We start from the raw sequence: 230686 nt of genomic DNA on the forward strand, positions 1-230686 counted from the left end.
CTATTTAATTAAATTTTAGAGGGTACTACGTGCGTTCTTTGGTGAATTGCTGTTGTTAATTATCTATAAAATCACATCTAGCTTTAAAACGAAGTTTTTACCTTATCTAAAAAAATACAAATCTACTCAATGTTTGTTTGCCGAGTTTCGGATTGACACTTAAAGTTTTTGTATTTGAAGCGCATCCACAAACTGCATCAATGCCCTTCTATTATAATATATATATACCGGATTTCTTACTACTTTTTCCGGGATTTTTTGAAAAAAAGTTAAAATAATTTCAAAACTGCTTACCAGCTAAAGAATAAAGTAGATAGTTCTCTATTTTTAGAGTTTTACAGTTGCTTGTCTTTTTTACAAATAACCTATATGCTATTTGAAGTAAGGTAGAGTAGATATGATAATAAATGAAAACGAAATTTTATTATATACAACTCCAGATGGAGATGTGAGAATTGATGTTTTGTATCGAGATGAAAACATTTGGCTTACACAAAAAAGAATGGCGGAGTTGTTTGATGTTAATATTAGAACAATTAGTGAGCATTTACAGAACATATTTGCTAGTCAAGAGTTAGATAAAGATTCAGTTATCCGGATTTTCCGGAATACTGCTGAAGATGGTAAACAGTACCCTACACAATTTTATAATTTGGATAGCTATTGGTTATCGAGTTAATTCTAACATTATTCAGAGTACGAGCTACAAAAGTTTTGAAGATCAAAGGATTTGTATTAGATAGCGAACGGCTAAAAAATGGCCCAAAGTTTGGCAAAGACTACTTCAATGAATTACTTGAAAAAATCAGGAGCCTCCGAACGTAGGTTTTACCAGAAGATTACCGACATTTATGCTGAATGCTCTGCAGACTATGATCCAAATTCAGAAATAACAAAACAATTTTATGCAAAAGTACAGAATAAATTATATTGATGGCCTGACTGCAGCAGAGCTCTCGAGTTGACCACAAAAAACCAAATATGGGGCTAACTACATGGAAAGATGGTCATGGCAGCAAGATTCATAAGAGTGATTGCAAAAAACTACTTGACTGAAAAAGAGTTGAGTGAACTAAATCATATTGTTTCGATGTATCTAGATTATGCGGAACTTCAAGCAAGAAAGCATCGGCTAATGAAAATGCAGAATTGGGTTGAAAAATTGGATGCATTTTTATTGTTCAATGATTATGAAGTGCTTAAAGATGCTGGTAAAGTTAGTGCTGAAGTTGCAAAAGCCCTAGCTGAAGGAGAATACCAGAGTTGTACAGACATGAATCTGATTTTGATGAATTAATTAAAGCAAGTAAAGAAAGTGAGAAAATAACTACAACAAAAACAAGCTTGTAGTTGAGCTATCTGTGTTTGACATCTTGCTTTTATTTTAATTTCAAGGGGGGTGAAAAATTGTCCCCACCCTTTACAAAGCCCCATATCTCTGCTTTTTATCTACCAATAATATAGTAGAAATTTTGTCTCCATTATACTAGATAAAATTGGAGACGTAAATAAATAAATTTAGATCTTTGTCTCCATTTTAAGCAGTTTACGAGCTCCATAGCTTATGTTTATGGCAGCAACTTTTTTCCTTTAGCTTCATTTACAAATTATTTATAGAGATTACCTAAAGACTCAACTTAAGAATTTTAGATAAAAGTCGTTATATCTCAATAAGACCTCCAAAACCAGCTCTTGTTTCACCTAAATTACAAAAACTTTTCACTTTTTTGAAAAAAATGTTTTACAACGAATAAAAAGCGTGATAGGGTACGATAAGGGTTTTTTTATAACAAGTAAAACTTTAAAGCAAGAAATAACTTAGAAATGCCTCATAATCGAGTTTTAAGCTACCCTACGTGAGTAACTTAGGTCTTGGTGGTATAATTGTACCCTGAGGTTGTAGAATCGCTTTAAAATCCAATTACGGTTCATTTGTTTTATCAGATAATTTTGAAAGAGAGCTTTATACGTATCCATAGCTTATTATTGTAGACTGGTTAGTAACCGAACAGAGTAGTATGTTTTAAAGTCATACTACTATATTATTATTATATAATAATAGGAAATTTTGGAAACTGGAGACTGGTCAAAACTCCTCAATACTCCTAAGCTTTTTGCCACCTAAACCAGATTACAGCTCAGAAATCTGTCAACCATTAAACCATTGAAAATCTAGCATTTTTTTACTACCAGAAAGTACCAGATCTCATAAACTGCACCAGATTCTGCCAAGACTGAAGAGTTCTGGAGTCTGAGAGCCTGTCTTCAAACTCAAGAATAGGCTAATTTGTGAAGCATAATAGTGATCATATTAAAGAAAATATTGTTTTTTGAGGTAAGAGGAGAATGCTCGTAATCTTTGCTCATGCGTCTAAAATTCAGGCAAAAGTTCTTTCAACAATCCAACGCTTAGGAATAACTTGAAATCCTGTATCAACTACTTTCTTGGTAATCGTTAACAAACATCCAGTTTCCAATAAACAGCGGTTTTGTAATTTACCCATATATCCTTGATCAGCAAAAAACTTACGTAGATTTGCACTTAGCTTGAGCAAAAAGATTTAGAGCACCATCACGATCTTGAATGCTTGCTCTGTGTACTTCAGCAGTAATTACAAGACCTGCAGTGTCTACAATAATATGGCGTTTCCTGCCCTTTATTTTTTTGCCAGCATCATACCCTCTGGATCCCCTTTTTGAGTAGTTTTTACTGATTGACTGTCAATTATTCCTACCGATGGAGTTTCTTTCTTACCAATTATTTTTCTTACTTTTTTAACTAGAAAATCGTGAATTTCTTGCCATATTCCACTTTTTTTCAAGCGCGAATCACAACTATACAAGGCTTTCCATGGTGGAAAATCTTTAGGTAGTTGTCTCCATTGACATCCTGTTCTCATCACATAGCGGATTGCGTTAATAATTGTTCTAATATTATGTTTTCTTGCTCTAACGGTCTTTTTAGGTTCAAAATATGGCTCTATTATCTTCCATTCTTTGTCACTTATATCGCTTGGATACATTTTAAATATATCTTATAACACACTTCTTATCTCCTTTCTACTTAGTTTGAAGACAGGCTCTGAGATAATCAATATACTTCGTAAGTAACCTTATTACTGTAAATGATATAGAAGAGATCTAATTATAGTAAAGCCAAATGTTTGAATCTTCAACTGGCATAATACTGCCATATTCTGGCGATTTATAATCGGTTGGTAAAATCTTCTCATATACTGTAATATCCTTATTTAGTTGGTTTGTAACTTTCTTTTCCATATCTTCAACACAAAGTATCCCATACTTACTTCTTTCAGCATTTTTATCATTCCTGTTAAACTTAATGTAACCTTTTGCAGCAAGAACATCAATGCGTTCACGAATGGAGTTTTTACTACCAAGACCTGCTTTATTTTCAAATACCTCACAGAATGTATTGATTGTATATACTTTCCCTCTATTTCTCGCCTCGTCGTAAATTAATTGCAGTATAATATCATATCTACGAGAACGCTCTGCATCTAATTTTTGTCCATAATCTTTATGTATCAGTCTCTGTGACTCATAATCAAGTATTTGCCAGCAGTTATCGATTTTATCAACACATTTTGATGGAATAGCATGACCATTACGTAATTCAAACATCAGTTGACGACTACTTTGCCGTTCATCTGGCTTAAACATTATCATTCCTGTAGTATAAAAGCTTCTTAACGAACCAGCACCACTGAAACTCTGAAAAGGATCTTCTTCTAATGATTTCTTTTGCATCTTCTTCGTGTGATGTACTAAAATGACTCCTGCATTCGGATTAACTAACGCTCTCAATTTTTCAACTCTTTCTTGCAGGAAAAATAGCATAGCATTGTTATCATTTTCACTACTGTTCTCGCCAGCATCAAAAACGTTACGTAGTGGATCAATAGCTATAACATCAACGATATTTGAACCAAATGATTTCTTTATTTCACCAAGAACTTCATCTATACTATCATCATTTAAGAGTAGCTTTGTTTGAGGTGTAATGACTAAGTTATCCAAAGCAATCTCAAGCAGTTCTTCATTGATTTTTAGTTGCTGTAGACGTTCACGCATATAGTGATAGCCAATTTCAGTTTGAAGATAAAAGATCCTCAAAGGCCTTTTAGGTACCATATCAAGAAATTGAACTCCTGCTGCCATGTAAATTAGCCAAGAAATTAAAAAGTCACTTTTTCCTACTTTAGGTGCTCCAGCAAACACTAAAAGTCCACTTGGAGTTAAAATTCGAGGAGCAACTATATCTTCTGGCATCGGTGATTTATCGTTAAAGTATTGCCTTGCAGAAAATGAAATCAAACTTTTTGTACTTAGAGTATTAGTAGTAAGTGCAGTTGAAGCTAAAAATTCTTTAACATTTATTCCTTCCTCTACACAATCAGCAGCATCCCAGCCTTTTGTTTTATTTTGTGGAATATTAAGAACAACAAGTGATTCAACTCCGATTTCTAAAAGCTTTTTTTCAGCATTTTTAGCATATTTCTTACCTGCTTCATCATTATCTGGCCATATAATAATGTGTTTACCTTTTAGCGGAGTCCAATCAGTTTTCTCAATAGGTGCATTTGCTCCAGACATCGCTGTTGTTGCAGTTATTCCCTTCTCTATCAGAGCTTCTGCACATTTTTCCCCTTCCACCAGAACAATTTTATCAGACTTTAAGATTTCTGGAATATTATATAGAGGCCTTATTTCTGGTGATGCAAACTTAGATTGTTTGATATCAAAAGGCTTGTATACTTTTTTCTTTCCAGGAGGATCAGAACGATAAACTTTTACAATCACCTGACCATTTTCATCATAATAATTCCAACTTTGGGTAATGAATTTCTCAAAGTCTTCATCAACATATTGTTTCTCTCTGTATTTTTTATTATTTCCGAGCCATTCACTTATTGAAGCTATTACCTCAGGAAACTCTGTCCTTGCATTCTTTCTATGTACAGCTGCCCAAAGGTCGATAATGTCACCACCTTCTCCAGTTGCAAAATCATTCCATAACCCGGCTCTACTGCCACTTAGTTCTACTCTTAAACTTTTTCCTTTATTACCCCATATATCACCTACTTGAAACTCATTTTTGTGAAAAGTTCCGTTAGGTAGCAAGTACAAAAGACAAGATCTTAAGTTTAATAGAAGTTGTGCTTTAAGTTCTTGAACATTGTATGAATCACTCATGAAATTACCTGTAAGTTGAAAGTCTTGTTCTATATATTCACCGGATTTACAAAAACTGTTCAGTTCGTAGGTGCATTGTCTGATCAAAGTTTTGAGTGTCTGAGGTTTGAAAAAAGATTCCAGGTTTTCAGAGGGTAAAAAACTCACGATTGTCTGAGGTATTTTTTTCATGTCCTACAATATTTACTAAGAAAGTTTCATCCTTAAGTCTTTCATTTAAGGACACATCTTATGAAATCTCGAAACTCTTATTCAGGTATTGATCCTAAAGTTGTTAATTTAATAAAATTTTACGCAAAATATTATAAATCGCTTACTGATCAAGATATTGAAGACATAGAACAAGACCTCTTCTGTGAGTTTCTTTCATGCATAGATCAGTATGATAAAACTAAGGGCAGTCTTTCAACTTTTGCTAAGCAAGTTGTTAAAAATCGTATTAATAATCTAGTCCGTAAACACTCACGTACTACTCCTAAACTTGAAAATAATGTGCAACAGGAAAGTTACTGTTTTGAAGATGAAGCGATACTACGTATTGATGTTGAGCAAATTATTTCAAAATTACCAAAGAAGTGGCAAGTTTTATGTGAACAATTAAAACACCACAGCATTGCTGAAGTTGCAGATATGAACAATATATCACGGACTACTTTGTATAACATACTCAAGAAAATGCGATCTAAATTTGCACCTGTTTGCAGAAAAAAGCATAAGAAAAATTGAACAGTTTTTTGAAATTTGGTGAATTTATATATAGTGGCAAATTAAGGTAAAAGCATGAAAATAATAAACAGCAAAGAAAGAGCAAAACTGATCACAGGTGTGAAGGTAGTAATCTTTGGACCTTATGGGATCGGCAAAACCAGTCTGCTCAAAACCCTCGATGAATCAACAACACTTTGCCTTGATTTTGAAGCAGGACTTCTAGCTGTACAAGACTGGAAAGGAGATTCAACTGAGATTCGCACTTGGAATGAGGCCAGAGACATTGCTTGCCTAATTGGTGGTCCTAATCCTGCATTAAAACCTGATCAAGCATATAGTCAAAGACACTATGAGCATGTATCTGGCAAGTACAAAGATCTTCTTTCTGAAGTTTCTAAATATCGATGTATTTTCATTGATAGTATAACTGTTGCATCACGTTTATGTCTTTTATGGGCAAGAATGCAACCTGAGTGTTTTTCTGATAGATCGGGAAAAGAAGACAAAAGAGCTGCCTATGGATTACTTGCGCAAGAAATGATGGCCTGGCTCAATCAGTTTCAACATATCAGAGACAAAGACATCATCATAGTTGGCACATTAGGTCAATATCTCGATGACTGCAATCGTCCAACTTGGCTACCTCAATGTGAAGGTGCTAAAACCGCAAGTGAAATTCCTGGGATAGTTGACGAAGTAATCAGTATGGTTGGAATCAAGAAAGATGATGGTACAGAGAGACGTTCATTTGTCTGTCAGACTATTAATACTTGGGGATACCCTGCTAAAGATCGCAGTGGCTGCCTGAATATGGTTGAAGAACCTCATTTGGGTAAATTACTTGCGAAAATTAAAGCCAAAACCTTGGCTCCTATTATTTAATTAAAAATTAATGAGGGCAAAGCTCATGTTGATGGCTATGAGATTGAACTTCCTCACAGTATTCGTGTTTCTTTTGATGAAGATCCGGATATAAAATCAGTTGAATCAGAACCACATACTTTTCAGCCAAATAGCCAAAGAGTAATGGAACTGAAGGTTAATGATTTTCCAATAAGTGAAATTAAAAAAGTAGATATAACTGTTCAAAAAACCATTACCATTACTCATGGTTCATATTCTGGAGCTATTGATCCGATACCTGATTCTGCAGTACTTGAGATTATTCAAGTTAAACAAGGCAATGTTATTTATGAAAATAGTATAGATTACAAACTAAACGCAGGAAACGTTGATTGGTCATTACCCGGCAAAGAACCAGCTCCTGGAAGTAGTTATCAAATAACCTATCGCTGCCGCACTCATGTAAGCCCTGGAGATATAAGTGAAGAGGGATGTAAAGTAAGAGGTGCAGTTGATAACAGCTTGGTTCTGGTTGATTACACCTGGAAAATGCCCCGCTATGATTTAATTACTATCGATAGCAAAGGAGTGGTAAGAAGAATAAAAGGAATTTCCCACCCTTGGCGACCATCAATGCCTAAAGCACCTAGCGGACAACTTTTGCTCTGCTACATTCATCAGACGTGGAAAAACGGAGAAAAAGAAGGGGTAAAAATAGTGAATAATGCTATTCATGCTGTACCGATGAATGAGCTTGAAGCAATGAAAAAAGGAATAAATGATCTTTATGCTCTTGTTGCACAGGAGCGTTTACGCAATGATGCAAATTCAAGAGAACCTACAACGAAAAAAGGAGTATTTGTTGATTCGTTCTTTGATGATGATATGCGTGATCAAGGAATTTCGCAGTCTGCAGCAATAGTAAATAGAGAGCTAGTTCTGCCAATAGATGTAGAAGTTGCAGATATTGAAAAAGGTGGGGAAAGATATCTTTTGCCTTATAAACTTGAACCGGTACTGGAGCAGCTTTTACAGACCAAAGGAGAAAAGATCAATCCATATCAAGCTTTTGATCCAGTCCCGGCACAAATTACTCTAAATAAAAACATTGATCACTGGACGGAGGTAAAAACAAATTGGAAAAGTCCAGTAACCAGAGTATTTAATGTTAAAGAAACGACAGAGCTGCTGTCAAGTACCTCATACGAAACTGAATTTATGCGAGAAGCAACTCAAAATTTTGAGATTGAGGGTTTTGCAACTGGTGAAAAGCTTAAGGAATTAAAGTTTGATGGAATTTTTATTCAACCTCAAGCATAGAAAATATTTGAAAGAAAAACATGATCGCAACATTTATTGCTGATAACAGAGGAAAAATAAAAGGAAGATTTACTGTACCAAGAAACATTCCTGCTGGGACTAAGTTAGTGCAGTTCTTCGGTGATAAAGGCAGTTATGGAGAAGCAACGTACACTGGTAAAAAAACAATTACCATAGAGGAAAGAAGAAGAGTGATCGCAGCAAGAAGAGTTGATCCTTTAGCGCAAACATTTACTCTAAATGAAAGTAGGCACATAGGAGGCGTGGAACTATGGTTTGTAAATAAAGGCAAAAAACGTGTTGTTGTGCAGATTAGAGAAACAGCAATGGGAATGCCCTCGCAGACTGTCATTGCTGAAAGCTATATTGAGCCAAAAGATATAAAGATAGATGGCACAGCAACACTTATAGAGTGGTCACCAGTGTTTTGCCATGCAGGACAAGAGTATGCAATAGTGCTACTCACTGATGATGCAGATACTGCAGTAAAAATAGCAGAACTTGGCAAATATGATGCAGTAAATAGCCGTTGGGTAACAAGTCAACCATATCAAGTAGGAGTATTACTATCATCAAGCAATGCAAGTACTTGGACACCACATCAAAATTTAGATTTAACGTTTCGATTACTAGCTGCAAAATTTAGCGAAGTTTCTCACATTATTGATCTGGGTAAAGTTACTGCAAATAATGTATCAGATTTAATTGTTTTGACGAACGTCGAAAAAGTAGCATTTGATACCAATGTGGAATTTATCTTAACAGATGAAGAGGGAAAAGAGAACTTTTTGTCTGATAATTTGCCACTTGCACTGCGTGAAAGATTATCTGGAGAGCTAACAGTAAAGGCAAATTTAAAAGGGTCAAAAGAAAAAAGTCCGGTTCTCTATCCTGGGTTACAGTTAGTTATGGGTAATATAGGGGAAAAAGGAGATTATGTTACAAGAAGTATTACAGCAGGAGCTAACACCAAGATCACCATAACATATGATGCGCTAATACCTGGCACTGCAGATGTAAAAGCATATGTGCAAAAAAATGTGGATTGGCAATTAGTCAATTTAACATCAGGAAAACCAATTGGAGAAAATTGGGTAGAGAGAACTCATGTGCTGACAAACTTTAATGGCAATGAAACAAGGATAAAATTAGTTTTAAGTGGAACAGTTGTTTATCGCCCTAAGGTAAAAAATCTCAGAGTGATTGTCACATAATGACTGTTGACCAAACCAAACGAGGATATCCACTGCCTCATCCAGAAAATATTGCTGTGCAGGATGTTGTTCGTATCCGTATCACAATTGAGAAAATAGATGAAGATATTACCGAAAGAGAAGATGAGCATAATCAACTAAAAAATAATTTTAAACGATTTAGATTTGAAACTTTTTTGAATTTTTGGGAATGAAAGAAGCAATAGAAGCGTTACATCAAAGGATAAAGGATTTAGCAGCAAACAGCACACCTGATCAACTGGCATATCTTGCAAAATCACTGGAATTGATAGCAGATAAAAAAGCTATTGCTGACATTGTGCAGATGACTGAAGTAAAAGGAATAATTGATGCACTACAAAAAAGACTTAAGGATTTAGCAGAAAACAGTACTCCAGATCAACTAGCATATCTTGCTAAAGCACTGGAATCAATAATCGGCAAAAGTTCAGTTTCTGAAATTGTACAGATGACAGATGGTAAGCTAAAAGAACTTCTTGATAGTGCAAAAAAACACTTAACTGATCTGGATAATAAAAAAGCTAGTTCTTTAGCAGTGATCTCTGAATCAGAGAAGCAGTTATTAAAGAGAATTGATGAAAAAGGAACAACAAATTTATCGCTACTTGATACAAGAAAGAATGCCAATATTGCAGCAATAAACAGTGTTGGCGATGATCATAAAGATGGTCTTAAAGGTTTAGTGAATAACTTCCGTACTGTTAATGATGTACCAAGTGGCTCATCAATCATGAAAGAAGTAAGAAATCGTCATATGATTGAACCTGGAGCATTACCTTTTTTATTTGGTGTACTAAGTAGAAAAAATAATTACTTTGGCCACGGAACTTTTACAACTGAGCTTGGTCAGTGGAGTAGTGATGTAACAAAAACAGACTATATGCTACAACTACTAGCAGGTACTCACACATATGATACAAGCTATGTTAGTTTTTATCGGCCAAGACAACTCAGTTTTTTAGAGGGAAGCAAAGGTACATTTATCTATGGAGAATTATACCCAAGATTCATGTATGATGGATTTTCTGAGCAATTCAATATGCTGAAATACCCTTATGCTGCATTGGGAGTAATATTCGTAAAAAACACAAGCAATGTAGATATAAGTAAAACTCTAAACTTTGTTGGATCTGCAATGTGGTATAAAGATGAAGTTAATTATGGAGGAGCAGGATTATTTATAGGTACACCTGATAAAACTAATACAAGGAAGTCAGAGATTTCGAGAATTACTTGGACACGTATTTACCAGCATGAAATTAGCAGTCCTGAATTTATTGCATCAGGTAACATAATCATTCCAGCAGGAAAAACCGTTACAGTGTTACTTTATACGTCATCTAATCTTCACTCAGAAGGTGAAAGAGTTGGTGAGACACCTGAGTTCTTTGCAAGTGAGCACACGTATAGCACAATCTATGGTCAATTTATTCAGTGGGGAATATATAACTTTCGCAGCAATTTTCTGACTACAGGACTTGAAATAGATGTAGAGAGAACACTAAGAGCGTGGCAATGCCCAGGATTAGATGCCACTCATAAAATTTGGAATTAAAAACGGAGAAAACCAATGCCAATTTATATTAGATTTGAACATAACAAACAAGTAGAAACAACAACGCTTGAAAGTAAGCCAACTGGAAATGATTGGTATGAAGCGCCAAAGAATTTCGACTGGCAAAAGAGTTATCAGTTAACAGAAGGAGGAGAAATTGCTCAGCGTACTAAAGAAGATATACAAAAGGAGTTACTGGATAATGCGAAGCTTTGTGCATTTGATAGTATGCGTTTCTATTATGATAATCATACTCACCAATATGCAGGTTATTCTCACCAAAAAGCTAAATCTTATGAGATTCAAGCGGAAGCCGCAAAAAGCATTCTAGCAGCACCAGAATCTATAAGTAAAAAGGATACAGAAATTATAGAACCATTAGCAAAAGTCCGTGGTATTACAGTTATTGAAATGGCAAGGATAATCGAGGAAAAAGCAAAGAAAGCAGTAAAAGCAATAATGAAATGTGAAGAGCTTGAAGATTTAGCCAAGAGAAAGATTGAAGAAGCTAAAAGTGAAGTAGAGCTACAGGCTTTGCTCAATGATTTTAAACAAAGAATGCAAGAAAGTTAAAAAAAAATGCCAGAAGAATTTTTATCAACTATGTTTTTTTAAAAATTTTTTATTTGTGTAATTCTATAACTTTGTTCAATCATGTGGGCAATAAAAACCCGTTTGTCGTAGAAATAGAATTTTATGTCAAACAGCTACTGCCTCAATGAATATTGTGAATAAGTACTTTAAGTCTGTGTGAGCGTACTTATTCACAATATTCATTGACCCATTTCAGTTACTGCTGTGTAAATTTTAAATATGCAAATTAATTGCTTCTTTAAGCCTGGCATTGGCAATAACTATAATTTTACGCATTAGAGCTGTTATAGCTACCATCTTCTTCTTGCCACTTTCAACAAGCTTAGAATAAAAGGCACCAAGTGCAGATTTGGACTTTGCAGCAGCCATTGCAGCCGTAAAAAGCTTTCTACGGACATTACTTCTACCACCCGTTATTCTTCTGTAGCCAATAGTTTTTCCACTTTCTTTTGGATGCGGTGCAACTCCAGCGAGACTTGCAACCTCTTTTTTGTTTAAATGGCCAAGCTCTGGCATCAGACACACAAAGTCTTGAGATAATTTTATACCTATTCCTGGTACTGTTCTTATGATTTTTTGGCGCTTTTGTAACTCTGGATTTCCATCAATAATTTTTTGTATAGAATCGTTGAGTTCATTTATCTGATTGTTAAAAAAGTCAACAGCCTTTTGGCAACTTTCTTTTATATAGTCGTTTTCAGGTGCTGCTAATCTACATTTCTCTTGAACTCTCATTTGCGTAATGTCATCACGACGTTGGCAAAGTGCGACTAAGGTTGTTTGTTCCTTTGACATAGGCACAAATAGAGATAGAGTACTATAGCGTTCAAATCCATATTGGGCAAGGGTTCTTGCATCTGATTGATCAGACTTTGCTAAAGTTCCATGAGATAAGGTAAAACTTTTTACTTTGCGAGTATTAGCTCGATGTATAGCAACATTCTTACCAACAAGAAAATGTGCTAAGCCAAGCTCATATTTTCCTGTATTTTCCAAAGTTACAAAAGCATTAGGTAGAATATTTGAAAATTCTTGAAACAATTGTTGCCAACCAGCAGAATTATTATCAAACTTGATAGTGTTCTTTTGGTTGTGCACTGCAGCAACATTTTTAAATTTTCCGATGTCAATGCCAATAAAATTTTGATAAGATGTAATCATAATAATCTCCGATAGTTTAATTAATTTAAGGTTGTAAACGGGTGCATAAATATGTCCCATGCAACTATTCAAACGTATCGAGAGATAGGGCTGGTGTACCTTGATAAAAACGGTTGTAGAACACCAACACGGAGACGGTAGCACATGCCCATAATAGCCCTATTCCTATAGTGAGTAGGGTTATCTTTCTCTCTTATTTATTTATATCATATGTTTAACTTACAACACGGAGTAAATGTTATTGAGGTAACCTCAGGAGCAAAGACAGTACGTACAGCTAAATCATCAGTGATAGGTATAATTGGTACTGCACCTGAAGCAGATGAGCAAAAATTTCCGCTAAATAAACCAGTGTTAGTTGCAGGAAGCTTTAAAGAAGCGGCAAAACTTGGCAAAAAGGGAACTCTTTTTTCAGCAATAACTGGAGTATTTACCCAAATTGGTGCAACAGTTATAGTAATTAGAGTTGAAGAGAGTGAAAACATCAATCCAAAATTAAAAGAAGAAGAGACGCTGAAAAATATAATTGGCGGTGTTGATAAAGAGACTGGAGAGTATCAAGGGATAGAGGCATTCCTCAGTAGTGAAAGCATAGTTCATGTTGCTCCAAGAATATTAATTGCACCTCAATTTACTCACCAACTACCAGAAGATGGCAAAAATCCAGTGGTTGCAGCATTAATTCCTATAGCAGAAAAGCTGAGAAGCATAATAGTAGCAGATGGACCAAATACTAATGATGAAGAAGCAATAAAATGGAGAAAAAGTGTAGGCAGCTCAAGAGTTTACGTAGTTGATCCATGGGTGAAGGTACTTATTGAAGGAAAAGAAGAAATCTTGCCATCGAGTCCATTTGTAGCTGGTTTAATAGCTAAGATAGACAGCGAGCAAGGCTTCTGGCACTCACCTTCAAATAAAGAGATAAATGGTATTGTTGGAACAAGCAGGCCTATTGATTTTACGCTCGGTAATATAAATTGTAGAGCAAACCACTTGAATGAAAATGAAGTAACAACGATAATTCATCAAAATGGCTATAGGCTTTGGGGAAATAGAACATGTTCAAATGACTCAAAATGGGCTTTTTTGTCAGTGAGAAGGACTGCAGATTTAATCAATGATAGTTTACTTAGGGCTCATTTATGGGCAGTTGATCGCAATATCACAAAAACTTATATAGATGATGTGATTGAGGGGGTGAATTCTTATTTGGCTAATTTAAAAGCGCAAGGAGCAATTATCAGCGGAAAATGTTATGCAACCCCAGAACTCAATACACCGGCAAATATTGCAAGCGGGAAAGTGTCTTTTGATTTTGAGTTCACGCCACCATATCCGGCTGAGCAAATAATATTCAGATCACATCTTGTAAATATAAGTTAGGAGAAAGCAAAGTGTTACCGAAAATACTGAGAAATTTTAATGTATTTGTAGATGGCCGTGGTTATGCAGGAAAAATAGATGAAATAACCTTGCCGAAGCTTACCATAAAAACCGAAGAGTACAGAGCTGGTGGTATGGATATCCCAATAAATATTGACATGGGCATGGAAAAGCTTGAAGCAGACTTTACTTTCGCTGAGTATGATTCAGAACTATTTAGACTTTTTGGCTTGATAGATGGAAATTCGGTATCTTTAACGCTCCGTGGAGGAATGCAAGGGAGTGGTAGTAATGATATTGAAGCAGTAATAATCAATTTAAGAGGCATTTTTAAAGAGTTTGATTTTGGTAACTGGAAACCTGCTGAAAAAGCAACGCTGAAGTGTACTGTAGCTGCTCATTACTATAAACTTACTATAGGTGGTAATGAGTTAATAGAAATCGATGCTGAAAATATGATTAGAAAGATAAATGGTGTTGATCAGATGGCACTACTTCAAACGGTGCTTGGAATATGAAGATTTTTAGAATTCTATTTTTTAGATGTTGATCAAATAGTTACAACATTTTACAAGATTTTATTTTTTATAGGAGAATTTTATGCAAACTATAACACTAAACAACCCAATAACAGTTGATGGTATTTCTGTCTCAGAACTTACCGTTAGACGTCCAAAAGTTAGAGATTATCTAGCTATTGAGAGACTTAATGGTAGTGATCTAAGTAAGGAAGTAACTTTGACTGCCAATTTGACATCAGTTGCAAAAGAAGCGATTGAAGAGTTAGATATTGCTGATTATGTGAAAGTGCAAGAGGTATTAAAGGATTTTTTTTCACCAGTTATTCAAAGGACTTGAGGTCAGAAGTATTAATGTTCAGCTCTGTTGTAGGGGGCGGGGTTGAGCAAATACTTGAAATGGAAATTAATGAATTTATCCTATGGAATGAAGCAGCGAGGAAGGTACAATGTCAACGTTATCTATAAAAATTGGAGCAGTCCTAGATGGCAGCTTTAATACTGCAATAAAGGGAAGTAGCAGTCAGCTTACTCGTCTTGGTGAAAATATCAGACAGCTTGATTCATCTTTAAAATCAGTATCTAAATTTAAACAATTGGGTTCTGATGTATTTGCTGCCAAGAAATCCTGGAAAGGTTTCGAGGATCAGGTAAAATCCTTAGCTCAACAGATAAAAGCAGTGGAAAAACCAAGCAAAACTTTGAAAGCTGAATTTGATAAGGCTAAAATTTCTGCAACGAAAGCAAAAGATGCATATTTAAAAAAGAGAGATTCATTGCACTCATTAAATGAGGAAGTCAGAAAAAGTGGAAAAAATATTAAGTCCTTAGTGAGTGATCAATATAAACTTGGCTCGTCCATTGAAGTATTAAAGGGTAAATATAGTAAACTTGGGTCTGTAATACGTAGTCATCAGAGTTTTTTAGCAAGTAAGGCACATTTTAAGTCACAAATCATAGAGACAGTTGGGCTTGGACTCTCACTTGCAGCTCCAATTAAGGTTGCTATTGATTTTGAGAGTGCCATGGCTGATGTAAAGAAGGTGGTAAAATTTACAAAAGATAAAACCAAAGATGAAGCATCAGAATTTGCTCAAGAACTCAAAAAATTATCTCGTGAAATACCATTATCAGCTGCAGGATTAGCACAAATAGCTTCAAGTGGTGGCCAACTTGGTATTGCTAAAGATGATCTAATAAAATTTACAACAGTAGTTGCTAAAATGACTACAGCATTTGATATGTCAGCGGAAGAAGCTGGTAATGCTATAGCAAAAATCTCTAATGTTTATGGGATTGGAGTTAACGATATGGAAAATGTAGGTAATATAATAAACCATCTCTCAGATAATACCGCAGCTAAAGCAAAAGAAATGGTTCTTACACTAAATAGAATTGGAGGTAATGCAAAACAATTTGGTTTAGATATTGGTCAAGCAAGTAGCTTAGCAAGTGCTCTAATAAGCTTAGGTAAACAACCTGAAAAAGCAGCAACTGCTATAAATAACTTTCTCAGTAGTTTACAGACTGCAAGACAGCAAAGTCCCGAATTTCATAATGCATTAGATGAGATAGGAACAAGTGTAGAGGAACTTGAACAAGCTATTAAAAAAAATCCTCAAGAGGCAATACTACAATTTCTTGAAACATTGGAGAAAATAGATAATCAAGAGCGTGCAGGTATTCTTGTGAACCTATTTGGTGGAGAATTTCAAGATGATATTGCTCTTTTAGTAGGAAGTTTAGACACTTATAAGAAAGCTATTGCACATTTAGCTGATAAAGAAAAATATAACGCTTCAATGCAGGAGGAGTTTAACAATCGTGCAAATACTACAGCTAATAAATTGCAACTCCTTTGCAACGCAATAGCAGAGGTTGGTATGAATTTAGGTTCAGTGATGTTACCCACTTTAAAGTCCATAGCTGAGTTCTTACAAGAAAAAACTAGATATATAGCAGAGTTTGCAGAAAAATATCCAACTTTAACCATAGCAATCATGAGTACCATAGCAGCTTTAATAAGTTTAAAAATTGCAGCAGTAGGACTAGGTCTTGTCGACATAAAAAAATAGTGATATAGAGTACTCTTTATTAATAGGTAAAGAGAATGCTATATGATTTAAAAGATGAGCAATGGGAGAGAATAAAAAACCATACGCGTCAAGTTAAGAGATTGTGAGCAAATTTAGAGAGGTTAAAGTGGATACTCTAGCCCTTCTACGTTTGTCTTTTAATGAAAATCGCGACCAAGTTATAGTGAGTTTTTTAAGAAATGCTTTTAAACTATTAATTTTGGTTAATACTAAAAATAACTCTCTAACCCGCCTTTTTAGCTCAATAAATGCCTTTGTTAAGCTAAGTTCTGTATTCTTTTTCACTTCTGTGCAACCAACTATGCCGTGAAATATAAGAATTGCGCACAATTTAGCATATAGTTCACATAATACTCTGCATGGCTTTCCTTTTAGCTTATCAAGCCTGATATGGCTTTTATACAATTTAAATAATAACTCAATTTGCCACCTTACTCTGTAAATCGTTAATACTTGCTCAGCACTAATTTTATTTTCTGGAACATTAGGTCTTGTCGACATAAAAAAATAGTGATATAGAGTACTCTTTATTAATAGGTAAAGAGAATGCTATATGATTTAAAAGATGAGCAATGGGAGAGAATAAAAAACCATACGCGTCAAGTTAAGGAAATAAAGGTATGAAAGAGATAGAATAATAAGGTATAAGTTCTCCCAGATATACTTTTAGTGAGAGAACCAATGAATAAAATAACTTGCTTATCAAAAAAGCTCAAAGAATTTTTTAATGAAAAAGCAGAGAAAATCTCAATTACAACAAGGTTTATAAAAAGAAAGAGAAAGCTAAAAGGTTCATCATTCGTAAAAGCCATGGTCTTGGGTAATATAGGAGTTGATAATTGTAGCGTAGAAACAATGTGTCAATTACTAAACGAGGACTCGATAGATATAACAAAACAAGGTTTGGATTTTAGATTTACTGAAGAAGCAGTGGAATTTATGAAAAGGATGTATAATGAATCTGTGATTCTCTTTAAAAATATCTTGCAAGTTGATTGCAAAATCTTACAGCAATTTAATAGTGTTAAATTATTGGACAGTAGCTATATTACTCTACCTAACAGTATGGAAGAGATGTATAAAGGTTATGGTACTAGCTACAGTGGCTATGAAAGCAATACTAAGTCTGGAATAAAGTTACAATTAGTTTTCGACTACATGAATCAGATAATAGACCAACTTAATTTAACGGAGGGGGTAAGATCAGACCAGGGATATAGGAAACATTTAAGTAATATATTAAGCAATGATTTGCTAATATCTGATCTCGGTTATTTTGTGCCAAGTTCTTTTAAACAAATCAATGAAATAGGAGCTTATTTCATAAGTCGTTATAAATCCGATACCAACATATATGATGTAGAAACAAATCAAAAAATGGAGTTATTAGAATGTTTAGAGGATAAGTTATTTTTAGAAAACGAGGTATTGTTAGGAAAAGAAGCAAAAATTAGAGTAAGAATTATATGTCAGAAACTAACTGAAGAACAGTCTATGGCCAGAAGAAGGAAAGCTAATAGATTAGCAAGATCGCAGGGATATACATCCTCTAAAAGAAATCAAAAATTGTTGAACTGGTCAATATTTATAACTAATGTTCCAGAAAATAAAATTAGTGCTGAGCAAGTATTAACGATTTACAGAGTAAGGTGGCAAATTGAGTTATTATTTAAATTGTATAAAAGCCATATCAGGCTTGATAAGCTAAAAGGAAAGCCATGCAGAGTATTATGTGAACTATATGCTAAATTGTGCGCAATTCTTATATTTCACGGCATAGTTGGTTGCACAGAAGTGAAAAAGAATACAGAACTTAGCTTAACAAAGGCATTTATTGAGCTAAAAAGGCGGGTTAGAGAGTTATTTTTAGTATTAACCAAAATTAATAGTTTAAAAGCATTTCTTAAAAAACTCACTATAACTTGGTCGCGATTTTCATTAAAAGACAAACGTAGAAGGGCTAGAGTATCCACTTTAACCTCTCTAAATTTGCTCACAATCTCTTAACTTGACGCGTATGGAATAAAAAACAGTCTGCCAGGTAAGGAAGGAGATAGAGGAAGAAGCGCAAAAGATAACAGGAGATTCGTAGCTGCAATAATGTGGATAGGTAGAACCATACGCGTCAAGTTAAGAGATTGTGAGCAAATTTAGAGAGGTTAAAGTGGATACTCTAGCCCTTCTACGTTTGTCTTTTAATGAAAATCGCGACCAAGTTATAGTGAGTTTTTTAAGAAATGCTTTTAAACTATTAATTTTGGTTAATACTAAAAATAACTCTCTAACCCGCCTTTTTAGCTCAATAAATGCCTTTGTTAAGCTAAGTTCTGTATTCTTTTTCACTTCTGTGCAACCAACTATGCCGTGAAATATAAGAATTGCGCACAATTTAGCATATAGTTCACATAATACTCTGCATGGCTTTCCTTTTAGCTTATCAAGCCTGATATGGCTTTTATACAATTTAAATAATAACTCAATTTGCCACCTTACTCTGTAAATCGTTAATACTTGCTCAGCACTAATTTTATTTTCTGGAACATTAGTTATAAATATTGACCAGTTCAACAATTTTTGATTTCTTTTAGAGGATGTATATCCCTGCGATCTTGCTAATCTATTAGCTTTCCTTCTTCTGGCCATAGACTGTTCTTCAGTTAGTTTCTGACATATAATTCTTACTCTAATTTTTGCTTCTTTTCCTAACAATACCTCGTTTTCTAAAAATAACTTATCCTCTAAACATTCTAATAACTCCATTTTTTGATTTGTTTCTACATCATATATGTTGGTATCGGATTTATAACGACTTATGAAATAAGCTCCTATTTCATTGATTTGTTTAAAAGAACTTGGCACAAAATAACCGAGATCAGATATTAGCAAATCATTGCTTAATATATTACTTAAATGTTTCCTATATCCCTGGTCTGATCTTACCCCCTCCGTTAAATTAAGTTGGTCTATTATCTGATTCATGTAGTCGAAAACTAATTGTAACTTTATTCCAGACTTAGTATTGCTTTCATAGCCACTGTAGCTAGTACCATAACCTTTATACATCTCTTCCATACTGTTAGGTAGAGTAATATAGCTACTGTCCAATAATTTAACACTATTAAATTGCTGTAAGATTTTGCAATCAACTTGCAAGATATTTTTAAAGAGAATCACAGATTCATTATACATCCTTTTCATAAATTCCACTGCTTCTTCAGTAAATCTAAAATCCAAACCTTGTTTTGTTATATCTATCGAGTCCTCGTTTAGTAATTGACACATTGTTTCTACGCTACAATTATCAACTCCTATATTACCCAAGACCATGGCTTTTACGAATGATGAACCTTTTAGCTTTCTCTTTCTTTTTATAAACCTTGTTGTAATTGAGATTTTCTCTGCTTTTTCATTAAAAAATTCTTTGAGCTTTTTTGATAAGCAAGTTATTTTATTCATTGGTTCTCTCACTAAAAGTATATCTGGGAGAACTTATACCTTATTATTCTATCTCTTTCATACCTTTATTTCCTTAACTTGACGCGTATGGAATAAAAAACAGTCTGCCAGGTAAGGAAGGAGATAGAGGAAGAAGCGCAAAAGATAACAGGAGATTCGTAGCTGCAATAATGTGGATAGGTAGAACAGGAGCAACATGGAGAGCATTGCCGGCTGAGTATGGAAAATGGTCAAGTGTACATAAACGTTTTATAAGGTGGGCAAAATCTGGTGTTTGGCAGATGATTTTCAACACATTAGCTGTTAATGGAGACACAGAGTGGCTCATGATAGACTCAACAATAATCAGGGCACATCAACATGCTGCTGGTGCAAGAAAAAAATGTGGAAACTGGTAGACAAGAACAAGAGCTGGGACGGTGCAAAGGAGGATTTTCAAGCAAATTACACGCTGCTTGTGATGCTTTGGGCAACCCACTGAGATTCTTTGTTACTGCAGGGCAAAGATCGGATTACGTAAAAGCTTTAGACCTGATAGAAGGCAAGAACATGGAGGCACTTATTGCCGATAAAGGGTATGACGCAAATTATATGATTGAGGCTGCAGAAGCTGTAAATGCTGAGCCAGTAATCCCACCGCGTTCCAACAGAAAAACACCAAGAGAATATGACAAAGAATTGTATAAAGAGAGAAACTTAATCGAAAGGATGTTCAACAAAATCAAGCACTTCCGCAGAGTTGCTACACGCTACGACAAATTGGCCATAGCTTTTCTGTCTTTTGTTCACATTGCTGGCATTTATCTTTGGTTAAAATAAATGTCGACACTGCCTAGTGTGGATGGTTGAATGGGTGCATGAAATCCATGTAGGCAAGTCAATATTTTCAGGCGGAGTTACGCCACATGTTATCGAAATAGGTAAAGCACATGTTAGACCATAATTTTGCGATTGCAGAGCTAAATAGGAAGTTAGCGAATATTATCCGTATTGGGCTTATTAAAGAAGTAGATTATGAAAAGGCAAGAGTAAGGGTAAAGGTAGGGGAATTTTTAACGGATTGGCTTCCGTGGATAACGGCAAGAGCAGGAGAAGATAGAAGTTGGTTTGCGCCGAATATTGATGAGCAAGTAGTAATATTTTCGCCATTAGGTGAACTATCGTTAGGAGTTATTTTGGCTGGAATATGGCAACAAAAATACCCTGCTCCGGAAAGCAAAAAAGAGGTAGATTGTTTTTTATTTGAAGACGGAACAAAAATATCATATGACAAGAAAAACCATCATTTGGAAGTATCTGTAGTTGATAAGATTACTTTTAGGGTTGGAGAATCAAGTGTGAAGATTACCAAGAGAGGCATAAAACTCAAAGCAAAGAGAATCGACCTTAATTAAGTATGGCTAAAGCTGTGGTTTGTATAGGGGATTATTGTAGTGGAATACCGGCACATGTTTGTATGAGTGGTAGTAACGACGTTTTTGTAAACGGTAGATCTGTGTGTCGAAAAGGAGATATCTTAACTCTAGGGGAGAAACTAACTCAGGGATCAAACAGCGTATTTGTTAATGATATTGGCATAACAAGAACCGGTGACTTGGCATCGTGTGGTTTTCATGTAATGAGTATTAGCAAAAATGTATTTGCGAGCTAACAATGAAAGGGATGAGCAAAGAAACAGGTAAAGAATTAGAAGGAATAGAACATCTGAAACAATCAATAATTGATATACTGACCACACCGATAGGATCACGTGTTATGAGAAGAGAGTATGGTTCCCGATTGTTTGAATTAGTAGATCGGCCAATAAATCGTGATTTTACGTTAGAAATTTATGCGGCAACAGCGGAAGCACTAGAAAAATGGGAAAAAAGATTTAAGTTAGAAAAAGTAAAAATTACAGAAGTGAAAGAAGGAAAGGTCAATATTTCATTAGATGGTATTTATCTACCAAATGGGAAAAATATTCATTTTGAAGGAATTGTAGTATAAAGATGGAGCAGCCAAATATTATCGAACCACTGAACTTTGAAGAGATTTTTTCGCGGATGAAAGAAGAATTAGTAAGTCGTGATGAAAGTTTTACGGCATTAGTAGAAAGTGACCCAGCAATAAAGATTTTAGAAGTAGCAGCATGGCGAGAACTTTTGCTGAGAGAAAGAATAAACGAAGCGGTAAAAAGTAATTTACTTAAGTTCGCAGGAGGAGAAGACTTAGATCGTTTAGCTGAGTTTTACGGAGTTGAGAGAGAAAAAGAAGAAGATGACGAACGATTTAGAAAAAGAATCAAGGCAAGAATAGTTGGCTCAAGCACTGGAGGAAATTATAGGTTTCAAGCACTCTCAGCAGATAGTAGAGTAAAGGATGCGCTAGTTGAATCAAAAGTGCCAGGAAGTGTAGAGATCTCGATTTTATCCACGGAGTTATCCACAAATGGCATAGGGTCTGAAGAACTACTTGATATTGTAAGAAAGCGAGTCACCAGGGATGATATAAGGGTATTAACAGATACGATAACAGTAGTTGGTTGCAATATTATTGAAATAGATATTCACAGCAGAATTAGTATTAAAAAACCAGACATTATTGAAACAGTGAAGAAGAAATTTATAGAAAAATTTGAAACAACGAAAAGATTGGGATGGAAGGTGACAAGATCATGGATTATAGCGAATTTGTTCGTAGAAGGAGTAGAAAACGTAGAATTAATAGAGCCAAGAGAGGATGTTGTGGTATTGGGGAATGAGTGTGCTGCCTTAAGAAGTTTAAATGTTGAGTTGAATTAATGCTATTACCACCAAATGCAACAAAACAAGAAAAAGCGCTGGTTGATGCAGTAGATTACAAAGTAGATCCTGGTTGTATCAGAGGGTTTAAATTTAGCCCAGGGGAAAAAGTATTACCATGGATAATTGAAGAGTACGGGCTGGGAGAAATCCTGCATTGGGTAACAGACAAAAGAAAAGCGATAAAAGAAGGGATAAAATTTCAAAGACTGCGTGGCACACCAGAATCACTTAAAATAGCATTAAAATGGGCAAATATAGAAGATATTACGATCATTGAAGAACCACCCGGTAAACACTTTTTTGAGTTGCAGGTAGGGATAAGAGATGTACCGTTCGTAGATGCAGTAGTAGAACTAGCAAAACTATCATTGCCAGCAAGATCGAGGCTAATGAGGCTTTTCAATGACCACTATAATATTGGAAGATTTATTTTAGATGAAAGCTTTTTTGGCAGTTTGTTATCGGATTATTCAGGGGTAAAAATAGAAAAAGATGGACCAGTATTATCATTTGGAAGAGTAAATTTTTTCAGGTCTAATGGTCCAATTATTAGGATTGTAGAAAACTATCTACGCGATCATTATGAACGAGCTTTGAGCAATGATATATATCGCCTAGATGTAGCAATACTTGGAGAAACCGAGCCTCATACTAAGAACTATAACGGTATTTATGAACGAAATCATTTGTGGTATAACTTCAAAGCGCTATACCCTTTACCACAGAGCTTACTACCGGCAATTAAGTTTGCTAAAGCGCAGATAGTATTATCGGACAGTTGGAGTTTAGGAGAAATAAACGCATGTTTTCCGGTTACGAGTACAAAAGAAGAAGGGAGCAAGTTTTTACTAGGAAGTGATAAACTATCTGAACAACTGTGGAATTTAAAATACAAGCCAATTTTAGAAAGGTTTAGCGTTACTCACCACTACAAGGTAGAAGATTTTACCAACCAAAAAGTTATAAGATTTGGTTTAGCAGAACACAATGTTCATTTTGAAAGCGATTTAAATTCAGAGCAAAAGGATTCAATACATGAACCGGAAAATTACATTTTAGTGTTTTACCCAGGTGTACTAACGTGGCACGAACATCGACATTTGAACAGAAGTTGGGAAGAAAAACAGGTCATATGTTTAATGAGTTAAATATATATACTTATATCTTCATACACTACATTAACATTCGGTAAAAATGTGTGTTTTTTGAAAAAAAGAAGTTGCTTTTCCATGCCAAAACAGCTATAAATTAGGTAGGTGTAGGTAAACAAAAAAGATTTACCAAACGCTAGAAGTTAGGAAGTTTTATAGTGAGGTACATCATGTGGATTAGTCAAGAAGAAAGGGATGATTTTAATGAATTATTTCAAGAGTTGCTTGCAGGCAAATTGTCTAAAAAGCATATAAATAGAAAAAATGAAAACGGTGAAACAATGTTGCACCGAGCAGCAAAAATGTCGACGAGAAAAAAAGTAAACTGGCTGATATGGGAAGGAGCAGATGTAGATGCAAGAGATAACGAAGGTTATACACCACTGCACTCAGCAGCGCTTGGAATGCGTCTGGAAAACGTAAAAGAATTAATAGAAGCCAGAGCAGAGATAAACGCAACCGAAGAAGATGGAAATACGGCACTACATCTAGCGTGTATGGTAGGTGGAAAAAAGATAGTAGAAGAGTTAATAAAAGCAGGGGCAGAAATAAACCGGGTAAGTATATCAGGATTTAGCCCAATGTATTACGCAAGTGATGAAGAGATAAGCGAGGTGTTAAAGAAAAATGGAGGAAAAATAGTGAATAAACAGAGGGAGTTAATGGAAAAAATAAGTAAGGTATCGGAAAAGCAGGTGATAAATGGTGGAAAGAAGCTAAATGATGTGGAGGAAAGGGCTGTAGATGTTTGCAGACTTTTTGTGAGGAAATAAGAGGCTAAATATATGGAAAAAATAGAAGAGAAAAGCTGGCAACAGCAGGAGAGGAATTGCTATTATTTAACAGATTAAACATATAGATTTATATTTTAATATAATATGCTGAAAAAATGTGTATATTTTGTAAAAAAAAACTTGCTTTTTATGCCAAAACAGCCCTAAGTGAAAAAGTAGCTAGTAAACAAACAAGATTTGCTAAGCGCTAAAGTGAGCCAAATTGGAGCCACTTTATATTGCATTAATAGCTGAGGAACTTATGGTAAAATTTAGTAAAAAAGAAAGAGAAGAATTTAATAAGTCGTGGAAAGAAGTATTAGATAACTCAATAGAAAATATTAATAAAAAAGACACGAAAGGGAGGACGATATTGCATTATGCAGTAGGGATGCCAGATACAAAAAAAGTGAGGTTATTAATCCAAAAGGGAGCAGATGTAGATGCAGCAGATGCCGGGAAATATAGACCACTACACCTAGCAGTGATGGGGCAACGTGTAGAAAATATAAAAGAGCTGATAAAGGCAGGAGTCGATGTAAACGCAGTGGAACGAAGTAGCAAATTTGCCGCGTTACATCTGGCATGCATGGTAGCAGAGATAAAAATAGTAGAAGAGCTAGTAAAAGCCGGAGCGAATCTAGAGCAAAAGGATAAATTTGGCAAAACCCCAGTGGATTATGCGAGAAATAATAAAGAGATAAAAGAAGTGTTAGAGAACGTAAAAATGGCAAATAAACAGAGGGAATTTATAGAAAGAATAAGAGTTGTATCGGAAAGTACAGCAGCAGGTGTGATAGTAGCAAAAGAAGAGGTGAAAGAGCTAGAAACTATGGATGAAAAAGTGCTATGAGCCGCAACTTTTTTTTAAATTCAGAAGCTAGGATGGAAGGAATAGAAAAGAAAGTATTGAATTTAGAGAAAAAAGCGTTGGAGGAGCTGAGAAAAATATGGAGGAAGGTCTTTGTGGAAGAAGCGCCTAGAAACTCAAAGAAATATTTGATACCAAGATTGGCGTATAGGTTGCAGGAGAAAGCGTATGGAGAAATATCAAGAAAAGGAGCAAAAAGACTAGAATACCTGGCAGATCGACTAGAGAAGGGAAAAAGAATAAGTAGCGATAAACTGCCAGTGGAGGGAACGGAGTTGATATTAGAGAGAGGAGAAGAAGTCCACGTTGTAATGGTAACAAATACAGGTTTGATCTATAGAGAAGAGTTTTATACATCATTATCAGCGGTAGCCGGGAAAATAATGGGAATGAGCTACAACGGTCCTTTATTATTTGGGATGCGTGATAAAAAGGTAAGTTGAGGGGGAGAAAATGCTAAAAGAGGTAAGGTGTGCGATATATACGAGAAAATCAAATGAAGACGGGCTAGAGCAGAAGTTTAATAGTCTTGATGCACAGCGAGTAGCATGTGAAAAATATATAAAAAGCCGAGAAGGGTGGGTAGCATTAGCCAAAAGGTATGATGATGGAGGCTATTCAGGAAGTAATTTAAATAGACCAGCGATAAAGGAATTATTTGAAGATGTAAAAGCCGGAGAGGTAGACTGCGTGGTAGTATACACGTTGGACAGGTTATCAAGGGAAACGAAGGATTGCATAGAAGTAACGTCATTTTTTAGAAGGCACCGGATAAGTTTTGTAGCAGTGACGCAAATATTTGATAACAACACACCAATGGGAAAATTTGTACAAACAGTGTTATCAGGAGCGGCACAGCTAGAAAGAGAAATGATAGTAGAGAGAGTAAAAAATAAAATAGCAACATCGAAGGAAGAGGGTCTATGGATGGGAGGGAATGTGCCGCTAGGGTATGACGTAAAAGATAAAGAATTAATAATAAATGAAAAAGAAGCAAAAGTAATAAAGCATATATTTGAGAGGTATATGGAGCTGAAATCAATGGCAGAATTGGCAAGAGAGTTAAACAGAGAAGGATATCGAACGAAGAAGTTTGAAGCAAAATCGGGAAAAGTATATGGAGGAGAGATATTTAAGAAAGCGACGGTAAGGAGAATAATAACAAATCCTATATATATCGGAAAAACAAGACATTACGAGAAACAATATAAAGGAAAGCATGAAGCAATAATAGAGGAAGAAAAATGGCAAAAGGCACAGGAATTAATAAAGAATCAGCCATATCAAGGCAAAAAATATGAAGAGGCGCTACTAAAGGGGATGATAAGATGCAGATGCTGCAAAGTAAACATGACGCTGACATACTCAAAAAAAGAAAATAAAAGGTATCGATATTATATATGCAATAACCATTTAAGAGGAAAAGATTGTGGATCAGTGAACCGAACAATAGTCGCCGGAGAAGTGGAAAAAGAAGTAATGAAGAGAGCGGAATGCTTATATGAGAATTGGGAAAAAGGGGCAAAAAAAGAAAAATGGGAAAATTTAAGTTTCAGAGAACAGAAAGAAGCAGTGAAAAAATTAATAAAGGTAGTGTGGGTAAGAGAGGAAGGAGTAGAAGTATGTTCTGAATCAGAGGAGACATTTATAGCAATGAATTTAAAGAAGAAAGGAAACAAATGCACAGTAGTAGAACCAGAAGGAAAAACAAACAATGCGCTACTGAAAGCAGTGGTGAGAGCTCACCTATGGAAACGGCAGCTAGAAGAAGGAAAATATGCAAGTGTGAAGGAACTGAGTATCAAAATTAATATAGGTACAAGACGTATACAACAAATTTTAAGGTTAAATTATTTAGCTCCAAAGATTAAAGAAGACATAGTAAATGGAAAACAACCAAGTAATTTGCGGTTAGTTGATTTAAGGGAAATACCGATGCTGTGGAGTGAGCAGTTGGAGAAATTTTACGGAATAGCATCTTAATTTACAAAAGAAATAGGAGAAAAACATTATGAGAACACCGAAAAAAATATGGAAAGATATTGCTGAAAAGCTTAGAAATAAAAAAGGTACCACTACCGCAAAAGGAGCTGATATGGAGATGCCGGCAGATGTTGAGGAAGTTAAAGTTGAAATAAAAAAGCAAACCAATACAGTTGATAAAGCTACAGAAACTGACACTAAATTATATAATATAAATAGTGAAGATCTTCAACCTATATGTGAAAGCAACGAAGAAACGCAAAATAATTCAACTACTGTAGAGCCAACCTCCGAACCGTGTTTTGATAGTAGATCTGGCAGTGCTACAGGCGAAAAAGACAAACCGTTAACGCAACAAAGGCAAGCAATCCTGGCTGGTGTTGTTGGTGCAGTGTTATTGGTAAATTGTGTTGCATTGTATATCATGAAAATGCCTGTAGTAGCAGCGGTTGTGGGAATAGCTGGATTGGTGTGTCTGAGCTTTGCGTTGCATAATGTGCTGAAACCAAGTACGAAAATCGAAAAAGTAGAGGACATAGAACAACCAATTGTTGAGTCTCCTCTGAATCCAACGTAAAAGGGTATATTCAAAAAATCATAATCGTCAAAACGGGATAATTTATTTAGAAAAATCCTTAAATCATTAATTAAAGATTACCTTTCTCCACACTTCCGCCATTTCTCCTTAACTTGAGCTTATGGAGCTTTTTACCCTATTTATTAAGAATTTAATGAACTATCGAGAATAACAATAAAGAGCACGCCTAACATTATATAAACGAATACCATAATAAAAGCCCCTTAGCTAACCACATTAAAACCACTGCCCTTCTTGGCTTTTTTGATTGTTTCGTTTACTTCTGCCTTATTACAATACATAGTACAAATAAAAACTAATGCAAGCATAATTTTTCTAACTTTAGTATTTTTTACTCCCACAAACTTCACTGACATTGATCTCTGAGCCTGCTATGCTTCTGCTTGTTAATTAGCTATACAACAAACCAACTGCTTGATACTGTTCACTGTTTGGATTAAGGAGGTTTCTGCTTGGTGTATCCTTTCCGATAATTTGTGAAACAACTGCACGCAATTCCAGTTTTGGAACGTGTAGTGCTTTAACATCTTCAAAGCTAACAAAATCAATCAGAGAACGGTTAGGATTCCCAAGTTCTACTTTAAACCTATCTCTGTTTTCTTCCAGAAAAGCTCTTATCCTATCAGGTGTATTACCTTCACGGTAACCCAGTTGTGATAAAACATCAATTAATGGTTTATGATTATGCAGAAAAATTTCTTTTTTCACTTCATTAGCTTTATTAATTAAAATATGAGCATATTCTGGATATTGCTCTTGTAGGCTTTTTTGGTTATCAAACTTACTGCGTACATTTTCATTTCCATTTTTTTCCCATTTCTCGAATAATTTCTCAGTGTTACTTTCCTTCAAAAAGTCATACAGCAACTTATTTTCTTCCTCAAGTTTCTTGACTTCGTCTAGGCATCTATCCCAATAAGTAGAAAATGCACCTGCCAAGTAACCTGGTCTTTGTACGCTAAAATCTTGTATTAATGTTTCCTGGATTAGAACTTCAACTACGTCTTCATGTCCATAGTCAGCAGCAGCCAAATGTAAAGGAGTTCCTCCACTTTCATCTTCTGCATTAACCTCTGCATTGTGTCGTAATAGAACCTCAACTGCAACTTTATCGTTCCACGCAGCAGCATGATGTAAAGGAGTTTCTCCCTTTTCATTTCTTGCATTGACCTCTGCATTGTGTTGTAATAGAACTTCAATTACGTCTTTACGGCCATACCCAGTAGTACAATGTAAAGGAGTTTCTCCCTTTTCATTTCTTGCATTGACCTCTGCATTGTGTCGTAATAGAACTTCAACTACGTCTTTATGGCTGTACTCAGGAGCACAATGCAATAACATAAATTTATAACCTTTACATTCAAACTGGTAATTTATATCAAAATTAGCTCTTTCCCACTTTTCATACTCACCTTCGTCTTTTTCCTTTAATTTCTCTTTTATTTTTTCAATCACGCTACTCTCATTGTCAGCACTTATTGTACTTAATATGTCTGACCACTGCTCATATTCCATAATTCATACCTCAAATTGTTCATTTTGCTATACTATATAAAGTTCAGTAAGATTTGAAAGATTACCTTTAGCTAAGGTCCCTGTACCATTTTACCGATACTGCATTCAATAGAGAAAGCTTTGTAATGTGCGTATAAATATCTTTTAATCAATTCATACTTACTATCTACCTGCTCTTTCTCTAGCTTTTTTGGCAACCCTTCTGAATTTGTTTTCGCACTAGAAACCTGCTCAGGTTTTGGAATACCTCTAGCCACCACACTTCCCCCATTCTATAAAGACATTATGCATAACACGTAGCACGAATAAAAGCTAATGCAAGAATAAATTTTCTAACTTTTGTATTCTTTAGCTTGACACTCCCACAAACTTCACTGACATTGACCTCTGAGCCTACCATGCTTCTGCTTGTTAATTAGCTATGCCTGCCAGATTAACGACATTGTGATCTGCTGATTACTTCAATATCACTATCGTCAGAATGTAAAGAGCTTAGTAACTGGCCATGCGATATTTGCTGCACTTCACTTAACTCACTGCTTGGTTGATCATTAGTAGCTTGAGTATTTCTCGATCCTCCAAAAATCTCTTTTAATATATTGAATTCGATGTTTCTAAGTATCGACCTCTGCTGTGAATTAGTAGCTTGAACAAACCCAAATTCTCTATCAATCGCTTTTTGCAGATCTTCTACAGCGTTCATAAGTTTGCCTCTCATGTCTACCGTACTGACACAAAATAAAACGAGTGATGTAGAACTTTTGAGATTATGTTTCAAGGCTTCTGCACCTTCGTCACCAAAATCGTTACCACCTAAATCAAGCTCAGTAAGATTTGTAAAGTTACCTTCAGCTAATGCCTTTGCGCCTTCGTCACCAATCCTGTTACAACCTAAATCAAGTTTAGTAAGATGTGTGAGATTACCATTAGTCAAAGCCTTTACGCCTTCGTCACCAATATTGTTAACACTTAAATCAAGTTTAGTAAGATGTGTGAGATTACCTTCAGCCAAGGCCTCTACACCTTCGTTACCAATTCTGCAATGTGGTAAAGAAAGCTCTGTAATGTGCGTATTACTTTGCAAAAAGGCTATCAGTTCGTTTATATTGACTTTAGTACCAAATATCACTAAAGCATTATTTTTTACGTATTCGCCAAAATTCATTTATTATCCTCTAATAATATACTGTATGAACATCTAGCTGAAATTTCAGTAACTGTCAATTACTTTATACATGATGTTAACAAGCCACATGAGAATTTATAGAAAATACTAGATTCTGTAGCACCACAAAAGTTTTAATTATTTACTCCTTCCAAAACTGCAAAAAGTTCGTACCTTTGTGAGAACAATTTAAATAAAAGCGGCGTTGTGAAAATAAAAACGTAAAATTGTTGCAACAAAGCTAGGTACGTTAGTTCATATGTAAATTTGGTGAAAACAGGCTAATATAGCTAGCTTTACGGTATAGTGGAACTATTATATAGAAAAGTTCGCACAGGTTGTTTGGTAGACCAACACATCCCAAAACAAACTCTTCTCACGGCCCTTGGTTTTGAGCGCTGGAAATGGCTGTTTTATTTAAGTTCTTAGTAAAATACATTAATAAATCATTATTACTCCACTTGCAAATGTATAGAATGCAATTCTTTTTATTAATACTTGTATAGAAATATTCCAAACTCCTCTACAACTTTTTCTGACTAAGGCCACTATGTTCTACAATAAATATTTGACATATACAGCGTATCTTACGTTTAAATTATCTGACATCCAAAAATCAAGGAAGGCATTTTTAATGAAACATAATCACACATATGGAACGAACAATTTGAGGTTTTTTATAGTTAAGAGATCGTTATTTATTGGAGTAGTATCAGTCTGGTACTGCATGATCACTCAACATAAAAACGCCGCAAAACTATATAGAATTTATAAACCTACTACCAGTGACATGGTAGGAAAACGAAATTAATATAGTATTCCCTACCACACACTTGTAAAACCTTAATAAAACATTGAAATTTACTACTTACCCTTAGAACTACCTGCAGAATTAACCTGAACTATGTTAAGGGCTTCTGTTATTTTAGTAGATACTCCATCTTTTTCAAGATCTATATCTTCCATTTTTTTTAATTTCTCTTGTTTATCTTTTAACAAATCATTCAGATTCTTGTGCATAGTGTCATCTCTTTCCAAAGACCCTCTTGCCATTACTATTGCACCTGTCAGTACTTCACATTCTTTTATTTTTAATTCTTTATAGCTATCCTCATTTTTGAACTTCTCATTATGAACCGCATCAAGAAGAGTGACAATACTACCAAACTTACCCTCACGAATATACTTCCTAATTAGTGATTTTTCTGCCTCATAAAAAGCAGTTCTTGATGTTTTACCACCTCTTATTTGGTCGTCACCTTTCATTAGGTTATTTTCCACCCATTGTGTAATCAAGTCAGGGTTATTATTATTCACTGCATCACATAAGAAATCTGAGTGTGCTCCTTCAAATGCCACCTGTAAATTACTTTTACGTTTTTTCATATAACCTCCTTTATATATATTTTCCTTAATACCTTTTCCTTTTAAGCGTTGTTCAATATCACTGACACCGCCTTCTCTTGGTAGTTTTTCAATATGAGTCTCATCGATACCACCTTCTTCTGGCGGTCTTTTAGTATCACTTTCCTCTATAATGATACTGCTTGCTTCAGAAAAAGACTGATTTTGTTCTTGATATTTTTCAAGTGTTCGATTTACCCAATCATCATTTAGTACTTCTCCAATTCTTTCGTGAAATGGCGCATTAATATAGTCTTGCTGTACTAAATCTATAAAAGACTTTAGTATCTTTTGCATTCCATTTCCTAATCCTTCTTCCACTGCACTTTCCATAAAACCATCCTTCAAGTACCTGTATGGCACTAGATGAATAATAACATGAGAAACAATTTTACTAGATAGTATTTTTCCTATTAATTTATTAGCCATTCCTGAACGAAATATTGCTTTATCATTATAACCTTTTGCTTCATTTATTTTTAACCTTCTATATTCATCTCCTTCTTGTACTAAATATTCTGCTTCTCTTATACCACCAGCAGAAGGATATACTTTGATAGCATCCCCTGCCTCTCTTCTTGGCGCTAATACTCTTTTTTCCAACGGTTTAAAATCAAATACTTCATACAAATGTTTTGCTACATGATTATAAAGAACATCATTTAGATTATTTTTATTAATCTTCCCATTATAATTACCTAAATCTTGACTATGTGTTCTAATAGTAGAATTACACTTTTCATTATAATCATCCAAATATTTCTTACTTTCTTTTTCATTGATATTATATGAAGTAGTTTTTAGTAAAGAATTTAAAACACTCAACGCACATGCTGTTCTCTTTACTATATATCCTTCATTATTCACAATTCTAATACGAAGATTATAATCTCCGACTATCTCTTGAGTGATTTCGTCATGTAGCAATACACTAAACACCTTTGCTTTAGGTTCTTTTGCATCGTTTTGGCTCTCATATAAACGAATTTCTTCTGATAGAGTATTACCTTCTTCAGGAAAAGCAGCATGTATGTCTTGATTAAACATAGTTAATATTATTCTGGCAACTCCCTCACACATTATTGTAACAGTGTTTATATCTTCTGCAGCTAATCCATCAGTTAGATAATCAATTCCATGGCTTATGTATTTTCTAAGTCTTGCATTAAAATCAGAGCGAGCTTTTTTTATTTCTTCTTCTGTAAAAATTTTTTTGCTATTAATGGCTTCTATAATCTCTTTATCGTATATTAAGTGATATTTTTTACGTTGTCCTTTTTTAGTTTCAGTCGTGAGTTTAAATTCATCATATTTACCAGAAGAAATAACCTCTTTCTCTTTAAGATTATTATACTGTTCTTCTGTCAAACACAAACCTTCTCTGCTCATTACTAGTGGAGTCATAACTTGTTCTACCATGTTTTTCACATATAACTCGTAGTCACCTTCTGCTTTTATTACACTTTCAATAGCACTCTTTACCGAAGAATATGATATAACATGACGCATTTGTTTTGTAGAACTTCCCAATACCTTTGGACGTCCTACTACAGCGATTTTAGTATCATCTTTACTATCAACTATAATATCTACTAGCACATCAGGACTCATCTCTATTCTAAGAAGATTTTCTAAAAACTTATACGCGTAAGCCTTATCATGTCCTTTAGGTATATTTCTTCGGGCAATTGGTGTAGAAGCACGTACAGGAGAAAAAAGACTACGTGAACCAAAGCCCCTGATTGATGCTACAAATTCATTATATGGACATTTCAACTCTCTAGTAAATTCTTGCTTTTCAGAAAATGATTTACAGACTAATTCTCTATCATTCCCCTTCCTTTCTTTTCCTGTGAACATTTTATACTCTTGAAACACAAATGCTCGTTTTTTCCCTTCAGTATCGCTATCAGGTAGTTTGTTTCTTACCAATTCCATCTCTTCTTCACTGAATCTTGAGTCAGGACTGTTTATTCTATAAGAAATAGTATAGCACCTTACAATTTGTTGACCTTCTGAGCCTCTTTTATTAGTTAAAACAGCAAACTTCAAATTTCTTTCTTCAACGCAGTCTTGATTATTGTAACGACCTAAATAAATTACTTCAACGTTCCCAAATATATCAACAAAATGCGAAGATTCGCCAAGGTAACCTTCGATCTTTTTTTCAAGATCATTAAGAGGCTCACCACTTCCTCTGTCGTTTTGTTTTCTCAATATTGGAATAAAATGACCATGGCCTCTATTTATTATGTGTATAGTATTTTCCTCATTATAATCTATGTTGTCCACATTCTTAGAACCTTCTTCACTATTTATGATCTGATTTGTCCATACCTCTTTTCCATCCACAACATGTCTTTCCATAACATACAGTTTTACACCATACTTTCCACAAAGTATTCTACCTTCAACTTCGGAATCACCCCATCTATTGTTATTTAGAATATTTTTTGCATAAGAATCTGGAGTTTTCCTACGCACTACACCATTATTGTCATAACTGTTAGCAATAGCATTTATGAACCATTCTGGTGGGTTATTTTGTGCAAACTCTTTACAATATTCTCGCAGTTCCTCAACAGCAGCGCTCATTCCTAATTGTCCTAGTCCTTGCTTAAACGAATCAAAAAAACAGTTTCCATCTGTAGTTGCTTTTCCTACACGAAAGCCTGGAGGCAAAACTGGCTCATTTTCTTGCATAAACACCCTCACAAATAAACATACAAAAACTTACTTCAACCAATACAACAACGAAATCACTATCATACAATCAACACCACGATTAATTAATTGCCTACAATACTGCAAGCCACTTACTTATAAGACTACGATATCAACTATGCTTTTATTGTCAAAAATTATTTGACTAAAATAAGGATAAAAATTTTATTTAGGTTTATATCTTCTATGAAAGTGTAATTGTATATAAGTTCTCTAATTGCATAAAAGTCAATAATAATTTTTTATATCATGAAAAATATTTTTTGATGTAAAATTCAGCTCTAATACAACCTTTTATTTACTATCGTATTATCTTATTCAATCAAAAGGTATCCGTTCAAGCAATGGCGTTAAGTTAAGGAAAGATTGTCTAGTATAGCAAAATTTAAAGTAGGTGTTTTATTTGTTACATTTATTTTTTAGAGCATTTTTATCTAGAGTAATCGTATAAACCACTAACCTTATTAATTACTATCTAAAGTGGTTTTTTCCATCCCCTTTTTTTCTTTATGCCACTTTCCCTTAACTTGATGTATATGCTTTTTTGAACATTTTCGTATTAATCCTTTAATTTTCGGATCTCATCTAAAGAGAGGCCAGTGATTTCAGCGATAACATCAATAGAGACACCGGCCTTGAGTGAGTTTTTTGCAACTTCGATTTTTTCTTCTTGTCTACCTTTTTCTTGACCTAACCTAAGACCCTCATCAAATTTTTGAGCTAAAGCAGCTACCTCATCCATTATACGTTTTTTCATTTGTTCATATGCTAGTAACTCTTCTTCTGACCAATTAAACTTATTCATTTCTTCATAAGCTCGTTTTATTATTACGTCACTACCAACTATCTTATCTAGATCCTCTTCCCTTGTTTCTGCTGCATATCGGAAAAAATAACACCATTTTTCTACTATATTTTCTAGTTGGTCTTCTTTTGTCTTTATAAATTTAGGTAGTTCTATGAATACGAAGTAAAAATCCTTTAAGTCATGTTCAAAGCTATTTTGATCTAAAATGACATGATTAGATTTGTACTCAGTCTTATCTGGAAAAATAATACAATCAGCAACAGCTATGAAGATAATTTCCTTGAGATTATGATAATTATCACCTTGATCAGCTTGACTTGAGTAGGCTTTAGCAGCATAATATTGAGCACGTTTTTCGAAGCCTTTGGTCTTAGTGAACTGCATTTCTATAATATATCTGGAACCTTGAGAGTCTTTACAAAGAACATCAACAATACTCTGCTTTTTAGCGGCAATTTCAGGGTCCAAAATGGTAGCTAAGAATTCAACATCGTGAATAGCAGCTAAACCAGTAAAGCCTAAAATATCGTTCAAGAAATGAATGAGGATATCTTTATTCTTTTCAGTGCCAAATATTCTTTTAAAAGCATAATCATTGCGTGCATCAAGAAATTTCGAAAGAGCCATGAGAAAAAAAACTAAAAAGCATTAATAATTATACACAATTATGAAGAAATATTCAACTAAAATTCAAACATAGAAAGAAGCATCCCTCTTGTATATCTTTATTTGGTAGTATAGCTCTTTTTACAATAATCCGAACAGATCATAATATGCTACTGCTCTACCATAGCCATAAGCACATATCTTATCCTATTCGGACTATTGCGAGAAGTGCTATAAAGTACCTGGAAAATCATCTCAAGTAATAAGAATGATGAAGAGGCAACAAGGCAGATGTGGCTATTGTAACCTCTGGTTTAGGTTGATGATTTTGTACATATACATCATCAGGATCGAAATAGAGGTAATAATAGCAAAAATCTGCTCCTATTGCACAAGCATTGCCATGATCAATTACATGGAAGTGTGCATGACAAGCACCAAATTAGAGAGAAGCCGGATGATGGGAAACTATCAAGTCCGGTTTTGAAGCTTACTATTACCCACAAATATAAAGTTCGTGAGCAAGTCTCCATCCTTCTGCTAAATCAAAGAGACGTTTCCATCCCTTCCATAAAGCTATAGGGCCTGGTTCTAAGTCATTTTTGCGAACTAAAAACCCTCCTAATTTTGCTACCCACCTCACGATTTCTCCTATAGGTGGTGGGTCTCAGGATAGTTTTTTGTCTTAAGCATTTTGGTATACAAAACCTTCCATTCATCATCAGTTAGTATGGTAGTGCAAGGAAGATTTGGATTTGTTCTAGCTACCAATGTGATAAAAAATATCCTCCATGCAATTATACTCATAATTGTAAGAAAGCGGATCAATCTATCTGCTGTTTGGAGCCTGCATTCTTCAACTTTAAGACCAGATTTCAAAATTTTATGAAAAACCTCTATTCTCCATCTTAAGCAATACCATTGTATTTTTTCTACTGCTTCTTCAAAATTATTAATATTTATATTTGTCAACAAAACCCAGTTCATAGGCTCTTCACCAAATGGTGGGTATTTTTCTATAACATAGACAGCATGTAAATTTAAATTAGGAAGTTTTTGGATTTTACGTCTAGCGTTATTTTTTGATGCATTCATCACAAAGTTACTAAACTTTACTTCTAAAACTGCTGTTCTTTGAGGTTTATCATTGCGAGCAGGAATATTCACTTGAATTTCTCCTTGACAAGACAGGCGATTCATCAAATCCCACAATCTTTCACCACCTTTTTCAGAATAAGTCGATTTCTTGTTTACTGTTCTGTTTTGATTTCCTCTTACTACAAAAAGAGATTGATTAGTGGAAGCAACTTCAAATAAATCATAAATATCTGCTTCTCTATCACAAACGGTAACTACCTTAACATTCTTTAATCCAGGATAGTGAGTAGAGTCTTTAAGTGATTCTATCCACCGTATGCTTTCTTTCTCTTCTATGGGAAGAGCGGTATTATGGCATCTTTTTTTCAACTCTTTTAGATCTTCAGCTAAGGGAGGTCTAGTACTAATTTTTTGACCCAATAACCCTATAGGTAGTCCTTCTGTTGTAACTGCAAATGTTGTATGCGTCACTAATCCATGGGTTTTAAAATTAGTTGTTTCAGATTTTAACCTTGCTGCTATAATCCCTAATCCTTTAGTCTTTTTATGATTTTTATATGAAATATAACTCGTATCTTGGATAGCTAAAATAGTTGAATATTCTTTATCTCTTTCAACAGTTTTAATTATATGACTGTATAATATCTTTCTTTCAGAAACGGCATCATTTTGGAAAAATCTATAAGCTGCTTTACTTTGATGCCAATCTTCACAAGCTTGATTTATTGAACGTTCAGGCGATTCAGCAAGACTATTAACTATTTTTAAAAGCCTCCTACTTAATCTTATATCACCAAAATCAACAATTCCCAATTCACTTTCTGCCCATTCACCAGTTGAGGTACTTATATTTCCTTTCATAATATATTCCATTTTTAGACCATAGATCTATTTATAGTAGAAAGTTAAATTAGTAAAATAGCAGCTTTTCATCATTTATAGATTTATGGGTAATAGTAAGGTTTTGAAGTCGAGTGGGGAGAGGTGACTTTCTCCACTTAGATAACACACTTACCTGTTTTGGGTTGCTAAACATGGTTATATTGCTTAAGATCTTAATAAAATATTGCTAAATTAATATTATCTAACTCGGAAATAACAGGAAAATTCATAACAGTTTTTATCCCCAATAGAATGAAATCCTTTTTATTGGTATCGTCCTTTTTGTGAAAAATATTCTTAACTTCTCTACCACTTTTTCTGGCTAAGATTATTTCTTGATTTCTTTCTACTTCCTTTGCAGACATGTTCTTAGATTCAAGATTGCTTTTAATCCTGACCACATTAAAAATTACAGGACTAGGAGACTGAGTGAAGGTTTTAGTAATTTAAAATCAAAAAATTCTACCATCCGATCTTATGTAAAATAGTATTTTATATAAATTTATTGAATGTAATATATATATTGATAAGTAAATTTCTAAGTATGTATAAAACCAGTTTACTTATCAACATACACACTTACTATAATTTGTACACCTCTACACAGGTCGCGAATAGAAAATATTTTTTATTTCACAACACAACTTAAGATTCAATTTTTATAATCTTCTTGTTGAATTACAAGACGCCATCTTTCTGTAGATAAAATTTCACAACTTCAGAGATAAACAGATTAATATCTTTGTGACTCCTCCGGTTGACTACTTATTGTTACACTACTCAAATAATGATTAGGATTATCATCTGCTTTGCTATTATCCTCTGACAGTTGGCTTTTCTGCCTAATGACAGCAGTCAAAAGATATTTTATTAATTGCTTCATAGAAAACTTAAGTTCTTGGCTACGTTGGTGTTCTGCTTCCTTAACTTCTCGATTTGAACCTTCAAAAGGAATTGCTTTGGTTGCTTGTACTACCTCTTTCACATTTTTGCTATTTTGCAAGTTATCAAGGTATTCTCTAGCTGTTATGCTTACTTCTTTTTTATCTAAATAATCCAGAAATTTTTCGCTATTTAACTTCATATCAGCATTAATGAGCAATGGCACGCTACCTTTTACATTAATTTTAGTCCCAAAGTCATATAATTGCACTCTGGATACTTCTTGACCATCAATTTTAATAAGACCAAGCTCTTTATCCTGTTCCGCAAGAAGTTCTCGTTCTGTTTTAATTTCTCTTGTTAGGGTTTGCTTATCTTCATCATCTAATAGATCATTAGCTTGATTAATATCAAAGTGTTCAAGGAGAAAGCCTTTTTCTCCTATTTCATAGCTGGCAAACCCCATTCCTTTTTCCACAACTTGTATAAGCTGATCAACGCTTTTTAGTTCAGAAACAAATGCTGTATTGCTATCAAAATACGCGTAATTATCACTCATTCTGTAAATGGCTACAACATGATTACTTGTTACTAAGTGAAGAGCAAAATCACCATTAATTTTAGCTATATAATTTGATAAATCACTAGGTCTTGTCGACATAAAAAAATAGTGATATAGAGTACTCTTTATTAATAGGTAAAGAGAATGCTATATGATTTAAAAGATGAGCAATGGGAGAGAATAAAAAACCATACGCGTCAAGTTAAGAGATTGTGAGCAAATTTAGAGAGGTTAAAGTGGATACTCTAGCCCTTCTACGTTTGTCTTTTAATGAAAATCGCGACCAAGTTATAGTGAGTTTTTTAAGAAATGCTTTTAAACTATTAATTTTGGTTAATACTAAAAATAACTCTCTAACCCGCCTTTTTAGCTCAATAAATGCCTTTGTTAAGCTAAGTTCTGTATTCTTTTTCACTTCTGTGCAACCAACTATGCCGTGAAATATAAGAATTGCGCACAATTTAGCATATAGTTCACATAATACTCTGCATGGCTTTCCTTTTAGCTTATCAAGCCTGATATGGCTTTTATACAATTTAAATAATAACTCAATTTGCCACCTTACTCTGTAAATCGTTAATACTTGCTCAGCACTAATTTTATTTTCTGGAACATTAGTTATAAATATTGACCAGTTCAACAATTTTTGATTTCTTTTAGAGGATGTATATCCCTGCGATCTTGCTAATCTATTAGCTTTCCTTCTTCTGGCCATAGACTGTTCTTCAGTTAGTTTCTGACATATAATTCTTACTCTAATTTTTGCTTCTTTTCCTAACAATACCTCGTTTTCTAAAAATAACTTATCCTCTAAACATTCTAATAACTCCATTTTTTGATTTGTTTCTACATCATATATGTTGGTATCGGATTTATAACGACTTATGAAATAAGCTCCTATTTCATTGATTTGTTTAAAAGAACTTGGCACAAAATAACCGAGATCAGATATTAGCAAATCATTGCTTAATATATTACTTAAATGTTTCCTATATCCCTGGTCTGATCTTACCCCCTCCGTTAAATTAAGTTGGTCTATTATCTGATTCATGTAGTCGAAAACTAATTGTAACTTTATTCCAGACTTAGTATTGCTTTCATAGCCACTGTAGCTAGTACCATAACCTTTATACATCTCTTCCATACTGTTAGGTAGAGTAATATAGCTACTGTCCAATAATTTAACACTATTAAATTGCTGTAAGATTTTGCAATCAACTTGCAAGATATTTTTAAAGAGAATCACAGATTCATTATACATCCTTTTCATAAATTCCACTGCTTCTTCAGTAAATCTAAAATCCAAACCTTGTTTTGTTATATCTATCGAGTCCTCGTTTAGTAATTGACACATTGTTTCTACGCTACAATTATCAACTCCTATATTACCCAAGACCATGGCTTTTACGAATGATGAACCTTTTAGCTTTCTCTTTCTTTTTATAAACCTTGTTGTAATTGAGATTTTCTCTGCTTTTTCATTAAAAAATTCTTTGAGCTTTTTTGATAAGCAAGTTATTTTATTCATTGGTTCTCTCACTAAAAGTATATCTGGGAGAACTTATACCTTATTATTCTATCTCTTTCATACCTTTATTTCCTTAACTTGACGCGTATGGATGCGCAAACAGTTAGCAGGTCTTTAAAAAAAGTTCTTGAAAAAATTAATAACGTTCATTCTGAGTATGTAGGATCAGTAGTCTATGATAATAGTGCCCGTGAAGCATCACATCATGGATTTATGGTAGGCGTTTTCATGAATTTCCACTATAGGTATAATCTTAGAGTTTACCCAGAGCAATTTGCAGGAAGGGGTTATGCAGATATTATCTTGCTGGCTCGTGGTCCTGATCGTGCATTAAATTCTATTCCCATTATTATTGAGTTAAAAGCAGGGGCAGGTCCTAACGCTACTCCAGATAAGGCTTTGCAACAAACAGAAAAGTATGCACAAGGCTTCCAACCAAATGTTCAGCGAGTTCTAACCACTGCAGATAACATTTTATGTGTTGGTGTCAATCTTGATAATCCATCTCCTATCTCTGATATTAAAGTATCAAATCGTGGGGAAGAAATAATTCCTCTTTTTCAAGATATGCTAAAATCTTCTGATGACTGGGATACGCAAAGGATTGGAACAATAGAATTAAAGGGACAGGTGAAAGATAATCTAGAACGTATTTATCATACGTTTCCTGGTACACCTGAGAAGGGAGATAAACATTATTTTAGTAGATTTTTACTAGGGCAATCACTATTGCTAAATAGAGTTGAAGATTTAAAAACTGGTTTTAAAAAATACATTTTTATCTATGGAGACAATATACCTACCGAGGTACGTCCTAATCTTCGTAGGCTTAGACGTCCAGCAGCTGAAAGAGCCAGGGAGAGATTGTCAGCTAATCTTGATGCGAGTCATGCAGTTGTGACAATGGTGCTCATTCCAGAAAATACAGAGAAGTTGGTTTATGTAATAAATATTGTTGAAGCTAACAGAAAGGATGTTCTGAACGGGCTGGATGAAGTGCTCCCTCTTGAGAGGTTAAACAGAGAAATAGGGAATAGGGAAATAGTTGAATTAAGTCTTAATTTTGATACTAGATACAAGTCAGATTTTCAAAGATATCTTACTGTTTGGACTGAAAAATACGATTCTTTACGAGAGTACAACAACGGAGCTGAGAGATTTCAAGGTACTTTCAAAGAAGTTCCTTACCCTAATGAGTTAAAAGAAACATTCGATAAAGCACTAGATATCCAATCTTTATCAGTAGGAGGATATAGTAGATTATTAGAAAAAATTGGAGAAGGAATATTCCCTTTTAAGAGTCTCGTTAATAAAGAAGCTCATTTCCAGGGAATATTGAATGGAGTATTTAGTTATTATAGCGACCTAAAGTTACAAGAATCTCCAGAAACCAGAGCATTAGTTTTAACTGAGTTTCAAACTGGTAGAGGGGAACGTATTGACATGCTAGTTCATGGTATTAAGTTTGTGGCTCAAGGTGGAAATGCTGAGGAGTACACACCAATAGGGTTGGAACTTAAGACATCAAGGCAGGGCAAAGGAGCTCAAGCTTTATTGAGAGAAGCAAATGATCAAATAAATGAAGAATACAAAGAAGGTGTTACCTATAAAACACTTACAGATGGTGATGAGGTAAAGTTTATCGGTGTTGTTTTCGATAAAGGATCTAATAATCCGAATAAACTTATTTTAACAAGTAGGACAACCAAGGAAGGATTTATTCCTGTTGAAGTAGTTCATAGTTCAGTTCATATGCTGCCTACTGGTGAAGCAACACAATCTTTGAATAAGTTAAATCTTAATGGCTGTGCAAAGCAAAGCAATAGAAAGAAGAGAAGTATTAAATGTTTATTTTCAAAGGATGATGTGGAAAAGTTTAGTAAAGGAAGGGTAGATAAAAATAATGTAGGTAAGGTTATAATTGATAGTGAAAAGTTCCTAACTTATGTTAAAAGCAGTCAAGATGAAGGGAAAAATGCTCAGCTAATAGAGTTTATTGGAAACAAAAATATTGAGGGTGACTATAAATATTTAGTTGATAAGGTGATTGGAGACCAAGGGTATGAGCGCTATATTCAGAATGAGCGTATCAAGGATTTATATGGTGACGTTTTACAGCAAAACAGTGATTTAACAAAAAACCCGAAATTAAAAAGCAGATTAATGAATGCTGCAGGTGGAATACAATTAATAAGAGGAATTCATGGTGCTATTGTATCTTGCAAGGATGGAACAGCAACGGATTGTGGATTAAATCTAGGTGGAATAGGATGGTCTTTTGCGTCTCAACCAATTGAGAATGTAATGGTTAAAATTGCTCCAAAAGTTGTAACATCAGCTGAAAAAGTTGTAGGAAGGATTATACCGGGTACTTTAGGTAAGCAGACAAAATTTGTTGTTCAAGTTGCAGGAGTAAAATTTGGAAGTAAAATAGCGAAAGGCACGGCAGGAGCTATAGCTGGTATATTTGATATTATTGATATAGGCATATCAGCAAATAACCTTGTAGACTGTAAAAATAGAGAAGATAGTAATAATCCATGTGGAGAAAAGGAGATAAGAGATAATATAGCTTCTATAGCCTTTTCTGGTGTGTCATTTGTTTCTGGTGTTGCTCTTACAGCAGCTAGTCTGCCTGGAGTTGGTATTGGAGTTGGATTTGGACTCATGGTAACTCATGGAGTTTATAGTGGTATTAGCAATATTATAGAGTATGAAAAGAAGTATGATACAACTCATGGTGAGAATTTCGATATCTTTTTGCATACGCTTTTACTTTCATCTATGCCATATGATCTGGAACACCTTGCAGCCAGAAATAATATGGTTAATAGTCAAGCTAAAAGAGCCTGGAAAGCTTTAAGTGATAGCCCTAATGATGTAGTTGCCTATGGAGTTGGTTTTGGGGTGGATAGCGACACGCCATCTCTTCATGCAGGGTATGGAAAGATTCTAATGAATAGAACAGATGCTGATACAACAAACCTTTCACGTGTTATACCTGACCCAATTCAAAATGCTACGATGATTTGCTTACCACAAGTCACTAGCGAAATTTATGAAAAAGGTATTAAAAAATCAGTTCCAACAGCTGTGCATCACTGTGAAAATACAATGGTTATTGCTGATAGAAGAAGAATGCAAAATGGTACAATAATTCTTTATAATTTAGAAAGCATAGATGAAGGTACCATTGTTGGAAGTAATACATTAAATAACTACTTCTTGATTTTTAGAGGAAACACAGGAATAACTGGTGGTAATAATACTGTTAACAAATTTATTCTTGTGAAACCTGGAGGTTTTTCGGGTAAAATTATTGGTGGAAGTAATGCTACTAATATACTTGACCTAAGTCAATCAACAGAATACGACTTTGTACAAGCAAAAATTGACTATCGTTTTAGACCTAACGCTCCCGGTCTTTTAAGGTTAACAACAAATCTTCATCGATTGATCAATGATTATGTTGATAGCAATGTCGATGCTTTCAGGTATAGCTATATTGGAAGGCAAAATAAGACAGATAATGTTTTATGTACATATAATTCTAGGCGCCTTACTAGAAACGATAATCGTGACGTCTTTATAAATAGTGGTGGAGGTTTGAGCAAAAATGAGAAGGATACAGTTGATAATTGTAAAAAAGTAGCTATTGCGCCATACACTAAAGTTACAGGTGCAGAAAATGATTATACCTTTTATATAAAAACCACAGATTACGAGGCTAAAGATTTATATTCAGAAATTGATGTAAAAGGAACGGGAACTGTAATCTTTCCGGAAACTAATCTGCTAGATGATTGTGATGAAATATCTTATTTCTCGACTAATAATACTTTATCTTTAAAAATAGGGCTGGGTCAAGGTAATCAATATACCCTTGATATTAAAAATTATATTAAGCAAGGCAGTAATCAACCTAATTTTATGCTGATAGATAAAAATGGTAGTAATATTATTCCTAAAATTGAGAAACTAGAATCATCCATTACAAAAATTAACTCGTTCGAGTTACATACAGAACATTCTCTTGATAGCTTTGATGCTGCAGAAAATCATTACAAGGAAATACTCATTAATAATAAGGACTATAAAGTCTTTGGTGTTGTTAGAGCAAAACTACAAAGCAGTAGCGCATTCCAACATATGGTATTTGGTTCTTCAGGAGAAGATATAATAAATTTTGACCAAAGGAGTATGTTTGCTAGAGGTGGAAATGGAAGTGATATGTATGTTATTGATAGCAACACAGAGAAAAGAGAGATTATTATTGATAATAACTCAGGTGATAAAAAATTAGATATGTTGGTTATGCCAGAAGTTCCTGAGGAGTTTTCAATTCAACAGTGTAACTTGCATTTAAACTATAGTAATACTCATGTTCAAGTAAGAAATTATCTTAAGGGTAACAGCTATAGGCACCTTATGGTTATGAACAGTAAAGGAGAAACCTTTATTCCTTATGTACAATCAATGTCATGTGCTGGCTCTTCCGTAGAAAGTGGCAAATTATCTCCCTTTTTCCATGCCACACAGACTCAGAATATGTTTTTGTTGCCTAAGGATTTTGAAGGTGATCATTTAGTGATTGATTCTAATCTTGAAGATATCGAGAAATATAAAGATGAAGATGATCTCTTATTAACAAGAGAAGGTGAGATTCCTTTTATTATTAGAGTAGAAGATTTTTATAATGACCAAAGTAAATGGAGAGATGTTAATTTTCTTCTGTGGAACAATGGTAATTTTTTTCCATATTTAGGTTTACAGCAAGAGGTTGATGGAATAATGGACTATCAAGATAAACTTAAGAATGATTATGAAAAAATTATAAAAGAATATGTTATAGATTTCACTAAGTCTATCAGTATCACACATAATCAAGATGGCACTTTAACTTCGGTGGGGCAAGATGAAGAACGCATAGGAGTAGTGATATTAAAAGATATTACTCCAGATCAGATTAGGGTTTCCAGTAGTAATACAGATTTGGTGTTTTCCGACGAAGTATCTAACCATGTAATCAATGTAAAAAATTGGAATAATTCTGAGTCTTATAGGATTTCTACATTGGAATTCGATTTAGGGTTAGAACCAATAATAATCCGGAGATTAGACAGGTTTAGTTTGTCTGATATAGCAGAAATACAAGGTCTGATTAATAAAGCTTCAGAGATTTGCCAAAAGAAGGCTGGGTGCGAAGCTAACATTGAAGCTAAAAATAACGATGGCCAAACACTTTTTCATGTTGCTGCTCAAGAAGGCAAATTGCGTTCTATTAGGTTTCTTATAGGTAAAATTGAAAGTATGAATTTTGAAGATAATTTGTATTCAGAACCTGATGAACTAGTAAAAGCAGTTTGCCAAAGAGAAAGATTAAAGTCTCTCATAAATGAAAAAGATAAGTTCGGTTATACACCGCTGCAATATGCTGCTAAAAATGCTAAGTGGGATATAGTCAATCTTTTCCTTGATAAAACTGCTGAAAGAAATCAAGATGACGTTGCAGATAAAGATAAATTCTCAACAAGCTGGACTACCGTGCACTATGCCGTTTACAATGGTAATATGAGTCTATTTAATGATATATTTCAATTTCTTTCAGATAAAGAAACTATCATTAATACTAAAGACAGTAGTGATTGGACACCTCTACACTATGCTGTATATTACAATGCTTTAGATGTGGTAAAATTTCTTGTGAACAAAGGTGCTGATATCAATGCTAAAGATAAGGATGGTAAAACACCTTTAGACTTAGCTGTTCAAGGGAATGAAACAAGTGTAGCAGAGTTTTTAAAGCAAACGCAATTAGATAAAAAATTGTTAGCTGCAGCACAAAATGCAGATATTAATGAAGTTAAAGATCTTATTAATCAGAAGGCTAATATTAATGCTAAAGACATGTACGGTTGGACGCCTTTACACTTTGCTGCTTCTCGTAATAAACTTAGTGTAGTTGAGTTTCTCTTCAATAACAATGCTAATATTAATGCTAAAGATGTGTATGGTAATACACCATTACATGTAGCTGCCCAGTACAGTAGTAATCTTGAAATAGTTAAGTTTCTTTTAGACAAGGATATTAGCGGTATTAATAATATAACCAATAATGGTTGGACACCATTGCATGTAGCTATACAAGGAAACAAATTAAATACAGTCGAACTCCTTCTTGGCAGAGGTGCTGACATTGAAGTTAGAGATATTTATAACCAAACATCTTTAGATTTGGCTACTCGAAAAGGTTACCTAGATATAGCAGGAATTTTGAAGCAAGTACAATTAGATAGAAAATTGTTGACTATTGTGGAAAGCGGTGGTTTTAATGAAGCTAAAGGTCTTATTGCTCAGGGTGCTAACATTGATACCAATGACAAGAACGGTAATACACTACTGTATTCAGCTGCTGAAATCGGTGATTTAAACCTAGTTAAACTCCTTCTTGATAACGGTGCTAATATTGAAGCTAAAAACGGAGAATATCAAGCAACTCCATTGCATGGAGCGGTTGAAAACTACAGGATAGATGTAGTCAAATTACTTCTTAATCGTGGTGCAAATGTTAACGCTGAAGACAAAGACAATTGGACACCTTTACATTATGGTGCTGATACCAACAGTCCTGATATAGTAAAAGTTCTTGTCGATGCTCATGCTAATCTTGGTGCTAAAGGTAATTACGGTAAAACACCGCTAGATATTGCGAAAGACAAGGGGCACAATAATATTGTGGAATACTTAGAAAAAAAGCTCAGGGGAGGAAGAGGAGAACGCAAACGCCGTCATCACCATGGAGATCACAATTCTCATAACTTATCACGCAAACCCCTTGCTATAGACCAACCTCAGATAGCAACAAGCAGTGGCGCAAAACCATCTTCATGGATAAATGATTTATTTAGTCGGGTGAAAAGCTCTGTAGGTAGATTATTGAGTTCTAAATCTGAGGGGACTGCAAGTTCATTATCACAAGTTGATGGGCAATTTGCCAAAGCGTCGATAAGTAATAGTAGTTTCACAGGTACCACACTACCATCTGATGGTACAGATAAAAGACAAGAAAATGGAGGTTTCTTTCGAGACAACGTCGATTATGTAAATGCAAATCTAAAACGAATGTGTGAAAGGCAAGCACCTGTTAAATTTAAGCCTAAGGATAGAAATACAATATTAGAAATGGGAGATCACTATCTATCACAGGTTGACTTTAATGGTACAATAACTTTATTTGACTTATTGATTAGAAGGGTTACAGGTCAAAAGTATATTTCTACAATAGATCAGTCTATATCTCCACTAGAGGCACAGGAATATACACTCAATATTACAAAGGGATTTGAGAAAGTAGTAGAGCAAGCTGGATTAAAAAGTGGTGTGTCAATGCATCGATTAAATATTGATTTTGTGGAAATACAGAAAGAAGTTACAGGAAAAATCATGAGTGGTAAATTTGATGAGATTTCGGGGATTTTCAACTCATATGTAGAGAAAGCATGTTCTGGTAAAGAAGCTGGTAAATTAAGTCCGAAGAAATTTGAAAAGTTTATAGCTCAATTTAATAAGGGTCTGCTAAATCAATCAATAGAGCAGATATTACACAACAGAGATGGTAGATTAGAAGTTGATGGTGCAAAGCAAATGAGTTTAGAGCCTCAAAGTTATTTAAGTAATGCTTCAGTTCACAGCCATTCAGAAGTATCAACTTGTCTTTCTGAGATAGGAGTAACCAAGCTTGGAGGTAATATCAATAGGTAGGTTATAATATAAGAGGTGCAGCTATAAAATGCCAAGTAGTGAAAATTTTAAAGTGAAGGTAGCAAAATTAGCCAAAATAATTAGGGAAACCAGTAGCAAGTTTGATGGTCCTAATACTAAAATGGATGAAGTAGACATTAAATACTAAGTGGTTAATGTGTTTTCCATATTGAACTTACAGCACGTAGCTTTGATATAGAAGTTTGAGTAACGTTATGATAGTAATTTATATAATTCTATGTGCAATCCTTATAGCTATTTTAGACAGTTCATTAGATTCTTAATGGCTTTGTTGCATAGCACTGATAGGCATGTAAATCACAGTGAATTTACGCAGCTAATTTAAATTCAGCCATACCTATATCAGTAAATTTGTTCAATAAGTAGCACTTAATTAACAGCTCTTTTTCACGATTTACCTCTGATTTATTTTTCAAGCCAAACCCAAATATTTGCTTCAACCTATAGAAAAAGACTTCAATATAAGACCGTGCTCCATACTTAACTTTTTTCTTCCATTCATTAATACCATCTTCATAATTCTCATATGACCTAATTCTACTAATATACTTGTTTCTTTCTGATAAGTAGTCAGCTAAACAAATTTTAGTATCCTTCCTAGGGCGAATAATAGGCACAATATTGTATTTTCTGCATTCTTTATACACACTTTTTATATCATAAGCCGCATCTGCTCGAATAGAACAAATGTTATATTTATCACTGACTTCTTCTAACATATCGCAGATCGGCAAATAGTCTACAGCAACACCACTAGTGTAGTTCATGCTTATTGCTTTCTTATCATTTATGTTTAAAACAACATGTAATTTTCTTACTTGACCATAACCACTGTATTTTCTTTTTCGAATATTAAGCTTACTATGCCCACCGTTATTATTGTAGATACTAACTCTAGTGCTATCTACGGCAATTTCAACATTTTCCAGATCATCTTTATTGCTTCTATGGTCATCAATCTTCAAATTAAGCTTTTTAAATCTTCTGGAAGCTTGTGTATAGCTGATAATCTTAAGTTTTTTGCCTATTTGTACCATATAACCTTTTACAAAACCTACAGCTTGTCTCAAGCCAATTCTAAAAAGATGAACTATTATGTGTATTAAAATTACAACTTTATCACTATAAGTGTTATTGCCACCTGCAACTTTTGGACTATTTTCATACCAATTTTCTATGGCTTGATTAACAAAATGAAAAACATTTCCTCTTTTTTTGAGAAACTCGTTATATTCTCTTTGGTTACTTACTCTCATTTTTTGTGGCATAAGTTGTACTTGTTTGAAAAATGCCTATTTTACAACAAAATGCGTTAGTAGCCATATATTAAAAAGCTTTTCTTCTTACAATAACCTCAACCAACACTAGCTATGCAACAAAGCCATTCTTAATTAGGGAATATATCTAACTTAAAGAAGATTTTCATAAATGTTGAAGTGAATAAGTTGTAGTATTTATGTTTTTTCCCTGAGTTGTAAAATTTCAGAATGAGAGAGACCGGTAATTTGAGCTATAACATCTATAGGGACATCGGCCTTGAGTGAATTTTTTGCAACTTCAATTTTACCTTCAATTTTACCTTTTTCATGGCCGATTTGGATGCCTTCTTTCCTGCCTTTCTCTTCTCCAATTTGGATTCCTTCATGTTTAGCATCATCGAGTTTTTGAGCAAGGATAGCGTTTTCTTTCTGCACGCTCAATATTCTTTCTTCATATGCGATCAAATCCTTTTCATTCCAGCGAAACCTGTCTAATTCATCATATGCTAGCTTTATTATCGGAGCTTCTGCTGCTATCTTTTTTAGATCTTCTTCAGTTGTATCTTCTGCGTATTTAAAAAAGAAACACCATCTCTCTGTAGTATTCTCTAATTGCTCTACCTTATTTTTTGTAAATTTAGGCAACTCAATAAAGACAAATTGTAAATCTTTCAAGTAATGCCCATTGGTTTTGATATCGCGTATATTATGAGTAGAAATATAGTCAACTTCTTCAGGCAGAAGGTTACAATTGGAAATAGCAATAAAGAAGACTTTCTGAAGATGAATGTAATTACCAGATTTATCTAATTGCCGAGAGTAAGCTTTAGCAGCATAAAGTTGAGCACGTTTCTCAAAGCCTTTATCACGAGCGAGTTGCATTTCGATAACAAATCTATTACCAATAGAGTCTTTGCAAAGAACATCAACAATGCTTTGTTTGTCAGAGGCAATTTCAGGATCCATAATGGTACTAAGGAATTCAATTTCCATTATTTGATCAGAAGTAGAAAAACCTAAGATATCGTTGAGGAAGTGAATTAAGATATTTTTATTCTTTTCAGAGCCAAAGATCTTTTTAAAGCTCAAGTCATTTTTGGGATCAAGAAATTTCGAAAGAGCCATGACGAATTAACCTAAAAAGCATTAATGATTATACACAATTGTGAAGAAATATTCAACTAAAATGCAAACATAGAAGTTTTTGTATATCTTTATTTGATAGTATTAACCTATATAATATTTATGGCAAATATCTCGATAAGGTACCAGATAGCACAAAAAGTAAGGAGCTGGAGGTTAAAGCGAGGTTATACTCAAAAAGATTTAGCGGGAAAAATTGGCGTAACGTATCAAGTAGTACTACAATATGAAAAAGGAACACGAAAAATTTCGATTGAAAAGTTGTACGCTATAGCAGAGATATTGTCGATTGGTATTGTAGACCTAATTCCTGTATCAAATGAGAAAGCCTACTTTAAAAATGAGGAACTAAATCTAATAAGAGAATATAAAAAGATTAACGATCATGAGTTACGTAGGATGTTTTGTTTATTAACCAAATTTGTTCAAGTTAGTGAGAAAAGTAGTAAAAAAACAGAGAGAATAAAAATTGCAAAAGGTCTGGTTAAAGCAGGAGTTTCTGTTGATACTGTTTCAAAAACAATAGGCCTTTCTGCTGATGAATATGTTGAAGAAAAAGTTGGTTCTATCTACTGCCAAATAGGAAGAAAGATAAAAGAATGGAGGGCAGTACGGGAATATACTCAGAAGGATTTGGCTGAGAAAATGGATACAACACGTGACGAAATAAGCAACTATGAACAAGGACGTGTGGCTATTCCACTGGAAAAATTGTATGCAATAGCGGAAACATTATCGATTAATATTACAGATCTACTAATAGAAGAAGATGAAGGTAGTAAAGTGGAAAGTGAGCTACCTGATTTGATTAAAGAATACAAAGAAATTGAGAGCCAAGAACTACGTAATGTACTAATAAAATCTATGTTTAAAAGCATACAAATTTGTGAGGAGAAAATTAGAGAAGAAGAAAGAATCAAAATTGCAAAAGATTTAGTAAAAGAAGGAATTTCTACCGATATTATTTTGCAAATAACAGGTCTCTCTTTAGGCGAAATTCAACAAGTTTAAAATAAAAAAAATCACCATATATTAATATCTTCACCCATTCATGAAAAAATAAGTAAAAAAGATTGAAAAATTGATTTGACTTCACTCGAAAGCTATGGCTCTATGCCAATGCTGATAAAAAAACAGCAGTAAATATTTAAAAAAAGTTTGTTGTTAGTGAAGGGTAAATTATATGAATAAAAGTAAAGAAGAAATCGAATTCAGAATATTAGAAAGCAAAGGCAAAGCACTACTTGATCGTGAAATAATGGAAACGTTTTTAAGTGCAGTACATGAAAGGCCACAGGCTCAAGAAATTGCTAAAAATCTAGTGAATAGCTATACGGGAGTAGGAAGGATTTTAGGTAGAGAAATGGATGACCTGAAAGTTATAGAAGGAGTGACTGATTCTGCAGTAGCAATGATTATGTGTGTTAAGGAAACGCTAGAAAGGGTAATGAGAGAAAAACTCAAGAGTGAGCCAATAATGGACTTACAAGGGCTAGTAGAGTACTTAAACGTAAGTATAGGCCATTCAGAAAGGGAATGTGTAAAAATACTGTATTTGAATAAGAGGCGCCAATTAATCGGAGAAGAATCCTATATTGGTGAAATGGAAAAAGCACCGGTGTATATAAAGGAGATTATAAAAAAAGCATTAATAAAAAATGCAACATCAATAATAATGTCACACAACCACCCTGGAGGGAGCTTAGAGCCGTCAGAAGAAGATCAAGCAGTAACGAAGAGCTTAGCAGCAGCATGTAGTACTGTAAGCGTAAAATTGTTTGACCATATTATCATCACAAGTGGAGGCTATTTCAGCTTTCGAGAAAACGGATTGTTATAGCAGAAAGTATTTGCAAATCTACTCACTATAATTTATAATGAGTAGTAGAATGTATAATAATAAAGTTTATTGTACGCTTAAAAAGTATTTTTAATAGTGAGGATAATATGGGTAATAAAATAATTGTACCTTTTGATGATAAAAAAGGAGGTACTTATCAATTAAACGTTGATCTTGATAAATTATCAGAAGGTGAGATGTTAAATGCTATTATAGGAATTGGTCGTGTTAACCAGCAGTCCACCTTTGTAAGCAAAATTAATAAGGCTAAAAAGTTTGGAGAAGTGCCCTTCCCTAATAGAGACGTTCAAATCAACTACGGAAAGGGACTTGATTACATATATGGCACAAAACCTTTAAATGATCAAGCAGAAGATTTAAATCCATTTACTTCAGCTTTGCAAAAAATAAAGCCAAGTATAAGCGAAAGCGAAAAGTTGAGCTGGTTTAAGAGTGCTGTGGTAAGAGCAAAAAGTCCAAATGAACTGCACAAGGCTGTAGACCAAGTACTAACTTCTGGAGCAAGGCTAAATGCATGTAATGATGGCGAATGGAGTTTTGCAGAATATGTAGTATTAGGTACACATTTTCATAAATTTGATAAGGCTGATCGTAAAAAGCTAATACGTAAATTAATGTTAAGCGGTGCAGAGTTTCATGATACTTTATTGCAGAATAAACTGATAGGTGAAATCTATAATGAGCTACAGCCAGAAGTTCAGCCACAGCTAGATGAGAGACTAGAAGAACTAGAGAAAGCTGGCGAAAGTGCTGTGCAAGAAGGAGAATTAATAGATATTGAGATAGACAATACAACATCGTATATAGAATTTTCTGGGGATAGCAAGGTAGAGGTAGCCAAAATACTGAGAGAGTTAGGAAGTAATATTTTAAAAATTGGTAATGATGCAGTTGAGGTTAAAAGTGAGAAAGGAGGTGTAAGAAACTATACCGATATGTCAAATGGCAGCTCTGTCATGTTAGAGTTTCCTACGAGCATTGGTAAGCTAAATGTTATATTGTACCACGATGTAAAAAAATATGATCAAGTACAAGTCAGAGTAGAAAACAAGGAAATGTGGGCTGAGTTACAAAAAAGAGGCGAAGAAATAGGAAAAAATTGTCTCTTTGGAGGAGTGAAACTTAAAGAAGCGGTAGAAAGAGGTGGTTTCACTAGATGTGGCATATGGAGTGAAAAGTATGCTATAAAAGAGATTAGCAATGATGAAGTATTGTCTTCATGGGTAAATAGGGTATGTGGAGGTAGTAAAGAAACCTTTAGGGAACTTTAATGCGTCTACAGCAAACTTTAAGGTTCCAGAGGTTTTTTCTACCGTTATATCTGAGCTATAGTAGAAAATATTATACGCATGGTTGTTTTCGTGGAAAAAAGTCTAGACTGTGAAGTAGGGGAAAAAGTGAAAAGTTGGAGGTTAGAGAGTGGGTATACTCAGAAGGATTTAGCTGAGAAAATTGGTGTAAAGTATTGGGTGATACTGCAATATGAGAAAGGGAACCGTGGAATTTCAATCGAAAGGTTGTACGCTATAGCAGAAGCATTGTCAGTAAGTATCACTGATCTCATTCCTGTATCAAAAATCTGTCTTGAAGATGAGGGAGAAGAAATATTAAATCTAGTAAGAGAATATAAAAAGATTAACGATCAGGAGTTACGTAGAATGTTTTGTTTGCTAACCAAATTTGTCCAAGTCAGTGAAAAAAGTAGTAGAAAATCGGAAAAAATAAAAATTGCAAAGAGTCTGGTTAAAGCAGGAGTTTCTGTTGATATTGTTTCACAAGCAATTGGCCTATCTGCTGATGAATGTGTTGAAGAAAAAGTTGATTCTATATATTACAAAATAGGAAAAAAGATAAAAGAATGGAGGCTAGTGAGAGAGTATACTCAAAAAGATTTAGGAGAGAAAATGAGTACAACCCGTCACGAAGTAAGCAACTATGAACAAGGACGCGTAGCTACTCCACTGGGAAAATTATATGAGATAGCAGAAACATTATCGATTAGTATTACAGATCTACTAATAGAGAAAGATGAAGGTAGTAGAGTGGAAAATGAACTACCGAATTTAATTAAAGAATACAAAGAAATTGAGAGCCAAGAACTACGTAATGCACTAATAAAATCTCTGTTTGAGGGAATACGTATTTGTGAGGAGAAAGTGAGAGAGATAGAAAGGATTAAAGTTGCAAAGGATCTAGTAAAAGGGGGAATTTCTATTGATATTATTTTGCAATCGGTAGGTTTACCTGTTGATATAGTTTTAGATGGGTAGCTCGTGGAAAAATTATAGTAATAGAGTTTTTTTCTTAAATGGAGGTATATGTGTTTGTTTCTGCAAGCAATGTTAGTTACGGAATAGGGCAAAGAATAGAAAATTGTAGGTTAATGCGAGGTCATACTCAAATAGGATTAGCAGGTCAAGTAGGTTTAACATACCAAGAAGTGAACAGCTATGAGAATGGTTATACTCCTATTCCAATTGGAGTACTATATGTAATAGCAAGAGTATTATCAGTTAATGCTGTAGATCTATTACCTAAACCAATAACAGTAAGAGAGTATAAAGATGAAGACGAAGAAATACTCTATCTAACGAAAATATACGAGAATCAAAAGTTAGGTAAGATAGTACCTTCATTAGTCAGGTTTGTTCATATTAGCGAAAAAATTAATCAAGAAGAAGCAAGGTTGGAAATAGCAAAAAATCTAGTAAAAGAAGGAGTTTTAGTTGACATAATTTCCCAGGCAACGGGTTTATCTATTTACGAGTATGATAGTACAGAGAGAGAAATCTGCGCTGATTCTATATATTACAGAATAGGACAAAGAATAAGAGAATGGAGATTGATAAGGAGATACACTCAAAAAGATTTGGCGGATAAAGTTGGTGTAACACTCAAGGAAATACACGAATATGAAAAAGGGTATACTGCCATATCATTAGATAAATTATATGAAATAGCAGGAGAATTATCAGTGAATATTAAAGCTCTGCTACCTAAAACAAGAGAAAGCAAAAAGCTATTGAGTTTAATGGATGAGTACAGAGAACAAGAATCATTAGTCAAATCTCTATCTGAAGATATGAAAAGTAGCAAAGAAAAAGTTAAAAAAATAGAAAGGATCAAGGTTGCAAAAGATCTAGTTAAGGCCGGTGTTGCAATTGATATTATTGTGCGAGCAAGTGGCCTAACTGTTGATGAGTTGGGTGAGTGTGAAAATTGAATATCTTTAAGATATAAGTAAAGTTAGTTAATGATTTAACCAGTAGAATTTGCTAACCAACTTTTTTGGCTCAGTTGAATTTTGCTTGGTATAAATTAAGATATGAAATCGCAAAGTTTATCTATTAATTTCTGGTTATCCTCTATCATTGCATTTGCCTCTTGCTGAAGAGATCTGATATTTTTTGATGTAATATTATCCATGTCAGGTGATGCTATTTTCAATTGCGATTGTATTCTTACGTATCTATTGCCTATTACTTGATTCATCTGATAATTTACGCAGTCTAATCCAGAGGCAAACATCACATTTAACAAAGGTTTTATCCAGCCTATTTTTCCAAATCTCTTTGAATTGGCTATGCTTCTATCTGTTCTTCCAGTACCTATCGATAACAGTAGAATATCATCATTTGGAAATAACCTCTTACCACTTGCATATGCACAAGCTGCTGGATTATTGGCAAACACCCCTCCATCCACTAATACCATTTCCTTGTGGTTGATTTTAAGATATTTAGGTGCAAAGTAAGTAGGTGCAGCCGTTGCAGCTCTGAGTGCATCTTTCAGCTTAATATTACCTTCTTTCCAGCTTTTAAAGAAAAATGGGCAGTGATTCTGAATATCGTAACTCGTAATCAACACATTACTTAAAGTGTTTTTTAGAATATCCTCTCCAAAATATTTATCCAATACAAATTCAATATTTTTATGTGGGTATTGTGCGCAATTAAGCCAAGAAAATATTGATCTTCTCAAAAATGAAGATTTAAAAATATATGCTCCGTACTTTTGGTAAAGCTCGACTAAATCATTGGCTGAATATTGGGGATTTCCCCGTTCATCTTTTCTACATAATCCCGCTACAACAATTCCACCGGTTGAGGTCCCTGCAATAAGATCAAAGATTTCAGCTATCGGTTTTCTTGTCCTTTGCTCTATTTCTGCTAATATTATTGCTGGTATTATTCCTCTTATGCCACCACCATCAATGGATAGTATAAATTTAGTCATATGTTGAGATATATTGCACTGTTATTCTTAATATGTTCATTTCTATTTGGGTGTACGTTTTGTCCAAAAACTACGGTTTGCTTTACTCCAAATGGAAATTGCACTGAACAGATAATTGATGTGATAGATGGGTCCAAAAAGTCTATATTTATGCAAGCCTATGAATTTACTTCCAAGCCCATTGCAAAATCTTTGATTCGAGCAAAGGAGCGTGGTGTCAGTGTGGAAGTTATTTTGGATGAATCTCAGCTTAGCTCAAAATATAGCGTTATAAATCATTTGTTTACACAAGGAATACCAATATACATAGACTATAAACCAGCCATTGCACACAGTAAAGTGATTATTATCGATAACCAAAAAATCATCACTGGTTCATTTAATTTTACTTATTCGGCTCAAGAAAGGAACACAGAAAATTTGCTGATCATTGAAAATAACGACCTATTGGTTAAGAAATACGTGAAAAATTGGTATGACCGTCAGTCGCAATCCAAGCTTTATCAACCTGTGAAAGAGTAGTCATTTGCATTTTGAGTTATTAATCTTAAATTCATTAAGATCTTCTGATAAGTTTTTTACCCTTTCCTCAAGTACAAGCACTTTCTCCATTAACCCATGTTCAATTATCTTGTCGTGGAGTTGTACTTGTGAGTCTAGCTTGGACAACCACCATATGAATGCTACAGTTTGGATTAATAATGTGACTATTACTGCTAATGGTACTTTTTGATTTTGCATGGATATAAATTTACTATGAATAATTGCTGATAAAGGATTATTTTTTTGATCTGTGCTGGTCTTCGGCTTGAGCAAGTAGCTTTATTATTTCTCTATATGATTTATCTTTATTGTGTCTTGATTCCATTACAGCTATTTTTCTAGGGCTTTTTCCGTCGTTATCCTTAACGTTAGGATTTGCCCCTTGCTCTAACAGAAACTCAACAATTTCCAAATGTCCTTTATCTGTCGCAGAATGTAGTGCTGTCCACTTAAATTTATTAGCTGCGTTAATATCGACACCTCCTTCTACTAAAAACTTTATGACTTCTAAGCATCCATTTCCTGCAGAATAACGTAGTGCCTTTTCACCAATATTTACATCACTTTTCATTAAAGACTTCACAGCCTCTAAGTCACAATTTTTAGTTGCGATTTCCAATTCAGTATTGTGATTTTTATCTCCCTTATCAAACAAAGAAGAACATATAACTACAATACATACTACCAGTACTATTAATAAAATTAGACCATCATTACGAAAAAGTCTTCTCACATTCCTATTCACAAAACGCTGTAAATCATAACCATCTAGTATTAAATAACTATTTTCTTAAAATTCTCTTATTCTCTGTTTACCATTGCATCTACCATAGTTTGGTATCCCCTACTGTTTAAAACATGTTCTGCCTTGCTAATTATCCATTCCCCTTCAATTTCCTGACAAAATCCTGAAAGACTAATTTTTGCTTCTGCAAATAGTGTAGGATTACCAGGAACAGTTATGTTTAAAATTGATGTGCTACGTTTTAGCTGTTTTAATTTAGCAGTTGCTGCACTGATCGCTAATTCTGCACTAGAGTAAAGTGCTTGTAAGGTATAGCTTGGATCTTCATTTCCTACCTTTTCTTCTATGGTTTTTCCTCTTTCATAACTATGCCATTTCGCAATAACAGACCCGTACCTACTACGCACATTAAAATTTGCCTTCCAATTTATTACATCTTTAGGTGTTAAGGTTGTTGTACCTAATATCTTGCCAGTTGCTGACTTCCCTTCTCCTTTTGGTATGAAAATTATATATCCTCCTGCCGGTTTTACTAATGCATCATAATCCTGACCTAATCTTTCCAGAAAATTTATATCACTTTCGTCTGTTTGAGTGGCATGCGGTATAAATATATTTTCAAACTTCTCGGCAATTTTACCTTCATACCCATGCTTTTGTGCTATCTCCTTAATTAAATCTCCTAAAGTAATGTCCTTCCATTCCCTTGATATTTTTTCCTTTAATGATCCCCTTAAACTTGCAGCATTACATTTTATTCTTATAGTTTGTGATGGGCTTTGTACAGTAATTTCATCTGCCTTATATACCCCCATAGGCAGTAATCCCGTTTCTTTATACCCGAGAAAGATCTGTAATTTACCTTTAAGTTTTGATGCACTGGAGCTATAATCAAGACATATCTCAACTTCATCATTTGTAGTACCTGATCCGTCAATGACACGTAACGATATTAAACTCTTTTTTAATTTCTCTGTTAGTTGGTTATCTTCTGCTATTAGATTAAAATCTGGAGTCATTATTCTAAAATATTTGTAACAGACTCTTGAGATATTTTCTGAATTTTAGGAAGCTTAATCTTGATTTCAGCAGGCAAAAAGCTACCATACTCTGCAAGACCAGGATTAGCCTCTAGAACTACTTCTACAGCTCCACTACTGTATCCATAGTGCTTCCAGCAAATATAATCTAACATTTCATTTTCTTTAGTATAATACTCAATCATTTGTTATAATTTTTTAATTTTATTTGAAACTCTACTTTTCTTGGCTGTCCACTAGGAAAGAATGATGTCTTTTTTTCTTCTACGCTAGTGATAACGAAGTTTCCAAGTACACTTCCTGAATAATCAACTAGAACATGTGGCTCTTGAGTATTATGAATATTTTTCAACTGTTCTAGACCATTATTCTGATAATATGGATAAATCACACCTGTCAGATCAATACATTCAATACCTGAACCGATGTTTTGTAGCAATGTTTTTTCAATGCACTCAATTGTATGCCACCCCTCTTCTTTATTGTATCTCAAGCTTATTGGTTCAATCTTACATTTTCCAAGCAACATCAATGCAGCTCTTCAATTGTATCAAAAAGTGCACTACGTGCTTGCTCTCTAAACCTTTCTATTACTGCATCTGCAATACTGCGTACATCTTGATTTGGTTCTGCTTTGACACTTATATTAAACGTCTGGTTGAATGTTTGGTTATACATTTTCGATTCTTTACCTTCAAACCTATTCTTTATTAACTCCATATCAGTTTTATAATCTTCTACAGACCTTTTTTCATCTGTTACTTTAAACTTTTCAAAATTACTTTTTCTACCAGAAATTCCTTTAATTGCACTATTGCCTAGCAAGGGATCTCCATTACTGAAAATACTATTTTTAGAAAGCGTATTAACAACAGTTCCTTTATTTTTAAATTCTTTAATCGGACTATCTTTTGAGATTTTTCCAAATATACTACTGACAGTGCTTCCCATCCATGAAAAAGCTTCTCCTATAGGTTTTATTATAGATTTTATGTACTCCCAAAAGCTAGCAAAGAATTCCTTCACTTTTTGCCAGTTAGTTATAACAAGAGCTGCTCCAGTAACAAGTCCAGCAATTAAAAGTCCTATAGGGTTAGTTATTACAGCTAGTGATATTGCTCTTAGCCCTGTTATTACTGCAGGAAAAACTGTAGCTGATAAAAACGAAAATACTCCAATTAGGTTTGCTTTAAGACCAAAAATCGTGCTTCCTAGCAATGTAAACCCATATCCTAGGTCTTGTCGACATAAAAAAATAGTGATATAGAGTACTCTTTATTAATAGGTAAAGAGAATGCTATATGATTTAAAAGATGAGCAATGGGAGAGAATAAAAAACAGTCTGCCAGGTAAGGAAGGAGATAGAGGAAGAAGCGCAAAAGATAACAGGAGATTCGTAGCTGCAATAATGTGGATAGGTAGAACAGGAGCAACATGGAGAGCATTGCCGGCTGAGTATGGAAAATGGTCAAGTGTACATAAACGTTTTATAAGGTGGGCAAAATCTGGTGTTTGGCAGATGATTTTCAACACATTAGCTGTTAATGGAGACACAGAGTGGCTCATGATAGACTCAACAATAATCAGGGCACATCAACATGCTGCTGGTGCAAGAAAAAAATGTGGAAACTGGTAGACAAGAACAAGAGCTGGGACGGTGCAAAGGAGGATTTTCAAGCAAATTACACGCTGCTTGTGATGCTTTGGGCAACCCACTGAGATTCTTTGTTACTGCAGGGCAAAGATCGGATTACGTAAAAGCTTTAGACCTGATAGAAGGCAAGAACATGGAGGCACTTATTGCCGATAAAGGGTATGACGCAAATTATATGATTGAGGCTGCAGAAGCTGTAAATGCTGAGCCAGTAATCCCACCGCGTTCCAACAGAAAAACACCAAGAGAATATGACAAAGAATTGTATAAAGAGAGAAACTTAATCGAAAGGATGTTCAACAAAATCAAGCACTTCCGCAGAGTTGCTACACGCTACGACAAATTGGCCATAGCTTTTCTGTCTTTTGTTCACATTGCTGGCATTTATCTTTGGTTAAAATAAATGTCGACACTGCCTAGAGCACCATAGGCGTCGCTTAGGTTTATCAGTAGTGTAGCAACTTCCGGGTGATCAGGGCCATAATGTTTTTCAAGAATAGGCAAGGCCTGTTCAAACAGCTCCTTTTGTTTCTCGTGGTCACCTAAGTCCCCATGAGAGATGCCGAGGCTTATTAGTATAATAGCAATTTCTGGATGATCAGGGCCATAATGTTTCTTAAAAACAGGCAAAGCCCGTTTAAGCAACTCTTGATTTTTCTTATGTTTACCTAAAATGCCATAAGTAATGCCAAGGGTTACCAGTAGTTTAGCAACTTCCGGGTGATCAGGGCCATAGTGTTTTTCAAAAATAGGTAAAGCACGTTCAAGCAACTCTCTTGCTTTCTGAGAACTACCTAAAGCATTATGAGCAATACCAAGATTTACCAGCAGTATAGCAACTTCGAAATGGTCAGACCTGTAATGTTTCCTTTTGATTGCTAAAGCCCGTTCAAGTAACCTCTTTCTTTTCTTATGATAACCTAGACCCCCATAAATGACACCTAAGTTTGACAACAGTTTAGCAAATTCAAGATGGTCAGGACCGTAATGTTTCTCAAAAATAGGTAAAGCCCGTTCAGACAGCTCCTTTGCTTTCTGAAGATCACCCAAAGCATAACAAACAAGACCGAGGTTTGCCCGTAGTTTAGCAACTTCGAAATGATCAAGTCCATAATGTTTCTCTTGAATTGCTAAAGCTTGCTCAAACAACTTTTTTGCTCTCCGGGGATTATCTAAATTCTCATAAGCGTGGCCAAGGTTTGTCAGTATGACAGCAACTTTAGGATGATCAGAGCCATAATGTTTCTCAAAAATAGGTAAAGCCCATTCAAACAACTTTTTTGCTTTATGAGGATTACCCGAATCCTCATAAGCGTTACCAAGGTTTGTCAGTGCAACAGCAACTTTAGGACAATCAGAACCATAATATTTCTCAAGAATAGGTAAAGCCCATTCAAACAACTCTTTTGCGTTCCGAGGATTGTCTAAAGCATTATAAGCAATACCAAGACTTACCAGCAGTGTAGCAATTTCATAATCAGGGATAAAATGCCTCTGAAGAATAGGTAAAATCCATTCGATCAACTCCTTTTGTCTTTTAGGGTTACCTAAATCAGAGTATCCATCATTAATCCACATTAACAAATCTAAAAGATAATCCTTTTCTATTGTTTGCTTTTCTGAAGAATTTTTTTCTAGCAAATTATCCATGTGTGATAAAAATGCTTCTAAATGTGGTAATAATTGTCGTTTCTTAGCATAATCTTCTAGTTTATCACTGTGGTAAGGAAAACCCTTTTGTAATAGTTGAAAAACAGTCTTTATGTCTTCTTTAGTTTTTCCACTTTTCTCTGACTTTAGCCTTATAACTTCTTGAACCAAGCTGTGTATTAACATACTATGATCTTTTTTGGTAGTTAACATGGAGTAACTTATTAATATTCCAAACGCTTCATGGAAAGTTTCTAAGGAAGGATTATTTTCTTGATTATCAGCAAAGATTTCTAGTAAAGATTGAGGAATAGGACTACCATCTAAGTAAGCACAAGCAGTAAGCCAGTTAGCTGCCAATAAGGATTCTTTTTTTATTGCTTCTACTGTGATGTCCCATGTAACATACACTATTGCTGCAGTCTCTCTATTAGCGTCGGCTGGAAATGTTTCAAGCAATGTTTCATCAGATAATAAAGCTCGTTTTCTATCGTTATATAATTTCAAATAGTCTGAAATATTTATACCTGTTTTCTTTATATAAGCGCTTGCTTGGGCTAAAGCTAAAGGTAAATGACCTAATGTCTTTGCTAATGCATCCACTTGAATTATATCTAGCTTTGTTCCTTCCACTTCTAGTATCTTACAAATGTAGCTCCTTGATTCTCCAGGTTCAAAAACATCAACAGAAATAGTGTTCTGTGGTTGTGGCCAGCCAAATGTATAACGAGAAGTTAATAATATCTTTCCTCCTTCTATAGGAAGTAAATCTGCTATATCTTTGTAGTTAGGAGCGTTATCGCATATCAGTAGCCACCCAGCACGTTCAGGGTGTTCTAGCCAATACTTAACATGCTTGGCGTGATCTTCTTCACGAACGTTTTCTCTGTAACCATGAATAACGTTTAGTCCACGTCCTAACTTGATGTACTCGTTAATTAAAGTATTTCTATCTCGTGTATCAAGCCAAATTATCCATCTATATTTTTGGAGCTTACTCCAAATAAATTCTAATGCTAATTGTGTTTTACCTATTCCACCTATTCCATGACAAGCAACTAGTGTTGCTGTATCATTAGCTTTCAGGCATTCTTCTATTTTATCTAGCAGCGCTTCTCTGCCGACAAAGTTATAATTTCGAAGAGGGACTTGCCAAAATTCAGGTAGATCTTCCTTAAGTTTGAGACTATAAAGATGTTCTATGGCTTCCTTAAAATAATTGTCTTTTCTTGTTAGGCAGTGTCGACATTTATTTTAACCAAAGATAAATGCCAGCAATGTGAACAAAAGACAGAAAAGCTATAGCCAATTTGTCGTAGCGTGTAGCAACTCTGCGGAAGTGCTTGATTTTGTTGAACATCCTTTCGATTAAGTTTCTCTCTTTATACAATTCTTTGTCATATTCTCTTGGTGTTTTTCTGTTGGAACGCGGTGGGATTACTGGCTCAGCATTTACAGCTTCTGCAGCCTCAATCATATAATTTGCGTCATACCCTTTATCGGCAATAAGTGCCTCCATGTTCTTGCCTTCTATCAGGTCTAAAGCTTTTACGTAATCCGATCTTTGCCCTGCAGTAACAAAGAATCTCAGTGGGTTGCCCAAAGCATCACAAGCAGCGTGTAATTTGCTTGAAAATCCTCCTTTGCACCGTCCCAGCTCTTGTTCTTGTCTACCAGTTTCCACATTTTTTTCTTGCACCAGCAGCATGTTGATGTGCCCTGATTATTGTTGAGTCTATCATGAGCCACTCTGTGTCTCCATTAACAGCTAATGTGTTGAAAATCATCTGCCAAACACCAGATTTTGCCCACCTTATAAAACGTTTATGTACACTTGACCATTTTCCATACTCAGCCGGCAATGCTCTCCATGTTGCTCCTGTTCTACCTATCCACATTATTGCAGCTACGAATCTCCTGTTATCTTTTGCGCTTCTTCCTCTATCTCCTTCCTTACCTGGCAGACTGTTTTTTATTCTCTCCCATTGCTCATCTTTTAAATCATATAGCATTCTCTTTACCTATTAATAAAGAGTACTCTATATCACTATTTTTTTATGTCGACAAGACCTAGATAAGAAACTTCGCTACCCTGTTGTTCCCACCATTTTTCTACCTTCCCGCGTGCAAAGTCAAAAACCATGTCAATGTTTTTCTTGCCTGATATTTTGTATATACTCCCTATTTCTTTCTTAATAATATCATCTAATTTTGAATGATTAGGTTGATTAACTACAAACCTTATTCTAAGTAAAAAATCTTCTATTTCATCTTCACTGCCGCAACTGAAGTATTTTTTCAGTTCAATATGATTTTTTATTTTGTAGCACGTTCCTCTGTGACCTTCATAAATACTTAAAATGTTATCATCTGTTAACTTTGACTCTTCCAGATACTCCTCTAATGTTTCTACTTTGCCTTGCTTTTCTGTACCTTTTTTTAAGTTCACATTAACATTAGCATGAATGACAAGTGTAATATCACTGTTCTTATACTCAGGGTTTTGCTTAATCTCAGGATGAGATTCAAAATATTTGTTTAACCCGAAATCCTCTTTCTGTCGCTTTCTATTGTTTCCATCAATAAACAAATCTTCAAAAGTAATATTCGCTGATGAACTAGGGTCGTTACGGTGTTTAGCTTGAACCAAGATAATTCTCGATTTGTTCTTCTGATCTTTATACTCAAAAAAAATATCATCAAAGGCTCCAAAACCTTCTATGTTTGATGCTAACCAAAAGTCAATTTTACTACTTAACCCATAAAGTATAGCTCTTTTTACAATAATCCGAACAGATCATAATATGCTACTGCTCTACCATAGCCATAAGCACATATCTTATCCTATTCGGACTATTGCGAGAAGTGCTATAGATACAGCATTAATAATTTTACTTCATACTTGCAACCATGATCACCTGTTGATGTGCCATCTCTCTTCTTAAATATACGATTACTAAGTATTTCAGACTGTTTATTTTCTACATTCATACCCTACTAAACCTACGAATAACTTCTTTCTATAAAAAATTAAAGTCACCAAGTGCCTAAGATAATGCAACAGATTCTTTAATATTTCAATAACAGTGCCTGCAAGAACAGGGTTGGAAGTGTTCCTTTGTTTATTACCTTAGTATATGAATAAGGATTCCCCGAATCTAATATGTAATTGCTGTAGGCTGCATTTAGTAATATAATCTCATATTAAATAAGACGTTACTTAAGTTTATGCTAGATTCTCCGCTAATTTTGACAGCCATTCTTATATTTTTCATTTTTACGTTGTCATTCTTTTTTATAAGAAAGATATTTGGTTCCACAAACAAGAAGATAATAAAATCCTTTAGGAAAATTGTTCAGCAAATAAATGCATTAGAAACAGAAATGCAGAGTTTATCTGATGAGGAGCTTGCTGGTAAAACTGAAGAATTCAAACAAGAATTGAAAAATGGGAAAACGTTAAATGATCTTCTCGTACCTGCATTTGCAGTTGTGCGTGAAGCCTCTCGAAGGTTTCTTAACATGAGGCACTTTGATGTTCAACTGATTGGTGGAATGGTGCTCCACAATGGTATGATATCAGAAATGAAAACAGGAGAGGGAAAGACACTCGTTGCAACTTTAGCAGCATATCTAAATTCCTTAGAAGGGAAAGGCGTACACGTCGTAACTGTTAATGACTACCTTGCAAAACGAGACACAGAGTGGATGAGCAAATTATATAATTCTCTTGGGGTTTCTGTTGCGTTTATTACGAATAACTTGACAGACGAAGAGAGGAAAGAGGCTTACAGTGCAGATATCATGTATTCCACAAATAACGAGCTTGCCTTTGATTACCTGCGAGACAATATGAAATTTTCTCAAGAAGACATGGTTCAGAGAGGCTTTCACTACGGAATAGTTGATGAAGTGGACTCAATACTCATTGATGAAGCTCGCACTCCGCTTATTATTTCTGGCCCGGTTGAGGAAAACAATCAGATATATAAGCATATCAATAAAATAGTAACCAAATTAGTTGACTCTGATTATGAAGTAGATGAAAAAGGTAGAACGGTATTCTTGACTGAAGATGGTATTTCACGAGTGGAGGAACTACTAAGATCATACAATCTCATTCCTGAAAATTCCTCGCTCTATGATACTGACAGCATGATAATGACTCATTATATGGACCAAGCATTACGTGCACATAAGCTGTTCACTGCTGATAAAGATTATATAGTGAAAGATGGAAAGGTAGTGATTATTGATGAATTTACTGGGCGTATGATGGAGGGCAGGAGATATTCCGATGGTCTTCATCAGGCACTTGAAGCGAAGGAGAATCTTGAAATTCAGCATGAAAACCAAACTTTAGCATCGGTCACATTTCAGAATTACTTTCGTATGTACAATAAACTTTCCGGAATGACTGGAACAGCAGCAACAGAGGCAGAAGAGTTTCGTGATATATACAGATTAAATGTAGTAAAAATTCCAACCAATGTATCTGTAAAAAGAGTTGATATTGATGATGAAATTTACGGTACAGAAAAGGAAAAATTTAATGCTGTATTGAAGTTTATAGAAGAATGCCACAAACGCCTTCAACCGGTCCTTGTTGGCACGGTGAGCATCGAAAACTCTGAGAAGCTTTCTGCGCTTTTGCAAAGCCATTCTCTTAAGCATTCAGTATTGAATGCTCGTTATCATGAACAAGAGGCGTACATAATAGCGCAAGCTGGGGTGCCAGGTAGTGTCACTATAGCAACTAACATGGCAGGACGTGGAACTGATATTCAGCTTGGTGGAAATGCTGAAATGATCGCAAAGGTGGAGCTAAAGAAGATAAAAAATGCTGATGAAAGAGAAAAAAAATATCAAGAAATAGTTGAAAGAGTAAAAAAAGATAAGGAAATTGCTATAAAAGCTGGTGGTTTATGTGTGGTTGGAACCGAAAGACATGAAAGCAGGAGAATAGATGATCAATTACGTGGCCGTTCTGGCCGTCAGGGTGATCCTGGACTTTCTAAGTTCTTTTTATCGCTCGAAGATGACCTAATGAGAATATTTGGTTCTGATAGAATGAGAAGCTTTTTACAAAAAGTAGGGTTAAAGAATAACGAAGCTATTCATCATCCATGGATCAATAAGGCACTTGAGAAAGCGCAAAAGAAAGTTGAAGCTAGAAACTATGACGTGCGGAAATCTCTACTTAAGTTTGATGACGTAATCAATAACCAACGTAAAGTTATTTTTAAGCAGAGAAACAATATCTTAGGCAACGAAATTAATGATTTACTTGAAGTATATAGCGAAGTAAATGAGAGCGTAATAGAAGGTATAGTCCAAAGTGGCTATTATGAGGATTATATTGAAGATATAGTCAAAGAATTCCATACAAGGTATGGAATAACGCTTGATAAAGAAGATTTAGCAAAGTTTTTAAACAAACAAGAAGCTTTGGATTATATAAATGATAAGATACAAGAATTTTTTACTGAGAAAGAAAAATATTTCAACAGTCAGCACACTACAGATTTGTGGAATACGATCGTGAAGCAAATGATGATAATGACACTTGATCATTTATGGAGGGAACACCTTTCAGTTCTAGAGAGCCTAAGACAAAGCATAAGCCTACGTGCCATGGGGCAGAAAGATCCACTGAATGAATTTAAACGCGAAGCTTTCTTGATGTTTGAGTCAATGCTTGAAAAATGGAAGGAACTCACCATTCACCGCCTAGCGCACTTTAAGTTGGCAGATAACCAAGAGATAGGCAATAGGTTACATTCTGCTAGAAATAGCAGACTTCCCAAAGTCTCAAGAAACGACAAGTGCCCTTGTAATTCTGGAAAGAAGTACAAACACTGCCACGGCGCGGTTACTGTGGTGAATTAATAATTATGGTTGTACAGTTTGTTTATTTCCATCAACATTACTGCAGCTAACCTCACTTAGCTTACTGTTTAATGAATGCTCTGATGACTTATATGCAACCCCATAGGAAATTCCACCAACGATCAGTGCAGATGCCACAGTAATTACAACTATTGCTAGTGCAGGTAATGCAGTAGCATAAATGAGTGCTAATGGAGCAACAATGGCAGCTAATATACCTACAGTAATTCCTGCTGTTATAGCTTTAGGTCTATGAATAAATGATGGATCTGCACCATAATTTAGCAGAAGTTTCGCTACTTTTGGATGTTGATAATTTAGTCTTGGATGTTCACCATGAGTGTAATAAACAGCATAATATAAAGGAGTTCTTCCGTCTTTATCTTGTGCATTAACGTCTGCTCCCTCTTCTAGCAAAACTTCTACTACTTGTGTGTATCCATTCTCAGCAGCATAATGTAAAGGACTTCTTCCATATCTGTCCACTACATTAACATCTGCCTCTTTTTTTATAAGATGTTTTACTACTTCTATATGACCACTATAAGCAGCATAATGCAAAGGAGTCCCTTTATCTTCATTTTGTGCATTAACGTCTGCTCCTTCTTCTAGCAAAACTTCTACTACTTGTGCATGCCCATGCTGAGCAGAATAATGTAAGGAGGTTTTTTCCCATTCATCTTGTACATTAACATTAGCTCCGTTTTTTGTTAAGTATCTTACTACTTTTTCATAGCCATTTTCAGCTGCTATAAGTAATAAATTGCACTTGAGCACTATAAACGTGTAATTTATATCAAATTCGTTTTTTTTCCACTCATCATATATAAGTTGATTTTCCTGCTGCAGCTTATCTTTAATTCTATCAATTAAATTTTCCTTACTCAGATCTGGACTACTGTTGACTTCTTGTAGTATTAACCTTAATGTCATTTCCTTCTCCAAGATATAAAATTTTATTATGGCATATGGAGTGGATTATGTCAATGAAAAACTAAGAAACTGGTTCTTCTTTTTTTCTATAGCTTTAGGTTTACCTACAATTTGAAAAACAACAAATTCGTCATTCCGCTACTCGTTAGCGCCTCGGCGGTATGATGTAGGGAAACCTTTCTTGGGTTAGCTATAAAGTTAAAATTCGACCAGGGCAGCCGCAATAAGGTAGCAAACGCCATCATGTCTTTAGGAGAGTTTGCTAATGAAGGCTCTTAAGTTGACGCCATTGCCTGAACGGATACGCCAATTTTTATGTTCATTTGTAACCGTTTATTATTTTACACCCCAGTCTTTTTCAAATATTGCTAGTCCTTGGTCAGTAAGTGGGTGATTAATTAATTGTCTAAGTACTTTTGCTGGCACAGTAATTGAATCAGCACCAAGCCTTGCAGCTTCTATTACATGCGCTGGGCTTCTCACTGATGCAACAAGAACTTTAGTATCAAAACCGTAATTAGAATATATAGTACATATATCTTCTATTAGCGATAAGCCATCATAGCTTATATCATCAAGGCGACCAACAAAGGGGGAAATAAAACAAGCACCGACCTTAGCAGCAAGCAGTGCTTGTCCAGGAGAAAAACATAATGTGATGTTAACAGGTATTTTATGCTCTGTCCATAACTTTTTACAAGAAATTAATCCTTCATGTGTAAGAGGTAATTTGATCACAACATTATCAGCAATTTTTGCTAAATTCAGACCTTCTGTGATCATCTCTTCATGGCTATCTGCAACAACTTCAACACTAACAGGCCCTTTTATAATAGAGCATATTTCACGCACTAAATCCTCGTATTTATCTTTACGCCCGGACTTTGCTATTAAAGAAGGATTAGTTGTTATGCCGTCAATGAACTCCTTTAGTCCTTTAATTTCATTTAAATCAACGCTATCAAGAAAAATTTCCATATTAATCTCCTATAAAAAAAATACCCTTGCAAAATCTTGTCATCCTACCGCTTGACTTACAACCGTATGAACTTCCTGCGTTGTAAACATCAAACAGCCGATAACACAACTGTACAAATATTGAGACATAAGAGTAATTTGTACCAAGAAAAAAGATGTCATCCCAGTGCCCAGACCCCTTAGACAATGTACCATCTTTTGATTTTGTCCATTCTGGGCGGGGTTTTCAAGTTCTTTGATCTTAAATACTACATCTACTTTATCAAGATCAATGTTGACTTCTTTTACTAATGTTCTAATAAGACTACGTTTGGCTTGCCAATCTAGGTCCGATTTAACACTAGAATAAAAGCCCTTTATGCTATTTGTAATAAGATTCATTTTCTGCCGTATTCCCTTTTACCTTTTTCTTCTCTCCTTCAATCTCTTTTAAACGTTACTTCATTTTTTTTATTGCCTGCTTAAAGTCTTCCTTACTTATAGTTAGTGCATACTTTGTTGCCGTAAAAACTTCTGGTACCCAAACAATTGTAATAAGTATACACAATCTTTGTCAACTATTTTCGGCACTGGTATATTGACCTTACCCAGAAAAAGTGGAGAGAAAGAAAGGAGTTTTTTCGGGTAAAATAAAATTTTGGAGGATTAGAAATGGTAAGAGAATATACGGCAGAATTCAAATTGGAAGCTGTTAAGCTGGCAAATGAACAAAGAAAGGTAGGTCAACCAGTTGCAAAAGTAGCAAGAGATCTAGGAATAAGGGATAGTGTATTAGGAAAATGGATGAAGAAATATAACGAAAAAAAGTCAGCGGCAAATGCATTTCCAGGTAGAGGTAACATGGCTCCTTACGACAAAGAGAGGTTTGATTTACAAAGCAAGAGTAACAAGGGAAAGAGACATTTAAAAAAAAGCCCTGGCCAGTCAAAAAGAGTAAAATATTTTTTTATATAGTAACTGCTATAAAGTACAGGAATTATGTAGGATTTTCTGCTAGTGGCTACTATAAGTGGACCACAAGAAAAATAAGCAGTAGAGAATCAGCAAATAAAGAGCTACTCGCAGCTATTCAAAAAATATATCAAGTTTCTAAATGTAGATATGGAGCTCCTAAAATTCATGCTGAATTGAAGGCTTTGGGTAAAAGTTGCAACTTAAAAACAGTGCAAAGTATTATGCAGAAAAATGGTATTCAGGCTATATTGAGAAGAAAATTTAAAATTAAGAAACAACAAACGGACAGTAGCTCCCAATATATTAGACCAAAACTTTATTGTCGATCAACCAAATAAAGTATGGGATTACTTATATAAAAACCAAAGAAGGATGGCTATATTTGGCAGCAATAATTCTCACGTATGGTAGTTAATGAGTAGTGCAATAAATAAACAATTGGTTATGAACTCTTTATTAATGGCCATTAATAGGCGTAAACCTGTTAAAAATCTACTGCTGCACAGTGACCAAGGTTCACAATATACTGCGCAAGGGTATCAATATCTCTTAGCTGTAAAGAATATAGATGAGTAATAAAGGCTGTTGTTACGACAATTCTGTTGTGGAAAGCTTCTTCAGTTCTCTAAAAAGGGAGTTACCAATAGACACCTCTCGGCACTCTAAACAGCATATCAAAACTGCTATATTTGAATATATAGAAATTTTTTATAACAAACAACGTCACTATTAACTATTGCATTCCAGAACAATTTGATGCATCATTCTCTTTGTGAAAAACATTCCAAACTTTCTCTCCACTTTTTCTGGGTAAGGTCAGATACTATAAACTATAAAAAAATTTCTCCGATAGTTCATATAGCAAGTAAATTCACAAAATGAAGACTATTATTTTTATTACAGGTGTATCTACGGTTGGAAAATCAAGTTTGGCTCATATATTAGGTTCAAAGCTTTTTATGCCTAGGTCTTGTCGACATAAAAAAATAGTGATATAGAGTACTCTTTATTAATAGGTAAAGAGAATGCTATATGATTTAAAAGATGAGCAATGGGAGAGAATAAAAAACCATACGCGTCAAGTTAAGAGATTGTGAGCAAATTTAGAGAGGTTAAAGTGGATACTCTAGCCCTTCTACGTTTGTCTTTTAATGAAAATCGCGACCAAGTTATAGTGAGTTTTTTAAGAAATGCTTTTAAACTATTAATTTTGGTTAATACTAAAAATAACTCTCTAACCCGCCTTTTTAGCTCAATAAATGCCTTTGTTAAGCTAAGTTCTGTATTCTTTTTCACTTCTGTGCAACCAACTATGCCGTGAAATATAAGAATTGCGCACAATTTAGCATATAGTTCACATAATACTCTGCATGGCTTTCCTTTTAGCTTATCAAGCCTGATATGGCTTTTATACAATTTATAGCTCTTTCCATAAAAGTCCGGATGTGATAGGATAAGGGTAGATGATGATAAGGAGGTTGAATGCCAGCAGCATATAGTTATGATTTAAGAAAAAAAGCAATGGAAGCGCTAGACGAAGGAGAAAGCAGAGAAACAGTGGCAGCAAGATTTAAGATTGGACGAACTACTTTATGGGAGTGGCAGCAAAGAAGAAAAGAAACAGGAGACTTTCAATCAAAAAAACTTGGAAATGGGGGTTACAATCACAAAATTACCGACTGGGATACCTTTGCCAAATTTGCCAGAGAACACGGAGGAAAGACTCTATCGGAAATGGCTAAACTTTGGAACAACGTTAGTATCCAAACGATCTATCGAGCCCTTAAAAAAATTGGATTTACGCGCAAAAAAAGACATATGGATACAAGGAAAGAAACGAAGAAAAACGTGCTGAATTTTTGAAAATTATAGCGACAAAAGAACCTAAAAACTTAGTGTATATAGATGAGTCTGGCATTGATAACACCGAAGACTACCCCTACGGATATTGCCAGAAAGGACAGCGGTTTTATGCCTTAAAATCTGGAAAGAAAACTCAACGAATCAGTATGGTTGCAGCCTTAAGTGGAAGAAAGATAGTTGTTCCGTTAACCTTTGAAGGCCACTGTAATATGGATGTTTTTAATGGATGGTTTGAGCAATTTTTGACACCGATCTTGGAACCTGGACAGACTGTCATTCTTGACAATGCTACTTTTCATAAGTCTGATAAGATTATCGAGCTTGCTAAAGGGGTTGGTGCAGAAATTTTGTATCTGCCGCCTTATTCTCCAGATTTCAACAAAATTGAGCATCATTGGTTTGCTATAAAAAACAGAGCCAGGAAAAACATTCCTCTATTCGAATCCTTTCGTCATGCTGTTGATTCTGCCTTCCTATGACCTGTTCGGACTATTATGAGAAATGCTATAAATAATAACTCAATTTGCCACCTTACTCTGTAAATCGTTAATACTTGCTCAGCACTAATTTTATTTTCTGGAACATTAGTTATAAATATTGACCAGTTCAACAATTTTTGATTTCTTTTAGAGGATGTATATCCCTGCGATCTTGCTAATCTATTAGCTTTCCTTCTTCTGGCCATAGACTGTTCTTCAGTTAGTTTCTGACATATAATTCTTACTCTAATTTTTGCTTCTTTTCCTAACAATACCTCGTTTTCTAAAAATAACTTATCCTCTAAACATTCTAATAACTCCATTTTTTGATTTGTTTCTACATCATATATGTTGGTATCGGATTTATAACGACTTATGAAATAAGCTCCTATTTCATTGATTTGTTTAAAAGAACTTGGCACAAAATAACCGAGATCAGATATTAGCAAATCATTGCTTAATATATTACTTAAATGTTTCCTATATCCCTGGTCTGATCTTACCCCCTCCGTTAAATTAAGTTGGTCTATTATCTGATTCATGTAGTCGAAAACTAATTGTAACTTTATTCCAGACTTAGTATTGCTTTCATAGCCACTGTAGCTAGTACCATAACCTTTATACATCTCTTCCATACTGTTAGGTAGAGTAATATAGCTACTGTCCAATAATTTAACACTATTAAATTGCTGTAAGATTTTGCAATCAACTTGCAAGATATTTTTAAAGAGAATCACAGATTCATTATACATCCTTTTCATAAATTCCACTGCTTCTTCAGTAAATCTAAAATCCAAACCTTGTTTTGTTATATCTATCGAGTCCTCGTTTAGTAATTGACACATTGTTTCTACGCTACAATTATCAACTCCTATATTACCCAAGACCATGGCTTTTACGAATGATGAACCTTTTAGCTTTCTCTTTCTTTTTATAAACCTTGTTGTAATTGAGATTTTCTCTGCTTTTTCATTAAAAAATTCTTTGAGCTTTTTTGATAAGCAAGTTATTTTATTCATTGGTTCTCTCACTAAAAGTATATCTGGGAGAACTTATACCTTATTATTCTATCTCTTTCATACCTTTATTTCCTTAACTTGACGCGTATGGAATAAAAAACAGTCTGCCAGGTAAGGAAGGAGATAGAGGAAGAAGCGCAAAAGATAACAGGAGATTCGTAGCTGCAATAATGTGGATAGGTAGAACAGGAGCAACATGGAGAGCATTGCCGGCTGAGTATGGAAAATGGTCAAGTGTACATAAACGTTTTATAAGGTGGGCAAAATCTGGTGTTTGGCAGATGATTTTCAACACATTAGCTGTTAATGGAGACACAGAGTGGCTCATGATAGACTCAACAATAATCAGGGCACATCAACATGCTGCTGGTGCAAGAAAAAAATGTGGAAACTGGTAGACAAGAACAAGAGCTGGGACGGTGCAAAGGAGGATTTTCAAGCAAATTACACGCTGCTTGTGATGCTTTGGGCAACCCACTGAGATTCTTTGTTACTGCAGGGCAAAGATCGGATTACGTAAAAGCTTTAGACCTGATAGAAGGCAAGAACATGGAGGCACTTATTGCCGATAAAGGGTATGACGCAAATTATATGATTGAGGCTGCAGAAGCTGTAAATGCTGAGCCAGTAATCCCACCGCGTTCCAACAGAAAAACACCAAGAGAATATGACAAAGAATTGTATAAAGAGAGAAACTTAATCGAAAGGATGTTCAACAAAATCAAGCACTTCCGCAGAGTTGCTACACGCTACGACAAATTGGCCATAGCTTTTCTGTCTTTTGTTCACATTGCTGGCATTTATCTTTGGTTAAAATAAATGTCGACACTGCCTAGAAACTTTGCAATTCCACTAACTATAGCTAACCCAAGAAAGGTTTCCCTACGTCATATCGCCGCGGTATCTCAGCATAGATTCCGCTAACGAGTAGCGGAATGACGAATTTGTTGTTTTTCAAATTGTAGGTAAACCTAAGCCACTTTAGCTATACTTGTAGAGAAAAAAGAATAGATGATGATCCTAAATATTTAATAAATTTGACTACTGAGGAATTTCAAAAATCTCAATTTTTTATTAATTGTGATATGGTACATTCTATCTTCATATAGCTTTCCTCTTCATACCTCAACTAATGAAATCAGAAGCATCAACTCCCTTTTGCAAGCAAGCAGCAATAACAGTGTTCATCATTAGAAATGCAATGGTCATTGGGCCAACGCCCCCGGGTACTGGGGTCATAGCTTTGGCTTTCCCTTTTATTCCTTCAAAGTCAACATCACCTACAAGCTTTCCTACGTTAACGCTATTTATGCCAACATCGATCACTATTGCACCTTTCTTTATCCAGTCTGCTTGAACAAAATTTGGCTTTCCGACTGCTGCAACTACTATATCCGCTTTAGAGCAATATTCAGCTAAATCCTTGCTTTGTGAATGCAAGATGGTGACAGTGCAGTTTTCTTGCAATAGCAGGTAAAACATTGGCTTGCCCACGATATTTGACCTACCAATTACCACTGCGTTTTTACCGGAAAGGTTCTCTTCAATTGACTTAATTAAATGCAAAGAACCTTTAGGAGTGCAAGGTATAAGGCAGTTTTTTTCACCTTTAACTAATTTGCCAACGTTTTCATCATGAAAGCCATCTACATCTTTTTCAACACTTACTGTGTTAATTACTCTGCTTGCACTAATATGATTTGGTAAAGGCAATTGCACTAAAATGCCATGCACAGATGGATCTTCATTTAATTCATTGATTTTTTCAATTAATTCATCTTCTGAAATATTATCAGGCAAAACAATGGTCTCAGAACTTATGCCTATTGATTCTGCTTTTTTCTGTTTGTTGCGAACATAAACCTGACTTGCTGGATTGCTGCCCACGAGAATTACTTTCAGGCAAGGAAAAATGTTATACTCTCTCTTTAAAATATCAATTTTTTGTGATAGCCTCTCACATAGGTCGTTTGCTATTTTTTTACCATCAATAATAATTGTCACTTCCTTGCCACTCCTTAAAGTCGGGTAATTTGATATCAAATAAATCCAATACTTTGCCAACAGAATGATTAATAATATCATCCAACGATTTCGGTTTAATATAAAAAGCAGGCACTGGTGGAGCAATAATTGCTCCCATCTCCGTTAATTTTAACATATTTTGTAAATGCCCAAGATGCAGTGGTGACTCTCGCACCATAAGAACTAACTTTCTTCTTTCTTTTAGCGTTACATCTGCAGCCCTTGTCAATAGATTGGAAGTAACACCTGATGCGATTTCAGACATTGTCTTCATAGAGCATGGTGCTACAATCATCCCTGAGGTTTTAAATGAGCCGCTTGCTATTTTTTCTCCAATCTTTTCTTCAGAATAGTAAAAATCTGCAAGTGATGTAATATCTTCAAGTTTTTCTTTAATCTCGTGAGCTAAAGTTATTTTCCCAGCACGACTTATCACTAAATGAGTTTCATAATCGACGTCTTTCAACGCTTCTAAAATACGCACACCGTAAATAGAACCAGATGCTCCACTTATTCCAATTACAATTCTGCTATTCACTTAACTCTTCTTCGTAGCTCATTCCCAATGCACGTTTATAGGTATCAAGCAATATTTCTTGTTCCTCTCTGTCATCATCATCCATCTTCCTCAGCCTAATAATTTGTTTCATCACTTTTATATCCCAACCTTCATCTGCGGCTTTTGCATATACATCACGAATGTGATCTTGCACATCCCTCTTTTCTTGTTCAAGTTTTTCGATTCTCTCTATGTAACCCTTCAACTCTTCAGCCGTTATTTTTACTGTATCTTCCATGAAACTCCACTAATTAATTGCTGCCACTAATATTACCAGTTTTTACTTGCACTTCAACAACAGTAATAATATTTTTATCTTTTTTTAAAATCTTAAAGCGAAAACCATACATGGAAAACTCCTCGCCTTCGTCAGGAATGCGCTCTATTTCATTCACAATCATACCTGCTAGAGTTGTAGCTTCTTCATCAGGGAGATTCCAGTATAACTGCCTGTTAATGTCCCTAATAGTAGATTTTCCTTCTATGTGATACATATTATCAGATATTTTCTTTATAAAATTCTCCGTAATCAAATCATGTTCATCCGAAATTTCTCCAACTATTTCTTCCAGTATATCCTCAAGAGTTACAATTCCCTGCAGTGCTCCATACTCATCAATAACAAATGCAAGGTGTTTCCTGTTCTTACGGAAGTTGTGAAGTTGCACGCTGAGCGGTGTACTTTCTGGTATGAACCAAGGCCTTGACATAACTTGGGTAATGTCAACTTCTTCCGCTTTATTATTCTTTTCACGCAAAGCATTTATTAGAGCTTTCACGTGAATTACACCTACAATGTTATCTGGTTCCTTCTGCCATAAAGGTACTCTACTGTGACTGCTGGTTAAAATCTCTCTTATTAACTCTTCTTTATTCCGATCTATATCAAGAGAAAATAGGTTTCTTCTATGGGTCATAATTTGTGATATCTCTGTCTCAGCCAAATCAAGTATGCTGCTTAGCATATCTAAATCCTGTTGCAACATAGTTCCTTCACTGCGGTGAAGAGTAATCATATTACGCATTGCATCCGCTGCAGATATCACTTCCTTATCTTTATGCAGCCCACATAATTTTAGGATGAGGTTAACAATAAATTGAATACCTAGTGTCAATGGAGAAAAAATCTTTACAAAAAACAATACAAAATAAGCAGAAAATGATGCAAATTTTTCAGGATTTTGAATAGCATAAGTTTTTGGTAGAACTTCGCAGAACAATAAAATACAAAATGTCATTATAATTGTTGATAGGAGAATGCCCTCATTTCCAAAAAGATTGATAAATATTGCTGTAAATAAAGCAGAGCAAGTAATATTAATAATTGTATTGCCGAGCAATACCGTTCCTATTGTCAATTCTTTCCTATTTAATAAGCGATCTATTACCCTGGCTTTTTTGTTACCGTCTAGCTTTAGCTTATTAACTCGAGAACGGCTAATTGAGGTTAAGCCTATTTCTGCTCCTGAGAACAAAAACGATAAAACTAACAAAACAAAAATTGCTGATGATACTAAGACCAATAACCAATCCATTAAAGTACGATGTTATTGTGATAAAAAATAAAATTAATTTTACATGTTATGAGAGGCATTTGCAAGCCTGAATTTATATTGCCGAATTTTATATACCTTTAATCTTAAAAAACAAATCATAAAGCATATTACACGCTGCGTTCACATGCTCATCCTCAATGATAAGTGGTGGGGTTACCCTTACTACTTTGTTGTTTAAAACCCTAGTTATTATTAAACCTTTATCAAGAGATCGACTAATAATTTTATCAGCTACAAGAGTTGCTAGTTCTATTCCCATTAGTAACCCTTCTCCACGAACTTCTAAAATCATCTCAGGAAATTCTTTAGCTAAAAGCAACAGCTTTTCTTTTAAATATTTACTAATTCTTTTAACATGATCAAAAAAGTCTTCTTTTAGCATTATATCGAGCACTGCATTACCAACAGTCATGGCAAGTGGATTGCCACCATAGGTTGATCCATGAGTTCCTGGAGTAATTGCTTCTGCTATATAATCTTTCACTAAACATGCAGCTACAGGAAAACCGTTACCCATAGCCTTCGCACAGGTTAGCATATCAGGTTCAATGCCGACATTTTGATAATGAAATAAAGAACCGATGCGTCCATATCCGCACTGCACTTCATCAAAGCACAAAATTATTCCTTGAGCTTTTGTTATTTCCCTTACTTTTTGAAGATATTCTACGTCTAGTGGATATACTCCACCTTCGCTTTGTATGGGCTCTAAAAATACAGCAGCTATTTCATTGTTGATTTTTTCTTCTAATGCTTTAATGTCATTTCTTGGCACTTTATCAAAACCAGAAAGGAGCGGAGCAAAACCTTCGCGTGATTTTTCATTGCCTCCAGCAGAAATTGCAGCAATACTGCGGCCATGAAAGCCTCCTTCAATTGTAATAATACGATTACGTTTTGCTTGCCCTTTTGAATAAAAGTAACGACGAATAAACTTAATTGCAGCTTCTGTTGCTTCAAGCCCACTTGAGCAGAAAAAAACTTTATCTGCAAAAGTCAGGGTTGTTAAACGCTCGGCAAGCCTTTCTTGCTCGGGAATAGTGAAAATGTTAGAGCAGTGCCATAATGAGCTCGATTGCTCTTTCAGCTTATCTGTAATGTATGGATGACAATGCCCTAAAGAAGTTGTAGAAATACCTGCAGCAAAATCTAAATATTTTTTACCATCTTTATCAAAAAGATATGCCCCTTCTCCCCTGACTATAGGAGTGTCAAGTCTATTATACGCATTAACAACATGATCCATTTTATAAGTATTGTGGTATTATCTATACTATACCTGAAATGAATCCATTAACACAAAGCTTTTCCTTTAACCTCTTATGCTACTTCAACTAAAAATTTGGCTAATGCAAACCTTTTTTGTCATTCTATAGCTAAAGTGACTTGGTTTTACCAACACTTATTAGCCATTGTAAAAGTTTTTGTTTCTATTGAATGATAGTTGTAGCCTATGCAAGAAGTTTATTGACTTTGAGCGCACTTTAGCCTATACAATTTTAATATCTTAAACTACTGGACATGCCCGATCTAAAGACAATGATGTTAAATTTTGGACCTCAGCACCCAGCTGCACATGGAGTGTTGCGTCTTGTTTTAGAGATGGATGGTGAAGTGATCGAGAGGGCAGATCCCCATATTGGGCTTTTGCACCGCGGTACTGAAAAATTAATAGAACATAAAACGTATCTTCAAGCTTTGCCTTATTTTGATCGCCTTGATTACGTATCACCAATGTCACAAGAGCATGCATATTCACTTTGTGTGGAGAAATTGTTGCAATGTGAAGTGCCAATTAGGGCAAAGTATTTACGTGTCTTGTTTTGTGAACTGACGAGAATACTAAATCATTTACTGAACGTTTCTTCTCAAGCACTTGATGTTGGAGCAATGACCCCTCTTTTATGGCTCTTTGAAGAAAGAGAAAAAATACTGGAATTTTACGAAAGAGCTTCAGGTGCAAGGTTTCACGCAGCTTACATCAGGCCAGGTGGAATTGCAGCAGATGTTCCAGAAGATTTGATTGAGGATATTGCAAAGTTTATAGAGCAATTTCCAAAATATATAGACGATGTTGATGAACTTTTAACAGAAAATAGGATATGGAAGCAACGCACTGTAGGAATTAGTGAAATATCAATCAAACAGGCACTTGATTGGGGCTTTAGTGGCCCAATGTTGCGCGCTGCTGGGCTTGCTTGGGATTTGCGAAAAAGCCAGCCATATGAGATATATGATCAACTAGATTTTGATATACCGATCGGCCAAAATGGCGACTGTTATGACCGTTATCTAGTTAGAATGGCAGAGATTAGGCAATCTATCAGTTTGGTGAAGCAGTGCATAGAGAAAATGCCTGAAGGGCAAATAAAAACTGAAGATAGAAAAATTTCTCCACCGTCAAGAGTAGAGATGAAAAAATCTATGGAAGCTCTGATTCACCATTTTAAGCTCTATTCAGAAGGATATCACGTACCAGAAGGTGAGGCTTACGCAGTTGTTGAGGCACCAAAAGGTGAGTTTGGAGTGTATATAGTTTCAGATGGTACCAATAGACCTTATAGGTGCCGAATAAGAGCACCTGGCTTTGCGCATTTACAAGCCTTAGACTTTATGGCAAAAGGACACATGCTTGCTGACGTTGCAGCAATTATTGGCTCACTCGATATAGTTTTTGGTGAGATTGATAGGTAATCATTGGTACCCGTTCAGGCAATGGCGTCATGCAAGTAGCTGACACATAACTGTACGAACATTTGTTTGCAAAGGCAGTATGTTAAGTGTTATAGCCGATTTTGCCTCAAACACAAAGGCAGTGCCTTGACTACTTGGATCCAGAAAAATTGATTGTGTACTATATAACATTTTTGATCAAAAGCGTAACCGTTCACTGTTAGACTGCATTCTGTGATTTTTAGCAAAACATGATCTTTCATTTGAGCTTCCTTCAATTTAAAATAAATACAGAAAATTGCTGCCTATAGCTAAACTGACTTAGATTTACCAACAATCGTCATCCCGCTACTTGTTAGCGGCTAAGAGATACCGCGGCGGCATAGCTATCTTCAAAAATATGGTTGAATAATTGTGTGTATAATTATTAATATTTTTAAACACTTTGGCTATGGCTTTATCTAAGTTTCTCGACCCTAAGCTGGATTTAACCTTCAAAAAAATATGTAGGGTCAAGAACTGGTGCGCCTACTTTAGGGTTTGGTGGCTGATCCATTGTTTTCACAATAGGCCTCAATCCAAATTCCCATGTTAACGTTTCCAGCTCCCGCCTCGTCAAACGCAGCATCCGCACTACGCTTTCCTAGCAGATTCTTTACCAAAGTTTATAACATATTGTGCTGGTGATGCTTTCGGTTTGTAATACCTTATTCTGTAGTCTGAATATAGACCCAGCGTTTTGTATATCCATTCGCTACTCCACTTCTTCCAACCAAACCCTCTCTTCACTTTCAGCTAATAAGTGATTTTCTATTTCACCTTCCAAACTTGCCTCCAGCAGCTTTTTTATAAATGGTGTAAATGCTCCATCCCTTCCTGTTAATGGTCTGCCTTCCCTTATTGATGACAGTATATTTGCTTCCAGTTCTTTGTAATCTACCAAACCGGTAGTTCTGTTTACTACTTTCTGACTCATTGTCAAACCTCCATTTTTTTTATATCAATTTATTACTTTTTTTTTGGTTTGACACACTTTTTTGAACCATACGCGTCAAGTTAAGGAAAAGTGTAAGTAAAGTTGATAGAGTGAAGGAAAATAATAAGGTATAAATTCTCTTGGATATATGAATGAGAGAACTTACAATGGACAGAATAGCTTGCTTATCAAAAGACCTCAATGAATTCTTTAATGAAAAAGCAGACGAAATATCAATTGCAGTAGGTTTTATAAAAAGAAAGAGAAAACTTAATGGCTCATCATTCATAAAAGCTATGGTTTTTGGTAACATAGGAGTTGATGATTGCAGCATAGAAACAATGTGCCAATTGCTAAATGAAGACTCGATAGAAATTACAAAACAGGGTTTAGATTTTAGGTTTAGTGAAGAAGCAGTTGAGTTCATGAAAAAAATGTATAACGAAGCTTTGTGTTTATTTAAAAAAAGTCTACAGATTGATTGCAAAATTTTACAGCAATTTGGAAGCGTTAAATTATTGGATAGCAGCTACATTAGCCTGCCCAGTAGCATGGAAGATATGTACAAAGGATATGGCAGTAGCTATAGAGATTGTGAGAATAATACCAAATCAGGAATAAAGCTACAGTTAGTCTTTGATTACCTGAATCAAGCGCTAGATAAGTTAAATTTTATGGAAGGAATAAGGTCGGATCAAGGTTATAGGGATTATCTGAACGGTTTATCAGCCAATGATTTGCTAATATTTGACTTGGGCTACTTTGTGCCTAGTTCTTTTAAACAGATTGATGAAGCAGGTGCATATTTTGTTAGTCGTTATAAGTCTGATACCAATATATATGATATAGAAACAAATCAAAAAATAGAGCTATTGGAGTATTTAGAAGGTCAATTATCTTCAGAAAAAGAAGTATTATTAGGAAAGGAAGTAAAAATTAAGGTAAGAATTATATGTCAAAAGCTAACTGAAGAACAGTCTATGGCTAGAAGAAGAAAGGCTAATAAATTAGCAAAGTCACATGGATATACATCTTCTCAAAAGAATCAAAAGTTATTAGATTGGTCAATATTTATAACTAATGTTCCAGAGAGTAAAATTAATGCTGAACAAATATTGACGGTTTATAGAGTAAGATGGCAAATCGAATTACTATTTAAACTATATAAAAGTCATATCAATCTTGATAAACTAAAAGGAAAGACAAATCCATTTAGAGTATTGTGCGAGCTACACGCAAAATTATGTGCTATTCTCGTATTTCACGAAATGGTTGGCTGTGTAAAACTAAAAAAGAACACGGAGCTCAGTTTAACAAAGGCATTTATTGAATTGAAAAGGCGGGTTAGAGAGCTCTTTTTGATATTAAACAATATTGTCAATAATTTAAAAATTTTTCTAAAAAAGCTTACTATAATCTGGTCAAAGTTTTCTTTGAAAGACAGATATAGGAAGACCAGGGTATCTACTTTAAGCTCTCTACATTCCTTAACTTGACGCGTATGGTTTATTTAACACTCCCCCACTGGACATTAGGTTTGGGACAAAAGGCTGAATAATGGGAGCTGTGTGAGTCGAGAGGGTGCGCCGTGGTACGCATTAAGAAATACTTAGCGGAGCTAAGCGGGGTTCAGAATAAATGGCCTCGAGGTGAACAACTAACTTTAACCCGAAAGGGAAGGAGGACAAGAGCATGTATGTAAAGCGAGAGTTATCTGAAGATGTGTAAGGTAACGGCTTGCAACACCTGATCAATATGGTTAAAGCTAAACTGCTTGAATTCTAATCTTCAGGGGTGGGATTTCACATCCATGGGTATCACATTTAAAACCCCATGTCTACAGTAAGCACAAATTAAACTTTCGTTTGTGTGACATTCTGGCTGTAGAACGATAAGTAGTGAACTTATTTAAGAGAGTTATCTGAAGATGTGTAAGGTAACGGCTTGCAACACCTGATCAATATGGTTAAAGCTAAACTGCTTGAATTCTAATCTTCAGGGGTGGGATTTCACATCCATGGGTATCACATTTAAAACCCCATGTCTACAGTAAGCACAAATTAAACTTTCGTTTGTGTGACATTCTGGCTGTAGAACGATAAGTAGTGAACTTATTTAAGAGCGTCGAACAAGAAAAAAATCTTGTTAAACCGGAAAGAAACTATTTCTTCACTTCCATAGCAATTTTTATATATAATTTATCAAGAAGTACTTCTGCAGTTATAACCGACTGATCAATGGTGCTTAAGTGCCCGTTTAGGAGCGTGGTTTTGGAGGAACGGTTAAACCACTGATGGAGTCTATTATGACTACCTCGATTAGAAGATTGTATAATCTAACCGTCCCAAGCTTAAGTGCTTCTCCATTATAAGTTATAGTAGGATAATTACCATGATAAAGGCAAAAAGTAAACTAGAAATAGTGAATCCTGATACAGCAGGAATTGATATCGGCTCAGCTGTACATTATGTATGTGTACCTGAAGGAAGAGATGAACAACGTGTCAAAAAATTTGGATGCTTTACAGTTGATCTTCATAACTTAGCAGGGTGGTTAAAGAAATGTAAAGTTAGAACAGTAGCTATGGAATCAACAGGAGTATATTGGATTCCTTTGTTTCAAATACTTGAGTCATATGGATTTGAGGTAAAATTGGTAAATGCACGATATATTAAGAACGTGCCTGGTAGAAAATCCGACGTTCAAGACTGTCAATGGTTACAACAATTACACAGCTATGGATTACTCCATGGGTCGTTTAGACCTGATGATCAAATGTGTGTGTTGCGTAATTACGTTAGGCAACGTAGCAACCTGATTGAAAGTGCATCCACACATATTCTACGTATGCAAAAAGCGTTAATTCAAATGAACGTTCAATTACACAAAGTCATAAGTGATATTACTGGAGTGACCGGTATGCAAATTATCAAAGCAATAATTGAAGGTGAAAGGAATCCTGAAAAATTATCAGAATTGAGAGATGTACGGATAAGAAATGATAGATCTACCATGGCAAAAGCGCTAAAAGGCGACTACAGAAAGGAACTCTTATTTGTGTTAAAGCAAGAATTTGAATTGTATAATATTTATCAGGAAAAAATAGCAGAATGCGACAAAAGCATCGAACAATATTACAAAACATTTGAAACAAAATCTGACGAGAATAAGCGATGCAGCAAAATAAAGAATAGGTTTTCAAAAAACAGACCAGACTTTCCTTTACACGAAGAACTGTATAGAGTAACCGGTATTGATTTTACTAAAGTTCCTGGGCTTGATGTGCTAACTATACAAACAATTATCTCAGAAGTTGGTTTGAACCACGATAAATGGCCATCAGAGAAGCACTTTACTTCTTGGTTGGGGCTAAGTCCTGCTAATAAAGTTACAGGGGAAAAAGTATTTGGGACGAGAACTCGCAAAGTTATTGCTCGTGCTGCAAATGCTTTTAGGATGGCTGCCCAGTGTGTGTCAAGAAGCAACAGTGGGATTGGTGCATATTGCAGAAGGTTAAAAAAACGACTAGGAGCACCGAAAGCGATTACCGCTACGGCTAGGAAATTGGCGTGCATTTTTTATAGTATGCTAAAGTATGGACAGGAATATGTAGAGAAGGGCATTGATTACTATGAAAAGTTATATAAGGAAAAAATAGTGAAGACTCTAAGCAAGAAAGCTAGTGAATTTGGTTATGTCTTGATTAAAAAAGAGCTACTAGCAGAAAGAGTTTCTTAGAAGATTAGCCTCTCACACCCAAAATAGGTATTTTTGAAGTTTTTTATAGCTACTAAATTCATGAATTCATTTGCCGGGGTTTTTAGGCGCTTTATGATGGGGATATAAAAAGATGTACAAAAGGACGTCTAAGGTGCGTAGTAGCATTCTAGGATCATCTATGAAGGTAGTTTTTTGCCAACTCTTGAAATTCAGCTAAATTTACCACTTTAATAGACCTCAGCATAAAAGAGTTGAATATTTCTTCAGAATTGTGTATAATTATTAATGCTTTTTAGGTATTCTTGCTATGGCTCTTTCTAAGTTTCTCAATCCAAAATTAGACTTAACCTTCAAAAAGGTCTTTGGTACCGAAAGAAATAAAAACATTCTTATTCACTTCCTCAATGATATCTTAGGATTTACCGGGATAGATACTATACAAGAAGTTGAGTTTCTTAGCACCTATATGGATCCTGAAGTCGCCTCTGATAAACAAAGCATTGTTGACGTCCTTTGCAAGGATTCTAGTGGGTTCAGATACGTGATTGAGATGCAGCTCGCTCGTGATAGAGGCTTTGAGAAACGCGTCAGCTATATGCTGCTAAAGCTTATTCAAGGCAGGTTGGAAAAGGTGGCGAGTACATCGATTTAAAAACAGTATTCTTTATTGCTATTTCCGATAATACGCTATTTCCTGAGGAGGTTGAGTATATTTCCACTCATAATATACGAGATATAAAAACCAACGGACATTACTTAAAAGATTTTCAGTTTGTCTTTATTGAGTTGCCTAAATTCGCAAAAAACAAAGTAGAGCAGCTAGAAAGTACAATAGAGCGCTGGTGCTTTTTTTTCAAGTATGCAGAAGATACTACAGATGAAGACCTAAAAGATATTGCAGAAAAATCGCCAATAATAAAGCTAGCATACGATGAGTTAGACAAGTTTCGCTGGAATGAGAAAGATCTGATAGCGTACGAAGAAAGGATAATGGATCTGCGGAAAGAAGAAGGCATCCTCGCTCAAAAACTTGATGATGCTAGAGAAGAAGGTAGAGAAGAAGGCATCCAAATCGGGCATGAAAAGGGCAGGGAGAAAGGGAAAGAGGAAGGCAGAAAAGAAGAAAAAATTGAAGTCGCAAAAAACCTACTTAAGGCTGGTGTTTCCATTGATATCACCTCCCAAATAACCGGCCTTCCTCAATATGCTCTTTTATGAAAAAATATTTTACTCTTTTTGACTGGCCAGGGCTTTTTTTAAAATGTCTCTTTCTCTTGTTACTTTTGCTAACTCTTTCTGTAAATCAAATCTCTCTTTGTCATAAGGTGCTACATCTGGAAATGCATTTGCCGCTGACTTTTTTTCGTTGTGTTTCTTTATCCATTTTCCTAATAAACCACCCTTTATTCCTAAATCCTTTGCTATTTTTGTAATTGTTTGACCTGCCTTTCTTTGTTCATTTGCCAGCTTAACAGCTTCCAATTTGAATTCTGCCGTATATTCTCTTGCCATTTCTAATCCTCCAAAATTTTATTTTACCCGAAAAAACTCCTTTCTTTCTCTCCACTTTTTCTGGGTAAGGTCAAGAAGCCTATTGTCTAATTATGTACCTAAATTTTATTACGGCACTTTCACTACTATAGCTCTTTTTACAATAATCCGAACAGATCATAATATGCTACTGCTCTACCATAGCCATAAGCACATATCTTATCCTATTCGGACTATTGCGAGAAGTGCTATACTTTAACGAGTGAGCTACCTTTCTATAAAAGACCTATCGACTGTTGCAATTATAGGCGTAAACAAGAATGATAAAAGAGTACGAGATTGAGTAACTATGTACACTTCTGCTGGCATACCAGGGTATAGGTATACGTTTTTAAACTGAGCAAGCTCTGGTTTTGGTATCACTACACGTACTGAATAATAACGCCCTAGCCTTGGATCATCAAGGGCATCGGGAGAAATATTGCTTACTATACCATTAATTAAACTTAAACGACGTGCACTGTAAGCACTTAAACGAACTTTAACCTTTAGCCCTTCTAGCCCATCAATAGAGACTATGTTGCTATCTTTCTTTTGTGCTGACAGTATCTCTTCTATGTTTCTGGTCTGAATTTTAGCATCTATTATTAGGTCATCATCCGATGGCACTACGCTCATGATCGGAACTCCAGATTGTATAACACCACCTTCAGTATGGTATCTTATATCTGTGACTATCCCATCTTGAGGCGATTTAATTATTGTACGTGCTAATGAATCTTCAGCAACCATCAGTCTCTCTTTCAAGTCTGCAATAGACGTACTAACTTCCTTAAGTTCAGCGTTTGCTCTTTCTTGAGAATCATTTCTCACGTTTATAATTTCTAATTCGTTCTCTCCAATTTTTTGCTGCACTTGAGATATTGCAGAACGGTAATGTCCAACTCTGCCTTCAATTTCAGCAAACTGCTTTTCTAAAGCTAAAATGTGTGGTTTGCTTATATGGCCACTATCAAGTAATTGTCTTTTTGTTTCCAACTCCTCAGTTATCAAGTCATATTGCTTATGAGCTGCATTTAGTTGAAAGTTTAGCCCCGCTAATTCATCATTTAACTGCTTTATACGTTGTTGCAGTATGTCTGTTTTTCCCAATATGCTCTTTCTCTGAGAGTTGAACAACTTTACTTGATTCTTTATCGCTTTATTTACAAGTTCATCGTGAGATAATTTTTTAACCTCATCAGGAAACTCGAGCGTGTCCAAATCTACTCTGATTGCAAGAAGCCTTGCTTCTGTTGCTAAAAATGATAAGAGCTTCTCTTTGATGATACTTAAATTCGCCTTCTCGTTAACATCACTCAACAAAACTAGAGGCTCATCTTTTTTAACTGCTTGACCCTCTTTTACTAAAATTTTGCTTATTATTCCTCCGCCCAAGTGTTGAACTATTTTTCTATTTGAAGATACAATAACTTCTCCACTTGCATGCACCGCACCGTCAATTGGAGCTATAGCCGACCAAATACCACCTATCCCAAAAAAGATGAGTATTACTACCAGACCAAAAAATAGTGGTCCCCATGTTACTTTCAGGACTTCATTTACGTTATTACTTTCGCGTTTTAAAATAAAATTTATCACTGCATCAATCAATGCAAACGTCTTATCCAAAAATTTTGGGTACTTCTTCTTTTTATTTTTTGCTCCTTGCATATTTATATTATCACCATGGCCAATCAAGCCTGTCAAAGAAAATCCAGCGCTAAGCTTTTTTAACTTACTTATCATAATACTACTGTGAATTTGTGTTAACTCAAGATAACACACAAAAACAAAGAATCTATAATTTAAGCATTCCATTTAGACTGTAGAGCACCAGAATAAACTATTTAGTAACAATTCCTGCATCAACTATGTTTTTAAAATTTTTTGACGTTTAACTTTATTATAACTTTTTCTTTATTTTGTGAATATCTGAGTTACTTATATTATGTAAGAAATCTATTGCCAACTAGTCAATATTCTGTTAGGAATTAAGATAATATAAAGTTATTATGCTTAAATTGGAAAGCAGAAAGTTCCTGATTACTGGCGCATCAGGCGGAATAGGGCAAGCAATTGTAAAAATTATGCACAAAGCCGGAGCAACTTTATGTATTTCTGGCACAAAAAAAGAAGTGCTCGAAGAAGTTGCTAAACAATATGAAAAAAACATGCATGTACTCCCTTGTGATTTATCAAATGCTGAGGAAGTAAATCAACTAATAAATAGAGCAAGTGAGCTGATGGAAGGCTTTGACGGGCTCGTATGCAATGCGGGTATTACGCGAGACAGTTTATTATTGAGAATGACAGATGAAGCATGGCAAAAAGTAATTGATATTAACTTGAGCTCTACATTTAAGCTGAGTAGAGAAGCATGCAGAAAACTAATTAAGAATAATTGGGGAAGAATTATAAATATTTCCTCAATAATAGGGCTGACAGGAAACGCCGGGCAAGCAAATTATGCGGCGTCTAAAGCTGGAATAATAGCTATGAGCAAATCCATAGCAAAAGAAGTTGCAAGTCGTAATATAACAGTAAATTGTATTGCTCCTGGGTTTATAGATACTAAAATGACTGAAGTTTTAAATGAAGGACAAAAGGGAAAAATATTAGATAATATTCCAATGAAAAGAATGGGAACAGGGGAAGAAATAGCAGCAGGGGTCTTGTTTTTAGCAAGTGATGAAGCAAAATATATAACAGGGCATGTGCTCAATATTAATGGTGGGTTATTTATGTAGCAACACTTATGTATGGACAAATTATAATTTTTACTTTAAAATAAAAAATGTGTAGGTGTAGGTTTAGGTTAATTTATTACTTAGAGGCAAAAAAATGAGCTCTATAATGGAATTTTTTAGTGTTTTTTGCGTAGTATTGCTTTTCTCTTTCTCAGGTTATGCAGCTGACCCTGATATGGATGACACAACTAAAGTAATATGCAATATTATTGGTTATGTTTGGGGGATAGGCGGTCCACTTATGACGGTAGTAATAATTGGTGCAGCTTTGCTTGCAATATTTGGCAGGATGCCGTGGCCAGCCCTCTTTGCTCTTGGCATGTTCTGTGGTGTATTTTTTGGCGCTAAAACTATCATAACGAAAATTATGCCCAACGTAAGCGATGAAGCAAAAACTATGTTGGAAAAGTGTGGACAAAAATAATCCAAAAAGTGCAGAAATGCTTTTTTGTTATCCATTAAACCGCTTCATATCTTCAACTTGCAACAAATAAGGGCTATCTTTTGGTAAAGTTTTAACAGCTAGCTCAGCATATTTTGTAAATTGCTTTAAATCACCTTCAATACAAGCCTTTTTTGTCAAGGCAAAATAATGCATTGCCGTATCAGCTTCACATTTATATGCAATGCTTAAATACTTCCAGACAAAAGCGTTATCTGGTTCTACATTCAAAATCTGCTCCAGGTAAAAAATCGCCTTTTTTGCATCACCGTGTAATAATAAAGTATGAGATAATGCAAGTTTCACTAAATAACTGTTTTTCTCAGATAAATACCTAAGCGATTCCTCATACATTTTTATTGCTTCACTTAAATTTCCGGCCTTGTATAGCATTTCTGCTTTTAATTCATATAGGTATGGGTCATTGCGTGACTCTTGAATCAATGAATTAACTTTAGCAATAGCCTCTTCTATCTTTCCTTGCCTATAGCAAACTATAGCATTTACATACTCAGAATTATTTTCATATTTATTAGATAACACATGAATAGGAGCAAAGAAAGAGTCTAGCTTGGCAACCACACGCTCAAACTTTAGTAACTTATCCGCAAAAATTGGTTTTACGTTGTTTTTAACCTTATAATTTTGTACAGCAAATATACGTTTCTCACTAAGTGGGTGAGTGCGGAAATATTCCTCGGTGTTCTCATGCTCAATACTTTTAAAATAATCAAAAATCTCTTTCATACCTGAATTATCATAGCCAGATTCATCAAGATACCTTAAAGCATAGCTATCTGCTACACTTTCTTGCTCTTGAGAAAAGTTAAAAAATAGCCTTGAACTAAACGCTACACCACTAAGCAAAATTGCACCAGCAACCTGAGGGTTAATGATAATACTAGAAACTAATCCTACCATATAACTAATCATTGCTATCGATTGAAAATAACCCATAGCACTACTCATTTGCAATATATGACCAGCAGATATGTGAGCAATCTCATGTGCTAATATACCAAGCAGGACATAAGGTTTAGCCGAATATTGTAAAAGTCCTAAATGAATGAAAATACTGTTATTGTTAATTACAAAAGCATTAATCGAATTGTCATTAATTATAAAAACTTTTATTTGCTCATGATCAATATCCGCAGCAGAAAATAAAGGTTGCGCTAGCTCTTTCACTATTGCTTCCACTTCACTATCTCTAATAATGTTAATAGAGTAAGCATTATTACAATATGCAAAAAAGAACAATAAGGTCAAAAACTTAGCAACTCTAAACATGAAAATTCTGTGCTTGTATAATTTATAGAAATTCTATATTTTAACACTTAAATTATACAAATTTATAAACGCTAGTTTAAATTTTTAACGTAACTGATAAGTTTGTCGATGGTAGTTAACTTAATTTTATGTTGTTCAGCAAATTTAAGTAACTGAGGTAAGCGCATCATAGAGCCATCATCATTCACTAATTCACAAATAACTGCTGAATGATCAAACCCTACTAACTTCGCCATTTCAACACTCGCTTCAGTATGACCAGCACGTTGTGCCACCCCACCTTTATGTGCAATTACAGGAAAAACATGACCTGGAGTTATGATGTCATCCTGAGTACCATCCTTGTTGATAGCAGCATGTATAGTTTTCGTTCTATCCTCTGCTGAAACACCGGTTGTAATGCCATAACGTGCATCAATTGATGTAGTAAATGCGGTATGATTTTCACCAATATTTTTCTTCTCCATGAAATTAAGGCCCAACCTTTTCATGTGAAATTTAGTCATTGCTAAGCAAACAACCCCTGTACCGTACCTAACCATAAAAGCCATATGTTCCGGCTTTATTTTCTCAGCTAAGACAATCAAATCGCCTTCATTTTCTCTATTTTCATCATCAACTAAAATGAATAATTTACCGGAACGAGCATCCTCTAATACATCTTCCACAGAAGAAATACCTGGTAGACTCATTGAAGCATAAGTGGCCTGTACCATAATAATTTACTTAAATTCAATCTTAACTATTTTATACAATTTCTCTCCATTTGGCACTGTCACTTCCACATATTCACCGACTTTTTTGCCGATTAAGGCACTCCCAAGTGGTGAACTAGTAGATATTAACTGCTTTGAAACATCAGCTTCATATTCGCCTACAACCTTATAAACATATTCCACTTCACCGTTATTATCACTTAACATGCTTAATGTCACAGTTGCACCAAACATTACTGAATCACCAGACAAATTTTTTACTTCTATTACTTCCGCATGTGAGAGCTTACTTTCTATCTCCATTATACGGCCTTCAATAAAACCTAACCTTTCCCGTGCTGCATGATACTCTGCGTTTTCAGACAAATCACCTTGATCACGAGCATCAGAAATAGCCTGTATCACAGAAGGTTTTTCTTCCTTTAATTTTTCAAGTTCGGCTTGCATATTCTCAAAACCTTCCCTCGTCATAGGAAATTTATTAATAATGGATGAAGCCATAATCACCACCTAAACGCAATTAAATTGAGTAACGAAATTACTCACAATGTTAAAAATATCACCTTTTATATCATCACTCATGTCATTTGACAACTTTTTTAAAACCCCAGGGTGTACAGTATGAAAATAATTAATAAGATCATGTTCAAATTTATTAATGTAACTTATTTGTATTTTACTTAACTGATTATATAGGTTAGAAAAAATATACATCAGCACTACTTGCTCTTCTATTGACATAGGTAAATGTTGTTTTTGCTTTAATAACTCGACAAGATATTTACCCTTATTCAAGGATAATTGAACACTAGCATCAAGATCAGAACCAAATTTTGCAAAATCTTCTAATTCTCTATACTGAGCTAAGCTTAGCTTTATAGAACCAGCAACTTTCTTCACAGACTTTAGTTGTGCAGCAGAACCAACCCGTGAAACTGACAAACCTATATTTACTGCAGGTCGAAATCCTTTATAAAATAATTCAGACTCAAGAAAGATCTGCCCATCGGTAATTGAAATAACATTTGTTGGCACATATGCAGATACATCACCAGCTTGAGTTTCGACAATTGGCAAAGCAGTTAAAGAACCCTGCCCTTTTTTATCAGACATTTTAGCAGCTCTTTCAAGCAAGCGAGAATGTACATAGAATATATCTCCAGGGTAAGCTTCACGACCAGGAGGACGTCTGAGCAATAAAGACATCTGCCTATATGCCACAGCATGCTTAGATAAATCATCATATATAATCAAACAATGCATTCCATTGTCACGGAAAAATTCCCCAATAGTGCAACCAGCATAAGGTGCTAAAAATTGCATAGGCGCGCAGTCAGATGCACTAGCCACAACTACAGTTGTATACTCTAATGCTCCGCTTTCTTTCAGCTTATTTACCACTTTTGCTACTGTTGAAATTTTTTGCCCAATAGCAACATAAACACAGTAAACTTTTTGATTTTCGTTTACCTCATCGTTAATCTTCTTCTGATTGATAATAGTATCAAGCGCAATAGTAGTTTTACCAATTTGTCTATCACCAATAATTAATTCACGCTGCCCTCTACCTATTGGAATTAGCAAATCTATAATTTTAATTCCTGTTTGCAGTGGCTCATGCACAGACTTACGATCAATAATGCCTGGCGCTTTAGATTCTATATCCATTCTGTTTTTGGCTCTAATTTCCCCACCGTCGTCCATAGGATGGCCCAACGCATTTACAACTCTCCCTAACAATTCATGCCCTACAGGCACCTGCACAACATCACCACTACATTTTACAACGTCCCCTTCTTTCACATCACGGTCATTACCAAGCACAACTATTCCAGCCGTATCATGATCTAAATCGAGAACTATTCCTTCTACACCACTTGCAAAAAATACCTTTTCACCGAATTTTGCTTTTTCCAGCCCATAAACCAATGCGATACCATCTGTTACTGAAATTACTTCACCTATATTTTCCCGCTTTATAGGATTATCAAACGTCTCAACCTTTTCTCTTATTATACTTGCTATCTCAGAAACATTCATACTGTTCTTCATACAAAATTCCTTACTTTTAATATTTCCATTTTACTTAAGTCAACTAACCTATCCAAGTAACTTTTTAGCGAAGCATCGATCAAATTAAAACCATACCTAACTACGAAGCCACCTAGTATAGAAGGGTCAACCACATTGCTTACTTTTATTATTTTACCAAGAAAGCTCAAAGATTCAGTAATTATTTTTATATCAGATTCCTTTAAAGTTTCTGCTGACTTTATAGTAATTTCGAATTCATTTTCATTTTCTCTTGCAAGACTTAAGAATTTTTCTAATATAAGGATCAATAAACTAGAGCGTTTATTTGCAAATATAACCATAATAAATTTTACTAAATTCTCACTCAAGTGCTCATTTATAGAAAGCATCACTTCTTTTTTGTGTGCAAAAGAAATCATAGGATGAGATAGGTACACAAAAACATCACGTTGATCCTTAAAAAAAGCCAACAAAAATTCTACTTCTTTCCTTATAATACCTAACCTGCTTCCTGAGACATGAAATAGCACTCTAGCGTAAGATGAAACTAAATTATTGTATTGGGTCTTTTTCATATTAAATCCAGTAAATCTAAATTAATTCAGCTACAAATCTTTCATTCTTCAATCCAAGCATTTTTTATATAAACAGGTCTTCTCTTTAAGGAAAGAAAATATAAATCATATCTGACTGAATAATCTAAAAAACTAAGGTTTTTACTTAAGAAATACTTAGAAGAATTTATAATAGACTGACATTGAAGATGAGATATCGGTATTTCTTTTCCAAGTAAACTTGCTTTAACTTCTATAAAAATCAGCTCCTTTTTTTTAGATACAATTAAGTCAATTTCACCGAACTTACAACGATAACGGCGTTTTATAACATTATACCATTTCAGTTTTAAATATACTAAAACTAATAACTCGCCAAAGTAACCTACAAAGTAGCGTAACCTACTTACCACAAGAAGAACAATTATGATAACAATTAACTTTGTGTAACTACTTTGCCTCCTTCTTTATTTTTACTATAAACCTTACCTCTTGCTGCAATATCCCTATCAACCAGTTCTATCACTGCCATTGAAGCGCAATCACCCTTTCGAGTGCTAAATTTTATTATTCTAGAATACCCACCTTTACGATCTTGATAACGGCTGGCTAAGACGTTTAATAACTTATCAACTGCTAACTTACTATTATGAAGGCGTGAAAGCAAAAGTCTTCTACCATGTAAAGTATTCTTATTCTTAGCAATTGTAATAAACTTTTCGACATATGGACGAAGTTCCTTAGCTTTTGGTAAAGTAGTTACAATCTGCTCATGGTTAATTAATGAGATAGATAGATTCTTTAACGTCGATAATCTATGTTCAGTACAACGAGATAGTTTACGTTTTTTTATTCCATGTTTCATATATCACCTAATCTTCATCAGTATGTTGTTTAGCCAACTCATCTATATCCTTAGGTGGCCATTTTAGCACATTCATACCCAAAGACAAGCCAAAATTAGTCAAAACTGCCTTAATCTCATTCAAAGACTTCCTGCCAAAATTAGCAGTTCTTAACATTTCACCTTCTGTCTTTTGCACAAGATCACCTATATAAGTGATGTTTTCGTTTTTCAGACAGTTATGAGACCTGACAGATAATTCCATTTCATCTACCTTACGCAATAAGACAGGGTCATAACCCAAATCTTTAGCACCACTAGACGAAGAAACCTGCGATTTTTTATAACTTACATCAGAACTAATAAAGGGCTGAAGTTGCTCCTGTAATATTCTTGCAGCAGAGTCAACAGCTTGACTCGGAGAAATTGTACCATCAGTTTCAATTGACAATATCAGCTTATCCTTATCAGTCACTTGGCCAACACGACTGTTCTCTACCCTGTACGAAACCCTGTTGACAGGGCTATACAAAGCATTAACTGGAATAAAACCAATTAAATCCTGTTCACTCATAAGCTTCAAAAGTTCGTTTTCTTTATACTTAATTACAGGAAGATAACCTTTTCCGCTAGCCACATATATGGTCATGTTAAGCTCTACATTTTGCCCCAGCGTACATATTAATAAATCCTTATTAACAATAGAGCATTGATCATCAGTTTCTATCATCCCAGCTAATACCTGGCAAGGCCCTTTAGCGTTTAAATTTAAGCATTTATTAGAAGCACCATTTAATTTACACCTCAACATGCCCATATTTAACACTATATCAGTTACATCTTCTCTCACCCCTTGAATTGAAGTAAACTCATGAGTTACACCTTCAATTTTTATTCCATAAACAGCACTACCTTTAAGAGAAGATAACATTACACGTCTTAATGCATTACCTAATGTTAAAGCAAAACCACTTTCCAACGGTTCTAGCACTATATCACTTTTTTCACTTGAATCATCTGATATTACCTTAACTGAACTAGGTTTAATCAATTTATCTAAATTGCTACAGAGAGACACATCATTATTATAATACATAAAACAACCTTTTCAAATATCCTATACTCTTCTTTTTTTTCTTAACCTGCACCCATTATGAGGAATTGCGGTTTTATCTGCAATTGAAGTCACAGTCAACCCACAGCTCTGAAGTGCTTTAACCGCAGCTTCAGTACCAAAGCCAGGACCACGAATTATTACAGAGACAACCTTCATACCAAATCTCTCTATTGCATTCTTCGCAGCAGCCTCCGCAGCCTTACCTGCAGCATAAGGTGTGGATTTTCTCGAACCTGAAAAACCACATGCACCCACAGAAGTTTGACATAGCGTATTACCATGAACATCAGTTACATTTACAAAAGTATTATTAAAAGTTGCACGAATATGGACAACACCAGTAATAAACTCCTTCTTACTCTTACTAACCGTTTTGACTTTTTTCATTAAAACTCACAATAATAATAAATTTTATTTTTTCCCAGCAATAGGCAACCGAGATCTACCTTTACGAGTCTTAGCATTAGTATGAGTCCTTTGCCCTCTCACAGGTAAACCTTTTCTATGTCTCACCCCTCTATAGCATCCCATTTCCACTAAAGATTTTATGTTCATAGCCACTTCTTTTCTGAGCTCACCTTCTATAACATAATTTTGTCTAATGAAACCGCTGATCTTTTCTATATCTTCATCTCGTAATTCTGAAACACGTTTGCGCTTATCAACTTCGCAAGCGTGACAAATTACATTCGCAGTAGCAATACCTATACCATATATATAAGTTAATGCAAAAGGAACACATTTCCTCACTGGAATATTTATGCCTGCAATACGTGCCACTGGTACCTCGATACTTTATTAATAACAACTCTTAATTTATACCATAAAACAACTCAGAGTCAAACCAAATTACAAGAAATTTTACTTTCAATCTCTTGCGTTACCTCATCAACACTCAAATTAGCGTCAATTGTTAATAATTTGCCTTTATAATACTCGCGTAAACCTTTCATTTGAAGGTGATATTCACTTATTCTCTTATTAATTGCAGACATATCAGCATCATCAATTCTTTTCTCTAACCTCGTACTTTTACATTTAGCACAAGTAGTACTCTTAAAAGAAGATACACTATATATGCTTTTACAGTCCAAACACGCGAGACGATTTTTTAACCTATCGATTGCAATATTATCGTCAAGCTGCAGCTCAACTACAATGTCAACATCCCTATTATATTTTTCTTGCAAAACTTGAGTCAAAAAATGAGCCTGGTTTAAATTTCTCGGAAAACCATCTAATAAGCAATTATCATCCACTAATGCAAGCTGGTCACGTAATAATCCACATATAATTTCATCTTGAATTAAATTACCAGATTCCACGGTACCCTTTATTTTTTTACCTAACTCACTACTGCTAGATATAATATTCCTTAATAAATCCCCTACTGAAATTAATTTTAAATTATATTTTGCTATTAACAAGCTTGACTGAGTACCTTTACCAGAACCTGGAGGACCAAAAATCGTAATGATCATCTTACTTTCCTCGTTTTAGACTCATATTTCTTTATCCAGTTGTCGTACCTATTTGAAAAAATATAAGATTGTATTTGCATAATAGTATCAGTAATAACGTTCACTATAATCAGTAAGCTCGTCCCACCAAAAATAAATGGTATATCATAATAATATCTCATAACTTCAGGTACAGTACATATGACTACCAAATACGCAGAGCCAATGAATGTCAACTTAAAAACTATATCTTGAAGGTAATCAGAAGTATGTTTCCCAGGCCTTCTACCAGGTATAAAACCACCATTTTTTTTAAGAAAATCTGCGTTTTCCTCTGGATTAAATATAAAATTGGTATAGAAAAAATTAAAAAATACTATCAGCACCAAATAGGCTACAATATATACTACTTTATTTGCCATAAAGTAATTCAAAATAAAATCAGAAAAAGCGTGCCCCTTATAGAAATTTGCAATTGAAATAGGTGTCAATAAAATTGCATTAGCAAAAATGGTTGGTACTACACCAGATAAATTAATCTTCAATGGAATATAAGTAAAATCGTCATTATGTAATCTTTTAAATTGCTTTTTAGGATGTTGAACAATAACCTTTCTATAAGAAGACTCTACAAAAATGACTAAGAGTAGCAGCAAAAAAAACAATACCAAAACAAAAAGGATAATAAATAACGATACGCTACCGTTTTTATTTAACGTTAACAAAGATGACAAAGCGCTGTGTAACTCTGATATTATACCCGTGAAAATGATTAATGAGATACCATTGCCTATACCGCTAGCGCTGATTCGTTCACCAAGCCATATTAAAAGCATAGTTCCACCTAAAAGGCTGAAAACACCTATTGTACGAAACATAACACCAGGTTCGATTACAACCAATACCCCTTCCCTATTCATCCCTTCCAATCCAACCAAAATTGGAATTGATTGAAATACACAAATTACTATGGTCAGATAGCGTATATAAGAATTCATCTTTCTACGGCCTGACTCTCCATCATTCTTAACTTCCTTCATTCCTTTAATCGCAGAAGAAAGTAACTGAATAATGATAGAAGCCATTATATATGGCATAACGTTCAATGCTAGAATTGTCATTCTAGCCAATGCACCACCAGAAAATAAATTAAATACTCCAAAAACGCCTGAGCCATCTTTGGGAAATATATCATTAATTACATCAAGATTAATTCCAGGAATAGGCACATAAGTACCCAAGCGATAGCAAATTAAAGCTATTAGCGTAAAAAATATACGCTTTAATAAATCGCCTTTATATAACAACGTAGGATCCAAGCTATTAAATGCTGATTTATTGCCCATGACTTACGATAGTATTTCCACACTACCACCAACTGAAGCTACAGATTTTTTTGCAGCTTCTGACGCAAAATCAACATGAAACACAAATTTTTCGCTCAACTTACCTTTATTAAGAAGTTTAATTTTATCCTTAATAGACTTTATAAAACCTAATTTATACAGCCTCTCCTTATCTATAACAGAGTCTTTCACTATTTTTTTAGCTTCCATTAAGCGCTGTATATCGCCAACATTAATTATAGAGTATATGCTCCTACGTATAGGCTTAAAACCTCTTTTAGGCAAACGAGTATATATAGACTGTTGTCCACCCTCAAAACCATTTATAGAAACTCCACTTCTAGCCTTCTGCCCTTTATGCCCTCTACCGGATGTTTTACCTTTACCACAACCGATACCTCTACCCAGCAACTTAGGCTTCTTTTTCTTAGATAATTTAGTAAATATAGAGTTTAATTTTACAGCATTATTCATACTTTACCTGTTTCCAACTATCTCGCTAATCTTTTTGCCTCTTTTGCTTGCTACCTGACGAGGAGATAACATACTATCAAAAGCCTTAAACACCGCACATATAACGTTATGAGGATTATTTGATCTAGTGGATTTAGCTACCACATCCTTTATACCTAACACCTCAAAAACTGATCTAATCGCTCCACCAGCAATAATACCTGTTCCGGCTCTTGCGGTTCTTAAAACTATCTCACCAGAACAAAATTTAGCTTTAATATCATGATGCAAAGTTCTACCTTCACGCAAGTACACTCTAATCATTGATTTCTTTGCAGCATTTACAGCTTTGACTCTTGCTTCAGCAACTTCTGCGTGCTTACCTATTCCACACCCTACCCTACCCTTCTCATCGCCAACAACAACCAAAATTGAAAATGAAAATCTTCTACCACCTTTGGTAACCGTTGTCACTCTTCGTACCGAAACTAAAAGCTCTGATAAATCATTATTATTTTGTAAATTCTTTATAGCCATATTCAAAACCTTCTAAAATTCAAATCCAGAACTTCTTAAAGCCTCAGCAAATTGAGAAACTAATCCTGTGTATTTATACGCTCCACGATCAAACGTAAGCTGCTGCTCTAATTTCATGCCAGACAGACGCTCAACCATTAAAGAAGAAACCTGTTTTATAGTTTCAGCGTTGACTTTCCCTTTACATACATCCTTAATTTTAGCATCCAAAGTAGAAGCTGAAGTGAGAGTTATTCCTTTTACATCATTAATTAACTGGACATAAAAATGCCTATTAGATTTAAATATGGATATACGTAAACGTTCAGCGCTCTTGTCAAGCTTCGCTCTATTACGTAACTTCCTTTTTTCAGAATTACTTAAAAAATTATACGATCTTTTCATTTTTATTACTTCTTTTTACTTACAACCTTACGCAGCATAAATTTGCCTTTTATTACAACACCCTTACCTTTATAAGGATCATATTTTCTAATTTTGCATATATCAGACGCCACCATATAGACCTTCTGCTTATCCATACCACTAACTACTAAGTGAGTTGGCTTTATGCACTTAATCTCAACATCTTTAGGCACTTTATATTTAACATTATGGCTATAACCAAGATATAAAGTCAAATACTTACCATCACACTCTGCCTTATATCCCACACCGTTAATCTCAAGATTAACAGAAAAACCATCAACCATGCCGTTAATGATATTATTAATATTACTCCTATAAGTGCCCCACATAGGCTTTATTTTATCATAATTATCTTTATCTTGATCAACAGAAAGCAATAGCTGATTATCAATAATCTGACACACAACATCCCTGATCAAGCTAACTTCCTTTTCAGCCTTAGCACTCTTTATTAACATACTACCATTATTATATTCAACTGAAACACCAGCAGGAATATTGATAGGAGCAGCACCTATACGAGACATGAATTTCTCCTATTATTTAAAACACACGACACAAAACTTCTCCACCAACCTTTAACTTATGTGCATTATAATCAGTCATCACTCCTTTGGGTGTCGATATAATAAAAATACCAAGACCATTATATGCTTTAGAAATGTCCTTATACTTAGAATAACGACGACAACCAGGCTTTGACACCCTAACTATGTCACTAATTACAGGTAACTTCTCATAATACTTCAATTTTACAATGAAAGAAGGTAAATTACCTACAACTTGCTTTTCATAATCAAGGATATACCCTTCCTCTTTTAAAATCTCCAATATAGAAGAATTCATCTTAGAAAATAGTACCCTTGTTGCCCTATGCATTGCCAATTGAGCATTACGTATCCTTGTTAAAAAATCACCAATACTATCAGATAACGCCACAATATACTCCTTATATTATATTTACCAACTAGACTTTGTAACTCCTGGAACTTGCCCAAAAGAACATAAATCACGCAAAACAATTCTACATAAACCAAATTTTCTATATACTCCTCTTGGTCTCCCAGTTAAAGCACACCTATTTCTAATTTTGGTTTTAGAAGAATTTCTAGGCAATTTTTTAATTAATTTATTTTGAGCTGTAAACCTTTCTACAATAGACAAATTCTTATTATTTATTATAGATTTCAATTTTTCTCTTTTTTCTTTATATTGATCGCACAACTTTATTCTGCGAAGATTTCTTTCTATCATAGATTTTTTTGCCATATATTTCTCCTCTCAATTAATCAAAAAAAGGAAATTTAAGAGCCAGTAATAATTCCTTTGCTTCCTTATCACTAACTGCACTTGTTATAATATTAATATCCATACCTCTAATTTTACTTATTTTATCATAGTCTATTTCTAAAAACGAGATATGTTCCTTTATACCAAAGGAAAAATTACCATTACCGTCAAATTGCTTCACACTAAATCCTCTAAAATCTTTTTCCCTTGGCAAAGCAATATATATCAATCTTTCTAAAAACTCATACATTTTATCTCTACGCAAAGTTACTTTGCAACCTACTGTAGCACCTTTTCTGATCTTGAAGCCAGAAATAGATTTTTTTGCAAAAGTTGATAAAGGCTTCTGCCCAGCAATCAAATATAGGCTATCAAGTGGTTCATTTATTGCTTTACTATCTGTAGCAGCATCTCCAACGCCCATATTGATACACACCTTGACAAGTTTAGGCACTTGCATTATATTGCCGTAATTAAACTTATCCTTCAAGGACTTTACTATGCTATCTTTATACAATTCTTTAAACATATCAACCTAATCTATCACTTCTCCAGAAACTTTTGCAAAACGCACTTTTCTACCGTCTATAACCTTAAACCCCACTCTAGTTGGAGTTTTATATTTAGGGTCCAATGTTGCAACGTTGGATATATCAATAGCTAACTCTTTATTTAATATACCACCACTACTACCAGCTTTTGGTTTAGTATGTCTCTTATGCACATTCACTCCAGAAACAATTACTTTCTTTTTAGCATCACGTGCTATAACTTTGATTACCTTACCAATTTTTCCCTTATCTTTACCAGTTAAAACTATAACGTCGTCACCACTTTTTATTTTAGCACTCATTATAAAACCTCAACAGCTAATGACATTATCTTCATAAAAGAACCAGATGATAACTTTTTTACCGGACCAAACACCCGAGTGCCAAGTGGTTCACCTTGATCGTTAATCAAAACTACAGCATTGCTAGAAAAACGAATTACAGAACCATCAGATTTTCTAATAGGGCTTTTCACCCTCACCACAACTGCTCTATATACTTTTCCCTTCTCAACTTTCCCTCTTGGAGTAATAGATTTAGTAGATACAATAACTGTGTCACCTATAGATGCAGACTTTCTACCACCCAATAAACCAATACAAAGCACTGCACGCGCGCCAGAATTATCAGCTACTTCCAACAATGTATTTTTTTGAATCATATAAATATCCTATTCAATGTGAGCTATTAACAATAACCCATTTTTTAGTAGTAGAAATAGGCTTGTGTTCTTGTATTAAAACCTTGTCCCCTTCTTTACAACTATTATTCTCATCATGTGCTGTATACTTCTTGTATTTTTTTATAACCTTTTTATACAGCTCATCCTTATACACTTGTAATACCGAAACCTTTACAGTCTTATCACACTTAGCCTTAGTTACAGTACCACAAAAAACCTTTTTAGGCATTCTTTTCCTCTCTTCTTCTTTTATTTAATGTAGTTAAAATACGAGCTATGCTCTTTCTTATTAAGCTAAAACGCGAAATATTGTTGCACTGGCCCAGCTTCTTTTGAAAAACCAAATTAACAAACTCTTTTCTCAGATTCACAAGAATTTCATGCAATTCTTGCGAGGACCTCGATTCAATGTCAGCTATATCCATTGCAACTCCATTTAATTATGATTAGATACAAATTTACACTTCATAGGAAGCTTAGCAGTTGCCTTTTCAAGCGCCAATCTTGCTAAATGCATGGGAACATCACTGCTAATTTCAAACAACATTCTACCGGGCTTAGCTTTAAATACCCAAAACTCAACACTACCTTTCCCTTTACCCATACGCACATCCGCCGGCTTTTTACTAACAGGGGTATCAGGAAAAATTCTTATCCACACTTTACCAGAGCGTTTTAATGTTCTAGATATTACACGCCTTGCAGTTTCAATATGCTTAGATTGAATCCTACCTGCTTCCATAGCCTTTAGACCATAATCTCCAAAAGATAATGTGCTACCACCTTTCGTGTTACCCTTAATTCGTCCTTTAAATACTTTTTTATATTTACTTTTTTTAGGAATAAACATTTCAATATACCTAATTAGTTACCAATATAAACCCAGACCTTAACTCCTATGATGCCATATATAGTTTTTGCTTCAGCAAAAGCATAATCTATATTAGCACGTAAAGTATGCAAAGGCAAACGGCCTTCTTTATACCACTCAGTACGAGCTATCTCAGCTCCGCCAAGGCGCCCAGAACAACTTACTTTAATACCTCTAGCACCCATCCTCAAACAACTTTGAATAGCTTTTTTCATCGCTCTTCTAAATGAAACCCTTTTTTCTAACTGCTGTGCAATGCTGTTTGATATTAAAACTGCATCTATTTCAGACCTTTTAACCCCTACTACATTCACTTCCACATTATTTTTTACTTTTTCAGCTATCTTTTGCTTTATCTTCTCAATATCCGAGCCTTTCTTACCTATTATCACTCCAGGTCTAGAAGAATGTATTATTACAGATACCAAATCGATCGTACGCTCTATAATTACTTTAGAAACACCAGCATGCTTAAAAGATTCATTTATATAACTGCGAATAGATAAATCTTGATGCAACCCTTGTTTATAACCCTTCTCAGCATACCAAATAGATGACCAAGTATTAATTATTTTTAACCTAAATCCTTTAGGATTAACGTTTCCCATATTTTTGCACTTTCCTTATTAATTTTCTATTTTTATGAATCATATAATTTCCCCCAATTTTACAGTTATATTACTATAACGTTTACTAACTCTATTAGCTCTACCCATAGCTTTTGGACATACCCTACGCAAAGTAAGAGACTTACCTATTAAAATTTCTTTTATATATAAATTATCGATATCCAATCCATAATTTTGAGCATTAGCAATCGCAGAATTTAATACCTTCCTTATAAGACCTGCAGCTTTCTTTTCACAAAATCTTAATTGCACAGTGGCAAAAGAAACTTTTTTATTACGTACTAAACCAGCAACCAAATTCAATTTACGAGGAGTTGATTTTAAAACCCTAGAACCAGCTTTAACTATTACATCTCTGTTTTTCATATCAATTACCTTCTTGTCGCCTTTTTATCACCACTATGCCCAGTAAATTTACGAGTGGGTGAAAACTCACCAAACTTATGACCTATCATATTCTGATCATTAACATTCACAGGAATGTAATCCTTACCATTATAAACAGCAAACTTTAAACCTAAACAATTAGGAAGAATTACAGAAGCCCTGGAATGAACTTTTATAGCCATGTTAACAAACCCCTTGTTTAAAGCATTATTCACCGACTTTAATATAGAAGGATGACAAAAAGGAGGCTTCCATGCAGATCTACTCATAAACTAACCTTTCAATTGTTTTATATACTTATCACTAGATTTATTTCTCCTTCGAGTTTTCTTTCCTTTTGTTGCAACACCCCAAGGAGTAACAGGATGACGACCACCAGAGGTTTTTCCTTCCCCGCCTCCATGAGGATGGTCAACCGGATTCATTGCAACTCCACGTACAGTAGGTCTAATCCCAAGCCACCTACTTCTCCCAGCTTTACCCAACTTTCTATTCTTATGGTCAGGGTTAGATACTACACCAATAGTAGCCTTGCAAGAAGATAAAATCAACCTAATTTGACCAGACCTGAGTCGTAATAAAACATATTGGCCATCACGACCAACGATTTGTGCATAACAACCAGCAGCTCTAGCAATCGCAGCACCATTACCTGGCTTCAGCTCAACATTATGAACGAAAGAACCAACAGGTATATGCTTGAGTAGTAAACAATTCCCTGGCAAAATATCAGCATCATTCCCAGCTGTAACAACATCACCTGGCTTCATACCTTGAGGAGCTAATATATAAGACTTAATATCATCTTCCTTATATGATATTAACGCCAAAAACCCACTTCTATTTGGGTCATACTCTATTTTTTCAACTATACCTTGACCACTTCTATTACGCTTAAAATCTATCACTCTATACTTCTTTTTGTGACCACCACCCCTATGACGAGTTGTAATTCTACCATGATTATTTCTTCCACCACTGGACTTTTTACCGGATGTAAGAGACTTTTCTGGCTCATCTTTTGATAAACCAACTTTACTTACTAACACAGTCCCACGAGAAGACGGAGTAACAGGATTAAAAAATTTCATACCCATACTAAACGCTCATTATATCTAATTTTTGACCATCCATCAAAGAAAAATAAACTTTCTTTTTCTGTTTTTCACAACCAATCACACCCCTAAAACGCCTATATTTAGGCTTAATTCTAACAACATTTATAGAAGAAATTTTAACATCAAATAGAGACTCTATTGCCAACTTTATTTGACGCTTATTTACATTTACAAAAACATACAAAGAATATTTATTAAACTTCTCCCTCAAAAAAGAGGCCTTTTCTGTAATTATAGGAGATTTTATTATATTATTATATTTGATCATAACAATCTACCTTCAAGATGCTTTAAAGTATCCTTTGTCAACATCACGCATTCGTGATTCAATATATCAAAAACATTTAACCCAATAGGTTTGATTAAGTCTACATAGTGCAAGTTTTTAGCCGCACGCAACAAATCATCTCCATAATCACCAACTATCAAAAAGGAAGAAAATTTAAAATTTTTAATACATTTACACATTTCAGACGTTTTCTTCACATCAATATTTAAATTATCCAGAATAATTACTTGATTATTTAAATACTTTAGAGATAAAGCAATTTTTAAACCAAATTTGCGTACCTTCTTATTAAGAGAATAAGTATGACTCCTCACAACAGGGCCGAAAATAATCCCACCACCTCTAAATTGAGGAGATCGCAAGCTCCCTTGTCTTGCCCTACCGGTACGTTTTTGACCATAAGGTTTAGCTGTTGTACCAGAGACATCACTAATACCTTTTGTTTTATGAGTACCAGCTCTTCTCTTCGCTAATTGCCATCTCACTATATCATGCAAAATACTCAATTTTTGCTTAGCAGAAAATATCAAAGGATTGAGCTGAGCAGTACCTACATTATCATTAGATAGATTAACTAAATTACATTCCATAACTAACTTACCAAATTACTAGCATCATCATTTACATCTAACAGTAAACCTACCGGAAAAAGAACATCTTTATGTAAAGATTTTTTAACTGCATCTCTTACAAAAACATAGGAATTTTTAAACCCAGGAACATTATTACCCTTCACAGCAATTATACTATTTTCATGATCAATGGATAATATCTTCATATTTTGTGCAGTTATCCTGCTGTTACCTAAATGACCAGCCATTTTCTTTCCTTTGAATACTCTACCAGGATCCTGACATTGGCCAGTGGAACCTTGTGATCTGTGAGCAATAGAAACACCATGAGATGCCCTAAGCCCACTGAAATTATGCCGCTTCATCACACCAGCAAATCCTTTACCTATAGAATAACCCGTAATATCAAGATATTGACCAACCACAAAATGATTGATTCCCACTTTTTTACCACATTCTATTCCCGACAGGTCATTTAATCTACTTTCGTATAACTTACATTTATTATTTATACCCTTTTTCTTTAAATATTCCAACTGAGGTTTTGCTATATTTTTAAAATCTCCTGTGCCTAAAATGACTGAATTATAGCCACATTTATCTTGTCCTTTTATATCAATAATATAAGTTTTGCTGAGATGCAATAAAGTTACAGCCATGCGACTATTGTCAGAATACATAGCAGTATGACCAATATTCATCATTAGTAAACCAATTCTCCTCAGCGAATTTATTCTCTTCATTTCCTTCTCCTAAACCTTAACTTCCTTGACTTTTAAATCCACTTCTACGCCAGCAGAAAAAGATAAACCTGTAAGCATCTGCATCATAGTAGGAGTAAGATCATGTAAAACAATCAAACGCCTAGAAGTTCTCATTTCAAACTGTTCACGAGATTTTTTATCAACGTGAGGAGATCTATTAACAATAAATTTAGAATCTTTCCTTGGCAACGCAATCGGACCAGATAATTTTGCACTGGACCGCTTTAATTCATCAACAAATTTTCGAACACACTCCTCCAATAAAGAACAATCGAAAGCCTTAATGTTAATATATATATCTTGCTTCATCTTAGTTACTACACTCACTCCAAAATTTCAGAAACAACACCAGAACCAACAGTTCTACCGCCTTCTCTTATCGCAAAACGCAATCCCTTATCCATTGCTATCGGTACTTGCAATTCTACTTCTACACTCACATTATCTCCTGGCATTACCATCTCCTTCCCATCTAGCAATTTTATGCTCCCAGTTACATCCGTTGTCCTTAAATAAAACTGTGGCTGGTAATTCGCAAAAAATGGTGTATGCCTTCCTCCTTCCTCTTTCTTTAATATATAAACCTCCGCCTTAAACTTTCTATGCGGCGTTATCGTCCCCGGTTTTGCCAATACTTGCCCTCTCTCTACTTCTTCTCTTTTTGTTCCTCTTAACAATATTCCTACATTGAGTCCTGCACTTCCCTTATCCAGCAACTTCTTAAACATTTCTACACCTGTGCATATCGTCTTTTGCGTCGCTTTCAGACCTATTATCTCTATCTCTTCTCCCGTCTTTATCTCTCCCTTCTCTATTCTTCCTGTTACCACTGTTCCTCGCCCCGATATCGAAAATACATCTTCGATTGGCAATAAAAATGGTAAATCCACAGGCCTTGGTGGAACCGCTACATATTCATCTAACTTTTCCATCAATTTGTCTATTGATTTCTTTCCATATTCGCTGCTGTCATCCTCCAGCGCCTTGAGCGCTGAACCAACCACCACAGGCACTTCATCCCCTGGAAATCCGTATTTACTCAGTAATTCCCTCACTTCCATTTCTACTAAATCTATCATATCAGCATCAGCAACATCAGCTTTATTTATATACACCACGATATATCCAACACCTACCTGCTTCGCCAGCAATATATGCTCTCTCGTTTGTGGCATTGGCCCATCAACCCCCGACACTACCAATATCGCCGCATCCATCTGTGCTGCACCTACTACCATGTTCTTTACATAGTCAGCGTGTCCAGGACAATCAACGTGTGCATAATGCCTTTTTTCCGTCTGATACTCAACATGCGCTGTTGCTATCGTTATCCCCCTCTTCCTTTCTTCTGGCGCTTTATCTATCTGATCGTACGCTACAAAATTTCCATAATGCTTCGTTATCGCCGCTGTTAACGTCGTCTTCCCATGATCCACATGTCCTATTGTTCCCACATTTACATGCGGCTTTCCAAATGCTTCCACTATTGCTGTCATAATTTAAACTTTTCTACCTAAAATACAAATACATCAATAAATAATATGTTGATTTTATAAAAATACAACAAAAAAAAGAGCGGATAGTGGGAATCGAACCCACGTCACTAGCTTGGAAGGCTAGAGCTCTACCATTGAGCTATACCCGCACAATGGAGGAGGTAGGATTCGAACCTACGTACGCTCACGCGGACAGATTTACAGTCTGTTACCTTTAACCACTCGGTCACTCCTCCGCAAAAATTTGTTAAGAGAATACTATTTTAGCATCTTAACTTAAGCTCTTATTGTATTTAATACTAAACGCCTAAAATTAAAAAATCAAGCAATAAAACCTACCCTGATTAAAATCATGCAGATTTCATTTTATATAACACAATATTGCCAATAAAACGCCTAAACAAATAATGCGAATCATGCGTACCTGGCGCTTCTTCTGGATGATATTGCACAGAAAAGACTAGGTAATCCTTCATCATTATTCCCTCTACACTATTATCAAATAGAGAAATGTGAGTAATTTCAACATTACTTGGAAGAGAAGCTGAATCAACAACAAAACCATGATTTTGGCTAGTGATCTCAACTTTTCCACTAATTACATCATAAACTGGATGGTTACTCCCTCGGTGACCTATATCCATCTTGATGGTCTTTGCCCCCAAAGTAATCGCAAGTAATTGATGGCCCATGCATATGCCAAAAATTGGTATTTTAGATTTTATAATAATGTCTATTTCTGAAACTACACTTTCTCCTATTTCTTGCGGATCACCAGGACCATTTGAAAGCACTATACCATCTGGATTCATACTCAACACTTTTTGAGCAAAACCTGTGCTTGGTCTGATTAATTCAACTGTACAACCAAGTTCTATTAAGCGTGAAACTATACTGATTTTTACGCCAAAATCAACGATTACAATCCTATATTTTGCATTAAGGTCAATAGCTCTATCTGATGTCATTCCAGTGCGTGACACTGGAATCCATATATTTTTTGCTGGATCCGAGTAGTCAGCTACTTGGATGACAAAGTGCTCCGCTAGTCTATTATTTTCAAAACTGTTATTTAAACTAACCTTATTAGTTATTTCTATCCCATTTACAGGTTTGTATTCCTTCAATTTGTCTAATGCATGCGCCTTACTCGATGAGCATATCATTCCATTTTGAGATCCATGTTCTCTCAAATGTCTTGTTAAAGCTCTAGTATCAACTCCTGATATCCCAATCACGTTATTTTTCTCTAACCAATCATTTAAACTGATATATGAAGAAGGGTGGGACATAGAAGAAAGTTCACGCATAACCACACCACTTGCAAAAATTTTCTTTCCTTCATTATCTTTATGGTTTATTCCAATGTTACCAATATGAGGAAAAGTGAACGTTATAATTTGATCGGCAAAAGAAGGATCAGTTATAGTATGCTGATAACCGGTCATACCAGTGGTAAAACAAACCTCGCCTATGCACTTGCCTTTTTTACCTACTGATTTTCCCCAAAAGCACTTGCCATCTTGTAAAATTAAAACTGCGTCCTGCACTTCATTATCTATTTAACTGATTCAAAACAGTATACAAGAATTTCAAATAATACGTAACTCTTTCTAAAATTCCAAATTTAACCACGAAGCAGCAAAAAATAACATGAAAAACTTTTAATACAATCTTTCATATAAAATATATAGTTGACTACCTTCATATTTCGTATTAGATATAGGTAAATCATAAGTAAAGTGGAGGGTAATAATGAACACTGGTACAAATCAATCAAAAAAAATAAATGAGAAGTGGTTAGCTGGAGGAATTGGCGCGCTATTATTTGTAATGATGCTACCAACACAAAGTAAAATTATAAACCTGGCTATTGGATTAACATCTATATTCGTAGGAGGATTATCACTATTCATTATAGCACAAACTGGCTTAATTGCAGCATGTGCAGCTATAACTGCTTTAGCTCTACACGAATATGTTAAAAATCAAGAAATAGGAAAAGAGATAAATGATAAATTCGATAAGGTAGCTGACGATACAATCAATTTTATTGTTAGCAGTGTTGAAAAACTTATTCCAACAAAGCCGCCAGGCATAACAGCCTAAACTGTCTCCGTTCAGGGCATAAGTGTTACAAGTAGCATTATATAAAGCGATTAATGGCATCCTCCTGATAATAGAATAATTGTATCTGTTCAGGGGCATCGCAAATATTGAAGCAAAAGTGGTCAGTGCTTACTATACGAATATTGTGATTTGAATCCACTAGGGAGGATGTCATCCCAGTGCCCAGACACTGGGATCCAGGAATTTTGATTAGAGATTAAATTGGTGAGTATAAAAGTAGCTAATCCTACGTTAAAATACAACGTTTTTAATGGGACTGCGTAAAAGGGCTGGATTCCAGTGTCAAGCACTGGAATGACACCTTTGTGTTTGAGGCAAAACCTGCTATAACATTTCTTCGCAAACAAACGTTCGTACAGTTATGTATCAGCTACTTTCATGGCACCATTTGTTGTAAACTCACATTTCTCTATGATTATCTTTATTTGCCGCTTTCCCGAACGGATGCTCTACAGTTATTTCCTCATTAATAGAGCGAGGTGCACCGGAACCAGGTACAACGATATTCTCGTGCGATTGCATATCCTTCTTTTCCTCACATGGTGTTTGCTTAATGAAATGTGCTGCTAAAACTTCATGTAAAGCTTTACCTTTTATAAGCACAGCCTCGTTTTGCTTAGCTAACTCTAAAATTTTCTTTGGTTCAACATCTTTACCGTCAATAGTTGATTTTTTAATACTAACTTGACCTAAATTTATATTTAGAACAACAGTACAGTTAAGGTCTTTTCCAGATTCATCTTTTGCACCCCAACTAATTTCGATGTCACATATTGCAAATTTTGTAAAGGAGTAGTTCCTCTGTTGTTTCTCATTCTTCTCAATTGTTACTATTCTTTCACCATTGCTGTATATTTTTGCTCTTTTTACCTCGCTTTTCTCTTCTTCCATTCTTTTAGTTTTTTCAGTGAAAAGACGACTGGTTTCTAAACTTTGTTCAGGTTTAGTAATGTTGATATTAAGATGGTCATAATGATTAAGAAGACGGTTTGCATATGGACATGGCACATAACACCCATCAAAGAAAGCAATTGCACTACCAGTTTTTAGAAATTCTTGTCCATCGCTCATTCCTTCACCAATTCGAATAAGATATCTACCCAACCTCTTTTTAAAATTTTCTTTTAACTCCTCCTGATCTTTAGAAGTAAGCTTCTTATCCAATATACCCATTATTTCTTTTCGCTTACTCAATACCACATAATTGAAAAGGAAAATATCATCCTCTCGATAATAATTTGCTATCTTGTCAAATGGATCTGCCGGCCAACCGTTATTATAATTTACGAAATCAGAAGAATCTTCACACTTATTATCCTTAAACTCCAATTCCTCAAAATCTGAGAGCACACTTTGTACCTGAGTCTCATCGAATTGAAGATTTGCTTGAGGAGATAGAAGAGTCAACTTTTCTTCACTTTCCTTGGTACTCGAATTTTTGTACAAACCATTAAATAGATTTATAATACTAGAAAACATTTCACACCTCTATTGTTATAAGTAAACTTGATTATATCTTAATGCTAAATGTTGTAAAGCTAAAATTAGAAACTAAAAAAGCTAACATAAGTTCTGCATTGTTTGCAGCTTTATCAGCCTATTAGGCAGAATTATTAAAGAATTAGTTGAATAGGTATTATGATTCAATTTAACTCCATCCACAAGTTCTCCGCTTGTTACTCCAGTTGCAATGAACACTGATTCACCTCTTGCCATATCTTTTACGGCGTAGACTTTTTCTGGGTCATCAATATTTAAATTTTTTGCTCTTTCTCTTAACTGATCCGTATCAAGTACTAATCTTCCCTCCATCTGTCCGTCGATAGAGCTTAGCGCTGCAGCCGCAAGCACTCCCTCTGGTGCTCCTCCTATACCGATATACATATCATGATTGCCATTTACTAGTGAAACTATGGCCGCAACATCACCATCATCTATTAGTTTAATTTTTGCTCCTAATTTCCTGATTTTCTCTATTAATTCACTATGCCTTTCACGTTTAAGTACAGTTACCACGAGATCATTCACTTTGCACTTTTTTGCCTTGGCTAAATTGTCTAGATTCTTTTCAATGCTATTTTTTAGTGAGACTACACCCTCTGGAAGATTTTTTCCTACCGCTATTTTTTCCATATAAACATCAGGTGCATGTAAAAAATTACCTTTTTTCGTTGCAGCAAGAACAGACATTGCCCCTGGTTTGTAATGAGCACAAATCGTAGTGCCCTCAAGTGGGTCAACGGCAATGTCGATTTCAGGACCATTTCCAGTGCCAACCTTCTCGCCAATATATAGCATCGGCGCTTCATCTCTCTCACCTTCACCAATTACGATAGTACCATTTATTTCCATTGAATTTAATACTGTACGCATTGCATCAACTGCAACCTGATCAGCCTTTTTTTCATCGCCGAAGCCTGCTAGTTTATATGCAGCAAGTGCTGCAGCTTCGGTCACTTTAACTAATTTATAGGCTAAATCTTCCATCATTTGCTTTAAGAACTATATTCAATATGTATCATGATATATCATGCTGCTTGAAACTGCAATATGCCTTGACTGGTTTTGGGAAAGTTGCTATAATAAATTAGATAGTAATAGTGGTAAAATTTGACATGACTTATGAAAAGATAAAGGAAATTGTAACTAACAATCCTAATATAACTGCTGAGGAGTTTAGTGAGAAGCTCAAAGAAAATAGGATAAACATAAAAAAAACAAATAAATATCATTATACTTTACTTGGGCATATTGTTAATTCAAAGGGACCTAATATTACAGACAACACCAATGATCGTGCTATATTTCTACACATTATTAAATTACTCACAGAGTTGAAAACTGAAGGCAATACTGGTCAATTCAAACATGTAAAAGCTGGATTGAGCGAAGCTATAACGACTAAGCAAGCTGATGTTGTAAGAATACTCCTGGATAGTGGTAAGTTTAATGAAGAAGAAAAATTTAACGCTTTGCTCTGTGCTGTTACTCAAAAGTATGTCCAGGGAGTTAAATTATTGTTAGGTCATGTAAATGATGAAAACATGCAAAAGGCTTTAAAGGTGGCCATGGATAAAGAACAAACTACACAAGTTGAAGAAATTACTCAGATACTATTAAATTTTATTACACCAGAAACATCCAATGTAGAAGAAAATATAGTACCAGCACCTCCTATAGTAACAGAAGCAAATGCTAACCAACCTGTGTCAAGTAGTGTTAATGATCAGCCAGGTCATAGTAACGAAAATGAAACGCCTGTATTAACAATAGAAACAAATACCGGCAAAACTACTATATCAGATTGTGATAATAATAAAAATGTCTTCACAAATTCTCAATTTTCTATGCCAAATGAACAAGAAACTAAATATAAAGAGAGCAAAAAGGATTTTTACACCTCATTGACAAAAGATGTTGTTGGAGTTGTTATTACAGGATTATTCATTACTGCTGCTGTGATGGTTCCATTTGTAGCTGGTGCAGTAGTTTGCAGTGTCATAGCTGCTTTGATTGCAATATATACCGGGTTGCATGTAAAAAATTCTACATTACCAAGTTATAGGGAGATGAGAGAGAATGAAGTTGAACGTGTAACAGGATGTCATCCCAGTGCCCAGACACTGGGATCCAGAAGGTCATAATAAAAACTAGATTCCAGCGTCACGCGCTGGAATGACACCCTCTGGTGGGCTCAAACCATATGAGTAGCCAACACTGCCACTATACTTACCTAGCAAATTTAGATCTAACACTAAACTGTGCTGCCACTAACTTTGCAACCGGTACTCTATAGGGTGAGCATGAAACATAATCTACCCCTGATTCGATGAGAAACTCTATAGATTTTGGATCTGCTCCATGCTCTCCACATATACCCAGTTTTATTTCTTTTCGGGTTTTTTTGCCTCTTTCAATGGCTATCTTGATTAACTCCCCTACCCCTTCGATGTCCAGCACTTCAAATGGATCATTGTCAAATATGTTGCTTTCCTTATAAGAATCGAGGAAATTAACTGAATCATCTCTTGAAAGTCCCATGGTTGTTTGCGTTAAATCATTAGTGCCAAAACTAAAAAACTCTGCATGTTTTGCTAACTTATCAGCAATCAGTGCTGCTCTTGGTAGTTCTATCATCGTTCCAATTGAGTACGCCTTGTCTGATGTCATTCCAGCGCGTGACGCTGGAATCTGCATCTGTGAGATGACAGAGGATTCTTTCTTTGCTAGCTCGCATATCAGAACAAACTCTTTCTCACTCATGATAAAAGGAATCATGATTTCAGGTTCCACTTCTATCTTCTTTTCTTTCTTTAATTCACTTGCAGCACTAAGTATTGCCCTAATCTGCATGCTATATATTTCAGGATGAGAAATAGCAAGTCTACAACCTCGATGGCCAAGCATTGGGTTCTTTTCTGATAACTGTGCTATTTTATTTTTTACTGACTCAACTGACTTACTAAGTGATTTGGCAATTTTTTCTATAGTAGACTGATCATTGGGTAAAAATTCATGCAAAGGTGGATCAAGCAACCGTATAGTGACTTCCTTGCCCTCCATAATAGAAAATATTTCTTTGAAATCAGACTTTTGCATTTCTTCTAGTTTAATGAGCGCATTTGCCCTTTCATTTTCATCGTCAGCTATTATCAATTTTTGAATGAATTCGATTCTATCACTAGCGAAAAACATATGTTCTGTGCGACATAAGCCTATACCTTCTGCACCGAATTCTTTTGCAATTTTTGCATCTTTTGGAGTATCAGCGTTCGCTCTCACTTTGATCGTTTTGATTTCATCTATCCAGTTGATTATCGTTTTGAATTCTTGCGATAATTCAGGCGAAATTGTAGGAAGAATGCCAAGCATAACCTCCCCTGTTCCTCCGTTGATGGTAATTGGTTCACCTTTATTTACTTTTGTATCCCCTACAGAAAAGAAAATTCCATCTTTATCGATATAAAGTCCACTTACACTGCAAATGCATGGCTTACCCATTCCACGGGTTACAACAGCAGCATGCGAGGTCATCCCTCCCCGTGCTGTTACTATGCCGCTTGCAGCATTCATTCCATTAATATCTTCAGGACTCGTTTCTGACCTTACTAAAATCACTTTTTTACCCTGCTCTGCAGCTTTTTCAGCATCACTTGCACTAAACACTACATATCCAGAAGCAACACCTGGAGAAGCAGGTAGCCCCTTCCCTATTACTTTTTGGTCACTCTCAACGTCAAGAACTGGATGCAATAAATTGTCAAAGGTTTTTGGATCAATTCTCAATATTCCTTCTTCTTTTGTAATCGTTCCTTCGTTTACCATATCAACTATTATGCGAATAGCAGCTTCAGCCGTGCGCTTGCCAGACCTAGTCTGCAAAATCCATAATTTACCGTCCTGTACAGTAAATTCGATATCCTGCATGTCTTTATAATGCCTTTCAAGTTTTTCACATACCACACATAATTCTCGGTAGACACTTGGCAGCAACTTCTCCATGGTGTTTTTTTGCTCTCCGTCAATTGGCATAGGAGTATAAACACCAGAAACCACATCCTCACCCTGAGCATTAATCAGAAATTCACCAAAGTATTTTTTTTCTCCAGTTGAAGGATTTCGTGTAAATATCACACCAGTTGCAGAATTATCATTTAAATTACCAAAAACCATTGCTTGCACGTTGACCGCTGTTCCAAGGTTTTCAGGAATATTATGTATTTTTCTATAGGAAACAGCCCTATCATTTTTCCAAGAAGCAAATACTGCATTCACTGAGCTGAGCAATTGCTTTTCAACGTTCTGCGGAAAATGTTTTCCTATTTTTTCATGTACTATCCTTTTGAAATTGTTAACAATTTCTTTTAAAACATCAACATCAAGATCAGCTAAGCTTTTTGCTCCACTCTTTTGCTGCTTATTATCAACAACATCTTGAAATAGGTGATGATCAAGCTGTAGTACAACATTGGAGTACATCATGATGAAACGGCAGTAGCTATCGTAAGCAAAACGTTCGCCACTTTTTTTTGCAAGCCCAACAACGGTTTCATCATTTAGACCAACATTTAAAATAGTATCAAGCATGCCCGGCATTGAACTAACACTACCAGAGCGTATTGAAACTAATAAGGGATTATTTAAATCCCCAAATTTACAACCGATGTCATTTTCGAGCATCGTCATGTAGTTTTTAATTCCACTACATATGTCATTCCAGTGCGTGACCACATTTTTTTCTGGATCCGAGTAGTCAGCTACTTGGATAACAGAAGATCTATTGTCTTGATAATAGACTTTGCAAGCAGAGGTGGAAATTGTGAAACCAGGTGGAACAGGAATGCCAACATTGCACATTTCTGCTAAATTTGCCCCCTTTCCTCCCAGCAGATTTTTCATTTCTGCATTGCCTTCGCATTTACCCTGGCTAAAGTAATGTATTAACTTTTCCCCCATCATTTTCTCCGGATTTTCACTGATAAACACATTGTACATATAGCTCCAATAAACCTGTGAGAACTTGAAACCTTAGGATAATAAATTTTACAAAATTTGGCAACAACGTTCCTTCTGGCAACATCAGTAAAGTTAACAAAAAAGATGACAAATTATTGAATTATTATCAATAAGAATATATAATATAAAGATACATTTAAAAATTTTTTTATGGCTCTTTCTAAATTTCTCGACCCCAAGAATGATGTTGCGTTCCGGCGTATTTTTGGTACTGAAAAAAATAAAGACATCCTCATTCACTTTCTCAATGATATTTTGGGGTTCACTGGCAAAGATGAAATAAAAGAAATAGAATTCCTCAGCACTATTCAAGATGCTGAAATTGCCTCTAAAAAACAAAGTATCGTTGATGTTCTTTGCAGGGATGAAAATGGGGTGCAAGTAATAGTCGAAATGCAAGTTGCCAAAACTAAAGGCTTTGAAAAACGCGCTCAATATTACGCTGCTAAAGCTTATTCAAGGCAAGCTGATAAAGGTGATCAATATCAGGATCTTAAAGAAATCATTTTTATAGCTATTGCTGATTGTATTCTCTTTCCTAATAAATCTGAGTATAAGTCAGATCATGTAATGTTAGACAAAGATAGCTATGAACATGATTTAAAAGATTTTTATTTTACATTTATTGAGTTACCAAAATTTCCTAAAACTAAAGAAGACCAATTGGAGAGTATAGTTGAAAAATGGATCTATTATTTTAAATATGCAGATGAAACTAGCGAAGAAGAATTGGAAAAGATAATAGGTAGTGATGTAATAATTAAAAAGGCATATGAAGAACTAAATAGATTCAACTGGTCAGAGAAAGAATTTATTGCCTACGAACAGGAAATAAAACGTATTCGTGATGAACGGGCTGTTCTTGAACAAAAACTTGATGATGCTAAAAAGGAAGGAAAAATTGAAGTTGCAAAAACAATGCTAGCTAATAATGTTGATGTCACCACTATTGTTAAGTTTACTGGCCTCTCCATGAGTGAGATCAAAGAATTGCAGAATTAAGTGGACCCGCAAACGGTTACACGAAATAATGCTGCAGCCTGACCAGATGATAAGTACATTTAGCCTATTTATCTTTATACTTTCATGTCAATTTTATAAATCAAATTTATTTCTGTGAGTAGCTACAATTTAAAGACCTTGCTTCATCAATGTAATGGAACAAAACCTTTTTAGTAAGTTCAAAACCCTCTAAAGTCTCTCCTTCGCATCTTGCTGTAATGCAGTTTTGCGTATTTGATACCCTAAGAAGCCACCAACCTTTATTATCGGTTACCTTAACACCATCAAGATCTGAAAATACAATATTTTGCTGCTCCAGTGTTTTCTTTATTGACTCAATTATTTGAAACTTTTTCTCATCTTTCACTACAATCTTCACTTCATGAGTGATATATAACTTCGGTAAATCCTCAATCACCTGAGATAGGCTTTGGTTTTTCTTAAGCAAAATGTCAACTGCTTTAACAGCAGAATATAGCCCATCATCAAAACTTAGCTCAGAAAAGAAGAAGTGCCCGCTTAATTCACCAGCAAACTTTGCCTCTTCCTCTACCATCTTCTTCTTAACTAGTGAATGTCCAGTAGCACAGGTGATAACTTGCCCTCCTAACTTGCTAACAAAATCATGCACTTTCATACTCATTTTTACGTTAGCAATAACTTTGCTTTCTGGATATTCCTCCAACACTTCACGTGCAAAAATTATAAATAAATGGTCATTGGAAACAACGTTGCCTTTATTATCAATTAAGCGCACCCTATCGCTATCGCCATCTAGCGCAATGCCAAGATCACATCCATATTCCTTCACAATGTCAATTAATTGAGCAAGATTTTTTTCCTCTATGGGATCTGGATCATGCAGTGGAAATGCCCCATCTATAGAGTTATTGGTTACGATGTGCGTATGACCAGGCAAGATCTTTTCAATATACCTTATAATTCCACTTGCTGGACTATTTCCACAATCCCAGGCTATTTTTAATTTCTGTGTAGTATTATTCTTCACTGCACTTTTCAATATGCTAATGTACTCACTATATATATTTATGTTAATTAAGCTTCCAATTCTTGTGCTGTTTTTAATTGGACTGCTTATAATTTCCTTCATTTCTTGATCTGAGAAGACTTTTTTATTACTAAAAAATTTAAAGCCATTATATTCGCTGGGGTTATGAGAGGCAGTTATTATGATACCAAGATCCGCCTGTGTGATTTGTGTTGCAGCGTAAAGCATAGGTGAAGAGCATAGTCCAACGCGTATAACATTTGCACCGGATAAAGTTAAGCCCCTAATTAATTCTCTTTCTATACCTGGTGAATCTATTCTGCTATCGTAGCCGACACAAACACTAGCTACGGTTTGGCCAAACTTTCTACCTATCTCGTACCCATCATTAATCTGCAAGTCTTTGCCTATTATACCTCTAATATCGTATTTTCTTATAATGGTATTGTCCATACTGTACTTCTTGAAGTGACTACTATATAACATTTTGGCCAAATGCTCAAGTTTATTTATCCAACAATTAGTTGACTTTTTAAAGAAATCTGTTAATATTATAGTATATTTTTTAAAATGTAAAATTATGCCACAGGAAAACGAAAATGTATTTATAGCTGAAAGTCAAAGTTTAGATGTAGATGAACAGCAGAAAAAGGATATTTTAGATGTGATTGAATCTTGTAGCAGCTTTCAAGAGACTATAAAACAATTGGAGGAAAAAAATTTAATCTGGTATTTTATTGGCCCTTTACGCAAAGATGAGAACATTACAGGACAGATAAATTTAAAGTGGGAAAAGGAGTTCCAAAAATTTGAGCAATCAATAAATGAAACACATAGAGAATTTGAAGCATCTTTACCAAATCAAAATTTCTTAGCGTATTCAACAAAAGATGATGACTTCAAAATTAGATTTGAAAATGAAGAAAAACCAATAGAAATTAGCAATATTTTAAGAGCTAGCAGTGAAGGTAAGGTTTATAACATATCTTTAGGGAAAGATAGTCAAATAACTGCAACCAAAAAAGGCAGCGAAAGGCACTATGATTTTACTGGTTCAAGCTCATGTGAAATGACCATTAATTGGCAGGCTAAGGATTCTGAAGGTAACAGCATAGACTGTAGCATGACCGTAAAATTGGATTCTGGTGGTATACAGAGTGTTATTGGTGAACCAAAATTTGGAGGAATAACGAGTTCAGAAGAAGTATTAAAGTTAGTTGGACAAAATAAAGAAGTTTTTATCAACGGAAAAACTCTGTATCAAGCTTTTACTGGCATATCCAAGAGTGTAGACGATCAGCAAGTACCAGCAGAGGAAATATTTACAAAAGATCTACATATATCACCACAGTCACCTACACCAAGCAGCAGTGGGTATTCCTCTCCTAGCACACCTTCTTCACGTAGAAGTTCTATATCCACCAGCAGTGAATTTAGTGATGAAGATGAAATATTTGAGGATGATATGTCTGGTGATGAAGAAGAGTATGAGCAAGAAGGATTAAAAGATGAAGTTGAGGAATTAGAGGAAGAAAAAGAAACATTTGCTAAATATTTTGCAGTGCAGGCAAAGCAGCTTGAGGATCTAAGATTAGAACGTGACTCCTTGAGAGATAAAGTCAATGAACAACAGCGAGCGATATTTGAAAGAGGTCAAAGAATAAAGGAACAAGAGGAAGAACTACAGGATAAAAATGATGTAATAAAGAACTTAAATGATCAGTTGAAAGATAAGGAAGGTGAAACAAATGAGGCAAATAAAGAATTACAGAGAAAATTGAAGCAAAGTGAAGCTAATTTAACTGTACTAAAGGAAAAGAATGCAAATTTGGAGAATGACCTGAAGAAAATAGTGGAAGGTTTAAACGATGATCATAAAAAGCAGTTGGCAGAACAGTTAATGGAAACAAAAAAGGAAAACAATACATTGGCTGAAACGGCGAACCAATTGTCTAAAGAATTAAATGAATTACAGAGAGAAAAGGAAGATTTAGAGAGGGAAATTCGACAACTTGAACCTGGAAAATCACTTGCAGATGAGCTAAGCGAAGAAAATACGAAGAGGGAAATAGAAAAACTTCAATATCAACTTAAGGAAAAGGAAGGGATGTTAACGTGTACACAGGAAGAGCTGGCATCTGTCAAAGAGAGTCTAGAGCAACTGCAGAACATATTACAGCAGGAAAAAGGTCAGGCAACTCAAACTGAAGTTGAATATGAAAGTAGAGGAACAAGCATGCAGCAGCAAGACCAAGGTATACAAGCTGTAAACAACAACTCAAGCAGAATAGCTAGTGGGTTAAGACAAGAAAACAAAAAATTGACTAGAGACAAACTAACTATATCTGAACAATTAAAACAAAAAATAAGAGAGATTGACGAGTTAAAGAAAAATTTAAAGCAACTGCAAGAAGAAAATAAACAACTAAAACAAGAAGTTACCAAAAATGCAGGCGTTGATGCATCATCTTCAACAGGTCAAAAAGAAGCTAAAGAAGCAGAAGTTATACCGCAAAACATTATGGATTGGCCTGTTCCAATTCCAGACGATAAACCAGAAGAGCAGAAAACTCCATTAGAGCCAATCAAGGTAAATACAGAATTATCAGATCCAAAATCAATCTCCGCTGAGGGTCCGGAAAAATCTCCTCCTCTTTCAAAATGATGAGTTTTGCTTCTATAGCTGACCCAAGCAACACATCATCCCGCGATTTATTCGCGTTATCTCAGCCGCTAACACGTAGCGGGATACTTAACCGTCATACCGTGATTTATTCACAGTATCTCTTAGCCGCTAACAAGCAGCGGGATGACAGCAATCCTACGTCATGCCGCCGCGGTATCTCTAGATCCCGCTAACTAGTAGCGGAATGACGAATTTTTGTTTTTCAAATTATAGCTAAACATACTGTAATTGCTATTGAATGATGGAGAGACATACTCCATTATTTTAGTACGAAGTAACAAATTCAATGAATTGGTTCTTCAAAAATAATTTAAACTTTTACAGTAGGTCATGAAATATTATAGCGATCTCATTAAAAGAAACTTTTATAAGTATCGTTGATGAGAAAGGAAAAGTTGTTAAGGAAGAAGTTGTTGCAAGCGAAAGTAAGGCAATAGCAGATTAGCCAAGGCAAAAAATACGAATCCATAGGAATAGAAAGTGGACAGCTGTCAATATCAATGTGCAAAGAGTTAAGGAGTTTTGGATTACCAGTAATTTGTGTAGATGCAAGACATATGGCAGCAGCGTTGTCTGAAAGAATCAATAAGAATGATAAAAACGATGCGAGGGGTATAGTGCAGATGATGAGAAGTGTTAGTAAAATCAGTTGTCAAATTAAAATAGCGCTTGGAAGCAGAAGACAGCTAATGTGTAGCAAACAGCAGGTTATTGGAACAATAAGAGGGTTGTTGAAGATACATGGTCGATAAAGGATCAAAATTTGAAACTTTCGCTTTAAGAATACAAGAGGCAATAAATAATTTGGATGAAATCAGTAGGAGTTCAATTGAAGCGTTAGTTTGTAGTTTGGAAGCAATAGAAAAGTCATTAAGAAAGCTTGACAAAATGCTTTCAGAACAAGGTGAAAAAGACGATGATTGTAAATTGTTAACTACTGTTCCAGGAGTGGGGATTATAGTAGCAATGACGTATAAAGCTGCAATTGATAACCCACATAGGTTTGAGAAATCTGATACAGTTGGAGCATATATAGGGTTGACACCAAGGCAATATTCTTCTGGAGAAGTTGATCGGCATGGCAGCATATCAAAGATGGGACCAGCGGAATGTAGAAGTATGTTATATGAAGCTGCACAAACAATGCTTACAGTTACCAAGAGGACATTTAAATTAAAAAACTGGAGTTGCGAAGAAAAAAGGAATGAAAAAAGCAATTGTAGCAGTAGCAAGAAAATTAGCTGTAATTATGCATAGGATGTTGGTTGATAAAACAGAATTTTATTATCAATAAACATCAAAAGAGCATAGGACAATAATTTTATTGAAAATAAAGATAGCAATGCCGATGGAAGGGACAAGCAAGAACTTAGTTAGACTTCGTGGTAAACATGTTACCGTCCACTTCCGCCTAACAAGTATAATGCGGCTTGACAAGTTTATTGTCATCTCAGACCGCGGAGAGAACCATATGCTACTTTTAACTTACGTGGAATTACCAAGGATTATGGAGAAGATATGCTGTTTTGATTTGTGTGAAAATTATTGTTGACTTATGTGCAATTAGAGAACCTAAGTCACTTTAGCTATAATTCAGAATTGAGAGCTTTTAATAACTCTCTAACTCCCACTTAGGTCTTGGTGCAAAATTGAGAGAATCTATATAGCTTTTCTGTAACATTTCAATTCCTGCCCATCCAACCATTATTGCATTATCTGTACATAGGTTGTTGGGAGGAAAAAATATGTTTAAGTTTATGTGTTGTTTTAATTTTTCTCTCAAGAAATTATTTGCTGCAACTCCGCCGGTAATCACAAAGTCATTGATTTTGATATTTAAAGATTCGGCCATAATAATCGCATTACTAACCCTGTCCAGCAGTATGTCACTAATACACTCTTGAAACGAAGCACATACATCACACACATCTTGCTCGCTCATTTTCAGTTCTTGCACTAAGTTTTTTACTGCTGTTTTAATTCCAGAAAACGAAAAGTTACATCCAGAACGTTTTATCATTGCCCTTGGCAGTTTGAATCTTGTGCCATTGCCTTTTTTAGCCAACTTTTCAATTAATGGGCCTCCTGGGTAGCTTAAACCCAGCATCTTAGCAACTTTATCGAACGCTTCACCCAGCGAGTCATCAAGCGTTTCTCCAAGTTTAACGTATTTGCCTACATCCTGTGCAATTAAAAATTGACAGTGACCACCTGATATTAATAGGACTAAAAATGGAAATTTTACCTCATGCAGTAACCTAATAACCAATGCATGCGCTTCTAAGTGATTCACTGCAATGAACGGTTTTTGTGCTACATGCGCAATTGCTTTAGCCATCATTGTACCAACTATTAATCCACCTATGAGTCCTGGTCCTGATGTTGCTGCAATTGCATTGAGGTCATAAAAGTTAAGGTTAGATTTTTCCACGGCGCTTTTTATTAGACCACTTAAATGCTTCATATGAGCACGTGAAGCTATTTCAGGGATCACCCCACCACGTTTTTTGTGTTCTGCTTGGGAGAGAATTTCGTGAGCAAGGACTTGCTTGTCACTATTTACAATCGCTACTGCAGTTTCGTCGCAGCTTGTTTCAACAGCTAAAATGGTTTTCATGTATATTTAGTTACTGTATTACCAAAACTATACTTTGAAACGCTGTAGAAGTTAACTGCAAAGTTAACTTCTATAGCTAAAAGATTTACCAACAACCGTCATTCCGCTACGTGTTAGCTGATGAGATACCGCGCACAACTGTACGAACATTCATTCTTAAAGGTAAACTGCACAGCAAATGGTGTCATTCCAGTGCTTGACACTGGAATCCAGCCTTGCCGTAATCTCATCAAGAACGTTATGTTTTAACATAAGATCAGCCACTTTTATGCTTACCAACTTAGTGCCCAATCCAAATTCCTGGATTCCAGTGTCAAGCACTGGAATGACACCATCTACTACTCAAATTACCTGCAAATTGCAATGTTCGTACACCAAAAGAATGAATCGCGGTATGACGGTTCGCGGCGGTATGACGTAGGAAAACCTGCACTATAAGCTAATCATCATCTCCAAATATAGAGCTAATTTTTTTGCCCCCAGGAGAAAATTTGTTAGTCCAACTGCTTTGCACTTTGGTTACATCTTTAAAGACAGTTTTATTGCTGTATTCCTTGATTTCTTTATCTACTCTCTCCATTATTTGTGGATCCAGGTAGCTCTTTTTCCATTGGTCAGTAGCAAGAAAAACTTTGTTTAAATCTTGAGTGCGGATTAAGTATTCTTTATCTTTAGGGTAAACCTCCTGCGCCCAAGCAAATAGCTCAAAATAGCGTGCAAATAATTCAGATGCGCGTGATTTTGCAGTTTGATAAGCCTGTATCTCCTTAAATATGACTTGGCCGATAATTTTCTGCACAAGAATATTTGACTGCTTTAAGTTCTGCTCAATATCTTGATAAACTTTATGGAGAAATTCCTGTTCTAAACTTAAGTTCAGTTCATTTTCAACCATATGTGAAAGTTCATGCACTATAATATATGGGTTTGACCTTCTTAGCACAATAACATATCTATTTACACCAGAAGACCTGATTGTCTTACACACTCCCTCTTCCATATCCACTAATCCCTCTTGGTATATTTCAAATGAGAGCCTGTTTTGCTTTATTAGTGATAAAGTGAGGTTTAATGTGTTCCTGAACTTCTCAAATTGATAGAGATATTCGACATACCGTATTGCATTTTCACTGCTTCCTACTTGAGTTGCTTGTTTTATTAAATTCCTGATTAGCATACCTTATTATTAAAGGAATTCTTTTTATACTCAAGAATTGATTGGCTACAAAGTGTTTTTAGGAAGCCTGATTGCATAGCTAAAGTAATTCATGTTTACTGATAACCGTCATACCGCGATTCATTCCATAGCTGTACGAACATTGTGATTTGAGAGCAATTTTCATAAGGGAGGATGTCATTCCAGTGCTTGGCACTGGAATCCAGCCTTTCCATAATCATCAAAACATTGTATTTTAACGTAAAACAGCTATTTTTATGCTCACCAACTTAATAAAATTCCTGGATCCAAGTAGTCAGGGCACTGGGATGACATTACAGGGGCACTGAAATGACACCATTTTCGGTCTCTTAAATTGCTTTAGCCATAAATATTTAAGAAATTTACTAAATAAAAAAAAGGCAAAAGAAGCCCCATGGTGGTTGGCTATTTACTATGTACTAAAATATCGGCGTTTTTTTTATTCTAAAACGCTTGATTAAGAGCGATTTAGCTGCTTTTAACTTGCAACTAACCTACACCGCAAGTGTTTAAGAAATTTACTAAGCACGAAAAAAGGCAAAGAAACCCCGTAGTAGCTAGCATTCAAATTCTCCCTTGTCAATTTGACGTTTTTTGCTGTCTTAAACGCTTTGTAAGCGCGTTTCGGCTTATATAGGTAAAAACCCAGAAATTTTTAAAGACATGCGATGCACGTAGTGCGAAAAATTAAACATGAGACGCCAAATACCCTAAGTTTTTTGTCATTAACCTGCACAGATTGCGAAGATAAATAAATAGCTTCACTGTTATGATAAGGGGGCTGGCGAAACTTGTAAAGGAATTTTTTACATCTAATTTATAGCTCCCTGCATGATATCACGTATTATCTATACCAAGGTGTTCTGCTTGTAGATATTATACCAACAATCCACTATTTTTTTTATGTCTTGTGGTTTAGTTTCTGGACCTATACTGATTCTAATTGAACACTCTGCTTGCTCTTTTGTTGCCCCCATTGCAAGCAAAACATGGGAAGGCTCAACTTTTCCAGAAGAACATGCGGAGCCATTACTAACTGCAATATAATTCAAGTCAAAATGCATGAGCTGCACATCACTCTTTACTCCTGGCATATAAATAAAACTTGTGTTTGGCAGCCTCTTAGAGTTTTTACCGAAGATTCTTATGTCACTGACAAGATTTAATAATTCACACTCTAATTGATCGCGTAGCTCCTTTACTTCATCCATTTTTGATAGAAGATCTGGAATATTTTGCAGTGCAGCAGAAAGGCCTGCAATCGCAACAATATTTTCCGTACCACCACGAAATCCCTTCTCTTGTCCACCACCTATTATAATAGGTTCTATCGCAAGTTCTTTATTGAATATTAAAACTCCACTGCCTGCTACACCGCCAAATTTATGGGCGGATAAAGTGAGTAAATCCACTCCTAAATCTTCCATATTAACTTTAATTTTCCCAACACTTTGAGCAGTGTCAGTGTGGCAAATTGCTCCAAATTTGTGGGCTATTTCAGCTATTTCCTCAATAGGTTGAATAACTCCGGTTTCGTTATTTGCCATCATAACTGAAACTATTGCTTTGTTTCCTTTAAGTTCGCTTAGAATTTTTTCTAGCTCTAAAAAGTCAACAATGCCCTCCTGATTAACAGGTATTATATATGGATTACATGCAGAATTAAGAATTGAAGGATGCTCTATAGCTGAAATTATATGCAGGTAGCCTGCTATTCCTCTCATAACAAGGTTATTCGCTTCAGTTGCACCAGACGTAAAAACTATTTCTTTATCACTTGAGACGCCAATAGCACCACGTACGTTATCTCTTGCATCCTGAAGAATCTTCCTCGCTTCTTGTCCTCTTTTATGTAGTGATGATGGATTGAGCGTTTGTTTTAACAAGACCTCAAATATACTTTTTTTTACATTTTCACTAATTGGAGCAGTTGCATTGTAATCAGCATATACGCAACCACTATTTTCTAAAGAGAATGGACTCATCTGTCACTTAAATAAGTTTACCATCAACTATAGCCATAACTATGTACGTTAGCTTTAACACGATAAAAAATTTATTGCAAAAACAGCGAAATTAATACATAATTAATAACTCACGTCATTAATACCTGTCAAGCGGGTTCTTATTAGGGGTTACCATGGTTGAAGTTTTTTTGAATAATGCAACAAGAAAGATAGAAGGTGAATACCACCAAAGCAAAGATGCCAACGCGCCGGTTGTGCTGGTTTTACATCATCATCCTCAATATGGTGGTAATATGGATAGTAAAATTGTACATAGTACATATACGTCTTTTATCGATAACAATTTTTCTGCATTGAAGATTAACTTTCGTGGTGTGGGAAAATCTACCGGAACTTTTGATAAGGGTATAGGAGAATTAACTGACGCTGCGGTAGCCATTGATTGGCTTCAGGAACATAATCCTAGCAATGTTCCAATTTGGATCGCTGGTTTTTCTTTTGGAGCATGGGTGGCTATGCAGCTAACAATGCGCCGCCCTGAGATAGTGGGTTTTATTGCTCTTTCTCTTCCGGTAACTAAGTACGATTTTTCTTTTCTTTCTCCCTGTCCAGTTTCTGGGCTTATAATACAAAGCAGTAATGATACAATCTCAGAAGAAAGCGATGTAACAGAATTAGCAAAAAGGTTGATAAATTCAGTAAGAAGTGATCACATGAAATACCATATAATAGATGATACTAATCACTTTCTAAAGGATAAAGAAGAGGAAGTGACTCAAATCGTGGACAATTATATAAAACTGCGCTTGAATAGTGCAACTATTTCTTTTCAAAAGGTCAAAAAAGAGGTAAGGGTAAAAGAATATGCCTAATCTTTACAAACAAGAGAAATGAGTGTAGTAATATAAATGAAAAGGTTTTGTTATGTTTAAAAAGCTATTATTTTTTGTTTTAGCTGTGTTTATGTTATCGGGGTGTTCCCTAAGTAAACAGCGTAAGTTAAAAAGTCCGTGTATAAAAAGCAATGAAAGCATTTCATGCGAGTTGTACTCTGTTAATGATCATTGGTTAGATAAGTATAAGGCATAGAAATTGTGCTATTTTTCCTATTCACAACTTCACTAATGATCGATCTCTCAATTGGAAAATGCAGTCTGCCTTTTCTGCAAGGAGATGATTGTGCGTTACTATAAGCATAGAGCTGTTATTTTCCTTTACGTACGAATGTAGCAGTAAAAACACCTTAAAAGAATTTGTTGGATCTAAATTTCCTGTTGGCTCATCTGCAAGTAAAAGCTTTGGAGAATTTACAATGCTTCTTGCAATTGCAACTCTCTGCCTTTCCCCACCCGAAACTTCAGATACCATGCTACTTGCTTTGTTTTCCAGACCAAATTTTTCCAACATTGCTTGCGAATTTTTTTTTGCTTCAGCTTTGCTTTTTCCTGCAATGAGTTGAGGAAGCATAATATTTTCCAACACCGATAACTCTTGTAACAAATAGTGAAATTGATAAACAAAACTAAGAAAATTTCTTCTTACATGAGTTTTATGCTTATTACTGGCTTGTGTGCAATTTATTCCATCTATCGTAACTATACCTGAAGTTGGCTTGTCCAACAAGCCTGCGATTTGCAATATAGTTGTTTTCCCTGCACCTGAATCGCCAATCAGCGCTACTACTTGCCCTCTTGTGACACTTAAGTTGATATCCTTTACAACAGCAGAATTGTTCTTGAAGCTTTTATCTACGGAAGTTAGTTCTAGTGGTACATTACCACCCATGTTTAAAAGATCCAGAAGGCATCTAAGTTTTAGTAATAATTAAACCGAAAAACTGTTACCACAACCACATTGAGACTTAGCAAAGGCATTCTTTATTTGAAAACCAGAACCACTGAGATCCTCAGTATAATCTATAACTGAGTTATTTAAAAATTTTGCTGAACAATTATCAACCATTAATACAGGGTTTCCATTTTCATCATTAATTACTATATCTTTACCTTTTTCGCTAAAACTGGAATGGCTTCTATAGTCCTCACTTTCTTCATAGTCATCATCTTCGTCTTCGTCATCAAACTCATCATCGTAATCATCGTCTTCATCATCCAAAGATAGATTTTTATTCATTTGATCCATAAGAAAATTGTATTTGAAGCCAGAACATCCACCACCTGAAACTTCAACCCGTAAAATGGAACTCTTATCCCCTTCCTGCTCTGCAAGAGAGTGGATTTTTTTTAGTGCATTATCAGTTAAGTTGATGTTGTAATTTGTTGACATAGTAACCACCGTTTATTATTGATAACTTATTATAGTAGAAATTTTACATGTCAAACAATAATTTTCTATTAAATTATGCATGTTTTCCAAGCAAAACAAAAGGGAGATACTTCAAAGAGCCAGAAGATGAGAATCGCAGCTGCTTTCAGCGTGATAGGGACCGTATCATTCACTCTAATGCGTTTAGAAAGTTGGAGTACAAAACACAAGTTTTTATCAATTATGAGCACGACTACTATCGCACTCGGCTTACTCATAGCCTTGAAGTTGCACAAATTGCAAGGTCCATTGCGCGTAGACTTGGCTTAAATGAGGATATCACTGAATGCATAGCGCTCGCACATGATCTTGGTCATCCTCCATTTGGTCATGCAGGTGAAGATGCTCTAAAGAAATCAGTTCAAGATTTGAATCTTGATAATGAGAAGTATGAGTTTGATCATAATGTTCAAGCTATAAGGATTTTAACTTATCTTGAACAAAAACATGCTGATTTTGATGGTATGAATCTAAGTTGGGAGGTGATTGAAGGAGTTGCAAAACATAACGGTCCCTTGCTTGGTCAAAACGCGGAGTCTTCTACAAGTAATCAGCTGTTATTAGAATACAACAAAAAATATGATCTAAAACTTGAAGAATTTTCAAGCATTGAAGCGCAAGTTGCTTCAATTGCCGATGATATTGCTTACAGTGTTCACGATCTTGATGATGCACTCAGGGCGAATTTAGTAACCATCGAAGATTTGCTGAATGTTCCTTTAATTGAAAAAATGTTTAAAGACATAAGGAGCAGATATTCAGAATTGCCTCAGAGCAAACTCATACATGAATCACTGAGTGGAACTATAGGAACTATGATAAGTGATGTTGTTTCTCAGACTGAAAGAAATATTGAAGATCACAAAATAAAAAGCGTAGAAGACGTAAGAAGTCTAAATAAAATGCTAGTCACATTTTCACCAGAAGTTGCGAATGCTACAAAAGAAATGAAAAGATTCAACATGGAGAAAATATACAGAAGCTATAAACTGAGTAGAACGATGAACAAAGCAAAACGCATAATACAGGAACTCTTTCAATGTTTTTATGAAAACCCAGGATTACTTCCCACAGAGTGGAGCAAACTCGCTTGTGAATCTCAGCGTTCAGTAATAATATGTGACTATATCTCAGGTATGACAGATAGATTTGCTATACACGAGCACAGAAGAATTTTTGATACCTCATACGAAATGACTTCTTTCTAATGACTGATGATCATTTCATGTCAATTGCATTAAGGCTTGCAGAAAAAAATCTTGGAAATGTTGCACCAAATCCTGCTGTCGGGTGTGTTATTGTAAAGGATGGTACAATTGTTAGTGAGGGATACACAGGGATTGGTGGGCGTCCGCATGCGGAGGTAGTCGCTTTGCAAAACGCTAAAGATTCAACTCATGGCGCAACTATATATATCACTCTTGAGCCATGTTGTCATCACGGAGTCACGGGGCCTTGCACTGCAAAAATCATAAAAGCTAGCATAAAAAGAGTAGTAATTGCAACTATTGACCCAGATAGTAGAGTTTCAGGCAGAGGCATGAAAGCTCTGAAAGAAGCAGGAATTGAAGTTGAGCAAGGTATTATGCAAAAAGAGGCAAAAGAACTGAATGTCGGTTTTTTCACCACTAAAGAATTACATAGACCATTTATAGCTTGCAAAGTCGCAACAACTCTTGACGGAAAAATCGCAACATTTACAGGCGATAGCAAATGGATAACAAGTGAAAATACGAGAAATTGGGTGCATGAGCTTAGAGCAAAATATGATGCAATTATGATTGGCAGCAATACTCTTATTAATGATGATCCACTCTTAACTTGCAGATTACCAGGACTTGGAAGTAGATCGCCAATAAGGCTAATTATAGATAGCCAAGGGAGATTAAAGGAAGAGCATAACATTGCAAAGACTGCAGACAAAGTAATAACTTGGGTCATCACAAATAAAGAAGTAGAGAAAAAAATAAAAAACATTAACTACTTAGTAGTTAATTCAAGCAACACAGGTAAGGTTTGCCTAAAGGACATGGCATTAAAACTTGTTTCAGAAATTGGTATAACAAGATTATTAGTTGAAGGTGGAGGAGTGTTAATCACAGAACTATTAAAGTGTAATTTAATCGACAGGTTGATAATATGCCGCAGTGGTAAAATTTTAGGCAATGATGCCACTCCTTTTGTAGGAGATTTAGGGATTCAATTCATTAATAACTGTTATCAGTTTAAAAAAACAAAGATAATAGAGTTTAGTGAGGATATAGTTGAGGTTTGGGATAGGTCGTCATAATCCTTACATACTCAAACAGTAAAAAAAAGGTATCCGTTCAGCGGAGCGGTAAAATAAAAAGTAGACAAGGAGTGCTAAAAACATAATATCACAAGTAGTATGTGTGGTAAATATGTCTGATCTACTAGCTAGTCTTCTCAAGCTCTGTGAAAGCTTTAAAATAGAGATAGAGCAACTAAAAGCAGAGATAAAGAGGTTAGAGATAGAAAACGAAAATTTTAGATCTGAGAATAAGGCGCTAAGAATCGAAAATGCTGAATTGAAAGAAAGACTAGGTCTGAATTCACAAAATTCATCGATACCGAGCTCAAAAGAGTTATACAAGCTAAAGAAGAAAAAGAAAAAAAGTGACAGGAAAATAGGGGCACAGATTGGGCATGAAGGAAAGTATCGCCCTAAAATGGAAGCAGATGAAGTGGTGAAAATAGAGTTCTTGCGAGTGCGGAGGAGAAATTGCGATATCGAAAGAGCCATACATTCATCAAAAAGTTGATTTGCCAGCTTATGTTGTGGAATACCAATGGCCGCTGTTGCAAGTGTGGAAAAAGAAAAAGTAGCAGGCTACCAGAAGGTGTTACTGCGGATACATTTGGTCCAAAAGTTAAGTCAACAATTGCGGCGCTGAGCGGATTTTACAAGAACTCGAAAAGAGAAGTAGCAAATATTATAAAAAATATTTTCAACCTGGACATCAGTGTTGGTAGCGTGTCAAATAGCGAGGCTAGAGTTGCAGAAAAATGCCAAGAAGCATATGAGCAAATCGAGCAAGAAGTAAGTAAAAGTGAAGTTCTGCATATCGATGAAACGAGCCATTATAACAAAGGTAAACTTGGTTGGTGCTGGATGTTTGCCAGTAATACAGCAAGTTTTATAAAATTGACAGAGTCAAGAGGAATGAAGGTTTTACAAAATAGTAAGTTCTGCAATCGCAATAGCTTACGACAGGTACGCAGCATACAACTACTTTGCCGATAAGAACAGGCAAATCTGTTGGGCACATTTATCAAGAGATTTTGAAAGATTAGCACATAGTTGAAGTTAAAGTTCTGGGCTGTTACTTAAGAAACGTAGCCACTGAATTATTTGCACTAAAAAAGGCCTTGCTAAAAAATGAGATAGATGTTTTTAGATTTACCAGACGTGCCAGAAAATTGCGAAAACGTACAAGGTATTACTTGAAGCCGTTTACCTGAAGCAATTGGAGCTTCTCGAGTTGCAAAAAATATTTTGAAATCTGAAAGAATGATGTGGAAATTTTTAGATGACCCAGAAAATATTCCGCTGACAAATAACCATGCTGAACGGCAAATACGGCATTATGTCGTTTATCGCAAAAATTCATATTTTACCCAATCGAAGCGGGGAACTTGAACGGATAATTTCATTATACTTGACATGGAAACAAATGGGCTTTCCAAAACCTCTTATCTATCATCTCTCACACCGCTTAGCTGAACGGATACAACCCAAGAAAGGTTTTTCTACGTCATACCGCCGCGGTATCTCAGCATAGATTCCGCTAACGAGTAGCGGAATGACGAATTTGTTGTTTTTCAAATTGTAGGTAAACCTAAGCCACTTTAGCTATATAGGGTCACAACAATAGATTTTTAAGATCGGTTACGGCCTTCTTAATATCTTCAGCCTTGAATATCGCCGATCCCGCAACTAAAATATCTGCACCTGCTTTTATTATATCAGCTGCGTTAGAAAAGTTAATTCCACCATCTACTGAAATTTGTGTTTTAAGATTACGCTCCTGTATCATTTTTTTTATAGTAGATATCTTGTTCAACTGTGAATGAATAAATTCCTGCCCTCCAAAGCCAGGGTTGACTGTCATAATCAGCACAATATCTAGCTCATGTATTATGTATTCAAGCACACTTGGAGAAGTTGAAGGAACAATTGAAACTCCAACTTGAATCGGTTTTTTTTCGTCGTTTACATTTTTGTATGACTTTATCTTTCTTATCAACCTCTCAAGATGTATCTCTGCTTCTGCATGTACAGTGATAATATCAGCACCAGCATTTATAAAGCTTTCAATGTGGTTACCAGGAGATTTGACCATTAAATGCACATCAAAAGGAAGATTGCTATATTTACGTATTGCAGAAACAACGCTAGGACCAATTGTAATATTTGGAACGAAATTCCCATCCATAACGTCTATGTGTATGTAATCCACACCTAAATCGCTAATTTTTCTTACTTCTTCCCCTAATTTTGCAAAATCTGCTGAAAGTATAGAAGGTGCAATTTTAATACTCATGAGCTGCCTTTTTTGCTAAAAAATAACTTATTTTTAAAACTCTGTCACCCTAAGCACCATCTGAGTAGCTAGAGGAACTGGATACTGATATCGGTATGCCTATTTAACTAGATCTTAAATTAGATAAAAAAAGGTAGTCTTGATAAAACTTATTTACAGCAAGTTTTTTTACATTTGGACTTTCTGTTTGTTCTTTTTTGTACCCTAATTTATAGCTTATTGAATCCTTGTATAAACTGATCGTTTTGTATGCTTTGTTCATCTCTCTAGGAAAGATGCCGTTAGCAATTACGACGCATAACCCTGTAGCTGTTGCAAAAGCTAGAGTGGTAAATGCTAGATTTTGTAAAAAATTCCTTCCACCAACTTTTTTTTCCTGTATATTAGCAGAGTGCGATTTTTTTGACACTTCTTCTAGGTATTCATGCCATATGTGATTGCAGTTCGTACACTTTACCTTTCTTCCAGATGCACCAATTTGCTCGGGAGATACTAAGTAAGTTTTAGTACAACTATTACATTGTATTTTCATAGCACTTACATATAAAGTAGTAACAAGCCCAAATGATACGAGCTACAAATTTAATATCAATATATATATAACAAATGGAAGGTTTGCAACTAAAAAAAGCACAGAGTGAGATAGAAGATATTTGGAAAAATAGAGAAAAATTTAATGACTGTAATCTAAAGAAAACAGCAAGAATAGCAATTAAAGAGGTAATTGAGCTCCTTGATAGTGGCAAAATTAGAGTAGCAGAAAAGCTATCAAGTGGAGAATGGGTAGTACATAAGTGGATAAAGCAGGCAATATTATTACATTTTCTCACCGAAGAAAATAAAATAATAGATAATACTAATTGCTGGTTTGACAAGATCGGTAACAAATTTAGTGAATGGAATGAGGAGAAATTTCGCCAGTTAAAAATTAGAGCAGTTCCTGGGTGTTTTGTCCGCCGATCTGCTTATATAGGTACAAATGTTGTTCTAATGCCAAGTTTTATCAACGTTGGTGCATATGTTGATTCAGGAACAATGATAGATACCTGGTCAACGATTGGTAGCTGTGCGCAAATAGGAAAAAACTGTCATATTTCCGGTGGAGTGGGAATAGGTGGAGTTCTTGAGCCTATTCAAGCTTCACCTGTCATTATAGAAGATAATTGCTTTATTGGAGCACGTAGCGAAGTGGCCGAGGGTGTGGTAGTGAGAGAAGGATCAGTCCTTGGCATAGGCGTGTTTATTGGGGCATCAACAAAGATTATTGATAGAGAAACTAGCAAGGTATTTTACGGCGAAGTGCCACCTTATTCTGTAGTGGTACCAGGGTCTATTCCATCTAAAAATAATATTTCAACCTATTGTGCAGTCATAGTAAAAAAAGTGGATGAAAAGACGAGATCGAAAATCTCTATAAATGAAATATTGAGGGATTAAACTATCTTACTCCTTGTCGTCACTTTTTTTATCATTATTACTAACCACAGTAATGGCATACGCGCATAACTCTGAGAAAGAGACTCCATTTTCTTGAGATAGTTTATATAATTTTTGTAGACTTTCTTTTACTTTATTAGGAATATTCCCTCCACGTTCTTTTACAAGCCAGGAATCTTGATGATGAATTGGATGAGCATCACTTTTTGGATTTCCTATGTATATTGCAAAAGGTGAACTTTGTCCTTTGAAGTCACATTGTACAGTAAATTTTTTTATAGATTCAGCCATCTAAAGACCTCTACTTTTCTTTTTGGTCGATTTTATAGCAGGTGGAAGAGGTGGTTTCTTTATAAAATCTTGTCTATTGACAACACTTTCTCTACCTTCCAAAGCTCGGCGAACATCAGCTCTGCTTAATTGCGACTCTTTTGCTACCTTCATTCCATGCTTTGCCATAATATTAGCATATGCTAGTACTTTTTTTACCAATTCTAGATCACCATTTAGCATTTGAACTAGCACTTGAAACACTTCCGCTAAAGTTAGCCCATCAGCATTTATAACCTTGTTTTCTATAAAATTGACAGCTTCTTCAAATTTGTATTCAATACTATCATCTTGAGCTATAAGGGCAACATAATCGGTGTTTTTGTCGTCCATAACTGAAGCACTATTACTCACAAACTTAAGTGTATACTATATATATAAATACTCTACTATTTTATATTATGGCACGCTATAGTTAAACATTTATTAATAACATGCTCACTTATATACACGAATTAATTGACAAAAGTCAAGGATCAATATCCATCAGTGATTTCATGAATGCCGTTTTGTACCATGAAAAATACGGCTATTATACAAGTAAATTACCGCTTGGTAAGGATGGTGATTTTACTACCGCACCTGAGATCAGCCAATTATTTGGTGAAGTAATTGCAGTTTGGATAATGCATACATGGGAAAAATTAGGAAAGCCATCAAAATTTTCTCTAGTTGAACTTGGGCCAGGCAAAGGAACACTCATTCACGATATAATAAGAGTCACTAAAAAATACAGCAGCTTTTTTAATTCAATGTTGATCCACTTAGTTGAAATAAGCCCTACTTTACGGAAGATACAAAAGGAAAAATTAAAAAGCTTAGATGTTAATTGGCACAAAAATATTGACAACCTACCAGAACAACCAACCATTTTTTTAGCAAATGAGTTCTTTGACGCTCTTCCGATAGATCAGTTTGTATATCATGATGAGGGGTGGTATGAAAATATGGTGACAAAACAAGATGATGGCAGTCTCTTGGTGTCATGCCAGTGCGTGACACTGGAATCCAGAAAAAAAGAATCATGGATTCCAGTGTCAGCTACTCAGATGACAAATGGAAAATTTTTTAATGGTGCAGTGGTGGAAATATGTTCAGTTGGGGTTGAAATATTAAAAAAACTTGAGAAGAAGATATATAATAATAAAGGAGCTGCTTTGATTGTAGATTACGGTTATGTATACCCCGCATATAAGAGCACTTTGCAATCGATAAAACAACATAAGTATGCTAATTTTCTTGAGAATGTTGGTAATAGTGATATTACCGCACTTGTGAACTTTCAAGCGTTAAGAGATTCATTAAAGCATGTAGATTGTGAGATTTTAACTCAAAGGGAATTTTTATATCTTTTTGGCATAAAAGAAAGAACCCAGGCTTTAATGAAAAGCGCAAGTGATGAACAAAAGAATAGGATCTTTAGTGAATTCCTAAGGTTGACTGAAAATATGGGCACTCTTTTTAAAGCAATGCTATTGATATAGCTAACCCAAGAAAGGTTTCCCTACATCATACCGCCGCGATATCTCAGCATAGATTCCGCTAACGAGTAGCGGAATGACGAGCTTATTGTCATGCCGCCGCGAACCGTCATACCGCGATTCATTCGCGGTATCTCATCAGCTAACAAGCAGCAGTTCTACGTCATACCGCCGTGGTATCTTTTAGCATAGATCCCGCTAACACGTAGCGGGATGACGAGCTTATCGTCATGCTGCCGCGAACCGTCATACCGCCACGAACTGTCATACCACCACGAACCGTCATACCGCGATTCATTCGCGGTATCTCTAGATCCCGCTAACAAGCAGCGGGATGACGGTTGTCTCCTAGCTGTCATCCCAGTACTGGTAGACTCAAATCACAATGCTCGTATAGCTGCAACCCTGGAGGTACTGTTTCTCACCCACTGGAGATATTGCACGGTACTATCCACTTGGTCGTCGTGGCGCGTTTCTGGGAACATTAAAATCTCATACTCAAAATCGTTCAGCCATACTGCTTGATGTGGCAGAAAAACCTTGCCAGACTCTATAATCGGAACAATTTGATGAAATCGAGTGAGCTTGTCATCATGTGGCACTATTTCAATAATCGGTAAATCACTGTTTGTCTTTAGCTCTTGCACCAATTGTTGACCACTTGTTTTTGCTTCGATTAAAATTGCGTGTGGCGTCCATCTTGCAGCTAGTGACAAAACCTGTTCTTTAAGCTTTGGATACTCAAGCTTTGCGCGATATACGTCGAGTAAATAGAATTTATTATCTATTTTTGCCCAGGTGGTGCAGACACTAAAGTTGCTCATGTTACTTGTTGAAACCGCAGTATCCCAACTTTGTGTTACATGCGAGAGATTATCAGGAACATTTTTATAGCGCTTTAGCCACTCTCGTTTGACTATACCACTTGAAAGCGGCAGAGGGTTTTGTTGATATTGAGCAGCAAAAGCGTAACTCCCAAGTTCAGCTTTTATTATCTCAACTTCTTCTTTTCCTCCATCGAGGGGATATAACAACTGACCTTCTTCTCTTGAATATAATATCCTTACAGGTGACGCTGGTTTATTATATAATCGCCTGGTCGCACAGTGCTGAGCTACTCGGATGATAGGAACGGGAGGTATTGGCTTTTTGATTGAATAAATAACCTGCTTATTTTCAGAAATCATTGGCAAACAAATATGATGCCATATGTTTTTTGGCTTGGAGAGAAGGTGTCCAGTTAAGTCCTCCTGGTGTAGCCTGTGCATTACAAGAACGATGACTCCTTTTTTTCTATCGTTCAGCCTGGTTACTAAAGTCTGATCAAACCAGTTTGTGGCACGCTTTCTAAGCGTTTCACTCAAAGCTTGAGCAGAACTGAGCGGATCGTCCACAATGATAAAATCACCACCTTCACCAGTTAGTGTTCCACCAACTGATGTTGCGATTCTGTATCCTCTCTGCACTGTTTGAAATTTATATTTGGTATTCTGGTCTTTGGATAGTTCTATCTCTGGAAATAGCGCTCTATACCAACTAGACTGCATCACGCACCTGGTGTCGAGCGAGTGCTTTTCGCTGAGCCGCTGAGAATAACTTGCAACTATTATTCTCGCAGTTGGTTGGTTTCCCAGTATCCATGCGGGCCACGCAACGCTTATGCACATGGACTTCATCGAGCGCGGAGGCATATTGAATATTATTCGTTTCACTTCACCAGCGCTCGCTGCTTCCAGCCTGTCTGCTATGACTTTTATATACTGATAATCGTTATACTCACACCCCGGCACTACCGTTTGAAAGCACAGTTCAATGAATTTTAGAAAGTTCATGATATAATGTTGAAACCAGCGCGTAACGCTGGGATGACAGAAAAAGGAGCACTGGAATGACACCCTACTTAACCGTCATACCGCGATTCATTCGCGGTATCTCTTAACATAGATCCCGCTAACACGTAGCGGGATGACGAATTACTTAACCATCATCTACACCGTCATACCGCGATTCATTCGCGGTATCTCTTAACATAGATCCCCTACTATACCTTAACATAGATCCCGCTAACAAGCAGCGGGATGACGAGCTTATCTTCATGCCGCCACGAACCGTCATGCCGCCGCGAACCGTCATACCGCGATTCATTCGCGGTATCTCTAGATCCCGCTAACACGTAGGGGAATGACGAGGTCATGCCGCCGCAAACCGTCATACCGCCGCGGTATCTCTTAGCCGCTAACACGTAGCGGGATGACGGTTGTTGTTTAGCTATAAATATTAAGGAATTTACCAAATGAAAAAAAAGGCAAAAGAAGCCCCGTGGTTATTATCCGCTTTAAAATATTGGCGTTTTTTATGTTTTAAATGCTTGACAAGCGAGATTCAGCCGCTTTTAATTGCAACTAACCTACGCTGCAAATGTTTAAGAAATTTACTAAGCAGAAAAAAAGACAAAGAATCCCCGAGTTAGCTAGTCTTTTACTATCTCTGTCGAGTATTGGCATTTTTTGATGTCTTGTAACGCTTTATAAGCGCGTTCAGCTTATTTAGATAAAAATCTAGATGTAGATGAAGTTTTGTAAAGACATACAGTATCTATATACTGCAAAAAATTGAACATAAGACGCCGATACATTAAGTAATCCTTACCTTTTAATCTGCAGATTGGCGAAAGCAAATACAATAGCTTCACTATCATGATAAGGGCGCTGGTGGAGTTTGTCAAGTAAGTTTTTTCGTTTCTATTTCCAATAAAAGTTCGTTATATGGTTATGCAAGAAGTTTAATACTCATAGTTTCAAGCATATACTGAAATATCTCATTAGCAATTGCAACATCTTGGCGTGGGGCTTTGCCGTGTTCTATAAACACAGAGATTGCATAGCGCGGGTTATGGTAAGGGCCATAAGCGATAAATAACTTATGACTTTCACCCTTAGAGTTTATCTCTGGTGTACCGGTTTTACCGGCAATTTGTATACCGCTTAGCCCTTTCTTATAGGTTCCAGTTTTAGAATTCACCACATCAAACATAGCTTTTCGAACTATGCTAAGATGCTCACAATCCACATCAATATCGGGAAAATCTTGTATCGTTTCATTCATCTTAATGCGGGGAATTACCTCTTTTCCTGTTGCAATCCTCGCTGCAAGAACTGCAAGCTGTAGTGGTGTTGTAAGCATATACCCTTGTCCTATAACTAAGTTGATAGTGTCACCTAAATACCACTGCGAATATAGCTTTCGTGTACGCCAATCTCTATCTGGCAACAACCCTGGAGCTTCTTCTTTAAACGTTCCAATCAGTGGCCCACTTCCAATACCAAATTTTCTGGCCATTTCTACTAGAGAGTCTACACTTATTTTTTTCCCTATATTATAAAAGTAAGTGTTGCATGATAATGCCATTGCTTCATTTAAAGATACATATCCATGGACTTTGCTTTTCAGGCAACGAAATTTCCGCTCACCTATTTTCATATAGCCCTTGCACGAGAATTTCTCTTCTGGTGTTATTATCCCGTCTTTTAAACCCGCAAGCGCAACTATTACTTTAAATATTGAACCAGGTGGAATTTGATATGATAACGCACGATTCACGAGCGGCAATGAAGGAGCATTCAAGCTCTCCCAAGTCTCATTTGATAGCCTGCTAGCAAAAAGATTATTATCGTAAGAAGGTGAATTATATAATGCTAAAATTTCTCCATTATTTACATCAATTACCACTGCGGAGCCTTGGTGATCTTTAAATACCTCTGCGGTTTTCTCTTGCAGATTAATATCAATTGTCAGTTGTACATCTTGTCCGTCTTGTTGTGGTATGCTTGATAATTCTTTTATGACGCGTTTTTTAGAATTTATTTCCTGCTCAGATTTTCCTGACTTGCCTTTCAATATATGATCATATGTATATTCAATACCGCTGATTCCTACTTCGCTTATGCCTTGCTGTCTTTTTGTATATCCGATTACATGAGAACACATTGAACCAAATGGGTAATAACGTTTATAAAGAGCAGTTATTTTTTCTGACGATTTTGCTATTTTAGACTCGACTTCTGATAATGTCTGCAAATCAACTTCCTTACCAGAACCATCAAACAAAACAACATACGAAATTTTGTTTACCGCAAGTTCAATGCTATTCCTATCTAAAATTTTGCCCCGCTTAGGCATAATAGTAGCAACTCTTATTCTATTACTATTAGATAGTGCTTCGTACTTTTGTCTGTTTCGTATTTGTAAATTATATAACCTGCAACTAAAAACCGCAGAAATGGTAAGCTGAATACCACCTAATATGAATGCTCTGCGGTTAAAGACTTTGTTTTTTGTCCACATAACATTCCTTCAAAACACACTTTTTTCCCCTCTTTTATTGTTACACTTCTGGCTTTTACCGTATTACAAACCCTTTTTTCCCACTCACTTAAGGTCACAAACTTATAACCTGATTTTTTTAGTATTTTAATAATATGAGGTAAAGCTTCAATTGTGTTTGACCTGTTATTGTGATCATGAAACAGTATAACTGCTCCATTATGTACATTACTTAAAACTCTTTCAACTAAAGTTTCTGGCTTATCACCTTGCCAATCTAGCGAATCAACTGTCCATAATATTGAATACATATTTAATTGATCAGTATTTTCAATCAGATTATCGTCATAACATCCATATGGCGGACGAAACCATTTTACATCTTGTTTTATTGCATTTTTAATTGCTGTATTTGTCTTTTCCAATTCTTGCAATTGTTCCTCACTTGAAAGTGATGTCAACTTCCTATGCGACCAAGAGTGATTGCCTAACTCATGACCTGATTCATGAATTTTCTTTACTATTTCAGACGTTTTTTCATTTATACGTTCACCAAGCACAAAAAATGTTGCTTTTGCTTCATAGCTTTCCAGAACATTAATAATATCGTTTACTCTATTGTTAGACGGTCCATCATCAAACGTAAGCGCAACAAACTTATCGTCGTTATTCAATAATTTTTTTATATTACTTAAATTTCTATATGATAGATCTAGATTACAACTGAGCCCACAGTATGGTAAATTAAAATTACAATCACTACAAAAAGCCGTACTTGAATATAGTAAGAAAAAAGTGATTATCCTTATAAACATTTGTAATCAGCAAAGTGATAGAATACTACACTTTTTTGCTAAGTTAAGCCATCTTTAATTGCTGTAGCCTTTACTTCATCGCTTCTTTAATACATTGTATTAACAATTTTATATAATATATTATGATTGCAAATATAAATACCGTTGCGCTTCAGGGAATTAGCACAGTAAATGTCAATGCACAAATTCATATGGCAAATGGTATTCCAGCTTTTAATATTGTTGGCTTGCCGGATAAAACTGTTGCAGAATCCAGAGAGCGCATCAGAGCAGCGTTAAATTCAATCAATCTACTACTACCTCCAAAAAGAATTACAGTTAATCTCTCCCCTGCGGATTTGCTGAAAGAAGGCAGTCATTATGACTTGGCTATTGCTATTGGACTACTTGTTGTAATGAATGTGATACCAGTTGAAAAAGTTCAGTCTTATATAATCATGGGTGAACTGGCTCTTGATAGCAGAGTTATTCCAGTTTCAGGTGTGCTGCCAACAGCAATTAATGCAAAAAAGGACAATAAAGGAGTAATTTGCCCGAGAGGAAATGGTGTAGAAGCTGTATGGGTGAAGAATGTTTCAATTCTGGCTATAGAGAAATTAACTGATATTATCAGACACTTTAAGGGTGAGCAATTAATTCAGCCAGTAATTTTTAATTATAGTGATGCACCCAAAGAAAAAAGATTGGTTCCCGATATGAAGGATATCAAAGGCCAAGTTGTTGCAAAAAGAGCAGCTGAAATTGCAGCAGCAGGTGGGCATAATATGCTTCTTGTTGGCCCTCCTGGTACTGGAAAGTCAATGCTTGCTAAACGCTTTATAGGGTTGCTGCCTGATTTGACCGAACAGGAGATGATTGATGTTAATATTATTTCCAGCATAACAAAAACTGGTAACGAAATATTCAAAGTAACTCGTCCCTTTCGTGAACCTCATCACTCATGCTCTATGCCAGCAATGATAGGGGGAGGAAAGAATGCAAAACCTGGAGAAATTACCATGGCTCACAATGGCGTGTTGTTTCTTGATGAGTTACCTGAATTTCCAAGACTCGTGCTTGATTCTCTGCGCCAACCACTTGAAGATAGAAAAGTTACCGTTGCAAGGGCAAATGCTCACATAACCTACCCTGCCAATTTTCAACTGATAGCTGCAATGAACCCTTGCAGGTGCGGTTATTTAGGTGATGCAAGCAGATCGTGCAACAAAGCTCCAAAGTGTGGCACAGATTACAAAAACAAAATATCAGGCCCATTGCTTGATAGAATAGACATATGCATTGAAATGCCAAACGTTAGCATACTCTCTCCTGAAATCTCTGTGGAGGGAGAAAGTACTAAAATCATAAGAGGAAGGGTGATAGCAGCGAGAAAAATTCAAACTGAGCGTTATAGTAAATTGAATGTTCGTTGTAACGCAGAAGTAAGCGGTGAAGCATTTAATAAATTTACTGAACCAGATCAGGCAGGGTTAGAATTGCTAAAATACGTACTGAAAGAAAATTACATTTCCAATCGAGGCTACACACGCGTATTAAAAGTTGCAAGAACTATTGCAGATCTTGCAAAAAGTGAAGAAGTAAAAAGAGCACACATTGCTGAAGCGCTCAATTACAGAATAAAGGTATATTAAAAAATTAGTTTACTTGACAGGCAATTTTTTTTACTATATGCTTCCTTAATGAAATTTTAACATTCTATTTAAGGAGTAGAGTTATGGCATTAACAAATTATGAGTATAGAAAAGGGGATGGCATTTTTCATGCTATTTCAGAAGGATATATACGAGCTGAAAAATACTGGGGAATTCCTGGTGCTGCTGGTGGGGCTGGTCAGTACGCTATGCATAATAAAGGGAGAACAGCATTATTTCCGCTTGCAGTTGCAAGTGTTGTCTTTACAGCAATGCATATGAAAGCAGGCTTTGTTAGTGCAGCAGAAGCTTCTGGGTTTCTTGCTAAGACTGCCAGTTACTTTGTTGGAACAAATCAAGCAATAGCTGCTTCATTACCTGGATTTATCGGAACAGGTGTTGCTGGTCAGATAGTTGCGGGTGCCATAATGGCAATTGCTGCAGCTGCTGTTCTTTATGGAACATATCAAATTGCCTCAAAATTAAAAGATGTTGCGGTTGAAGCATTGAAAGGGGAAGAGAAAGATAAGGAAGCTAATAATCTTTAACAAAATAAAAAGGGATAGGTTTCTGTCCCTTTTTATAAACGTTTTCTATTTTTTGCATCGGTTAAGTGATGTCATCTAAGAATCTAGTTATTATAATTAACGGCACTTATTAGTATAAATGTTAAGAATAAGTAAATCCCGTTTACTGTTTACGCCTATAGAAGTGAAAAGTATTTGCATATTATTAAAAAAGCGGTAACTTATTATCAAGTGAATTCGCTAAATTTGAGTAATTTAAATGTCTATTGATCTTAGTCTGCCGGAGTTACCTATATTGCACCCAAGGATTACCGTTGTGGGAGTGGGTGGTGCTGGTGGAAATGCTGTGAATAACATGATCCAATCTAATTTGCAAGGAGTGAATTTTGTTGTCGCAAATACCGATGCTCAAGCACTAGAAAAGTCGTTATGTGATAAAAAAATTCAGCTTGGCATTAATTTAACTAAGGGGCTTGGTGCTGGTGCTTTGCCTGATGTTGGCAAAGGTGCAGCAGAAGAGTCAATTGATGAGATTATGGAGCATATAAAAGATAGTCATATGCTTTTCATCACAGCAGGAATGGGCGGTGGTACTGGAACCGGTGCAGCACCGGTAATTGCAAAAGCAGCCAGAGAAGCAAGAGCCGCAGTTAAGGATAGAGCGCCAAAAGAAAAAAAGATATTGACTGTTGGAGTTGTAACTAAACCGTTCGGTTTTGAAGGTGTGCGCCGTATGCGCATTGCAGAGCTTGGACTTGAAGAACTGCAAAAATACGTGGATACACTTATTGTCATTCCAAATCAGAATTTATTTAGAATTGCAAATGAAAAAACTACATTTTCTGATGCATTTAAACTTGCTGATAATGTTCTGCACATTGGCATCAGAGGAGTAACTGACTTGATGGTCATGCCAGGGCTTATCAATCTTGACTTCGCTGATATAGAAACAGTAATGAGCGAGATGGGCAAAGCGATGATCGGCACCGGAGAGGCAGAAGGAGAAGATAGAGCAATTAGTGCTGCAGAGGCTGCAATATCTAATCCATTGCTTGATAATGTATCAATGAAAGGTGCGCAAGGAATATTAATTAACATTACTGGTGGCGGAGATATGACTCTGTTTGAAGTTGATGCTGCAGCCAATAGAGTGCGTGAAGAAGTAGATGAAAATGCAAATATAATATTTGGTGCTACTTTTGATCAAGCGATGGAGGGAAGAGTTAGAGTTTCTGTTCTTGCAACTGGCATTGATGGTCGCAATAATAAATCAGAAACTTCACCTATAAGTCAGAGCGAAGACTCAGAGAAAGAGAAATTTAAGTGGCCATATAGTCAAAGTGAAAGTACACAAGACAAAACACTGGAAACAAAACCAGCTGAACAGGTAAGCGAAGGAGCTAAGTGGGGCAGCAATATCTATGATATACCAGCTTACTTAAGAAGAAAAAAATAATGCAATTTTGGCTACTTAAGTCAGAGCCAAGTGAATACTCATGGCAAAAAATGGAAAAGGAGCAGGTAGTTGAGTGGGATGGTGTGCGCAATTATCAAGCTCAAAATTACATGAAAATTATGAAAGCAAGCGATCTTGCGTTTTTTTATCATACAGGTAAAGAGAAAGCAATACTTGGAATCGTTGAAGTATTTAAAGAGTATTATCATGTTAATGATCCCAAGTTCGGATTAGTGAATGTAAAGTTTTTGAAACCTTTAAATAACCAAGTAACGTTAAATAATATAAAACAAAACCCACTTTTGAAAAATATGACTATATTAAAACAACCACGTTTATCAATTGCCCCAGTTTCGGAAATTGAATGGAATGAAATAATAAGGATGAGTGATGTGTAATACCTGTCATTTCAGTTCCTAAATGATGTCATCTCAGCACACAACGCACAGCTGTATGAATATTTGTCTCGAAGGCAGTGCATTAAACGTTATAGCCGATTTTGCATCAAACACAAAGGTGTCATTCCAGTGCTTGACACTGGAATCCAGCCTTAATGCAACCACATTAAAGCCGTTGTGTTTTAATATAAGATTAGCTACTTTTATATTCACTAACTTGATGTCTAATCAAAATTCCTGGATCCCAGTGCCTAGACACTGGGATGACATCCTTCTAGTGTACAATATTCGTACAGTTGTGTACATGACACAAGGGTCTATAACTCTTCTTTTTTGGATTCCAGTGTCAGCTATTTGCATGACACCCTTACTGATGTGTCACTCATGTTAGAAGTAAATATTCTTGACAAGAAATGGTGCAGCATTATAGAAAATCCTAAAAATTTTGTATTAGGTGTCATCAATGCTTCTCTAAAAGAATTAAAAATAGACCACTATAAACCAAATATATCAATAGCTCTGGCTGATGATGACTTGCTACATCAACTTAATTTAAAATTTAGAGAAATGGATAAGCCAACTAACGTACTATCATTTCCGTATGAACAATTGTCTAATGAGTGCGATTTAGGAGACATAGCAATTTCAATAGACATAATAAAAAGAGAATCGCATGAGTATTATATACCCATTCTTGCTCACATTGCACACATGTTAGTGCATGGATTACTGCATTTACTTGGTTATGATCACCAAAAAAAAGATGAAGAAATTATAATGAAAAATCTAGAAAGAGAGATTTTAGCTTCGCTTGGCTACAATATGTGTGCGATTTAAAAGGAATTTAATAAAAATATAGTAGATGATAATAAAATATGTTATCTACAAAGGGTTTTAGCTATAAACAATAAAAGGTAAGTGATATGGTTCAGTTTTCTTTGCCAAAGAATTCTAAAATTAATCAAAAGGGCAAAATTTATCCTATTCCTGCTAGAGCAAAAAACATCAGAAGATTTCAAATTTACCGTTGGTCTGCTGATGACGAGAAAAACCCTAGAATAGACACATTTTTTATTGATATGGATAGTTGTGGCCCTATGGTACTTGATGCATTAATAAAAATAAAGGATGAAATAGATTCGACTTTAACTTTCAGACGTTCTTGTAGAGAAGGCATATGTGGATCTTGTGCCATGAATATTGACGGAACCAATACTCTTGCATGTACTAGATCTATACATGATATAAAAGGTGACGTAAAAATATATCCATTACCTCACATGTATGTAATAAAGGACCTAGTCTCGGATTTGAGCCAATTTTATGAGCAATACAAATCAATTAAACCTTGGTTACAAGCAGATAAGCCTGCCCTACCAAATAAAGAATACTCTCAATCTTCTGAAGATAGAAAAAAATTAGATGGCTTGTCCGACTGTATATTATGTGCTTGCTGTTCGACTGGTTGCCCAAGCTACTGGTGGAATAGTGATAAATTTTTAGGACCAGCAATACTATTACAAGCTTACAGATGGATTGCTGACAGCCGTGATAATAAGACAGGTGAAAGACTTGATGTTTTAAACGACCCATTCAAGTTGTATCGTTGTCATACAATAATGAATTGCACAAAAACTTGTCCTAAAGGACTTAATCCAGCAAGAGCAATAGCGAAAGTAAAACAGCTCATGGTAGAGAGAGAAGGAGTTTAAGTATTATCTTTTGCATTCTTCGTAAGAGAACAGCAAACCTTCCGAAGCGTAGGGTATTGTTAATACCCTGAACGCTTTTCCGTTTGTGAAGTGCATCGTATCATCGTACGATTCAAATAATTTTTTGAACAACTCATGTCTTTGGTTACTAATAGTTTGAAAATCCTCTTTTTCTAAAAGCTTTTTAGATTCGAAGAGGTAAAGCATAACTTCGTGATAAGTTGGGTAAGATGCCAAAAATTTTGGGTCAAATTGAAAGGTTTTTATAAAAGCATTATTATAAAATTTTAGCTTTTGATTCTTACTATATATTACTATAGCAACCGGTAACCTCTCAAGCAAATTTTTCTGTGTAGCTAAATAACTGTTTAATTCAGTATATAATTTCTCTGCATCACTAACATCTTTCCCATACATTACTATGCTACCAGAACCTTGTATTGGAATTTTAACAAAATCGAAAACCTTAGGTTCGTTCTTATAAGTTATGACATGTCTTCCTGGTTTTGTGCTATGAGCGCTACCGGTAATAGCAAATTTCTTAGAACCATCTACATATTTATCATAAAACAAGTTATAAAATTCCACCTTTCTACTCTTGTTATATCTTAGTATTGGAAACGGTAAAGAGTTGAAAACGTTTTTATAGCTCTCCACTTCCTGTGTAAGCTTACTATTTTCTAACTCAAGTCCGTTAGCCTTTATCTTACAGTCTGAGACATTCCTTATCCATAACAGCACACCTATCACATTGTTAGAATCATCTATTATGCTTCTACCGTAACATATGCAATAAACCTCACTGTCTTTTGACTTTAAATCTAGAGTAAAAGATTTATTTATTTCCTTTGCCTCAACAAAATTTTTGATTAAGCTTTCTGATTGCTCAAAAAAATTCACAAACTCATTAAATGAGTAAAAAACAGTATTAAGCAAAATTAGTAAATTGGGAGAGAACTTTTCTATACGTTTTTTTGCATCCCAAATATAAAACCCATCATTCACAGTATCAATTAAATTATTTATGATAACATTTTGATGCTGTAAGTTCTTAATCTTATTACTAATTTTTAATTTAGAATAAGAGAGAAAGAATAATATTAGAATCAATATTAAAACCACTTCATACAAAAAAAACATAGCACTTTTAAAACAAATGTAAAAATTTGTAACCGCTCAGAATTATGCTGAAGAGGTATATAAGTAAAGATTGCCTAACATTTGAAAGCCCAATCTCTTATAAAGGTTCACAGAAGATTTCATACAATGTGCTACTATATATTTGCATTCAAGCTGTTTAGCTATCTTTATTCTTTCTAAAACCATTTGGATACCTATTCCACGATTCCTGTAAATTGGTAAAACTCCATCACTATAAAAACCAGCTACGCTATCTTGAACATAAAGACCGCATGTCCCAATAATTTCATTATTTAGTGTTACAAGAAAAAATCTTAATCTTGAGTTCTTATCATCATAATTTGATAATCCGCGAAAAAATGTGCTGACAATTCCAACGCCATGATAAAAAATTTTAGAAGTGTGTAGATCTAACTGTTCTAAGAGGTTGCTACCATTCACAGCATTTAACCTCAAGTTTGGAATAACATCAGCAGGTAAAAAGTAATTTTTCATATTAAGTAAAGCTTTTTTTGGTGTGCTAACGTGTTTTATTTCACACTTTTCTAAAATCTCTCTTATTTTCATATGTGAATTTATTACCCATGTTGCTTCTATATCTCTTGTTCTGAGATAATCTAGAGTTTTTTGTATAGAAAGCTCGGTACATTGATCTCCACAGAACACAAAATTAAATAATGACTCCCTGGTACCATTTATTGTAAATATGATGTTATCAAATTCATCGTGTACTTCCCACTCAGATAAATTCGCTGTGTACAGTATATAATCCTTTAGATTTTGAACAATTAAGCTTGAATAATAAATTTTTTTATCCTGCATACACCAACAATAAACAATAAAAGGCTCCTATAAGAACACAGGCTAAAATTGCAGCTATAACGTCATCTAGCATAATACCTAAAGGACCTTTGGTATTTTTATCGATTAAATTTATAGGCCACGTTTTTATTATATCAAAAAACCTAAAAGAAAAAAAGCACAACAACAATGAAGAACAATTCATCTCTTGGCTTAACAATATCGAAACTAAAAGTATCGTCAGCAATTGACCAACCACTTCGTCAATTACTACCTCTTTTGGATCACATGAAGTCTTGTAATGTTTTATATAATTACCTGTAGACCATAATCCAATTAAGAATAAAAAAGAAATAATTGCTGCACCTAAAATTTTGTTGCTCAGGATTACAGGAACAAGCGGAAAAGAAGCCAAACTACCCACAGTACCTGGCATTTTTTTTACTGTTCCAGACAGCCACCACGTTGATATTAATTTATATAAAAATTTCACAATATATCCAAATACAAAATTAACTTATAAGAACAGAAAGAGTATCCTCTATAGAGGCGCTTTCATACAATAATCTATAGACCGCTTCACATATAGGCATTTTTATCTTTAGCTTTCCTGCTAAATTAAATATGGACTCAGCAGTGCTAAAACCTTCAATCACTGACTTGCCTTCTGACAAAATCTGCTGAACATTAAAGCCATTGTCACTATTACCTATTTTAAACCCAAAAGATAAGTTTCTTGAATTCAAGGATGTGCATGTCATAATTAGGTCACCCAGACATGCTGGCCCAAGTAGTGTATTTATATCCACACTACCGTCACCAATTTTTGCTGAGTATAAAGCCTTAATTTCGCTCATACTTTTCATAATCAATGCTGCATGAGCATTAAACCCAAGTTTACTACCTAGAACAATCCCACACGCTATAGCAAAAACGTTCTTTAACGCTGCACAAATCTGTACTCCTATAATGTCGTTACTAAACTCCAATTTAACATTTTCTTGTTGCAGCTCTGATACTAGCTTTGAACCTAATGTGTTATTTTGGCATGCAAGAACCATTGAATAGGGTAATTTTCTTGCAACTTCTACAGCAAAGCTAGGACCTGAAAAAATAGCAATAGGATTGTTAGGTAAAATTTCATTTACTATTTCACTAGGTAATTTTAATGTAGACTTTTCTATTCCCTTACAAGCTAAAATTATTGCTACATCTTTTTTCAGATTACAATTATGCAATTGCTGACATACCTTCCTCAGAGACTGAGTGGGAACAGCGAGGATTGTTACTGAAGCATTAATTATGTCTTCAATAGCCAATTTTACTGACACATTATCAGAAATTCGACAACCGGGTAGCTTGTCACTTTCTCTTTTCCCGTTGATTGATTCAAATGTAGTTTCATTGTGAGTCCACAAAATCACATCTTTCTTACTACCTAATGAAATTGCGATTGCTGTACCCCATGCACCAGCACCTAAAATTGATATTGCCACACAATATTCCTGAAAATATTACTTATACTTTAAAATAGTAGGATAAGTAAATTAAAAATATAACACAGACATATAGAATAGTTAAATATTTATTAACCGAAGTATTCTTTTAATAATAGTAACTTTAATTCAATATTTACTAAAAATATTATTACTATCATGGTATGTCTATTATATTTTAGATCTATTTATATAACTTTGGAACAATATATTTACTATTAATTAATAAGTGTAATTTTGATCATTTGTTAATAAAAATTTGATTTATTACTTTCCTTAGTTATATATATTACTAAAATTATAAATTATTTATGGGGTGTAAAATATGCGTATATTATTAATTGAAGATGATCAAGTAAGTGCAAAGACTGTAGTTAACGCCTTAACTTCTGATGGACACTTCTGTGACGTTGTTACTTCTGCACAAGATTATAACAATAATATGGTTTCCTCAAACGGAGATTACTATGACCTAGTTATTTTAGATATACACTTACCTGGTGATATTGACGGATATGATATATTGTTAAGACTAAGAAGTGCAAAAATCAAAGTTCCTGTCTTAATACTTTCATGCATATCCGCTGTCAATCACAAAGCTAAAGGACTCGGATATGGTGCCGATGATTACTTAACCAAGCCATTTCATAAAAGCGAGTTATTAGCTCGAATTAAGGCCATAGTGCGTCGTACTAAAGGCCATCCTGAATCGGTGATAAAGATTGGTAATATAAATATCAATTTTGATCACAGGGTTGTTGAGGTGAAAGGTAAAACGGTTCACCTTACTAATAAAGAGTATTCTATGATAGAATTGCTAGCACTGCGTAAAGGAACAGTACTAACAAAAGAAATGTTCTTAAATCATCTTTACAATGGCTTGGATGAACCTTCAGATAACAAGATAGTTGATGTTTTTATGTGCAAATTACGTAAGAAACTTGAAAGTGCAAATGATGGAAAAAGCCACATAGAAACCGTTTGGGGCAGAGGGTATGTTCTGAAAGAGTATATTGATGATGATGAATATTCTAATGTTAATGTAGGCGAAAGTAGTGATGGCTATCAAGCAGAACAAGTGAAGGACAACGCATGAAATGCCTACACATTTAAATATAGCATGGCTTATATCGCACGTATCATGTGAACGCCTAGGTGAAATATAAGCCGAGTTCTGTTTATGTAGCTATTTATCTGGAGTAAATGTTACCATTTACCGCATGCGATTTACCCGAGTAGATATGAGGAAAACATAAAATCTACTTCTATTTAATCTTGCTCCTAGTGTTGGTTACTCGACTACCAATGTTGCCATTGCCATGGTGTGCTCTTACCACACCTTTTCACCCTTACCTAAAAATATTTTAGGCGGTAATTTTCTGTAGCCCTATAACTGGAGTTACCTCCGGCGGGCATTACCCGTCACTATTTTTCCTTGGAGCCCGGACTTTCCTCTGCTATGTTTATCACACAACAGCAGCTACTTATTTCACCTAGGAATTATACTTTAACATGAAAATCACAAAAGCAAAAGACAATTTCCTAACAGTCTACATATTAAAAACATTTAGACAAATAGCTAAAGGTGATATTCCGGCACATCATCACTATCCCAAGATAAGCTTTTTTCACTTTTAGACTCCGCTTCAGTTAGTCAAGAGCCTGGTCCACCGCTTGAAGACGATGAGCTACTTCTTGATCGACTACTACTTTCTACTGATATACTATTTAGCACTGTTTCAGATTGATATATAGTTCGCATTCTGTTACCAGTGGTAAAAATTTCTTCATCGCTACTTGAAGATGATCGCCTTCTATAACCCAAATCAGTTAGTTCTAATACAGGAGCAGCATTACGACCCTTAACATATCTATATGCTATGAATCCTATAATTCCAACAATACCTATTGCTCCAACCAAAGATCCCCCTATCATTCCTGCCTTATTAGACCCTATAGCAAGTTGAGTAGGTTGTGGTGAAGAAGTAGACTGAGGAAGTAAAGTCGTGGTGAATATAGGAGTTGTTGACTCTTTTGTTCTAGTACTTGGTATACTAAATACTGTTTGTGTAGTTTTCTCTGAGCTTGTTGTTGGCGCAGTTGGTTCCACTGTTACTGTGCTTGTTTGAGTCGTTGACTCTGTTGAAGGTTTATTCGTTGTAGAAGTAGGTGCAACGGCTTCTGTTGTTGGCTTCACTGTTACTGTACTTGTTTGAGTCGTTGACTCTGTTGAAGGTTTACTCATCGTAGAAGTCGACGCACCAGTCGCTGCTGTAGGTTTCACAGTACTTGTCTCAGTCCCTGAAGTTACTATCGGCACACTAGTTGACGTTGTAGCAACCGTGGTCGCTTGTGAAGTAGTAGTTGTTTTTGCTACTGTCGTTGACTCCGTTGAAGGTTTACTTATTGTAGAAGTAGGTGCAACGGCTTCCGTTGTCAATTTAGTAGTCTTCACAGCGTCGGTTTCTGCTGTGCTAGTAATTGCAGCAGTCGGCGTTTTCTTAGAAGTCACAACCGTTTCTGCAACAGTTATAGGAGCCACGGTACTACTAGAAATAATATCTGGCGTTAATCGACCGTTAATGATATTAACAAAATCACTGAGAGTTTTGATGCTATTTGCCGGTATTATTGTTGCTTCAGAAGATTTTCCAGAGCCGTTTTGATTAAAAGTTACAATATTTTCTCCACTTACCGCAGTTACGATAAAACCACCCTGACCGTTGCCTTTAATATATAATTGCTCTATAGGATCTGTAAATTGATAGATAGGAAAATCTGACACTGATCCATTTTTAAGTAGAGTTGCTATATGTAACCTCTGCTCATTAGCTGATTGGTCATTTTCAAGAAAAGCAACTAGATCATTTCCTTCCGTTTGTTCAACATACTGCAAAAAGCTTATTTCATGTTCTCTAGAAAGAGATAGTGCTTTATTATCTATTTGACCTTTTCGATTACCAAGTAAAAAGCCATTAACTCCATCCTTCAGACCCTGAATCACTTTAGCCATATCAAATTTAAAAATACGTGTTTTTCTCACCTCTTGATTTTCCTTAGTAATCCTTTTGCTCACTTGCGAATAAAGCATCGTGTTTCCATTTAATGCCAATTGCCCCTGATTATCAAAATTGAACAATTTTCTTTCTGTAACACCTTTTTCTCCAGTCAATACCTTAAATTTTCCGCTCTCGCTTGACTTTAAGTACCAAGAAACTAAAGTTTGATCCTTTAAGTTATGGGCGATTACAATTACGTCACCATTACCAACTTTCACTGCTCTTGGTTGAAAGTAACTATTGCCCACATTTGCAAGACTATTATTATCAATATTCTTTTGTAATTTTCTTTTATCTAAATGTTCAACTGAAGGAGTATTAACTGATTGTTTAATTCCGTAAGTGTTAAAAGATAAGCCTTTAACGCATTTTTCTCCTTCTTCGCTAATTCCTTCTTCAGGAAAGATAACTCCAACTTTATCTATTTCAGCTGAATCTTCTATTAATGTGAGAGATAATTGATCTTTGAATTCATTTGCTACGCTGATATTTGTACCACATTCGTATGTTTTTGATTGATATAATGGACTAATAAGTAATTTTACTTTACTGCTCCCATTACCATTATCTTGATAGCTGAGTCCGTAAGCAACTCCATTCCCCTCAATTAATTCTACGTTTGTTGGATTAAAACCTATCGCTTCTTTAATTTCCGGTGTATTTGAGTTGATCCCGAGCAATCTTCTTAATATAGACATAATTTTATTTAAAATATTAATAAAATGCTATTATGATTACTCCTGTGTGTTAATGTCAATGAAAATTTTAACTAAAATTAAAAAATTAATATAATATTTTATACTAAAAGGTAAATATAAGCTTGAAGAGGGCTAAGAAGCTTTATGCTATTTCTCAAAAAACCAACAATTGCAATCATTGGTTCTACAGGTATAATCTGTTAAAGTTTACACGAGTCTCATGAATGATAGAAAAAGAAGAGCAGTTTAGTTTTACATCAGAAAACCTCAAGAAAGCGGGAAAGTTTATAGAGATGTATCCCAAAGGTAGAGAAGGTAGTGCTGTTATGCCTTTACTATATCTGGTTCAAGAGCAATGCGGATGGGTTTCTGAATCTGCTATGCGTTATGTTGCTGATATGCTGCATATTCCACATATTCGTGTATATGAAGTGGCAAATTTTTACACCATGTATAATTTAAAACCAGTAGGCAAATATCTAATACAAATTTGTAGAACAACTCCTTGCTGGTTGTGCAATAGTGAAGAAGTTTTAAATACCTTTAAAAAAAAACTTGGAATCAATATCGGTGAGACTACTAAAGATAATTTGTTCACTTTAAAAGAAGTTGAATGCCTAGGTGCATGCGTTAATGCTCCCGTTGTGCAGATCAATAATGACTTCTATGAAAATCTTACTCCTGAGAAAGTAGAAAACATCATAACAGAACTTTCAGGCAAATAGATGAAAGAAGAATTTTCATTCAAGAGAATCAAGCAATCAGGTTCTGCAAGAGTTGGAACAATTAAAACTCCAAATGGAAGCGTAGAAACCCCCGCTTTTATATTCTGCGCAACAAAAGCTGCAATTAAAGCTGCAGATATTGAAAGAATAAGTGAAGCTGGTACCCAAATCATACTTTCCAACACCTATCACCTAATGCTTCAACCAGGAGAGAATACTGTTGCAAAACTTGGTGGTTTGCGCAAGATGATAGGATGGAATGGGCCAATGCTAACTGACTCAGGTGGATATCAGATATTTAGCTTAGGCCACGGATCAGTTTCGGAAGAGATAAAAGGAATAAGAAAAAAACAAAAAACTTTGATCAAAATTAATGAGGATGGGGCAATTTTTCGTTCTTACATTAATGGTAAAATTTATTGCTTAACTCCTGAAAAATCTGTACAAATTCAACAGAAATTAGGTGCAGATTTAATCCTAGTTTTAGATGAATGCACTCCATTTCACGTAAGCAAAGAATACACAGCAAAATCAATGCTCATGAGCCACAGATGGGCTGAACGTTCTTTAAATGAATTTGAAAAAAACAATAATGGCAAGCAGGCACTGTATGGAATTAGTCAAGGCGGAGTGTATCAAGATTTACGTAGAGAAAGTTGTGATTTTATCAACGATTTGCCATTTTTTGGTCAAGCAATAGGTGGATCACTTGGTCAAAGTAAAGAGCAGATGCATGATGTAGTTTCTTTCACTATGGACCACCTGAAAAAAGACAGGCCTACTCATTTGCTTGGTATTGGTGGAATTGTGGACATCTTTCGCGGAGTAGAGCTTGGAATTGACACGTTTGATTGCGTGCATCCAACCCGCTTAGCAAGGCATGGTGGCGCACTTGTTAAAGTAAAAAACAGAAATTCTATTTCTTCAAAGTGCAAAGAGCATATTAATTTGCGGAATCAACGATTTGAGCTGGACAACAACCCAATTGAAAGTGACTGTTTATGCTTTACCTGCAGAAAACATTCAAGAGCTTATATACACCATTTACTGAAAGCTAAAGAGCTCCTGGCTTACACGCTCGTTACCATTCATAATATTTTCTTTATGAATAAGTTAATGGCATCAATAAGGCAGGCTATATTAGATGATAGGCTAGATCGGGAGAAAAATAATTGGATTAGTGAGATACCACTACCATACGCGTCAAGTTAAGAGATTGTGAGCAAATTTAGAGAGGTTAAAGTGGATACTCTAGCCCTTCTACGTTTGTCTTTTAATGAAAATCGCGACCAAGTTATAGTGAGTTTTTTAAGAAATGCTTTTAAACTATTAATTTTGGTTAATACTAAAAATAACTCTCTAACCCGCCTTTTTAGCTCAATAAATGCCTTTGTTAAGCTAAGTTCTGTATTCTTTTTCACTTCTGTGCAACCAACTATGCCGTGAAATATAAGAATTGCGCACAATTTAGCATATAGTTCACATAATACTCTGCATGGCTTTCCTTTTAGCTTATCAAGCCTGATATGGCTTTTATACAATTTAAATAATAACTCAATTTGCCACCTTACTCTGTAAATCGTTAATACTTGCTCAGCACTAATTTTATTTTCTGGAACATTAGTTATAAATATTGACCAGTTCAACAATTTTTGATTTCTTTTAGAGGATGTATATCCCTGCGATCTTGCTAATCTATTAGCTTTCCTTCTTCTGGCCATAGACTGTTCTTCAGTTAGTTTCTGACATATAATTCTTACTCTAATTTTTGCTTCTTTTCCTAACAATACCTCGTTTTCTAAAAATAACTTATCCTCTAAACATTCTAATAACTCCATTTTTTGATTTGTTTCTACATCATATATGTTGGTATCGGATTTATAACGACTTATGAAATAAGCTCCTATTTCATTGATTTGTTTAAAAGAACTTGGCACAAAATAACCGAGATCAGATATTAGCAAATCATTGCTTAATATATTACTTAAATGTTTCCTATATCCCTGGTCTGATCTTACCCCCTCCGTTAAATTAAGTTGGTCTATTATCTGATTCATGTAGTCGAAAACTAATTGTAACTTTATTCCAGACTTAGTATTGCTTTCATAGCCACTGTAGCTAGTACCATAACCTTTATACATCTCTTCCATACTGTTAGGTAGAGTAATATAGCTACTGTCCAATAATTTAACACTATTAAATTGCTGTAAGATTTTGCAATCAACTTGCAAGATATTTTTAAAGAGAATCACAGATTCATTATACATCCTTTTCATAAATTCCACTGCTTCTTCAGTAAATCTAAAATCCAAACCTTGTTTTGTTATATCTATCGAGTCCTCGTTTAGTAATTGACACATTGTTTCTACGCTACAATTATCAACTCCTATATTACCCAAGACCATGGCTTTTACGAATGATGAACCTTTTAGCTTTCTCTTTCTTTTTATAAACCTTGTTGTAATTGAGATTTTCTCTGCTTTTTCATTAAAAAATTCTTTGAGCTTTTTTGATAAGCAAGTTATTTTATTCATTGGTTCTCTCACTAAAAGTATATCTGGGAGAACTTATACCTTATTATTCTATCTCTTTCATACCTTTATTTCCTTAACTTGACGCGTATGGATACCACTACACTGTGAATTATACACCTAGTTCATATTTTTCTACGCTTATTTTATATTCCCTAAAACAGAAAAAGCCTTCCTCTTCCTACTCTTTCTTCCTTGGCTAATCCATAGTTAGCGTCTTTTGCACATGTGCGTTGCATTTTTTAATCTTCTTTAAAAACTTGACAATACATGACAACACTGGTATGTTAAAAATATAGTTTTTGTGAGGTATTTATGGTTAACAATAAAGAAAAACATCAAATAGCGTTTTGCGTTTCAGCCGTTACATTCTTAGCTGGGTTATCATTAATCGCAACTGCAATTGCAGTGGGTACCGTACCTGCTATAGCTGCTTGTCTAGTGATAGGAGGAATTTTGACTGTCTTGTCTGGTGTGCAAGCAGTAGAAAGCTATTTATTTTTACGAAACAGCGAGAAAACTTTGAATAAACTGATAAGTAATATACGCGATGAACCAGAAAGTAAACTTTTTATAGAAAGGATTTTGCAACCGTTCATTGAACTTTTTAGTGAGCTTAAGCAACATAATTAAAGTACACTAAGCTTTAAGCATAGAAACCACTTTATCGTAACTTGGCAATGATTCAATTTCTCCAATTGCAGCTAGAGTGGTTTTTTCATGCTGAGATAACAATTCTTCTGCTGCTTTTTTTACGTTAGCAGTGGTAACTGCACTAATTTTTTCTATTAATTCATTTTTACTGATGTACCTATTATAGTTACCGTAGTAGTGTCCCAATGTTTCAGCACGTGAGCTAACACTTTCGCGTGACATTAAAATTTGGGATTTTACTCGCTCTTTCACTCTATTTACTTCTTCTTCCTTCAGATCATCTGTAGACAACTTCTTCAACTCTGTCGTTATAGATTTTAAAAGCTTATCTAAGTTACTACTGTCTGTACCAGCAAAAATGGAAAACATTCCTGTATTAGTATAGCTGGAATTAAATGAATAAACAGAGTAAGCTAATCCCTGCTTTTCCCTTACTTCCTGGAATAAACGTGATGACATTCCGCTCCCTAATATAGAATCAAGCACTTGAAATGTGTGATATTTATCGTCATGGCGAGAAACACTAGGTAGACCAATTAGCAAGTGTACCTGATCTAATTTACGATGTTCTAAATACTCACCACCAGTACAGCTCGCATTTTGGCTTTTTTTCAGCTTTTTAGAATGAATCTTTGAGAGAAAATCTTTGGTTAATGCAACAACTTCTTCATGTTCAACATTTCCTGCAACGGCAAATAGCATATTCTCACCAAAGTAATGCTCATTTATGTAATTATCTAGATCTCCTCGAGTAAAAGATTTTACAGTATTTTGCGTGCCTAAGATTGACCTACCAAATGGTTGGTCTTTATAAGCTGCCTCAAAATATTTGTCGAAAATAATGTCACTTGGTGAATCATTAGTTTGAAAAATCTCTTGTATTACAACACCCTTCTCACGTTCCAATTCATCTTCTGGAAACGTGGAATTCATCAATATATCTATTAATATATCAATACCAGTTTTTATGTCTTTCTTGAGGACTTTTGCATAATAGGTGGTGCTTTCCCTACCGGTGCTAGCGTTGAAAACTCCACCTATGTCATCAAAAGCTTTTGCAATTTCAAAGGCAGTTCTTGTCTTCGTCCCTTTGAAAGCCATGTGTTCTAAAAAATGGGATATTCCATTTTGCTTTGCACTTTCTGCTCTACTGCCAACACCAACTCGTATGCTTAAAGCTACGGAATCAATATCACGCACCTGCTCAGTTATTATGCGCAGACCATTATCTAATTTTGTTACCCGGGGTATATTCATCTCATATATTCTTCTAAGTTCTCTTCTGCAAAATCCCAATTAATCAAATGATCAAGGAAAACTTTTATGTAGTCAATTCTACGGTTTTGACAATCTAAATAATAGGCGTGCTCCCACACATCCATAGTGAGTAGTGGCACTTGGCCATAAATTATTGGCAAATCTGCATTTGGAGTCTTGGTGATTTTGAGCTTTCCTAACCTACCTTTTTCGAGCACTAACCATACCCATCCACTGCCAAACTGGCTTACTCCATGACTCGAAAATTCTTCATAAAATTTATCAAAGCCACCGATATCGTCTTGAATTTTTTTTGCTAGAAGACTACCATCTTTAGGCTTACCACCACCATTTTTTTTCATTGAATTCCAATAAAAAGTATGGTTCCAAACTTGTGCTGCATTATTAAATATAGGCAAGTTGCCGCTATTACCATGCACTTTTGTTATTAATTCCTCAATTTTTACATGTTGATAATCTGTATTTTCAACTAGCTCGTTGAGTTTATTTAAATATCCTTTATGGTGCTTATCATAATGAAAATCTAAGGTTTTTGCAGATATATAAGGCTCCAAAGCTGTTTTATCGTATGGTAATTCAGGTAAAGTAAAACTCATAAAAACCTCTTTATTTCTAACCTACTTGGATGGTAGGGCAATATATGCTTTTGTGCAACATATAATTAATAGCTAAAACATTTAGGTATCTATTGCTTTATTCTAAATTATACTACAATAACGATTATTATATAAGCCATAGAAATGGATTAAATGCAAAAGTTACTTGACACCCTTCGCCAACCCCCTTATCATGAAGCTGAAGCTATTTATTTATCTTCTCTGTACAGATTAAATGACAAAAAAACTCACGTATCTGGCGTCTCATGCTTAATTTTTTGCACTATGTGCACCTTATGTCTTATAAAATTTCTACCTACATAAGCTGAAACGCGCTTATAAAGCGTTTAAAACATAAAAAAACGCCAACTTAAAAAATGGATAGTGAATAACTAGCTACCCTAGGGTTTCTTTTGCCTTTTTTTCTGTTTAGTAAATTTCTTAACGTTTATAATTTAGATTAGTTGCGGTTTAAAAGTAGCTGAATCGCGGTTATTAAACGTTTAGAATAAAAAAACGCCATACTTGAAAGTATAATGTAAGTAATTAGCCAACCACGGGGCTTCTTTTGCCTTTTTCTCCGCTTGGTAAATTTCTTAATGTTTATACGGAAGGTGTCATTCCAGCGCGTGACGCTGGAATCCCAAAAAAAGGATGATGTCATCCGAGTAGCTGACACTGGGATCCAGTTTTCCATATAATCTCATCGAAAACGTTGTAACCACTTTCTATGCTAGTTTGCTTGTGAGCAACCTGGATCCCAGTGTCCAGACACTGGGATGACAAAAAAAGGAGCACTGGGATGACATCATAGGGGCGCTGGCCTGACAATCGTCATTCCGCTACGTGTTAGCGGGATCTAGAGATACCGTGACGGTATGACAAGGGAGAACAGTTGTATTCCTGCACAATTTATTCTCATGACAAAAACGTCTTAACTTTCTCTCTACTTTTTCTGGGTAAGGTCAATTTTGTGAAAAAATGGATTGAATTATAGGCAGATTTGGCTATTATTTGTAATACATGGGTATTAGGTAAAATGTTTAAATTTGATCCTTTATTATTAGCTCGAATTCAGTTTGCCTTCACAATAGGCTTTCACATTATATTTCCTGCTTTCACGATCGGGCTTGCAAGTTTTCTAGCCTTTTTGGAATGGTGTTGGCTTAAGACTGGTGATACACGTTTCCGTGATGTTTATAAATTCTGGATCAAGATTTTTGCCGTTGCTTTTGGCATGGGAGTGGTATCTGGAGTTGTAATGTCATATCAACTTGGTACCAATTGGTCGATTTTTTCTGACCGCATAGCCAATGTTCTCGGCCCTCTATTTTCCTTTGAGGTTTTAACAGCCTTTTTTCTGGAGGCATCTTTTTTGAGTATTATGCTATTTGGATGGAATAGAGTAAGTTCTCGTATGCACTTTGCTTCTACTTGTATTGTTGCAGTGGGAACGCTTATTTCAGCTTTTTGGATTATTGCGGCCAACAGTTGGATGCAAACACCCGCTGGATTCGCGATTGGTGAGAATGGTCTCCTATATCCAACCAATTGGTTAGAGATTATTTTTAATCCTTCTTTCCCTTATCGCTTTATTCATATGGTAACAGCAGCCTATCTTACAACAGCTTTTGTGGTTGGTGGTGTAGGAGCATTTTATCTTTGGAGAAAACGACATGCTCCTCAAGCAAGAATTATGCTTGGTATGGCAACCATTATGGTAGCTTTAGCTGCACCATTTCAGCTGTTCATGGGAGATAGGCATGGATTAAATACACTAAAGCATCAACCTGCTAAGATTGCTGCAATGGAAGGTATATGGGAAACCGAAAAAGGGGCTGGCTTACTTTTATTTGCTTATCCGGATCAGCAAAATGAAATTAATCACTACGAGATAAAAATTCCTAATCTTGCCAGCTTGATCTTAACACATGATTTTTTAGGAGAAGTAAAAGGATTAAAGGAATGGAAAAAAGAAGATAGACCACCTGTAGTATGGGTATTCTGGTCCTTCCGTATAATGGTTGGAGTTGGAATTTTAATGATCATAATTGGGTCAGTAAGTGTTATACAGTATCTTCGTGGCAAATTATTCCAAAGTTGTTTCTTACATGGATGGTGGATATCAATGATGCCGTCTGGGTTCATAGCGTTACTTGCAGGTTGGTTTACTACTGAAATTGGCCGTCAACCTTACACTGTATATGGAATTATGCGCACAATTGAATCATTTTCATCTGCGATTACCGGTCCTCAGGTTGCATGGTCTTTGATTGCATTTATCGTTATGTATACCCTTATATTTGGAGCAGGTAGTTACTATATTCTGAAACTTATATACAAAGGAATTCCTGTCATTAAAGAAGAAGAGCAATTTTATAAACACGGTATTGGAGCTTCAGTGATTGATGCTGGTACATCTGGAAAGGACAACAATCATGTTTGATTTTTCTTCCTTAATTAATTTACCCCTAATCTGGGGATTACTAATTGCCATAGCTGTTTTACTGTATATTTTAATGGATGGGTTTGATTTAGGTATTGGTATTTTACTTCCTTTTGCACCGTCAGATAAATGCCGTGATCACATGATAAGCTCAATTGCACCATTTTGGGATGGAAACGAAACATGGTTGGTATTGGGTGGTGGAGGGTTGTTTGCTGCTTTTCCTCTTGCATATTCAATATTAATGCCTGCTTTTTATATTCCAATCATTATTATGCTGCTTGGCCTTATAGTGCGCGGAGTATCCTTTGAGTTTCGTTTTAAGGCAGAAGGAAAATACAGGCGATTATGGGATTATGCCTTTCATTTTGGGTCACTTGGTGCTGCATTTTGCCAAGGCATGATTTTAGGTGCATTTATACATGGTGTAGAAGTAAACGGACGCAACTTTTCTGGTGGCCAATTTGATTGGGCAAGTGCTTTTAGTGTAATGACAGGCATTGCTGTGATATTTGGATATGCACTTTTAGGTTCTACATGGCTCATAATGAAGACAGAAAATATAACACAAGAATGGGCACGCAAGGTTGCTTCTTATACGCTTGGTTTTGTAGGTATTTTCATGGGACTAGTGAGTGTAGTGACACCATTTTTAAATGAACGTATTAAAAACTTTTGGTTTAGCATGCCAAATTTTTATTATTTATTTTCTATTCCATTACTCACATCTTGGCTATTTTTCATGCTGTGGTTTGATCTTCAGAATACTAAACGGGAGTACCGTCCATTCTTTCTCAGTATTGCTATTTTTTTTATGGGATATTTAGGTTTAGGAATTAGTATCTACCCATGGATTATACCTTTTCAATATACCATTCTGGATGCAGCCGCTTCTGGGCCAAGTTTATCTTTAATGCTCATTGTTATAATACCGCTTTTACCAATCATTTTAACTTACACTGGTTATTGCTATTATGTCTTTCGTGGAAAATCAAATTATGAACACACATATTAAGGAGTTAGTGACCTTATGGTTAAAACGTTACCCTTAAATCAAGCAGTCGTTCAGGCAATGGCGTCAACTCAAGAACCTTCATTAGCAAACCCTCCTATGGATTTTCTGAAAAGTTTTTGAGTATATTGTATTTTTAATTTGTAGAATAAGTTTTTTTCCTTTTTGCATGCTAACCAAAAAGGGTTCTGTCATCCTTCTTGTCATATAAGTAGCTTGACGCGGGCATTCAGTTTTCTTTATAATTTTCTTTGTGAAAGAACAAAAATGCTTATTTGTAACCATAGCTGGCTTACCAAATGCTGGGAAGTCTACATTAATTAACAGCATCATAGGCAAGAAAATTGCAATTGTCACCCCTAAAGTGCAAACAACAAGGACGCAAATAAGGGGTGTTGCAACATGCAACAACACACAAATTGTCTTTACTGACTCCCCAGGAATTTTCTCAGCAGAAACAAAACTTGAAAAAGCTTTAGTCAAATCTGCATGGTCGGCAGTTAAGGATAGTGACATCACTTTGTTGCTTGTTGATGTAAGCAATTATTTGAAAAATATAGAAAGAATTAAGACTATATTTATGCGGCTGCAGCGCACAAAAGGCAGATGCATTTTGGTTATCAATAAAACTGATTTGGTAAAAAGGCCTGAATTAAAGATGGCGCATGAGCATCTGAATTTGCTTTATAAATTTGAAAAGGTTTTTATGATATCAGCATTAAAGAATGATGGACTTTCTGATTTGATGAATTACTTATCTGAAGTTGCATCGGTGAGCCCCTGGTTTTATGAAGAAGATCAAATAACCGATTCCTCGACAAATTTTTTATCAGCAGAAATTACGAGAGAAAAATTATTCTTGAACTTGCGTGAAGAATTGCCATACTCTACAGCTGTTATAACTGAACAATTTGAGGAAAAAAAAGATAAGAGTTTAGTCATCAAACAGATCATATTTGTGTTGAAAGATAGTCATAAAAAAATAGTACTAGGAAAAGATGGCAGTAATATTAAAAAAATTAATATCGAAGCGCGTGCTGAACTAGAAAAATTATTTGAGTGCAAGGTACACCTCTTTTTATTTGTGAAAGTGCGACCTTGGATCGACCGTCCGGAGGAGTATATAGGCAATGCTTAATTCTTTATTGGTATTTGATATTGAAACTATACCAAATGTAAATTCCTGCAAAAATTTACTCAATATTAGTGATGATAGTAGTGTAGAAGAGAAGAGGGATGCATTAACAAAATATCATCTTGAAATAACAAACGGGCAAAACTCTTTTCTGCGTCAGCCTTTTCACCTTGTTGTAGTTATTAGTTTTTTACTTTGCAATATAAGCTACCAGAGTGGTTATGAGGTGTTCACACTGCAAGAAATAAGATCTGGAGGCACACTAAATTCCAGTGAAAAGGAGCTAGTGAAAGGATTTTTTAACTACATATCAGAGAAAAAGCCAAGATTAGTTTCGTTCAACGGACGCACTTTTGATATACCAGTGCTGAAGTATCGTGCTATGGTCCATGGCATTCAAGCAGAATATTTTCATAAAGCTGGCGATAAGTGGAATAGTTACAATCAGAGATATAGCAGTGATTGGCATTGTGATTTGCTTGAATCCCTCTCTGATTTTGGAGCTTCTGCGAGAGTAAAAATGAACGAAGTTTGTGCAGCATTTAATCTTCCTGGTAAGATTGGAGTTGATGGGTCACAAGTTATGGACTTATACGATAGCGGCAAGATACAAGAGATTCGAGATTATTGTGAAACAGATGTAATTAACACTTATTTGATTTACTTAAGGTTCATGCATCATCAGGGAAGGATTACTACTGAAAGCTACAACAAAAGTGTGGAAGAGCTGCTTTTAGAGTGCGAAAAAAAAGAATACCTAAAGAAATTTAAAGAAGAATGGGAAAGAACTTGTGGTGGAAAAATTTTACTTCCATAGAATAAATAGTCGAGTTATAATGCACTAACAAGCGAACCTCTGTACTAAATTTTGGTTAATATACACGTTGAGCATATTAAGAAAGTTGCTTTTAAGGTATTGCATTTTACTTTTATTTTCGTTATAAGGTTGCTTTAAGTTGAATTTTCAACATTTTTATACTATTTACATTTAAGATATGATTTCGAAATTTTTTGGGGGCACTTCATGAAAAAGTCTATGTATACTAGAACTGCTCTAGTTTCTTTATTAACTTTATGTTCTTTCAGCAGTTTTGCAGCTGACTTTCCTGATGAGAGTATGAAGGAAATAAAAAAGCAAGAGAGCACAAAAACTTCTGGAAAAACAGAAGTTATGAAAACATCAAATAAAAAACTGAAAGAAAAGATGGACAGAATATGTAATGCTGATCCAAGAAAAAAAGCTGAAGAGCTTAAGAAAAAGGAAGAGATGAGATTAGCAGCCGAGCAAAAGAAAAAAGAGGAGATCAGGCTAGCAAATGAGAAAAAAGCAAAGCTTATAGAGGATTCAAAAGCGAAAGCTCTAAACGCTAAGAATTCTAATATAGAAAAAGGTAAAGTTTCAAAAACTAAGCGTTCTAAAACTAAGAATGCTAAAGTTGAAGCTAAAGATGTAAAGAAGGATATAAAAGTTGTTAACAAAAATACAGAGGAAAAAGGTAAGGCAAGTCCTGTTGTTTCAGTTGGTGGAGTTGATATTATCGATACCAATCAAGGGCAAAGTAATTTAAGAATAACTTTTGGTGGTGTTGTTGATGCTCAAGGTTATGGCAAAGCTGGACCAAGTGGCGCAGATTATAAACGTTATAACGTTATGCCAAACAGATCTACAGAGTATTATAATGCCACTCCAGATATAACAAAAGGAGCAAATCCAATATTCTATGAAGGAATAGGAAATATTGGTGATTACAGCAACGATATGGGTATGATTGCTGATGCAATATTGCACCTCAGAGCAGAAAATAAGAATGAAGATTTAGGTCTTCTTTATGGTGCTGACGTGCAGTTTCATGTCCCAGTGACCGAAGGTAAGGGAGCTTCACAGGGTGTTTATGCTGCAAAAGGCAGAAGTGCGCATGTGTTTGTTAACTCAAAATATGGTGACGTGAAGCTTGGTTACCAATTTGGTCCTGAGGCTCTGATGAGGCTTGATGCAACAAGAATTGCGACTGTTGACGGAGCTGCAGATAGTGACTGGTTCAGAAAAGTGAACTTAGAAGGAAGCGCTGCTAGCTTTCCATTTTATGTAACACCACGTCTTTACACTGAAAGTTTTTCGAGTGAAAGTGAAAAATTCTCTTTCCGTATGGCAGGGAAATATAACAAAGGCGTTATGACTACACTGCCATTTAGAGTTGCTTACTACTCACCAAATTATATGGGCGCAAGATTTGGTATCAGCTACTCACCTCGTTATGATAGTGGTTTGTTTACTGTAAAAGAAACAGTTTCAGAAGATAAAGGCGGTAAGATAGAACATAAGGAAACGATAAAGCATGTCGGCCCAGACTATGAGCACATAGTAAGTGCTGGTGCATCATATGAATATGACTTTGATAAACATAACATAAAAGTTAAAACTTCTGCAGTTGGTGAATATGGCTTTCCAAAGCAACCAAGTAAAGATAAGCATCTTTATAAGGAATTTGTGGAGTATAATGACCTGATGGGTGTTAATTTTGGTGTAAGCGCTGATTATAAGATTAATGAAGATCAAGGCGTAAAGTTTGCTGCCTCTTTTGCATACTTGGGCAAATCTGGTCAACCGAAGGGTATTAAAAAATTAATTGGTGATACCTATACGGAAATTGATAGTAAAGATGCTACTGATGGCAAAAGAGTGGAAGGGCTGAAAGCTCAATTTGGTAAAGATAGTATAGATACCATGTATTGGACTGTAGGAGCTGGGTATCAACATGAGAATATCTACACAAGTTTGACGTATTTTGGCAGCAGAATGAATGACAAAGATATCCTTCATGATGGTGCACTTGGCGTTCAATATGATCTGTCTCCTGCATGCAGTAAGAACAAATTTGTTCCTTACGCAGCTCTCCATTATTTTATGACTAACGAAACAGGTAAGCTGAAAGATGAGTCTGATGCTGATGTACCTTCTAACCAAGGAATTCTCCTTCTTACTGGTGTGAAGTTTTCTTTCTAACCAGCCAGTACACACCACAGTTAACTGTGGTGTATTCTTGTCTGTTAGTGTTTATTTGTCGATCAAATAAACATATGGTGTCCTCTCTCCTGTCATCCCAGTGCGTGACACACAACTGTACGAACATTGTGATTTGAGGACACTCCACCAAGAAGGATGTCATCCCAGTGCCCAGACACTGGGATCCAGCTTTCCATGCAACTTCATCAAAAGCGTTTATTCAGCATAAGATCAGCCACTTTTTATGCTCACCAAATCAGTTTGCTTACTTACAAGCAAAATTTCCTGGATTCCAGTGTCAAGCACTGGAATGACACCCTATGGTCACCGGAATAACGCTTTATGGCTACTTATACCAATTCTCATTATTAGTGAATCAAATAAGCGATATTGTAGAGTTATTTAATTGTGGAGTGAGAAAGAAAGGCAATAGTATGGCTTTTTTTCCATTGTTATCTATCCGTTTATTGTGCAGTGGGAATTGGTATTAGATGATGAGAAAAGAACACACTGCCCTTATTCTACTGGCCGTATAGCTACTTTCAAATTTAATCAATTAAGCAGGAGGCCCCTATGCAAACCACACTAAAAAATCATTTAGCTGGAGAATTACTTACCACTGCTACGTGCTGGAAATTATAGCTCTTTTTACAATAATCCGAACAGATCATAATATGCTACTGCTCTACCATAGCCATAAGCACATATCTTATCCTATTCGGACTATTGCGAGAAGTGCTATAAAGCTCGCAGGTGGAGAAGTAATGGGATTCACTGACTATGATGAAGACTTAAATATTGATAATATACTCTATAAATCTTCAAGTGGATTTACAGCCAGTAGTATAATATTAAACAGCGATTTAAAGACTGATAATTTGGAAATTGAGGGAATATTAAATAGTGTTGATATCAAAGAAAAAGATGTTTTATCAGGAAAGTACGACTTTGCAAATATTGAGATATTTCTTGTGAATTATAAAGACTTGACCCAGGGAACAATGAATCTACATTCAGGAATTTTTGGTAAAGTGACATTAAGTAGTGGAAGATTTATTGCTGAAATTAGAGGGCTCTCAGCAAAGCTTGAGAGAAGCATAGCAGAATTATACTCTCCTGCATGCAGAGCACAATTTTGCGATGATAAATGTAAAGCCGATACTAAAAAATTTAGTAAAATAAGTACAATCACTAAAGTAATAGATGAAAGAAGATTTGAAGACACGAATTTAACTGAGAGTGATGAATATTATAAGCACGGAGTAGTAAAATTCTTTGGCTCAATAGCGTTTGAAGGTGTAGTAAAAGAATATAAAAATAAAGTAGTTACGTTGTTTACTTCGCCTCCATACCAAATTTTTGCTGGAGATAAATATTCAATACTCGCAGGTTGCGATAAAACATTTCCAACTTGCAGAAGCAAGTTTAACAATACTGTGAATTTTCGTGGTGAACCCTATATACCAGGTTTTTATATTGTTTAGCAGTACAATTTTCAATATTATGAATAAGCATGGAAAGGTGGCTGAGTGGTCTAAAGCACACGCTTGGAAAGCGTGCACATATGAAAATATGTCGGGGGTTCGAATCCCCCCTTTTCCGTATGTTACTTCTAGAATAGTATAAAACCCCCGGTCGCGCACACAACTGTACGAACATTGTAATATGGTACAATGTTACAACTATGCGGTGGTAATTTACGATAAATTCATGTAGCCATTTCAAATTTAGCCATACCAATGTCAGTAAATTGATTAAGCAAATAACACTTGAGTAGCAGTTCCTTCCCACGATTAATTTCAGATTTGTTCCGAAAATTAAACCCGAATGTTTGTTTCAGTCGCGAGAAAAAACTTTCTACATAAGATCTTTTTCCGTAGTTTGTTTGCCTTTTCCACCTCTTCATTCCATCTTCGCTGTATGACTTTATTAGTCTAATTGCAGCATTTCTCTCTGCCATACTTTGGATGCTCTGCTGCATTGTTTTTTTGGAGGAATTTTTGTCTTTATGCCGCATTCATCACACAATTTATAGAGTTTATGTCTGTCATATGCTCCATACGCGTCAAGTTAAGAGATTGTGAGCAAATTTAGAGAGGTTAAAGTGGATACTCTAGCCCTTCTACGTTTGTCTTTTAATGAAAATCGCGACCAAGTTATAGTGAGTTTTTTAAGAAATGCTTTTAAACTATTAATTTTGGTTAATACTAAAAATAACTCTCTAACCCGCCTTTTTAGCTCAATAAATGCCTTTGTTAAGCTAAGTTCTGTATTCTTTTTCACTTCTGTGCAACCAACTATGCCGTGAAATATAAGAATTGCGCACAATTTAGCATATAGTTCACATAATACTCTGCATGGCTTTCCTTTTAGCTTATCAAGCCTGATATGGCTTTTATACAATTTAAATAATAACTCAATTTGCCACCTTACTCTGTAAATCGTTAATACTTGCTCAGCACTAATTTTATTTTCTGGAACATTAGTTATAAATATTGACCAGTTCAACAATTTTTGATTTCTTTTAGAGGATGTATATCCCTGCGATCTTGCTAATCTATTAGCTTTCCTTCTTCTGGCCATAGACTGTTCTTCAGTTAGTTTCTGACATATAATTCTTACTCTAATTTTTGCTTCTTTTCCTAACAATACCTCGTTTTCTAAAAATAACTTATCCTCTAAACATTCTAATAACTCCATTTTTTGATTTGTTTCTACATCATATATGTTGGTATCGGATTTATAACGACTTATGAAATAAGCTCCTATTTCATTGATTTGTTTAAAAGAACTTGGCACAAAATAACCGAGATCAGATATTAGCAAATCATTGCTTAATATATTACTTAAATGTTTCCTATATCCCTGGTCTGATCTTACCCCCTCCGTTAAATTAAGTTGGTCTATTATCTGATTCATGTAGTCGAAAACTAATTGTAACTTTATTCCAGACTTAGTATTGCTTTCATAGCCACTGTAGCTAGTACCATAACCTTTATACATCTCTTCCATACTGTTAGGTAGAGTAATATAGCTACTGTCCAATAATTTAACACTATTAAATTGCTGTAAGATTTTGCAATCAACTTGCAAGATATTTTTAAAGAGAATCACAGATTCATTATACATCCTTTTCATAAATTCCACTGCTTCTTCAGTAAATCTAAAATCCAAACCTTGTTTTGTTATATCTATCGAGTCCTCGTTTAGTAATTGACACATTGTTTCTACGCTACAATTATCAACTCCTATATTACCCAAGACCATGGCTTTTACGAATGATGAACCTTTTAGCTTTCTCTTTCTTTTTATAAACCTTGTTGTAATTGAGATTTTCTCTGCTTTTTCATTAAAAAATTCTTTGAGCTTTTTTGATAAGCAAGTTATTTTATTCATTGGTTCTCTCACTAAAAGTATATCTGGGAGAACTTATACCTTATTATTCTATCTCTTTCATACCTTTATTTCCTTAACTTGACGCGTATGGAATAAAAAACAGTCTGCCAGGTAAGGAAGGAGATAGAGGAAGAAGCGCAAAAGATAACAGGAGATTCGTAGCTGCAATAATGTGGATAGGTAGAACAGGAGCAACATGGAGAGCATTGCCGGCTGAGTATGGAAAATGGTCAAGTGTACATAAACGTTTTATAAGGTGGGCAAAATCTGGTGTTTGGCAGATGATTTTCAACACATTAGCTGTTAATGGAGACACAGAGTGGCTCATGATAGACTCAACAATAATCAGGGCACATCAACATGCTGCTGGTGCAAGAAAAAAATGTGGAAACTGGTAGACAAGAACAAGAGCTGGGACGGTGCAAAGGAGGATTTTCAAGCAAATTACACGCTGCTTGTGATGCTTTGGGCAACCCACTGAGATTCTTTGTTACTGCAGGGCAAAGATCGGATTACGTAAAAGCTTTAGACCTGATAGAAGGCAAGAACATGGAGGCACTTATTGCCGATAAAGGGTATGACGCAAATTATATGATTGAGGCTGCAGAAGCTGTAAATGCTGAGCCAGTAATCCCACCGCGTTCCAACAGAAAAACACCAAGAGAATATGACAAAGAATTGTATAAAGAGAGAAACTTAATCGAAAGGATGTTCAACAAAATCAAGCACTTCCGCAGAGTTGCTACACGCTACGACAAATTGGCCATAGCTTTTCTGTCTTTTGTTCACATTGCTGGCATTTATCTTTGGTTAAAATAAATGTCGACACTGCCTAGTGAAAGCTGGAGGAGAAATAGAGCAAGCGGATAAATTTGGAATGACAGCAATGGATTATAGTAAAGAAGTAACCGAGGTATTAAAGAAAGAAACAGACAGAATTGAAAAGTTATTTATGAAAGGCTAAAAATATGGAGGAAGAAATAGAAAAGAAAGTAATGAATTTAGAGAGAAAACCTTTGGGTGAGCTGAGAAAAACGTGGAAGAAGGTATTTGGGGAAGAGGCGCCTAGATACTCAAAGAAATATCTGATACCAAGATTAGCTTATAGAATGCAGGAAAAAGCGTATGGAGAAATGTCAAGAAAGGGGACAAAAAGACTAGAGTATCTGGCAGATCGGCTAGAGAAGGGAAAAAGAATAAGTAGCGATAAACTGCCAGTAGAGGGAACCATACGCGTCAAGTTAAGGAAATAAAGGTATGAAAGAGATAGAATAATAAGGTATAAGTTCTCCCAGATATACTTTTAGTGAGAGAACCAATGAATAAAATAACTTGCTTATCAAAAAAGCTCAAAGAATTTTTTAATGAAAAAGCAGAGAAAATCTCAATTACAACAAGGTTTATAAAAAGAAAGAGAAAGCTAAAAGGTTCATCATTCGTAAAAGCCATGGTCTTGGGTAATATAGGAGTTGATAATTGTAGCGTAGAAACAATGTGTCAATTACTAAACGAGGACTCGATAGATATAACAAAACAAGGTTTGGATTTTAGATTTACTGAAGAAGCAGTGGAATTTATGAAAAGGATGTATAATGAATCTGTGATTCTCTTTAAAAATATCTTGCAAGTTGATTGCAAAATCTTACAGCAATTTAATAGTGTTAAATTATTGGACAGTAGCTATATTACTCTACCTAACAGTATGGAAGAGATGTATAAAGGTTATGGTACTAGCTACAGTGGCTATGAAAGCAATACTAAGTCTGGAATAAAGTTACAATTAGTTTTCGACTACATGAATCAGATAATAGACCAACTTAATTTAACGGAGGGGGTAAGATCAGACCAGGGATATAGGAAACATTTAAGTAATATATTAAGCAATGATTTGCTAATATCTGATCTCGGTTATTTTGTGCCAAGTTCTTTTAAACAAATCAATGAAATAGGAGCTTATTTCATAAGTCGTTATAAATCCGATACCAACATATATGATGTAGAAACAAATCAAAAAATGGAGTTATTAGAATGTTTAGAGGATAAGTTATTTTTAGAAAACGAGGTATTGTTAGGAAAAGAAGCAAAAATTAGAGTAAGAATTATATGTCAGAAACTAACTGAAGAACAGTCTATGGCCAGAAGAAGGAAAGCTAATAGATTAGCAAGATCGCAGGGATATACATCCTCTAAAAGAAATCAAAAATTGTTGAACTGGTCAATATTTATAACTAATGTTCCAGAAAATAAAATTAGTGCTGAGCAAGTATTAACGATTTACAGAGTAAGGTGGCAAATTGAGTTATTATTTAAATTGTATAAAAGCCATATCAGGCTTGATAAGCTAAAAGGAAAGCCATGCAGAGTATTATGTGAACTATATGCTAAATTGTGCGCAATTCTTATATTTCACGGCATAGTTGGTTGCACAGAAGTGAAAAAGAATACAGAACTTAGCTTAACAAAGGCATTTATTGAGCTAAAAAGGCGGGTTAGAGAGTTATTTTTAGTATTAACCAAAATTAATAGTTTAAAAGCATTTCTTAAAAAACTCACTATAACTTGGTCGCGATTTTCATTAAAAGACAAACGTAGAAGGGCTAGAGTATCCACTTTAACCTCTCTAAATTTGCTCACAATCTCTTAACTTGACGCGTATGCTTAATTAAACAGACTGAATTCTGTAATTTTGGGATGTTGAAAAATTTACCTCACGTTGTCATTCCAGCGCATAACGCTGAAATCCAGATTTATAGAAACGAAAAAACTTGCTTGACACATTTTGCCAACCCCCTTATTACGATGTGTAGTACAATGATACAAATTAAGAATTCCCCCATCCTGTGCTGGTTCTTCGATCTGAAATCCTACTTCTACCTGATCACAACCAATGTTAATTTGTCCTATTAATGCTTTAATAATGCCGCGCTTAGTTTGCCAATCTAGCTGTTCCAGGTTCGATTTTACACTAGAATAAAAATTCTTTATGCTATTTATAATAAGACTTATTCCTTTTTCTACTGCCTTCTGATCAACTACCTTTTTTTTCTCTTCTTCTATCCCTTGTAAGCGTTCTTTCATTTTTCTCATTGTCTGTTTAAATTCTTCCTCGCTTATATATCCTTTCTCTCCTGCATTTTCTTGACTATAATAATCTTCCATTAATTTTTCGATACCTTCTTTTATTTGATTTTCTCTTCTTGCAAACTTTTTCTCTGATGATTCATCATTTTTATTTTCTAATACTCTACGTTGGTATTCCTTTTTTATCATCTCTGGGTTTTTTAGTACATCTTTCACCTTTTCCCATACTGACCTTACCCAGAAAAAGTGGAGAGAAAGAAAGGAGTTTTTTCGGGTAAAATAAAATTTTGGAGGATTAGAAATGGCAAGAGAATATACGGCAGAATTCAAATTGGAAGCTGTTAAGCTGGCAAATGAACAAAGAAAGGTAGGTCAACCAGTTGCAAAAGTAGCAAGAGATCTAGGAATAAGGGATAGTGTATTAGGAAAATGGATGAAGAAATATAACGAAAAAAAGTCAGCGGCAAATGCATTTCCAGGTAGAGGTAACATGGCTCCTTACGACAAAGAGAGGTTTGATTTACAAAGCAAGAGTAACAAGGGAAAGAGACATTTAAAAAAAAGCCCTGGCCAGTCAAAAAGAGTAAAATATTTTTTTATATAGTAACTGCTATAAAGTACAGGAATTATGTAGGATTTTCTGCTAGTGGCTACTATAAGTGGACCACAAGAAAAATAAGCAGTAGAGAATCAGCAAATAAAGAGCTACTCGCAGCTATTCAAAAAATATATCAAGTTTCTAAATGTAGATATGGAGCTCCTAAAATTCATGCTGAATTGAAGGCTTTGGGTAAAAGTTGCAACTTAAAAACAGTGCAAAGTATTATGCAGAAAAATGGTATTCAGGCTATATTGAGAAGAAAATTTAAAATTAAGAAACAACAAACGGACAGTAGCTCCCAATATATTAGACCAAAACTTTATTGTCGATCAACCAAATAAAGTATGGGATTACTTATATAAAAACCAAAGAAGGATGGCTATATTTGGCAACAATAATCGATCTATATTCACGCATGGTAGTTAATGAGCAGTTCAATAAATAAACAATTGGTTATGGACTCTTTATTAATGGCCGTTAACAAGCGTAAACCTGCCAAAAATCTACTATTACATAGTGATCAAGGTTCACAATATACTTCGCAAGGTTATCAATATCTCTTATCCATAAAAAACATAGATGAGTCATAAAGGTTGTTGTTACGACAATTCTGTTGTGGAAAGCTTCTTTAGCTCATTGAAAAGAGAAATACTTATTGATACTTCACAACACTCTGCTCAACAAACTAGAACTGCAATATTTGAATACATAGAAATTTTTTATAACAAACAACGTCACTATTAACTATTGCATTCCTGAGCATTTTGATTCATCATTCTCTTTGTGAAAAACATTCCAAACTTTCTCTCCACTTTTTCTGGGTAAGGTCAGTTTCCATTTGGTTCAAACTCGGATACAATTTCTCCAGAGCTGGGTAATCTCATACCAGAACCATCTGCTGCAATAAGTCTATAGCCTCTCCAACTCAGGTTCATCCTGATAGGCTGTTTGGATGCTTAAATTCTTGAAAGCCTGTATGGCAAATCTTATACCTTGCTTTAGAAAAAGCTTGCTTTGAGGGTACATGTCAATGGCTCCATAAGTTTACATTCTATTCCCAAACTTTTTTTAACTAACTTTAAAATCATAGAAAATACTGTCGAAAAAGCTTGTTCGTGTAAAACTCAACACAATGGATTTTCTGAAAAGTTTTCGAGTATATTGCATTTTTAATTTGTAAGATAAGATCTTTTCCTTTTTGCATGCCTCACCTAAAAAAGACACATTTTAAACTTTTTTGTTGCAATAAAATAGAAACAAAAGTGCTGTCCCTTGCACTCTTTGGATAATTTAATGATAAAAAATTTGGAGAGAAATTTTATACACTATCGCTGATATTTTTCCTTAAGTTGACGCCATTGCCTGAACGGATACATGACAAATCTATCGTTTATCAAATCGTCGGTAAGCCTAAAGCTATAGCCATTAAGCACGATAAAGAAAATCATTCATAATCGCTATAGCAACTAGTGTAGACACTTGACGTTCCTTGTGATTTGATAAATAGAGGTTTTTATCTGACTTCACAACAAGGGCTTCTGGATGACTTTGAAAGTGAACATTACCATGCTTATCTTCAATAGCCTCTATTACCCCCTCACTGGAAAATGCTGCAACTTTATATCCAAGTGACTCCAATTTTCTTCTATTTTCTGGTGTATTACCTACTGCTCCTGAATGAGCATCTGGAAAATATGTTGAAAACCAGCCATTTTCATTAGGTATTAGGAATTTGGCTACTACTTCTGCTAAACGACTATTTGGAACGATCTTTATCTGCTGGAGAGGTACATCCTCTTTCTGTGGATTAGGTGCTGATTTTAAATGAGATCTTTGCTTCTCTTCATCACTCACAACACTCACTACTTCAATTCCCTTTGCATTCATTATGCCTTCACATATGCCAAGTAAATGAATTGCAGGGTTATCATCAACTATTTTTACAATTGCTTCAGTAACAAGCTGGCGATAAGGAGTGGGTGCTGAATGTAAATTATCCGGAATAAATATCCTATTTATTTTGTGCTCTTTAATGAATTGTGCAACTTCAACTTTTATTCGGTCTAATGTTAGCTTTTTTGCCAATGTTTTATCTTGTTTTGCGAGATTAAGTGACTCTGTCTGAATTTTTTTAAGGCTAATTATCTTATTATAATCAATCAGTACAGTCTTAACCACAAAGTTATTAAACATCTCATAGATATTTTGAGATAGCCCAAGTTCATGTGCTTCTTCCGTTTTCAACAAACCAACAACTACGTCATTATTTACTGTATTTTCTGCCGTCAAGACAGTTGACGCTGGTTCTTCTTTTCTGGTTACATGTTGAGATGCCGGTTTTTCACTAACGCCAGCATAAGTAATATTGCTTAATAATAGCACTATAATTAATAAGATATTAAATATTCTGCTATAATATCTATACATATAGTTTACCCTCTCAACACTTATATCAATATCATAACATATTATAGAACGTTTTACAACAAAAAGGTAAATTTGGTAAGAAAGAGAAGGTGGCCTGAGCAGGAATCGAACCAGCGACACAAGGATTTTCAGTCCTTTGCTCTACCAACTGAGCTATCAGGCCAACTGTATACTTTTATTTTTAGATAAAAAATGTTATTATGTCTATCAAAAGTTTTTAAAGTAGTTTATAAAAATAAAGGATGAACATTAATGACAAAATAGGAATCTACCCTGGCACATTTGACCCTATAACTTTTGGGCATATTGACATAATCAAAAGAGCGTGTAAACTAGTCGATAAATTAATAATAGGAGTTGCAGAAAACGTTAATAAGCATACTGCCTTTGACACAAAGCTACGCACAAGCATGGCTGAAAATGAAATCAAAGGACTAGGAATTGATGCAGATGTTATATCTTTTAATGGGTTGCTAGTGAAGTTTGCCAAAGAGCAGAATGCTTCTGTTATTATTAGAGGATTAAGAGCAGTGTCTGATTTTGATTACGAGTTTCAAATGAGTTGGGTAAATTATAAACTTCTTCCTGAAATCGAAACCATATTTCTTCCCGCTTCTGAAGATACTCAATTTATCTCATCAAGCTTTGTAAAGGAAATAGCAAGATTAGGAGAAGATGTTAGCAAATTTGTATCAAAAGGTGTTCAAAACGAATTGATTAACCTGAATAGGATAAAAAATGGAGAATAGTGCTTGTTGTTTTTTATTTCTGAATGGGTATATTCAATATATAAAATGTTATAAGCTAAAGGAGCAGCATGTCAAAAGTGAGGGTTAATAATAGAAAAGTTTGTTGTCATGGTGATGAGAATGATGAGGGTTCCGGCCATCCATTAATATATTTAGATATGGGAGAAGAAGAGGAAATAGCCTGCCCTTATTGTGAAAAGACGTTTGTCCATGACTGCACTGTAGAAGCGGTTGGGGAGCTGACTAGGGATGAGCTCTAATGGCACTTCTGCAGGCTTAGCTTATGTAAATAGCAATAAGAGGGGCAGTAAAAATGAAACTGTCCATACGGTCGAGCACTCCCCCATGGCCAGGTACCATATTTCCACTATCTTTAACACCGTAAGCTCTTTTAACAAGCGACTCAGTGAAATCGCCAAGTTGCGCTAGAATAGCAATTGCAAGGCCAATGATTGGAGAATAAAAAATTGAAAATAGACCAAAAAATATTGATCCAAAAATTGTGCACACTACTCCAGCTAAAATCGCACCAAGAAGTCCTGTCCAAGTTTTTCCAGGGCTAAGAATTGGGCAAATTTTAGCTCCACCAAAATTCTTGCCAAATAGGTAGGCAGTAACGTCAATTCCCCAAATGGTTAAGACGAACCATACTAATGCGTATTTTCCCTGTGGTAGATTATATAAATATATTAATGAGGCGCTTGGTAGTGCAATCAATAATAATGCAAAAACGTACAAAATTTTATTTCCTTGGGTTAGATTATACCATTCAAAAGAAGATAAAACTGCTATTGAAAAAATCAATAGGTAAAACGATAAATCACTAAAATATGTAGCAAAGGAAAATATGAATAATATTACTATTGAGGACAACATTCTAATTATAAAATTATTATCTACCATATTTTTTCTCTCTTTTTATATAATCTTCTAATGCTTTACTCAAATCTTGACAAGAAAAATCAGGCCATAAAGTATCACAAAAATACAATTCAGCATAAGCTGCTTGCCATAATAAAAAGTTGCTTAACCTTTTTTCGCCGCCAGTGCGAATTAATAAATCCAATTTTGGCAAATCTTTAGTATACAGAAATTTTTCAAATTCCTCTTCTGATACATAAGCAATATTTTCTTTTATAATATTGCTTATAGCTTGTGTAATTTCTTGCTTTGCTCCGTAACTGACTGCCACAGTGAGTAATAAACCATCGTTCTTATGTGTCATTTCTTCTGCTTTTTTAATTTGATCCAATATTTTACTGGATAACAGACTTAAATTGCCAATAAAATTCAACTTAATGTTACAGTTGCAAATGAAATTGACTTTATCTTCATTAGTTAAAACGGAGTAAAATAAATCAAATAGACAGTCAGTTTCGTTTTTGGGTCTAAGCCAATTCTCCATAGAGAATGCATACAAAGTTAAGTAGGGTATGGTTAGGTCCGTACAATACTTGGCAATATCGTATGCAACTTCACTGCCCTTTTTATAACCATCAATTTTTACTCTTCCTTGATTGTTTGCCCATCTACCATTACCATCCATAATAATTGCTAAATGTTTCGGTAAAGATTCTTGATTCAACATTTAAATTTAACCTAATTTTGACTTGAGTGAAATTTTTTGGATTTCAATGGACACCTGGAAGGTGTCAGCTACTTGCATGACAGGAAGAGAGTTACTGTAGTGACACCAATAGTTGATACTTGAATGCAAAATTGGTGTCATCCCAGTGCTCCGACACTGGGATCCAGGAAATTTGATTTCAAACAAGTGCATCAGATAGTTGTATAGTAAAGACTGGATTCCAGTGTCAAGCACTGGAATGACATCATTTGCTATGTAAGCTTTCTCCATATCATTTAGTGATTCAGTATATCCTTTTCTTTGATGGACAATTCACCATCAATTTTTTTTATATTATTATCAGTAATATTTTGTATTTCCTTTTTAGCACCATGAAAATCATCTTCTGAGATTTCTTTATTTTCCTTCATTTTTTCTGTTTCTTCCATAATATCTCTACGTATATTTCTAATGGCAATCCGTGCATTTTCAGCAAACTGATGCAATAATTTCACTAATTTTTCACGGGTTTCTTGTGTCAAGTCCGGAAGAGCTATACGTATGGTGCTACCCTCGACAACAGGATTTAAATTCAAGTTAGCATTTAATATAGCATTTTTCACTTCACCTACAACACTAATGTCCCAAACTTTAATTGATAGGGTTTTGTTATCTATAACCGAAACGCCTGCAACCTGATTTAACTTTTGATGTCCACCATAGATATTTACAACTATACCATCAAGCAACGATGCGCTAGCTCTACCAGTGCGTACACCTTTAATATCATCATGAAAGGACTGAATAGTTTTTAGCATCCTGTCCTTTGTTTTAGTTTTTATTTCATTTAACATAAATTACCTAATGTTTACAATCTGAAACTATAGTATAAGTACCTTGACCCTTAATAATATTGACTATTTTTTCTCCCTTCAAAGAAAAAACTATAATGGGAATAGAATTCTCACGAGCAAGTGAAATTGCTGATGCATCCATAACTTTTAAATCACGAGTCAACAAATCCGTGTAAGAAAGCCTATCATACATTACAGCATCCTCATTTTTTTTCGGATCAGCGGAGTATACACCATTTACTTGCGTACCCTTTAGAATAACATCACAATTCATTTCAACAGCACGTAAAGCTGCAGTTGTATCTGTAGTAAAAAATGGATTGCCTGTGCCTGCTGCAAAAATTACCACTCTACCTTTTTCTAAATGACGAATAGCTTTCCTTCTGATGTAAGGTTCGCATACAGTGGCCATGGGTATTGCAGATAATACCCTAGAAGCTACTAAATTTTTTTCTAAAAAGTTTTGTAAAATTAAAGCATTGATTATAGTTGCAAGCATTCCAATATAATCACTGCTTGCTCTTTCACAACCACTTAAAGACGCAGATGTGCCACGAAAGATATTACCACCACCAACAACAATACATACCTGAACTCCAAGATTACAAACTTCAACTATGCCTTTAGATAACTCACCTATAGTCTCCATATCGTGACCAAATTGCTTTGATCCCATCAAAGCCTCACCAGAGATTTTAAATAACACCCTGGAATATTTTATTTCGCTTTTTTCATTTGTTGAAATAAACATTTTTTGCTATTTAATCTGCATCACCCAAAACAAGTAACTTGTAATTAGAGAGTTTAACAGCACTCAACTCGCTTGATTTTATAAAATCAGAAATCTTCATCTTATCATCCTTTATAAATTTTTGCTCCAGTAAAACAACTTCTTCATAGTACTTAGCCATTCGTCCATCTACTATTTTTTTTGCTACTTCTTCAGGTTTATTTAAGCTCCTCACTTGCTCTTCAATTATAGAACGTTCGTTGTTCAACTTCATTTGATCTAAATCATCTATAGACAAGGCTTCAGGCTTCATAGCAACTACATGCATAGCTATTTGTTTCCCAATCTCTTGTAGCTTCGCCTTATCACCAGATGATTGCAATGCAATTAAAGCACCAATCTTACCTAAGCCATGCGCATCACCATGTACGTAGCCAGCAATAACTCCATCCTTAGCTTCTAAGTAACAAAGCTTGCTTAACTCTAGCTTCTCACCAAGAACTGACGTACCATTCATAATAGCTTCCTGCACTGTGCCAATGCTTTCATACTTGGCATTTTTTAACTCATCAACGCTAGTACAGCGTTCTTGATGAGCAATTGATGCTAAATTTAAAACTAACTCTATAAATTTCTCATTCCTTGCGACAAAATCGGTTTCGCAATTGAGTTCAATCAATACACCACAATTTTCAGTCAAACACATAGCAACGAGCCCATCTGAAGCTACTCTATCAGATTTTTTGTCAGCTTTAGCAAGACCTATTGTACGTAACTTATCAACGGCTTTCTTAATGTCACCATCACATTCTTCTAATGCTTTTTTACAGTCACTTAAGCCAAGCCCTGTTCTATCACGTAATTCTCTTATATCATCTGGATTCATCTTCATTTGTTACTACCTCCCTTTCTTCTTCTTTGTAAACTTTACTACGTCTCCTTTTAGTTTGCACAATACCATCTTCTTTTTCTTGAATAAACTCATCACCCCTTATATCATCAATCTTAACTCCAGATTTTGCTAGACTAGACTCTATTCCAGCTAATATAGAGTCGGTAGCTAATTTACAATAGAGCTCTATTGATTTTCTTGAGTCATCATTTCCAGGTATTAGATAAGTAATACCATCTGGATCAGAATTAGTATCAAGTATTGCAACTATTGGAATTCCTAACTTCTTAGCCTCCTTAACCGCTATATGCTCTTTATTAGTATCAATGATGAATAAGATATCAGGAATTGCTCCCATTTCTCTAATACCGCCAAGCGCCTTATCAAGCTTTTGCTTTTTCTTTTCAATGTTTCCCAATTCTTTCTTTGTTAAAATGCTATCCTCGTCATTTAATATTTTCTCATATTGCATCAAGGTTTTTATCGAAGAAGAAACAGTGCCCCAATTAGTAAGCATACCACCAAGCCAACGATGATTCACATAATATTGACCACAACGAATCGCTTCACTTGCAATAATATCAAAAGCTTGAAATTTTGTACCAACAAATAGAATACGACCACCTTGAAATGCAACGTCATATAAAGCCTTCATGGCCACCTGTAGCAATGGTAGTGTTTTTCGCAAATCAATTATATGTATACGATTTTCTTGATGCACTCCATATATGTATGGAGCCATTTTTGCGTTCCAGCGACTAATTTTGTGACCAAAATGTACACCAGATTCAGCTAAATCACGCACAGTGACTTTAGGCAAATTTGTCATATATCATTCCTCCAAATAGTTTATCTTCCATGGCATAACCCTAATGGGACTACTTGTACAAACCATGTGTGAAATTAAATTATTTACATAGTAATAGAAAAGACAGCAAAGCGCAAACAAAAAATATTGACAAAGGGCAACATGTTTATTAGCTTTAAAGTTGAAGCCCGAAAACGCTAAAAAGAAATTAGGGGGGTGTAGCTCAGTTGGTTAGAGCGCATGCCTGTCACGCATGAGGTCGTGAGTTCAAGTCTCATCACTCCCGCCATATTAGTTTTAGCATAACTTAGAATTCGCAGTATTATTGCCGGTATTGAGAAACGCCTTCACCAAACTTGACATGGCATGGTATTGTAATTAATACTTAAATAGGTTTGTTTTTATCATTAACAATTAGGATTAAATATGCTCATTTCTGAAGTTTTTGCAGCAGATGCAACTAGCAATACATCAAGTATCGGCGCATCTTTTGCTAGTTTTACTCCATTGATTTTAATATTTGTGGTATTTTATTTTCTCATTATTCGCCCGCAACAAAAAAAACTAAAAGAACATAGAAAGATGATAGATCAAATAAAACGTGGTGATACAGTCATTACTTCTGGTGGAATAATAGGTGAAGTTAATAAAGTTGATGAGGCAAATGCACAATTTATAATAGAAATAGCACCAAAAGTTGAGGTGAAAATCCTAAAGTCTGCTATATCTGAGGTTTTAAGCAAAGAAACTCAAAAAGTAGCAGCTAAACCAATTGAAAAAGGCAAAATCGAAAAGAATGATAAAAAGAATAAAAATCAACCACCAGAGGAAAGTAAAAAGGGAAAAGATGATAAAGGCAAAAATGCTACATAACTTTAAAAGAAAGTTCATTTGGTGATCCATTTGTGTGCGGAATATTTGGTGTAGTAAGTAGTGGTGATTCAGTAATACCAACCTTACTAACTGGGTTACAAAAATTGGAATATAGGGGATATGATTCCTCAGGTATAGCAATCATAAATAACGAAGGTAAGATAGAAGTCAAAAAATCAGAAGGTAAAGTCGAAAGGTTATGTGAAGTTGTTGATGACAGCAAGATGTCTCACAGTACAGTTGGTATAGCACATACTCGCTGGGCTACACATGGAGTTCCAGGCCTTAAAAATGCTCATCCCATTCGTACAAATAATGTTGTTGTTGCTCATAACGGCATAATTGAGAATTACAATCTGCTAAAAAAGGGTCTAGAAGAAAGGGGCATGTCATTCCATACTGACACTGACACAGAGATCATACCAAACATGCTAACCTTATATCTCGATGAAGGATTGTCGCCAGTTGATTCTCTATTTAAGTGTTTAAACAACCTACACGGCTCATTTGCCTTGGTCTTATTATTTGCAGAATATCCAGACGCCTTATTTGTTGCGAAGAGAAATTTGCCTTTAGCAATAGGCTATAACTGTAACACAGTGTTTGCTGCATCTGACTCTAATGCTTTAAGTGCATTTGTGGAAAGAATATCGCATTTGGAAGATGATGACATTGCAGTGATAAAATCTAGTGGAGTTAGTATATACAACAATGGTACACAAGTTAAACGCAGTATAGAAAATAGTAGTCCAAGTGATTTTCTAATTAGCAAAAATGGTTACCCTAGCTTCATGCTAAAGGAGATTTTTGAGCAACCGCGTGCATTAAACAAAACAATAAATCAATTTTACAAGCAATATAAAGAGGTAATATTTGCTAACAAAAAATTGTTTTCTGAGCTGAGTTACATTACTATAGTTGGATGCGGGTCATCTTATTTTGCTGGGCTAATAGCAAAGTATTGGCTGGAAAATGTCGCTCAAGTTCGAGTATATCTAGAAACCTCATCAGAATTTAGGTATAGCAACGTCAAGCTGGAAGAAGGCAGCATTGGGTTATTTATCTCTCAATCTGGCGAAACTGCAGATACCATAGAAGCGCTGCGTTATGCGAAATCACAGAAGCAAACAATCATAAGTATAACTAATACATTTAGCAGCAGCATTGAAAAGATCTCAGATATTGTGTTACATACTCTTGCTGGGCAAGAAATTGGTGTTGCTTCAACAAAAACCTTTTCTGCGCAACTTGCAACTTTAGCATGCTTTGTCGTGGAGCTTGGAAAAATAAAAGGTATACTGGGTGGAGAGAGAATAAAACAGCTAAGCAGTGCTATCAATTCTATTCCCGAGTATGTTGAGCACGTTTTGAATGTGATAAAAATACAACATATATCGGGCAGTATATTAGAACACAATAACGTTATTTTAATCGGCAGAGGAAGTTCATACGGAGTTGCAATGGAAGGCGCATTGAAAATAAAAGAGCTTTCATACATCAATACCATTGGTATTGCAGCGGGAGAAATGAAGCATGGTTCTATTGCTTTAATAGACTCTACTGTGCTTGTTATAGCAATTATCCCTTATGATGATTTATTCTTTAAAACGCTATCTAATATACAAGAGATTATTGCAAGAAAAGGCAAAGTAATTGCCTTCAGTGATAAACAAGGAGCGCCATTCCTAAGGGGAGTTTGCGCAGATGTGGTGCAACTTCCAGACACTGATAATTTTATCTCTCCAATCATCTACAGTGTTGCTATGCAATTCCTTGCTTACTTTACTGCAGCAAAAAAAGGGTTAGATGCAGATTGTCCAAGAAATTTAGCTAAGTCTGTCACGGTTGAGTAGTCCATTTAAAGTTAAAGCTAAACTTCTAATTAAGGTAACCAGACTGCATTCTGTGATTTTTAGCAAAACACGATACACAATCGTCATTCCGCTACTAATTAGCGGAATCTATGCCGAGATACCGCGAATGAATCGCGGTATGACGGTTAAGTAATTCGTCATTCCGCTACCTGTTAGCGCCGCGGCGGCATAGCTATCTTCAAAAATATGGTTGAATAATTGTTAATAATAGTGTATAATTATTAATATTTTTAAGCACTTTGGCTATGGCTTTATCTAAGTTTCTCGACCCTAAGCTGGATTTGACCTTCAAAAAAATATTTGGCACTGAAAAAAATAAGAATATTCTCATACATTTTTTGAATGATATTTTAGGGTTTACCGAGATAAATACTATACAAGAAGTGGAATTCCTCAGTACTATAATGGATCCTGAAATTGCATCTGATAAACAAAGTATAGTTGATGTTCTTTGCAGGGATTCTAGTGGGGCCAGGTATGTGATTGAAATGCAGCTTACTCGCGATAAAGGCTTCGAAAAACGAGCTCAATTATATGCTGCTAAGGCTTACTCAAGGCAAGCTGATAAATCTGGTAAGTACATTGATTTAAAGAAGGTTTTCTTTATTGCTATCTCTAATTGTAATTTATTTCCTGATAAGCTTGATTATATATCCAGCCACACTATAAGAGATGAGAAAACCAATGAGCATGACTTAAAAGATTTTCAATTTGTATTTATTGAACTACCTAAATTTCCTAAGAATAAGGAAGAACAGCTAGAAAGCATAGTGGATCGTTGGTTATTTTTCTTCAAATATGCAGATGAAACTACGGAAGAAGACTTAAGGAAAATAGCAGAAAAAGCACCAATAATAAAGTTAGCCTACGATGAATTAGACAGGTTTAGCTGGAATGAAAAAGATTTAGTAGCTTATGAAGAAAGAATAATGGATCTACGCAAAGAAGAAGCCATTCTTGAATACAGACTTGACCTTGCTACTGAAAAAGGCATCCAAATTGGCGAAGAAAGAGGCATCAAAATCGGTAAAGAGGAAGGGAAAATTGAAGGAAAAATCGAAGGAAAAATCGAAGTCGCAAAAGCAATGCTGGCTAACAATGTTGATGTCAACACTATTGTCAAATTTACTGGCCTTTCTATTAGTGAGATTGAAGAATTAAGTGTGAACGGTTACTAATTAAGAACTTTAATTATCAATCATAAATCACTGAATTTCGCTAGTAAATTTGTTGCCATTGTCCATATTGCACAATTGTATATAAGATATAGTATAACAATAGTGTCCGTTCAGCTAATACCAATTCCCACTGCACAATAAACGGATAGATAACAATGGAAAAAAAGCCATACTATTGCCTTTCTTTCTCACTCCACAATTAAATAACTCTACAATATCGCTTATTTGATTCACTAATAATGAGAATTGGTATAACTTTGCTATTTTTCTCTCTAGATTCTTGCAAAGTTCTACAAGATTAACCACATTACCTCACGGTTTCTCTATGATTATTTTTTTAGATTACTTGTTTACCTTATTTGCCGTTCTCCTGAACGAATATACATAAGCTATAAAAACTATCTAATAGCTACCCAAAACCCTTATTTCCCACTCAAGTTCAACATTAAATTTATCCTTTACTGCATCTTTTACTTTGTTGCCAAGGTTTTCCAAGTCAGATGCAGTTGCATTATCGTAATTGAGCAAGAAGTTACAATGTTTCTTAGAGATTCTAGCTCCACCAATATTTAACCCTAGGCAGCCAGATTTATCAATTAACTCCCATGCTCGGTAGTTTTTTGGATTTTTGAATATGCACCCAGCAGTTTTTCCTCTTATTGGCTGGCTTTTATTTTTCCTCTCAATAACTTCCTTTAACCTTTGCAGTATAAGCTCATACTCTGAGTTTACTCCTTTAAACTCAGCTTCAATAAAAATCCAATTTCCTTTTAGGCTATGTCCACGGTAAAAATACCCCATTTCTTCGCTGGAGAACTCATATAGGTTTCCATCCTCTAGATTCACTGCTTTTATGGATTGTACAACACTTGCGATATCACTACCATATGCACCTGCATTCATTTCTATTCCGCCACCAACTGTTCCTGGAATTCCAACTAGAAACTCCAACCCACTAATCTGCTGATTTCCCGCAAAGTGAGCAAGGTTGCTGAGCAGCACAGCTCCCCCAGCTACAATAGAGTTGTTACCCTTACTTTTAATATATGCAAACTCCTTACCTAATTTTACTGTTATTCCTCGAATGCCACTATCTCGCACTATTATGTTGGATGTTGCACCAATAACGCTAACTGGCAGTTCAGTATTTTTAATCAAGTATGTTAAATCTTCAATATCACATGGTTTAAATAATACATCAGCTCGTCCACCAACATTTAACCACGTCGCTTTAGACATTAAGACATCATAACGATAGATTCCACGTACTTTAGGTAAGCTTATAAGCATTTTGGTTTCAACTCTAATCCTGCATCCATACCCATTTTCTCCGCATCTTCTATAAATGAAGTGCGCTCAGTGAAGTATATATTTTTTCCACTTGCTAACATACAACGAAGGTGTAGCATATTTTCGCTCACATATTCAGCCAAAGCTGCAAGTGGTGTAAAACATGAACCATTCACTGTCTTCATAAAACTGCGCTCTGATTTCACTCCTATAAAAGACATATTATTATTAATTTTCTCTAAAAGATCGATAATTTTTACATCATTCCTTCTACATTGAATACAAATCGCTCCCTGTCCCACTGCACTTAACATAACTTTTGGTGGTAATACCTCTGTAATTAAGTGATGTTTTTCTAATCTTATGAGTCCTGCTTCAGCTAAAATTATTCCATCAAAACTTTGATTTTGCAATCTAGTTGTTACATTTCCACGTAGCGGTACTATATTTAAATCTGGTCTAACATTTAACAACTGAACTTTTCTTCTTATTGAAGAAGTGGCAATAGTAGCCTGCTGTGGCAAAGACTCAAGGCTATTGTGTTTATGAGAAATAAACGCATCGCATGGACTTAGCCTTTCTAAAACACAAGGAATTGTTAAACCCCCTGAGAAAAACGCAGGCATATCCTTTAGCGAATGAACTGCCATGTCTATATTATTTTCGAGCAATTCAGCCTCAATTTCTTTGATGAATAATCCTTTACCTCCTATTTCAGCAAGATTTGCGTTTGCATACTTATCTCCAGAAGTTTTTATCTTAACAATTTCAATAGATAAGTTAGGAAAAGAGTCCAGCAACTTTTGTTTTGCTTCCAAAGCCTGGGCAACTGCAAGCTTGCTTCCTCTGGTGCCTATTTTGACTAGCATGTGTACGATTGTTTGTCTGATGTCATTCAAGTAGCTAACTACTTGGATCCAGTTTATATAAACCTTTGCATTTATTGTACTTTAACTTAAAACCAAAAGCAACTTTGACTTTACAAAATAATAACCTTTTATATGCATAAATAAGCTTACTGGATTCTAGTACTTGCATGACAAGGTATAAACCTTATCGTCATACCACCGCGAACCGTCATACCGTCACGGTATCTCTAGATCCCGCTAACACGTAGCGGGATGACGAATTATTTAACCGTCATACCGCGATTCATTCGCGGTATCTCTAGATCCCGCTAACAAGCAGCGGGATGACGGTTGTCGTTTAGCTATAAATATTAAAAAATTTACCAAACGAAAAAAAAGGCAAAAGAAGCCCCGTGGTTGGCTAGTTACTTACATTATACTTTCAAGTATGGCGTTTTTTTATTCTAAACGTCTAATAACCACGACTCAGCTGCTTTTAAGCTGCAACTAATCTAAATTATAAACATTAAGAAATTTACTAAACAGAAAAAAAGGCAAAAGAAACCCTAGGGTAGCTAGTTATTCACTATCCATCTTTTAAGTTGGCGTTTTTTAATGTTTTAAATGCTTTATAAGCGTATTTCAGCTTGTGTAGGTAAAAACCTAGAAATTTGATAAAGACATAGAGTGCACATAGTGCAAAAAATTAAACATGAGACGCCAGATACGTTGAGTTTTTTTGTCATTTAATCTGTACAGAGAAGATAAATAAATAGCTTCGTTTTCATGATAAGGGAGCTGGCGAGGCTTGTCAAGGAATTTTTATGACTTAGTGTCACACGCTGGAATGACATTTGGGAGTTGTTGTCCACTTCTAAATGATAAGAGCCTCAATGAATTTATTAGTTTATTACATGTCTCTTTTCATGTATAAATCTATAGAAAGTTTTATACGGAAGTTGTTTTATGAGCAAAATTATAGAAATCAGAGCACCAAAAACTCTTGGTGGTGAATCAGTTACAGAAGGTATAGTAAAAATAAAGAAGGGTATTGGAGAAGCAGTAAAAGTAGATGACTTGATCTTTGAAATTGAAACTGACAAAACAGCACTCGAATTAACTGCAGAAGCTTCGGGGCAAATAACTGAATTTCTTGTAAAGGAAGATGATGTAATAAGTCCTGATCAATTGTTAGCGAAGCTTTCCATGGGAGAAGTAAAAGAGGAAGCGAGAAAAGAAGATAAAAGCGAAAGTGCTGCTAAAAAAGATGCTCCATCAGCTCGTAAAATTATGGAAGAAAATGCAATCAGTGCAGAAAGCGTCAAAGGAACTGGCATGGGAGGCAGAATAACAAAAGCAGATGTGATAGGCCATATGAACAAAGCTGAACAACCTGCAATAAAACAATATGAATTGCCAAAAAGTGTAGTAAATGGAGAGCAAAGAGAGGAACGAGTAAAAATGAGCAAAATAAGGCAAGTAATTGCCGCTCGTTTGAAAGCATCGCAAAATACTGCTGCAATACTGACCACGTTCAATGAAATTGACATGAAGAATGTCATGGATCTAAGAGCAAAATATAAGGACGCCTTTGAAAAAAAATATGGAATAAAACTTGGTTTTATGTCGTTTTTTATAAAGGCAGCGGTGCAAGCATTGAAAGAAATTGCTGAAATTAACGCTGAAATCTCAGGCGATGAAATCATATATAAACATTACTATGACGTAGGTGTTGCTGTTGGCACCGATAAAGGTCTTGTTGTACCAGTTATTCGGGGTGCCGATCAGATGTCATTTGCAGAAATTGAGTTGACTTTAGTTGCTCTTGGCAAAAAAGCTCGTGAGGGTAAATTACAAGTATCAGAAATGGAAGGTGCAACATTTACCATCTCAAACGGTGGAGTATACGGTTCACTTCTTTCCACTCCGATAATAAACCCTCCGCAATCTGGAATACTTGGAATGCATTCAATACAAAACAGGCCAGTTGCTGTTGGTAATGCAGTAGAAATCAGACCTATGATGTACATTGCTCTCTCTTACGATCACAGAATAGTTGACGGCAAAGGAGCAGTAACTTTCCTCGTTAAAATAAAAAATTATATAGAAGATCCAAACAGGTTAGTTTTGGAAGTGTGATTATAAAATAAGTGATTATTAATCTAGTGTTGCTAAAAGCCTAAATATCATCTAGCTCTGCCAGCAGTTTAGCAACTTCCGGATGATCAGGGCCATAATGTTTCTTAAAGATGGATGAAGCCCGTGCAAACAACTCCTTTTGTTTCTTATGGTTACCTAGGTCTTGTCGACATAAAAAAATAGTGATATAGAGTACTCTTTATTAATAGGTAAAGAGAATGCTATATGATTTAAAAGATGAGCAATGGGAGAGAATAAAAAACCATACGCGTCAAGTTAAGAGATTGTGAGCAAATTTAGAGAGGTTAAAGTGGATACTCTAGCCCTTCTACGTTTGTCTTTTAATGAAAATCGCGACCAAGTTATAGTGAGTTTTTTAAGAAATGCTTTTAAACTATTAATTTTGGTTAATACTAAAAATAACTCTCTAACCCGCCTTTTTAGCTCAATAAATGCCTTTGTTAAGCTAAGTTCTGTATTCTTTTTCACTTCTGTGCAACCAACTATGCCGTGAAATATAAGAATTGCGCACAATTTAGCATATAGTTCACATAATACTCTGCATGGCTTTCCTTTTAGCTTATCAAGCCTGATATGGCTTTTATACAATTTAAATAATAACTCAATTTGCCACCTTACTCTGTAAATCGTTAATACTTGCTCAGCACTAATTTTATTTTCTGGAACATTAGTTATAAATATTGACCAGTTCAACAATTTTTGATTTCTTTTAGAGGATGTATATCCCTGCGATCTTGCTAATCTATTAGCTTTCCTTCTTCTGGCCATAGACTGTTCTTCAGTTAGTTTCTGACATATAATTCTTACTCTAATTTTTGCTTCTTTTCCTAACAATACCTCGTTTTCTAAAAATAACTTATCCTCTAAACATTCTAATAACTCCATTTTTTGATTTGTTTCTACATCATATATGTTGGTATCGGATTTATAACGACTTATGAAATAAGCTCCTATTTCATTGATTTGTTTAAAAGAACTTGGCACAAAATAACCGAGATCAGATATTAGCAAATCATTGCTTAATATATTACTTAAATGTTTCCTATATCCCTGGTCTGATCTTACCCCCTCCGTTAAATTAAGTTGGTCTATTATCTGATTCATGTAGTCGAAAACTAATTGTAACTTTATTCCAGACTTAGTATTGCTTTCATAGCCACTGTAGCTAGTACCATAACCTTTATACATCTCTTCCATACTGTTAGGTAGAGTAATATAGCTACTGTCCAATAATTTAACACTATTAAATTGCTGTAAGATTTTGCAATCAACTTGCAAGATATTTTTAAAGAGAATCACAGATTCATTATACATCCTTTTCATAAATTCCACTGCTTCTTCAGTAAATCTAAAATCCAAACCTTGTTTTGTTATATCTATCGAGTCCTCGTTTAGTAATTGACACATTGTTTCTACGCTACAATTATCAACTCCTATATTACCCAAGACCATGGCTTTTACGAATGATGAACCTTTTAGCTTTCTCTTTCTTTTTATAAACCTTGTTGTAATTGAGATTTTCTCTGCTTTTTCATTAAAAAATTCTTTGAGCTTTTTTGATAAGCAAGTTATTTTATTCATTGGTTCTCTCACTAAAAGTATATCTGGGAGAACTTATACCTTATTATTCTATCTCTTTCATACCTTTATTTCCTTAACTTGACGCGTATGATACGCTAGACAGGCTGTCAAGGGAAACAAAAGATAGTATAGAAGTCACATCATTTTTTAGAAGACATAGAGTAAATTTTGTAGCAGTAACGCAGATATTTGATAATAATACGCCAATGGGAAAGTTCGTACAAACGGTGTTATCAGGAGCAGCACAATTAGAAAGAGAGATGATTGTAGAGAGAGTAAAAAATAAAATAGCAACATCAAAAGAACAAGGATTATGGATGGAGGAACTTTGCCGTTTGGGTATGATGTAAAAGATAAAGAATTAATAATAAATGAGAAAGAAGCGAAAATAGTAGGGCACATATTTGAGAGGTATTTGGAGCTAAAGTCAATGGCAGAGTTGGCAAGAGAGTTAAATAGCCAAGGGTACCGTACGAAATCAGATATCTTTAAAAAGGCCACGGTAAGGAGGATAGTAACAAATCCAATATATATGGGAAAGATAAGACATTATGAGAAAGAGTATGAGGGAAAGCATGAAGCAATAATAAAAGAGGAAAAATGGCAAAAAGCACAAGAATTGATAAAGAATCAGCCATATAGAAAAGCAAAATATGAAGAAGCTCTGCTAAAGGGAATAATTAAGTGCAAGAGCTGTGGTGTAAATATGACACTGACATATGCAAAAAAAGAGAATAAGAGATATCGATACTACGTATGTAATAACAACTTAAGGGGAAAGAATTGTGAATCAGTAAATCGAACAATAGTAGCAGGAGAAGTAGAAAAAGAAGTGATGAGAAAAGCGGAGCAGATATATGAAAATTGGAGAGAAAAGACCGAAGAAAAATGGGAAAATTTAAATTTTGGAAAGCAGAAAGAAGTAGTGAAAAAGTTAATAAAAGGAGTAATGATAAAAGAAGATGGAATAGAGGTGAGTTTAGAGGATAAGGTGGAATTTATACCAATAAAAAAGAAAGGAAAGAAATGCACAGTAATTGAGCCAGAAGGTAAAACAAACAATGCACTACTGAAAGCAGTGGTAAGGGCTCATCTGTGGAAACGTCAACTGGAGGCAGGAAAATATGCAAGTGTGAAGGAACTGAGCGTTAAAATTAATATAGGTACAAGAAGGGTACAACAAATTCTAAGGTTAAATTATTTAGCTCCGAAGATTAAAGAAGATATAGTAAATGGGAGACAGCCAAGAGATTTGAAATTAGTTGATTTGAGAGAAATACCGATGCTGTGGAGTGAGCAATTGGAGAAATTTTATGGTCTTGATTGCATTGTTTAACAAGAGGAGATGAAAACATCGAAAATAATAGGAAAAGCTGTTGCAAAAAAAACTTAAGGATTTATAAGGAAACCACTATTGCAAAATATGAAGGACTTCTAATGCACCAGCAGATGTTGAAGAGGTTAAAAATAGTCTTGATGTAAACCAGTGTGACAAAAACTGACATTAAATTATATGAGTATATTAATATAAATAGTAAAGATTTTTAATTTACATATGAAACCAGAGCAAATTATTGAGCAAGAGTCAAACTCACATAACAATCCTTTTCTGCTGAAATAGAACCATGTTTTTATAGTGAAGGAAATCCGTATATACGAAAAATCATCAAATCAACCAATTGCGGCTGGTGTTGTTGGTGCGTTATTATTGGTGAGCTGTGTTGCGTTTTATGTTTTATTTCGCAGTGGCAGTATGTGGTGTATGGATTTTGCGTTGTATAATGCTACAAAGCCGAATACTAAACTTGAGTAGGTCTATTATCCAGCCTTCTTTGAATCCTGCACAGTTGAGAAAATCCATAATCATCAAGTAAAACTTTTAAATTAGGTAATTTCTTCTCATTTGAGCTTATAGAGCATACTTTTTTAACCATGAGCATGATTATTGCTCCGGACAGGAGGTTCCACATTTTCCAGATAGCCATGACTGTCTACTTTCAATTCATTTCCTAAGTTGTGCTCTATTTTTGTTGCAAACGTAAATCCTAATATTTTGCAAAATTTTTCGAAATATTCTCTTATAATATCAAATAAACTCTTATCGCCATCTTGATAGTTTTTTAACTCCTCAGGAACATCAAGTAATAACTTACCGTCTCTATATATTAGAACCTCTTTACCATTCTGAGATTCAAGTGTAAATTCCATTGAAAATGATATATCACATATTTTTTTCTCAGAAAAATCTAGAAGCTTTACAGGTGCTTTGGGGATTTTACACTCAACTTTTACAGAATTTGGATTTTTGCAGTCAATGTACACTTTTCTCTCAACACCACTATTGACATTCATAAATAATTTATGTTTCTCGTAAAGTTCCATCATAAATGGTCCATATATATGTTCATATCCTGCTTGATTGCAATTAGTAGCTAACTCTTCTAGAATATGATCATTTGGAGCTTCTGCTCTAGAATGTTGAAACATCTCCTTAAAAACCTCTTTTGCAAATGAACGATAATTCTTTTCTCCATTTTTATTATTTTTAACCAAGCTAATATGTTTTTTATATAATCGGTCAACAAAATCCCTATCTATATTCTCTCCGTTAATGATGAAATCCATTCTATTAATGTCTTTATATGCTTGCTCACCAGAATTTGCGCTTTTATTATCTTTAGCTCTTAATTTATTAAAACCAAATTCTTTAATTTTAGCCTTTAATGTAACTATTGGATTTGCTTCTGTCATACTTCCCCCTTACTAAAGCCTTCAAAATTAATTATACTATAGGAATTGTTAATAGATTATTGACGATATATAAGTGTAACGATGGCTTTGTACTACCTGTATAATAAATACGCTAAGGCAAAAATTTAGCTGTAGAAAGAATAATGCAACTTTATCGCATTTCATTTTACTATAACTTGACTATAAGAAAAAATCTTATTTTGATTACTACGAGTAGTTCTATAAACCAAATTAATTGTAAAAAAGAGCGAGTGATTTGTGTAGAGCTTAAGATAATTCGTTTCTTAGATTGCTAATTATCTTAGTTAATATTTAATACCTTCTACCTAGCAATTTCTTCCCTCGAATTAGAAACCCTTCTTAATTCTTCACGTTCTGCCCATTTGTTGTTAGACTCGCTTATTACTTCAGGACGCATTAATCCACCAGATCTTTCAAAATATCCCTGTTTAATAGCATCGTAGACCCAGTAGTTACCAAGCTCGCAATCATTGCCTAACTCTTCTTCGCGATCTTTGAATTTTTCTAATATTTCTTCTCTATTACTCACTTCTACTATAATTTTGCTTTTATTCTGTATGTCAGGATACAGCCTAACGTCTACATTTCCCAAACTAGTATAGAAAGTTAATACTATACTGCTGCCTTCTGTAAGATCTGTATAATTCCTTATGCCATCTTCAGTTTTAATTTCTACTTCACTTTTACCGATCTTTACTATATTTCTTCCACACTTTACATCCCCATCTGTTAGACCTAAATCCCTTGCCCCATCTGTTATCTTTATAATGTCTATTTTACTATCTTTAGAATATTCTAAGTAAAAAACGGAGTTGTCTACTCTTGCATCTTTTAGCTCGCTATTGGTTGCACTTTTTGCGATTTCAATAAATTTATGAGAATTGCTAACATAATCTCTATAAGCTTTTTTTAGGTTAGTTTTATGCTCTTTAAATTCTGATGTCAGTGTGTTAGCATCAACTGTATTACCAAACACTGCCCCTTTTGATACTAATTGACATATTATATTACTAGCAACTTTAGGATTTTTTTCCAACTCACTGATTTTTTTCATCACATAATCGGTAAAAGTGTACTCATTACCTGAAAAGAAATCTTGTGAAAGAGAATAGTTTAATCGTATGCCAGACTTTATAGCATCATTCACAACTTCTTCAAGTTCAGCCATGTTTTGAGCTCGAAATACCTTATCAGAAAACTTATTTAACTTCTCCTTTTGATTTGAAGTTAAATTAACGAGTAATTTACTGGCCTGTCCTTCCTTTTGCTGACGATAAATATTTATACCATAATCTAATGCTCCTGCTTCTAAAAATATCTTTCTTAACTCTTGAATAAGACCTTCATTGTCCCAAGAAAAACGATCAACATACGAAAACACTTTTGATTCACCCATTCCTTGCCGAATATTTAGCACCACTTTTAGGTCTGAATCTCTTTTATGCTTACTTAAAAAGTCCTTTAAATTTTTAGTGCAATCTGAATCGAGTACAAGTAAGTCATACAATTCCTTATTCATCTTTTTCTGTTTATCAGTTAAAAATAATTCTTCAATATCATAGCAGAGGTTATTAGTTGCTACTTGTTGTGGAGTTCTCCCCTTTCTACTTGTTATATTAGGGTTAGCTCCTTTCAAGAGAAGAGAGTTTGCATTATCGTAATGACCTTTAGCAGCAGCAAGGTATAGTGGTGTTTTTCCTTTATTATCTTGTATGTTAGGATCTGCACCTGCTTCTAAGAGTAAATCTATAGCCTGATTTCCTGTACGACGAAATCCACCAATATTTGCTCCTGCAATTGCATGCAATACTGTTGATTGAGATTCTCCTCTTCTGAGATTAAGAATTACTTTTAAATCTTTATTGTTTTTATTATCATGTAAAAATTCTTCAAGGGGCTCAGTATTATCAAATGAACCACAGTTAGAAGCTAAACATTTTAGAGCACTAAGTAACTTTTTGTTTAAATTTTTTTGACTTGGTGTAAGGTCATGATCTAGAGCAAACCAAACACAAATCTGTTCACTTAATCCAAGTTTGCTATCTATCAAAGATAATGGTTCATTATAGTTTCTGACTGATGGTAAGTCTCCTGAGTACCACATATCATTCATCAGCTCATTTAATAAATGCTCTTTAGATGATAGATGTTCTATAATTGATTCATATTCAAAATCAGATGGCTCTGGTTTGGATTTTGGTTTTAGTAGATTGATAATAGATTTTACTATCCCAGTAGACTCACCCATACTTATCCCTCTAAGCTAAGATATATGATACATTGTATGCGATATGTAACATTAAGTCAATAACCATAATCTTTTTACTACTCACGTCGTTAAGCTTTTGTTAAGTTTTTATGGTGAGTAATATAAGATCTTTAGACAATCAAGCAGTGTAGCATTTACCCTACAGTACGGCTTGTTGTCTGTTTTGAATTTGTTACTATCTCACACCAACTATTTTTTTTCTTTTCATTAGATAAGGTAATTTTTTCAGAAGATTGACGTAGTGTTTCATGTTTTTCAAAATATCCTCGTTTAATCGCATCATGTACTGAATATCCACCAAGTAAGCAATTTTCTCCTATTTCTTCCTTATCTTTTAATTGATCAAGTTTCTTCTTGTCATCGTCACTTATCTTTACTTCAATTTTATTGTTGTCTTTATCACTAGAACGTAGATGAATACTAATCTTTCCTACTTCAGTAGTAAAAGACATTTCAATGCCACCTTCTAAAACGTCTGTATAATTTCTTTTTCCTCCTACATTTTCAACTCTTACTATACTCTTTCCAACATGAAATATATGATGTCTAAAACTTAAATCTTTCACTTTTGGATTATTTATAACTTTTGCAACCTCAACAGTGCTATCTTGCGAATATTTTACATAAAAATATCCATTATCCATTTCTACGTGTAAAGCTTTGCCTTGGGCACTACTGTTTATAATACCTTCATCTGCTACACTTTTTAGCTTGTTATCAATTTCTTCACATTCTGCAAAAATCTCATAACTGAACCCATAAGTTGCATACAATAACTTATCATCATAAAAGGAACTGCATTTTACTCTTCCACCTTTTAATAGTAAATTACTTATGATATTGCGTATAATACCTATATTTTTATCATCTGATACACCCTCGTAGGCAGGAATATCTCTTATTCCCTTAGAAACTAAACTTGTTATAGTCTCACTATCGTCTGATAAACTCTCATAAGGTGGTAATCCCTTATGCTGTCGTATTCTATCAGGGATATTTCTTATTTCCTTAAAAATTAAACTTGTTATAGTATACTTATCATCGTTATATTTTGAATTGAGTCTTATCCCTTTTTGCAAATATTTATTTGTTATGCACTCTATACGCTCTAAAGCAGTGTTTGTAAAATTTTCATGCTTATCCCTATAACCTTGATCATTTTTTGTTACTACATCTTTTAACTCTTTACGAAATTCATCAATTAGACTTCTCTCACTTTCAGTCAGTAGTAGATCTAACTTAATTAAAGCAGAGTCTCTTGGACTAATCATACGCGTCAAGTTAAGGAAATAAAGGTATGAAAGAGATAGAATAATAAGGTATAAGTTCTCCCAGATATACTTTTAGTGAGAGAACCAATGAATAAAATAACTTGCTTATCAAAAAAGCTCAAAGAATTTTTTAATGAAAAAGCAGAGAAAATCTCAATTACAACAAGGTTTATAAAAAGAAAGAGAAAGCTAAAAGGTTCATCATTCGTAAAAGCCATGGTCTTGGGTAATATAGGAGTTGATAATTGTAGCGTAGAAACAATGTGTCAATTACTAAACGAGGACTCGATAGATATAACAAAACAAGGTTTGGATTTTAGATTTACTGAAGAAGCAGTGGAATTTATGAAAAGGATGTATAATGAATCTGTGATTCTCTTTAAAAATATCTTGCAAGTTGATTGCAAAATCTTACAGCAATTTAATAGTGTTAAATTATTGGACAGTAGCTATATTACTCTACCTAACAGTATGGAAGAGATGTATAAAGGTTATGGTACTAGCTACAGTGGCTATGAAAGCAATACTAAGTCTGGAATAAAGTTACAATTAGTTTTCGACTACATGAATCAGATAATAGACCAACTTAATTTAACGGAGGGGGTAAGATCAGACCAGGGATATAGGAAACATTTAAGTAATATATTAAGCAATGATTTGCTAATATCTGATCTCGGTTATTTTGTGCCAAGTTCTTTTAAACAAATCAATGAAATAGGAGCTTATTTCATAAGTCGTTATAAATCCGATACCAACATATATGATGTAGAAACAAATCAAAAAATGGAGTTATTAGAATGTTTAGAGGATAAGTTATTTTTAGAAAACGAGGTATTGTTAGGAAAAGAAGCAAAAATTAGAGTAAGAATTATATGTCAGAAACTAACTGAAGAACAGTCTATGGCCAGAAGAAGGAAAGCTAATAGATTAGCAAGATCGCAGGGATATACATCCTCTAAAAGAAATCAAAAATTGTTGAACTGGTCAATATTTATAACTAATGTTCCAGAAAATAAAATTAGTGCTGAGCAAGTATTAACGATTTACAGAGTAAGGTGGCAAATTGAGTTATTATTTAAATTGTATAAAAGCCATATCAGGCTTGATAAGCTAAAAGGAAAGCCATGCAGAGTATTATGTGAACTATATGCTAAATTGTGCGCAATTCTTATATTTCACGGCATAGTTGGTTGCACAGAAGTGAAAAAGAATACAGAACTTAGCTTAACAAAGGCATTTATTGAGCTAAAAAGGCGGGTTAGAGAGTTATTTTTAGTATTAACCAAAATTAATAGTTTAAAAGCATTTCTTAAAAAACTCACTATAACTTGGTCGCGATTTTCATTAAAAGACAAACGTAGAAGGGCTAGAGTATCCACTTTAACCTCTCTAAATTTGCTCACAATCTCTTAACTTGACGCGTATGCTTGACAGCAGCTCTGTCGTTTCTTTAACATTAAATACTCTGGTTACTGGACTTTTCCAATTTGTTTTTACCTCCGTCCAGTGATCAATGTTTTTATTTAGAGTAATTTGTGCCGGGACTGGATCAAAAGCTTGATATGGATTGATCTTTTCTCCTTTGGTCTGTAAAAGCTGCTCCAGTACCGGTTCAAGTTTATAAGGCAAAAGATATCTTTCCCCACCTTTTTCAATATCTGCAACTTCTACATCTATTGGCAGAACTAGCTCTCTATTTACTATTGCTGCAGACTGCGAAATTCCTTGATCACGCATATCATCATCAAAGAACGAATCAACAAATACTCCTTTTTTCGTTGTAGGTTCTCTTGAATTTGCATCATTGCGTAAACGCTCCTGTGCAACAAGAGCATAAAGATCATTTATTCCTTTTTTCATTGCTTCAAGCTCATTCATCGGTACAGCATGAATAGCATTATTCACTATTTTTACCCCTTCTTTTTCTCCGTTTTTCCACGTCTGATGAATGTAGCAGAGCAAAAGTTGTCCGCTAGGTGCTTTAGGCATTGATGGTCGCCAAGGGTGGGAAATTCCTTTTATTCTTCTTACCACTCCTTTGCTATCGATAGTAATTAAATCATAGCGGGGCATTTTCCAGGTGTAATCAACCAGAACCAAGCTGTTATCAACTGCACCTCTTACTTTACATCCCTCTTCACTTATATCTCCAGGGCTTACATGAGTGCGGCAGCGATAGGTTATTTGATAACTACTTCCAGGAGCTGGTTCTTTGCCGGGTAATGACCAATCAACGTTTCCTGCGTTTAGTTTGTAATCTATACTATTTTCATAAATAACATTGCCTTGTTTAACTTGAATAATCTCAAGTACTGCAGAATCAGGTATCGGATCAATAGCTCCAGAATATGAACCATGAGTAATGGTAATGGTTTTTTGAACAGTTATATCTACTTTTTTAATTTCACTTATTGGAAAATCATTAACCTTCAGTTCCATTACTCTTTGGCTATTTGGCTGAAAAGTATGTGGTTCTGATTCAACTGATTTTATATCCGGATCTTCATCAAAAGAAACACGAATACTGTGAGGAAGTTCAATCTCATAGCCATCAACATGAGCTTTGCCCTCATTAATTTTTAATTAAATAATAGGAGCCAAGGTTTTGGCTTTAATTTTCGCAAGTAATTTACCCAAATGAGGTTCTTCAACCATATTCAGGCAGCCACTGCGATCTTTAGCAGGGTATCCCCAAGTATTAATAGTCTGACAGACAAATGAACGTCTCTCTGTACCATCATCTTTCTTGATTCCAACCATACTGATTACTTCGTCAACTATCCCAGGAATTTCACTTGCGGTTTTAGCACCTTCACATTGAGGTAGCCAAGTTGGACGATTGCAGTCATCGAGATATTGACCTAATGTGCCAACTATGATGATGTCTTTGTCTCTGATATGTTGAAACTGATTGAGCCAGGCCATCATTTCTTGCGCAAGTAATCCATAGGCAGCTCTTTTGTCTTCTTTTCCCGATCTATCAGAAAAACACTCAGGTTGCATTCTTGCCCATAAAAGACATAAACGTGATGCAACAGTTATACTATCAATGAAAATACATCGATATTTAGAAACTTCAGAAAGAAGATCTTTGTACTTGCCAGATACATGCTCATAGTGTCTTTGACTATATGCTTGATCAGGTTTTAATGCAGGATTAGGACCACCAATTAGGCAAGCAATGTCTCTGGCCTCATTCCAAGTGCGAATCTCAGTTGAATCTCCTTTCCAGTCTTGTACAGCTAGAAGTCCTGCTTCAAAATCAAGGCAAAGTGTTGTTGATTCATCGAGGGTTTTGAGCAGACTGGTTTTGCCGATCCCATAAGGTCCAAAGATTACTACCTTCACACCTGTGATCAGTTTTGCTCTTTCTTTGCTGTTTATTATTTTCATGCTTTTACCTTAATTTGCCACTATATATAAATTCACCAAATTTCAAAAAACTGTTCAATTTTTCTTATGCTTTTTTCTGCAAACAGGTGCAAATTTAGATCGCATTTTCTTGAGTATGTTATACAAAGTAGTCCGTGATATATTGTTCATATCTGCAACTTCAGCAATGCTGTGGTGTTTTAATTGTTCACATAAAACTTGCCACTTCTTTGGTAATTTTGAAATAATTTGCTCAACATCAATACGTAGTATCGCTTCATCTTCAAAACAGTAACTTTCCTGTTGCACATTATTTTCAAGTTTAGGAGTAGTACGTGAGTGTTTACGGACTAGATTATTAATACGATTTTTAACAACTTGCTTAGCAAAAGTTGAAAGACTGCCCTTAGTTTTATCATACTGATCTATGCATGAAAGAAACTCACAGAAGAGGTCTTGTTCTATGTCTTCAATATCTTGATCAGTAAGCGATTTATAATATTTTGCGTAAAATTTTATTAAATTAACAACTTTAGGATCAATACCTGAATAAGAGTTTCGAGATTTCATAAGATGTGTCCTTAAATGAAAGACTTAAGGATGAAACTTTCTTAGTAAATATTGTAGGACATGAAAAAAATACCTCAGACAATCGTGAGTTTTTTACCCTCTGAAAACCTGGAATCTTTTTTCAAACCTCAGACACTCAAAACTTTGATCAGACAATGCACCTACGAACTGAACAGTTTTTGTAAATCCGGTGAATATATAGAACAAGACTTTCAACTTACAGGTAATTTCATGAGTGATTCATACAATGTTCAAGAACTTAAAGCACAACTTCTATTAAACTTAAGATCTTGTCTTTTGTACTTGCTACCTAACGGAACTTTTCACAAAAATGAGTTTCAAGTAGGTGATATATGGGGTAATAAAGGAAAAAGTTTAAGAGTAGAACTAAGTGGCAGTAGAGCCGGGTTATGGAATGATTTTGCAACTGGAGAAGGTGGTGACATTATCGACCTTTGGGCAGCTGTACATAGAAAGAATGCAAGGACAGAGTTTCCTGAGGTAATAGCTTCAATAAGTGAATGGCTCGGAAATAATAAAAAATACAGAGAGAAACAATATGTTGATGAAGACTTTGAGAAATTCATTACCCAAAGTTGGAATTATTATGATGAAAATGGTCAGGTGATTGTAAAAGTTTATCGTTCTGATCCTCCTGGAAAGAAAAAAGTATACAAGCCTTTTGATATCAAACAATCTAAGTTTGCATCACCAGAAATAAGGCCTCTATATAATATTCCAGAAATCTTAAAGTCTGATAAAATTGTTCTGGTGGAAGGGGAAAAATGTGCAGAAGCTCTGATAGAGAAGGGAATAACTGCAACAACAGCGATGTCTGGAGCAAATGCACCTATTGAGAAAACTGATTGGACTCCGCTAAAAGGTAAACACATTATTATATGGCCAGATAATGATGAAGCAGGTAAGAAATATGCTAAAAATGCTGAAAAAAAGCTTTTAGAAATCGGAGTTGAATCACTTGTTGTTCTTAATATTCCACAAAATAAAACAAAAGGCTGGGATGCTGCTGATTGTGTAGAGGAAGGAATAAATGTTAAAGAATTTTTAGCTTCAACTGCACTTACTACTAATACTCTAAGTACAAAAAGTTTGATTTCATTTTCTGCAAGGCAATACTTTAACGATAAATCACCGATGCCAGAAGATATAGTTGCTCCTCGAATTTTAACTCCAAGTGGACTTTTAGTGTTTGCTGGAGCACCTAAAGTAGGAAAAAGTGACTTTTTAATTTCTTGGCTAATTTACATGGCAGCAGGAGTTCAATTTCTTGATATGGTACCTAAAAGGCCTTTGAGGATCTTTTATCTTCAAACTGAAATTGGCTATCACTATATGCGTGAACGTCTACAGCAACTAAAAATCAATGAAGAACTGCTTGAGATTGCTTTGGATAACTTAGTCATTACACCTCAAACAAAGCTACTCTTAAATGATGATAGTATAGATGAAGTTCTTGGTGAAATAAAGAAATCATTTGGTTCAAATATCGTTGATGTTATAGCTATTGATCCACTACGTAACGTTTTTGATGCTGGCGAGAACAGTAGTGAAAATGATAACAATGCTATGCTATTTTTCCTGCAAGAAAGAGTTGAAAAATTGAGAGCGTTAGTTAATCCGAATGCAGGAGTCATTTTAGTACATCACACGAAGAAGATGCAAAAGAAATCATTAGAAGAAGATCCTTTTCAGAGTTTCAGTGGTGCTGGTTCGTTAAGAAGCTTTTATACTACAGGAATGATAATGTTTAAGCCAGATGAACGGCAAAGTAGTCGTCAACTGATGTTTGAATTACGTAATGGTCATGCTATTCCATCAAAATGTGTTGATAAAATCGATAACTGCTGGCAAATACTTGATTATGAGTCACAGAGACTGATACATAAAGATTATGGACAAAAATTAGATGCAGAGCGTTCTCGTAGATATGATATTATACTGCAATTAATTTACGACGAGGCGAGAAATAGAGGGAAAGTATATACAATCAATACATTCTGTGAGGTATTTGAAAATAAAGCAGGTCTTGGTAGTAAAAACTCCATTCGTGAACGCATTGATGTTCTTGCTGCAAAAGGTTACATTAAGTTTAACAGGAATGATAAAAATGCTGAAAGAAGTAAGTATGGGATACTTTGTGTTGAAGATATGGAAAAGAAAGTTACAAACCAACTAAATAAGGATATTACAGTATATGAGAAGATTTTACCAACCGATTATAAATCGCCAGAATATGGCAGTATTATGCCAGTTGAAGATTCAAACATTTGGCTTTACTATAATTAGATCTCTTCTATATCATTTACAGTAATAAGGTTACTTACGAAGTATATTGATTATCTCAGAGCCTGTCTTCAAACTAAGTAGAAAGGAGATAAGAAGTGTGTTATAAGATATATTTAAAATGTATCCAAGCGATATAAGTGACAAAGAATGGAAGATAATAGAGCCATATTTTGAACCTAAAAAGACCGTTAGAGCAAGAAAACATAATATTAGAACAATTATTAACGCAATCCGCTATGTGATGAGAACAGGATGTCAATGGAGACAACTACCTAAAGATTTTCCACCATGGAAAGCCTTGTATAGTTGTGATTCGCGCTTGAAAAAAAGTGGAATATGGCAAGAAATTCACGATTTTCTAGTTAAAAAAGTAAGAAAAATAATTGGTAAGAAAGAAACTCCATCGGTAGGAATAATTGACAGTCAATCAGTAAAAACTACTCAAAAAGGGGATCCAGAGGGTATGATGCTGGCAAAAAAATAAAGGGCAGGAAACGCCATATTATTGTAGACACTGCAGGTCTTGTAATTACTGCTGAAGTACACAGAGCAAGCATTCAAGATCGTGATGGTGCTCTAAATCTTTTTGCTCAAGCTAAGTGCAAATCTACGTAAGTTTTTTGCTGATCAAGGATATATGGGTAAATTACAAAACCGCTGTTTATTGGAAACTGGATGTTTGTTAACGATTACCAAGAAAGTAGTTGATACAGGATTTCAAGTTATTCCTAAGCGTTGGATTGTTGAAAGAACTTTTGCCTGAATTTTAGACGCATGAGCAAAGATTACGAGCATTCTCCTCTTACCTCAAAAAACAATATTTTCTTTAATATGATCACTATTATGCTTCACAAATTAGCCTATTCTTGAGTTTGAAGACAGGCTCTCAGACTCCAGAACTCTTCAGTCTTGGCAGAATCTGGTGCAGTTTATGAGATCTGGTACTTTCTGGTAGTAAAAAAATGCTAGATTTTCAATGGTTTAATGGTTGACAGATTTCTGAGCTGTAATCTGGTTTAGGTGGCAAAAAGCTTAGGAGTATTGAGGAGTTTTGACCAGTCTCCAGTTTCCAAAATTTCCTATTATTATATAATAATAATATAGTAGTATGACTTTAAAACATACTACTCTGTTCGGTTACTAACCAGTCTACAATAATAAGCTATGGATACGTATAAAGCTCTCTTTCAAAATTATCTGATAAAACAAATGAACCGTAATTGGATTTTAAAGCGATTCTACAACCTCAGGGTACAATTATACCACCAAGACCTAAGTTACTCACGTAGGGTAGCTTAAAACTCGATTATGAGGCATTTCTAAGTTATTTCTTGCTTTAAAGTTTTACTTGTTATAAAAAAACCCTTATCGTACCCTATCACGCTTTTTATTCGTTGTAAAACATTTTTTTCAAAAAAGTGAAAAGTTTTTGTAATTTAGGTGAAACAAGAGCTGGTTTTGGAGGTCTTATTGAGATATAACGACTTTTATCTAAAATTCTTAAGTTGAGTCTTTAGGTAATCTCTATAAATAATTTGTAAATGAAGCTAAAGGAAAAAAGTTGCTGCCATAAACATAAGCTATGGAGCTCGTAAACTGCTTAAAATGGAGACAAAGATCTAAATTTATTTATTTACGTCTCCAATTTTATCTAGTATAATGGAGACAAAATTTCTACTATATTATTGGTAGATAAAAAGCAGAGATATGGGGCTTTGTAAAGGGTGGGGACAATTTTTCACCCCCCTTGAAATTAAAATAAAAGCAAGATGTCAAACACAGATAGCTCAACTACAAGCTTGTTTTTGTTGTAGTTATTTTCTCACTTTCTTTACTTGCTTTAATTAATTCATCAAAATCAGATTCATGTCTGTACAACTCTGGTATTCTCCTTCAGCTAGGGCTTTTGCAACTTCAGCACTAACTTTACCAGCATCTTTAAGCACTTCATAATCATTGAACAATAAAAATGCATCCAATTTTTCAACCCAATTCTGCATTTTCATTAGCCGATGCTTTCTTGCTTGAAGTTCCGCATAATCTAGATACATCGAAACAATATGATTTAGTTCACTCAACTCTTTTTCAGTCAAGTAGTTTTTTGCAATCACTCTTATGAATCTTGCTGCCATGACCATCTTTCCATGTAGTTAGCCCCATATTTGGTTTTTTGTGGTCAACTCGAGAGCTCTGCTGCAGTCAGGCCATCAATATAATTTATTCTGTACTTTTGCATAAAATTGTTTTGTTATTTCTGAATTTGGATCATAGTCTGCAGAGCATTCAGCATAAATGTCGGTAATCTTCTGGTAAAACCTACGTTCGGAGGCTCCTGATTTTTTCAAGTAATTCATTGAAGTAGTCTTTGCCAAACTTTGGGCCATTTTTTAGCCGTTCGCTATCTAATACAAATCCTTTGATCTTCAAAACTTTTGTAGCTCGTACTCTGAATAATGTTAGAATTAACTCGATAACCAATAGCTATCCAAATTATAAAATTGTGTAGGGTACTGTTTACCATCTTCAGCAGTATTCCGGAAAATCCGGATAACTGAATCTTTATCTAACTCTTGACTAGCAAATATGTTCTGTAAATGCTCACTAATTGTTCTAATATTAACATCAAACAACTCCGCCATTCTTTTTTGTGTAAGCCAAATGTTTTCATCTCGATACAAAACATCAATTCTCACATCTCCATCTGGAGTTGTATATAATAAAATTTCGTTTTCATTTATTATCATATCTACTCTACCTTACTTCAAATAGCATATAGGTTATTTGTAAAAAAGACAAGCAACTGTAAAACTCTAAAAATAGAGAACTATCTACTTTATTCTTTAGCTGGTAAGCAGTTTTGAAATTATTTTAACTTTTTTTCAAAAAATCCCGGAAAAAGTAGTAAGAAATCCGGTATATATATATTATAATAGAAGGGCATTGATGCAGTTTGTGGATGCGCTTCAAATACAAAAACTTTAAGTGTCAATCCGAAACTCGGCAAACAAACATTGAGTAGATTTGTATTTTTTTAGATAAGGTAAAAACTTCGTTTTAAAGCTAGATGTGATTTTATAGATAATTAACAACAGCAATTCACCAAAGAACGCACGTAGTACCCTCTAAAATTTAATTAAATAGCATTTTCGGTAATCTTACTACTGCAGAACAAATCTCCGTTTAAGTCTAACACGATTTTTATCCTTTGCAAAAAAAAAGTGAACAGTTTTCGTAATTTTGGTGAATATATATAACAAGAAAACAACTTTCTGCAGTAGCACATGATTCTCGAATTTCCGTTGTTGGCCAACAAAAACCTATGAATTGCTAATGTATTTTGCAGAAACCAAACGATATTTTGGAATCAGTGCTACTTATAGTTTTAAATTATAGCAAATGTCAATCCTAACACTGGACCTCGGCAAACAAACGGGCTGGGCAATTCTAACAGATGGAATAATTGAAAGTGGGAGCAAAAGTTTTCATGGTAGCCGTTTCAGTGGAGGTGGCATGTGCTTCTTGAATTTTCGTAATTGGCTTAATTCTTTGAAACATGAGTTCACTGCAGTGTATTTTGAAGAAGTGAGAAGACACCTTGGAACTGATGCAGCCCATTGCTATGGCGGTTTTCTTGCCGTTCTATCTGCTTGGTGTGAAGAGAACAATATTCCCTACCAAGGTGTTAATGTTAAAACTATCAAACGCTTTATAGCAAGCAAAGGTAATGCAAGTAAGAGTGAAGTTATTGAAGCGATACGTGAAAAAAGTTTTTCACCTAGAGATGATAATGAGGCCGATGCTTTGGCATTAATGTTCTATATTAGTAAAGATATTAATAAGATGAAAAATCCATAAAAAGTGGGTCCTTTCGGCCATATTGGCGGGTTTGGTGGGTTCGACCCCAGGCCTTCTTTAGCGTCAGAGATATTTTGAATATTAACTTTTTAATTATTAAGATATGAATTTAGCAATCCACTACTATCCTGTTGAAAACCTCGTCGAATATAAGCGTAATCCTCGTAAAAATGATGATGTAGTAAATAGAATGTGTGCTTCAATCAGGGAATTCGGCTTTCGTATACCAATAGTTGCAAAAAGCGATGGAACTGTGGTTGATGGTCATTTAAGACTTAAAGCAGCAAGAAAACTTGGTATGGAAAGTATTCCTGTTGTTTTAAGTGATAATTTAAATGAACCACAAACTAAAGCTTTTCGATTACTGGCAAATCAATCAGCTAATTGGGCAAAGTGGGATGATGAGCTTTTGAAAGTAGAAATTCAAGAGTTAGAAGATTTACAGTTTGATCTTAAAATGACTGGATTTGAATTAGAAAAAGTTCAACATTTCCTTGATGATTTAGATAGTGAAAAAGAAGATTTTTCTGACTTGGTTGGTGATGAAAAAAGGGTAGAAATAACAAAACCAGGTGATCTTTGGATTTTAGGTGATCATCGAATCTATTGTGGTGATAGCTCTGTAGTTGAATCATATAAAGCGCTGTTAGATGATAAAATGGCAGACATTACTGTTTGTGATCCTCCATATAACGTTGATTATGGTAGCAGTCAAGAAAGAGAGGATAAAAAGATACTAAACGATAATCAAGGTGAAAAGTATGAGCTTTTTCTCTATGATATTTGTACTCATATTTTAGCATATACTAAAGGTGCAATTTACATCTGTGCATCATCATCAGAGTTTTCAACGTTGCAAAAAGCATTTGAGGAAGCGGGAGGAAAATGGTCAACTTTTATCATTTGGGCGAAGAATCACTTTACGCTAGGAAGATCAGATTATCAAAGACAATACGAAGCAATGCTTTATGGATGGAAAAGCGGCAATAAACGTGAGTGGCATGGCGGTAGAAATCAAAGTGATCTGTGGTTTTATGATAAGCCAATACATAACTCACTGCACCCAACAATGAAGCCAGTAGAGCTAATGGAGAGAGCAATAGTAAACAGCAGCAGATCAGGAGACATAGTACTTGATCCATTTAGCGGTTCTGGAAGTACACTGATTGCATGTGAGAGAACAGGAAGAATTTGTAGGACAATAGAGCTAGATTCAAAATTTGTAGATGTAACCATAAAACGTTGGCAAGTATACACGGGAAGAGATGCAATTTTAGCCGGTACTGGCAAAACCTTTTCAGAGATTCAAGAAGAAACCTCGTAAAAAATAGGCAAAAAAAAGTGAAAATCACGCAAACAGAATGGGCAAGAGAGATAGGAGTATCAAAGCAATATGTCTGTTATTTAGTAAAAAAAGGAATAGTTAAGTTGGAGGATGGTTTGATCAATAGAGAGCAAGCAAATGAAGCAGTAGCGGCAATAAGAGATCCAAGTCAGCCACTGAGGAGGAAAAATCCAGAAAACGAAAATACAAGTAACCTTTCCACGATGTTGCTAAAAACGCGAATAAAAAATGAGATGGAACGTGGTAAATTGCTTGAGGCAAAAGCTAAGGCTGAAATAGGAGAACTTGTAGCAGTAGAGGAAGTAAAGCGCGATGCATTTAACGTAGCAAGAGTTGTCCGTAATAATTTGCTTAATATTCCAAATAGAGTTTCAGCACTGCTTGCATCACTGAGTGACACTGAAAAGATTCATATGGCGCTAACCGAAGAGATTACAAACTCATTACAAGAATTATCTAACGCTAAATTTGAATAATGTCTGCTAAGTTAAGTTTAGAATTAATAAAGTGCCTCATTAATCAACCTGGATTAGATGTTAATGTCAGAGGATCAAACGGAAAGACACCACTGCATTATGCAGTAGAAATTAACGAGCTTAGTATGGTTGCACTCTTACTGAACAGGAAAAATATTAATCCACTGATCGCTGATGATGATGGTAAAAGTGCGCTTTCTTGTGCAAGAGAAGAAATATTACAAGCACTAATCAATCATAAATATGGATCAGAGGGAGATAGCTTGCTTCACTTAGCTGCGATGTTGAATGAAGCAAATGCTGTAAGATTTTTACTTAACAAAGGAGTTAATGTTAATGAGCAGAATGCTTTACTACATACACCATTACACTTAGCGGCAGGAGCTGGACATGAAGAAATAGTAGAAATTTTAATTAGAGAAGGAAACGCGGATAAGGATGTTCTTGACGTGAGAAATCATGCAGCAATTCATTATGCAGTAAACAACAAGAAGCTAGGAGTAGTAAAATTACTTTCAAATCTTGGTGCGAATGTCAATATAGCTGGTAGCGGCAGAAATGCAATGAAATTATCTTCTTTGCACGTAGCTATAAGTAGTAGTAATTACGACGAAAGGGACTTATGTTTAGATATTGTAAGATGCTTAATAAATGTTCCTAATGCTGGGGTTAACTTACAAGATTATGAAAATAAAACGCCACTACATTATGCTGAAAGGCTGAAAACAATAGAAGTTTTACTAACGCGAGAAGATATAGACCCTTTAATTAAGGATGATAATGGCAAGACACCATTTTGTTATGCAAAAGAAGCAAATAGATTAGATATAGTAAAGATTTTAGCAAGTAATAGATACGGAGCTGATAAAAACAGTTTGCTTCATTTAGCTGCCAGAAAAGGATATGAAGACCTAATAGACGGTATTCTTGGTGAAGGAGTTGAAATAGATGCTGTAGATGAGAGTGGAAAAACGGGAATTTATGTTGCTGCAAAGCATGGTCACTTTAACGTAGTAAAGTTGTTGCTAAAGAGAGGAGCAGATGCCACGGATGTTTTTCAGTATGCAATAATAACGAACAACGCAAAATTAATAAAATTACTGAGCAAAGAGAAGGAAATAGTGCTATTTGGAAGACAGAAGAACTTTCCAACATTTCATTTATTGAGCAATAAATATTTTGAAGAAAGGAAAATAGCAGACAAAAAAATAAAGAAATATATCAATATCGTCTGTGTTTCTATAACAGTATGTGCAATAGTGATAGTGGGAATTTACCCTAACATTATAGCTGCGGTAATGGTGGGAATAGTTGCGTTCATAGCTGCAATAACAATGAGTAATTTAACTCAGAAGTACATAGAAGAAGCACTTGAAAAGAAAATGTTTATTGAACTTGAAAGTGAGAAAACAAGTGAGTGCAGTTCTATTTTAAGTGATGTTGAGGTATCATCTAATGATGGTGAAGAGCTAGCGATATGATATATGCTACATCTTTTTCTGAAGGTTTAAAGCCAGATCCACTACTTAAAGTGTCAGAGTGGGCGAATGAGTATCGAGTTTTAGCGCCAACTGCAGCATCAGAGCCAGGGAAATGGAGAACAGAGAGAACGCCATACCTTAAAGAAATCATGGATTCACTATCTCCGTCTTCAACTGCAGAAAAAGTAGTATTCATGAAAGGAGCGCAGATTGGAGGAACAGAAGCTGGTAACAATTGGATAGGCTATATCATCGATCAAACACCAGGTCCAATGCTAGTAGTACAGCCAACAGTTGAAATGGGAAAACGTTGGTCGAAGGGAAGATTTGCACCGTTAATAGAGAGTACGCCATGTTTAAAAAATAAAGTAAAAGACCCAAGGTCAAGAGATTCGGGCAATACTGTGCAAAGTAAGGAATTTCCAGGTGGAATAGTAGTAATAACCGGAGCAAATAGCAGTGTAGCACTGAGATCTATGCCAGTAAAATATCTCTTTCTTGATGAAATAGATGCCTACCCAGGAGATTCAGGAGGAGAAGGAGATCCAGTACTGCTTAGTATTGCTCGAACTAATACATTTGCACAGCGAAAGATTTTTTTAGTATCAACACCAACAATTCATGGAATAAGCAGAATTGAGAAAGAATTTGAAGCAACAGATAAGCAGTACTTTTTTGTACCATGTCCGTATTGTAATTACTATCAAGTTCTAAAATGGTCACAAATTAAATGGGAAAACAACGACTCAAGAACAGCACATTATGTCTGCACTGAATGTAGCGGCAAAATAGAAAATCATCAAAAGACAGAGATGCTTGAGCGTGGAGAATGGAGACCTACTAATAGAGTAAAAGGTGAGAAAAAAGGATTTCATCTTTCAAGTCTTTATAGTCCAGTAGGCTGGTATAGCTGGACTCAAGCAGTAGAAGATTTTCTTCATGCAAAAGAAAGTGAACAATTACTAAAAGTATGGATAAATACTACGCTTGGAGAAACCTGGGTAGACAAAGGAGAAGTACCAGATTGGAAGCAATTATTTAACAGGAGAGAATTTTTTCCCGTAGGCACAGTACCTAGGAGAGAAGTGGTGCTTACTGCAGGAGTAGATGTCCAAAAAGATCGTTTAGAAGTAGAAGTTGTAGCATGGGGAAAAAGCCGCGAAAGTTGGTCAATAGAATACCGAGTATTTGAAGGTGATACTGGAAGAGGAGAAGTATGGGGAAAACTCTCTGAGCTCTTAAATCATCATTTTATCGGTGAAAATGGTCTTGAATACATGATAAGTATGATGGCGGTTGATGCTGGGTATGCGACACAAGAAGTATACAATTGGGTAAGAGGTCATCAAGGCTCTGGAAGAGTAATGGCAGTGAAAGGTGTAAATAAAGCTCTAGTACCACTTAGCAGCCCAAGTAGAGTAGATATAACAGTTGGTGGTCAAAAGCTAAAAAGAGGAATAAAGCTCTGGCCAGTGGGAGTATCGATTTTAAAGTCAGAACTTTTTCAATTACTTAATGTTTTAAAGGACGGTGAAGAAGCTCCAGCAGGATACTGTCATTTTCCCGAGTATGCACCTGAATATTTTAAGCAGCTAACGGCAGAGCAATTAGTCAGCAAAGTAGTAAAAGGTTATACCAAACAAGAGTGGCAAAAGGTAAGAGAAAGAAATGAAGTACTAGATTGCCGAATTTATGCGAGAGCTGCATCTATTGCGCTTGGAATCGATCGATGGCCAGAGAGTAAATGGAATAGTTTGAGTGGGAAAATGGAAAGTAAAAAACCTAAAAAAGTAAGACAGAGTAAGTGGTTGAAAAATGTATAACGAAGAGTATTTGTTTCAAGTTGAACAAGCAATAAAGAAGCTGCAAAGCGGAGAGCGAGTAGTATCAATTGCATATGGTGACCATGTTGTGAGATATGCTGAAGTGCAAATAAACGATCTTTTAAACTTAAGACAAAGAATCAAGGCTGAGCTCAAGGTTGAAGGTCAAAAACCAAAAAGAAAGATTGTTATTTCAACGAATAAAGGAGTGGTATGAGAAGTTGCATGATAGAAAATGGATACCCAGATTTTCTAGAGCATTTGAGGTATATGATAGCTACCGCTACACCAGGTATGCTTATAAATGCAGTAATAGATTTGTCGCACTGGAATCAGGAGATAGATTTTAGATTAACAAAAGAAGATGGCATAGTAGGCATAATTCACAAAGCCACCCAGGGGGTAAAGTACGTAGATCCTGAATATACAAAAAGGAAAAAAGCCGCTGAAAAAGAGGAATTGCTTTGGGGTGCATACCATTTTGGTGTCGGGGAAAAAAGCGGCAAAGACCAAGCTGAGCATTTTCTCGAAACAATTGGTGATAGTTCAAATATATTGTTAGCCCTTGACATTGAGGAAAACAAAGATGGAAAAAGCATAATGCCAAAACAAGCAGAGGACTTTGTAAATAGGGTCTATTTAGTAACCGGACGTTTGCCGTTAATTTATGGAAGCCCTAGTTTTCTCAAGGATTTTGCCACCCCAACTTTAACAGAATGTCCACTATGGTTAGCAAAATGGGGAACAAAACTGACATTACCAATAGGATGGAGGAACTGGACTCTATGGCAATATACCGACGGTCAAACAGGAGCAAAGCCGCATGAAGTAGAAGGAATCGGAAAATGTGACAGAAACAAATTTAACGGAACTTTGAAAGAATTAAGAGAATTTTGGTTATCAGGATGTTAAAAACCTTCAAACAATTATTTGGTAAGCCAAAAATCAAAAGTTCTGCATGGGATGCAGCAGGCTCAGGAAGAAGGGTAATGTATTGGCAAGGAGAAGCAGGAAGCATAAATAATTTGCTTTCTCAAAGCCTTGAGCACTTGCGTAGCCGCTCTCGTGATATGGTAAGAAAAAATCCATATGCAGCAAATATTATTGATACAATAGTAAGTAACTCTATTGGAACAGGAATAAAACCGCAATCAAAAGCAAGAGATGGAGAATTTCGAAAGAAAGTACAAGAATTATGGCTAAGATGGACAGATGAAGCAGATAGTAACGGAGTAAGTGATTTTTATGGATTACAAGCTCTAGTATGCAGAAGTATGATAGAGGGAGGAGAATGTTTTATACGTTTAAGAACGAGAAAGCTAGAGGATAGATTTTCTGTACCATTACAACTGCAAGTACTTGAGTCTGAACATTTAGAAAATAAAACAAATAAAACTTTAGCAAATGGTAATGTAATAAGAAACGGGATTGAGTTCAATAGACTTGGGCAAAGAGAAGCATATTACTTATTTAGAGAACATCCAGGAGAAGGCTCATTTGGAGAATCAGTGAGAGTACCAGCAAACGATGTTTTACATATCTATAGACCACTAAGACCTGGGCAAATTAGAGGAGAGCCATGGCTTTCTAATATACTGCTAAAGCTTTATGAACTTGATCAATACGATGATGCAGAATTAGTGAGAAAAAAGACAGCAGCAATGTTTGCTGGATTTATTACGAGACTCGATCCAGAAGCAAATATCATGGGAGAAGGTGAAAGTAATGAGCAAGGAGTAGCACTATCTGGCCTGGAACCTGGAACAATGCAGCTTTTAGACCCAGGAGAGGACATAAAATTTTCAGAGCCATCAGATGTTGGAGGAAGTTATGAAGCATTCATGAGACAGCAACTGAGGGCAATAGCAATAGGTACAGGAATAACATATGAGCAGCTAACAGGAGATTTAACAGGTGTTAATTACTCATCAATCAGAGCTGGATTAATAGAGTTTCGTCGTCGATGCGCTATGCTGCAACACAACATTATAGTATTTCAGTTTTGCAGGCCAGTATGGAGTAGATGGCTAGAGTTAGCAGTACTTTGTGGAGAACTGAGTATAGATGAAAAAGTAGTAAAAGCAGCGAAAGAAGAAGTAAAATGGATACCACAGGGATTTGATTGGGTGGATCCACTGAAAGACCAGCAAGCACAGCAAATGGCAGTAAGAAATGGATTTAAGAGTCGAGCAGAAGTAGTATCAGAAATGGGTTACGATGTAGAAGAAATTGACCAAGAAATAGCAGAAGATCAAAAGCGAGCTAATTCTTTTGGACTTTGTTTCGATTCTGATGTTAATCATAAAAGGGAAGGAAGGTGATGTGGATAAATAAACCAGTAATGGTAGAGAGAAGAAGCTTTGAACTACTATCATTATATAACAGCAAACAACCTATCTTTAAGAACTTAAAGCATTTTCATATAAACCCAAAAGGAATAGCAATAATACGTATTTATGGAGTTTTGACAAAAAAAACAGAAGCTTTTGATCATATTTTAGATATGACTTCGTATGAAAATATTCATGAAGAGATAGAGAGTGCTTTAGGAGATAAAAGCATAGAGACGATTCTACTTGACATAGACAGTCCAGGAGGGGAAGTAAACGGTGTCTTTGACCTAGCTGATTTTATTTATGAATCAAGAACAAAAAAGAGAATTATTGCAATAGCAAATGATGATGCATATTCTGCTGCATATGCTATAGCTTCTAGCGCTGAGAAGGTATTTGTGAGCAGAACTTCTGGTGTGGGCAGTATTGGAGTAATAGCAAGTCACATAGATCAAAGTAGGTTTGATGAAAGGCAAGGTATTAAGTACACCACAATCTTTGCTGGTAGTCGAAAGAATGATTTAAACCCGCATGAGCCAATGACGTCTGAAAGTCTGGGAAGCTTACAAAAAGAAGTAGACCGACTATATGAAATGTTTGTGCAGCTGATAGCAAGGAACAGAGGTCTTTCAATTGAAAAGATTCGATCAACAGAAGCAGGGCTGTATTTTGGCGAGAAAGCAGTAGAAATAGGTCTTGCAGATGGAGTTACAACATTTTTTGAATTTATCAACAATCATAAAAGTAGGAGTGTTAGTATGACAACTATTGAGGAGAACTGTCGTAGAGAAATTTTAGAGATAATAAGATTATGTAATGTATCAAAGATGCCAGAAAAGATAGGAGAATTTATAGAGCAAGGCGTAAGTGTTGAGCAAGCACGGGAAGTTTTAATGGAGTTACTTGCAGAGCGAACGAAAAAGACAGAGATACTGAGTGCAATACCGCGGAATTCGCAGGAAGATTTGATGACACAGGTAGCAAGAAGTCGTAGGAGTTAAAGTATTTTTATAACCGCCGTATATAGTGCTCTGCGGTAAATAAGTGTCCAAAATGCGCCATAATGGCTAATTATAAGGTAATAACCGCGGTGTATAGCAATTGTAAACGCGGCGGTAAAAAAATAAAAAAAGGAGAGAAAAAGACATGATAAGTATAACTGAAGGAAATAATTTAGGCGATCTTCTGAAATATGAAGTGTCCAACCTATATTCAAGAGACCAAATAACAGTAGCTAAAGGTCAAAATCTTAAGCTTGGTGCAGTAGTTGCCAAAAAGACGGAAGATGGTTTTATTAGAGTACTTAATCCTGCTGGAACAGATGGCACACAAACAGCAATAGGTGCAATAGTAAGTGATGTAAATGCGACAGAAAATGCCAAAGCAGTAATTATTACTCGTGGTGCAATACTAGCAGATCATGCAGTTGTGTGGCCAGCAAATATCACTGAAGAACAGAAAGCTGAAGCAATAAAGCAACTTGAAGCACGAGGGATCATTATCCGCAAGGGAGTTTAACTAAAATTAATAAGGAGAAAAAGAATGCAAAATCCATTTACAAATACAGCATTTAGCATGACAGCGCTAACAAATGCGATAAATATATTGCCGATAAATTATGGACGAGTTGAAAATCTAAATTTATTTCCAACTAGGTCAGTAAGATTTAGACATATTACCATAGAAGAACACAACGGAGTTTTAAGTTTATTACCAACACAAGTTCCAGGAGCACCAGCAACAGTGGGAAAACGAGGAAAACGGAAAATAAGAACATTTACGATTCCACATATTCCTCACGATGATGTAGTGTTACCAGAGGAAGTACAGGGAATAAGGGCATTTGGATCAGAGAGTGAACTTAAAGCGCTGGCAGACGTAATAACTGACCATTTACAGCTAATGAGAAACAAGCACGCAATAACATTAGAGCATTTGCGAATGGGAGCGCTGAAGGGAATAATTTTAGATGCTGATGGGTCAGAATTATTAAATCTGTACAACGAATTTGAAATCACACCAAAAGTAGTAAATTTTGCACTAGGAACTGCAACAACTGATGTAAAGCGTAAGTGTCTGGAAGTACTCCGGCATATAGAAGATAACTTAAGTGGTGAATATATGACAGGAGTACATGCCTTGGTAAGCCCTGAATTTTTTGATGCATTAACTTCGCATAGTAAAGTGAAAGAAGCATATGAAAGATGGCAAGAAGGAGCAGCGCTAAGGAATGATATGAGATCAGGATTTACGTTTTGTGGAATCACGTTTGAGGAATATAGAGGGCAAGCAACTGATCCTGAGGGAAATGTAAGAAGGTTTATAGAAAGAGAAAGTGGAAACTGTTTTCCAGTAGGAACAGCAAGCACATTTACAACATATTTTGCACCAGCAGATTTTAATGAAACAGTGAATACTCTTGGACAGCCACTCTATGCAAAACAAGAGCCAAGAAGATTTGATAGAGGAACTGATTTACATACGCAGTCGAATCCATTGCCAATGTGCCATCGTCCGGGAGTTTTGGTAAAAATTAGTTCTAGTTGATGAATATAGGAAAATTATTGGAAGATTGTTTTGAGCATTTAGGAGTGGAAGCCACATATTGTAATAAAAATAAGGAGGGCATTCGTAGAATAAAAGTGCTAATTAAACGTCCTGAGAGTACGTATTCTCTAGGTGCAGATGGAGCATTAACTCAGCAAATTGCTTCTATAGAAATACGTGATCAGGACGTTACTTCCTTTAGCATAGGTGATTATATCAAGATTGAAAAAAGGTTCTACAAGATTTTTGAACCACCGTTAAAAGATTCTTCGAGTGAAATATGGAAAATTGAGGCAATAGAAAGTGTTTGATATTAAAATTAGTAACAATATTAATGAAATAGTCTACAATATTGACGAAAAAGAGCAGAAAGTAAAACTGGCAGCTATAAAAGCACTAAATAGAACAGCACTATGGTTAAAAGCGCAAGCAGCTAAGGAAATCAGTGAGGAAAAGAAGATAAAATTAAGTTTGATAAGAAAGAGATTAAGAATTTTTAAAGCAAAAACAAGCAGATTAGAAGTGTTAATTAGAGCAAATCTCTACGACATTAGAGCATCGACAATTGGCAAAATACAAAAAACAAGAAGAGGATCGAAAGTAGGAAAGCATGAGTTTATAGGAGGATTTGCAGCAGTTATGCCAAAAGGAAATAGCGGTATGTTTAAACGTGAAGGAAGAGCAGCATTGCCAATAAAGGAAGTTAAATTGTCACTCGAACCTGAGGCTTCAAGGATAATAGGGAATCTTGTTAATTATGAGGTTGAGAAAGTATTTACAAAATTTTTTGAACGTGAATTAAGTTATATTACAGGAAGTGTATGAATTTTAAAGATTTGCATAACGCAATTTGCACCACACTGAAGAAAGAAATACCAGCAATACAGACATGTGAAATTTATCCATCGATAAGAAAGGAATTAGTAGCGCCAGCGGTGTTTGTGGAACTTAGCGGATTTGAAAAAGGACATGATCCTGGAACAGAAGAATTAGCGCTGAAAGCAAGATTTGAAGCGAGGATTGTGATTGATAGCACAATAGAAAATGCAGCTATTATTGTCAGGTCATTAGCAGCAGAAGTAGCAAAAGTAGTAGATAAAAATACTTGGAACGTAAAAAATGTTTCACCAGGAGAATTTATCTCTGCAGAAGTTGACGGATTTAGACCCGAATTAGATGCATATTTGGTGTGGATGGTTGATTGGAGTCATCAGCTTCATTTAGGTAAATCGATATGGACAGAAAATAAGATTAAGCCACATACGATTATAATAGAAGAAAATGTTAGAGAGTAATTTTGCTATTTCAGAGATGCAAAGAAAGTTAGCAAACATTGTACGAATAGGAGTTGTAAAAGAAGTAGATTATGAGAAAGCAAAAGTAAGAGTGAAGATAGGAGAACTTTTAACAGATTTTCTTCCATGGATAACTTCTAGAGCAGGAGAGGAAAGAAGCTGGCTACCACCAAGCATAAATGAACAGGTAGTAATATTGTCACCATTGGGAGAGTTATCATTAGGAGTAGTACTAGCTGGAATATATCAGCAAAATTATTCTGCTCCAGAGAATAGTGAAATGATTAACAGTTTAGTATTTCAAGATGGAACAAAGTTATTGTATGACAAGGAGAGCAAGAATCTTGAAATTTCTGTAGTGGATAAATTAAATTTCAAAGTAGGAAAATCAGAGATAGAAATGACAAAAAGTGGAATCAAACTGAAAGCAGAAAGGATCGACTTAAATTGAACAAAGGAATAGTGAGGTTAGGAGACTGCTGTGGAGAAGCTATACCACATTTCTGCATTAGCGGCAGTAACAATGTTTTTGTAAATGGTAAGCCAGTTTGCCGAAAAGGAGATAATTTTACAGAAGGTAGAGTATTAATTGAAGGATCAAAAAAAGTGTTTGCAAATGGCTATAGTATAGGAAGAGTTGGAGATTCAATATCTTGTGGTTCTAAAGTAATAAGTGGTAGTAGTAATGTTTTTTCAGGATAAAAATAAACCATCTGCTATACTTACCAAAAGTAAAGTTATGAATATGGAGATAACTACTAGCCTATTAGGAGACATTAGTAATTTAATAGATAGAGCAAAGAATCATCTTTCTGTTCAATTCAATTCTACTCTAGTATTGTTAAACTGGGAAATTGGCTCCAGAATTGATCAAGATATTCTAAAGCACAAACGTGCAGATTATGGGAAGCAAATCATCTCCCAACTTGCAAAAGAACTTCAGATTAAATATGGACGTGGTTTTGATAGAGCGTCATTATTTCGTATGGTGCAATTTTCTAAATTCTTTTCTGATCAAGAAATTGTCGCGACACTGTCACAACAATTGAGTTGGTCACATTTTGTAGAAATTATTGCAATTTCTGATGAGCTGAAGCGTAATTATTATATAGAAATGTGTCGTATTGAAAGGTGGAGTGTTAGAGCACTACGTAGTAAAATCGATACTATGTTGTATGAACGTACAGCGCTAGCAAAAAAACCTGAAGAGTTTATAAGAAGGAGTATAAAAAATTTACGTGAAGAAAATATGTTAGCACCAGAATTCATTTTTCATGACCCATACTTCCTTAGCTTCATGGAATTGCCATCAAGTTATAGTGAGACTGATCTAGAAAATACAATCTTGGATGAATTGACAAAATTTTTACAAGAGTTTGGGAGTGATTTTTGTTTTGTAACACGTCAAAAAAGGATGAGTACTAAAACAACTGACAGGTATTTGGACCTGCTATTTTTTCACAGAGGATTAAAACGTCTTATAGCAATAGAACTAAAAATAGGTCGCTTTGAACCAGCTTATAAAGGACAGATGGAATGGTATTTAAATTGGTTAGATAAAAATGAACGAAAAGCAGGTGAAGAAAAACCGTTAGGGATTATTTTATGTGCTGATAAGGATCAAGAGGATATAGAATATCTTGAACTCGAAGGCTCTAATATTCATGTTGCACAGTATTTAACACAGCTTCCTTCTAAAGAAATTCTTGAAAAGAAGTTGAGAAAGGCTATTTCTATAGCACGTGAAAAACATGCAAGTATTAAGTCAGAGCCATGAAAAATATATGAGAGGAATGGATGCTAAAACAGGAAAAGCGTTAGAAGGAATAGAGCACTTAAAGCAATCGATAATTGATATACTGACCACTCCAGTAAACAGTAGAATAATGAGGAGAGATTATGGCTCAAGATTATTTGAATTGGTGGATAAGCCAATAAATAGAGATTTAACTTTGGAAATCTATTCAGCAACAGCAGAAGCACTGGGGAAATTTGAGAAGAGATTTAAGTTAGAAAAAGTAAAGATTGCTGAAGCTAAAGAAGGAAAAATGACTCTTGTACTTGAAGGTATGTATCTTTCAGAAGGCAAATTCATAGGTATTAGTGGAGTAGTTGTTTAGAAATGCAGACATCTAATATTATTGAAAAACTAAGCTATGAGGAAATCTTTTCCAGAATGAAGGAGGAGTTAGTGTGTAGAGATGAAACCTTTTCAGCGTTAGTAGAAAGTGACCCAGCGATGAAGGTATTAGAAGTAGCAGCATGGAGGGAATTGTTACTAAGACAAAGAATAAATGAATCAGTAAAGAGCAATTTACTAAAATTTGCGACAGGAGAAGATCTTGATAATTTGGCTGAGTTTTATGGAGTAGAGAGGCAAAAAGAAGAAGATGATGAACGATTTAGAAAAAGAATTAAAGCAAAGATAGCAGGTTGGTCAACAGGAGGAAGTAAGGAATATTATAAATATCATGCACTGTCAGCAGATAGTAGAGTAAAAGATGCACTAGTAGAATCACCTATACCAGGGAAAGTACAAATTTCAATCTTATCAACAGCATTATCCATAACTGGCATAGTGTTAGAAGAGCTACTTGAAATTGTAAGAAAGCAAGTTAATAGAGATGATATAAGGGTTTTAACAGATACAGTAACAGTAATTGGTTGCAATATTACGGAAATAGATATTGACAGCAGAATGAGCATAAGTTCTGTAATATCAAAGGAGGAAATTAAGGAACAGTTCATCAAGAAGTTTGAAGCAAGTAGAAGGCTGGGATGGAATGTTACAAGATCATGGATAATAGCGAATTTATTTGTAGATGGTGTAGAAAACGTAGAATTAATCGAGCCAAAAGAGGATGTTGTGGTTCTGGGAAATGAATGTGCAAATTTGAGAAATTTAAAGATTGAGTTGAATTAATGTTACTGCCACCAAATGCAACAAGGCAGGAAAGAGCGCTAGTAGATGCGATAGATTATAAAGTAGATCCAAACTGTATCAGAGGATTTAAGTTTAGTCTTAAAGAAGAAACATTGCCGTGGATAATAGAAGAATATGGTTTAGAAGAGATACTGCGTTGGGTAAAAGATAGAAGAAAAGCCGTAGTAGAAGGAGTAAAATTTCAAAGACTGAGAGGAACTCCAGCATCACTAAAAATAGCACTAAAATGGGCAAATATAGAAGATATTACAATTATTGAGGAGCCACCTGGCAAGCACTTTTTTGAATTACAGATAGGAATAAAAGATGTTCCAAATGACTTTTTTGTGGATGCAGTAGTAGAACTTGCAAAACTATCGTTACCAGCAAGATCGCGGCTAATGAGGATTTTCAATGATCACTATAACGTTGATAGGTTTATTTTAGATGAAAGTTTATTCGGCAGCTTATTGTCAGACTATTCAGGTAGAAAAGTTGAAAAAGATGGACCAGTGTTGTCATTTGGTAGAAAGAACGCATTTGAGCTAAAAATCTTAAATCCAAGTTTTAAGTTTAGTACTTTTCGTGTTCATTATGAGCAAGCATTTAGTAATGATGTATATCGGTTAGATGTGGCAGTACTTGGAGAAACAGAGCCTCACATAAAGGATTACCAAGGCATTTATGAAAGAAGTCATCAGTGGTATAACTTAAAAGCCCTGTATCCTCTAACTCAAAGCTTATTACCATCGATTAAATTTGCTAAAGCGCAGATAGTATTATCGGACAGTTGGAACTTAGGAGAAACAAATGCGTGCTTTCCGGTTGGTAGCATAGAAGAAGAAGGAAATAAATTTGTATTGGGAAACGATAAACTTTCATGGCAACGTTGGAATTTAAAACACAAACCAATTTTAGAAAGGTTTAGCGTTACTCACCACTACAAAGTAGAAAATTATACTGATCAGAAGATTACAAACTATGTTTTAGCAGAACACAATGTTTACTATAAAAACGATTTAGAGCAAAAAGACTCAATACATGAATTAGAAAAGCATATTTTGGTATTTTACCCAGGAGTACTGAAATGGCACGAACATCGACATTTGCATAGAAGTTGGAAAAATAGTCAAGTAATATCTATAATAAGTTAAGTACTTATATTTAGATCCTCATATATTATATTAATAATAGGTTAAAATATATGAAATAAAAAGAAAAGGACTTGCTTTCTCATGCTAAAACGGACATGACTTGAATAGCAGCAGGTAAATATAAGAAATTTATCTGGCGCTAGAAAAGCTAATTTTGTGAGGTATGAAATGAGTTTTAGCAAGAGTAAGTTTTTTAAAGAAGTATCAAGTAACGGATTTAAAGATATTAATAAAAGAAATGAAGAAGGAGAGACGATATTGCACCAAGCAGTAGAAATCTCTGATTACAAAACAGTAAGGTTATTAATAAATAAAGGAGCAGAGATCAATGCAAGAGATAAAAATGGTTATACACCACTACACTGTGCAGTATTTGCGAAAAGCTTAGAAAATATAAAAGTGCTGCTAAGATCGGGAGCAGAAGTAAATGCCACTCAATATGTCACTGGATGTACGCCACTGCACTCTGCGTGCAAAATAGGAGGAGCAGGAGTTGAAATAATAAAAGAGCTAGTAAAGGCCGGAGCTGAAGTTAATCAACTGAATAAATATGGTGCAACACCAATGTATAGCTCTTTTTACAATAATCCGAACAGACCGTAATATGCTACTGGCCTGCTATAGCCATAAACACATATCTTATCGCATTCGGACTATTATAAGAAAGGCTATACTATATCTGGGAAAGTGAAAAGTATTGTCTATGTGATAGCAAAGAGAGTGAAAAGGCAAGTAAATTTTTAAGAGAAAAAGGAGGAGTAACAAAAAGTAGAGAACTGACGTGCTATGGAATAGAGGTGCTAGTGGGAGAAATAGCAGACATGTTGAATGGAAGCTACATGCCGGAGCTAAAAATAATAGAGATAGGAGAAATAAGGAAGAGAGACAAATCGCTAATAAAGAAAGAATGTCAAAATTTAGCAAGCAAGATAATCAGCCAAGTGAATGAAATGATAGATGAGGCAGAAAATGTAGTAGTAAGAAAGGCTTAAAAAAGGGACTTAATTTTAAAGAAAGGTGGAGGTAAGTTATGGTAAAGCTCGGTAAAAAAGAGGAGTCACTATTAGAGAACTCGTTTAAAAATATTTATGAAAGAGACGAGAATGGAAGAACAGCTCTGCATTATGCAATAAACGCAAAAACAGTGAGGGTATTAGTTGAAAAAGGAGTGAATGTAAATGCAACAGATGTAGGAGGATATACAGCACTGCACCTAGCGGTAACGGAGAAACGTCTAGAAATCGTGAGGGAATTGATAAAATCAGGAGCAGACGTAAATGCTGAGGAATATGGAAATAAATGCACACCGCTGCATCTAGGATGTATGGTAGGTGAAAAAGAAATAGTGGAAGAGTTAGTGGAGGCAGGAGGAGAAATAGAGCAAGAGGATGAATGTGGGATGACGGCAATAGATTATGCGAAAAATAGTAAAGAAGTAACTGAAGTATTGAAGAAAGAAACGGACAGAATTGAAAAGTTATAGCACTTCTCGCAATAGTCCGAATAGGATAAGATATGTGCTTATGGCTATGGTAGAGCAGTAGCATATTATGATCTGTTCGGATTATTGTAAAAAGAGCTATATTTATGAGAGGCTGAAAACATGGAGGAAGAAATAGAAAAGAAAGTAATGAATTTAGAGAGAAAACCTTTGGGTGAGCTGAGAAAAACGTGGAAGAAGGTATTTGGGGAAGAGGCACCTAAACACTCAAAGAAATATCTGATACCTAGGTCTTGTCGACATAAAAAAATAGTGATATAGAGTACTCTTTATTAATAGGTAAAGAGAATGCTATATGATTTAAAAGATGAGCAATGGGAGAGAATAAAAAACCATACGCGTCAAGTTAAGAGATTGTGAGCAAATTTAGAGAGGTTAAAGTGGATACTCTAGCCCTTCTACGTTTGTCTTTTAATGAAAATCGCGACCAAGTTATAGTGAGTTTTTTAAGAAATGCTTTTAAACTATTAATTTTGGTTAATACTAAAAATAACTCTCTAACCCGCCTTTTTAGCTCAATAAATGCCTTTGTTAAGCTAAGTTCTGTATTCTTTTTCACTTCTGTGCAACCAACTATGCCGTGAAATATAAGAATTGCGCACAATTTAGCATATAGTTCACATAATACTCTGCATGGCTTTCCTTTTAGCTTATCAAGCCTGATATGGCTTTTATACAATTTAAATAATAACTC

229 protein-coding genes, 5 tRNA genes, 1 other RNA gene and 23 pseudogenes (1 of these 258 only partly in view) are annotated in these 230686 nt (G+C 35.1%); 123 read left to right on the forward strand and 135 right to left on the reverse strand.

The annotated features are described in order from the left end of the window. The first annotated feature begins 397 nt into the window (after positions 1-397). A complete protein-coding gene (locus AAGD66_RS02150) occupies positions 398-679 on the forward strand; it encodes a hypothetical protein (RefSeq protein ID WP_238580394.1) in 282 nt (93 codons plus the stop codon). Positions 680-714: 35 nt separating this feature from the next. After that, positions 715-1297: pseudogene (rhuM, locus tag AAGD66_RS02155) on the forward strand (RhuM family protein). A gap of 1081 nt (positions 1298-2378) precedes the next feature. Here the strand turns inward: rhuM (AAGD66_RS02155) and AAGD66_RS02160 are convergent. The 4 genes from AAGD66_RS02160 to AAGD66_RS02170 all read right to left on the reverse strand — a co-directional run bounded on the left by AAGD66_RS02160 (position 2379) and on the right by AAGD66_RS02170 (position 5217). Continuing rightward, positions 2379-2555 (reverse strand): hypothetical protein, encoded by a 177-nt coding sequence (locus AAGD66_RS02160; protein ID WP_264374893.1) that lies wholly within the window; start codon positions 2553-2555, stop codon positions 2379-2381. Beyond that, positions 2527-2715 (reverse strand): transposase, encoded by a 189-nt coding sequence (locus AAGD66_RS06980; protein WP_405197551.1) that lies wholly within the window; start codon positions 2713-2715, stop codon positions 2527-2529. The genes AAGD66_RS02160 and AAGD66_RS06980 overlap by 29 nt, the downstream gene beginning before the upstream one ends. Beyond that, entirely contained in the window at positions 2658-3023 is a 366-nt protein-coding gene (locus AAGD66_RS02165) for a transposase (protein ID WP_264374894.1), read from the reverse strand. Before AAGD66_RS02165 ends, AAGD66_RS06980 begins: the two co-directional genes overlap by 58 nt. A gap of 118 nt (positions 3024-3141) precedes the next feature. Then, a complete protein-coding gene (locus tag AAGD66_RS02170) occupies positions 3142-5217 on the reverse strand; it encodes an AAA family ATPase (protein ID WP_341814557.1) in 2076 nt (691 codons plus the stop codon). 231 nt (positions 5218-5448) lie between these two features. On the opposite strand from AAGD66_RS02170, the gene AAGD66_RS02175 reads away from it, so the two are divergent. From AAGD66_RS02175 to AAGD66_RS02205, 7 genes and pseudogenes are all read left to right on the forward strand, one after another. Beyond that, a complete protein-coding gene (locus tag AAGD66_RS02175) occupies positions 5449-5943 on the forward strand; it encodes an RNA polymerase sigma factor (protein ID WP_264374896.1) in 495 nt (164 codons plus the stop codon). A gap of 54 nt (positions 5944-5997) precedes the next feature. Next, positions 5998-6807, forward strand: coding sequence for an ATP-binding protein (locus tag AAGD66_RS02180; protein WP_264374897.1), 810 nt, complete (start codon positions 5998-6000; stop codon positions 6805-6807). A gap of 6 nt (positions 6808-6813) precedes the next feature. Continuing rightward, a pseudogene (locus tag AAGD66_RS02185) lies at positions 6814-8088 on the forward strand (DUF4815 domain-containing protein); the annotation flags it as partial. Positions 8089-8108: 20 nt separating this feature from the next. Then, complete coding sequence (locus AAGD66_RS02190; RefSeq protein ID WP_341814516.1) at positions 8109-9302, forward strand: hypothetical protein; 1194 nt, start codon at positions 8109-8111, stop codon at positions 9300-9302. Then, positions 9302-9496, forward strand: a complete 195-nt coding sequence (locus AAGD66_RS02195) for a hypothetical protein (RefSeq protein ID WP_264377106.1) — start codon at positions 9302-9304, stop codon at positions 9494-9496. The genes AAGD66_RS02190 and AAGD66_RS02195 overlap by 1 nt, the downstream gene beginning before the upstream one ends. After that, positions 9493-10878 carry a hypothetical protein gene (locus tag AAGD66_RS02200; protein ID WP_341814517.1) on the forward strand — a complete coding sequence of 462 codons (1386 nt, stop codon included), beginning with the start codon at positions 9493-9495 and terminating at the stop codon, positions 10876-10878. Before AAGD66_RS02195 ends, AAGD66_RS02200 begins: the two co-directional genes overlap by 4 nt. Positions 10879-10893: 15 nt before the next feature. After that, the gene (locus tag AAGD66_RS02205) at positions 10894-11451 is read left to right on the forward strand and encodes a hypothetical protein (RefSeq protein WP_341814518.1); all 558 of its coding nucleotides are present in this window, start codon (positions 10894-10896) and stop codon (positions 11449-11451) included. A 234-nt stretch (positions 11452-11685) separates the two neighbouring features. On the opposite strand, the gene AAGD66_RS02210 is transcribed toward AAGD66_RS02205, so the two are convergent. Continuing rightward, positions 11686-12633 carry an IS110 family transposase gene (locus AAGD66_RS02210; RefSeq protein ID WP_214303303.1) on the reverse strand — a complete coding sequence of 316 codons (948 nt, stop codon included), beginning with the start codon at positions 12631-12633 and terminating at the stop codon, positions 11686-11688. 210 nt (positions 12634-12843) lie between these two features. On the opposite strand from AAGD66_RS02210, the gene AAGD66_RS02215 reads away from it, so the two are divergent. The 4 genes from AAGD66_RS02215 (at position 12844) to AAGD66_RS02230 (ending at position 16609) form a co-directional block, all read left to right on the forward strand. Then, on the forward strand, positions 12844-14016 hold the full coding sequence (locus AAGD66_RS02215; RefSeq protein WP_341814519.1) for a phage tail sheath subtilisin-like domain-containing protein: 1173 nt from the start codon (positions 12844-12846) through the stop codon (positions 14014-14016). Between the two features lie 11 nt (positions 14017-14027). Beyond that, positions 14028-14534, forward strand: coding sequence for a phage major tail tube protein (locus tag AAGD66_RS02220; protein ID WP_341814276.1), 507 nt, complete (start codon positions 14028-14030; stop codon positions 14532-14534). 82 nt (positions 14535-14616) lie between these two features. Further along, positions 14617-14874, forward strand: coding sequence for a phage tail assembly protein (locus AAGD66_RS02225; RefSeq protein WP_250777628.1), 258 nt, complete (start codon positions 14617-14619; stop codon positions 14872-14874). A gap of 109 nt (positions 14875-14983) precedes the next feature. Then, positions 14984-16609, forward strand: coding sequence for a phage tail tape measure protein (locus tag AAGD66_RS02230; protein ID WP_341814520.1), 1626 nt, complete (start codon positions 14984-14986; stop codon positions 16607-16609). 93 nt (positions 16610-16702) lie between these two features. Here the strand turns inward: AAGD66_RS02230 and AAGD66_RS02235 are convergent. Further along, positions 16703-17116 (reverse strand): annotated as a pseudogene (locus AAGD66_RS02235) (transposase); the annotation flags it as partial. A 195-nt stretch (positions 17117-17311) separates the two neighbouring features. Between AAGD66_RS02235 and AAGD66_RS02240 the strand changes: the two are divergent. Further along, positions 17312-18637 (forward strand): IS4 family transposase, encoded by a 1326-nt coding sequence (locus AAGD66_RS02240; protein WP_264339118.1) that lies wholly within the window; start codon positions 17312-17314, stop codon positions 18635-18637. A 123-nt stretch (positions 18638-18760) separates the two neighbouring features. Here AAGD66_RS02240 and AAGD66_RS02245 read toward each other — a convergent pair whose 3' ends face one another. Then, entirely contained in the window at positions 18761-20086 is a 1326-nt protein-coding gene (locus tag AAGD66_RS02245) for an IS4 family transposase (protein ID WP_264339118.1), read from the reverse strand. A 92-nt stretch (positions 20087-20178) separates the two neighbouring features. Here AAGD66_RS02245 and AAGD66_RS02250 point away from each other — a divergent pair. From AAGD66_RS02250 to AAGD66_RS02300, 11 genes and pseudogenes are all read left to right on the forward strand, one after another. Then, a pseudogene (locus AAGD66_RS02250) lies at positions 20179-20905 on the forward strand (IS5 family transposase). A gap of 110 nt (positions 20906-21015) precedes the next feature. Next, a complete protein-coding gene (locus tag AAGD66_RS02255) occupies positions 21016-21480 on the forward strand; it encodes a phage baseplate assembly protein V (RefSeq protein WP_174515619.1) in 465 nt (154 codons plus the stop codon). A 2-nt stretch (positions 21481-21482) separates the two neighbouring features. Continuing rightward, on the forward strand, positions 21483-21737 hold the full coding sequence (locus AAGD66_RS02260; protein ID WP_174515618.1) for a PAAR domain-containing protein: 255 nt from the start codon (positions 21483-21485) through the stop codon (positions 21735-21737). Between the two features lie 2 nt (positions 21738-21739). Then, positions 21740-22075, forward strand: a complete 336-nt coding sequence (locus AAGD66_RS02265; protein WP_264724210.1) for a GPW/gp25 family protein — start codon at positions 21740-21742, stop codon at positions 22073-22075. Positions 22076-22077: 2 nt separating this feature from the next. Further along, complete coding sequence (locus AAGD66_RS02270) at positions 22078-22869, forward strand: baseplate J/gp47 family protein (RefSeq protein ID WP_341814521.1); 792 nt, start codon at positions 22078-22080, stop codon at positions 22867-22869. Continuing rightward, the gene (locus tag AAGD66_RS02275) at positions 22869-24020 is read left to right on the forward strand and encodes a phage tail protein (protein WP_265024626.1); all 1152 of its coding nucleotides are present in this window, start codon (positions 22869-22871) and stop codon (positions 24018-24020) included. Before AAGD66_RS02270 ends, AAGD66_RS02275 begins: the two co-directional genes overlap by 1 nt. A gap of 173 nt (positions 24021-24193) precedes the next feature. After that, entirely contained in the window at positions 24194-24796 is a 603-nt protein-coding gene (locus tag AAGD66_RS02280) for an ankyrin repeat domain-containing protein (RefSeq protein ID WP_265024627.1), read from the forward strand. A 262-nt stretch (positions 24797-25058) separates the two neighbouring features. Further along, positions 25059-25649: an ankyrin repeat domain-containing protein gene (locus tag AAGD66_RS02285; RefSeq protein ID WP_320109371.1), complete on the forward strand. Its 591-nt coding sequence runs from the start codon at positions 25059-25061 to the stop codon at positions 25647-25649. A 32-nt stretch (positions 25650-25681) separates the two neighbouring features. Further along, a complete protein-coding gene (locus AAGD66_RS02290; protein WP_265024628.1) occupies positions 25682-26110 on the forward strand; it encodes a DUF2924 domain-containing protein in 429 nt (142 codons plus the stop codon). 10 nt (positions 26111-26120) lie between these two features. Continuing rightward, positions 26121-27650: a recombinase family protein gene (locus tag AAGD66_RS02295; protein WP_341814522.1), complete on the forward strand. Its 1530-nt coding sequence runs from the start codon at positions 26121-26123 to the stop codon at positions 27648-27650. 28 nt (positions 27651-27678) lie between these two features. Then, the gene (locus tag AAGD66_RS02300; RefSeq protein WP_265024630.1) at positions 27679-28227 is read left to right on the forward strand and encodes a hypothetical protein; all 549 of its coding nucleotides are present in this window, start codon (positions 27679-27681) and stop codon (positions 28225-28227) included. Between the two features lie 224 nt (positions 28228-28451). On the opposite strand, the gene AAGD66_RS02305 is transcribed toward AAGD66_RS02300, so the two are convergent. The 10 genes and pseudogenes from AAGD66_RS02305 to AAGD66_RS02350 form a co-directional block, all read right to left on the reverse strand. After that, positions 28452-28604, reverse strand: coding sequence for a hypothetical protein (locus tag AAGD66_RS02305; protein WP_265024631.1), 153 nt, complete (start codon positions 28602-28604; stop codon positions 28452-28454). A gap of 34 nt (positions 28605-28638) precedes the next feature. Then, the gene (locus tag AAGD66_RS02310) at positions 28639-29763 is read right to left on the reverse strand and encodes an ankyrin repeat domain-containing protein (RefSeq protein WP_341814523.1); all 1125 of its coding nucleotides are present in this window, start codon (positions 29761-29763) and stop codon (positions 28639-28641) included. A gap of 71 nt (positions 29764-29834) precedes the next feature. Then, positions 29835-30020, reverse strand: coding sequence for a hypothetical protein (locus AAGD66_RS02315; protein ID WP_265024633.1), 186 nt, complete (start codon positions 30018-30020; stop codon positions 29835-29837). Positions 30021-30196: 176 nt separating this feature from the next. After that, positions 30197-30928, reverse strand: coding sequence for a leucine-rich repeat domain-containing protein (locus AAGD66_RS02320; protein ID WP_341814524.1), 732 nt, complete (start codon positions 30926-30928; stop codon positions 30197-30199). Between the two features lie 864 nt (positions 30929-31792). Further along, positions 31793-35035, reverse strand: a complete 3243-nt coding sequence (locus tag AAGD66_RS02325) for a hypothetical protein (protein WP_265024408.1) — start codon at positions 35033-35035, stop codon at positions 31793-31795. 580 nt (positions 35036-35615) lie between these two features. Then, positions 35616-36491 (reverse strand): Rpn family recombination-promoting nuclease/putative transposase, encoded by an 876-nt coding sequence (locus AAGD66_RS02330; protein ID WP_077188055.1) that lies wholly within the window; start codon positions 36489-36491, stop codon positions 35616-35618. 475 nt (positions 36492-36966) lie between these two features. Beyond that, positions 36967-38432 (reverse strand): annotated as a pseudogene (locus tag AAGD66_RS02335) (IS4 family transposase). Positions 38433-38623: 191 nt separating this feature from the next. Beyond that, a complete protein-coding gene (locus tag AAGD66_RS02340) occupies positions 38624-38815 on the reverse strand; it encodes a hypothetical protein (RefSeq protein WP_220468148.1) in 192 nt (63 codons plus the stop codon). 368 nt (positions 38816-39183) lie between these two features. Continuing rightward, positions 39184-39993 carry a hypothetical protein gene (locus tag AAGD66_RS02345; protein WP_341814525.1) on the reverse strand — a complete coding sequence of 270 codons (810 nt, stop codon included), beginning with the start codon at positions 39991-39993 and terminating at the stop codon, positions 39184-39186. A gap of 103 nt (positions 39994-40096) precedes the next feature. Then, positions 40097-41422, reverse strand: coding sequence for an IS4 family transposase (locus AAGD66_RS02350; protein WP_264339118.1), 1326 nt, complete (start codon positions 41420-41422; stop codon positions 40097-40099). 87 nt (positions 41423-41509) lie between these two features. Here AAGD66_RS02350 and AAGD66_RS02355 point away from each other — a divergent pair, with 87 nt between their 5' ends. After that, positions 41510-49183: an ankyrin repeat domain-containing protein gene (locus AAGD66_RS02355; RefSeq protein WP_341814526.1), complete on the forward strand. Its 7674-nt coding sequence runs from the start codon at positions 41510-41512 to the stop codon at positions 49181-49183. 329 nt (positions 49184-49512) lie between these two features. Here AAGD66_RS02355 and AAGD66_RS02360 read toward each other — a convergent pair whose 3' ends face one another. After that, entirely contained in the window at positions 49513-50472 is a 960-nt protein-coding gene (locus AAGD66_RS02360) for an IS5 family transposase (protein ID WP_341814527.1), read from the reverse strand. A gap of 186 nt (positions 50473-50658) precedes the next feature. Further along, complete coding sequence (locus AAGD66_RS02365) at positions 50659-51588, reverse strand: Rpn family recombination-promoting nuclease/putative transposase (protein WP_262986565.1); 930 nt, start codon at positions 51586-51588, stop codon at positions 50659-50661. Between the two features lie 120 nt (positions 51589-51708). On the opposite strand from AAGD66_RS02365, the gene AAGD66_RS02370 reads away from it, so the two are divergent. The 5 genes from AAGD66_RS02370 to AAGD66_RS02390 all read left to right on the forward strand — a co-directional run bounded on the left by AAGD66_RS02370 (position 51709) and on the right by AAGD66_RS02390 (position 56690). Next, positions 51709-52617 (forward strand): helix-turn-helix domain-containing protein, encoded by a 909-nt coding sequence (locus AAGD66_RS02370; RefSeq protein WP_264688691.1) that lies wholly within the window; start codon positions 51709-51711, stop codon positions 52615-52617. A 172-nt stretch (positions 52618-52789) separates the two neighbouring features. Next, complete coding sequence (locus tag AAGD66_RS02375) at positions 52790-53446, forward strand: RadC family protein (RefSeq protein WP_264688692.1); 657 nt, start codon at positions 52790-52792, stop codon at positions 53444-53446. 107 nt (positions 53447-53553) lie between these two features. Beyond that, positions 53554-54738, forward strand: coding sequence for a hypothetical protein (locus AAGD66_RS02380; protein WP_264377031.1), 1185 nt, complete (start codon positions 53554-53556; stop codon positions 54736-54738). A 78-nt stretch (positions 54739-54816) separates the two neighbouring features. Beyond that, positions 54817-55737: a helix-turn-helix domain-containing protein gene (locus AAGD66_RS02385; RefSeq protein ID WP_264377032.1), complete on the forward strand. Its 921-nt coding sequence runs from the start codon at positions 54817-54819 to the stop codon at positions 55735-55737. A gap of 38 nt (positions 55738-55775) precedes the next feature. Further along, positions 55776-56690, forward strand: coding sequence for a helix-turn-helix domain-containing protein (locus AAGD66_RS02390; RefSeq protein WP_405197540.1), 915 nt, complete (start codon positions 55776-55778; stop codon positions 56688-56690). Positions 56691-56785: 95 nt separating this feature from the next. On the opposite strand, the gene AAGD66_RS02395 is transcribed toward AAGD66_RS02390, so the two are convergent. Beyond that, positions 56786-57703 carry a patatin-like phospholipase family protein gene (locus AAGD66_RS02395; protein ID WP_264377034.1) on the reverse strand — a complete coding sequence of 306 codons (918 nt, stop codon included), beginning with the start codon at positions 57701-57703 and terminating at the stop codon, positions 56786-56788. On the opposite strand from AAGD66_RS02395, the gene AAGD66_RS02400 reads away from it, so the two are divergent. Continuing rightward, entirely contained in the window at positions 57704-58225 is a 522-nt protein-coding gene (locus AAGD66_RS02400; RefSeq protein WP_138264883.1) for a phospholipase D family protein, read from the forward strand. On the opposite strand, the gene AAGD66_RS02405 is transcribed toward AAGD66_RS02400, so the two are convergent. Genes AAGD66_RS02405 through AAGD66_RS02430 form a run of 6 tightly spaced genes read right to left on the reverse strand, consistent with a single transcriptional unit; the run spans position 58226 to position 61249 of the window. Continuing rightward, positions 58226-58444 carry a hypothetical protein gene (locus tag AAGD66_RS02405; RefSeq protein WP_138264884.1) on the reverse strand — a complete coding sequence of 73 codons (219 nt, stop codon included), beginning with the start codon at positions 58442-58444 and terminating at the stop codon, positions 58226-58228. It abuts the gene before it with no gap. A 37-nt stretch (positions 58445-58481) separates the two neighbouring features. Next, positions 58482-58991 (reverse strand): ankyrin repeat domain-containing protein, encoded by a 510-nt coding sequence (locus AAGD66_RS02410; RefSeq protein WP_138264885.1) that lies wholly within the window; start codon positions 58989-58991, stop codon positions 58482-58484. Between the two features lie 56 nt (positions 58992-59047). Then, positions 59048-60010, reverse strand: coding sequence for a phage late control D family protein (locus AAGD66_RS02415; RefSeq protein WP_264377035.1), 963 nt, complete (start codon positions 60008-60010; stop codon positions 59048-59050). Next, a complete protein-coding gene (locus AAGD66_RS02420; RefSeq protein ID WP_138264887.1) occupies positions 60010-60216 on the reverse strand; it encodes a tail protein X in 207 nt (68 codons plus the stop codon). The genes AAGD66_RS02415 and AAGD66_RS02420 overlap by 1 nt, the downstream gene beginning before the upstream one ends. Beyond that, positions 60213-60560: a phage tail protein gene (locus tag AAGD66_RS02425; RefSeq protein WP_264377036.1), complete on the reverse strand. Its 348-nt coding sequence runs from the start codon at positions 60558-60560 to the stop codon at positions 60213-60215. Before AAGD66_RS02425 ends, AAGD66_RS02420 begins: the two co-directional genes overlap by 4 nt. Continuing rightward, positions 60560-61249: a hypothetical protein gene (locus AAGD66_RS02430; RefSeq protein WP_341814528.1), complete on the reverse strand. Its 690-nt coding sequence runs from the start codon at positions 61247-61249 to the stop codon at positions 60560-60562. Before AAGD66_RS02430 ends, AAGD66_RS02425 begins: the two co-directional genes overlap by 1 nt. Positions 61250-61325: 76 nt before the next feature. Between AAGD66_RS02430 and AAGD66_RS02435 the strand changes: the two are divergent. Further along, positions 61326-62088: pseudogene (locus AAGD66_RS02435) on the forward strand (IS5 family transposase). Here the strand turns inward: AAGD66_RS02435 and AAGD66_RS02440 are convergent. The 4 genes and pseudogenes from AAGD66_RS02440 to AAGD66_RS02455 all read right to left on the reverse strand — a co-directional run bounded on the left by AAGD66_RS02440 (position 62070) and on the right by AAGD66_RS02455 (position 66326). After that, positions 62070-63968 carry a tetratricopeptide repeat protein gene (locus tag AAGD66_RS02440; protein ID WP_341814529.1) on the reverse strand — a complete coding sequence of 633 codons (1899 nt, stop codon included), beginning with the start codon at positions 63966-63968 and terminating at the stop codon, positions 62070-62072. The pseudogene AAGD66_RS02435 and the gene AAGD66_RS02440 overlap by 19 nt on opposite strands. Before the next feature lie 616 nt (positions 63969-64584). After that, positions 64585-65347: pseudogene (locus AAGD66_RS02445) on the reverse strand (IS5 family transposase). A gap of 35 nt (positions 65348-65382) precedes the next feature. Then, positions 65383-65985: a hypothetical protein gene (locus tag AAGD66_RS02450; protein WP_341814530.1), complete on the reverse strand. Its 603-nt coding sequence runs from the start codon at positions 65983-65985 to the stop codon at positions 65383-65385. Between the two features lie 218 nt (positions 65986-66203). Continuing rightward, positions 66204-66326 (reverse strand): hypothetical protein, encoded by a 123-nt coding sequence (locus AAGD66_RS02455; RefSeq protein WP_265024426.1) that lies wholly within the window; start codon positions 66324-66326, stop codon positions 66204-66206. Between the two features lie 237 nt (positions 66327-66563). Here AAGD66_RS02455 and secA point away from each other — a divergent pair, with 237 nt between their 5' ends. Next, a complete protein-coding gene (gene secA, locus AAGD66_RS02460; protein ID WP_341814531.1) occupies positions 66564-69224 on the forward strand; it encodes a preprotein translocase subunit SecA in 2661 nt (886 codons plus the stop codon). A gap of 3 nt (positions 69225-69227) precedes the next feature. On the opposite strand, the gene AAGD66_RS02465 is transcribed toward secA, so the two are convergent. The 3 genes from AAGD66_RS02465 to AAGD66_RS02475 all read right to left on the reverse strand — a co-directional run bounded on the left by AAGD66_RS02465 (position 69228) and on the right by AAGD66_RS02475 (position 71516). Then, positions 69228-70157: an ankyrin repeat domain-containing protein gene (locus tag AAGD66_RS02465; RefSeq protein ID WP_174516903.1), complete on the reverse strand. Its 930-nt coding sequence runs from the start codon at positions 70155-70157 to the stop codon at positions 69228-69230. A gap of 336 nt (positions 70158-70493) precedes the next feature. Then, on the reverse strand, positions 70494-71135 hold the full coding sequence (gene fsa, locus AAGD66_RS02470) for a fructose-6-phosphate aldolase (protein WP_007552982.1): 642 nt from the start codon (positions 71133-71135) through the stop codon (positions 70494-70496). A 39-nt stretch (positions 71136-71174) separates the two neighbouring features. Next, a complete protein-coding gene (locus AAGD66_RS02475) occupies positions 71175-71516 on the reverse strand; it encodes a hypothetical protein (RefSeq protein WP_041573517.1) in 342 nt (113 codons plus the stop codon). 270 nt (positions 71517-71786) lie between these two features. Between AAGD66_RS02475 and AAGD66_RS02480 the strand changes: the two genes are divergently transcribed. The 4 genes from AAGD66_RS02480 (at position 71787) to AAGD66_RS02490 (ending at position 72822) form a co-directional block, all read left to right on the forward strand. Then, entirely contained in the window at positions 71787-72089 is a 303-nt protein-coding gene (locus AAGD66_RS02480) for a transposase (protein ID WP_151807816.1), read from the forward strand. Between the two features lie 122 nt (positions 72090-72211). Then, positions 72212-72427, forward strand: a complete 216-nt coding sequence (locus AAGD66_RS06985; protein ID WP_353286574.1) for an IS3 family transposase — start codon at positions 72212-72214, stop codon at positions 72425-72427. 76 nt (positions 72428-72503) lie between these two features. Then, positions 72504-72665 (forward strand): DDE-type integrase/transposase/recombinase, encoded by a 162-nt coding sequence (locus tag AAGD66_RS02485; protein WP_010082071.1) that lies wholly within the window; start codon positions 72504-72506, stop codon positions 72663-72665. Then, a complete protein-coding gene (locus AAGD66_RS02490) occupies positions 72658-72822 on the forward strand; it encodes an IS3 family transposase (RefSeq protein ID WP_141456809.1) in 165 nt (54 codons plus the stop codon). Before AAGD66_RS02485 ends, AAGD66_RS02490 begins: the two co-directional genes overlap by 8 nt. Before the next feature lie 350 nt (positions 72823-73172). On the opposite strand, the pseudogene AAGD66_RS02495 reads toward AAGD66_RS02490, so the two are convergent. Beyond that, positions 73173-73511 (reverse strand): annotated as a pseudogene (locus AAGD66_RS02495) (IS4 family transposase); the annotation flags it as partial. A 60-nt stretch (positions 73512-73571) separates the two neighbouring features. Here AAGD66_RS02495 and AAGD66_RS02500 point away from each other — a divergent pair. Next, positions 73572-74431, forward strand: a protein-coding gene (locus AAGD66_RS02500; RefSeq protein WP_341814422.1) for an IS630 family transposase whose coding sequence is annotated in 2 segments (ribosomal slippage) — positions 73572-73896 and positions 73896-74431 — 861 coding nt in all. Because the reading frame shifts where the segments join, the coding sequence is not laid out codon by codon here. On the opposite strand, the pseudogene AAGD66_RS02505 reads toward AAGD66_RS02500, so the two are convergent. After that, a pseudogene (locus AAGD66_RS02505) lies at positions 74416-75450 on the reverse strand (IS4 family transposase); the annotation flags it as partial. The gene AAGD66_RS02500 and the pseudogene AAGD66_RS02505 sit on opposite strands and share 16 nt — an antisense overlap. Positions 75451-75542: 92 nt before the next feature. On the opposite strand from AAGD66_RS02505, the pseudogene AAGD66_RS02510 reads away from it, so the two are divergent. Beyond that, positions 75543-76269 (forward strand): annotated as a pseudogene (locus AAGD66_RS02510) (IS5 family transposase). Between the two features lie 306 nt (positions 76270-76575). On the opposite strand, the gene folD reads toward AAGD66_RS02510, so the two are convergent. The 5 genes from folD to AAGD66_RS02535 form a co-directional block, all read right to left on the reverse strand. After that, positions 76576-77454 (reverse strand): bifunctional methylenetetrahydrofolate dehydrogenase/methenyltetrahydrofolate cyclohydrolase FolD, encoded by an 879-nt coding sequence (gene folD / locus AAGD66_RS02515; RefSeq protein ID WP_155968464.1) that lies wholly within the window; start codon positions 77452-77454, stop codon positions 76576-76578. Beyond that, on the reverse strand, positions 77438-78013 hold the full coding sequence (locus AAGD66_RS02520; protein WP_006280027.1) for a UbiX family flavin prenyltransferase: 576 nt from the start codon (positions 78011-78013) through the stop codon (positions 77438-77440). Before AAGD66_RS02520 ends, folD begins: the two co-directional genes overlap by 17 nt. Then, on the reverse strand, positions 78006-78272 hold the full coding sequence (locus tag AAGD66_RS02525; RefSeq protein ID WP_010082293.1) for a DUF2312 domain-containing protein: 267 nt from the start codon (positions 78270-78272) through the stop codon (positions 78006-78008). Before AAGD66_RS02525 ends, AAGD66_RS02520 begins: the two co-directional genes overlap by 8 nt. A gap of 13 nt (positions 78273-78285) precedes the next feature. Continuing rightward, a complete protein-coding gene (locus tag AAGD66_RS02530; protein WP_007549013.1) occupies positions 78286-79569 on the reverse strand; it encodes an HlyC/CorC family transporter in 1284 nt (427 codons plus the stop codon). A gap of 88 nt (positions 79570-79657) precedes the next feature. Next, a complete protein-coding gene (locus tag AAGD66_RS02535) occupies positions 79658-80836 on the reverse strand; it encodes an aspartate aminotransferase family protein (protein WP_155968466.1) in 1179 nt (392 codons plus the stop codon). A gap of 275 nt (positions 80837-81111) precedes the next feature. Here AAGD66_RS02535 and AAGD66_RS02540 point away from each other — a divergent pair, with 275 nt between their 5' ends. Then, entirely contained in the window at positions 81112-82284 is a 1173-nt protein-coding gene (locus AAGD66_RS02540; protein ID WP_264339441.1) for an NADH-quinone oxidoreductase subunit D, read from the forward strand. A gap of 27 nt (positions 82285-82311) precedes the next feature. Here AAGD66_RS02540 and AAGD66_RS02545 read toward each other — a convergent pair whose 3' ends face one another. Next, positions 82312-82455, reverse strand: coding sequence for a hypothetical protein (locus tag AAGD66_RS02545; protein WP_153296793.1), 144 nt, complete (start codon positions 82453-82455; stop codon positions 82312-82314). Positions 82456-83044: 589 nt separating this feature from the next. Then, positions 83045-83239, reverse strand: a pseudogene (locus AAGD66_RS02550) (IS256 family transposase); the annotation flags it as partial. A 167-nt stretch (positions 83240-83406) separates the two neighbouring features. On the opposite strand from AAGD66_RS02550, the gene AAGD66_RS02555 reads away from it, so the two are divergent. The 3 genes and pseudogenes from AAGD66_RS02555 to AAGD66_RS02565 all read left to right on the forward strand — a co-directional run bounded on the left by AAGD66_RS02555 (position 83407) and on the right by AAGD66_RS02565 (position 88177). After that, a complete protein-coding gene (locus AAGD66_RS02555; RefSeq protein ID WP_341814420.1) occupies positions 83407-84735 on the forward strand; it encodes an IS4-like element ISWosp9 family transposase in 1329 nt (442 codons plus the stop codon). An 895-nt stretch (positions 84736-85630) separates the two neighbouring features. Further along, on the forward strand, positions 85631-86977 hold the full coding sequence (locus AAGD66_RS02560; RefSeq protein WP_174515809.1) for an IS110 family transposase: 1347 nt from the start codon (positions 85631-85633) through the stop codon (positions 86975-86977). A 289-nt stretch (positions 86978-87266) separates the two neighbouring features. Next, positions 87267-88177 (forward strand): annotated as a pseudogene (locus AAGD66_RS02565) (Rpn family recombination-promoting nuclease/putative transposase). 9 nt (positions 88178-88186) lie between these two features. Here the strand turns inward: AAGD66_RS02565 and AAGD66_RS02570 are convergent. Further along, positions 88187-88471, reverse strand: a complete 285-nt coding sequence (locus AAGD66_RS02570; RefSeq protein ID WP_264724049.1) for a transposase — start codon at positions 88469-88471, stop codon at positions 88187-88189. 246 nt (positions 88472-88717) lie between these two features. After that, the gene (locus AAGD66_RS02575) at positions 88718-90238 is read right to left on the reverse strand and encodes an HlyD family type I secretion periplasmic adaptor subunit (protein ID WP_174516815.1); all 1521 of its coding nucleotides are present in this window, start codon (positions 90236-90238) and stop codon (positions 88718-88720) included. 266 nt (positions 90239-90504) lie between these two features. Here AAGD66_RS02575 and fabG point away from each other — a divergent pair, with 266 nt between their 5' ends. Both fabG and AAGD66_RS02585 read left to right on the forward strand, forming a co-directional pair. Then, positions 90505-91239 (forward strand): 3-oxoacyl-[acyl-carrier-protein] reductase, encoded by a 735-nt coding sequence (fabG, locus tag AAGD66_RS02580; protein ID WP_015589136.1) that lies wholly within the window; start codon positions 90505-90507, stop codon positions 91237-91239. A gap of 94 nt (positions 91240-91333) precedes the next feature. Further along, complete coding sequence (locus AAGD66_RS02585) at positions 91334-91663, forward strand: TrbC/VirB2 family protein (RefSeq protein ID WP_155968336.1); 330 nt, start codon at positions 91334-91336, stop codon at positions 91661-91663. Between the two features lie 27 nt (positions 91664-91690). Here the strand turns inward: AAGD66_RS02585 and AAGD66_RS02590 are convergent, their stop codons facing one another. The 36 genes from AAGD66_RS02590 to carA form a co-directional block, all read right to left on the reverse strand. After that, on the reverse strand, positions 91691-92971 hold the full coding sequence (locus tag AAGD66_RS02590) for a M48 family metalloprotease (RefSeq protein ID WP_265024428.1): 1281 nt from the start codon (positions 92969-92971) through the stop codon (positions 91691-91693). Positions 92972-93042: 71 nt separating this feature from the next. Further along, complete coding sequence (gene ribB / locus AAGD66_RS02595) at positions 93043-93687, reverse strand: 3,4-dihydroxy-2-butanone-4-phosphate synthase (protein ID WP_007549343.1); 645 nt, start codon at positions 93685-93687, stop codon at positions 93043-93045. A gap of 6 nt (positions 93688-93693) precedes the next feature. Next, positions 93694-94188, reverse strand: coding sequence for a transcription elongation factor GreA (gene greA, locus AAGD66_RS02600; RefSeq protein WP_007549342.1), 495 nt, complete (start codon positions 94186-94188; stop codon positions 93694-93696). Between the two features lie 9 nt (positions 94189-94197). Beyond that, the gene (gene atpA, locus AAGD66_RS02605; protein ID WP_012673176.1) at positions 94198-95739 is read right to left on the reverse strand and encodes a F0F1 ATP synthase subunit alpha; all 1542 of its coding nucleotides are present in this window, start codon (positions 95737-95739) and stop codon (positions 94198-94200) included. Next, on the reverse strand, positions 95736-96296 hold the full coding sequence (gene atpH, locus AAGD66_RS02610; RefSeq protein ID WP_010962742.1) for an ATP synthase F1 subunit delta: 561 nt from the start codon (positions 96294-96296) through the stop codon (positions 95736-95738). The genes atpA and atpH overlap by 4 nt, the downstream gene beginning before the upstream one ends. Positions 96297-96337: 41 nt before the next feature. Continuing rightward, on the reverse strand, positions 96338-96688 hold the full coding sequence (locus AAGD66_RS02615) for a YraN family protein (RefSeq protein ID WP_264724047.1): 351 nt from the start codon (positions 96686-96688) through the stop codon (positions 96338-96340). 23 nt (positions 96689-96711) lie between these two features. Further along, the gene (gene rplQ / locus AAGD66_RS02620; protein WP_007550873.1) at positions 96712-97140 is read right to left on the reverse strand and encodes a 50S ribosomal protein L17; all 429 of its coding nucleotides are present in this window, start codon (positions 97138-97140) and stop codon (positions 96712-96714) included. A gap of 7 nt (positions 97141-97147) precedes the next feature. Next, positions 97148-98215 carry a DNA-directed RNA polymerase subunit alpha gene (locus AAGD66_RS02625; RefSeq protein ID WP_265024429.1) on the reverse strand — a complete coding sequence of 356 codons (1068 nt, stop codon included), beginning with the start codon at positions 98213-98215 and terminating at the stop codon, positions 97148-97150. Positions 98216-98236: 21 nt separating this feature from the next. After that, positions 98237-98623, reverse strand: coding sequence for a 30S ribosomal protein S11 (rpsK, locus tag AAGD66_RS02630; protein WP_213863584.1), 387 nt, complete (start codon positions 98621-98623; stop codon positions 98237-98239). Positions 98624-98647: 24 nt separating this feature from the next. Next, entirely contained in the window at positions 98648-99016 is a 369-nt protein-coding gene (gene rpsM / locus AAGD66_RS02635; RefSeq protein ID WP_010962745.1) for a 30S ribosomal protein S13, read from the reverse strand. 59 nt (positions 99017-99075) lie between these two features. Beyond that, the gene (locus AAGD66_RS02640; RefSeq protein ID WP_007550178.1) at positions 99076-99717 is read right to left on the reverse strand and encodes an adenylate kinase family protein; all 642 of its coding nucleotides are present in this window, start codon (positions 99715-99717) and stop codon (positions 99076-99078) included. Continuing rightward, positions 99714-101042 carry a preprotein translocase subunit SecY gene (gene secY / locus AAGD66_RS02645; RefSeq protein ID WP_010962747.1) on the reverse strand — a complete coding sequence of 443 codons (1329 nt, stop codon included), beginning with the start codon at positions 101040-101042 and terminating at the stop codon, positions 99714-99716. Before secY ends, AAGD66_RS02640 begins: the two co-directional genes overlap by 4 nt. Before the next feature lie 3 nt (positions 101043-101045). Then, a complete protein-coding gene (gene rplO, locus AAGD66_RS02650) occupies positions 101046-101516 on the reverse strand; it encodes a 50S ribosomal protein L15 (protein ID WP_006279863.1) in 471 nt (156 codons plus the stop codon). Between the two features lie 3 nt (positions 101517-101519). Further along, complete coding sequence (rpsE, locus tag AAGD66_RS02655) at positions 101520-102032, reverse strand: 30S ribosomal protein S5 (protein WP_010962748.1); 513 nt, start codon at positions 102030-102032, stop codon at positions 101520-101522. A gap of 12 nt (positions 102033-102044) precedes the next feature. After that, entirely contained in the window at positions 102045-102416 is a 372-nt protein-coding gene (rplR, locus tag AAGD66_RS02660; RefSeq protein WP_006279867.1) for a 50S ribosomal protein L18, read from the reverse strand. A gap of 5 nt (positions 102417-102421) precedes the next feature. After that, positions 102422-102967: a 50S ribosomal protein L6 gene (gene rplF, locus AAGD66_RS02665; RefSeq protein WP_007551152.1), complete on the reverse strand. Its 546-nt coding sequence runs from the start codon at positions 102965-102967 to the stop codon at positions 102422-102424. Positions 102968-102983: 16 nt separating this feature from the next. Beyond that, positions 102984-103379 carry a 30S ribosomal protein S8 gene (gene rpsH / locus AAGD66_RS02670; RefSeq protein ID WP_155968326.1) on the reverse strand — a complete coding sequence of 132 codons (396 nt, stop codon included), beginning with the start codon at positions 103377-103379 and terminating at the stop codon, positions 102984-102986. A gap of 21 nt (positions 103380-103400) precedes the next feature. Next, positions 103401-103709, reverse strand: a complete 309-nt coding sequence (gene rpsN / locus AAGD66_RS02675) for a 30S ribosomal protein S14 (RefSeq protein WP_064124653.1) — start codon at positions 103707-103709, stop codon at positions 103401-103403. 16 nt (positions 103710-103725) lie between these two features. Beyond that, a complete protein-coding gene (gene rplE, locus AAGD66_RS02680) occupies positions 103726-104259 on the reverse strand; it encodes a 50S ribosomal protein L5 (RefSeq protein ID WP_010962750.1) in 534 nt (177 codons plus the stop codon). 6 nt (positions 104260-104265) lie between these two features. Then, entirely contained in the window at positions 104266-104583 is a 318-nt protein-coding gene (gene rplX, locus AAGD66_RS02685; RefSeq protein WP_006279347.1) for a 50S ribosomal protein L24, read from the reverse strand. Continuing rightward, the gene (gene rplN, locus AAGD66_RS02690) at positions 104583-104942 is read right to left on the reverse strand and encodes a 50S ribosomal protein L14 (protein ID WP_006279348.1); all 360 of its coding nucleotides are present in this window, start codon (positions 104940-104942) and stop codon (positions 104583-104585) included. Before rplN ends, rplX begins: the two co-directional genes overlap by 1 nt. Before the next feature lie 13 nt (positions 104943-104955). Continuing rightward, the gene (gene rpsQ / locus AAGD66_RS02695; protein ID WP_007549925.1) at positions 104956-105192 is read right to left on the reverse strand and encodes a 30S ribosomal protein S17; all 237 of its coding nucleotides are present in this window, start codon (positions 105190-105192) and stop codon (positions 104956-104958) included. Beyond that, positions 105185-105388 carry a 50S ribosomal protein L29 gene (gene rpmC / locus AAGD66_RS02700; RefSeq protein WP_006279350.1) on the reverse strand — a complete coding sequence of 68 codons (204 nt, stop codon included), beginning with the start codon at positions 105386-105388 and terminating at the stop codon, positions 105185-105187. Before rpmC ends, rpsQ begins: the two co-directional genes overlap by 8 nt. A gap of 11 nt (positions 105389-105399) precedes the next feature. Further along, on the reverse strand, positions 105400-105813 hold the full coding sequence (gene rplP / locus AAGD66_RS02705) for a 50S ribosomal protein L16 (RefSeq protein WP_010962752.1): 414 nt from the start codon (positions 105811-105813) through the stop codon (positions 105400-105402). A 14-nt stretch (positions 105814-105827) separates the two neighbouring features. After that, positions 105828-106442, reverse strand: coding sequence for a 30S ribosomal protein S3 (rpsC, locus tag AAGD66_RS02710; RefSeq protein WP_010962753.1), 615 nt, complete (start codon positions 106440-106442; stop codon positions 105828-105830). Positions 106443-106481: 39 nt separating this feature from the next. After that, positions 106482-106829 carry a 50S ribosomal protein L22 gene (gene rplV / locus AAGD66_RS02715; RefSeq protein ID WP_007549821.1) on the reverse strand — a complete coding sequence of 116 codons (348 nt, stop codon included), beginning with the start codon at positions 106827-106829 and terminating at the stop codon, positions 106482-106484. Positions 106830-106834: 5 nt separating this feature from the next. After that, positions 106835-107119, reverse strand: coding sequence for a 30S ribosomal protein S19 (gene rpsS, locus AAGD66_RS02720; RefSeq protein WP_006279181.1), 285 nt, complete (start codon positions 107117-107119; stop codon positions 106835-106837). 3 nt (positions 107120-107122) lie between these two features. Continuing rightward, on the reverse strand, positions 107123-107947 hold the full coding sequence (gene rplB / locus AAGD66_RS02725; protein WP_015589143.1) for a 50S ribosomal protein L2: 825 nt from the start codon (positions 107945-107947) through the stop codon (positions 107123-107125). A 1-nt stretch (position 107948) separates the two neighbouring features. Next, on the reverse strand, positions 107949-108236 hold the full coding sequence (locus AAGD66_RS02730) for a 50S ribosomal protein L23 (RefSeq protein ID WP_015589144.1): 288 nt from the start codon (positions 108234-108236) through the stop codon (positions 107949-107951). Then, positions 108233-108847, reverse strand: a complete 615-nt coding sequence (gene rplD / locus AAGD66_RS02735; protein WP_012673183.1) for a 50S ribosomal protein L4 — start codon at positions 108845-108847, stop codon at positions 108233-108235. Before rplD ends, AAGD66_RS02730 begins: the two co-directional genes overlap by 4 nt. 2 nt (positions 108848-108849) lie before the next feature. Further along, positions 108850-109572, reverse strand: a complete 723-nt coding sequence (gene rplC, locus AAGD66_RS02740; protein ID WP_264724040.1) for a 50S ribosomal protein L3 — start codon at positions 109570-109572, stop codon at positions 108850-108852. A gap of 9 nt (positions 109573-109581) precedes the next feature. After that, on the reverse strand, positions 109582-109902 hold the full coding sequence (gene rpsJ, locus AAGD66_RS02745; protein WP_012673184.1) for a 30S ribosomal protein S10: 321 nt from the start codon (positions 109900-109902) through the stop codon (positions 109582-109584). Positions 109903-109916: 14 nt separating this feature from the next. Next, positions 109917-111089, reverse strand: coding sequence for an elongation factor Tu (gene tuf / locus AAGD66_RS02750; protein ID WP_341814532.1), 1173 nt, complete (start codon positions 111087-111089; stop codon positions 109917-109919). A gap of 78 nt (positions 111090-111167) precedes the next feature. Further along, positions 111168-111238: transfer RNA gene (locus AAGD66_RS02755), tRNA-Gly, on the reverse strand. A 4-nt stretch (positions 111239-111242) separates the two neighbouring features. After that, positions 111243-111325, reverse strand: a tRNA-Tyr gene (locus AAGD66_RS02760). A gap of 114 nt (positions 111326-111439) precedes the next feature. Beyond that, positions 111440-112639, reverse strand: coding sequence for a glutamine-hydrolyzing carbamoyl-phosphate synthase small subunit (gene carA, locus AAGD66_RS02765; RefSeq protein ID WP_010962760.1), 1200 nt, complete (start codon positions 112637-112639; stop codon positions 111440-111442). A 205-nt stretch (positions 112640-112844) separates the two neighbouring features. Here carA and AAGD66_RS02770 point away from each other — a divergent pair, with 205 nt between their 5' ends. Continuing rightward, entirely contained in the window at positions 112845-113198 is a 354-nt protein-coding gene (locus AAGD66_RS02770; protein WP_265024430.1) for a hypothetical protein, read from the forward strand. Between the two features lie 420 nt (positions 113199-113618). On the opposite strand, the gene AAGD66_RS02775 is transcribed toward AAGD66_RS02770, so the two are convergent. Together AAGD66_RS02775 and glpX are read right to left on the reverse strand one after the other, a co-directional pair. Next, positions 113619-114698 carry a hypothetical protein gene (locus tag AAGD66_RS02775; RefSeq protein ID WP_341810827.1) on the reverse strand — a complete coding sequence of 360 codons (1080 nt, stop codon included), beginning with the start codon at positions 114696-114698 and terminating at the stop codon, positions 113619-113621. A gap of 81 nt (positions 114699-114779) precedes the next feature. Further along, complete coding sequence (gene glpX / locus AAGD66_RS02780; RefSeq protein WP_155969529.1) at positions 114780-115706, reverse strand: class II fructose-bisphosphatase; 927 nt, start codon at positions 115704-115706, stop codon at positions 114780-114782. 128 nt (positions 115707-115834) lie between these two features. On the opposite strand from glpX, the gene AAGD66_RS02785 reads away from it, so the two are divergent. Beyond that, complete coding sequence (locus AAGD66_RS02785; protein WP_174516021.1) at positions 115835-116863, forward strand: hypothetical protein; 1029 nt, start codon at positions 115835-115837, stop codon at positions 116861-116863. 85 nt (positions 116864-116948) lie between these two features. On the opposite strand, the gene ppdK is transcribed toward AAGD66_RS02785, so the two are convergent. Next, positions 116949-119675: a pyruvate, phosphate dikinase gene (ppdK, locus tag AAGD66_RS02790; RefSeq protein ID WP_264724245.1), complete on the reverse strand. Its 2727-nt coding sequence runs from the start codon at positions 119673-119675 to the stop codon at positions 116949-116951. A 210-nt stretch (positions 119676-119885) separates the two neighbouring features. On the opposite strand from ppdK, the gene AAGD66_RS02795 reads away from it, so the two are divergent. Continuing rightward, positions 119886-120737 carry an Rpn family recombination-promoting nuclease/putative transposase gene (locus tag AAGD66_RS02795; protein WP_096616857.1) on the forward strand — a complete coding sequence of 284 codons (852 nt, stop codon included), beginning with the start codon at positions 119886-119888 and terminating at the stop codon, positions 120735-120737. A 106-nt stretch (positions 120738-120843) separates the two neighbouring features. Here AAGD66_RS02795 and AAGD66_RS02800 read toward each other — a convergent pair whose 3' ends face one another. Beyond that, positions 120844-122232 (reverse strand): phosphomannomutase/phosphoglucomutase, encoded by a 1389-nt coding sequence (locus AAGD66_RS02800; RefSeq protein ID WP_044471244.1) that lies wholly within the window; start codon positions 122230-122232, stop codon positions 120844-120846. 94 nt (positions 122233-122326) lie between these two features. On the opposite strand from AAGD66_RS02800, the gene AAGD66_RS02805 reads away from it, so the two are divergent. The 3 genes from AAGD66_RS02805 to AAGD66_RS02815 all read left to right on the forward strand — a co-directional run bounded on the left by AAGD66_RS02805 (position 122327) and on the right by AAGD66_RS02815 (position 125689). Further along, a complete protein-coding gene (locus AAGD66_RS02805; RefSeq protein WP_265041117.1) occupies positions 122327-124411 on the forward strand; it encodes a hypothetical protein in 2085 nt (694 codons plus the stop codon). 521 nt (positions 124412-124932) lie between these two features. Beyond that, positions 124933-125184 carry a hypothetical protein gene (locus AAGD66_RS02810; RefSeq protein WP_264724032.1) on the forward strand — a complete coding sequence of 84 codons (252 nt, stop codon included), beginning with the start codon at positions 124933-124935 and terminating at the stop codon, positions 125182-125184. After that, complete coding sequence (locus AAGD66_RS02815; protein WP_264724031.1) at positions 125174-125689, forward strand: transposase; 516 nt, start codon at positions 125174-125176, stop codon at positions 125687-125689. The genes AAGD66_RS02810 and AAGD66_RS02815 overlap by 11 nt, the downstream gene beginning before the upstream one ends. A gap of 352 nt (positions 125690-126041) precedes the next feature. Here AAGD66_RS02815 and tsaD read toward each other — a convergent pair whose 3' ends face one another. Further along, complete coding sequence (tsaD, locus tag AAGD66_RS02820) at positions 126042-127049, reverse strand: tRNA (adenosine(37)-N6)-threonylcarbamoyltransferase complex transferase subunit TsaD (RefSeq protein WP_341814533.1); 1008 nt, start codon at positions 127047-127049, stop codon at positions 126042-126044. Between the two features lie 268 nt (positions 127050-127317). Here tsaD and AAGD66_RS02825 point away from each other — a divergent pair, with 268 nt between their 5' ends. After that, entirely contained in the window at positions 127318-127470 is a 153-nt protein-coding gene (locus AAGD66_RS02825) for a hypothetical protein (RefSeq protein ID WP_153296810.1), read from the forward strand. An 18-nt stretch (positions 127471-127488) separates the two neighbouring features. On the opposite strand, the gene AAGD66_RS02830 is transcribed toward AAGD66_RS02825, so the two are convergent. Next, positions 127489-128226, reverse strand: a complete 738-nt coding sequence (locus AAGD66_RS02830; protein ID WP_265024435.1) for a hypothetical protein — start codon at positions 128224-128226, stop codon at positions 127489-127491. An 869-nt stretch (positions 128227-129095) separates the two neighbouring features. Next, a complete protein-coding gene (locus AAGD66_RS02835) occupies positions 129096-130232 on the reverse strand; it encodes a cysteine desulfurase family protein (RefSeq protein WP_264724027.1) in 1137 nt (378 codons plus the stop codon). A 155-nt stretch (positions 130233-130387) separates the two neighbouring features. On the opposite strand from AAGD66_RS02835, the gene AAGD66_RS02840 reads away from it, so the two are divergent. Beyond that, on the forward strand, positions 130388-131086 hold the full coding sequence (locus AAGD66_RS02840) for an alpha/beta hydrolase (RefSeq protein ID WP_151808056.1): 699 nt from the start codon (positions 130388-130390) through the stop codon (positions 131084-131086). A 238-nt stretch (positions 131087-131324) separates the two neighbouring features. Here the strand turns inward: AAGD66_RS02840 and AAGD66_RS02850 are convergent, their stop codons facing one another. Beyond that, entirely contained in the window at positions 131325-131999 is a 675-nt protein-coding gene (locus AAGD66_RS02850) for an ABC transporter ATP-binding protein (protein WP_265024438.1), read from the reverse strand. A gap of 39 nt (positions 132000-132038) precedes the next feature. Continuing rightward, positions 132039-132500 (reverse strand): heme biosynthesis protein HemY, encoded by a 462-nt coding sequence (locus tag AAGD66_RS02855; RefSeq protein ID WP_341814534.1) that lies wholly within the window; start codon positions 132498-132500, stop codon positions 132039-132041. 47 nt (positions 132501-132547) lie between these two features. Here AAGD66_RS02855 and AAGD66_RS02860 point away from each other — a divergent pair, with 47 nt between their 5' ends. From AAGD66_RS02860 to tnpC, 3 genes and pseudogenes are all read left to right on the forward strand, one after another. Then, positions 132548-133747: a deoxyguanosinetriphosphate triphosphohydrolase gene (locus tag AAGD66_RS02860; protein ID WP_065106726.1), complete on the forward strand. Its 1200-nt coding sequence runs from the start codon at positions 132548-132550 to the stop codon at positions 133745-133747. Next, a complete protein-coding gene (gene ribD, locus AAGD66_RS02865) occupies positions 133747-134829 on the forward strand; it encodes a bifunctional diaminohydroxyphosphoribosylaminopyrimidine deaminase/5-amino-6-(5-phosphoribosylamino)uracil reductase RibD (protein ID WP_341814535.1) in 1083 nt (360 codons plus the stop codon). Before AAGD66_RS02860 ends, ribD begins: the two co-directional genes overlap by 1 nt. Before the next feature lie 112 nt (positions 134830-134941). After that, a pseudogene (tnpC, locus tag AAGD66_RS02870) lies at positions 134942-136280 on the forward strand (IS66 family transposase). Between the two features lie 143 nt (positions 136281-136423). On the opposite strand, the gene rpe reads toward tnpC, so the two are convergent. Both rpe and AAGD66_RS02880 read right to left on the reverse strand, forming a co-directional pair. After that, the gene (gene rpe, locus AAGD66_RS02875; RefSeq protein WP_264724025.1) at positions 136424-137104 is read right to left on the reverse strand and encodes a ribulose-phosphate 3-epimerase; all 681 of its coding nucleotides are present in this window, start codon (positions 137102-137104) and stop codon (positions 136424-136426) included. A 103-nt stretch (positions 137105-137207) separates the two neighbouring features. Beyond that, the gene (locus AAGD66_RS02880) at positions 137208-137636 is read right to left on the reverse strand and encodes a zinc-ribbon domain-containing protein (protein ID WP_265041116.1); all 429 of its coding nucleotides are present in this window, start codon (positions 137634-137636) and stop codon (positions 137208-137210) included. A 74-nt stretch (positions 137637-137710) separates the two neighbouring features. Between AAGD66_RS02880 and dapD the strand changes: the two genes are divergently transcribed. Beyond that, positions 137711-138541, forward strand: coding sequence for a 2,3,4,5-tetrahydropyridine-2,6-dicarboxylate N-succinyltransferase (gene dapD / locus AAGD66_RS02885; protein ID WP_155968290.1), 831 nt, complete (start codon positions 137711-137713; stop codon positions 138539-138541). Positions 138542-138547: 6 nt separating this feature from the next. On the opposite strand, the gene AAGD66_RS02890 is transcribed toward dapD, so the two are convergent. Together AAGD66_RS02890 and AAGD66_RS02895 are read right to left on the reverse strand one after the other, a co-directional pair. After that, the gene (locus AAGD66_RS02890; RefSeq protein WP_010962783.1) at positions 138548-138832 is read right to left on the reverse strand and encodes a DUF2610 domain-containing protein; all 285 of its coding nucleotides are present in this window, start codon (positions 138830-138832) and stop codon (positions 138548-138550) included. Next, on the reverse strand, positions 138833-139204 hold the full coding sequence (locus AAGD66_RS02895) for a hypothetical protein (protein ID WP_406719861.1): 372 nt from the start codon (positions 139202-139204) through the stop codon (positions 138833-138835). It lies immediately after the preceding gene. 101 nt (positions 139205-139305) lie between these two features. Here AAGD66_RS02895 and AAGD66_RS02900 point away from each other — a divergent pair, with 101 nt between their 5' ends. After that, a complete protein-coding gene (locus tag AAGD66_RS02900; protein WP_007549412.1) occupies positions 139306-140355 on the forward strand; it encodes a class I SAM-dependent methyltransferase in 1050 nt (349 codons plus the stop codon). Between the two features lie 377 nt (positions 140356-140732). On the opposite strand, the gene terL is transcribed toward AAGD66_RS02900, so the two are convergent. From terL to AAGD66_RS02915, 3 genes are all read right to left on the reverse strand, one after another. Continuing rightward, entirely contained in the window at positions 140733-142184 is a 1452-nt protein-coding gene (gene terL, locus AAGD66_RS02905; RefSeq protein WP_213863582.1) for a phage terminase large subunit, read from the reverse strand. Positions 142185-143121: 937 nt separating this feature from the next. Then, positions 143122-144696 (reverse strand): penicillin-binding transpeptidase domain-containing protein, encoded by a 1575-nt coding sequence (locus AAGD66_RS02910; protein ID WP_006280388.1) that lies wholly within the window; start codon positions 144694-144696, stop codon positions 143122-143124. After that, positions 144651-145490, reverse strand: coding sequence for a polysaccharide deacetylase family protein (locus AAGD66_RS02915; protein ID WP_010962787.1), 840 nt, complete (start codon positions 145488-145490; stop codon positions 144651-144653). Before AAGD66_RS02915 ends, AAGD66_RS02910 begins: the two co-directional genes overlap by 46 nt. A 122-nt stretch (positions 145491-145612) precedes the next feature. Between AAGD66_RS02915 and AAGD66_RS02920 the strand changes: the two genes are divergently transcribed. The 4 genes from AAGD66_RS02920 to AAGD66_RS02935 all read left to right on the forward strand — a co-directional run bounded on the left by AAGD66_RS02920 (position 145613) and on the right by AAGD66_RS02935 (position 149502). Continuing rightward, positions 145613-147121, forward strand: coding sequence for a YifB family Mg chelatase-like AAA ATPase (locus tag AAGD66_RS02920; RefSeq protein ID WP_264724020.1), 1509 nt, complete (start codon positions 145613-145615; stop codon positions 147119-147121). An 83-nt stretch (positions 147122-147204) separates the two neighbouring features. Beyond that, positions 147205-147669, forward strand: coding sequence for a hypothetical protein (locus AAGD66_RS02925; RefSeq protein ID WP_015589170.1), 465 nt, complete (start codon positions 147205-147207; stop codon positions 147667-147669). 238 nt (positions 147670-147907) lie between these two features. After that, positions 147908-149104 carry a cell division protein FtsZ gene (ftsZ, locus tag AAGD66_RS02930; protein WP_010962790.1) on the forward strand — a complete coding sequence of 399 codons (1197 nt, stop codon included), beginning with the start codon at positions 147908-147910 and terminating at the stop codon, positions 149102-149104. Further along, positions 149104-149502, forward strand: coding sequence for an EVE domain-containing protein (locus tag AAGD66_RS02935; RefSeq protein ID WP_007549395.1), 399 nt, complete (start codon positions 149104-149106; stop codon positions 149500-149502). The genes ftsZ and AAGD66_RS02935 overlap by 1 nt, the downstream gene beginning before the upstream one ends. Positions 149503-149535: 33 nt before the next feature. On the opposite strand, the gene AAGD66_RS02940 is transcribed toward AAGD66_RS02935, so the two are convergent. Together AAGD66_RS02940 and AAGD66_RS02945 are read right to left on the reverse strand one after the other, a co-directional pair. Continuing rightward, positions 149536-149715 (reverse strand): hypothetical protein, encoded by a 180-nt coding sequence (locus tag AAGD66_RS02940; RefSeq protein WP_022626337.1) that lies wholly within the window; start codon positions 149713-149715, stop codon positions 149536-149538. Positions 149716-149730: 15 nt separating this feature from the next. Beyond that, complete coding sequence (locus AAGD66_RS02945) at positions 149731-149862, reverse strand: hypothetical protein (protein ID WP_255322244.1); 132 nt, start codon at positions 149860-149862, stop codon at positions 149731-149733. Between the two features lie 24 nt (positions 149863-149886). Here AAGD66_RS02945 and ybeY point away from each other — a divergent pair, with 24 nt between their 5' ends. Both ybeY and AAGD66_RS02955 read left to right on the forward strand, forming a co-directional pair. Then, positions 149887-150339, forward strand: a complete 453-nt coding sequence (ybeY, locus tag AAGD66_RS02950) for an rRNA maturation RNase YbeY (protein WP_264724019.1) — start codon at positions 149887-149889, stop codon at positions 150337-150339. Positions 150340-150425: 86 nt separating this feature from the next. Beyond that, positions 150426-151214 carry a succinate dehydrogenase iron-sulfur subunit gene (locus AAGD66_RS02955; protein ID WP_010082472.1) on the forward strand — a complete coding sequence of 263 codons (789 nt, stop codon included), beginning with the start codon at positions 150426-150428 and terminating at the stop codon, positions 151212-151214. A 3-nt stretch (positions 151215-151217) separates the two neighbouring features. Here AAGD66_RS02955 and AAGD66_RS02960 read toward each other — a convergent pair whose 3' ends face one another. Genes AAGD66_RS02960 through AAGD66_RS02975 form a run of 4 tightly spaced genes read right to left on the reverse strand, consistent with a single transcriptional unit; the run spans position 151218 to position 154651 of the window. Continuing rightward, positions 151218-152354: a hypothetical protein gene (locus AAGD66_RS02960; protein WP_010962793.1), complete on the reverse strand. Its 1137-nt coding sequence runs from the start codon at positions 152352-152354 to the stop codon at positions 151218-151220. Positions 152355-152396: 42 nt separating this feature from the next. After that, entirely contained in the window at positions 152397-153176 is a 780-nt protein-coding gene (locus AAGD66_RS02965; protein WP_265024443.1) for a GNAT family N-acetyltransferase, read from the reverse strand. Next, on the reverse strand, positions 153166-153648 hold the full coding sequence (locus tag AAGD66_RS02970) for a phosphatidylglycerophosphatase A (RefSeq protein WP_006279290.1): 483 nt from the start codon (positions 153646-153648) through the stop codon (positions 153166-153168). The genes AAGD66_RS02965 and AAGD66_RS02970 overlap by 11 nt, the downstream gene beginning before the upstream one ends. 19 nt (positions 153649-153667) lie before the next feature. Beyond that, positions 153668-154651, reverse strand: a complete 984-nt coding sequence (locus AAGD66_RS02975; protein WP_341814536.1) for an NAD(P)H-dependent glycerol-3-phosphate dehydrogenase — start codon at positions 154649-154651, stop codon at positions 153668-153670. Positions 154652-154976: 325 nt separating this feature from the next. Here AAGD66_RS02975 and AAGD66_RS02980 point away from each other — a divergent pair, with 325 nt between their 5' ends. Beyond that, positions 154977-155747 carry a response regulator transcription factor gene (locus AAGD66_RS02980; RefSeq protein ID WP_010962797.1) on the forward strand — a complete coding sequence of 257 codons (771 nt, stop codon included), beginning with the start codon at positions 154977-154979 and terminating at the stop codon, positions 155745-155747. A 51-nt stretch (positions 155748-155798) separates the two neighbouring features. On the opposite strand, the gene rnpB is transcribed toward AAGD66_RS02980, so the two are convergent. Together rnpB and AAGD66_RS02990 are read right to left on the reverse strand one after the other, a co-directional pair. Continuing rightward, positions 155799-156148: RNase P RNA component class A (gene rnpB, locus AAGD66_RS02985), an RNA gene on the reverse strand. Between the two features lie 157 nt (positions 156149-156305). Beyond that, positions 156306-158408 carry a hypothetical protein gene (locus tag AAGD66_RS02990; protein ID WP_044471262.1) on the reverse strand — a complete coding sequence of 701 codons (2103 nt, stop codon included), beginning with the start codon at positions 158406-158408 and terminating at the stop codon, positions 156306-156308. A 224-nt stretch (positions 158409-158632) separates the two neighbouring features. Between AAGD66_RS02990 and nuoE the strand changes: the two genes are divergently transcribed. After that, positions 158633-159133, forward strand: coding sequence for an NADH-quinone oxidoreductase subunit NuoE (gene nuoE, locus AAGD66_RS02995; protein ID WP_010962799.1), 501 nt, complete (start codon positions 158633-158635; stop codon positions 159131-159133). Next, positions 159134-160345, forward strand: coding sequence for a tRNA guanosine(34) transglycosylase Tgt (gene tgt / locus AAGD66_RS03000; RefSeq protein ID WP_264339463.1), 1212 nt, complete (start codon positions 159134-159136; stop codon positions 160343-160345). It abuts the gene before it with no gap. Here the strand turns inward: tgt and AAGD66_RS03005 are convergent. After that, a complete protein-coding gene (locus AAGD66_RS03005; RefSeq protein ID WP_264339118.1) occupies positions 160342-161667 on the reverse strand; it encodes an IS4 family transposase in 1326 nt (441 codons plus the stop codon). The two genes, tgt and AAGD66_RS03005, sit on opposite strands and share 4 nt — an antisense overlap. Before the next feature lie 312 nt (positions 161668-161979). Between AAGD66_RS03005 and AAGD66_RS03010 the strand changes: the two genes are divergently transcribed. Continuing rightward, positions 161980-162297, forward strand: a complete 318-nt coding sequence (locus AAGD66_RS03010) for a hypothetical protein (protein ID WP_010082444.1) — start codon at positions 161980-161982, stop codon at positions 162295-162297. Positions 162298-162303: 6 nt separating this feature from the next. Here AAGD66_RS03010 and AAGD66_RS03015 read toward each other — a convergent pair whose 3' ends face one another. From AAGD66_RS03015 to AAGD66_RS03025, 3 genes are all read right to left on the reverse strand, one after another. Then, positions 162304-163575 carry a M16 family metallopeptidase gene (locus tag AAGD66_RS03015; protein WP_010962800.1) on the reverse strand — a complete coding sequence of 424 codons (1272 nt, stop codon included), beginning with the start codon at positions 163573-163575 and terminating at the stop codon, positions 162304-162306. Further along, positions 163572-164192, reverse strand: a complete 621-nt coding sequence (locus AAGD66_RS03020; RefSeq protein WP_010082437.1) for a superoxide dismutase — start codon at positions 164190-164192, stop codon at positions 163572-163574. The genes AAGD66_RS03015 and AAGD66_RS03020 overlap by 4 nt, the downstream gene beginning before the upstream one ends. Before the next feature lie 660 nt (positions 164193-164852). Further along, positions 164853-164990 carry a hypothetical protein gene (locus AAGD66_RS03025; protein ID WP_213863598.1) on the reverse strand — a complete coding sequence of 46 codons (138 nt, stop codon included), beginning with the start codon at positions 164988-164990 and terminating at the stop codon, positions 164853-164855. 241 nt (positions 164991-165231) lie between these two features. On the opposite strand from AAGD66_RS03025, the gene AAGD66_RS03030 reads away from it, so the two are divergent. From AAGD66_RS03030 to AAGD66_RS03065, 8 genes are all read left to right on the forward strand, one after another. Beyond that, on the forward strand, positions 165232-166638 hold the full coding sequence (locus AAGD66_RS03030; protein ID WP_265024681.1) for a cytochrome ubiquinol oxidase subunit I: 1407 nt from the start codon (positions 165232-165234) through the stop codon (positions 166636-166638). Continuing rightward, the gene (gene cydB / locus AAGD66_RS03035) at positions 166631-167653 is read left to right on the forward strand and encodes a cytochrome d ubiquinol oxidase subunit II (protein ID WP_010962802.1); all 1023 of its coding nucleotides are present in this window, start codon (positions 166631-166633) and stop codon (positions 167651-167653) included. The genes AAGD66_RS03030 and cydB overlap by 8 nt, the downstream gene beginning before the upstream one ends. Before the next feature lie 250 nt (positions 167654-167903). After that, entirely contained in the window at positions 167904-168788 is an 885-nt protein-coding gene (era, locus tag AAGD66_RS03040; RefSeq protein ID WP_010082484.1) for a GTPase Era, read from the forward strand. Further along, positions 168781-169602 (forward strand): 3'-5' exonuclease, encoded by an 822-nt coding sequence (locus AAGD66_RS03045; protein WP_264724016.1) that lies wholly within the window; start codon positions 168781-168783, stop codon positions 169600-169602. Before era ends, AAGD66_RS03045 begins: the two co-directional genes overlap by 8 nt. Before the next feature lie 207 nt (positions 169603-169809). Further along, positions 169810-171789, forward strand: a complete 1980-nt coding sequence (locus tag AAGD66_RS03050) for a porin (RefSeq protein WP_341814537.1) — start codon at positions 169810-169812, stop codon at positions 171787-171789. Positions 171790-172033: 244 nt separating this feature from the next. Next, positions 172034-172195 carry a hypothetical protein gene (locus tag AAGD66_RS03055; protein ID WP_341814538.1) on the forward strand — a complete coding sequence of 54 codons (162 nt, stop codon included), beginning with the start codon at positions 172034-172036 and terminating at the stop codon, positions 172193-172195. 268 nt (positions 172196-172463) lie between these two features. Continuing rightward, entirely contained in the window at positions 172464-173273 is an 810-nt protein-coding gene (locus AAGD66_RS03060) for a DUF2163 domain-containing protein (RefSeq protein ID WP_341814539.1), read from the forward strand. Between the two features lie 31 nt (positions 173274-173304). Beyond that, a tRNA-Ser gene (locus AAGD66_RS03065) sits at positions 173305-173391 on the forward strand. A 106-nt stretch (positions 173392-173497) separates the two neighbouring features. Here the strand turns inward: AAGD66_RS03065 and AAGD66_RS03070 are convergent. Together AAGD66_RS03070 and AAGD66_RS03075 are read right to left on the reverse strand one after the other, a co-directional pair. Then, positions 173498-173749 (reverse strand): hypothetical protein, encoded by a 252-nt coding sequence (locus AAGD66_RS03070; protein ID WP_022626339.1) that lies wholly within the window; start codon positions 173747-173749, stop codon positions 173498-173500. A 110-nt stretch (positions 173750-173859) separates the two neighbouring features. Then, positions 173860-175185 carry an IS4 family transposase gene (locus AAGD66_RS03075; RefSeq protein WP_264339118.1) on the reverse strand — a complete coding sequence of 442 codons (1326 nt, stop codon included), beginning with the start codon at positions 175183-175185 and terminating at the stop codon, positions 173860-173862. Positions 175186-175277: 92 nt separating this feature from the next. Between AAGD66_RS03075 and AAGD66_RS03080 the strand changes: the two are divergent. From AAGD66_RS03080 to AAGD66_RS03095, 4 genes and pseudogenes are all read left to right on the forward strand, one after another. Further along, positions 175278-176004: pseudogene (locus AAGD66_RS03080) on the forward strand (IS5 family transposase). A 13-nt stretch (positions 176005-176017) separates the two neighbouring features. Next, positions 176018-176149 (forward strand): annotated as a pseudogene (locus AAGD66_RS03085) (ankyrin repeat domain-containing protein); the annotation flags it as partial. A gap of 4 nt (positions 176150-176153) precedes the next feature. Then, positions 176154-176414: pseudogene (locus AAGD66_RS03090) on the forward strand (DUF2924 domain-containing protein); the annotation flags it as partial. 89 nt (positions 176415-176503) lie between these two features. Continuing rightward, a complete protein-coding gene (locus tag AAGD66_RS03095; RefSeq protein ID WP_264339118.1) occupies positions 176504-177829 on the forward strand; it encodes an IS4 family transposase in 1326 nt (441 codons plus the stop codon). A gap of 59 nt (positions 177830-177888) precedes the next feature. On the opposite strand, the gene AAGD66_RS03100 is transcribed toward AAGD66_RS03095, so the two are convergent. After that, entirely contained in the window at positions 177889-178482 is a 594-nt protein-coding gene (locus tag AAGD66_RS03100) for a hypothetical protein (protein ID WP_231115873.1), read from the reverse strand. Between the two features lie 85 nt (positions 178483-178567). Between AAGD66_RS03100 and AAGD66_RS03105 the strand changes: the two genes are divergently transcribed. From AAGD66_RS03105 to AAGD66_RS03115, 4 genes are all read left to right on the forward strand, one after another. Then, a complete protein-coding gene (locus AAGD66_RS03105; RefSeq protein ID WP_155968484.1) occupies positions 178568-178870 on the forward strand; it encodes a transposase in 303 nt (100 codons plus the stop codon). A gap of 122 nt (positions 178871-178992) precedes the next feature. After that, a complete protein-coding gene (locus AAGD66_RS06990) occupies positions 178993-179208 on the forward strand; it encodes an IS3 family transposase (protein ID WP_353286574.1) in 216 nt (71 codons plus the stop codon). 84 nt (positions 179209-179292) lie between these two features. Continuing rightward, on the forward strand, positions 179293-179457 hold the full coding sequence (locus AAGD66_RS03110; protein WP_156768661.1) for a DDE-type integrase/transposase/recombinase: 165 nt from the start codon (positions 179293-179295) through the stop codon (positions 179455-179457). Then, positions 179447-179611: an IS3 family transposase gene (locus AAGD66_RS03115; RefSeq protein WP_080717614.1), complete on the forward strand. Its 165-nt coding sequence runs from the start codon at positions 179447-179449 to the stop codon at positions 179609-179611. Before AAGD66_RS03110 ends, AAGD66_RS03115 begins: the two co-directional genes overlap by 11 nt. An 89-nt stretch (positions 179612-179700) precedes the next feature. Here the strand turns inward: AAGD66_RS03115 and AAGD66_RS03120 are convergent. From AAGD66_RS03120 to AAGD66_RS03130, 3 genes and pseudogenes are all read right to left on the reverse strand, one after another. After that, positions 179701-180071: pseudogene (locus AAGD66_RS03120) on the reverse strand (IS4 family transposase); the annotation flags it as partial. Positions 180072-180292: 221 nt separating this feature from the next. Beyond that, positions 180293-181294, reverse strand: coding sequence for a gamma-glutamyl-gamma-aminobutyrate hydrolase family protein (locus tag AAGD66_RS03125; RefSeq protein ID WP_264339431.1), 1002 nt, complete (start codon positions 181292-181294; stop codon positions 180293-180295). Positions 181295-181384: 90 nt separating this feature from the next. After that, positions 181385-181457 (reverse strand) — tRNA-Phe (locus AAGD66_RS03130). A gap of 79 nt (positions 181458-181536) precedes the next feature. Here AAGD66_RS03130 and coaD point away from each other — a divergent pair. Both coaD and AAGD66_RS03140 read left to right on the forward strand, forming a co-directional pair. Then, a complete protein-coding gene (gene coaD / locus AAGD66_RS03135) occupies positions 181537-182043 on the forward strand; it encodes a pantetheine-phosphate adenylyltransferase (RefSeq protein WP_015589048.1) in 507 nt (168 codons plus the stop codon). 68 nt (positions 182044-182111) lie between these two features. Next, positions 182112-182303: a zinc-finger domain-containing protein gene (locus AAGD66_RS03140; protein ID WP_006279326.1), complete on the forward strand. Its 192-nt coding sequence runs from the start codon at positions 182112-182114 to the stop codon at positions 182301-182303. A 16-nt stretch (positions 182304-182319) separates the two neighbouring features. Here the strand turns inward: AAGD66_RS03140 and AAGD66_RS03145 are convergent, their stop codons facing one another. The 7 genes from AAGD66_RS03145 to rpsB are packed head-to-tail and all read right to left on the reverse strand — an operon-like array spanning position 182320 to position 186915. After that, positions 182320-182946, reverse strand: a complete 627-nt coding sequence (locus tag AAGD66_RS03145; RefSeq protein WP_264723665.1) for a phosphatidate cytidylyltransferase — start codon at positions 182944-182946, stop codon at positions 182320-182322. Next, positions 182936-183631 (reverse strand): polyprenyl diphosphate synthase, encoded by a 696-nt coding sequence (uppS, locus tag AAGD66_RS03150; RefSeq protein ID WP_182309382.1) that lies wholly within the window; start codon positions 183629-183631, stop codon positions 182936-182938. The genes AAGD66_RS03145 and uppS overlap by 11 nt, the downstream gene beginning before the upstream one ends. 6 nt (positions 183632-183637) lie before the next feature. Further along, entirely contained in the window at positions 183638-183901 is a 264-nt protein-coding gene (locus AAGD66_RS06995) for a hypothetical protein (RefSeq protein WP_039964055.1), read from the reverse strand. A 5-nt stretch (positions 183902-183906) separates the two neighbouring features. Then, complete coding sequence (frr, locus tag AAGD66_RS03160; RefSeq protein WP_264723666.1) at positions 183907-184464, reverse strand: ribosome recycling factor; 558 nt, start codon at positions 184462-184464, stop codon at positions 183907-183909. Positions 184465-184471: 7 nt separating this feature from the next. Continuing rightward, entirely contained in the window at positions 184472-185209 is a 738-nt protein-coding gene (pyrH, locus tag AAGD66_RS03165) for a UMP kinase (protein ID WP_400771558.1), read from the reverse strand. Between the two features lie 16 nt (positions 185210-185225). Then, the gene (gene tsf / locus AAGD66_RS03170; protein ID WP_006279981.1) at positions 185226-186086 is read right to left on the reverse strand and encodes a translation elongation factor Ts; all 861 of its coding nucleotides are present in this window, start codon (positions 186084-186086) and stop codon (positions 185226-185228) included. After that, positions 186067-186915 carry a 30S ribosomal protein S2 gene (gene rpsB / locus AAGD66_RS03175; protein WP_010962661.1) on the reverse strand — a complete coding sequence of 283 codons (849 nt, stop codon included), beginning with the start codon at positions 186913-186915 and terminating at the stop codon, positions 186067-186069. Before rpsB ends, tsf begins: the two co-directional genes overlap by 20 nt. A 191-nt stretch (positions 186916-187106) precedes the next feature. On the opposite strand from rpsB, the gene AAGD66_RS03180 reads away from it, so the two are divergent. From AAGD66_RS03180 to AAGD66_RS03195, 4 genes are all read left to right on the forward strand, one after another. After that, a tRNA-Asp gene (locus AAGD66_RS03180) sits at positions 187107-187183 on the forward strand. A gap of 137 nt (positions 187184-187320) precedes the next feature. After that, positions 187321-187767 (forward strand): preprotein translocase subunit YajC, encoded by a 447-nt coding sequence (yajC, locus tag AAGD66_RS03185; RefSeq protein ID WP_264723668.1) that lies wholly within the window; start codon positions 187321-187323, stop codon positions 187765-187767. 32 nt (positions 187768-187799) lie between these two features. After that, entirely contained in the window at positions 187800-189620 is a 1821-nt protein-coding gene (gene glmS / locus AAGD66_RS03190) for a glutamine--fructose-6-phosphate transaminase (isomerizing) (protein ID WP_341814540.1), read from the forward strand. 266 nt (positions 189621-189886) lie between these two features. After that, positions 189887-190819 carry an Rpn family recombination-promoting nuclease/putative transposase gene (locus AAGD66_RS03195; RefSeq protein WP_015589057.1) on the forward strand — a complete coding sequence of 311 codons (933 nt, stop codon included), beginning with the start codon at positions 189887-189889 and terminating at the stop codon, positions 190817-190819. A 114-nt stretch (positions 190820-190933) separates the two neighbouring features. Here AAGD66_RS03195 and AAGD66_RS03200 read toward each other — a convergent pair whose 3' ends face one another. From AAGD66_RS03200 to hemC, 3 genes are all read right to left on the reverse strand, one after another. Beyond that, entirely contained in the window at positions 190934-191125 is a 192-nt protein-coding gene (locus tag AAGD66_RS03200; RefSeq protein ID WP_070356842.1) for a hypothetical protein, read from the reverse strand. Between the two features lie 96 nt (positions 191126-191221). Further along, the gene (gene murB / locus AAGD66_RS03205; protein ID WP_264723671.1) at positions 191222-192109 is read right to left on the reverse strand and encodes a UDP-N-acetylmuramate dehydrogenase; all 888 of its coding nucleotides are present in this window, start codon (positions 192107-192109) and stop codon (positions 191222-191224) included. Next, on the reverse strand, positions 192100-192978 hold the full coding sequence (gene hemC, locus AAGD66_RS03210) for a hydroxymethylbilane synthase (RefSeq protein ID WP_341814541.1): 879 nt from the start codon (positions 192976-192978) through the stop codon (positions 192100-192102). Before hemC ends, murB begins: the two co-directional genes overlap by 10 nt. Before the next feature lie 945 nt (positions 192979-193923). On the opposite strand from hemC, the gene odhB reads away from it, so the two are divergent. Continuing rightward, a complete protein-coding gene (gene odhB, locus AAGD66_RS03215; protein ID WP_264723672.1) occupies positions 193924-195096 on the forward strand; it encodes a 2-oxoglutarate dehydrogenase complex dihydrolipoyllysine-residue succinyltransferase in 1173 nt (390 codons plus the stop codon). Positions 195097-195372: 276 nt separating this feature from the next. On the opposite strand, the gene AAGD66_RS03220 is transcribed toward odhB, so the two are convergent. Beyond that, entirely contained in the window at positions 195373-196698 is a 1326-nt protein-coding gene (locus tag AAGD66_RS03220; RefSeq protein ID WP_264339118.1) for an IS4 family transposase, read from the reverse strand. Between the two features lie 92 nt (positions 196699-196790). Here AAGD66_RS03220 and AAGD66_RS03225 point away from each other — a divergent pair. Both AAGD66_RS03225 and AAGD66_RS03230 read left to right on the forward strand, forming a co-directional pair. Continuing rightward, a pseudogene (locus tag AAGD66_RS03225) lies at positions 196791-198034 on the forward strand (recombinase family protein); the annotation flags it as partial. A gap of 300 nt (positions 198035-198334) precedes the next feature. Next, positions 198335-198511, forward strand: a complete 177-nt coding sequence (locus AAGD66_RS03230; protein ID WP_155115214.1) for a hypothetical protein — start codon at positions 198335-198337, stop codon at positions 198509-198511. On the opposite strand, the gene AAGD66_RS03235 is transcribed toward AAGD66_RS03230, so the two are convergent. From AAGD66_RS03235 to AAGD66_RS03250, 4 genes are all read right to left on the reverse strand, one after another. Next, positions 198498-198638 carry a hypothetical protein gene (locus tag AAGD66_RS03235; protein ID WP_265035349.1) on the reverse strand — a complete coding sequence of 47 codons (141 nt, stop codon included), beginning with the start codon at positions 198636-198638 and terminating at the stop codon, positions 198498-198500. The genes AAGD66_RS03230 and AAGD66_RS03235 overlap by 14 nt on opposite strands. Continuing rightward, on the reverse strand, positions 198625-199449 hold the full coding sequence (locus AAGD66_RS03240) for a hypothetical protein (protein WP_341814542.1): 825 nt from the start codon (positions 199447-199449) through the stop codon (positions 198625-198627). Before AAGD66_RS03240 ends, AAGD66_RS03235 begins: the two co-directional genes overlap by 14 nt. A gap of 322 nt (positions 199450-199771) precedes the next feature. After that, positions 199772-201718 (reverse strand): ankyrin repeat domain-containing protein, encoded by a 1947-nt coding sequence (locus AAGD66_RS03245; RefSeq protein ID WP_341814543.1) that lies wholly within the window; start codon positions 201716-201718, stop codon positions 199772-199774. A 155-nt stretch (positions 201719-201873) separates the two neighbouring features. Next, entirely contained in the window at positions 201874-203010 is a 1137-nt protein-coding gene (locus AAGD66_RS03250; RefSeq protein ID WP_341814544.1) for a hypothetical protein, read from the reverse strand. Between the two features lie 87 nt (positions 203011-203097). Here AAGD66_RS03250 and AAGD66_RS03255 point away from each other — a divergent pair, with 87 nt between their 5' ends. After that, on the forward strand, positions 203098-204423 hold the full coding sequence (locus AAGD66_RS03255) for an IS4 family transposase (RefSeq protein WP_264339118.1): 1326 nt from the start codon (positions 203098-203100) through the stop codon (positions 204421-204423). 12 nt (positions 204424-204435) lie between these two features. On the opposite strand, the pseudogene AAGD66_RS03260 reads toward AAGD66_RS03255, so the two are convergent. The 3 genes and pseudogenes from AAGD66_RS03260 to AAGD66_RS03270 all read right to left on the reverse strand — a co-directional run. Then, positions 204436-205587: pseudogene (locus AAGD66_RS03260) on the reverse strand (DUF4815 domain-containing protein); the annotation flags it as partial. 6 nt (positions 205588-205593) lie between these two features. Further along, entirely contained in the window at positions 205594-206403 is an 810-nt protein-coding gene (locus AAGD66_RS03265) for an ATP-binding protein (protein ID WP_264374897.1), read from the reverse strand. 54 nt (positions 206404-206457) lie between these two features. Next, on the reverse strand, positions 206458-206952 hold the full coding sequence (locus tag AAGD66_RS03270; protein ID WP_264374896.1) for an RNA polymerase sigma factor: 495 nt from the start codon (positions 206950-206952) through the stop codon (positions 206458-206460). Positions 206953-207183: 231 nt separating this feature from the next. Here AAGD66_RS03270 and AAGD66_RS03275 point away from each other — a divergent pair, with 231 nt between their 5' ends. The 4 genes from AAGD66_RS03275 to AAGD66_RS03285 all read left to right on the forward strand — a co-directional run bounded on the left by AAGD66_RS03275 (position 207184) and on the right by AAGD66_RS03285 (position 210022). After that, positions 207184-209259, forward strand: coding sequence for an AAA family ATPase (locus AAGD66_RS03275; RefSeq protein WP_341814557.1), 2076 nt, complete (start codon positions 207184-207186; stop codon positions 209257-209259). 118 nt (positions 209260-209377) lie between these two features. After that, positions 209378-209743: a transposase gene (locus tag AAGD66_RS03280; protein WP_264374894.1), complete on the forward strand. Its 366-nt coding sequence runs from the start codon at positions 209378-209380 to the stop codon at positions 209741-209743. A gap of 20 nt (positions 209744-209763) precedes the next feature. Continuing rightward, on the forward strand, positions 209764-209874 hold the full coding sequence (locus AAGD66_RS07000) for a hypothetical protein (RefSeq protein ID WP_406721094.1): 111 nt from the start codon (positions 209764-209766) through the stop codon (positions 209872-209874). After that, positions 209846-210022, forward strand: a complete 177-nt coding sequence (locus tag AAGD66_RS03285; protein WP_264374893.1) for a hypothetical protein — start codon at positions 209846-209848, stop codon at positions 210020-210022. Before AAGD66_RS07000 ends, AAGD66_RS03285 begins: the two co-directional genes overlap by 29 nt. A gap of 1081 nt (positions 210023-211103) precedes the next feature. Here the strand turns inward: AAGD66_RS03285 and rhuM (AAGD66_RS07005) are convergent. Then, positions 211104-211737 (reverse strand): annotated as a pseudogene (gene rhuM / locus AAGD66_RS07005) (RhuM family protein). Then, a complete protein-coding gene (locus AAGD66_RS03305) occupies positions 211722-212003 on the reverse strand; it encodes a hypothetical protein (protein WP_238580394.1) in 282 nt (93 codons plus the stop codon). The pseudogene rhuM (AAGD66_RS07005) and the gene AAGD66_RS03305 overlap by 16 nt, the downstream one beginning before the upstream one ends. Positions 212004-212655: 652 nt before the next feature. On the opposite strand from AAGD66_RS03305, the gene AAGD66_RS03310 reads away from it, so the two are divergent. The 24 genes and pseudogenes from AAGD66_RS03310 to AAGD66_RS03425 all read left to right on the forward strand — a co-directional run. Further along, complete coding sequence (locus tag AAGD66_RS03310; protein ID WP_341814515.1) at positions 212656-213114, forward strand: Holliday junction resolvase; 459 nt, start codon at positions 212656-212658, stop codon at positions 213112-213114. Positions 213115-213217: 103 nt separating this feature from the next. Next, entirely contained in the window at positions 213218-214438 is a 1221-nt protein-coding gene (locus AAGD66_RS03315) for a DNA modification methylase (RefSeq protein ID WP_341814514.1), read from the forward strand. Between the two features lie 17 nt (positions 214439-214455). After that, entirely contained in the window at positions 214456-214935 is a 480-nt protein-coding gene (locus tag AAGD66_RS03320; RefSeq protein WP_341814513.1) for a hypothetical protein, read from the forward strand. Then, positions 214935-216416 carry an ankyrin repeat domain-containing protein gene (locus AAGD66_RS03325; protein WP_341814512.1) on the forward strand — a complete coding sequence of 494 codons (1482 nt, stop codon included), beginning with the start codon at positions 214935-214937 and terminating at the stop codon, positions 216414-216416. Before AAGD66_RS03320 ends, AAGD66_RS03325 begins: the two co-directional genes overlap by 1 nt. After that, positions 216413-218239, forward strand: a complete 1827-nt coding sequence (locus AAGD66_RS03330; RefSeq protein ID WP_341814511.1) for a phage terminase large subunit family protein — start codon at positions 216413-216415, stop codon at positions 218237-218239. Before AAGD66_RS03325 ends, AAGD66_RS03330 begins: the two co-directional genes overlap by 4 nt. Continuing rightward, on the forward strand, positions 218232-218456 hold the full coding sequence (locus AAGD66_RS03335) for a gpW family protein (protein WP_230609214.1): 225 nt from the start codon (positions 218232-218234) through the stop codon (positions 218454-218456). Before AAGD66_RS03330 ends, AAGD66_RS03335 begins: the two co-directional genes overlap by 8 nt. Before the next feature lie 53 nt (positions 218457-218509). After that, positions 218510-219151: a glycoside hydrolase family 25 protein gene (locus AAGD66_RS03340; protein WP_341814510.1), complete on the forward strand. Its 642-nt coding sequence runs from the start codon at positions 218510-218512 to the stop codon at positions 219149-219151. After that, positions 219145-220560 (forward strand): phage portal protein, encoded by a 1416-nt coding sequence (locus AAGD66_RS03345; protein WP_341814509.1) that lies wholly within the window; start codon positions 219145-219147, stop codon positions 220558-220560. Before AAGD66_RS03340 ends, AAGD66_RS03345 begins: the two co-directional genes overlap by 7 nt. Then, positions 220560-221573 (forward strand): S49 family peptidase, encoded by a 1014-nt coding sequence (locus AAGD66_RS03350; protein WP_265024422.1) that lies wholly within the window; start codon positions 220560-220562, stop codon positions 221571-221573. Before AAGD66_RS03345 ends, AAGD66_RS03350 begins: the two co-directional genes overlap by 1 nt. Positions 221574-221718: 145 nt before the next feature. After that, positions 221719-222090, forward strand: coding sequence for a head decoration protein (locus AAGD66_RS03355; protein ID WP_265024421.1), 372 nt, complete (start codon positions 221719-221721; stop codon positions 222088-222090). Between the two features lie 24 nt (positions 222091-222114). Beyond that, on the forward strand, positions 222115-223119 hold the full coding sequence (locus AAGD66_RS03360; protein WP_265024420.1) for a major capsid protein: 1005 nt from the start codon (positions 222115-222117) through the stop codon (positions 223117-223119). Continuing rightward, positions 223119-223430: a hypothetical protein gene (locus tag AAGD66_RS03365; protein ID WP_265024419.1), complete on the forward strand. Its 312-nt coding sequence runs from the start codon at positions 223119-223121 to the stop codon at positions 223428-223430. Before AAGD66_RS03360 ends, AAGD66_RS03365 begins: the two co-directional genes overlap by 1 nt. A 19-nt stretch (positions 223431-223449) precedes the next feature. Beyond that, positions 223450-223944 (forward strand): phage tail protein, encoded by a 495-nt coding sequence (locus AAGD66_RS03370; protein WP_406833414.1) that lies wholly within the window; start codon positions 223450-223452, stop codon positions 223942-223944. Beyond that, entirely contained in the window at positions 223941-224414 is a 474-nt protein-coding gene (locus AAGD66_RS03375) for a hypothetical protein (RefSeq protein WP_341814548.1), read from the forward strand. Before AAGD66_RS03370 ends, AAGD66_RS03375 begins: the two co-directional genes overlap by 4 nt. After that, positions 224401-224865, forward strand: coding sequence for a phage baseplate assembly protein V (locus tag AAGD66_RS03380; RefSeq protein WP_265024417.1), 465 nt, complete (start codon positions 224401-224403; stop codon positions 224863-224865). The genes AAGD66_RS03375 and AAGD66_RS03380 overlap by 14 nt, the downstream gene beginning before the upstream one ends. Beyond that, positions 224862-225116 carry a PAAR domain-containing protein gene (locus AAGD66_RS03385; RefSeq protein ID WP_226080738.1) on the forward strand — a complete coding sequence of 85 codons (255 nt, stop codon included), beginning with the start codon at positions 224862-224864 and terminating at the stop codon, positions 225114-225116. The genes AAGD66_RS03380 and AAGD66_RS03385 overlap by 4 nt, the downstream gene beginning before the upstream one ends. Then, a complete protein-coding gene (locus AAGD66_RS03390) occupies positions 225100-226191 on the forward strand; it encodes a YhcG family protein (RefSeq protein WP_265024416.1) in 1092 nt (363 codons plus the stop codon). Before AAGD66_RS03385 ends, AAGD66_RS03390 begins: the two co-directional genes overlap by 17 nt. 7 nt (positions 226192-226198) lie before the next feature. Beyond that, the gene (locus AAGD66_RS03395) at positions 226199-226534 is read left to right on the forward strand and encodes a GPW/gp25 family protein (RefSeq protein WP_265024678.1); all 336 of its coding nucleotides are present in this window, start codon (positions 226199-226201) and stop codon (positions 226532-226534) included. Positions 226535-226536: 2 nt separating this feature from the next. Continuing rightward, positions 226537-227337, forward strand: coding sequence for a baseplate J/gp47 family protein (locus tag AAGD66_RS03400; RefSeq protein ID WP_265024415.1), 801 nt, complete (start codon positions 226537-226539; stop codon positions 227335-227337). Then, a complete protein-coding gene (locus AAGD66_RS03405) occupies positions 227337-228491 on the forward strand; it encodes a phage tail protein (RefSeq protein ID WP_264736098.1) in 1155 nt (384 codons plus the stop codon). Before AAGD66_RS03400 ends, AAGD66_RS03405 begins: the two co-directional genes overlap by 1 nt. 168 nt (positions 228492-228659) lie before the next feature. Next, positions 228660-229058 (forward strand): annotated as a pseudogene (locus tag AAGD66_RS03410) (ankyrin repeat domain-containing protein); the annotation flags it as partial. Positions 229059-229162: 104 nt separating this feature from the next. Next, positions 229163-229483, forward strand: a pseudogene (locus AAGD66_RS03415) (ankyrin repeat domain-containing protein); the annotation flags it as partial. A gap of 38 nt (positions 229484-229521) precedes the next feature. Beyond that, complete coding sequence (locus tag AAGD66_RS03420) at positions 229522-229974, forward strand: ankyrin repeat domain-containing protein (RefSeq protein ID WP_341814550.1); 453 nt, start codon at positions 229522-229524, stop codon at positions 229972-229974. 120 nt (positions 229975-230094) lie between these two features. Beyond that, positions 230095-230223 (forward strand): annotated as a pseudogene (locus tag AAGD66_RS03425) (DUF2924 domain-containing protein); the annotation flags it as partial. Positions 230224-230338: 115 nt separating this feature from the next. On the opposite strand, the gene AAGD66_RS03430 reads toward AAGD66_RS03425, so the two are convergent. After that, positions 230339-230686, reverse strand: partial view of an IS4 family transposase gene (locus AAGD66_RS03430; RefSeq protein WP_264339118.1) — the end only. 978 nt of this gene lie beyond the right edge of the window; 348 of the gene's 1326 nt are visible here — the last part of the coding sequence; its start codon lies off the right edge, out of view; the stop codon is at positions 230339-230341.

The organism is Wolbachia endosymbiont (group A) of Dendrolimus pini, from assembly GCF_964026835.1.
Taxonomy (GTDB): domain Bacteria; phylum Pseudomonadota; class Alphaproteobacteria; order Rickettsiales; family Anaplasmataceae; genus Wolbachia; species Wolbachia pipientis.

Coding starts and splice junctions, on each gene's coding strand:
- AAGD66_RS02150 (WP_238580394.1), top strand. CDS start 398: ATGATAATAAATGAAAACGAAATTTTATTATATACAACTCCAGATGGA.
- AAGD66_RS02165 (WP_264374894.1), bottom strand. CDS start 3,023: ATGTATCCAAGCGATATAAGTGACAAAGAATGGAAGATAATAGAGCCA.
- AAGD66_RS02170 (WP_341814557.1), bottom strand. CDS start 5,217: ATGAGTGATTCATACAATGTTCAAGAACTTAAAGCACAACTTCTATTA.
- AAGD66_RS02175 (WP_264374896.1), top strand. CDS start 5,449: ATGAAATCTCGAAACTCTTATTCAGGTATTGATCCTAAAGTTGTTAAT.
- AAGD66_RS02180 (WP_264374897.1), top strand. CDS start 5,998: ATGAAAATAATAAACAGCAAAGAAAGAGCAAAACTGATCACAGGTGTG.
- AAGD66_RS02190 (WP_341814516.1), top strand. CDS start 8,109: ATGATCGCAACATTTATTGCTGATAACAGAGGAAAAATAAAAGGAAGA.
- AAGD66_RS02195 (WP_264377106.1), top strand. CDS start 9,302: ATGACTGTTGACCAAACCAAACGAGGATATCCACTGCCTCATCCAGAA.
- AAGD66_RS02200 (WP_341814517.1), top strand. CDS start 9,493: ATGAAAGAAGCAATAGAAGCGTTACATCAAAGGATAAAGGATTTAGCA.
- AAGD66_RS02205 (WP_341814518.1), top strand. CDS start 10,894: ATGCCAATTTATATTAGATTTGAACATAACAAACAAGTAGAAACAACA.
- AAGD66_RS02210 (WP_214303303.1), bottom strand. CDS start 12,633: ATGATTACATCTTATCAAAATTTTATTGGCATTGACATCGGAAAATTT.
- AAGD66_RS02215 (WP_341814519.1), top strand. CDS start 12,844: ATGTTTAACTTACAACACGGAGTAAATGTTATTGAGGTAACCTCAGGA.
- AAGD66_RS02225 (WP_250777628.1), top strand. CDS start 14,617: ATGCAAACTATAACACTAAACAACCCAATAACAGTTGATGGTATTTCT.
- AAGD66_RS02230 (WP_341814520.1), top strand. CDS start 14,984: ATGTCAACGTTATCTATAAAAATTGGAGCAGTCCTAGATGGCAGCTTT.
- AAGD66_RS02240 (WP_264339118.1), top strand. CDS start 17,312: ATGAATAAAATAACTTGCTTATCAAAAAAGCTCAAAGAATTTTTTAAT.
- AAGD66_RS02245 (WP_264339118.1), bottom strand. CDS start 20,086: ATGAATAAAATAACTTGCTTATCAAAAAAGCTCAAAGAATTTTTTAAT.
- AAGD66_RS02255 (WP_174515619.1), top strand. CDS start 21,016: ATGTTAGACCATAATTTTGCGATTGCAGAGCTAAATAGGAAGTTAGCG.
- AAGD66_RS02260 (WP_174515618.1), top strand. CDS start 21,483: ATGGCTAAAGCTGTGGTTTGTATAGGGGATTATTGTAGTGGAATACCG.
- AAGD66_RS02265 (WP_264724210.1), top strand. CDS start 21,740: ATGAAAGGGATGAGCAAAGAAACAGGTAAAGAATTAGAAGGAATAGAA.
- AAGD66_RS02270 (WP_341814521.1), top strand. CDS start 22,078: ATGGAGCAGCCAAATATTATCGAACCACTGAACTTTGAAGAGATTTTT.
- AAGD66_RS02275 (WP_265024626.1), top strand. CDS start 22,869: ATGCTATTACCACCAAATGCAACAAAACAAGAAAAAGCGCTGGTTGAT.
- AAGD66_RS02280 (WP_265024627.1), top strand. CDS start 24,194: ATGTGGATTAGTCAAGAAGAAAGGGATGATTTTAATGAATTATTTCAA.
- AAGD66_RS02285 (WP_320109371.1), top strand. CDS start 25,059: ATGGTAAAATTTAGTAAAAAAGAAAGAGAAGAATTTAATAAGTCGTGG.
- AAGD66_RS02290 (WP_265024628.1), top strand. CDS start 25,682: ATGGAAGGAATAGAAAAGAAAGTATTGAATTTAGAGAAAAAAGCGTTG.
- AAGD66_RS02295 (WP_341814522.1), top strand. CDS start 26,121: ATGCTAAAAGAGGTAAGGTGTGCGATATATACGAGAAAATCAAATGAA.
- AAGD66_RS02300 (WP_265024630.1), top strand. CDS start 27,679: ATGAGAACACCGAAAAAAATATGGAAAGATATTGCTGAAAAGCTTAGA.
- AAGD66_RS02305 (WP_265024631.1), bottom strand. CDS start 28,604: ATGTCAGTGAAGTTTGTGGGAGTAAAAAATACTAAAGTTAGAAAAATT.
- AAGD66_RS02310 (WP_341814523.1), bottom strand. CDS start 29,763: ATGGAATATGAGCAGTGGTCAGACATATTAAGTACAATAAGTGCTGAC.
- AAGD66_RS02320 (WP_341814524.1), bottom strand. CDS start 30,928: ATGAATTTTGGCGAATACGTAAAAAATAATGCTTTAGTGATATTTGGT.
- AAGD66_RS02325 (WP_265024408.1), bottom strand. CDS start 35,035: ATGCAAGAAAATGAGCCAGTTTTGCCTCCAGGCTTTCGTGTAGGAAAA.
- AAGD66_RS02330 (WP_077188055.1), bottom strand. CDS start 36,491: ATGGCTCTTTCGAAATTTCTTGATGCACGCAATGATTATGCTTTTAAA.
- AAGD66_RS02340 (WP_220468148.1), bottom strand. CDS start 38,815: ATGTCTGCAAAGGAAGTAGAAAGAAATCAAGAAATAATCTTAGCCAGA.
- AAGD66_RS02345 (WP_341814525.1), bottom strand. CDS start 39,993: ATGTCGACAAGACCTAGTGATTTATCAAATTATATAGCTAAAATTAAT.
- AAGD66_RS02350 (WP_264339118.1), bottom strand. CDS start 41,422: ATGAATAAAATAACTTGCTTATCAAAAAAGCTCAAAGAATTTTTTAAT.
- AAGD66_RS02355 (WP_341814526.1), top strand. CDS start 41,510: ATGGATGCGCAAACAGTTAGCAGGTCTTTAAAAAAAGTTCTTGAAAAA.
- AAGD66_RS02360 (WP_341814527.1), bottom strand. CDS start 50,472: ATGCCACAAAAAATGAGAGTAAGTAACCAAAGAGAATATAACGAGTTT.
- AAGD66_RS02365 (WP_262986565.1), bottom strand. CDS start 51,588: ATGGCTCTTTCGAAATTTCTTGATCCCAAAAATGACTTGAGCTTTAAA.
- AAGD66_RS02370 (WP_264688691.1), top strand. CDS start 51,709: ATGGCAAATATCTCGATAAGGTACCAGATAGCACAAAAAGTAAGGAGC.
- AAGD66_RS02375 (WP_264688692.1), top strand. CDS start 52,790: ATGAATAAAAGTAAAGAAGAAATCGAATTCAGAATATTAGAAAGCAAA.
- AAGD66_RS02380 (WP_264377031.1), top strand. CDS start 53,554: ATGGGTAATAAAATAATTGTACCTTTTGATGATAAAAAAGGAGGTACT.
- AAGD66_RS02385 (WP_264377032.1), top strand. CDS start 54,817: ATGGTTGTTTTCGTGGAAAAAAGTCTAGACTGTGAAGTAGGGGAAAAA.
- AAGD66_RS02390 (WP_405197540.1), top strand. CDS start 55,776: ATGGAGGTATATGTGTTTGTTTCTGCAAGCAATGTTAGTTACGGAATA.
- AAGD66_RS02395 (WP_264377034.1), bottom strand. CDS start 57,703: ATGACTAAATTTATACTATCCATTGATGGTGGTGGCATAAGAGGAATA.
- AAGD66_RS02400 (WP_138264883.1), top strand. CDS start 57,704: ATGTTGAGATATATTGCACTGTTATTCTTAATATGTTCATTTCTATTT.
- AAGD66_RS02405 (WP_138264884.1), bottom strand. CDS start 58,444: ATGCAAAATCAAAAAGTACCATTAGCAGTAATAGTCACATTATTAATC.
- AAGD66_RS02415 (WP_264377035.1), bottom strand. CDS start 60,010: ATGACTCCAGATTTTAATCTAATAGCAGAAGATAACCAACTAACAGAG.
- AAGD66_RS02420 (WP_138264887.1), bottom strand. CDS start 60,216: ATGATTGAGTATTATACTAAAGAAAATGAAATGTTAGATTATATTTGC.
- AAGD66_RS02425 (WP_264377036.1), bottom strand. CDS start 60,560: ATGTTGCTTGGAAAATGTAAGATTGAACCAATAAGCTTGAGATACAAT.
- AAGD66_RS02455 (WP_265024426.1), bottom strand. CDS start 66,326: ATGAATGTAGAAAATAAACAGTCTGAAATACTTAGTAATCGTATATTT.
- secA (WP_341814531.1), top strand. CDS start 66,564: ATGCTAGATTCTCCGCTAATTTTGACAGCCATTCTTATATTTTTCATT.
- AAGD66_RS02465 (WP_174516903.1), bottom strand. CDS start 70,157: ATGACATTAAGGTTAATACTACAAGAAGTCAACAGTAGTCCAGATCTG.
- fsa (WP_007552982.1), bottom strand. CDS start 71,135: ATGGAAATTTTTCTTGATAGCGTTGATTTAAATGAAATTAAAGGACTA.
- AAGD66_RS02475 (WP_041573517.1), bottom strand. CDS start 71,516: ATGAATCTTATTACAAATAGCATAAAGGGCTTTTATTCTAGTGTTAAA.
- AAGD66_RS02480 (WP_151807816.1), top strand. CDS start 71,787: ATGGTAAGAGAATATACGGCAGAATTCAAATTGGAAGCTGTTAAGCTG.
- AAGD66_RS02485 (WP_010082071.1), top strand. CDS start 72,504: ATGAGTAGTGCAATAAATAAACAATTGGTTATGAACTCTTTATTAATG.
- AAGD66_RS02490 (WP_141456809.1), top strand. CDS start 72,658: ATGAGTAATAAAGGCTGTTGTTACGACAATTCTGTTGTGGAAAGCTTC.
- AAGD66_RS02525 (WP_010082293.1), bottom strand. CDS start 78,272: ATGGAAGATACAGTAAAAATAACGGCTGAAGAGTTGAAGGGTTACATA.
- AAGD66_RS02530 (WP_007549013.1), bottom strand. CDS start 79,569: ATGGATTGGTTATTGGTCTTAGTATCATCAGCAATTTTTGTTTTGTTA.
- AAGD66_RS02535 (WP_155968466.1), bottom strand. CDS start 80,836: ATGGATCATGTTGTTAATGCGTATAATAGACTTGACACTCCTATAGTC.
- AAGD66_RS02540 (WP_264339441.1), top strand. CDS start 81,112: ATGCCCGATCTAAAGACAATGATGTTAAATTTTGGACCTCAGCACCCA.
- AAGD66_RS02545 (WP_153296793.1), bottom strand. CDS start 82,455: ATGTTATATAGTACACAATCAATTTTTCTGGATCCAAGTAGTCAAGGC.
- AAGD66_RS02555 (WP_341814420.1), top strand. CDS start 83,407: ATGGACAGAATAGCTTGCTTATCAAAAGACCTCAATGAATTCTTTAAT.
- AAGD66_RS02560 (WP_174515809.1), top strand. CDS start 85,631: ATGATAAAGGCAAAAAGTAAACTAGAAATAGTGAATCCTGATACAGCA.
- AAGD66_RS02570 (WP_264724049.1), bottom strand. CDS start 88,471: ATGGCAAGAGAATATACGGCAGAATTCAAATTGGAAGCTGTTAAGCTG.
- AAGD66_RS02575 (WP_174516815.1), bottom strand. CDS start 90,238: ATGATAAGTAAGTTAAAAAAGCTTAGCGCTGGATTTTCTTTGACAGGC.
- fabG (WP_015589136.1), top strand. CDS start 90,505: ATGCTTAAATTGGAAAGCAGAAAGTTCCTGATTACTGGCGCATCAGGC.
- AAGD66_RS02585 (WP_155968336.1), top strand. CDS start 91,334: ATGAGCTCTATAATGGAATTTTTTAGTGTTTTTTGCGTAGTATTGCTT.
- AAGD66_RS02590 (WP_265024428.1), bottom strand. CDS start 92,971: ATGTTTAGAGTTGCTAAGTTTTTGACCTTATTGTTCTTTTTTGCATAT.
- ribB (WP_007549343.1), bottom strand. CDS start 93,687: ATGGTACAGGCCACTTATGCTTCAATGAGTCTACCAGGTATTTCTTCT.
- greA (WP_007549342.1), bottom strand. CDS start 94,188: ATGGCTTCATCCATTATTAATAAATTTCCTATGACGAGGGAAGGTTTT.
- atpA (WP_012673176.1), bottom strand. CDS start 95,739: ATGAAGAACAGTATGAATGTTTCTGAGATAGCAAGTATAATAAGAGAA.
- atpH (WP_010962742.1), bottom strand. CDS start 96,296: ATGAAAAAGACCCAATACAATAATTTAGTTTCATCTTACGCTAGAGTG.
- rplQ (WP_007550873.1), bottom strand. CDS start 97,140: ATGAAACATGGAATAAAAAAACGTAAACTATCTCGTTGTACTGAACAT.
- AAGD66_RS02625 (WP_265024429.1), bottom strand. CDS start 98,215: ATGTATTATAATAATGATGTGTCTCTCTGTAGCAATTTAGATAAATTG.
- rpsK (WP_213863584.1), bottom strand. CDS start 98,623: ATGAAAAAAGTCAAAACGGTTAGTAAGAGTAAGAAGGAGTTTATTACT.
- AAGD66_RS02640 (WP_007550178.1), bottom strand. CDS start 99,717: ATGATCATTACGATTTTTGGTCCTCCAGGTTCTGGTAAAGGTACTCAG.
- secY (WP_010962747.1), bottom strand. CDS start 101,042: ATGGGCAATAAATCAGCATTTAATAGCTTGGATCCTACGTTGTTATAT.
- rplO (WP_006279863.1), bottom strand. CDS start 101,516: ATGAATAATGCTGTAAAATTAAACTCTATATTTACTAAATTATCTAAG.
- rpsE (WP_010962748.1), bottom strand. CDS start 102,032: ATGGCTATAAAGAATTTACAAAATAATAATGATTTATCAGAGCTTTTA.
- rplR (WP_006279867.1), bottom strand. CDS start 102,416: ATGAAAAGATCGTATAATTTTTTAAGTAATTCTGAAAAAAGGAAGTTA.
- rplF (WP_007551152.1), bottom strand. CDS start 102,967: ATGTCTCGTATAGGTGCTGCTCCTATCAATATTCCTGCTGGTGTTTCA.
- rpsN (WP_064124653.1), bottom strand. CDS start 103,709: ATGGCAAAAAAATCTATGATAGAAAGAAATCTTCGCAGAATAAAGTTG.
- rplE (WP_010962750.1), bottom strand. CDS start 104,259: ATGTTTAAAGAATTGTATAAAGATAGCATAGTAAAGTCCTTGAAGGAT.
- rplX (WP_006279347.1), bottom strand. CDS start 104,583: ATGAGTGCTAAAATAAAAAGTGGTGACGACGTTATAGTTTTAACTGGT.
- rplN (WP_006279348.1), bottom strand. CDS start 104,942: ATGATTCAAAAAAATACATTGTTGGAAGTAGCTGATAATTCTGGCGCG.
- rpsQ (WP_007549925.1), bottom strand. CDS start 105,192: ATGCCTAAAAAGGTTTTTTGTGGTACTGTAACTAAGGCTAAGTGTGAT.
- rpmC (WP_006279350.1), bottom strand. CDS start 105,388: ATGGATATAGCTGACATTGAATCGAGGTCCTCGCAAGAATTGCATGAA.
- rplP (WP_010962752.1), bottom strand. CDS start 105,813: ATGTTTATTCCTAAAAAAAGTAAATATAAAAAAGTATTTAAAGGACGA.
- rpsC (WP_010962753.1), bottom strand. CDS start 106,442: ATGGGAAACGTTAATCCTAAAGGATTTAGGTTAAAAATAATTAATACT.
- rplV (WP_007549821.1), bottom strand. CDS start 106,829: ATGAAAAACAGAGATGTAATAGTTAAAGCTGGTTCTAGGGTTTTAAAA.
- rpsS (WP_006279181.1), bottom strand. CDS start 107,119: ATGAGTAGATCTGCATGGAAGCCTCCTTTTTGTCATCCTTCTATATTA.
- rplB (WP_015589143.1), bottom strand. CDS start 107,947: ATGGGTATGAAATTTTTTAATCCTGTTACTCCGTCTTCTCGTGGGACT.
- AAGD66_RS02730 (WP_015589144.1), bottom strand. CDS start 108,236: ATGATCAAATATAATAATATAATAAAATCTCCTATAATTACAGAAAAG.
- rplD (WP_012673183.1), bottom strand. CDS start 108,847: ATGGAATGTAATTTAGTTAATCTATCTAATGATAATGTAGGTACTGCT.
- rplC (WP_264724040.1), bottom strand. CDS start 109,572: ATGAAGAGAATAAATTCGCTGAGGAGAATTGGTTTACTAATGATGAAT.
- rpsJ (WP_012673184.1), bottom strand. CDS start 109,902: ATGAAGCAAGATATATATATTAACATTAAGGCTTTCGATTGTTCTTTA.
- tuf (WP_341814532.1), bottom strand. CDS start 111,089: ATGACAGCAATAGTGGAAGCATTTGGAAAGCCGCATGTAAATGTGGGA.
- AAGD66_RS02770 (WP_265024430.1), top strand. CDS start 112,845: ATGAACACTGGTACAAATCAATCAAAAAAAATAAATGAGAAGTGGTTA.
- AAGD66_RS02775 (WP_341810827.1), bottom strand. CDS start 114,698: ATGTTTTCTAGTATTATAAATCTATTTAATGGTTTGTACAAAAATTCG.
- glpX (WP_155969529.1), bottom strand. CDS start 115,706: ATGGAAGATTTAGCCTATAAATTAGTTAAAGTGACCGAAGCTGCAGCA.
- AAGD66_RS02785 (WP_174516021.1), top strand. CDS start 115,835: ATGACTTATGAAAAGATAAAGGAAATTGTAACTAACAATCCTAATATA.
- ppdK (WP_264724245.1), bottom strand. CDS start 119,675: ATGGGGGAAAAGTTAATACATTACTTTAGCCAGGGTAAATGCGAAGGC.
- AAGD66_RS02795 (WP_096616857.1), top strand. CDS start 119,886: ATGGCTCTTTCTAAATTTCTCGACCCCAAGAATGATGTTGCGTTCCGG.
- AAGD66_RS02800 (WP_044471244.1), bottom strand. CDS start 122,232: ATGTTATATAGTAGTCACTTCAAGAAGTACAGTATGGACAATACCATT.
- AAGD66_RS02805 (WP_265041117.1), top strand. CDS start 122,327: ATGCCACAGGAAAACGAAAATGTATTTATAGCTGAAAGTCAAAGTTTA.
- AAGD66_RS02810 (WP_264724032.1), top strand. CDS start 124,933: ATGTGCAAAGAGTTAAGGAGTTTTGGATTACCAGTAATTTGTGTAGAT.
- AAGD66_RS02815 (WP_264724031.1), top strand. CDS start 125,174: ATGGTCGATAAAGGATCAAAATTTGAAACTTTCGCTTTAAGAATACAA.
- tsaD (WP_341814533.1), bottom strand. CDS start 127,049: ATGAAAACCATTTTAGCTGTTGAAACAAGCTGCGACGAAACTGCAGTA.
- AAGD66_RS02825 (WP_153296810.1), top strand. CDS start 127,318: ATGCTTACCAACTTAGTGCCCAATCCAAATTCCTGGATTCCAGTGTCA.
- AAGD66_RS02830 (WP_265024435.1), bottom strand. CDS start 128,226: ATGCTAATCAGGAATTTAATAAAACAAGCAACTCAAGTAGGAAGCAGT.
- AAGD66_RS02835 (WP_264724027.1), bottom strand. CDS start 130,232: ATGAGTCCATTCTCTTTAGAAAATAGTGGTTGCGTATATGCTGATTAC.
- AAGD66_RS02840 (WP_151808056.1), top strand. CDS start 130,388: ATGGTTGAAGTTTTTTTGAATAATGCAACAAGAAAGATAGAAGGTGAA.
- AAGD66_RS02850 (WP_265024438.1), bottom strand. CDS start 131,999: ATGGGTGGTAATGTACCACTAGAACTAACTTCCGTAGATAAAAGCTTC.
- AAGD66_RS02855 (WP_341814534.1), bottom strand. CDS start 132,500: ATGTCAACAAATTACAACATCAACTTAACTGATAATGCACTAAAAAAA.
- AAGD66_RS02860 (WP_065106726.1), top strand. CDS start 132,548: ATGTCAAACAATAATTTTCTATTAAATTATGCATGTTTTCCAAGCAAA.
- ribD (WP_341814535.1), top strand. CDS start 133,747: ATGACTGATGATCATTTCATGTCAATTGCATTAAGGCTTGCAGAAAAA.
- rpe (WP_264724025.1), bottom strand. CDS start 137,104: ATGAGTATTAAAATTGCACCTTCTATACTTTCAGCAGATTTTGCAAAA.
- AAGD66_RS02880 (WP_265041116.1), bottom strand. CDS start 137,636: ATGAAAATACAATGTAATAGTTGTACTAAAACTTACTTAGTATCTCCC.
- dapD (WP_155968290.1), top strand. CDS start 137,711: ATGGAAGGTTTGCAACTAAAAAAAGCACAGAGTGAGATAGAAGATATT.
- AAGD66_RS02890 (WP_010962783.1), bottom strand. CDS start 138,832: ATGGCTGAATCTATAAAAAAATTTACTGTACAATGTGACTTCAAAGGA.
- AAGD66_RS02895 (WP_406719861.1), bottom strand. CDS start 139,204: ATGGACGACAAAAACACCGATTATGTTGCCCTTATAGCTCAAGATGAT.
- AAGD66_RS02900 (WP_007549412.1), top strand. CDS start 139,306: ATGCTCACTTATATACACGAATTAATTGACAAAAGTCAAGGATCAATA.
- terL (WP_213863582.1), bottom strand. CDS start 142,184: ATGAACTTTCTAAAATTCATTGAACTGTGCTTTCAAACGGTAGTGCCG.
- AAGD66_RS02910 (WP_006280388.1), bottom strand. CDS start 144,696: ATGTGGACAAAAAACAAAGTCTTTAACCGCAGAGCATTCATATTAGGT.
- AAGD66_RS02915 (WP_010962787.1), bottom strand. CDS start 145,490: ATGTTTATAAGGATAATCACTTTTTTCTTACTATATTCAAGTACGGCT.
- AAGD66_RS02920 (WP_264724020.1), top strand. CDS start 145,613: ATGATTGCAAATATAAATACCGTTGCGCTTCAGGGAATTAGCACAGTA.
- AAGD66_RS02925 (WP_015589170.1), top strand. CDS start 147,205: ATGGCATTAACAAATTATGAGTATAGAAAAGGGGATGGCATTTTTCAT.
- ftsZ (WP_010962790.1), top strand. CDS start 147,908: ATGTCTATTGATCTTAGTCTGCCGGAGTTACCTATATTGCACCCAAGG.
- AAGD66_RS02935 (WP_007549395.1), top strand. CDS start 149,104: ATGCAATTTTGGCTACTTAAGTCAGAGCCAAGTGAATACTCATGGCAA.
- AAGD66_RS02945 (WP_255322244.1), bottom strand. CDS start 149,862: ATGCAAATAGCTGACACTGGAATCCAAAAAAGAAGAGTTATAGACCCT.
- ybeY (WP_264724019.1), top strand. CDS start 149,887: ATGTTAGAAGTAAATATTCTTGACAAGAAATGGTGCAGCATTATAGAA.
- AAGD66_RS02955 (WP_010082472.1), top strand. CDS start 150,426: ATGGTTCAGTTTTCTTTGCCAAAGAATTCTAAAATTAATCAAAAGGGC.
- AAGD66_RS02960 (WP_010962793.1), bottom strand. CDS start 152,354: ATGTTTTTTTTGTATGAAGTGGTTTTAATATTGATTCTAATATTATTC.
- AAGD66_RS02965 (WP_265024443.1), bottom strand. CDS start 153,176: ATGCAGGATAAAAAAATTTATTATTCAAGCTTAATTGTTCAAAATCTA.
- AAGD66_RS02980 (WP_010962797.1), top strand. CDS start 154,977: ATGCGTATATTATTAATTGAAGATGATCAAGTAAGTGCAAAGACTGTA.
- AAGD66_RS02990 (WP_044471262.1), bottom strand. CDS start 158,408: ATGTCTATATTAAGAAGATTGCTCGGGATCAACTCAAATACACCGGAA.
- nuoE (WP_010962799.1), top strand. CDS start 158,633: ATGATAGAAAAAGAAGAGCAGTTTAGTTTTACATCAGAAAACCTCAAG.
- tgt (WP_264339463.1), top strand. CDS start 159,134: ATGAAAGAAGAATTTTCATTCAAGAGAATCAAGCAATCAGGTTCTGCA.
- AAGD66_RS03005 (WP_264339118.1), bottom strand. CDS start 161,667: ATGAATAAAATAACTTGCTTATCAAAAAAGCTCAAAGAATTTTTTAAT.
- AAGD66_RS03010 (WP_010082444.1), top strand. CDS start 161,980: ATGGTTAACAATAAAGAAAAACATCAAATAGCGTTTTGCGTTTCAGCC.
- AAGD66_RS03015 (WP_010962800.1), bottom strand. CDS start 163,575: ATGAATATACCCCGGGTAACAAAATTAGATAATGGTCTGCGCATAATA.
- AAGD66_RS03020 (WP_010082437.1), bottom strand. CDS start 164,192: ATGAGTTTTACTTTACCTGAATTACCATACGATAAAACAGCTTTGGAG.
- AAGD66_RS03030 (WP_265024681.1), top strand. CDS start 165,232: ATGTTTAAATTTGATCCTTTATTATTAGCTCGAATTCAGTTTGCCTTC.
- cydB (WP_010962802.1), top strand. CDS start 166,631: ATGTTTGATTTTTCTTCCTTAATTAATTTACCCCTAATCTGGGGATTA.
- AAGD66_RS03045 (WP_264724016.1), top strand. CDS start 168,781: ATGCTTAATTCTTTATTGGTATTTGATATTGAAACTATACCAAATGTA.
- AAGD66_RS03050 (WP_341814537.1), top strand. CDS start 169,810: ATGAAAAAGTCTATGTATACTAGAACTGCTCTAGTTTCTTTATTAACT.
- AAGD66_RS03055 (WP_341814538.1), top strand. CDS start 172,034: ATGCTCACCAAATCAGTTTGCTTACTTACAAGCAAAATTTCCTGGATT.
- AAGD66_RS03060 (WP_341814539.1), top strand. CDS start 172,464: ATGCTACTGCTCTACCATAGCCATAAGCACATATCTTATCCTATTCGG.
- AAGD66_RS03070 (WP_022626339.1), bottom strand. CDS start 173,749: ATGGCAGAGAGAAATGCTGCAATTAGACTAATAAAGTCATACAGCGAA.
- AAGD66_RS03075 (WP_264339118.1), bottom strand. CDS start 175,185: ATGAATAAAATAACTTGCTTATCAAAAAAGCTCAAAGAATTTTTTAAT.
- AAGD66_RS03095 (WP_264339118.1), top strand. CDS start 176,504: ATGAATAAAATAACTTGCTTATCAAAAAAGCTCAAAGAATTTTTTAAT.
- AAGD66_RS03105 (WP_155968484.1), top strand. CDS start 178,568: ATGGCAAGAGAATATACGGCAGAATTCAAATTGGAAGCTGTTAAGCTG.
- AAGD66_RS03110 (WP_156768661.1), top strand. CDS start 179,293: ATGAGCAGTTCAATAAATAAACAATTGGTTATGGACTCTTTATTAATG.
- AAGD66_RS03115 (WP_080717614.1), top strand. CDS start 179,447: ATGAGTCATAAAGGTTGTTGTTACGACAATTCTGTTGTGGAAAGCTTC.
- AAGD66_RS03125 (WP_264339431.1), bottom strand. CDS start 181,294: ATGTATAGATATTATAGCAGAATATTTAATATCTTATTAATTATAGTG.
- coaD (WP_015589048.1), top strand. CDS start 181,537: ATGAACATTAATGACAAAATAGGAATCTACCCTGGCACATTTGACCCT.
- AAGD66_RS03140 (WP_006279326.1), top strand. CDS start 182,112: ATGTCAAAAGTGAGGGTTAATAATAGAAAAGTTTGTTGTCATGGTGAT.
- AAGD66_RS03145 (WP_264723665.1), bottom strand. CDS start 182,946: ATGGTAGATAATAATTTTATAATTAGAATGTTGTCCTCAATAGTAATA.
- uppS (WP_182309382.1), bottom strand. CDS start 183,631: ATGTTGAATCAAGAATCTTTACCGAAACATTTAGCAATTATTATGGAT.
- AAGD66_RS06995 (WP_039964055.1), bottom strand. CDS start 183,901: ATGGAGAAAGCTTACATAGCAAATGATGTCATTCCAGTGCTTGACACT.
- frr (WP_264723666.1), bottom strand. CDS start 184,464: ATGTTAAATGAAATAAAAACTAAAACAAAGGACAGGATGCTAAAAACT.
- tsf (WP_006279981.1), bottom strand. CDS start 186,086: ATGAAGATGAATCCAGATGATATAAGAGAATTACGTGATAGAACAGGG.
- rpsB (WP_010962661.1), bottom strand. CDS start 186,915: ATGACAAATTTGCCTAAAGTCACTGTGCGTGATTTAGCTGAATCTGGT.
- yajC (WP_264723668.1), top strand. CDS start 187,321: ATGCTCATTTCTGAAGTTTTTGCAGCAGATGCAACTAGCAATACATCA.
- AAGD66_RS03195 (WP_015589057.1), top strand. CDS start 189,887: ATGGCTTTATCTAAGTTTCTCGACCCTAAGCTGGATTTGACCTTCAAA.
- murB (WP_264723671.1), bottom strand. CDS start 192,109: ATGCTTATAAGCTTACCTAAAGTACGTGGAATCTATCGTTATGATGTC.
- hemC (WP_341814541.1), bottom strand. CDS start 192,978: ATGCTAGTCAAAATAGGCACCAGAGGAAGCAAGCTTGCAGTTGCCCAG.
- odhB (WP_264723672.1), top strand. CDS start 193,924: ATGAGCAAAATTATAGAAATCAGAGCACCAAAAACTCTTGGTGGTGAA.
- AAGD66_RS03220 (WP_264339118.1), bottom strand. CDS start 196,698: ATGAATAAAATAACTTGCTTATCAAAAAAGCTCAAAGAATTTTTTAAT.
- AAGD66_RS03235 (WP_265035349.1), bottom strand. CDS start 198,638: ATGCTCATGGTTAAAAAAGTATGCTCTATAAGCTCAAATGAGAAGAAA.
- AAGD66_RS03240 (WP_341814542.1), bottom strand. CDS start 199,449: ATGACAGAAGCAAATCCAATAGTTACATTAAAGGCTAAAATTAAAGAA.
- AAGD66_RS03245 (WP_341814543.1), bottom strand. CDS start 201,718: ATGGGTGAGTCTACTGGGATAGTAAAATCTATTATCAATCTACTAAAA.
- AAGD66_RS03250 (WP_341814544.1), bottom strand. CDS start 203,010: ATGATTAGTCCAAGAGACTCTGCTTTAATTAAGTTAGATCTACTACTG.
- AAGD66_RS03255 (WP_264339118.1), top strand. CDS start 203,098: ATGAATAAAATAACTTGCTTATCAAAAAAGCTCAAAGAATTTTTTAAT.
- AAGD66_RS03265 (WP_264374897.1), bottom strand. CDS start 206,403: ATGAAAATAATAAACAGCAAAGAAAGAGCAAAACTGATCACAGGTGTG.
- AAGD66_RS03270 (WP_264374896.1), bottom strand. CDS start 206,952: ATGAAATCTCGAAACTCTTATTCAGGTATTGATCCTAAAGTTGTTAAT.
- AAGD66_RS03275 (WP_341814557.1), top strand. CDS start 207,184: ATGAGTGATTCATACAATGTTCAAGAACTTAAAGCACAACTTCTATTA.
- AAGD66_RS03280 (WP_264374894.1), top strand. CDS start 209,378: ATGTATCCAAGCGATATAAGTGACAAAGAATGGAAGATAATAGAGCCA.
- AAGD66_RS03305 (WP_238580394.1), bottom strand. CDS start 212,003: ATGATAATAAATGAAAACGAAATTTTATTATATACAACTCCAGATGGA.
- AAGD66_RS03310 (WP_341814515.1), top strand. CDS start 212,656: ATGTCAATCCTAACACTGGACCTCGGCAAACAAACGGGCTGGGCAATT.
- AAGD66_RS03315 (WP_341814514.1), top strand. CDS start 213,218: ATGAATTTAGCAATCCACTACTATCCTGTTGAAAACCTCGTCGAATAT.
- AAGD66_RS03325 (WP_341814512.1), top strand. CDS start 214,935: ATGTCTGCTAAGTTAAGTTTAGAATTAATAAAGTGCCTCATTAATCAA.
- AAGD66_RS03330 (WP_341814511.1), top strand. CDS start 216,413: ATGATATATGCTACATCTTTTTCTGAAGGTTTAAAGCCAGATCCACTA.
- AAGD66_RS03335 (WP_230609214.1), top strand. CDS start 218,232: ATGTATAACGAAGAGTATTTGTTTCAAGTTGAACAAGCAATAAAGAAG.
- AAGD66_RS03340 (WP_341814510.1), top strand. CDS start 218,510: ATGATAGCTACCGCTACACCAGGTATGCTTATAAATGCAGTAATAGAT.
- AAGD66_RS03345 (WP_341814509.1), top strand. CDS start 219,145: ATGTTAAAAACCTTCAAACAATTATTTGGTAAGCCAAAAATCAAAAGT.
- AAGD66_RS03350 (WP_265024422.1), top strand. CDS start 220,560: ATGTGGATAAATAAACCAGTAATGGTAGAGAGAAGAAGCTTTGAACTA.
- AAGD66_RS03355 (WP_265024421.1), top strand. CDS start 221,719: ATGATAAGTATAACTGAAGGAAATAATTTAGGCGATCTTCTGAAATAT.
- AAGD66_RS03360 (WP_265024420.1), top strand. CDS start 222,115: ATGCAAAATCCATTTACAAATACAGCATTTAGCATGACAGCGCTAACA.
- AAGD66_RS03365 (WP_265024419.1), top strand. CDS start 223,119: ATGAATATAGGAAAATTATTGGAAGATTGTTTTGAGCATTTAGGAGTG.
- AAGD66_RS03375 (WP_341814548.1), top strand. CDS start 223,941: ATGAATTTTAAAGATTTGCATAACGCAATTTGCACCACACTGAAGAAA.
- AAGD66_RS03380 (WP_265024417.1), top strand. CDS start 224,401: ATGTTAGAGAGTAATTTTGCTATTTCAGAGATGCAAAGAAAGTTAGCA.
- AAGD66_RS03390 (WP_265024416.1), top strand. CDS start 225,100: ATGTTTTTTCAGGATAAAAATAAACCATCTGCTATACTTACCAAAAGT.
- AAGD66_RS03395 (WP_265024678.1), top strand. CDS start 226,199: ATGAGAGGAATGGATGCTAAAACAGGAAAAGCGTTAGAAGGAATAGAG.
- AAGD66_RS03400 (WP_265024415.1), top strand. CDS start 226,537: ATGCAGACATCTAATATTATTGAAAAACTAAGCTATGAGGAAATCTTT.
- AAGD66_RS03405 (WP_264736098.1), top strand. CDS start 227,337: ATGTTACTGCCACCAAATGCAACAAGGCAGGAAAGAGCGCTAGTAGAT.
- AAGD66_RS03420 (WP_341814550.1), top strand. CDS start 229,522: ATGGTAAAGCTCGGTAAAAAAGAGGAGTCACTATTAGAGAACTCGTTT.